General features: G+C 34.9%; 239 protein-coding genes, 2 tRNA genes and 2 rRNA genes (2 of these 243 cut by a window edge). 130 read left to right on the top strand and 113 right to left on the bottom strand.

The genetic code is table 11. The annotated features are described in order from the left end of the window. Together ACQY22_RS06345 and ACQY22_RS06350 are read right to left on the bottom strand one after the other, a co-directional pair. Positions 1-1,263, bottom strand: partial view of a pentapeptide repeat-containing protein gene (locus ACQY22_RS06345; protein WP_428323862.1) — the 5' portion only. The gene continues 420 nt to the left of window position 1, outside the view; 1,263 of the gene's 1,683 nt are visible here — the first part of the coding sequence; the start codon lies at positions 1,261-1,263; the stop codon falls past the left edge of the window. Positions 1,264-1,335: 72 nt separating this feature from the next. Further along, positions 1,336-1,410 (bottom strand) — tRNA-Thr (locus tag ACQY22_RS06350). 117 nt (positions 1,411-1,527) lie between these two features. Here ACQY22_RS06350 and ACQY22_RS06355 point away from each other — a divergent pair. Together ACQY22_RS06355 and ACQY22_RS06360 are read left to right on the top strand one after the other, a co-directional pair. Further along, positions 1,528-1,758, top strand: coding sequence for a hypothetical protein (locus tag ACQY22_RS06355; protein WP_428323863.1), 231 nt, complete (start codon positions 1,528-1,530; stop codon positions 1,756-1,758). 87 nt (positions 1,759-1,845) lie between these two features. Continuing rightward, positions 1,846-2,397: a pyruvoyl-dependent arginine decarboxylase gene (locus ACQY22_RS06360; protein ID WP_428323864.1), complete on the top strand. Its 552-nt coding sequence runs from the start codon at positions 1,846-1,848 to the stop codon at positions 2,395-2,397. Here the strand turns inward: ACQY22_RS06360 and ACQY22_RS06365 are convergent, their stop codons facing one another. Beyond that, the gene (locus ACQY22_RS06365) at positions 2,398-3,543 is read right to left on the bottom strand and encodes a hypothetical protein (protein WP_428323865.1); all 1,146 of its coding nucleotides are present in this window, start codon (positions 3,541-3,543) and stop codon (positions 2,398-2,400) included. A gap of 147 nt (positions 3,544-3,690) precedes the next feature. Between ACQY22_RS06365 and ACQY22_RS06370 the strand changes: the two genes are divergently transcribed. Continuing rightward, positions 3,691-4,263 (top strand): hypothetical protein, encoded by a 573-nt coding sequence (locus tag ACQY22_RS06370; protein WP_428323866.1) that lies wholly within the window; start codon positions 3,691-3,693, stop codon positions 4,261-4,263. A gap of 114 nt (positions 4,264-4,377) precedes the next feature. Here ACQY22_RS06370 and ACQY22_RS06375 read toward each other — a convergent pair whose 3' ends face one another. The 6 genes from ACQY22_RS06375 to ACQY22_RS06400 are packed head-to-tail and all read right to left on the bottom strand — an operon-like array spanning position 4,378 to position 7,894. Then, the gene (locus ACQY22_RS06375; RefSeq protein ID WP_428323867.1) at positions 4,378-6,150 is read right to left on the bottom strand and encodes a M3 family oligoendopeptidase; all 1,773 of its coding nucleotides are present in this window, start codon (positions 6,148-6,150) and stop codon (positions 4,378-4,380) included. 45 nt (positions 6,151-6,195) lie between these two features. Next, on the bottom strand, positions 6,196-6,465 hold the full coding sequence (locus tag ACQY22_RS06380) for a hypothetical protein (RefSeq protein ID WP_428323868.1): 270 nt from the start codon (positions 6,463-6,465) through the stop codon (positions 6,196-6,198). Beyond that, entirely contained in the window at positions 6,435-6,692 is a 258-nt protein-coding gene (locus ACQY22_RS06385) for a UBP-type zinc finger domain-containing protein (RefSeq protein ID WP_428323869.1), read from the bottom strand. The genes ACQY22_RS06380 and ACQY22_RS06385 overlap by 31 nt, the downstream gene beginning before the upstream one ends. A 1-nt stretch (position 6,693) precedes the next feature. Continuing rightward, positions 6,694-7,233, bottom strand: coding sequence for an inorganic diphosphatase (locus ACQY22_RS06390; protein WP_012215558.1), 540 nt, complete (start codon positions 7,231-7,233; stop codon positions 6,694-6,696). Positions 7,234-7,289: 56 nt separating this feature from the next. Further along, positions 7,290-7,709: a hypothetical protein gene (locus ACQY22_RS06395; protein ID WP_428323870.1), complete on the bottom strand. Its 420-nt coding sequence runs from the start codon at positions 7,707-7,709 to the stop codon at positions 7,290-7,292. 53 nt (positions 7,710-7,762) lie between these two features. Beyond that, on the bottom strand, positions 7,763-7,894 hold the full coding sequence (locus ACQY22_RS06400) for a hypothetical protein (protein ID WP_012215556.1): 132 nt from the start codon (positions 7,892-7,894) through the stop codon (positions 7,763-7,765). Positions 7,895-8,004: 110 nt separating this feature from the next. On the opposite strand from ACQY22_RS06400, the gene ACQY22_RS06405 reads away from it, so the two are divergent. Next, on the top strand, positions 8,005-9,345 hold the full coding sequence (locus ACQY22_RS06405; RefSeq protein WP_428323871.1) for an HTTM domain-containing protein: 1,341 nt from the start codon (positions 8,005-8,007) through the stop codon (positions 9,343-9,345). On the opposite strand, the gene ACQY22_RS06410 is transcribed toward ACQY22_RS06405, so the two are convergent. Together ACQY22_RS06410 and ACQY22_RS06415 are read right to left on the bottom strand one after the other, a co-directional pair. Continuing rightward, positions 9,342-9,722 carry a hypothetical protein gene (locus ACQY22_RS06410; RefSeq protein WP_428323872.1) on the bottom strand — a complete coding sequence of 127 codons (381 nt, stop codon included), beginning with the start codon at positions 9,720-9,722 and terminating at the stop codon, positions 9,342-9,344. The two genes, ACQY22_RS06405 and ACQY22_RS06410, sit on opposite strands and share 4 nt — an antisense overlap. Before the next feature lie 64 nt (positions 9,723-9,786). Then, positions 9,787-9,882: transfer RNA gene (locus ACQY22_RS06415), tRNA-Val, on the bottom strand. 95 nt (positions 9,883-9,977) lie between these two features. Here ACQY22_RS06415 and ACQY22_RS06420 point away from each other — a divergent pair. Beyond that, positions 9,978-10,226, top strand: coding sequence for a hypothetical protein (locus tag ACQY22_RS06420; RefSeq protein ID WP_428323873.1), 249 nt, complete (start codon positions 9,978-9,980; stop codon positions 10,224-10,226). A gap of 2 nt (positions 10,227-10,228) precedes the next feature. Here the strand turns inward: ACQY22_RS06420 and ACQY22_RS06425 are convergent, their stop codons facing one another. The 6 genes from ACQY22_RS06425 to ileS all read right to left on the bottom strand — a co-directional run bounded on the left by ACQY22_RS06425 (position 10,229) and on the right by ileS (position 16,888). Then, positions 10,229-10,396 carry a 50S ribosomal protein L40e gene (locus ACQY22_RS06425; protein ID WP_428323874.1) on the bottom strand — a complete coding sequence of 56 codons (168 nt, stop codon included), beginning with the start codon at positions 10,394-10,396 and terminating at the stop codon, positions 10,229-10,231. Positions 10,397-10,427: 31 nt separating this feature from the next. After that, positions 10,428-11,345 (bottom strand): succinate--CoA ligase subunit alpha, encoded by a 918-nt coding sequence (locus tag ACQY22_RS06430; RefSeq protein ID WP_428323875.1) that lies wholly within the window; start codon positions 11,343-11,345, stop codon positions 10,428-10,430. Then, complete coding sequence (locus ACQY22_RS06435; protein ID WP_428323876.1) at positions 11,342-12,448, bottom strand: succinate--CoA ligase subunit beta; 1,107 nt, start codon at positions 12,446-12,448, stop codon at positions 11,342-11,344. The genes ACQY22_RS06430 and ACQY22_RS06435 overlap by 4 nt, the downstream gene beginning before the upstream one ends. Before the next feature lie 40 nt (positions 12,449-12,488). Beyond that, complete coding sequence (locus ACQY22_RS06440) at positions 12,489-12,818, bottom strand: hypothetical protein (protein WP_428323877.1); 330 nt, start codon at positions 12,816-12,818, stop codon at positions 12,489-12,491. Positions 12,819-12,920: 102 nt separating this feature from the next. Then, positions 12,921-13,508 carry a DNA protection during starvation protein gene (gene dps / locus ACQY22_RS06445; RefSeq protein ID WP_012215504.1) on the bottom strand — a complete coding sequence of 196 codons (588 nt, stop codon included), beginning with the start codon at positions 13,506-13,508 and terminating at the stop codon, positions 12,921-12,923. 182 nt (positions 13,509-13,690) lie between these two features. Continuing rightward, entirely contained in the window at positions 13,691-16,888 is a 3,198-nt protein-coding gene (gene ileS, locus ACQY22_RS06450; RefSeq protein WP_428323878.1) for an isoleucine--tRNA ligase, read from the bottom strand. Between the two features lie 86 nt (positions 16,889-16,974). Here ileS and purD point away from each other — a divergent pair, with 86 nt between their 5' ends. Continuing rightward, positions 16,975-18,237 (top strand): phosphoribosylamine--glycine ligase, encoded by a 1,263-nt coding sequence (gene purD / locus ACQY22_RS06455; RefSeq protein ID WP_428323879.1) that lies wholly within the window; start codon positions 16,975-16,977, stop codon positions 18,235-18,237. Here purD and ACQY22_RS06460 read toward each other — a convergent pair. Beyond that, positions 18,228-18,791: a 5-formyltetrahydrofolate cyclo-ligase gene (locus tag ACQY22_RS06460; protein ID WP_428323880.1), complete on the bottom strand. Its 564-nt coding sequence runs from the start codon at positions 18,789-18,791 to the stop codon at positions 18,228-18,230. The two genes, purD and ACQY22_RS06460, sit on opposite strands and share 10 nt — an antisense overlap. Then, complete coding sequence (locus tag ACQY22_RS06465) at positions 18,781-19,644, bottom strand: bifunctional 5,10-methylenetetrahydrofolate dehydrogenase/5,10-methenyltetrahydrofolate cyclohydrolase (RefSeq protein WP_428323881.1); 864 nt, start codon at positions 19,642-19,644, stop codon at positions 18,781-18,783. Before ACQY22_RS06465 ends, ACQY22_RS06460 begins: the two co-directional genes overlap by 11 nt. Positions 19,645-19,736: 92 nt before the next feature. Between ACQY22_RS06465 and ACQY22_RS06470 the strand changes: the two genes are divergently transcribed. Further along, on the top strand, positions 19,737-20,021 hold the full coding sequence (locus ACQY22_RS06470; protein WP_428323882.1) for an antibiotic biosynthesis monooxygenase family protein: 285 nt from the start codon (positions 19,737-19,739) through the stop codon (positions 20,019-20,021). A 1-nt stretch (position 20,022) separates the two neighbouring features. Beyond that, positions 20,023-20,343 (top strand): cupin domain-containing protein, encoded by a 321-nt coding sequence (locus ACQY22_RS06475; RefSeq protein ID WP_428323883.1) that lies wholly within the window; start codon positions 20,023-20,025, stop codon positions 20,341-20,343. On the opposite strand, the gene purN is transcribed toward ACQY22_RS06475, so the two are convergent. After that, positions 20,340-20,957: a phosphoribosylglycinamide formyltransferase gene (purN, locus tag ACQY22_RS06480; RefSeq protein WP_428323884.1), complete on the bottom strand. Its 618-nt coding sequence runs from the start codon at positions 20,955-20,957 to the stop codon at positions 20,340-20,342. The two genes, ACQY22_RS06475 and purN, sit on opposite strands and share 4 nt — an antisense overlap. Before the next feature lie 76 nt (positions 20,958-21,033). On the opposite strand from purN, the gene ACQY22_RS06485 reads away from it, so the two are divergent. Further along, on the top strand, positions 21,034-21,999 hold the full coding sequence (locus ACQY22_RS06485) for an MBL fold metallo-hydrolase RNA specificity domain-containing protein (RefSeq protein ID WP_428323885.1): 966 nt from the start codon (positions 21,034-21,036) through the stop codon (positions 21,997-21,999). Here the strand turns inward: ACQY22_RS06485 and ACQY22_RS06490 are convergent. Next, positions 21,992-22,228: a hypothetical protein gene (locus tag ACQY22_RS06490; RefSeq protein ID WP_428323886.1), complete on the bottom strand. Its 237-nt coding sequence runs from the start codon at positions 22,226-22,228 to the stop codon at positions 21,992-21,994. The genes ACQY22_RS06485 and ACQY22_RS06490 overlap by 8 nt on opposite strands. 113 nt (positions 22,229-22,341) lie before the next feature. Here ACQY22_RS06490 and ACQY22_RS06495 point away from each other — a divergent pair, with 113 nt between their 5' ends. After that, positions 22,342-23,304 carry a hypothetical protein gene (locus ACQY22_RS06495; protein ID WP_428323887.1) on the top strand — a complete coding sequence of 321 codons (963 nt, stop codon included), beginning with the start codon at positions 22,342-22,344 and terminating at the stop codon, positions 23,302-23,304. 11 nt (positions 23,305-23,315) lie between these two features. On the opposite strand, the gene ACQY22_RS06500 is transcribed toward ACQY22_RS06495, so the two are convergent. Continuing rightward, positions 23,316-24,593 carry a glycerate kinase type-2 family protein gene (locus ACQY22_RS06500; protein ID WP_428323888.1) on the bottom strand — a complete coding sequence of 426 codons (1,278 nt, stop codon included), beginning with the start codon at positions 24,591-24,593 and terminating at the stop codon, positions 23,316-23,318. 52 nt (positions 24,594-24,645) lie between these two features. Between ACQY22_RS06500 and ACQY22_RS06505 the strand changes: the two genes are divergently transcribed. The 3 genes from ACQY22_RS06505 to ACQY22_RS06515 all read left to right on the top strand — a co-directional run bounded on the left by ACQY22_RS06505 (position 24,646) and on the right by ACQY22_RS06515 (position 27,080). After that, entirely contained in the window at positions 24,646-25,590 is a 945-nt protein-coding gene (locus ACQY22_RS06505) for an iron-containing alcohol dehydrogenase (protein WP_428323889.1), read from the top strand. A 94-nt stretch (positions 25,591-25,684) separates the two neighbouring features. Further along, positions 25,685-26,791, top strand: coding sequence for an LLM class flavin-dependent oxidoreductase (locus ACQY22_RS06510; protein WP_428323890.1), 1,107 nt, complete (start codon positions 25,685-25,687; stop codon positions 26,789-26,791). 58 nt (positions 26,792-26,849) lie between these two features. Beyond that, the gene (locus ACQY22_RS06515) at positions 26,850-27,080 is read left to right on the top strand and encodes a hypothetical protein (protein ID WP_428323891.1); all 231 of its coding nucleotides are present in this window, start codon (positions 26,850-26,852) and stop codon (positions 27,078-27,080) included. Here ACQY22_RS06515 and ACQY22_RS06520 read toward each other — a convergent pair. Then, a complete protein-coding gene (locus ACQY22_RS06520) occupies positions 27,075-27,494 on the bottom strand; it encodes a hypothetical protein (RefSeq protein ID WP_428323892.1) in 420 nt (139 codons plus the stop codon). The two genes, ACQY22_RS06515 and ACQY22_RS06520, sit on opposite strands and share 6 nt — an antisense overlap. 206 nt (positions 27,495-27,700) lie before the next feature. After that, a complete protein-coding gene (locus ACQY22_RS06525) occupies positions 27,701-27,919 on the bottom strand; it encodes a hypothetical protein (RefSeq protein ID WP_428323893.1) in 219 nt (72 codons plus the stop codon). 60 nt (positions 27,920-27,979) lie between these two features. On the opposite strand from ACQY22_RS06525, the gene ACQY22_RS06530 reads away from it, so the two are divergent. From ACQY22_RS06530 to uvrC, 4 genes are read left to right on the top strand one after another with little or no spacing between them, the layout of a single operon-like run. Beyond that, the gene (locus ACQY22_RS06530; protein ID WP_428323894.1) at positions 27,980-28,612 is read left to right on the top strand and encodes a pyridoxamine 5'-phosphate oxidase family protein; all 633 of its coding nucleotides are present in this window, start codon (positions 27,980-27,982) and stop codon (positions 28,610-28,612) included. Between the two features lie 58 nt (positions 28,613-28,670). Beyond that, complete coding sequence (gene uvrB / locus ACQY22_RS06535) at positions 28,671-30,614, top strand: excinuclease ABC subunit UvrB (RefSeq protein WP_428325534.1); 1,944 nt, start codon at positions 28,671-28,673, stop codon at positions 30,612-30,614. Beyond that, positions 30,601-33,420: an excinuclease ABC subunit UvrA gene (gene uvrA / locus ACQY22_RS06540; protein WP_428323895.1), complete on the top strand. Its 2,820-nt coding sequence runs from the start codon at positions 30,601-30,603 to the stop codon at positions 33,418-33,420. Before uvrB ends, uvrA begins: the two co-directional genes overlap by 14 nt. Then, complete coding sequence (gene uvrC, locus ACQY22_RS06545) at positions 33,417-35,003, top strand: excinuclease ABC subunit UvrC (protein ID WP_428323896.1); 1,587 nt, start codon at positions 33,417-33,419, stop codon at positions 35,001-35,003. The genes uvrA and uvrC overlap by 4 nt, the downstream gene beginning before the upstream one ends. 20 nt (positions 35,004-35,023) lie before the next feature. On the opposite strand, the gene ACQY22_RS06550 is transcribed toward uvrC, so the two are convergent. After that, positions 35,024-35,923, bottom strand: a complete 900-nt coding sequence (locus tag ACQY22_RS06550; protein ID WP_428323897.1) for a cupredoxin domain-containing protein — start codon at positions 35,921-35,923, stop codon at positions 35,024-35,026. A gap of 313 nt (positions 35,924-36,236) precedes the next feature. Further along, a complete protein-coding gene (locus ACQY22_RS06555) occupies positions 36,237-36,584 on the bottom strand; it encodes a hypothetical protein (RefSeq protein ID WP_428323898.1) in 348 nt (115 codons plus the stop codon). Positions 36,585-36,660: 76 nt separating this feature from the next. Between ACQY22_RS06555 and ACQY22_RS06560 the strand changes: the two genes are divergently transcribed. Next, a complete protein-coding gene (locus ACQY22_RS06560; protein WP_012215483.1) occupies positions 36,661-36,867 on the top strand; it encodes a hypothetical protein in 207 nt (68 codons plus the stop codon). Between the two features lie 3 nt (positions 36,868-36,870). Here the strand turns inward: ACQY22_RS06560 and ACQY22_RS06565 are convergent, their stop codons facing one another. Then, positions 36,871-38,034, bottom strand: a complete 1,164-nt coding sequence (locus tag ACQY22_RS06565; protein WP_428323899.1) for a citrate synthase — start codon at positions 38,032-38,034, stop codon at positions 36,871-36,873. Positions 38,035-38,177: 143 nt separating this feature from the next. Here ACQY22_RS06565 and ACQY22_RS06570 point away from each other — a divergent pair, with 143 nt between their 5' ends. Continuing rightward, on the top strand, positions 38,178-38,345 hold the full coding sequence (locus ACQY22_RS06570; RefSeq protein WP_428323900.1) for a hypothetical protein: 168 nt from the start codon (positions 38,178-38,180) through the stop codon (positions 38,343-38,345). A gap of 42 nt (positions 38,346-38,387) precedes the next feature. After that, positions 38,388-39,515, top strand: coding sequence for a DHHA1 domain-containing protein (locus ACQY22_RS06575; RefSeq protein WP_428323901.1), 1,128 nt, complete (start codon positions 38,388-38,390; stop codon positions 39,513-39,515). Here the strand turns inward: ACQY22_RS06575 and ACQY22_RS06580 are convergent, their stop codons facing one another. Further along, positions 39,516-39,938, bottom strand: a complete 423-nt coding sequence (locus ACQY22_RS06580; RefSeq protein ID WP_428323902.1) for a DoxX family protein — start codon at positions 39,936-39,938, stop codon at positions 39,516-39,518. Between the two features lie 99 nt (positions 39,939-40,037). Here ACQY22_RS06580 and ACQY22_RS06585 point away from each other — a divergent pair, with 99 nt between their 5' ends. Together ACQY22_RS06585 and ACQY22_RS06590 are read left to right on the top strand one after the other, a co-directional pair. Next, positions 40,038-41,162 (top strand): DUF3179 domain-containing protein, encoded by a 1,125-nt coding sequence (locus tag ACQY22_RS06585; protein ID WP_428323903.1) that lies wholly within the window; start codon positions 40,038-40,040, stop codon positions 41,160-41,162. Continuing rightward, the gene (locus ACQY22_RS06590; protein ID WP_428323904.1) at positions 41,162-41,650 is read left to right on the top strand and encodes a hypothetical protein; all 489 of its coding nucleotides are present in this window, start codon (positions 41,162-41,164) and stop codon (positions 41,648-41,650) included. The genes ACQY22_RS06585 and ACQY22_RS06590 overlap by 1 nt, the downstream gene beginning before the upstream one ends. Here the strand turns inward: ACQY22_RS06590 and ACQY22_RS06595 are convergent. The 5 genes from ACQY22_RS06595 to ACQY22_RS06615 all read right to left on the bottom strand — a co-directional run bounded on the left by ACQY22_RS06595 (position 41,633) and on the right by ACQY22_RS06615 (position 45,286). Then, positions 41,633-42,001: a PPOX class F420-dependent oxidoreductase gene (locus ACQY22_RS06595; RefSeq protein WP_428323905.1), complete on the bottom strand. Its 369-nt coding sequence runs from the start codon at positions 41,999-42,001 to the stop codon at positions 41,633-41,635. The two genes, ACQY22_RS06590 and ACQY22_RS06595, sit on opposite strands and share 18 nt — an antisense overlap. Before the next feature lie 51 nt (positions 42,002-42,052). Further along, a complete protein-coding gene (locus tag ACQY22_RS06600; protein ID WP_428323906.1) occupies positions 42,053-42,250 on the bottom strand; it encodes a hypothetical protein in 198 nt (65 codons plus the stop codon). A 45-nt stretch (positions 42,251-42,295) separates the two neighbouring features. Continuing rightward, the gene (locus ACQY22_RS06605; RefSeq protein WP_428323907.1) at positions 42,296-43,573 is read right to left on the bottom strand and encodes a dicarboxylate/amino acid:cation symporter; all 1,278 of its coding nucleotides are present in this window, start codon (positions 43,571-43,573) and stop codon (positions 42,296-42,298) included. 67 nt (positions 43,574-43,640) lie between these two features. Then, positions 43,641-44,096: a RidA family protein gene (locus ACQY22_RS06610; RefSeq protein ID WP_428323908.1), complete on the bottom strand. Its 456-nt coding sequence runs from the start codon at positions 44,094-44,096 to the stop codon at positions 43,641-43,643. Positions 44,097-44,125: 29 nt separating this feature from the next. Further along, positions 44,126-45,286, bottom strand: a complete 1,161-nt coding sequence (locus tag ACQY22_RS06615) for a TrmB family transcriptional regulator (protein WP_428323909.1) — start codon at positions 45,284-45,286, stop codon at positions 44,126-44,128. A gap of 178 nt (positions 45,287-45,464) precedes the next feature. On the opposite strand from ACQY22_RS06615, the gene ACQY22_RS06620 reads away from it, so the two are divergent. The 6 genes from ACQY22_RS06620 (at position 45,465) to carB (ending at position 53,788) form a co-directional block, all read left to right on the top strand. Next, positions 45,465-46,001, top strand: a complete 537-nt coding sequence (locus tag ACQY22_RS06620; protein ID WP_428323910.1) for a hypothetical protein — start codon at positions 45,465-45,467, stop codon at positions 45,999-46,001. Further along, positions 45,989-46,489: a hypothetical protein gene (locus tag ACQY22_RS06625; RefSeq protein WP_428323911.1), complete on the top strand. Its 501-nt coding sequence runs from the start codon at positions 45,989-45,991 to the stop codon at positions 46,487-46,489. The genes ACQY22_RS06620 and ACQY22_RS06625 overlap by 13 nt, the downstream gene beginning before the upstream one ends. Positions 46,490-46,499: 10 nt before the next feature. After that, positions 46,500-47,693: an AAA family ATPase gene (locus ACQY22_RS06630; RefSeq protein ID WP_428323912.1), complete on the top strand. Its 1,194-nt coding sequence runs from the start codon at positions 46,500-46,502 to the stop codon at positions 47,691-47,693. Positions 47,694-47,754: 61 nt separating this feature from the next. After that, on the top strand, positions 47,755-49,311 hold the full coding sequence (locus ACQY22_RS06635) for a peptidase (RefSeq protein ID WP_428323913.1): 1,557 nt from the start codon (positions 47,755-47,757) through the stop codon (positions 49,309-49,311). A gap of 76 nt (positions 49,312-49,387) precedes the next feature. After that, complete coding sequence (carA, locus tag ACQY22_RS06640) at positions 49,388-50,542, top strand: glutamine-hydrolyzing carbamoyl-phosphate synthase small subunit (RefSeq protein WP_428323914.1); 1,155 nt, start codon at positions 49,388-49,390, stop codon at positions 50,540-50,542. A 3-nt stretch (positions 50,543-50,545) separates the two neighbouring features. After that, positions 50,546-53,788, top strand: a complete 3,243-nt coding sequence (gene carB, locus ACQY22_RS06645; RefSeq protein ID WP_428323915.1) for a carbamoyl-phosphate synthase (glutamine-hydrolyzing) large subunit — start codon at positions 50,546-50,548, stop codon at positions 53,786-53,788. Here the strand turns inward: carB and ACQY22_RS06650 are convergent, their stop codons facing one another. Then, on the bottom strand, positions 53,789-54,541 hold the full coding sequence (locus ACQY22_RS06650) for a metallophosphoesterase (protein WP_428323916.1): 753 nt from the start codon (positions 54,539-54,541) through the stop codon (positions 53,789-53,791). It lies immediately after the preceding gene. 34 nt (positions 54,542-54,575) lie between these two features. Between ACQY22_RS06650 and ACQY22_RS06655 the strand changes: the two genes are divergently transcribed. Both ACQY22_RS06655 and ACQY22_RS06660 read left to right on the top strand, forming a co-directional pair. Further along, complete coding sequence (locus ACQY22_RS06655; protein ID WP_428323917.1) at positions 54,576-54,878, top strand: hypothetical protein; 303 nt, start codon at positions 54,576-54,578, stop codon at positions 54,876-54,878. A gap of 48 nt (positions 54,879-54,926) precedes the next feature. Then, on the top strand, positions 54,927-55,178 hold the full coding sequence (locus ACQY22_RS06660; protein ID WP_428323918.1) for a hypothetical protein: 252 nt from the start codon (positions 54,927-54,929) through the stop codon (positions 55,176-55,178). Between the two features lie 2 nt (positions 55,179-55,180). On the opposite strand, the gene ACQY22_RS06665 is transcribed toward ACQY22_RS06660, so the two are convergent. Continuing rightward, a complete protein-coding gene (locus tag ACQY22_RS06665; protein ID WP_428323919.1) occupies positions 55,181-55,483 on the bottom strand; it encodes a hypothetical protein in 303 nt (100 codons plus the stop codon). 86 nt (positions 55,484-55,569) lie between these two features. Here ACQY22_RS06665 and ACQY22_RS06670 point away from each other — a divergent pair, with 86 nt between their 5' ends. From ACQY22_RS06670 to lsrF, 3 genes are read left to right on the top strand one after another with little or no spacing between them, the layout of a single operon-like run. After that, complete coding sequence (locus ACQY22_RS06670; protein WP_048071516.1) at positions 55,570-55,863, top strand: V-type ATP synthase subunit F; 294 nt, start codon at positions 55,570-55,572, stop codon at positions 55,861-55,863. Between the two features lie 37 nt (positions 55,864-55,900). Continuing rightward, the gene (locus tag ACQY22_RS06675; RefSeq protein WP_428323920.1) at positions 55,901-56,929 is read left to right on the top strand and encodes a zinc-dependent dehydrogenase; all 1,029 of its coding nucleotides are present in this window, start codon (positions 55,901-55,903) and stop codon (positions 56,927-56,929) included. Between the two features lie 37 nt (positions 56,930-56,966). Next, on the top strand, positions 56,967-57,965 hold the full coding sequence (gene lsrF, locus ACQY22_RS06680) for a 3-hydroxy-5-phosphonooxypentane-2,4-dione thiolase (protein WP_428323921.1): 999 nt from the start codon (positions 56,967-56,969) through the stop codon (positions 57,963-57,965). Between the two features lie 31 nt (positions 57,966-57,996). Here the strand turns inward: lsrF and ACQY22_RS06685 are convergent, their stop codons facing one another. Beyond that, positions 57,997-58,398: a nuclear transport factor 2 family protein gene (locus ACQY22_RS06685; protein WP_428325535.1), complete on the bottom strand. Its 402-nt coding sequence runs from the start codon at positions 58,396-58,398 to the stop codon at positions 57,997-57,999. Positions 58,399-58,543: 145 nt separating this feature from the next. On the opposite strand from ACQY22_RS06685, the gene ACQY22_RS06690 reads away from it, so the two are divergent. From ACQY22_RS06690 to ACQY22_RS06725, 8 genes are all read left to right on the top strand, one after another. Beyond that, positions 58,544-60,433 (top strand): HAMP domain-containing protein, encoded by a 1,890-nt coding sequence (locus tag ACQY22_RS06690; RefSeq protein WP_428323922.1) that lies wholly within the window; start codon positions 58,544-58,546, stop codon positions 60,431-60,433. 66 nt (positions 60,434-60,499) lie between these two features. After that, complete coding sequence (locus tag ACQY22_RS06695; protein WP_428323923.1) at positions 60,500-64,123, top strand: hypothetical protein; 3,624 nt, start codon at positions 60,500-60,502, stop codon at positions 64,121-64,123. Between the two features lie 39 nt (positions 64,124-64,162). Continuing rightward, positions 64,163-65,332, top strand: a complete 1,170-nt coding sequence (locus tag ACQY22_RS06700; protein ID WP_428323924.1) for a hypothetical protein — start codon at positions 64,163-64,165, stop codon at positions 65,330-65,332. A 219-nt stretch (positions 65,333-65,551) separates the two neighbouring features. Continuing rightward, positions 65,552-95,674 (top strand): fibronectin type III domain-containing protein, encoded by a 30,123-nt coding sequence (locus ACQY22_RS06705; protein ID WP_428323925.1) that lies wholly within the window; start codon positions 65,552-65,554, stop codon positions 95,672-95,674. Between the two features lie 193 nt (positions 95,675-95,867). Next, complete coding sequence (gene ilvB / locus ACQY22_RS06710) at positions 95,868-97,568, top strand: biosynthetic-type acetolactate synthase large subunit (RefSeq protein ID WP_428323926.1); 1,701 nt, start codon at positions 95,868-95,870, stop codon at positions 97,566-97,568. A gap of 8 nt (positions 97,569-97,576) precedes the next feature. Further along, on the top strand, positions 97,577-98,062 hold the full coding sequence (gene ilvN, locus ACQY22_RS06715) for an acetolactate synthase small subunit (protein WP_428323927.1): 486 nt from the start codon (positions 97,577-97,579) through the stop codon (positions 98,060-98,062). Continuing rightward, positions 98,059-99,573, top strand: a complete 1,515-nt coding sequence (locus tag ACQY22_RS06720; RefSeq protein WP_428323928.1) for a 2-isopropylmalate synthase — start codon at positions 98,059-98,061, stop codon at positions 99,571-99,573. The genes ilvN and ACQY22_RS06720 overlap by 4 nt, the downstream gene beginning before the upstream one ends. A 33-nt stretch (positions 99,574-99,606) precedes the next feature. After that, positions 99,607-100,620: an isocitrate/isopropylmalate dehydrogenase family protein gene (locus ACQY22_RS06725; RefSeq protein ID WP_428323929.1), complete on the top strand. Its 1,014-nt coding sequence runs from the start codon at positions 99,607-99,609 to the stop codon at positions 100,618-100,620. Here ACQY22_RS06725 and ACQY22_RS06730 read toward each other — a convergent pair. Beyond that, complete coding sequence (locus ACQY22_RS06730) at positions 100,617-100,892, bottom strand: hypothetical protein (protein WP_428323930.1); 276 nt, start codon at positions 100,890-100,892, stop codon at positions 100,617-100,619. The two genes, ACQY22_RS06725 and ACQY22_RS06730, sit on opposite strands and share 4 nt — an antisense overlap. A 160-nt stretch (positions 100,893-101,052) precedes the next feature. On the opposite strand from ACQY22_RS06730, the gene ACQY22_RS06735 reads away from it, so the two are divergent. Further along, positions 101,053-101,184 (top strand): hypothetical protein, encoded by a 132-nt coding sequence (locus ACQY22_RS06735; RefSeq protein ID WP_428323931.1) that lies wholly within the window; start codon positions 101,053-101,055, stop codon positions 101,182-101,184. A gap of 1 nt (position 101,185) precedes the next feature. Here ACQY22_RS06735 and ACQY22_RS06740 read toward each other — a convergent pair whose 3' ends face one another. The 4 genes from ACQY22_RS06740 to ACQY22_RS06755 are packed head-to-tail and all read right to left on the bottom strand — an operon-like array spanning position 101,186 to position 103,694. Then, the gene (locus tag ACQY22_RS06740) at positions 101,186-101,431 is read right to left on the bottom strand and encodes a hypothetical protein (protein ID WP_428323932.1); all 246 of its coding nucleotides are present in this window, start codon (positions 101,429-101,431) and stop codon (positions 101,186-101,188) included. A gap of 45 nt (positions 101,432-101,476) precedes the next feature. Further along, a complete protein-coding gene (locus tag ACQY22_RS06745) occupies positions 101,477-101,848 on the bottom strand; it encodes a hypothetical protein (protein WP_428323933.1) in 372 nt (123 codons plus the stop codon). 41 nt (positions 101,849-101,889) lie between these two features. After that, positions 101,890-103,176: an aspartate--tRNA(Asn) ligase gene (gene aspS / locus ACQY22_RS06750; RefSeq protein ID WP_428323934.1), complete on the bottom strand. Its 1,287-nt coding sequence runs from the start codon at positions 103,174-103,176 to the stop codon at positions 101,890-101,892. Then, positions 103,176-103,694: a transcription elongation factor NusA gene (locus tag ACQY22_RS06755; RefSeq protein WP_428323935.1), complete on the bottom strand. Its 519-nt coding sequence runs from the start codon at positions 103,692-103,694 to the stop codon at positions 103,176-103,178. Before ACQY22_RS06755 ends, aspS begins: the two co-directional genes overlap by 1 nt. A gap of 82 nt (positions 103,695-103,776) precedes the next feature. Here ACQY22_RS06755 and ACQY22_RS06760 point away from each other — a divergent pair, with 82 nt between their 5' ends. Together ACQY22_RS06760 and ACQY22_RS06765 are read left to right on the top strand one after the other, a co-directional pair. Next, complete coding sequence (locus ACQY22_RS06760; RefSeq protein ID WP_428323936.1) at positions 103,777-104,712, top strand: ABC transporter ATP-binding protein; 936 nt, start codon at positions 103,777-103,779, stop codon at positions 104,710-104,712. A gap of 65 nt (positions 104,713-104,777) precedes the next feature. Further along, positions 104,778-105,332: a hypothetical protein gene (locus ACQY22_RS06765; protein ID WP_428323937.1), complete on the top strand. Its 555-nt coding sequence runs from the start codon at positions 104,778-104,780 to the stop codon at positions 105,330-105,332. A gap of 5 nt (positions 105,333-105,337) precedes the next feature. Here the strand turns inward: ACQY22_RS06765 and ACQY22_RS06770 are convergent, their stop codons facing one another. The 4 genes from ACQY22_RS06770 to ACQY22_RS06785 all read right to left on the bottom strand — a co-directional run bounded on the left by ACQY22_RS06770 (position 105,338) and on the right by ACQY22_RS06785 (position 108,324). Continuing rightward, the gene (locus tag ACQY22_RS06770; protein WP_428323938.1) at positions 105,338-106,540 is read right to left on the bottom strand and encodes a hypothetical protein; all 1,203 of its coding nucleotides are present in this window, start codon (positions 106,538-106,540) and stop codon (positions 105,338-105,340) included. Positions 106,541-106,649: 109 nt separating this feature from the next. Next, entirely contained in the window at positions 106,650-107,462 is an 813-nt protein-coding gene (locus ACQY22_RS06775) for a hypothetical protein (RefSeq protein ID WP_428323939.1), read from the bottom strand. Positions 107,463-107,525: 63 nt separating this feature from the next. Beyond that, on the bottom strand, positions 107,526-107,819 hold the full coding sequence (locus ACQY22_RS06780; RefSeq protein WP_428323940.1) for a hypothetical protein: 294 nt from the start codon (positions 107,817-107,819) through the stop codon (positions 107,526-107,528). 130 nt (positions 107,820-107,949) lie between these two features. Beyond that, positions 107,950-108,324, bottom strand: a complete 375-nt coding sequence (locus tag ACQY22_RS06785; protein ID WP_428323941.1) for a DUF6659 family protein — start codon at positions 108,322-108,324, stop codon at positions 107,950-107,952. 90 nt (positions 108,325-108,414) lie between these two features. On the opposite strand from ACQY22_RS06785, the gene ACQY22_RS06790 reads away from it, so the two are divergent. Then, complete coding sequence (locus tag ACQY22_RS06790) at positions 108,415-109,047, top strand: VTT domain-containing protein (protein ID WP_428323942.1); 633 nt, start codon at positions 108,415-108,417, stop codon at positions 109,045-109,047. On the opposite strand, the gene ACQY22_RS06795 is transcribed toward ACQY22_RS06790, so the two are convergent. The 4 genes from ACQY22_RS06795 to ACQY22_RS06810 are packed head-to-tail and all read right to left on the bottom strand — an operon-like array spanning position 109,044 to position 111,775. Beyond that, on the bottom strand, positions 109,044-109,601 hold the full coding sequence (locus tag ACQY22_RS06795) for a DNA-3-methyladenine glycosylase (RefSeq protein WP_428323943.1): 558 nt from the start codon (positions 109,599-109,601) through the stop codon (positions 109,044-109,046). The two genes, ACQY22_RS06790 and ACQY22_RS06795, sit on opposite strands and share 4 nt — an antisense overlap. Next, a complete protein-coding gene (locus tag ACQY22_RS06800; RefSeq protein ID WP_428323944.1) occupies positions 109,585-110,175 on the bottom strand; it encodes a uracil-DNA glycosylase in 591 nt (196 codons plus the stop codon). Before ACQY22_RS06800 ends, ACQY22_RS06795 begins: the two co-directional genes overlap by 17 nt. Beyond that, positions 110,176-111,597: a TldD/PmbA family protein gene (locus tag ACQY22_RS06805; RefSeq protein ID WP_428323945.1), complete on the bottom strand. Its 1,422-nt coding sequence runs from the start codon at positions 111,595-111,597 to the stop codon at positions 110,176-110,178. It lies immediately after the preceding gene. Between the two features lie 40 nt (positions 111,598-111,637). After that, positions 111,638-111,775, bottom strand: a complete 138-nt coding sequence (locus tag ACQY22_RS06810; RefSeq protein ID WP_428323946.1) for a hypothetical protein — start codon at positions 111,773-111,775, stop codon at positions 111,638-111,640. 230 nt (positions 111,776-112,005) lie between these two features. On the opposite strand from ACQY22_RS06810, the gene ACQY22_RS06815 reads away from it, so the two are divergent. Beyond that, entirely contained in the window at positions 112,006-113,823 is a 1,818-nt protein-coding gene (locus tag ACQY22_RS06815; RefSeq protein WP_428323947.1) for a PINc/VapC family ATPase, read from the top strand. Here the strand turns inward: ACQY22_RS06815 and ACQY22_RS06820 are convergent. Further along, a complete protein-coding gene (locus tag ACQY22_RS06820; protein ID WP_428323948.1) occupies positions 113,810-114,274 on the bottom strand; it encodes a metal-dependent transcriptional regulator in 465 nt (154 codons plus the stop codon). The two genes, ACQY22_RS06815 and ACQY22_RS06820, sit on opposite strands and share 14 nt — an antisense overlap. A 135-nt stretch (positions 114,275-114,409) precedes the next feature. On the opposite strand from ACQY22_RS06820, the gene ACQY22_RS06825 reads away from it, so the two are divergent. Further along, positions 114,410-114,766 (top strand): hypothetical protein, encoded by a 357-nt coding sequence (locus ACQY22_RS06825; protein WP_428323949.1) that lies wholly within the window; start codon positions 114,410-114,412, stop codon positions 114,764-114,766. A 9-nt stretch (positions 114,767-114,775) separates the two neighbouring features. On the opposite strand, the gene ACQY22_RS06830 is transcribed toward ACQY22_RS06825, so the two are convergent. Then, complete coding sequence (locus ACQY22_RS06830; RefSeq protein ID WP_428323950.1) at positions 114,776-115,519, bottom strand: hypothetical protein; 744 nt, start codon at positions 115,517-115,519, stop codon at positions 114,776-114,778. An 86-nt stretch (positions 115,520-115,605) separates the two neighbouring features. Here ACQY22_RS06830 and ACQY22_RS06835 point away from each other — a divergent pair, with 86 nt between their 5' ends. The 4 genes from ACQY22_RS06835 to ACQY22_RS06850 all read left to right on the top strand — a co-directional run bounded on the left by ACQY22_RS06835 (position 115,606) and on the right by ACQY22_RS06850 (position 118,980). Further along, entirely contained in the window at positions 115,606-116,097 is a 492-nt protein-coding gene (locus ACQY22_RS06835) for a DUF192 domain-containing protein (RefSeq protein WP_428323951.1), read from the top strand. 40 nt (positions 116,098-116,137) lie between these two features. Continuing rightward, the gene (locus ACQY22_RS06840; protein WP_428323952.1) at positions 116,138-116,770 is read left to right on the top strand and encodes a hypothetical protein; all 633 of its coding nucleotides are present in this window, start codon (positions 116,138-116,140) and stop codon (positions 116,768-116,770) included. Between the two features lie 35 nt (positions 116,771-116,805). Next, positions 116,806-117,579, top strand: coding sequence for a sulfite exporter TauE/SafE family protein (locus tag ACQY22_RS06845; protein WP_428323953.1), 774 nt, complete (start codon positions 116,806-116,808; stop codon positions 117,577-117,579). A gap of 138 nt (positions 117,580-117,717) precedes the next feature. Further along, positions 117,718-118,980, top strand: coding sequence for a tyrosine-type recombinase/integrase (locus ACQY22_RS06850; protein ID WP_428323954.1), 1,263 nt, complete (start codon positions 117,718-117,720; stop codon positions 118,978-118,980). Between the two features lie 628 nt (positions 118,981-119,608). Here ACQY22_RS06850 and ACQY22_RS06855 read toward each other — a convergent pair. The 3 genes from ACQY22_RS06855 to ACQY22_RS06865 form a co-directional block, all read right to left on the bottom strand. Further along, positions 119,609-121,003, bottom strand: a complete 1,395-nt coding sequence (locus ACQY22_RS06855) for a hypothetical protein (protein WP_428323955.1) — start codon at positions 121,001-121,003, stop codon at positions 119,609-119,611. A 7-nt stretch (positions 121,004-121,010) separates the two neighbouring features. Further along, the gene (locus ACQY22_RS06860; protein ID WP_428323956.1) at positions 121,011-121,637 is read right to left on the bottom strand and encodes a hypothetical protein; all 627 of its coding nucleotides are present in this window, start codon (positions 121,635-121,637) and stop codon (positions 121,011-121,013) included. Positions 121,638-121,772: 135 nt separating this feature from the next. Continuing rightward, positions 121,773-122,819, bottom strand: coding sequence for a CFI-box-CTERM domain-containing protein (locus ACQY22_RS06865; RefSeq protein WP_428323957.1), 1,047 nt, complete (start codon positions 122,817-122,819; stop codon positions 121,773-121,775). 232 nt (positions 122,820-123,051) lie between these two features. Between ACQY22_RS06865 and ACQY22_RS06870 the strand changes: the two genes are divergently transcribed. Continuing rightward, the gene (locus tag ACQY22_RS06870; RefSeq protein WP_428323958.1) at positions 123,052-123,192 is read left to right on the top strand and encodes a hypothetical protein; all 141 of its coding nucleotides are present in this window, start codon (positions 123,052-123,054) and stop codon (positions 123,190-123,192) included. A 481-nt stretch (positions 123,193-123,673) separates the two neighbouring features. On the opposite strand, the gene ACQY22_RS06875 is transcribed toward ACQY22_RS06870, so the two are convergent. Next, on the bottom strand, positions 123,674-124,120 hold the full coding sequence (locus ACQY22_RS06875) for a metal-dependent transcriptional regulator (protein WP_428323959.1): 447 nt from the start codon (positions 124,118-124,120) through the stop codon (positions 123,674-123,676). Between the two features lie 515 nt (positions 124,121-124,635). Here ACQY22_RS06875 and ACQY22_RS06880 point away from each other — a divergent pair. Further along, complete coding sequence (locus tag ACQY22_RS06880) at positions 124,636-124,971, top strand: hypothetical protein (RefSeq protein ID WP_428325536.1); 336 nt, start codon at positions 124,636-124,638, stop codon at positions 124,969-124,971. 10 nt (positions 124,972-124,981) lie between these two features. Here the strand turns inward: ACQY22_RS06880 and ACQY22_RS06885 are convergent, their stop codons facing one another. Next, complete coding sequence (locus ACQY22_RS06885; RefSeq protein WP_428323960.1) at positions 124,982-125,281, bottom strand: winged helix-turn-helix domain-containing protein; 300 nt, start codon at positions 125,279-125,281, stop codon at positions 124,982-124,984. A 100-nt stretch (positions 125,282-125,381) separates the two neighbouring features. Here ACQY22_RS06885 and ACQY22_RS06890 point away from each other — a divergent pair, with 100 nt between their 5' ends. Further along, on the top strand, positions 125,382-125,537 hold the full coding sequence (locus ACQY22_RS06890) for a hypothetical protein (RefSeq protein WP_428323961.1): 156 nt from the start codon (positions 125,382-125,384) through the stop codon (positions 125,535-125,537). A gap of 122 nt (positions 125,538-125,659) precedes the next feature. Here the strand turns inward: ACQY22_RS06890 and ACQY22_RS06895 are convergent, their stop codons facing one another. Beyond that, positions 125,660-125,824 (bottom strand): DUF1059 domain-containing protein, encoded by a 165-nt coding sequence (locus tag ACQY22_RS06895; protein WP_428323962.1) that lies wholly within the window; start codon positions 125,822-125,824, stop codon positions 125,660-125,662. Between the two features lie 197 nt (positions 125,825-126,021). Here ACQY22_RS06895 and ACQY22_RS06900 point away from each other — a divergent pair, with 197 nt between their 5' ends. After that, positions 126,022-127,536 carry a thrombospondin type 3 repeat-containing protein gene (locus ACQY22_RS06900; protein ID WP_428323963.1) on the top strand — a complete coding sequence of 505 codons (1,515 nt, stop codon included), beginning with the start codon at positions 126,022-126,024 and terminating at the stop codon, positions 127,534-127,536. Between the two features lie 392 nt (positions 127,537-127,928). Here the strand turns inward: ACQY22_RS06900 and ACQY22_RS06905 are convergent, their stop codons facing one another. Beyond that, a complete protein-coding gene (locus ACQY22_RS06905; RefSeq protein WP_428323964.1) occupies positions 127,929-128,054 on the bottom strand; it encodes a hypothetical protein in 126 nt (41 codons plus the stop codon). A 526-nt stretch (positions 128,055-128,580) separates the two neighbouring features. Here ACQY22_RS06905 and ACQY22_RS06910 point away from each other — a divergent pair. Genes ACQY22_RS06910 through ACQY22_RS06920 form a run of 3 tightly spaced genes read left to right on the top strand, consistent with a single transcriptional unit; the run spans position 128,581 to position 131,348 of the window. Beyond that, positions 128,581-129,027, top strand: coding sequence for a hypothetical protein (locus tag ACQY22_RS06910; protein ID WP_428323965.1), 447 nt, complete (start codon positions 128,581-128,583; stop codon positions 129,025-129,027). A 22-nt stretch (positions 129,028-129,049) separates the two neighbouring features. Further along, a complete protein-coding gene (locus ACQY22_RS06915; RefSeq protein WP_428323966.1) occupies positions 129,050-129,433 on the top strand; it encodes a hypothetical protein in 384 nt (127 codons plus the stop codon). Between the two features lie 22 nt (positions 129,434-129,455). Beyond that, positions 129,456-131,348 (top strand): virginiamycin B lyase family protein, encoded by a 1,893-nt coding sequence (locus tag ACQY22_RS06920; RefSeq protein WP_428323967.1) that lies wholly within the window; start codon positions 129,456-129,458, stop codon positions 131,346-131,348. Between the two features lie 22 nt (positions 131,349-131,370). Here the strand turns inward: ACQY22_RS06920 and ACQY22_RS06925 are convergent, their stop codons facing one another. Beyond that, complete coding sequence (locus ACQY22_RS06925; protein WP_428323968.1) at positions 131,371-131,496, bottom strand: hypothetical protein; 126 nt, start codon at positions 131,494-131,496, stop codon at positions 131,371-131,373. Positions 131,497-131,802: 306 nt separating this feature from the next. Between ACQY22_RS06925 and ACQY22_RS06930 the strand changes: the two genes are divergently transcribed. Continuing rightward, a complete protein-coding gene (locus ACQY22_RS06930; protein WP_428323969.1) occupies positions 131,803-132,024 on the top strand; it encodes a hypothetical protein in 222 nt (73 codons plus the stop codon). A gap of 280 nt (positions 132,025-132,304) precedes the next feature. Here ACQY22_RS06930 and ACQY22_RS06935 read toward each other — a convergent pair whose 3' ends face one another. Beyond that, complete coding sequence (locus ACQY22_RS06935; protein ID WP_428323970.1) at positions 132,305-132,652, bottom strand: DUF6659 family protein; 348 nt, start codon at positions 132,650-132,652, stop codon at positions 132,305-132,307. Positions 132,653-132,842: 190 nt separating this feature from the next. Between ACQY22_RS06935 and ACQY22_RS06940 the strand changes: the two genes are divergently transcribed. After that, on the top strand, positions 132,843-133,376 hold the full coding sequence (locus tag ACQY22_RS06940) for an MEDS domain-containing protein (RefSeq protein WP_428323971.1): 534 nt from the start codon (positions 132,843-132,845) through the stop codon (positions 133,374-133,376). 117 nt (positions 133,377-133,493) lie between these two features. Next, the gene (locus ACQY22_RS06945; RefSeq protein ID WP_428323972.1) at positions 133,494-134,558 is read left to right on the top strand and encodes a DUF4377 domain-containing protein; all 1,065 of its coding nucleotides are present in this window, start codon (positions 133,494-133,496) and stop codon (positions 134,556-134,558) included. Positions 134,559-134,572: 14 nt separating this feature from the next. On the opposite strand, the gene ACQY22_RS06950 is transcribed toward ACQY22_RS06945, so the two are convergent. Further along, entirely contained in the window at positions 134,573-134,797 is a 225-nt protein-coding gene (locus ACQY22_RS06950; RefSeq protein ID WP_428323973.1) for a hypothetical protein, read from the bottom strand. Continuing rightward, positions 134,794-134,976: a hypothetical protein gene (locus ACQY22_RS06955; RefSeq protein WP_428323974.1), complete on the bottom strand. Its 183-nt coding sequence runs from the start codon at positions 134,974-134,976 to the stop codon at positions 134,794-134,796. Before ACQY22_RS06955 ends, ACQY22_RS06950 begins: the two co-directional genes overlap by 4 nt. A gap of 192 nt (positions 134,977-135,168) precedes the next feature. Here ACQY22_RS06955 and ACQY22_RS06960 point away from each other — a divergent pair, with 192 nt between their 5' ends. From ACQY22_RS06960 to ACQY22_RS06970, 3 genes are read left to right on the top strand one after another with little or no spacing between them, the layout of a single operon-like run. Then, positions 135,169-135,318 carry a hypothetical protein gene (locus ACQY22_RS06960; protein WP_428323975.1) on the top strand — a complete coding sequence of 50 codons (150 nt, stop codon included), beginning with the start codon at positions 135,169-135,171 and terminating at the stop codon, positions 135,316-135,318. 42 nt (positions 135,319-135,360) lie between these two features. Then, the gene (locus ACQY22_RS06965) at positions 135,361-136,326 is read left to right on the top strand and encodes a nitroreductase family protein (protein WP_428323976.1); all 966 of its coding nucleotides are present in this window, start codon (positions 135,361-135,363) and stop codon (positions 136,324-136,326) included. 42 nt (positions 136,327-136,368) lie between these two features. Next, on the top strand, positions 136,369-137,169 hold the full coding sequence (locus tag ACQY22_RS06970) for a helix-turn-helix transcriptional regulator (protein ID WP_428323977.1): 801 nt from the start codon (positions 136,369-136,371) through the stop codon (positions 137,167-137,169). Positions 137,170-137,195: 26 nt separating this feature from the next. On the opposite strand, the gene ACQY22_RS06975 is transcribed toward ACQY22_RS06970, so the two are convergent. Beyond that, positions 137,196-137,630 (bottom strand): universal stress protein, encoded by a 435-nt coding sequence (locus ACQY22_RS06975; RefSeq protein ID WP_428323978.1) that lies wholly within the window; start codon positions 137,628-137,630, stop codon positions 137,196-137,198. 113 nt (positions 137,631-137,743) lie between these two features. Here ACQY22_RS06975 and ACQY22_RS06980 point away from each other — a divergent pair, with 113 nt between their 5' ends. Then, a complete protein-coding gene (locus ACQY22_RS06980; protein ID WP_428323979.1) occupies positions 137,744-138,538 on the top strand; it encodes a helix-turn-helix transcriptional regulator in 795 nt (264 codons plus the stop codon). Here ACQY22_RS06980 and ACQY22_RS06985 read toward each other — a convergent pair. Then, positions 138,531-138,968: a hypothetical protein gene (locus tag ACQY22_RS06985; protein ID WP_428323980.1), complete on the bottom strand. Its 438-nt coding sequence runs from the start codon at positions 138,966-138,968 to the stop codon at positions 138,531-138,533. The two genes, ACQY22_RS06980 and ACQY22_RS06985, sit on opposite strands and share 8 nt — an antisense overlap. 136 nt (positions 138,969-139,104) lie before the next feature. Between ACQY22_RS06985 and ACQY22_RS06990 the strand changes: the two genes are divergently transcribed. Further along, positions 139,105-139,542: a universal stress protein gene (locus tag ACQY22_RS06990; protein WP_428323981.1), complete on the top strand. Its 438-nt coding sequence runs from the start codon at positions 139,105-139,107 to the stop codon at positions 139,540-139,542. Positions 139,543-140,048: 506 nt separating this feature from the next. On the opposite strand, the gene ACQY22_RS06995 is transcribed toward ACQY22_RS06990, so the two are convergent. From ACQY22_RS06995 to ACQY22_RS07005, 3 genes are all read right to left on the bottom strand, one after another. After that, the gene (locus tag ACQY22_RS06995; protein ID WP_428323982.1) at positions 140,049-140,180 is read right to left on the bottom strand and encodes a hypothetical protein; all 132 of its coding nucleotides are present in this window, start codon (positions 140,178-140,180) and stop codon (positions 140,049-140,051) included. 1,062 nt (positions 140,181-141,242) lie between these two features. Further along, positions 141,243-141,719: a hypothetical protein gene (locus tag ACQY22_RS07000; protein ID WP_428323983.1), complete on the bottom strand. Its 477-nt coding sequence runs from the start codon at positions 141,717-141,719 to the stop codon at positions 141,243-141,245. A gap of 126 nt (positions 141,720-141,845) precedes the next feature. Continuing rightward, entirely contained in the window at positions 141,846-141,992 is a 147-nt protein-coding gene (locus ACQY22_RS07005; RefSeq protein WP_428323984.1) for a hypothetical protein, read from the bottom strand. Between the two features lie 159 nt (positions 141,993-142,151). Between ACQY22_RS07005 and ACQY22_RS07010 the strand changes: the two genes are divergently transcribed. The 9 genes from ACQY22_RS07010 to ACQY22_RS07050 all read left to right on the top strand — a co-directional run bounded on the left by ACQY22_RS07010 (position 142,152) and on the right by ACQY22_RS07050 (position 150,246). Beyond that, on the top strand, positions 142,152-143,462 hold the full coding sequence (locus ACQY22_RS07010) for a hypothetical protein (RefSeq protein WP_428323985.1): 1,311 nt from the start codon (positions 142,152-142,154) through the stop codon (positions 143,460-143,462). A gap of 38 nt (positions 143,463-143,500) precedes the next feature. Beyond that, complete coding sequence (locus tag ACQY22_RS07015; RefSeq protein WP_428323986.1) at positions 143,501-144,547, top strand: hypothetical protein; 1,047 nt, start codon at positions 143,501-143,503, stop codon at positions 144,545-144,547. A 100-nt stretch (positions 144,548-144,647) separates the two neighbouring features. Further along, on the top strand, positions 144,648-145,217 hold the full coding sequence (locus ACQY22_RS07020; protein ID WP_428323987.1) for a hypothetical protein: 570 nt from the start codon (positions 144,648-144,650) through the stop codon (positions 145,215-145,217). 135 nt (positions 145,218-145,352) lie between these two features. Beyond that, on the top strand, positions 145,353-146,084 hold the full coding sequence (locus ACQY22_RS07025) for a plastocyanin (RefSeq protein ID WP_428323988.1): 732 nt from the start codon (positions 145,353-145,355) through the stop codon (positions 146,082-146,084). 44 nt (positions 146,085-146,128) lie between these two features. Further along, complete coding sequence (locus tag ACQY22_RS07030; RefSeq protein ID WP_428323989.1) at positions 146,129-147,433, top strand: hypothetical protein; 1,305 nt, start codon at positions 146,129-146,131, stop codon at positions 147,431-147,433. 179 nt (positions 147,434-147,612) lie between these two features. Beyond that, positions 147,613-147,897 carry a hypothetical protein gene (locus ACQY22_RS07035; RefSeq protein WP_428323990.1) on the top strand — a complete coding sequence of 95 codons (285 nt, stop codon included), beginning with the start codon at positions 147,613-147,615 and terminating at the stop codon, positions 147,895-147,897. 76 nt (positions 147,898-147,973) lie between these two features. Continuing rightward, positions 147,974-149,719 (top strand): mechanosensitive ion channel family protein, encoded by a 1,746-nt coding sequence (locus ACQY22_RS07040; protein WP_428323991.1) that lies wholly within the window; start codon positions 147,974-147,976, stop codon positions 149,717-149,719. A gap of 95 nt (positions 149,720-149,814) precedes the next feature. Further along, complete coding sequence (locus ACQY22_RS07045) at positions 149,815-149,958, top strand: hypothetical protein (RefSeq protein WP_428323992.1); 144 nt, start codon at positions 149,815-149,817, stop codon at positions 149,956-149,958. A gap of 27 nt (positions 149,959-149,985) precedes the next feature. Continuing rightward, positions 149,986-150,246: a hypothetical protein gene (locus ACQY22_RS07050; protein ID WP_428323993.1), complete on the top strand. Its 261-nt coding sequence runs from the start codon at positions 149,986-149,988 to the stop codon at positions 150,244-150,246. Positions 150,247-150,313: 67 nt separating this feature from the next. Here ACQY22_RS07050 and ACQY22_RS07055 read toward each other — a convergent pair whose 3' ends face one another. The 5 genes from ACQY22_RS07055 to ACQY22_RS07075 all read right to left on the bottom strand — a co-directional run bounded on the left by ACQY22_RS07055 (position 150,314) and on the right by ACQY22_RS07075 (position 154,873). Then, positions 150,314-150,457 carry a hypothetical protein gene (locus ACQY22_RS07055; protein WP_428323994.1) on the bottom strand — a complete coding sequence of 48 codons (144 nt, stop codon included), beginning with the start codon at positions 150,455-150,457 and terminating at the stop codon, positions 150,314-150,316. 144 nt (positions 150,458-150,601) lie between these two features. Then, positions 150,602-152,194: a PAS domain S-box protein gene (locus tag ACQY22_RS07060; protein ID WP_428323995.1), complete on the bottom strand. Its 1,593-nt coding sequence runs from the start codon at positions 152,192-152,194 to the stop codon at positions 150,602-150,604. Between the two features lie 3 nt (positions 152,195-152,197). Beyond that, positions 152,198-152,575 carry a response regulator gene (locus ACQY22_RS07065; protein WP_428323996.1) on the bottom strand — a complete coding sequence of 126 codons (378 nt, stop codon included), beginning with the start codon at positions 152,573-152,575 and terminating at the stop codon, positions 152,198-152,200. Between the two features lie 79 nt (positions 152,576-152,654). After that, entirely contained in the window at positions 152,655-153,104 is a 450-nt protein-coding gene (locus ACQY22_RS07070; protein ID WP_428323997.1) for a hypothetical protein, read from the bottom strand. A 2-nt stretch (positions 153,105-153,106) separates the two neighbouring features. Beyond that, positions 153,107-154,873: an SDR family NAD(P)-dependent oxidoreductase gene (locus ACQY22_RS07075; RefSeq protein WP_428323998.1), complete on the bottom strand. Its 1,767-nt coding sequence runs from the start codon at positions 154,871-154,873 to the stop codon at positions 153,107-153,109. A gap of 97 nt (positions 154,874-154,970) precedes the next feature. Here ACQY22_RS07075 and ACQY22_RS07080 point away from each other — a divergent pair, with 97 nt between their 5' ends. From ACQY22_RS07080 to ACQY22_RS07090, 3 genes are all read left to right on the top strand, one after another. Further along, complete coding sequence (locus ACQY22_RS07080) at positions 154,971-155,207, top strand: hypothetical protein (RefSeq protein ID WP_428323999.1); 237 nt, start codon at positions 154,971-154,973, stop codon at positions 155,205-155,207. A gap of 2 nt (positions 155,208-155,209) precedes the next feature. Next, a complete protein-coding gene (locus tag ACQY22_RS07085) occupies positions 155,210-155,587 on the top strand; it encodes a hypothetical protein (RefSeq protein ID WP_428324000.1) in 378 nt (125 codons plus the stop codon). 72 nt (positions 155,588-155,659) lie between these two features. After that, positions 155,660-157,633, top strand: coding sequence for a fibronectin type III domain-containing protein (locus ACQY22_RS07090; RefSeq protein WP_428324001.1), 1,974 nt, complete (start codon positions 155,660-155,662; stop codon positions 157,631-157,633). Between the two features lie 46 nt (positions 157,634-157,679). Here the strand turns inward: ACQY22_RS07090 and endA are convergent, their stop codons facing one another. The 5 genes from endA to fbp all read right to left on the bottom strand — a co-directional run bounded on the left by endA (position 157,680) and on the right by fbp (position 162,442). Next, complete coding sequence (endA, locus tag ACQY22_RS07095) at positions 157,680-158,216, bottom strand: tRNA-intron lyase (RefSeq protein WP_428324002.1); 537 nt, start codon at positions 158,214-158,216, stop codon at positions 157,680-157,682. A 90-nt stretch (positions 158,217-158,306) separates the two neighbouring features. After that, positions 158,307-158,960 (bottom strand): DUF47 domain-containing protein, encoded by a 654-nt coding sequence (locus tag ACQY22_RS07100; protein ID WP_428324003.1) that lies wholly within the window; start codon positions 158,958-158,960, stop codon positions 158,307-158,309. A 66-nt stretch (positions 158,961-159,026) separates the two neighbouring features. Then, complete coding sequence (locus tag ACQY22_RS07105; RefSeq protein ID WP_428324004.1) at positions 159,027-160,793, bottom strand: ATP-dependent DNA ligase; 1,767 nt, start codon at positions 160,791-160,793, stop codon at positions 159,027-159,029. A 36-nt stretch (positions 160,794-160,829) separates the two neighbouring features. Then, a complete protein-coding gene (locus ACQY22_RS07110) occupies positions 160,830-161,237 on the bottom strand; it encodes a hypothetical protein (RefSeq protein WP_428324005.1) in 408 nt (135 codons plus the stop codon). Positions 161,238-161,305: 68 nt separating this feature from the next. Further along, positions 161,306-162,442, bottom strand: a complete 1,137-nt coding sequence (fbp, locus tag ACQY22_RS07115; protein ID WP_428325537.1) for a fructose-1,6-bisphosphate aldolase/phosphatase — start codon at positions 162,440-162,442, stop codon at positions 161,306-161,308. Between the two features lie 130 nt (positions 162,443-162,572). On the opposite strand from fbp, the gene tuf reads away from it, so the two are divergent. Genes tuf through ACQY22_RS07130 form a run of 3 tightly spaced genes read left to right on the top strand, consistent with a single transcriptional unit; the run spans position 162,573 to position 164,417 of the window. Beyond that, positions 162,573-163,871, top strand: coding sequence for a translation elongation factor EF1A family protein (gene tuf, locus ACQY22_RS07120; RefSeq protein WP_428324006.1), 1,299 nt, complete (start codon positions 162,573-162,575; stop codon positions 163,869-163,871). 11 nt (positions 163,872-163,882) lie between these two features. Next, positions 163,883-164,191, top strand: a complete 309-nt coding sequence (rpsJ, locus tag ACQY22_RS07125) for a 30S ribosomal protein S10 (RefSeq protein WP_012215416.1) — start codon at positions 163,883-163,885, stop codon at positions 164,189-164,191. A 22-nt stretch (positions 164,192-164,213) separates the two neighbouring features. Continuing rightward, on the top strand, positions 164,214-164,417 hold the full coding sequence (locus ACQY22_RS07130) for an RNA polymerase Rbp10 (RefSeq protein WP_012215415.1): 204 nt from the start codon (positions 164,214-164,216) through the stop codon (positions 164,415-164,417). Here the strand turns inward: ACQY22_RS07130 and ACQY22_RS07135 are convergent, their stop codons facing one another. The 3 genes from ACQY22_RS07135 to ACQY22_RS07145 all read right to left on the bottom strand — a co-directional run bounded on the left by ACQY22_RS07135 (position 164,418) and on the right by ACQY22_RS07145 (position 165,215). Continuing rightward, a complete protein-coding gene (locus ACQY22_RS07135; RefSeq protein WP_428324007.1) occupies positions 164,418-164,660 on the bottom strand; it encodes a C2H2-type zinc finger protein in 243 nt (80 codons plus the stop codon). After that, positions 164,618-165,028 (bottom strand): hypothetical protein, encoded by a 411-nt coding sequence (locus ACQY22_RS07140; protein WP_428324008.1) that lies wholly within the window; start codon positions 165,026-165,028, stop codon positions 164,618-164,620. The genes ACQY22_RS07135 and ACQY22_RS07140 overlap by 43 nt, the downstream gene beginning before the upstream one ends. A 64-nt stretch (positions 165,029-165,092) precedes the next feature. Continuing rightward, the gene (locus ACQY22_RS07145) at positions 165,093-165,215 is read right to left on the bottom strand and encodes a hypothetical protein (protein ID WP_255430769.1); all 123 of its coding nucleotides are present in this window, start codon (positions 165,213-165,215) and stop codon (positions 165,093-165,095) included. A gap of 75 nt (positions 165,216-165,290) precedes the next feature. Here ACQY22_RS07145 and ACQY22_RS07150 point away from each other — a divergent pair, with 75 nt between their 5' ends. From ACQY22_RS07150 to ACQY22_RS07160, 3 genes are read left to right on the top strand one after another with little or no spacing between them, the layout of a single operon-like run. Then, positions 165,291-165,800, top strand: a complete 510-nt coding sequence (locus ACQY22_RS07150; RefSeq protein ID WP_428324009.1) for a TIGR00725 family protein — start codon at positions 165,291-165,293, stop codon at positions 165,798-165,800. A 31-nt stretch (positions 165,801-165,831) separates the two neighbouring features. After that, positions 165,832-166,083, top strand: coding sequence for a hypothetical protein (locus ACQY22_RS07155; RefSeq protein WP_428324010.1), 252 nt, complete (start codon positions 165,832-165,834; stop codon positions 166,081-166,083). A gap of 54 nt (positions 166,084-166,137) precedes the next feature. Then, positions 166,138-167,991, top strand: a complete 1,854-nt coding sequence (locus ACQY22_RS07160; RefSeq protein WP_428324011.1) for a hypothetical protein — start codon at positions 166,138-166,140, stop codon at positions 167,989-167,991. Between the two features lie 11 nt (positions 167,992-168,002). Here ACQY22_RS07160 and ACQY22_RS07165 read toward each other — a convergent pair whose 3' ends face one another. Next, positions 168,003-168,959 (bottom strand): glycosyltransferase family 2 protein, encoded by a 957-nt coding sequence (locus ACQY22_RS07165; RefSeq protein ID WP_428324012.1) that lies wholly within the window; start codon positions 168,957-168,959, stop codon positions 168,003-168,005. 164 nt (positions 168,960-169,123) lie between these two features. Between ACQY22_RS07165 and ACQY22_RS07170 the strand changes: the two genes are divergently transcribed. Then, on the top strand, positions 169,124-171,166 hold the full coding sequence (locus ACQY22_RS07170; protein ID WP_428324013.1) for a B12-binding domain-containing radical SAM protein: 2,043 nt from the start codon (positions 169,124-169,126) through the stop codon (positions 171,164-171,166). A gap of 66 nt (positions 171,167-171,232) precedes the next feature. On the opposite strand, the gene ACQY22_RS07175 is transcribed toward ACQY22_RS07170, so the two are convergent. The 3 genes from ACQY22_RS07175 to ACQY22_RS07185 all read right to left on the bottom strand — a co-directional run bounded on the left by ACQY22_RS07175 (position 171,233) and on the right by ACQY22_RS07185 (position 173,815). After that, entirely contained in the window at positions 171,233-171,661 is a 429-nt protein-coding gene (locus ACQY22_RS07175) for a GtrA family protein (RefSeq protein ID WP_428324014.1), read from the bottom strand. Between the two features lie 11 nt (positions 171,662-171,672). Next, positions 171,673-172,608: an NAD-dependent epimerase/dehydratase family protein gene (locus tag ACQY22_RS07180; protein ID WP_428324015.1), complete on the bottom strand. Its 936-nt coding sequence runs from the start codon at positions 172,606-172,608 to the stop codon at positions 171,673-171,675. Between the two features lie 67 nt (positions 172,609-172,675). Next, positions 172,676-173,815 carry a 3-hydroxyacyl-CoA dehydrogenase NAD-binding domain-containing protein gene (locus ACQY22_RS07185; protein WP_428324016.1) on the bottom strand — a complete coding sequence of 380 codons (1,140 nt, stop codon included), beginning with the start codon at positions 173,813-173,815 and terminating at the stop codon, positions 172,676-172,678. Between the two features lie 54 nt (positions 173,816-173,869). On the opposite strand from ACQY22_RS07185, the gene ACQY22_RS07190 reads away from it, so the two are divergent. The 3 genes from ACQY22_RS07190 to ACQY22_RS07200 are packed head-to-tail and all read left to right on the top strand — an operon-like array spanning position 173,870 to position 174,760. Further along, positions 173,870-174,037, top strand: coding sequence for a hypothetical protein (locus ACQY22_RS07190; protein ID WP_428324017.1), 168 nt, complete (start codon positions 173,870-173,872; stop codon positions 174,035-174,037). Between the two features lies 1 nt (position 174,038). Further along, positions 174,039-174,317, top strand: a complete 279-nt coding sequence (locus ACQY22_RS07195) for a hypothetical protein (RefSeq protein WP_428324018.1) — start codon at positions 174,039-174,041, stop codon at positions 174,315-174,317. 35 nt (positions 174,318-174,352) lie between these two features. Further along, positions 174,353-174,760: an HIT family protein gene (locus ACQY22_RS07200; RefSeq protein WP_428324019.1), complete on the top strand. Its 408-nt coding sequence runs from the start codon at positions 174,353-174,355 to the stop codon at positions 174,758-174,760. Between the two features lies 1 nt (position 174,761). Here the strand turns inward: ACQY22_RS07200 and ACQY22_RS07205 are convergent, their stop codons facing one another. The 4 genes from ACQY22_RS07205 to ACQY22_RS07220 form a co-directional block, all read right to left on the bottom strand. Beyond that, complete coding sequence (locus ACQY22_RS07205; protein WP_428324020.1) at positions 174,762-175,433, bottom strand: DnaJ domain-containing protein; 672 nt, start codon at positions 175,431-175,433, stop codon at positions 174,762-174,764. Positions 175,434-175,495: 62 nt separating this feature from the next. Next, on the bottom strand, positions 175,496-175,858 hold the full coding sequence (locus ACQY22_RS07210; protein ID WP_428324021.1) for a cupin domain-containing protein: 363 nt from the start codon (positions 175,856-175,858) through the stop codon (positions 175,496-175,498). A 2-nt stretch (positions 175,859-175,860) separates the two neighbouring features. Continuing rightward, positions 175,861-176,316 (bottom strand): cupin domain-containing protein, encoded by a 456-nt coding sequence (locus ACQY22_RS07215; RefSeq protein ID WP_428324022.1) that lies wholly within the window; start codon positions 176,314-176,316, stop codon positions 175,861-175,863. A 2-nt stretch (positions 176,317-176,318) separates the two neighbouring features. Beyond that, positions 176,319-176,681, bottom strand: coding sequence for an SHOCT domain-containing protein (locus ACQY22_RS07220; protein ID WP_428324023.1), 363 nt, complete (start codon positions 176,679-176,681; stop codon positions 176,319-176,321). An 81-nt stretch (positions 176,682-176,762) separates the two neighbouring features. Between ACQY22_RS07220 and ACQY22_RS07225 the strand changes: the two genes are divergently transcribed. Further along, a complete protein-coding gene (locus ACQY22_RS07225; RefSeq protein WP_428324024.1) occupies positions 176,763-177,467 on the top strand; it encodes a hypothetical protein in 705 nt (234 codons plus the stop codon). On the opposite strand, the gene ACQY22_RS07230 is transcribed toward ACQY22_RS07225, so the two are convergent. Both ACQY22_RS07230 and ACQY22_RS07235 read right to left on the bottom strand, forming a co-directional pair. Beyond that, on the bottom strand, positions 177,462-178,283 hold the full coding sequence (locus ACQY22_RS07230) for a tetratricopeptide repeat protein (RefSeq protein ID WP_428324025.1): 822 nt from the start codon (positions 178,281-178,283) through the stop codon (positions 177,462-177,464). The genes ACQY22_RS07225 and ACQY22_RS07230 overlap by 6 nt on opposite strands. Positions 178,284-178,316: 33 nt before the next feature. After that, entirely contained in the window at positions 178,317-178,442 is a 126-nt protein-coding gene (locus ACQY22_RS07235) for a hypothetical protein (RefSeq protein WP_428324026.1), read from the bottom strand. Positions 178,443-178,488: 46 nt separating this feature from the next. Between ACQY22_RS07235 and ACQY22_RS07240 the strand changes: the two genes are divergently transcribed. Then, on the top strand, positions 178,489-178,854 hold the full coding sequence (locus tag ACQY22_RS07240; protein WP_428324027.1) for a hypothetical protein: 366 nt from the start codon (positions 178,489-178,491) through the stop codon (positions 178,852-178,854). Here ACQY22_RS07240 and ACQY22_RS07245 read toward each other — a convergent pair. Then, positions 178,844-180,145, bottom strand: a complete 1,302-nt coding sequence (locus tag ACQY22_RS07245; protein ID WP_428324028.1) for an aspartate aminotransferase family protein — start codon at positions 180,143-180,145, stop codon at positions 178,844-178,846. The genes ACQY22_RS07240 and ACQY22_RS07245 overlap by 11 nt on opposite strands. Positions 180,146-180,525: 380 nt before the next feature. Here ACQY22_RS07245 and ACQY22_RS07250 point away from each other — a divergent pair. The 7 genes from ACQY22_RS07250 (at position 180,526) to msrA (ending at position 187,839) form a co-directional block, all read left to right on the top strand. Beyond that, a 16S ribosomal RNA gene (locus ACQY22_RS07250) occupies positions 180,526-181,996 on the top strand. Positions 181,997-182,143: 147 nt separating this feature from the next. Further along, positions 182,144-185,133 (top strand): 23S ribosomal RNA (locus tag ACQY22_RS07255). Together the 16S and 23S rRNA genes form the textbook arrangement of a ribosomal RNA operon. Positions 185,134-185,554: 421 nt before the next feature. Beyond that, complete coding sequence (locus ACQY22_RS07260) at positions 185,555-185,704, top strand: hypothetical protein (RefSeq protein ID WP_428324029.1); 150 nt, start codon at positions 185,555-185,557, stop codon at positions 185,702-185,704. Positions 185,705-185,785: 81 nt separating this feature from the next. Next, the gene (locus tag ACQY22_RS07265) at positions 185,786-185,917 is read left to right on the top strand and encodes a hypothetical protein (protein WP_428324030.1); all 132 of its coding nucleotides are present in this window, start codon (positions 185,786-185,788) and stop codon (positions 185,915-185,917) included. Positions 185,918-185,975: 58 nt separating this feature from the next. Further along, entirely contained in the window at positions 185,976-186,800 is an 825-nt protein-coding gene (locus ACQY22_RS07270) for a class I SAM-dependent methyltransferase (RefSeq protein WP_428325538.1), read from the top strand. A gap of 95 nt (positions 186,801-186,895) precedes the next feature. Continuing rightward, the gene (locus ACQY22_RS07275) at positions 186,896-187,297 is read left to right on the top strand and encodes a DUF6659 family protein (RefSeq protein ID WP_428324031.1); all 402 of its coding nucleotides are present in this window, start codon (positions 186,896-186,898) and stop codon (positions 187,295-187,297) included. Between the two features lie 89 nt (positions 187,298-187,386). Continuing rightward, on the top strand, positions 187,387-187,839 hold the full coding sequence (gene msrA, locus ACQY22_RS07280; RefSeq protein ID WP_428324032.1) for a peptide-methionine (S)-S-oxide reductase MsrA: 453 nt from the start codon (positions 187,387-187,389) through the stop codon (positions 187,837-187,839). A 1-nt stretch (position 187,840) separates the two neighbouring features. Here the strand turns inward: msrA and ACQY22_RS07285 are convergent, their stop codons facing one another. Beyond that, positions 187,841-188,272, bottom strand: a complete 432-nt coding sequence (locus tag ACQY22_RS07285) for a universal stress protein (RefSeq protein WP_428324033.1) — start codon at positions 188,270-188,272, stop codon at positions 187,841-187,843. 77 nt (positions 188,273-188,349) lie between these two features. Here ACQY22_RS07285 and ACQY22_RS07290 point away from each other — a divergent pair, with 77 nt between their 5' ends. From ACQY22_RS07290 to ACQY22_RS07300, 3 genes are read left to right on the top strand one after another with little or no spacing between them, the layout of a single operon-like run. Beyond that, positions 188,350-189,195 (top strand): alpha/beta fold hydrolase, encoded by an 846-nt coding sequence (locus tag ACQY22_RS07290; RefSeq protein ID WP_428324034.1) that lies wholly within the window; start codon positions 188,350-188,352, stop codon positions 189,193-189,195. Between the two features lie 36 nt (positions 189,196-189,231). Continuing rightward, positions 189,232-189,657, top strand: a complete 426-nt coding sequence (locus ACQY22_RS07295) for an AbrB/MazE/SpoVT family DNA-binding domain-containing protein (protein ID WP_428324035.1) — start codon at positions 189,232-189,234, stop codon at positions 189,655-189,657. Beyond that, on the top strand, positions 189,654-190,082 hold the full coding sequence (locus ACQY22_RS07300; RefSeq protein WP_048069448.1) for a hypothetical protein: 429 nt from the start codon (positions 189,654-189,656) through the stop codon (positions 190,080-190,082). The genes ACQY22_RS07295 and ACQY22_RS07300 overlap by 4 nt, the downstream gene beginning before the upstream one ends. A 37-nt stretch (positions 190,083-190,119) precedes the next feature. Here the strand turns inward: ACQY22_RS07300 and phaC are convergent, their stop codons facing one another. Then, entirely contained in the window at positions 190,120-191,184 is a 1,065-nt protein-coding gene (gene phaC, locus ACQY22_RS07305; RefSeq protein WP_428324036.1) for a class III poly(R)-hydroxyalkanoic acid synthase subunit PhaC, read from the bottom strand. Continuing rightward, positions 191,174-191,752, bottom strand: a complete 579-nt coding sequence (locus ACQY22_RS07310; protein WP_428324037.1) for a poly(R)-hydroxyalkanoic acid synthase subunit PhaE — start codon at positions 191,750-191,752, stop codon at positions 191,174-191,176. Before ACQY22_RS07310 ends, phaC begins: the two co-directional genes overlap by 11 nt. A 53-nt stretch (positions 191,753-191,805) precedes the next feature. Here ACQY22_RS07310 and ACQY22_RS07315 point away from each other — a divergent pair, with 53 nt between their 5' ends. Together ACQY22_RS07315 and ACQY22_RS07320 are read left to right on the top strand one after the other, a co-directional pair. Further along, positions 191,806-192,198 carry a DUF6659 family protein gene (locus tag ACQY22_RS07315; protein ID WP_428324038.1) on the top strand — a complete coding sequence of 131 codons (393 nt, stop codon included), beginning with the start codon at positions 191,806-191,808 and terminating at the stop codon, positions 192,196-192,198. 39 nt (positions 192,199-192,237) lie between these two features. Next, the gene (locus tag ACQY22_RS07320) at positions 192,238-192,642 is read left to right on the top strand and encodes a phosphoribosyltransferase (protein ID WP_428324039.1); all 405 of its coding nucleotides are present in this window, start codon (positions 192,238-192,240) and stop codon (positions 192,640-192,642) included. 3 nt (positions 192,643-192,645) lie between these two features. Here ACQY22_RS07320 and ACQY22_RS07325 read toward each other — a convergent pair whose 3' ends face one another. Then, the gene (locus tag ACQY22_RS07325; RefSeq protein WP_148680318.1) at positions 192,646-193,557 is read right to left on the bottom strand and encodes a transcription initiation factor IIB; all 912 of its coding nucleotides are present in this window, start codon (positions 193,555-193,557) and stop codon (positions 192,646-192,648) included. Positions 193,558-193,664: 107 nt separating this feature from the next. Beyond that, positions 193,665-195,104: a M57 family metalloprotease gene (locus ACQY22_RS07330; RefSeq protein ID WP_428324040.1), complete on the bottom strand. Its 1,440-nt coding sequence runs from the start codon at positions 195,102-195,104 to the stop codon at positions 193,665-193,667. A 116-nt stretch (positions 195,105-195,220) separates the two neighbouring features. On the opposite strand from ACQY22_RS07330, the gene ACQY22_RS07335 reads away from it, so the two are divergent. Continuing rightward, complete coding sequence (locus ACQY22_RS07335; protein ID WP_428324041.1) at positions 195,221-195,580, top strand: hypothetical protein; 360 nt, start codon at positions 195,221-195,223, stop codon at positions 195,578-195,580. On the opposite strand, the gene ACQY22_RS07340 is transcribed toward ACQY22_RS07335, so the two are convergent. Then, positions 195,581-196,588, bottom strand: a complete 1,008-nt coding sequence (locus ACQY22_RS07340) for a biotin--[acetyl-CoA-carboxylase] ligase (RefSeq protein ID WP_428324042.1) — start codon at positions 196,586-196,588, stop codon at positions 195,581-195,583. It lies immediately after the preceding gene. A gap of 36 nt (positions 196,589-196,624) precedes the next feature. Continuing rightward, positions 196,625-197,146: a hypothetical protein gene (locus ACQY22_RS07345; protein ID WP_428324043.1), complete on the bottom strand. Its 522-nt coding sequence runs from the start codon at positions 197,144-197,146 to the stop codon at positions 196,625-196,627. Positions 197,147-197,226: 80 nt separating this feature from the next. On the opposite strand from ACQY22_RS07345, the gene ACQY22_RS07350 reads away from it, so the two are divergent. The 3 genes from ACQY22_RS07350 to ACQY22_RS07360 are packed head-to-tail and all read left to right on the top strand — an operon-like array spanning position 197,227 to position 199,250. Next, positions 197,227-197,637, top strand: coding sequence for a CoA-binding protein (locus ACQY22_RS07350; protein ID WP_428324044.1), 411 nt, complete (start codon positions 197,227-197,229; stop codon positions 197,635-197,637). A 1-nt stretch (position 197,638) separates the two neighbouring features. After that, positions 197,639-198,004, top strand: coding sequence for a hypothetical protein (locus ACQY22_RS07355; protein WP_428324045.1), 366 nt, complete (start codon positions 197,639-197,641; stop codon positions 198,002-198,004). Between the two features lie 34 nt (positions 198,005-198,038). Then, positions 198,039-199,250, top strand: coding sequence for a redox-regulated ATPase YchF (locus ACQY22_RS07360; protein ID WP_428324046.1), 1,212 nt, complete (start codon positions 198,039-198,041; stop codon positions 199,248-199,250). Here ACQY22_RS07360 and ACQY22_RS07365 read toward each other — a convergent pair whose 3' ends face one another. The 3 genes from ACQY22_RS07365 to ACQY22_RS07375 form a co-directional block, all read right to left on the bottom strand. Next, positions 199,251-199,433, bottom strand: coding sequence for a hypothetical protein (locus tag ACQY22_RS07365; RefSeq protein WP_428324047.1), 183 nt, complete (start codon positions 199,431-199,433; stop codon positions 199,251-199,253). Positions 199,434-199,547: 114 nt separating this feature from the next. Further along, positions 199,548-200,396, bottom strand: a complete 849-nt coding sequence (locus ACQY22_RS07370; protein WP_428324048.1) for a cobalamin B12-binding domain-containing protein — start codon at positions 200,394-200,396, stop codon at positions 199,548-199,550. Positions 200,397-200,439: 43 nt separating this feature from the next. Then, positions 200,440-201,369: a cobalamin-binding protein gene (locus ACQY22_RS07375; RefSeq protein WP_428324049.1), complete on the bottom strand. Its 930-nt coding sequence runs from the start codon at positions 201,367-201,369 to the stop codon at positions 200,440-200,442. A gap of 94 nt (positions 201,370-201,463) precedes the next feature. On the opposite strand from ACQY22_RS07375, the gene ACQY22_RS07380 reads away from it, so the two are divergent. Next, entirely contained in the window at positions 201,464-202,621 is a 1,158-nt protein-coding gene (locus ACQY22_RS07380; RefSeq protein ID WP_428324050.1) for a hypothetical protein, read from the top strand. Here the strand turns inward: ACQY22_RS07380 and ACQY22_RS07385 are convergent. Continuing rightward, a complete protein-coding gene (locus tag ACQY22_RS07385; RefSeq protein ID WP_428324051.1) occupies positions 202,618-203,151 on the bottom strand; it encodes a DUF1722 domain-containing protein in 534 nt (177 codons plus the stop codon). The two genes, ACQY22_RS07380 and ACQY22_RS07385, sit on opposite strands and share 4 nt — an antisense overlap. A 138-nt stretch (positions 203,152-203,289) precedes the next feature. On the opposite strand from ACQY22_RS07385, the gene ACQY22_RS07390 reads away from it, so the two are divergent. From ACQY22_RS07390 to ACQY22_RS07400, 3 genes are all read left to right on the top strand, one after another. Further along, positions 203,290-204,189 carry a peptidase gene (locus ACQY22_RS07390; protein ID WP_428324052.1) on the top strand — a complete coding sequence of 300 codons (900 nt, stop codon included), beginning with the start codon at positions 203,290-203,292 and terminating at the stop codon, positions 204,187-204,189. A 101-nt stretch (positions 204,190-204,290) separates the two neighbouring features. Beyond that, positions 204,291-205,040: a DUF432 domain-containing protein gene (locus ACQY22_RS07395; protein ID WP_428324053.1), complete on the top strand. Its 750-nt coding sequence runs from the start codon at positions 204,291-204,293 to the stop codon at positions 205,038-205,040. Continuing rightward, positions 205,040-205,864: a mechanosensitive ion channel family protein gene (locus tag ACQY22_RS07400; protein ID WP_428324054.1), complete on the top strand. Its 825-nt coding sequence runs from the start codon at positions 205,040-205,042 to the stop codon at positions 205,862-205,864. The genes ACQY22_RS07395 and ACQY22_RS07400 overlap by 1 nt, the downstream gene beginning before the upstream one ends. Positions 205,865-205,866: 2 nt before the next feature. Here ACQY22_RS07400 and ACQY22_RS07405 read toward each other — a convergent pair whose 3' ends face one another. The 4 genes from ACQY22_RS07405 to ACQY22_RS07420 form a co-directional block, all read right to left on the bottom strand. Then, positions 205,867-206,148, bottom strand: a complete 282-nt coding sequence (locus ACQY22_RS07405; RefSeq protein ID WP_428324055.1) for a hypothetical protein — start codon at positions 206,146-206,148, stop codon at positions 205,867-205,869. A gap of 109 nt (positions 206,149-206,257) precedes the next feature. Beyond that, positions 206,258-207,646, bottom strand: coding sequence for a cysteine--tRNA ligase (gene cysS, locus ACQY22_RS07410; protein ID WP_428324056.1), 1,389 nt, complete (start codon positions 207,644-207,646; stop codon positions 206,258-206,260). Between the two features lie 2 nt (positions 207,647-207,648). Next, complete coding sequence (locus tag ACQY22_RS07415; RefSeq protein WP_428324057.1) at positions 207,649-208,440, bottom strand: NAD+ synthase; 792 nt, start codon at positions 208,438-208,440, stop codon at positions 207,649-207,651. 46 nt (positions 208,441-208,486) lie between these two features. Then, entirely contained in the window at positions 208,487-208,789 is a 303-nt protein-coding gene (locus ACQY22_RS07420) for a Rieske (2Fe-2S) protein (RefSeq protein WP_428324058.1), read from the bottom strand. 73 nt (positions 208,790-208,862) lie between these two features. Here ACQY22_RS07420 and ACQY22_RS07425 point away from each other — a divergent pair, with 73 nt between their 5' ends. The 4 genes from ACQY22_RS07425 to ACQY22_RS07440 all read left to right on the top strand — a co-directional run bounded on the left by ACQY22_RS07425 (position 208,863) and on the right by ACQY22_RS07440 (position 213,253). Beyond that, on the top strand, positions 208,863-210,104 hold the full coding sequence (locus ACQY22_RS07425) for an adenosylhomocysteinase (RefSeq protein ID WP_428324059.1): 1,242 nt from the start codon (positions 208,863-208,865) through the stop codon (positions 210,102-210,104). 37 nt (positions 210,105-210,141) lie between these two features. After that, entirely contained in the window at positions 210,142-211,797 is a 1,656-nt protein-coding gene (gene metG / locus ACQY22_RS07430) for a methionine--tRNA ligase (RefSeq protein ID WP_428324060.1), read from the top strand. Between the two features lies 1 nt (position 211,798). Next, positions 211,799-212,551, top strand: a complete 753-nt coding sequence (locus tag ACQY22_RS07435) for a DUF726 domain-containing protein (RefSeq protein ID WP_428324061.1) — start codon at positions 211,799-211,801, stop codon at positions 212,549-212,551. Positions 212,552-212,707: 156 nt separating this feature from the next. Next, entirely contained in the window at positions 212,708-213,253 is a 546-nt protein-coding gene (locus ACQY22_RS07440; protein WP_428324062.1) for a hemerythrin domain-containing protein, read from the top strand. 67 nt (positions 213,254-213,320) lie between these two features. On the opposite strand, the gene ACQY22_RS07445 is transcribed toward ACQY22_RS07440, so the two are convergent. After that, positions 213,321-213,470 (bottom strand): hypothetical protein, encoded by a 150-nt coding sequence (locus ACQY22_RS07445; RefSeq protein WP_428324063.1) that lies wholly within the window; start codon positions 213,468-213,470, stop codon positions 213,321-213,323. Positions 213,471-213,556: 86 nt separating this feature from the next. On the opposite strand from ACQY22_RS07445, the gene ACQY22_RS07450 reads away from it, so the two are divergent. Further along, a complete protein-coding gene (locus tag ACQY22_RS07450) occupies positions 213,557-213,712 on the top strand; it encodes a hypothetical protein (RefSeq protein WP_428324064.1) in 156 nt (51 codons plus the stop codon). A gap of 1 nt (position 213,713) precedes the next feature. Here the strand turns inward: ACQY22_RS07450 and ACQY22_RS07455 are convergent, their stop codons facing one another. The 4 genes from ACQY22_RS07455 to ACQY22_RS07470 form a co-directional block, all read right to left on the bottom strand. Then, positions 213,714-214,274 carry a TATA-box-binding protein gene (locus tag ACQY22_RS07455; RefSeq protein ID WP_428324065.1) on the bottom strand — a complete coding sequence of 187 codons (561 nt, stop codon included), beginning with the start codon at positions 214,272-214,274 and terminating at the stop codon, positions 213,714-213,716. A 14-nt stretch (positions 214,275-214,288) separates the two neighbouring features. Continuing rightward, complete coding sequence (locus ACQY22_RS07460) at positions 214,289-215,200, bottom strand: transcription initiation factor IIB (RefSeq protein ID WP_428324066.1); 912 nt, start codon at positions 215,198-215,200, stop codon at positions 214,289-214,291. Between the two features lie 117 nt (positions 215,201-215,317). Continuing rightward, entirely contained in the window at positions 215,318-215,452 is a 135-nt protein-coding gene (locus tag ACQY22_RS07465) for a hypothetical protein (protein WP_428324067.1), read from the bottom strand. Positions 215,453-215,965: 513 nt separating this feature from the next. Then, a complete protein-coding gene (locus ACQY22_RS07470; RefSeq protein WP_428324068.1) occupies positions 215,966-216,280 on the bottom strand; it encodes a translation initiation factor eIF-1A in 315 nt (104 codons plus the stop codon). Positions 216,281-216,577: 297 nt separating this feature from the next. Here ACQY22_RS07470 and ACQY22_RS07475 point away from each other — a divergent pair, with 297 nt between their 5' ends. The 10 genes from ACQY22_RS07475 to ACQY22_RS07520 all read left to right on the top strand — a co-directional run bounded on the left by ACQY22_RS07475 (position 216,578) and on the right by ACQY22_RS07520 (position 223,663). Continuing rightward, positions 216,578-216,706 carry a CxxC-x17-CxxC domain-containing protein gene (locus ACQY22_RS07475; RefSeq protein WP_428324069.1) on the top strand — a complete coding sequence of 43 codons (129 nt, stop codon included), beginning with the start codon at positions 216,578-216,580 and terminating at the stop codon, positions 216,704-216,706. Positions 216,707-217,300: 594 nt separating this feature from the next. Continuing rightward, on the top strand, positions 217,301-217,459 hold the full coding sequence (locus ACQY22_RS07480) for a hypothetical protein (RefSeq protein ID WP_428324070.1): 159 nt from the start codon (positions 217,301-217,303) through the stop codon (positions 217,457-217,459). 357 nt (positions 217,460-217,816) lie between these two features. After that, entirely contained in the window at positions 217,817-218,104 is a 288-nt protein-coding gene (locus ACQY22_RS07485; RefSeq protein ID WP_428324071.1) for a hypothetical protein, read from the top strand. 375 nt (positions 218,105-218,479) lie between these two features. After that, a complete protein-coding gene (locus ACQY22_RS07490; RefSeq protein ID WP_428324072.1) occupies positions 218,480-219,277 on the top strand; it encodes a class I SAM-dependent methyltransferase in 798 nt (265 codons plus the stop codon). A 437-nt stretch (positions 219,278-219,714) separates the two neighbouring features. After that, positions 219,715-219,966: an Lrp/AsnC ligand binding domain-containing protein gene (locus ACQY22_RS07495; RefSeq protein WP_428324073.1), complete on the top strand. Its 252-nt coding sequence runs from the start codon at positions 219,715-219,717 to the stop codon at positions 219,964-219,966. A gap of 5 nt (positions 219,967-219,971) precedes the next feature. Then, entirely contained in the window at positions 219,972-220,142 is a 171-nt protein-coding gene (locus ACQY22_RS07500) for a hypothetical protein (protein ID WP_428324074.1), read from the top strand. Positions 220,143-220,299: 157 nt separating this feature from the next. Then, positions 220,300-221,220 (top strand): EF-Tu/IF-2/RF-3 family GTPase, encoded by a 921-nt coding sequence (locus tag ACQY22_RS07505; protein WP_428324075.1) that lies wholly within the window; start codon positions 220,300-220,302, stop codon positions 221,218-221,220. Between the two features lie 34 nt (positions 221,221-221,254). Continuing rightward, a complete protein-coding gene (locus tag ACQY22_RS07510) occupies positions 221,255-221,785 on the top strand; it encodes a nicotinamide-nucleotide adenylyltransferase (protein ID WP_428324076.1) in 531 nt (176 codons plus the stop codon). A 158-nt stretch (positions 221,786-221,943) separates the two neighbouring features. After that, on the top strand, positions 221,944-222,942 hold the full coding sequence (gene ilvC, locus ACQY22_RS07515; protein ID WP_428324077.1) for a ketol-acid reductoisomerase: 999 nt from the start codon (positions 221,944-221,946) through the stop codon (positions 222,940-222,942). 85 nt (positions 222,943-223,027) lie between these two features. Beyond that, positions 223,028-223,663, top strand: a complete 636-nt coding sequence (locus ACQY22_RS07520) for a YIP1 family protein (protein ID WP_428324078.1) — start codon at positions 223,028-223,030, stop codon at positions 223,661-223,663. 40 nt (positions 223,664-223,703) lie between these two features. Here the strand turns inward: ACQY22_RS07520 and ACQY22_RS07525 are convergent, their stop codons facing one another. Then, positions 223,704-224,126, bottom strand: coding sequence for a cobalamin B12-binding domain-containing protein (locus ACQY22_RS07525; protein ID WP_428324079.1), 423 nt, complete (start codon positions 224,124-224,126; stop codon positions 223,704-223,706). Between the two features lie 101 nt (positions 224,127-224,227). Between ACQY22_RS07525 and ACQY22_RS07530 the strand changes: the two genes are divergently transcribed. Genes ACQY22_RS07530 through ACQY22_RS07545 form a run of 4 tightly spaced genes read left to right on the top strand, consistent with a single transcriptional unit; the run spans position 224,228 to position 229,696 of the window. After that, the gene (locus tag ACQY22_RS07530) at positions 224,228-226,720 is read left to right on the top strand and encodes a M1 family metallopeptidase (RefSeq protein WP_428324080.1); all 2,493 of its coding nucleotides are present in this window, start codon (positions 224,228-224,230) and stop codon (positions 226,718-226,720) included. A gap of 2 nt (positions 226,721-226,722) precedes the next feature. Then, positions 226,723-227,130: a hypothetical protein gene (locus ACQY22_RS07535; RefSeq protein ID WP_428324081.1), complete on the top strand. Its 408-nt coding sequence runs from the start codon at positions 226,723-226,725 to the stop codon at positions 227,128-227,130. A gap of 43 nt (positions 227,131-227,173) precedes the next feature. Beyond that, positions 227,174-228,091 (top strand): methylmalonyl Co-A mutase-associated GTPase MeaB, encoded by a 918-nt coding sequence (gene meaB, locus ACQY22_RS07540; protein WP_428324082.1) that lies wholly within the window; start codon positions 227,174-227,176, stop codon positions 228,089-228,091. Between the two features lie 6 nt (positions 228,092-228,097). Next, positions 228,098-229,696 carry an acyl-CoA mutase large subunit family protein gene (locus ACQY22_RS07545; protein ID WP_428324083.1) on the top strand — a complete coding sequence of 533 codons (1,599 nt, stop codon included), beginning with the start codon at positions 228,098-228,100 and terminating at the stop codon, positions 229,694-229,696. A 34-nt stretch (positions 229,697-229,730) separates the two neighbouring features. On the opposite strand, the gene ACQY22_RS07550 is transcribed toward ACQY22_RS07545, so the two are convergent. Continuing rightward, positions 229,731-230,549: a hypothetical protein gene (locus ACQY22_RS07550; RefSeq protein WP_428324084.1), complete on the bottom strand. Its 819-nt coding sequence runs from the start codon at positions 230,547-230,549 to the stop codon at positions 229,731-229,733. Positions 230,550-230,675: 126 nt separating this feature from the next. Between ACQY22_RS07550 and mce the strand changes: the two genes are divergently transcribed. Next, positions 230,676-230,686, top strand: the 5' portion of a protein-coding gene (gene mce / locus ACQY22_RS07555) for a methylmalonyl-CoA epimerase (protein ID WP_428324085.1). The gene runs 385 nt beyond the window's last position; only the first 11 of its 396 coding nucleotides appear in the window; the start codon lies at positions 230,676-230,678; its stop codon lies off the right edge, out of view.

Consider the following 230,686-nt stretch of genomic DNA (forward strand, 5'->3'; position numbering starts at 1 on the left):
GTTTTCAAAATTTGAATTGGTAAGATCTACATTAGTTAGATTAGCATCAATCAAAACAATTCCTGAGAAATATGCCCCATTTATTTTTGCGTTAGTGAAATTTACATTTTTTAAATATGCACCAAAAAACTTTGAACCATATAATGTGGTGTTATCAAAAGTTGTTTTTTCTGCATAAATTCCAGACAAATCAGCTCCAGACAAATCAGCTCCAGACAAATCAGCTCCAGACAAATCAGCTCCAGACAAATCAGCTCCAGACAGATATGCTTGGCTTAAATCTACATTACGTAGATTTGCATTAGCTAAATTTATTCCCCACATTAATGCTCCAGACAAATTTGTATCTGACAAATCAGCTCCTGAAAAATCTGATTCTGAAATTTCTATTCCTGCCAAATTCAATTTGCTCAAATTTGCATTAGGAAATGAACTTTGTTTGTGAAATTGAGGGTTTTTTTCTATAATTTCATTTTTTGTATTTATGTTATTTTGAATGTCTTTTTTTACATTATTCATGTTTGTATTTTTTAAATTAGCATCTGTAATGTCTGCGCCTGAAAGGTTTGAATTTTCTAATGTGGCATAAGCTAAATTAGCATTTTTCAAATTTATGAATGATAAATCATTGTTTGACAAATCAGCTCCTGCAAGATTTGCATAACTCAAATCTGTATGACGTAAACTTGCAGAAATTAAATTAGATTGTGCCAAATTGGCATATCTCAAATCCGCACTATCTAAATTTATCCCATAAAGAATTCTGTGAGATAAATCCTGTCCACAAAAATTTGCTCTACTTGCATCTGTGTTGGATAGATTAGCTTTAACTAGAATTGTTTTGTAAAAATAAACATGTTTTAATGATGCATTTTCTAAATCTGCATCTTCTAAGATTGTATCTCGTAAATTAGCACCGTCTAATTTTGCATTTTTTAATGTCACACCAAATAGATTTGCTTCTCTCAAATCTGCACCATATAAAATTGAATTAGTCAAATTTGAATAAGATAAATTGGCTCCTGTAAGATCCGTACCAGACAAGTCAATTCCACTTAAATCCATTTTTTCAAGATTAATATTTCTGAAATTTTTCCTTTTAAAATCACAATTAGATACATTGTCTTCAGATTTATTTTTTATACATTCACTTAATTTTTCTATTTCATCTTGTTCAAAATTCATTATGTTGGAACTGGGAGATGCAATTATCCATATTGAAAATAATCCCAAGATCAAATATAATATGAAAAATATCTTCATCTAATCACCAATTTATTAAATTTGGATAATTTAATGTCTATTTTAGTAGAACTAAATTTGAATGTGATAAAAAGCCAATGATGGGATCTGAACCCATGACCTTTCGCTTACAAGGCGAATGCTCTAGCCAGGCTGAGCTACATTGGCACGAAGTAAAATGAAATTTTTGAAGGTTTAAAGTGTTACCTGTATTCTTTTTGTAAGGATTTTTCTAGAAATTTCATAACCGTCAGTTTATAATAATGCCATTTTTTGATACCTGTTATGAGATACATTGAACCCACTAGAGTCAAAGTTTTGATGATGATGTTCTTTGCAACTGGTACTTTGGGTATCATAATTGGGTTGTCCCCAATTGCTGGAAAAGAACAAACAATGTTCATCACATTCATGGGGGTTGTCAATGTTGGATTAGGAGCATTTTTCACATTCATCCTTCTAACGCAAGAAGCAAAGGCTCCTGATAAAAGAAAAAAGAAAAAGAAACGAGATTAGTAACCTAATAACTTCACTTTTTAATATTTCTAAAAAAATGAGCATTTGATTAAAGTTAAATAATAATATATTTTCTAAAATTTTGAAATGCTAGATTTAGTTGCAAAGAAATTATTTCTTACAAGAGGAAAAGGTGTTCATGAAGATAGATTGACTAGCTTTGAATATGCCCTAAGAGATGCTGGTATTGCAGGAACTAATCTTGTTTTGATTTCTAGTATTTTTCCGCCAAAGGCAAAATTAATTTCAAGAAAAGAGGGATTAGCACAAATTAAACCTGGACAGATTCTATTTACAATTTATTCAAAGAATCAAACAAATGAACCTCATAGAATGTGTTCTGCATCTGTAGGAATTGCACAGCCAAAGGACAAAGACAGATATGGCTATTTGTCTGAATACGAAGCTTTTGGACAAACTGAGACTCAGGCAGGAGATTATGCTGAAGATATTGCAGCGCAAATGTTGGCTTCTTCATTAGGAATCCCATTTGATGTTGACAAGAACTGGGATGAGAAAAGACAACAATGGAAAATATCTGGAGAAATTTACAAGACTCAAAATATTACTCAACAAACTCGTGGTGACAAAGATGGTAAATGGACTACTGTTTTTGCAGCAGCAGTACTTTTAGTCTGATTATTTTCTATATCCTTTAAGATAGAATAAAGCAGCTGCGATTGCAACTATTGAAATTACTATTACTACTACAAGTGATTCATCTGATGATTCTGGTTGCATAGGTGGTGCATCTCCTAATGAAAACTTTAGTTTGTCATTGTTAACTAAAGTTTCTTCTCCAAAAATATACATTCCTTGAATTCTCTGACCTTCTTGAGGGTCAAAAACCCATCCATCTTTTGAAATATCTGTTGGAATTTTTTCACCATCAATTACTTGTGTTGGAACAATATTCCCTCTTATGTTTGAGATGGTTTCATCTTCTGGTGATAGTATCACTACTTGAATGACTGAATTAAGTGGATAAAATCCAGAAGAAAAATAATCTGATCTGCTAATTGTATTTGTTTTTAACAAATCTAACGGACTAACTTCTGAAATCATAGATGCCTCATTAGGATAATCCACTGATAATTTTAACTGTAAAAGCGATTTTGAATCTAAAGGTATTATTGAAAATGTCATCTTTGCATTTTCTTCAAATGAGAGATTCTTTGCAACTTCATAAAATCCTCCACTTTCTCTAATGATTTTTGGAATTAGAATTGCTGAAGTTTTTTCATACATTGCATTAGTATCCTCTGGTGGTATTGTGTATACTACTGAAATCATTCCTTTGCCTGAAATTACTCCTGATGTCTCCAATGCCTCATTGGATGTGTCATCACTATGCACAAAAACTGAATGCAGTTTTGACTCTACATCAAACACTTGATTTATCTCATCAATGTATGGCATTGCAACTTCTTTGGCTGCATCTTGAATCTCAATGATACCTTTTGCTTCTGGATCTCTGACCACGTTAATCATTATGCATGATTTATCAAATACGCCTAAAACACATTGTTCTTGATTTGTAATTATTACTGCTTTAATCATTTCATCTTCTCTGAGTTTTTGTTCTAATTCAGATGGAATTCTAATCTCTTGAATGCTTGTACTTTGTAGTGTTACAGATGCAGTCACATTTTGAGATATACTTCTATCCACTAACACTTGAGCAGTTTCTTGAAAAGTTGCTAAACCAATTTCTTGTGAATATGCATAATTCGTTGAGATTCCAATAATTGCTACTAATAATAAAAGCAAAAATATCTTCTGCATTGGTTGTTCCTCTAGTCATGAAATTATTAACTTTACTCCTATTTGGTTTATTTTCCAAAGAATTTTTTGATGAATTTTTTTTATTTTTTTTACGAAAATTAGTCATCTTCTAACTAATATTCTATTTTTCACGAAATTACACTAGTATTGGCCTTAATTCCATTTCTTGTTGATGTATTCCAAGATCCAATTTTCTCTATTATTGCAGTAATTGGTGCATTTGGGGTTGGATTGTTCCAAGGAATCATTTTAGGACGTGCTATTCTTGTTCGATTCCCACGACTACAAAATCATCTAAAGACTGTGTCCATTACTTTGTTTGTTTTATTTTTGGCAAATGCAATTTTGAGCGTTCCTCGATTTGCATCTCCTGAGAAAATTGAATTTTCAAATCTTTCTGCTGGAAATCCTGCAGAACTTGCATCATTATTGTTTCTTATTTTTGGAATGAATACTGGATTCCTTACAGTTTTAGCAATTTCTGTAACTGTTATGACTTTTGTTATTTTGAAATTTACAAATCTTCATGGAATTGTAAAATTGTTTGTCTTCTTTTTTAGTTCGTTATTGTTGGTATTGACAGGAATTAGTCGATTTACAGATTTGACTCCTAGTACATTTGAGGTTTTATTGTATTTTCTATACCAATTAGGAATTACGATTGGAATTTTGGGTGGTACAATACGGAAAATCAAACCTAAGAAATTAGACTTGGAATAATTTCAAACGTTTAAATCAGATAATTTGTGATGGGGTTTTGACATCGAATTCAAACCGTTCGGGGAACAAGCTGGCAGTCCTTGCGTTGGACTGTCAGCCCCATTTATTAAAAATCTAGTTTAATGATGAGAGTGCTTTTACCTGTTCATTAACATAATCGAAACCTTCTTGCCAAAACTTTGTAGATTGGATATCTAGTCCATGCTCTTTAAGGAGTTTTTCAGGTTTTTTTGAACCCCCTGCTGCAAGAATGTCAATGTATGCTGGAACAAAATCTTGACCTTCTTTTTTGTATCTTTGGAATAATGATAATGCAAGAAGATTTCCAAATGAATATGCATAGCAATAAAACGGCGTGTGATAGAAGTGTGGAATGCAACTCCATTCTATTGCAAAATCATCTGTAACATCAACTGATTTTCCAAATTGCTGTTTAAGATTTTGTAGATATGTTTTTGAAATTTCATCTATAGTAGTTCCTTTGCCAATTTGCTTGTGAGCATCAATCTCAAAAATTGTAAAAAATGATTGTCTTAGAATGGTTGCATACAAGTCATCAATTTTTTCAGATAACATTATCTTCTTTTCATCATCTGAAATTTTATCTGAAATATTGTCATAGAGCAGTAATTCAGAAAATGTTGATGCTGTTTCAGCTAATGGTAACGGTGCATCTTGGACTAGAATCGATCTATCTTGTGCAGCTTGACTGTGAACTGCATGACCTAATTCATGTGCTAATGTAAATACATCTCTTGATTTTCCTGTAAAATTGACCAAAACATAAGGGGTAATTTTGGGTGTTAATGTGCTGCAAAATGCTCCATCCCTTTTACCCTGTCTTACTGACGAATCAATATGATTTTCATTGAAAACCTTTCTTGCAAAATCTTCTAATGTATTGCTGAATTTACCTAGTGATTCAAAAACTAATTTTACCGATTTGTTGTATGAATAATTTTTTTCTTTAATGTTTGCAGCAGCTGGTGCATAAATGTCATATCTTCGAAGCTTTTTCATTTTGAGCATCTTTGCTTTTTGCACAAAGAATTTTTGAAATACTGGGGCATTTTTTTTACAAACTGTGAGGAGTGATTCAATGGTTTTATCATCTACATCGTTTCCAATATTTCTCATTGAAATTGGAGTTTTATAGCCTCGAATGTCAATCCCTTCATCTTTCCAGTTAAGTGCAATATTTTGATAAATTTCCCCCACAACTCCTTTGTTCTCATTATATTTTCCAAGAATTGTTTTGTAAGCTGTTTCACGGATTTTTGGATTTGTGTGTCTCACATAGTTTGTCAATTCTTCTCTTGTCATCTTTTTTGTTTTGTTTCCAATTTTCATTTGATATTCAAATGCATTAGTTATCTTGTCATACAATTTTACAAGTGCAGAAATTCCTGTAACATCTAATGTGTTAATGATTCTCTCTTCAGGTTCACTAAGTGAATATTTTGCAATTAGTCTTTTATGTGCTAGATATTCTGATAACTCTCCTGCATCTTTAACCAACCTCTTTGCATTTTCTTCATCAACTTGAGTTTTCCACCACAAGTCAAAAAATAAAATTTTGTTTGAAATATCTGAACCTAATTTTGACATTCTAGTCATTAATGATGTTGCTTCATCTGATTGAGTATCTGATGAGTATGAAAGAGATGCATATCCTCCAATCTTACTCATTTTTTCAGAAATTTCTTCTACTTCAGTTAACATTCCCATGAATTTTTTTGATGACATTTTTGAATCTAATTTTGATTTAATTTTCTCAAATTTTTTAGCCTGATTCTCTAATTCTTTGATCTGTTTTTGAAACGCTGAACTTTTTGGGTTTTTTGCTAATTCTGAAAGATCCCACGTTCCTAATTGATACTGAGACATTGCTAATCGTAATTTTCTAACTATTAAAAAATGAATATGCTGCTATTATGGTTCTTTAGATTTTACTATTTTTCTAATAGTAGAATATATGATCAAACCTATTCCAAAAATCACCCATCCGTAACTGTATGTTATGGTCTCCTCAACAAAGCTTGGTGGACCTTCTCCTGCCAATAAAATTGCCCAACTAATTCCACCTGCAATTAGAAACCCTATTCCTACCCAAAAAGTCCAGTGAAATTTTTCTTTGTTCAATTGTCTATGTTCTTCTAGTACTTTGAAAATTAATAGTATTCTTTGTGATGATAACACCACTTCCAAATATCTCCTGGAATTGCTTTCATAACTGGATGCCCTGTTTCTTCAAAGTGTTTTGTTGCATGTTTTCCAATAGATGAATCACAACACCCTACATGCCCACATGTTAAACACATCCTTATTGCAACAACTGGGAGGTGTTCTTTTTCACATTCTTCACAGCTTTTTGTATTTGGTGTTATTCCTTTTGTTTCCTCTGAAAAGTGATTGCATTCTTTTGACATCTTAAAATTTCTTCAAAGTATTCTTGTATCTTTTAATTGATTCAACAATGATACTTTTTGCTTCTTTTGCTGATTGCCACCCTAGTATCTCTACTTTCTTTCCTTCCAAATCTTTGTACACTTGGAAAAAGTGTGCAATTTCAGAACGATAGTGGTCTTCAATGTCTGAAATATCTGTAGTATGCAAATATCTTGGATCATTTGTTGACACGCAAATAATCTTGTCATCTAAATCTCCTGCATCTTTCATTTGAAGTAATCCAATTGGTCTAGCTTCAATTAGAATTCCTGGATATGTCGGATTTGTAACAAGTACTAGTGCATCTAATGGATCCCCATCTTCAGAAAGTGTTTGAGGAACTAGTCCGTAATCACCTGGATAATGAAATGGTGAAAATAAAACTCTGTCAAGTTTTATCATATTGTGTTTTTTGTCATATTCATATTTGTTCATAGAGCCCTTAGGTATCTCTACTACCACATTGATAATTTCAGGAATATCTGCACCTGATTCTATATCGTGCCAAAAATTTTTACTCATTATCTAGCTAGCGTTTTCTTGAATGGTATATGAATTCTGTGAAAAATAAAAAATGTTTAGACTAGTTGATTTGAGTTAGGAATTACTCTGTAAATCATTACAGTATATTCGCCTTCAAAGGCTTTTTCCATATTTCCACTTTCATCAATACTAGTTACTCTAAACTTGTATTCGTAAGAACCATCTCCTTTGACATCAACTTGGGCAACATGTACCAAATCATTTGCTTCATCGAAGAATTGAATGATTACTGGATGTCTCTCAGCATATTCTGAAGGACCCCCTGTGACAAATCCCCATGGTAATGTATTGCCTTCTGGAACAATCATTTTAGTGACTGTTTTCTGTAGGCTGATTTCTCCGTTAATTGGAGTGATTGTTGTCGTTTCTGAATTCTCTGCAATTGCCTCTGATGGAAACATCAGAACTGCAAATGATGCAATAATTGCTAGGAAGATACTTGATTTTGTCTTCATATGACTAGCTTTTTTACAAGTTGTTTAAAAGATTTATTGCAAATTTAATCATTTTATGGTAATTCGTCTTCTAAATCTGAACATGCTGCATGAACCCATTGTTCTTTGGAATTTTTCAGAATCTCTTTTCCAACTTTGATTGCTTCCCCACACTCTACACACTTTCCAGGGAATCTTGCTTTCATGATTTTTTTGATAAATTGTCTAATTTAAGTAAGTGGAATGATACTATCACCTATTATCAACCCTAATCCTCGATCCAAATTTTAATAATCCAAAAATTACAATTCTTCAATTGAATATTACAAAAACAACAATTTTACAAAAACTATTTGAACCACGTGATATTGCGATTTTAGTTTACTTTAGATTTATTTTTGGTGCAATAATGCTTTGGGAAGTTTTCAGATATTTTGAACATGATTGGATCTCTAAATATTGGATTGAACCCACATTTCATTTTACATACTATGGATTTGATTGGGTAAAACCATGGCCTGGCGATTTTATGTATTTGCATTTTGCTGCAATGGGTGTTTTGTCGATTTGCATTCTGGTTGGGTTCAAGTATCGAATATGCACAATTTTATTTTTCTTAGCTTTTTCACAGATCTTTTTCTCAGAACAATCAAGATATCTCAATCACTTTTACTTGATTTGGCTTGTCAGCTTTGTTCTGATTTTCATTCCAGCAAATAGAGCCTTTTCTATTGATTCATGGCTCAATAAAAAAATCAGAACTGATTTTATTTCAGCATATTCTATTTGGCTTTTGAGAATTCTAGTTGGGATTCCATACTTTTTTGGTGGAATTGCAAAACTAAATCCTGATTGGCTGGCAGGATACCCATTACGATTTTGGCTTGAAAGTGAAGCCGATACGTTTCCTCTTTTGGGTCAGTTCTTTACAGAAGAATGGTTTGTAATGTTTTTTGCATATGGTGCATTGTTTGTTGATTTGCTTGCAGTCCCATTTTTGCTCTGGCGCCGTTCTAGAATTTTTGCATATGTAATTTTAGTTTCATTTCACCTTCTAAACGCTCAACTATTCTCAATTGGAATATTTCCGTGGTTTATGATTTTTGCAACTTTGGTCTTCTTTGATCCTAGTTGGCCTAGAGTCTTAAAACGATTCAAAGTATCAAAAAAACAAAAATCCAAAATCACGACATTATCAAAAAACCAAAAGATTGTCTTGTCTCTAATCCTGATTTTCCTTGTTGTTCAGATTACCTTGCCACTGCGTCATTATGCATATCCTGGAAATGTAAGCTGGACTGAAGAGGGACACAATTTTGCATGGCATATGAAGCTTAGAGACAAGGATACTGTATTTATCGAATTTACTGCAACAGATCCTAGTACAGGAAGGAGTTGGGTAGTAGATCATGATGAGGATCTAACTCAAAGACAAGAATCTAAAATGTCTACAAGACCTGATATGATTTTACAGTATAGTCATTTTCTTGCAGAAAAATATCGTAATCAAGGGTATGATGACATTGAGATTAGAGTAGATATGATGTCCTCCGTAAATGGACGAGATTATCAAAAACTAATTGACCCTGATGTTGATTTGACAAAAGAGCCTCGAACGCTTCTTCCAAAGTCTTGGATTGTTCCATTAGAGGATTAGTTGATTTTGATCTTTTTGCTATGAGTCAAAAGACTAGCAGATCTTACAAATACTGCATTAGGTGCTTTGCATCCTGCATCACATGTCTCCTCAAATATGGTCTGAATTGGTGCTCTTTTCTTTGAGAAAAGAATTTCTCCAATCAAAGGTAATAATGCTGCACGACCACCATATGCATTTTTTCCATCAATAAACCAAAACATGTCTGTTGCACTAGAATCAAGGTACTGCTTTCGTAGTTTTTCTCCAGTTTCAGAATAATGACCAACAAGTGCAATCTTTCCTCTGGCAAAAAAGTTAACTGCACTAGCAAATTTTGCGCAAAGATGACATGCATTGTCATAAATTACAACAGGTGATATTTCTTGAATTTCCAATATTGTATTATGGTCTTTTTACAATAATAACTTTTTACAGATACACTCAAGAGTAAATGGTAGGTGGACCGGATGGGATTTGAACCCACGACCTTTGCGGAGAAATAATTCCCTTACGCAGTGTGAGTGCGTCATCCAAACCAAACTAGACGACCGGTCCAACAATTCTACAATAAAACGAGTTTTTTTGTCTTTAGATTATGAGCTATTTTATAATTACCAATCCCTTTAGTACTAATTTTTGTAAATCTCAACATGTCCTTACAGGAGTTTGATGCATTAATTGACAGGATGAAATTAGCATTTGAGTATGCTGAAAATCTTGGCCAATACATTGATGCTGCCAAAATTCTCTTTCAGATGAATGAACAACTGCCTGATGATCTGCAGATTTCTCTAGAGGAATTGGAAAATCCTGATTTGGCAAAATCTTTTATCATGCGATACAATTCTGATATAAAATCTGCAATTGTAGATTATCGACAAAGATTAATGAATTTCTAGTTCTATTTCTTTACGCCAAGATTTCTGTTCTTTAATCTCAAGTATGGATTTCTGCATTTTCTGCATCTAGTAGCACCAACATCGTTTCTGCATCCACAATTAAAACAAATTCTCATGACAAGTCTTGCTTGCTGTGCAATTCGTTTTTTTTCTGGGTCTGTGATTGGCATTTGATTCTCTCCTAAAACACTCTCTTTTAATCTAATCGGATTTTTCCATCTTTCCTGCTAGCAAAACTGGTACTTCTGCAGGTCTTTTTGCAACCGGAATGTTTGCCTTGTTAAACATTGAAACTTTGGATTCTGCTGAACCATATGTTCCCATTACAATTGCACCTGCATGACCCATTCTCTTTTCTTTAGGGGCTGCCCTTCCTGCAATGTATGCGACAGTTGGCTTGTTAAATCCTGAATCAATAATTCTCTGAGCTAGCATCTCTTCTGAATCCCCTCCAATTTCTCCTACAACTACCATTCCTTCCAAGTCTGGAATGTCTTTTACCATGTCAAATGCATCAATGAGTCTTGTTCCATTAACTGGATCCCCCCCAATTCCAATTGTAATTGATTGACCAAATCCTGCATTAGTCAAGGCATCTGAAATCTCATAAAGTAATGTTCCACTCTTTGATAGTACTGCAATCTTTCCTGCTTTGAAAGGCATTGGTGGCATGATTCCAATCTTAATTAGTTCTGGAATCATTATTCCTGGAGTGTTTGGACCAATTACTACAGCTCCTTTTTGTTTTGCAAGCTCTAATGTTTCCATTGTATCTCTAACTGGAACATGTTCAGGAATTGCAACTAGTAGTTTTATTCCTGCCTCTAGTGCATCTTTTGCAGCACTAAGAAAGAACTTTGCTGGAACAAATACAATTGAAATTTTGGCATTTGTTGCATCTACTGCTTCTTGCATTGTATTGTAAACTGGAACTTTGTCTTCAAATTTCTGACCGCCTTTTCCAGGAGTGACTCCTGCAACAACGTTTGTTCTATATGCAATCATGTTTCTTGCATGTAGTGAGCCATATGCTCCAGTAATTCCTTGAACGATTACTCCTTTCTTCTCGTAATCAGAATCTCCTGGATTTCCCTTTAATAGTCCAAAAATGTCTGTCAATTCTTTACTCCCATTACTGCTGCGTTAATTGCTTCTTCAACTGTTCCAAAAATTTTGGTTCTAGAACCTTGCAACATCTCTGTTGCTTTTTCTGATTCTGTTCCCTTTAATCTTGAAAATACTGGTAAATCAATTATGTTATCCTCATATGCTTTGAGAAATGCTTCAGCTACTACTGTAGTCTTTACAATTCCTCCATAGAGGTTTACCAAAATTCCTTTTACTCTATCTAACTTGCTGATCAAAGTTAATGCTTCATAAACTGATTCAGTTGTTGCACCGCCACCAACATCTAAGAAACATGCTGGCTTTCCTCCGTTATCTGATAACATATCTAATGTAGACATTACGAGGCCTGCACCATTACCTACTACTGCAATATCTCCATCCAATTCCACTAGTGAAAATCCACTCTTCTCAGCTTGCTCTTCAATCTCTGATTTTTCTTGATACTTTTCTAACTCTGGATGTCTAAAGTTACTGTTATCATCTGTAACAAATTTTCCATCTAGTGCCATGATTGTATCATCTTGCATAATTGCAAGTGGATTGATCTCAACTAGCTCTGCTTCTTTTTCAATTGTAAGTTTTGATAATTTTTTCAAAGTGTCTACAACACCTTCAGCATGTTTTCCTTCCAAACCCATCTCTTTTGCAACTTCTTGTGCCAGATCATCTGAAACTTCACCTAACCCGATCTCTTTGATGATTTGGTTTTTTACTGATTCAATCTCGACTCCTCCCTCATCAGATGCAATAATTGTGTAACATCTCTTTGAGCGATTCAAAAATATTGAAAGATACAACTCTTTTTTGATATCTGCCATCTTTTCCAAAAGAATGGCTCTAGCTTTTTCTCCCTTTATTGTCAAGTCCATAACTTGAGGATATTTTATCTCAAATTCGTCATCATTTTGGCATTTTTGGATTCCTCCTGCCTTACCCCTGCCTCCTACTGGAACCTGAATCTTAATCACAAATGGATATCCTAACTCTTTTGCATGCTTTCTACCTTCTTCGATATTTGTAGATGAAATGCTGTCTAGCAGATTGATGTTATATTCACGAAATAGCTCTTTTGCTTGAAATTCTAGTAATTGCATGCAAAAATCTTGAATTTTACGGTCTTTATTAATTATGGCGTTATCTCAATTGCTCCTCAAGAAAATCAATCATTTCTAAAAAGCGATCCTTACTTTTTCTCAACAATTCCTGAGGATACTCTTCAATGGTAAACACAAACTGTTGGTGAAAACTCGGAACTAGTATTCCTCCTGATGTCACCATCTGCTCAATTACATGTCCTTTGGTAAGTGTACATACAATCTCTTCATAAGATTCCTCTTCTTCTTCTAGAGTTTGTCTGTAAAGGACGATGGGTCGATTAGTTTTTTCAACAATCTTTGAGCCTTTTTCAAGCAAGTCTGCTAAATGTTGAATCTGCCATGCATCAAGGCTAATCTGCTTTACCATACTATCAATACGTGATTTTTCTATTTAACCGTGATAAAACAACGCATCTTCACTATTTGTCGTCATTATAGTTACATAAAATAAGAAAGAAGATGATCTGGCTTAGGCCATATCAAGAGCTCTAGAGTGTTTTCTAGTGTGTGGTCTTTCTCCAGCATACTTTCTTCTCATGTGTCCTGATGGTCTTCCATAGATTAACTCTAAGAACCAAGACTCATGTTCGATCTCTTCAGCTAGGATATCTTTTGCAATGTCATATGTTGCTGGATCTTTTCCAAGTGTCATCTTGCAAATTTTATTCCAGTTGACAATTGCACCTTGTTCTGCTTTGAGACATTTCTCTAGAATTGCTTTGTGATCAGTTGGATTTGGTGGAAGCTGTAAAAACTCACATCCTGAAATTTTGATAAATTCAGTTGCATCATTTGGAAGTGAACCGCCTAATTGATAGATTCTCTCAATACATGATTCAAAATGACTGAGGTCTTCTAGTCTGGCGTCTTCAATGATTCCTTTGAGTCCTTCTCCTTCCATGCCTGTGCAATGTGCTCTAAGGTTGGTAAAGTAGTAGTATGCAGTAAATTCTACGGCTGCATTTTTGATTAGCTCATTTACTAATTCATCAACATCTACACCATTTTGCTTTAGGACATTAATCCCAACTACGTTAGGTTCCTTTGATTCGGACATTTCCCTATATCTGCCATGATTCTAATAAAAATATTACATGCATCTAAAAATTAATTCTCAGAAGAGATTGAGGAAAATACTGGTTGGGGGACCTAATGCCAATCTCTTCTGGAATATGATTGATTTTTGTATTTTTTTACTAATAAAAAGTGAGTTTGCACTGCAATCAAATTTTCTAAAATTTATTCAACTGAAATTCTGATTTTCTGTCCGTCTATATCGTCATCTCTGTATTCTTTACATGATTCTGTAAAGTTTACTTGTTTTACTCTTACCAAGAATGCCAAATCTTTAGATTTCTCTTTAATCATTTCTAATGATTCTTCATCTAAATCAAGAATTGATGCCACTCCTAAAACATCAGTTGGATTGTACCCTCTCTCTTTTCTCAAAGTTTGCAGTCTTCTTGCAACATCTTTTACCAAACCTTTTGCCATCATCTCTTTGTTTCGTGATGTTGAAATGAATACTGTATAGTTGTCTCTTTTTGATACTGCAAAATTTTCATCTGCACCAAAGTCAACTACAAAGTCTTCAATGTCAAGTGAAACCGTTTCATCATCAATGTCAAAATCAAATTTTGAATTATTTTGTAATGATGAAACTATGTCCTCAGGATTTGTTTCAGAGAATTGTGCTACTAGTTTTCCCATGTGTTGTTTTGCTTTTGGTCCAATTCTCTTTCTCTCCAATTCAACAATTGCTTTTGCAGGTAATCCTAGTCGCTTTAATTCTAAAATTTGTTCTAATCCTGATTCTTTTTCAGTCTCAATAATGCTGAATTTCTCTACGTTTAGTTGAGATTGTAATAATTCTGATAATGATTCTAATTTTGATTTTAGTCCTTTCTTTACACAAATTTTTGCTTCATTTAATGGCCATCGTCTTTTGAGCTTGCCTTTCATTCTTGCAGCTGATGAAACTGATACAACATCTTTCATAATGTCAAATGACTCTTCAATCTCTTCATTGACAAGAGACTCCTGTGATTCTGGCCACCTGTCAAGTAGTATGCTTTGTTTTCCATCAAAGACTGTTTGGTATAGATGCTCACTGGTAAATGGACAAAATGGATGAATCAGGATATCTAGTGTTCTGAGAACTTCTTCTAAAACAGCATAAATTGCTAGTCTTCGCTCTTTTTTCTCCTCATCTTCATCCCACAATTCTCCTCTTGTAATTGGAATGTAGATTTGGCTTAGATTATTAATGATAAAGTCATCAATTGCTTTTGCACCTTCATGAAATTTACATGAGTCATTGCGGTCTGTAATTTTTAGAATTAATTTTTGTAGTTTTGATAAAAGCCAAATGTCTGGTGATGTTAGTAAATTCTTTTGTTTTGCCCATTCTACTGTGTTTTCTTTTTCAAAATTGTCATATTGACTATTTTGTTTAAAGTACAAGTGCAAATTGAATAGTGTATTAATTACCTGATATGGTCTTGACATTAATTCTTCTGTACTGAAACTAAGTGGCTCAATTGGACTTGCCTTCCACATGAAATAGAATCTAATCAAATCCGCAGGATATTTTTCTAGTAATTCAATTCCTTCCAGAACATTACCCTTACTCTTGCTCATCTTGCCTCCTTTCTCATCTAACACATGTCCTTGGAACAAAAATGACTTGTATGGCGGAGTTGGTCCATTGTTTAAGATTACATTTTCAATGAGTAATGTGTATGCCCATCCTCTGGTTTGATCAATTCCTTCTGTAAAGAATGGTGCTGGAATTTCATTTGTGTATTCTTCATCAGTTAATGATGAATATGGAGCTGAACCACTATTGTGCCAAGTATCTAAAACATATTCTTCTCTCTTTGTCTTTGTACTGCCACACTTTTTGCATTTTACTGTAATGTTATCAATCCATGGTCTATGTAGTTCAAAGTCTGGGCCATCAGGAAGATTGTCTGCTGATTCTACAATTTCTTTTCTTGTAAAGAACCAATTTCTTTCATTGCATTCTTCACATGCCCATACTGGTAATGGACATCCCCAAATTCTCTCCCTTGAGATGCACCAAGGATGTCTCTCTTTGATAATTCCTAAAAATCTGTTTTTTGGTTGTTCAAAGTAATACTCTACACTTTCAGCTGCATCAATTGCTTTGTTATCTAGTCTGTCTAATTTGTAGAACCACCCCTTTCTTGCAAGCCATACAATTGGATGGTGTGATCTCCAACAAAGTGGATACTTGTGTTTGATTTTACCAATTTTTACTAGAGCATTACACTCCTTTAGATCCTCAACAATTGGCCTATCTGCATCTCTGACAAACATTCCTTGATATTTTCCTGCCTGAGAAGTGAACTTTACCTCATCATCTATGGGGCTGAATACCTTAACTTTTCTCTTGTTTGCAATCTTGATATCTTCCTCACCGTTTGCAGGAGACAGATGTACTAGTCCACTACCTGTACTTGCATCAACAAATGATTCTGATACTGCTACATGGAAATTGTTTGCCTTTGAGCATTCTTTTAACTCTGGAATCAAATCCAATAACGGATGGATGTATTTTTTTCCTTCAAATTCTGAACCCTTTGCGGTCTTTTCAATTTTATAATCTTCAATTTTTACTTCTGTCATAAATTCTTCTAATCTTGTTTTTCCCACAACCCAAGTTTCATTTTCTACTTTAACGTAAACATAATTTTCTTCTGGTTGTAATCCTACCATTGCATCAGTTACTAGTGTAAATGGCATTGTAGTCCATACAATCAAAAATGCATCTTCATCTACCAGTTTTACTTTATAGTATAATGATGGGTCCTTTACTTCTTCATATCCTTGATTAACTTCTGCATGACTAAGTGATGTCTGGCAACTAGGACAATATGCAATAACTGTAAAATCTTCTTCTAAAATTCCATTCTCATGTGCTTTTTTTAGTACTTGCCATTCTCTTTCAATAAATTCATCTCTAAAAGTCCAGTATGCTTTATCGTGATTAAATGACATTCCAAGTAATTCGTCGACCTCAACCCATGTCTTGTTGTATTTTTCGACAACTTTTTTGCATTCAGATACAATTCGCTCTACTCCGAATTCTTTGATTGCCTCTGTCTTTCCACCTGTAACTCCTAACTCTTTTTCAACTTGCAGTTCAACTGGAAGTCCCTGAGTATCCCATCCTCCATTGAATTCAATCTTCTTTCCTTGTAGTGTGTTGTACCTATACCACAAATCTTTGATGACTCTGCCTCTAAGATGCCCTGCATGAGGAATTCCATTCATTGTTGGTGGACCTTCAATGAATCTAATTTTCTCAGGCTTGTCTGATGCAAAAATCTGTTTTTCTAAATCAATTGATTTTACATATTCTTTAATCTCTGTCTCTATTGCCTTTGCATCAAATTTTGTAGAGAGTTCCATCTGGCTTTTGGTAGATCTGTGCCATTATAAAGCTAAATTGGTTTTCTGAGACTTGGATTATATAATTGAGCAAAAAATAATTTCTGTTGGTAAATGTATTAGTGATTGGTTCTGGAGGGCGAGAACATGCATTGTCATGGAAATTATCTCAAAGCCCCAAAGTTGATACGGTATTTACTGCTCCTGGTAATGGTGGGACAAAAAACAACATCTCAATTGATGTTGAGGATTTAGATGCTCTTGCAGATTTTGCTCAAAAAAATAATTGTTTTACAGTTGTTGGACCTGAAGCTCCTCTAGCTGCAGGAATTGTTGATAAATTCAATCAAAAAAATCTCAAAATTTTTGGTCCTGCAAAAGATGCAGCACAACTTGAATCAAGTAAAATTTGGGCAAAAAATTTCATGAAAAGAAATGATATCCCTACTGCTAGATTTGAAATATTTGATGATGCCGAAAAAGCTCAAGATTATGTAAAGTCCCTTGATTACAATGTTGTAGTCAAAGCCGATGGCTTGGCTGCTGGAAAGGGTGTAATTGTTTGTAATAGTACTGATGAAGCAATTTCTGCAATCCAAACAATTTTGATAAAAAAAACATTTGGTGATGCTGGAAATCGAATCCTCATAGAGGAGAGAATTGATGGAATTGAGGCCTCATACATTGCTCTTTCTGATGGTAATGTTGCAATCCCTATGGCTTCAAGCCAAGACCATAAGCGTATTTTTGATGATGACAAAGGTCCAAACACAGGCGGAATGGGTGCATATTCGCCAACTCCAATAATTAATGAAACACTGGCCAAAAAAATTCAAGAAAAAATTATTGATAAAACAATCCAATCTATGAAAAATGAAGGAATAACATTCAAGGGATTTCTTTATGCTGGAATAATGCTAAAAGATAATGAACCATATGTTTTAGAATATAATGTTCGAATGGGTGATCCTGAATGTCAACCCATCACAATGAGGATGGATTTTGATTTGTATGATTATTTTGTTGCAAGTGCTGATGGGCAATTATCTTCAATGCCTCAAATCTCTTGGAATAATCAATATTCTGTATGTGTTGTTTTAGCTTCCGAAGGCTATCCTGAATCTTACCCAAAGAATGAAGAGATTGTCGGGTTTGATTCTATTCCTGATAATGCATATGTCTTTCATGCAGGAACAAAAGAGATTGATGGAAAAATTCTTTCAAATGGAGGACGTGTTTTGGGAGTAACTGCATTAGGCGATACTTTGGAATCTGCAATTACTAATGCATATACTGCATCTGAAAAGATTTCTTGGCCTCATAAATTCTGCAGAAAAGATATTGGCAAAAAAGGCTTGACCTATCTCTGAGTTTCTATAATTCGGTCTTCAGTTACAATCCAATCAATTAACATGTCATGATCTGATTTTGGAATGTTTTTTACAACTTGTTTGTCTAGTGTCAGAGAAATTGTTGTTGTTTTGTGATTTGATAAAAATCTGTCATAGAATCCATGACCGTATCCTAATCTGACTCCTTTTGGAGTAATCCCTACAGTTGGGACCAGAATTACATCCAAATTATTTTCAGTTTCACATTCAATTTTTGGTTCCATTATCTCAAAACTGCCCCTTTCTAGGCTCGAAAAATCACTGATTTTCTTAAAATCCATGTTTTCTCCTGATATTCTTGGTAAGAATACCTCTTTTCCATTACTAAGCAATTCTTGAATAATGTCTTGAGTCAGTACTTCACTTCCAATTGGATAGTATGCTCCAATTTTTTGGGCATCTCTAAATGTCTTGATTTTTTTTAATTTTTTACTAATTTTCTCACTAGCAATTTTCATCAAATCAAATGATGTTCCGTCTCTTTTTTCTAAAAGAAGATTTCTCAGTGATTCTTTTTCAGGATTATTTTCCAATTTGACTACTCAATGATGCTGCAGTTATTGTATTTTTCAAAAGCATTGCAACTGTCATTGGGCCAACCCCTCCTGGAACTGGTGTTGCAAAAGATGCTTTTTGAATAATGTCTTCATAGTCTGCGTCTCCTGCTAATTTCTCTTGAAATCTTGATATTGCTACATCAATAACAACTGCCCCATCTTTTATCATGTCTGAAGTTAATGTGAACTTGTTTCTGTCTCCTACTGCTGTAATTATGATGTCTGCTGATTTACATAGTTCTGTCAAATTCTTTGTTCTAGAATGGCATGTAATCACAGTTGCATTTTTGTCTAACAATAAATGATAAAGTGGCTTTCCGACAAGATTACTTCTGTTAATCAATACAACATTTTTTCCTTCCAATTCTATTTCATGGTAATCAAACATCTCCATTACTCCTGATGGTGTACATGCAACAAGTGCAGCTTTTTTCATTGCTAATAATCCTGCATTATGAGGTGTTAGACCATCCACATCTTTTAGCGGTGAAATCCTTGATGTTGTCGTAAATTCATCTAACTGCTCTGGCAGTGGCAATTGAACTAGTATTCCGTGAACTGAGTTATCATTATTCAAATTTTCAATAATTTCATTGAGTTGAGTCTGAGTTGTATTTGCATCAAGTTTATGATCTTTTGTGGTAATTCCTACCTCTTCACACGCTTTGTGCTTGTTTCTAACATATGTGGCAGAAGCTGGATTATCGCCTACAAGGACTGTTGCCAGGCACGGATTGATTCCCTGACTCTTTAACTCTTCGACGGCTTTTTTCACTCTATCTTTGACTGACTGTGAAATTACCTTGCCATCAATCTTGGTTCCTGTCATGGTATGTTTTTGATTTGTAGATATTTAATTCTTGGAATTCTGCCATTGAAATCTTAGAAAAGAAATTTAATGTCATTTTTTCTAGTTTCATCATGTTTGTAATGATAGCAGACGTTCAACTCAAAGACGGTGCTGAAGACGACTTTAAAAGTTGGTTTTCAGAGTCAAACAAAGTTTTGGCAAACTTTCCTGGATTCATATCTAGAAAATTTCTAAAATCTACTGATGGTAGTTATAGAATTGTTGTGGAGCATGAAAGCAAGGAGACCTTTATCAAAATGCATAACAGTCCTGAACATGAAAAACTTCATCCTCAAGGACATTCTTACATGAGTGAACCTCCACAAAGAAAAACATACACCGTAGCTGCTGAATAAATTGAAACTAGAATTTGATTTAACCACGTATCTAGAAAAAATCAAAAACAGCAGTGATTATTTTCACACTTTTATTAATCGAGGCAGTCTTACTGCAGGTGTCTTAGTTCTTCAACCTGGAGAAGAAGATACTCAAACCCCTCATGAAAGCGATGAGGTCTATTATGTGATATCTGGTGATGGTTCTTTACGAATTAGAGATAAAGATTATGAGGTTTCAAAAGATAAACTGTTTTTTGTTGCAAAAGATGTTGAGCATTATTTTCATGGAAATACAAAAGAACTCAAAGTTTTGTACTTTTTTGGCGGCACTGATTCCTAACTGATTTTTGTCCTACGTCCTATCACTTTGATCTTTTTTCTTGCAAAGAGATTCACTGCTTCAGGATAAATTCTGTGCTCTTCTTTTAGGATTCTTTTTGATAATGATTCTTCTGTATCGTTTTCTTTTACTTTGACTATTGATTGAATTATGACTGGACCCGTATCCATTCCTGCATCAACAAAATGTACTGTGCATCCTGAATATTTTGCCCCATATTCTAATGCCTGTTTTTGTGCGTCAAGACCTGGAAATGCTGGTAATAATGCTGGATGGATATTGATAATTCGATTTTTGTATCTTTTTACAAATTCTGGACTGATAATTCTCATAAAGCCTGCCAAACATACTAATCCATTTCTTGGTGTGACTCCGTATTTTGTTAAAACTGAAATGATTTTTTTATCATAATCTGCTCTACTCCCTTTGAATCCTTTACTTTCAATAACCTCGATGTCAACTCCAAATTTTTGTGCAATTTTTAGACCCTTTGCATCTAGTCTGTTTGAAATAACTACTGCTGGATTGATTGGTATCTTTTTTTTCTTAATTGACTTTAGGATGGATTCCATGTTGCTCCCGCGACCTGAGATTAAAATTCCAAGATTTAGCAACTAGTCAATAGTAGATCAAACCTGCAATTTATATCAAATCTTATTTTCATGAATTTCATTGCCTAGAAAAGTCAGGATGACAAAAAATGGTATCCTGTGTGAGGTAAATAATAGACGCGTTTGTTTAGATCCAAAAAATGCTGATGCTACTGGGATAAATTTTGTATCTCATGCTCATGCTGATCATCTTCCCTCAAAAAATGGTGGAACAATTTTGTCTTCAATTGAAACAAATGAAATTGCTAATTTACGTGGATTCAAGATGGAAAACCATATTGAATCTCATGATGATTTCTCTCTAATTGATAGTGGCCATATCCTTGGAGCAAAAGGACTGCTCTTTGATGATATTTTCTACACTGGTGATATCTGTACTCGAAATCGTGGGTTTCTTCAGGGTGCAAAGATTCCAAAATGCAAGACACTGATTACTGAATGTACATTTGGTTTACCAGAGTTTGTCTTTCCAAAAATGGACGAAATTCAAAAACAAGTCAATGAATTGATTTCAGAATTATACGGTAAAGGAATACCTGTTATTTTGATGGGATATCAGCTAGGAAAAGCACAAACCATAACTCAACTATTTGGGCATTGGGGCCCACTTTATTTTCATGATTCTGTTAAAGAGATGAATACACTTCATCAGAAATTTGGGGTTGACCTAAAAGATGGAATGGGACATTCTGAGGCTCAAAAAAATGGATTATTAGACAAAAAGCCATGGATTATGGTTGCTCCTATGATGTCTGCAAAAAGTAAATTCGTTCAAGAAATGAAATTAAAATATGGTGCAGTAACAATTGGGTTCAGTGGATGGGCCCAGTCTACAAAATTTTCTTTTGGACGCAGAACAGATTACTCTATTCCAATGAGTGATCATTGCGATTTTGATGAACTTGTTGATATGGTGAATCAATCAGGGGCTGAACAAGTATACACAATCCATGGGTTTGTTGAAGAATTTGCAGAACACTTGAAGAAAAAACTTGGAATTCGTGCTCAACCATTACTTGAAAATTCTTTAGATGATTTTACTTGATAAATTCATGACAGTCACATTCAGCAACTAAACAGGTTTCAGAATTTCTTATATGATCGTGAGAATAATGTTTACATTTTTCATTCTTACAAATCCTTCTTTGGGCTTCTTTTTGCACAACTGACTGTGCAATCTCATTTGCTTTTTCCTTGGAATATCCTTTTTTATCAATATAGAAATGAACAATTCTATTGTACAGAACATCTGGGTTGAATTGTTTTTCAAGCAATGTAATTCTGCATAAAATACGTCATTATGATATTAAAATCACATTGTTGGGCTTTTTAGGTATAAAATTACCCTAATTTTTTTATGAATCAACATAGGTGAAATCTTGATAACATGAAAAAAATTTTTTTTGTAATTATTGGAATAATTACTGTTATTGCTACAGTACTGGCTTTTTCATTTCAGCCTCAACCTGGCGATGATTCCTCTTCATTTCAGCCTCAACCTGGCGATGATTCCTCTTCATTTCAGCCTCAACCTGGCGATGAAACTACAAAATTAAACTCTGCTTTACAGTCTGCTCAAATCGAATTTGATAAATTACAAAATTCTGATTCTATAGTATTTTCTCCTGACACAAGTGGGCTATTTCATGTATATGCATTCAAAAATCACTTCTATGAAAATTCTGAAGGTGTTTTAGAAACTGCAATACAAAACTTCATTTTAAAACCTGAGTTACAAGACACCTATTTGGAAATAGGACTCTTTGATGACCCTCAAAACACTGTAGTGATAATTCCTATTTTTACTGCTAATGCATACAAACCATCTGGTTTTTATGAATATTATGATGGGCGATGTAATTCTGATTGTTTAACAGTTTCAATTGAAAATGTTTCTTCCGGATTCTCGTCTAGTGATAACGGTAGAAAAATTTTAGGCCTTTTACAATATGAAATGTTGACTGATATACAAGTTGATGATGATCCTGAAATCTTAAAAAATTATGATAAAGTAATTTTATTGCATAATGAATATGTTACAAAAAAAATGTTTGATGCTATAACTGATCATCCAAATGTAATCTATCTTTATCCAAATGCTTTGTATGCTGAAATTAATCGTAATGTAGATGATAACACCATGACTTTGATTAGAGGGCATAACTATCCAGAAAAAGAAATTCTAAATGGATTTGATTGGGAATTTGAAAATACTCATCCATATGAATATGATACAGAGTGTACGAACTGGGAATTTTATGAAATATCTAATGGTTGGATGCTAAATTGCTATCCTGAAAATGTTCTTGAAAGAGAACCACTTCTCCTAAAACAACTTAAAGATTTTTAATTTTGTTCTGATTATCTTAAAATCACGCCTATATCCATGAGATTTGTATGTGTAAAATCAGTCACAATGTTACCTTTTTGTTTTTGAAAGAATCTTCCGGAATCACTATTCTTTAGAAATTCCTTCATCGTGTTTAGGTCTACCTTAACATTTTCAGTAATTGCTCCTGCAAAAACAGAGTTTCCATCAATCCCATCAGTTCCCATAGATGCAATAACTAATTTTTTTGATTTCTGAGTGTTTTTTAAAATTCTTAATACTAATTCTTGATTTCTGCCCCCGATACCTTTTCCTAAAACCCGCACCGTAGTTTCTCCTCCAACAAGCAAACATGTTTTTTGATCTTCTGAAATATTTTCTAAAATTTTTGTTACTGCTTCTTTTATGTCTCCAAACACTTGTAGTGTTTTTACCTTATATCCTTTCTTTTTTGCTTCAATCTCCATTGCTTTTAGACAATCTTTGTTGTTTGCAATAACCTGATTCTCAATACTGGATTTTTTCGGAGTTTCTAATTTTTCATCTTCTAATCCTTTCTCTAAAACTTGTAACACCTCAATTGGTGTTTTTCTTTTTAGTTTGTATTTTTCTAAAATCTCCAATGCATCTGAAAATGTTGTATCATCCATGTATGTTGTACCTGATGCAATAGATGATAGATCGTCCCCTTCAACATCTGACATTATCAAACCTACTCCTTGACATTTCATGTTCTCAACTAGTTTCCCTCCTTTGATTTTTGAGAGATGTTTTCTCACACAATTGAATTCTTGAATGGATGCCCCTGATTTTAGTAATAATTTTGTCACAAAGATTTTGTCATCTAGTGTTATTTCATTTGGCATGGCCAAAAGCGATGAGCCTCCTCCAGAAACTAGGAAAATTATCAATTCATTGCTTTTTTTGTTTTGAACAAATTTCATGACCTCTTTTGCTGCTTTTACACTGGTCTGATCAGGCTCAGGATGTCTTGAATTGAAAATCTGAAATTTCTTTCCTTTGATTATTGATTTTGAGCCTTTGGGAATAACTATGATTCCACTCTTTACTGGAATTATGGCATTAAGTGCTCTTGTCATAGAATCCCCTGCCTTTCCAAACGCTACAGAGTAGATGTTTAGATATTTTGTAATATCGATAGTTTTACCGTTAATTTTGATTTTTTCAGGTGTAACGTATTTTGAAATTATATTTTCCGGGTTTGCAGCGCTAAGACCTGATTCTAAAATCTCTAAACACTCTTTCTTCTTGTCAGTTGTTGCCACCTCTTCAAAATTTTGAATGTTCATACTTTATCTTAATAATGCAAGATATAATAATAATCAATAATGTCTTTGATTTATGCACACAGTACGCATTCCAAAAGTTATCAACTTTGGAGAAGACGCACTTGGTCAAACAGAATATCCAAAAAATGCCCTAGTTGTTACAACTGTTCCGCCAGAACTTTCTGACAAATGGTTAGCAAAAATGGGAATTCAGGATTATATGCTGTATGATAAAGTAAAACCTGAACCATCAATTGACGATGTCAATACTCTGATTTCAGAATTCAAAGAAAAGAAACCTTCAGTCCTAATTGGATTGGGTGGTGGAAGTTCTATGGACGTTGTAAAATATGCTGCACAAGATTTTGGTGTTGAAAAAATCTTAATTCCAACAACCTTTGGAACTGGAGCTGAAATGACAACTTATTGTGTTCTAAAATTTGATGGCAAAAAGAAATTGTTGCATGAAGACAGATTCTTAGCTGACATGGCTGTAGTTGATTCATATTTTATGGATGGAACTCCTGAACAAGTCATCAAAAATTCTGTCTGTGATGCATGTGCTCAAGCTACCGAAGGCTATGATAGCAAACTTGGTAATGACTTGACTAGAACTCTTTGTAAACAAGCATTTGAGATTCTCTATGATGCAATTATGAATGACAAACCAGAAAACTATCCCTATGGTTCAATGTTATCTGGTATGGGCTTTGGTAATTGTTCTACAACACTTGGACATGCTTTGTCCTATGTGTTCTCAAATGAAGGTGTTCCTCATGGTTACTCCTTATCTTCTTGTACAACAGTTGCACATAAGCACAACAAATCAATCTTCTATGATAGATTCAAAGAGGCAATGGATAAACTAGGCTTTGATAAATTAGAACTCAAAGCTGATGTTTCTGAAGCTGCTGACGTCGTAATGACTGATAAAGGACATTTGGACCCAAATCCAATCCCAATATCCAAAGACGATGTTGTAAAATGTCTTGAAGATATCAAAGCAGGTAATTTGTAAAAAATTCAATAATTTTTTACCTTTTTTCTATTTTCTTGATAAACTGCGAAATTGGCAGCTTGATTAAACTTTTTATTCTAATGATTCGACGTAAATGTACTTGGCTTCAAAACAACTCAAATTTGGTATCCAGAATGGACTAAATGTAGCACGAGCTGGTTATACTGAAGACCAAATTTTGACTGCATGTATACTTGCTGATAAAACTGGATATGATTCTATTTTCTATATGGACCATACAAATGTTCCCCAATGGAAGAATGCAACTGTTCTTGATCCTTGGGTTATGTTATCTGCAATTGCTGCAGTAACTAGTAAAGTTGAGTTAGGAACATGTGTAACTGATGCCATTAGAAGACATCCTTCAAACATCGCACTAGCTGCAATTACTCTTGATAGAGTTTCAAAAGGTAGAGCAATTTTGGGTATTGGTGCAGGTGAAGCACAAAATCTAAAAGAATTCTGTATTCCATTTGAAAAACCTGTTTCAAAATGGGAAGAACAAATTGAAACTATTCATACATTATACAAATCAAATCCCGATAACACTGTAGATTATGAGGGAAAATATTACAAACTTGAAGGCGCATGTTTACAAGCCCCTCCAATAAGAAAACCACGTCCACCTACATACATGGCATCTGGTGGCAAACGTACACTTGCCCTAACAGGAAAACTTGGAGATGGTTGGTTACCAATCGGATATACTCCAGAACTCTTTGAAGATCACAGAAAACAAATTGAAGCTTCAATGGACGCAAACAATAGAACCCAAGAAGAAAAAGATAACTTCCAAATGGCTTTAGATATTGATGTCTATTTTTCAGAGGATGCTGAACAATCTTGGGCTAAAATGAAAGAAGCAGTTAAAGTCAGTTTGTTCAAGCCTGAAATTTTGAGAGTTCATGGCTTAAAAGAAATTGAAGGATTTGATTTCGTAAAATACTTTACAGAATACTCCATGTCTGATCAAAGTTGGATTGTAAAAATGAGAGAAGCTGCAACCAAAATTCCTAATGATGTTGCTCGCTCATCAACTGCAGTTGGAACTCCTGAAGATATGATTCCTGTATTTGAGAGATTTATGGATGCAGGTGTTAATCACTTTGTAATTAGATTCTGGGGTAAGAATTACTTTGGCTCTATTGACAAATTTGCAAGTCATGTCATGCCTGCCTTAAGAGAAAAAGCCAAACAATAAGACTTCTATTCTATAATTTAGAGAAAATCATTTACTATACCATCTATTACAATATGTAATGGATGATGACCTTCCTGAATCTGTAAAAAAATGCCTTGATATTTTAGAAGAAAATGTCGAGATTCTGGCAAATATAGAATTAGCATTAGAAGATGAAAAAGAAGACGTACTTGATCCTGATATGCAACTACACGAACTCTATGATATGACTGAAGATGTTGCTGAATCTGCAAAACTAAAACGTGCTGAATCTAATTTTGCAAGAAGACAAGCAGAAGATTCTTTATGATTTGTGAGGTCTCTTGTTTTTTGCTTTTGTAAATGACTTTGCTCTACGTTTGTTTCGTTGTTTTTCTAATCTCTTTCTAGTGCGCTCTGTTGCCTTTGTTGCACCTGCAATAATTTTTGTCTTACTTCCGTCTCTAAGCATTATCTCTTTTCCTTTGAATCTAAATTCTACATCTCTACATTTGATGTAATATTTTCTCATGCAGAAAAATATCCTGTTGTTTGTTCCATGCATTTCTTTAATTTCTCTCGATTTTTTTAATTCATTGAGAATATTTCTTAACAATCCTTTATCAACATCTGTAATTCTATGTAGTTCTCTAAACCAGATGAATTTTGACTCTGCTCCCCATTCCTCTAAAATGCCAAGTACTTGGTTAGTGGCCTCTTCTCGCTCTTCGTCAAACTCAACCATGACTGCTATAGAATTTCTCTTAAATTAAGTCATTTTATTTAATAAAAAAATTGAATGAATAAAGTCAAGTTTTAGGACGTTTCTGTTTTTTTGATATTTTTTGTGATTTGGTACTATGAATGAGTATCAAACTGAATGTGATGAATTGTCTTGCAAAATTTTAGAAATCAAGGAATTAGCAAAGGAACTTGACGAAGAAAACTAGATTATTTTTTTAATCGCCTTTCTTTAATTCTTGACTTTGTAACCTTTGTTGATTGTTTTTGATTATTTTCCATCTGTTTTGCAATGTTGTCTATTTGCTTGATAATTTTTTCTTGCTCTTGTGGTGATTCTGTCTTTAGGAGTTTCTTTTTTAATTTTTTCAAATCATTTGTGTATTTGTTAAAATCGTTTTTCAGTTCATCAAGATATGGGTCTCTCATGGTTTTTGATGTATTTTGTTACATTTAGTTTATTAGATCAATTCACAAACTATCTCTGATTTGAAATTAGTAGGGCGTCTCGAAATCAAATCATATGAAAAAATAAAGGAATTTCTCTCTGAAGAACATATTGGAAGAATCGCAAGCATTGATGAGAATGGCTACCCTCAAATCATTCCTATGAACTTTGCATTTGCCAATGATTCGATTTACATGCATTCGTATACTAGGGGTGAAAAACTGGATAATATTTCAAGAAATGACAAAGTTGGATTTGAAGTTGATAGAGAATTAGAATTTCTTCCGTCATATTTTTCACATCCTACTGATGCATCTCAAGCAGATACTTTGTACATCAGTGTAGTGATCAAAGGAAAAGCCCTTTTTGTTGAAGATGATGATGAAAAGGCACTTGGACTCAATGAATTAATGAAAAAATATCAGCCAGAGGGCAATTACATTCCAATAAAAAATAATGACCTAGTATTAGATGAGGTTGCAGTAATCAAAGTAATCCCTGAATCAATTAAAGGAAAGTACAAAATTGGACAGCAACTACGATCTGATTCTAGACAAATTTTGGCACAAAAAATCCTAGAAAGAAACTCTCCTACATCTAAACAAACTCTGAAAATTATGGGCTTTGAAGAAACCTCTGAAGGCCTAAAAATGGTCGATGAACCTGTTTGGTAGTTTTTGATATCACCATTGCTTTAAATTCAGTTTTTAGGGATTGTACCTGTTGGAACAAATGTCTCAATTTGAATTAGAATCTGAATATTCTCCTACAGGTGATCAGCCTCAAGCAATTGATGCCCTAGTCAAAGGTGTCAAAAACAAAACAGTTCAAACATTGTTGGGAGTTACTGGTAGCGGTAAGACGTTTTCTGTCGCAAATGTTATTGCAAGAACAGGAAAAAACACTCTGGTCATATCTCATAACAAAACTCTTGCAGCTCAACTGTATTCAGAACTAAAACAATTCTTTCCAAAAAACAATGTCGGATATTTTGTTTCATATTATGACTATTATCAGCCTGAAAGTTATCTTCCTCAAACTGACACTTACATTGAAAAAGATACTCAGATCAATGAAAAAATTGAAAAGCTAAGATTGGAGGCAACGGCAATGCTGCTCTCAGGTGAGCCTACAATAATTGTCTCAACTGTTTCTTGCATCTATTCTCTTGGAAATCCACAAGATTGGGAAGATCTAGCAATTACAGTAAACACTGGTGATGAAATTAAACGAAATGAACTCATTAGGCAATTAATTGATGCAAGATATGAGAGAAATGACACTGAAGTAGCCCCTGGAAACTTTAGAGTAAAAGGTGACACTATTGACATTACTCCTGCATATTCTGAAGACCTTGTAAGAATCTCTATGTTTGGTGATGATGTTGAAAAGATATCTATACTTGATCATGTTTCATTAAAAGAAAAAAAGAAAATCAACCAAATGAAAATTTTTCCTGCAAAACACTATCTTATTGCAAAAGATGTTAGAAAAAAAGCTGTTCAATCAATTAAAGATGAATTAAAGAAACGTTTGCCTGAATTAAATGAATTAGAAAAACAAAGACTAGAAATGAGAACAAAATATGATTTGGAAATGATTGAAGAATTGGGATATTGTTCTGGCATCGAAAACTATTCTAGACATTTTGATGGAAGAAAAGCTGGTCAAAAAGCATTTTGTTTGATGGACTTTTTTGGAGATGATTACTTGTTAGTCATTGATGAATCTCATGTTACATTGCCACAATTGCATGGTATGTACAAAGGTGATCATTCTAGAAAAAAAGAATTGGTGACATATGGATTTAGATTGCCAAGTGCGTATGATAATCGACCATTAAAATTTGAAGAATTTGAAGAATATGTTCAAAACACAATTTTTGTTTCTGCAACTCCTGCTGAATATGAAAAAAAGATTTCATCTCAAATTGCTGAACAACTAGTCAGGCCTACTGGATTGCTTGATCCTCAAGTGGAGATTAGGCCTACAAAGAACCAAATGGATGACCTTATTGAAGAAATCAATAAAAAAGCGGCAAAGTCTGAGCGTGTTTTAGTCACTACTTTGACTAAAAGGATGGCTGAAGATCTGGCTGAGTATCTCTCAAAAAAACAGGTTCGTGTGCGATACATGCACTCTGAAATTGAAGGATTACAGAGAACCGAATTAATTCGACAATTGCGCCTTGGAGAGTTTGATGTTCTAGTTGGAATTAACTTGCTAAGAGAAGGACTGGATATTCCAGAGGTGTCATTGGTTGCAATACTGGATGCTGATAAAGAAGGATTTCTTAGAAATTTTACCAGTCTGATTCAAACTTTTGGTCGAGCTGCAAGAAATGAAAATGGAAACGTCATCATGTATGCTGATAATGTTACTCAATCAATGAAGAATGCAATGAACGAAACAAAACGTCGTAGAGAAAAACAAATGAAATACAACAAGGACAATAACATCACACCAACAACTATCATAAAATCTGTTCCAGAACAAGTTACAACACTTGATGATTCAAAATTAAAATCTACTCATGATATTGCTACTGATATTATTGATTTAGAAGCTCAGATGAAAAAATATTCTGAAGATTTAGATTTTGAACGTGCAATTGAATGCAGAGATAGAATAAAAAGACTAGAAAAGGAGATTCAAATTAAAAATGACCGAAAATAAATTAAAAATTCGTGGTGCACGTCATCATAATCTCAAAAATATAGATATTGACATTCCAAAAAATAAACTAGTTGTAATTAGTGGATTGTCTGGCTCTGGAAAATCTACTTTGGCTTTTGATACAATCTATGCTGAAGGTCAGAGACGATATGTTGAATCACTTTCTGCATATGCACGTCAATTTTTAGAGATGATGGACAAACCTGATGTTGATTCTATTGAAGGACTATCTCCTGCAATTTCAATTCAACAAAAAACCACAAGCAAAAATCCCCGTTCTACTGTTGGAACTACTACTGAAATTTATGATTACATGAGATTACTTTATGCGCGAATTGGAATTCCCTACTGTACTAATTGTGGACGAAAAATCTCTACTCAATCAATTGAAACTATCTGTGACTCTGTTCTAAGAGAGTTTTCGGGTAAAAAAATTCTAGTTTTATCTCCTATAATTCAAAGAAAGAAAGGAACCTATGAGAAATTATTTGAACAGATCAAAAAGGATGGCTATTCTAGAATACGCCTAAATGGTGAAATTTTGAGCCTAGATGAGGAAATTCCTCCTCTTGATAGGCAAAAATGGCACAATATTGAGATTGTAGTTGACAGAATTACTACTACAAAATCTGAACGTTCTAGATTGTTTGAGGCTATACAGACTGCAATCAAGGCTTCAAAAGGAGATGTAATGATTGCATCAGAAAAATCTGAAAAAATATTTTCTCAAAACAATGCTTGTCCTTATTGTGGGTTAACTGTAGGTGAATTGGAGCCAAGGAATTTTTCATTCAATTCCCCATTTGGTTTGTGTAAAGATTGTAATGGTCTTGGTGTTAAAATGGAATTTGATCCAGATTTGGTAATTCCAGATAAAGCAAAATCAATTTTAGATGGTGCTATTGTTCCTTGGAGTGGAAGATTTTCTTCATTTAGAAGACAAGCATTACGTGCAGTTGGTAAAAAATTTGGCTTTGATCTAATGACTCCGATAAACAAAATAAAACCAAAACATCTTCGAATCATTTTGTACGGGACTGATGATTTAATTGATTTTAATTATCGTTCAAAATCTGGTGACTCTTCATGGCAATATACCAATGCCTTTGAAGGTGTGTTATCTAATCTTCAACGTGTTTTTATGGAGACTGATTCTGAATCAAAACGTGAATGGCTAAAACAATTCATGAGAGATACTCCGTGTAATGGATGTGAAGGAAAAAAACTCAAACCAGAATCTCTTGCAGTAAAAATTAATGATAAAGGAATTATGGATGTATGTGATTTATCAATTGATCATTGTTATGATTTCTTTTCTACATTAAAACTCACTGAAAATGAACAATACATTGCAAGAGACGTTTTAAAAGAGATTAAAGAACGACTAGAATTTCTAATGAATGTTGGATTAAACTATCTTACTCTAAACCGATTAAGTTCGACACTATCTGGTGGTGAATCTCAAAGAATCAGATTGGCAACTCAGATTGGCTCTAATCTTACTGGTGTTTTGTATGTCTTAGACGAACCTACTATTGGTTTGCATCAAAGAGATAATGCAAAACTCATTAAAACGCTAAATAAACTACGAAATCTTGGAAATACAGTCATTGTAGTGGAGCATGACGAAGAAGTTATACGAAATTCGGATTGGATGGTAGATTTAGGTCCTGGAGCAGGTGTGAATGGAGGAAGTGTGGTTTTTGAGGGAACTGTCAATCAAATTCTCAATGGTCACAAGTCTGTCACTGGTGATTATCTTAAAGATAATTCATTAATCACATTACAAGATAAAGTTAGAAATAATTCTGGTTCCCTTGTTGTACAAAAAGCATCTGAAAATAATCTCAAAGATATAGATGTTGAAATTCCATTAGGTCTTTTTGTTTCTATTACTGGTGTTTCAGGTTCTGGAAAATCTACTTTGATTAATGATATTTTACTCAAAGCACTAGAGAATCATTTTTACAAATCTAATGTAAAGCCTGGAAATCATAAAAAGATTGTTGGTTTAGAAAATATTGACAAGGTTATCGCAATTGATCAATCCCCAATTGGAAGGACCCCTAGATCAAACCCTGCAACATACATTGGTGCATTTACTCCGATTCGTGAATTGTATGCAAATACTGAATTATCAAAGGAACGTGGATATGCACCTGGACAATTTTCATTTAATGTTGCTGATGGTAGATGTTTTGCATGTGATGGTGATGGTGTAAAACAAATTGAAATGCAATTTCTTTCTGATGTTTATGTAAAATGTGATGAGTGCAAAGGAAAACGTTACAACTCTGAAACGTTATCTGTTCTTTACAAAGGAAAAAACATTTCAGATGTTTTAGATATGACTGTGTATGAAGCATTGAATTTCTTTGAGAACATACCTGCCATTAAACGAAAACTACAAACAATTTATGATGTTGGATTAGGATATATCAAACTTGGGCAATCCTCAACAACACTATCTGGTGGTGAGGCGCAAAGAGTCAAACTAGCCTCAGAATTATCCAAAAGAGGCACTGGAAAGACTATGTACATTCTAGATGAACCTACAACTGGACTCCACTTTGCAGACGTTCAAAAATTATTAGATGTTCTAAACCGATTGACAAATCTTGGAAATACTGTAGTAGTAATTGAACATAATATGGACGTCATTAAAAATTCAGACTGGATAATTGATTTGGGTCCTGAAGGGGGCGATGAGGGCGGTAGAATAGTTGCTACAGGTACTCCAAAAGACATTGCAAAAGCTCCTGGAAGTTATACTGGGAAATATCTTAAGAAACTAGTTAAAAAATGACTTTTGATATCTCCAAGATTACAATTCCAACTGATCCTGGTATCTATTTGATGAAGGATTCTGATAAAAAAATAATTTACATTGGCAAAGCAAAGAATCTCAAAAAACGTGTAAAGTCATATTTTTTAAAAAATCAAAATTACAAAACACAAAAACTAGTTCAAAATATTTCTGATATTGAATTTGTTTTAACTGATAATGAAAGTGAAGCATTTCTTTTAGAATCAAACATGATCAAAAAATATCGTCCTAGATTTAATATTGAATTAAAAGATCAACAACGATATACCTACCTTAGAATATCTGATGAAAAATATCCTAGATTGTTAGTTGCAAGACGTACTAGGGATGGAAAATTTCTTGGCAAAGGAAAAACTTTTGGCCCATTCACTCAGGGTAGTTCAAAATTACTTACAATTGGCGCATTACGTAAAGCATTTCAAATTAGAATTTGCAAAACATTGCCAAAAAAAGTATGTCTTGAATACCATTTGGGAAATTGTGAAGGTCCTTGTGAGTTTAAGGATGCGCAGGATAGATATTCGAAACATGTTGCTGCATTAGAAGAAGTACTAAAAGGAAAGAATCAAACAAGAATTTTTACTAAAAAACTAGAAGGAGAAATGCATCAGGCAGCTGAATTACAACAATTTGAACGTGCAAAAGACATTCGTGATACTCTGATTAGACTAGGCAGCCTTCAGACAAAACAAAAAATGGAATATGTGGAAAATTCTGATGAAGAATACTTTGGTATTGGAATTCAAGAACAATCTGCTACTGTGATGAATTTTAGAATGATTAATGGGGTTATTCGAGATAGTGACAAATTCTTTTTTGATCTAGTTGGTGACAACTCTTTTTCAAATTTTCTTTATCAATACTATTCAACACACAAAATTCCAAAACATATCATTGTAAGTGAACTTCCTGAAAATCAAAAACTTTTGGAATCTTTACTTTCAGAACAATCTGGTTTTGCTGTAAAAATCTCAACTCCTAACAAGGGCAAGAAAAAAGACATTATGAATTTGATTTTGAAAAATATAAAACTAATTCATTCTAAAGGTGGAGAACTTGGGCTAGTTGAACTAAAAGACATTTTACATCTTTCTGTAATCCCAAATGTTATCGAATGCTTTGATATTTCTAATCATGGTGAAGATTTTGCAGTTGGTTCCATGGCTCAATTTGTTAATGGTAAACCAAACAAATCTGGGTATAGAAAATTCAAAATCAAAACGGTATCTGGTAGAGATGATTTTGCTATGATTGGTGAAATTATCAAACGAAGATACTATAGATTGTTAGAAGAAAACTCTGAATTGCCTGATTTGATAGTGATTGATGGCGGCAAGGGACAGCTTAGCGCTGCTACAAAATCTTTACAATCTCTTGGATTGAAGTTACCTTGTATTTCTTTGGCAAAAGAGAACGAAGAAGTTTACTTGCCCAAAACCAAAAAACCTGTTATTATTGCAAAGAGTAAACCCTCTTTGCAAATCTTGCAACATGCTAGAGATGAAACTCATAGATTTGGTGTTGCATACAACAGGACTATAAGAAAAAATCAGATAAAATAAGAAAAAAGAAAAAATTTGGTTTAGTTCACTGTAACACTACCAACCATCCAAGGATGTACCATACAGAAGTAGTCATAGCTTCCTGCATCTTCAAATGTGAATGAATAAGATGCTCCGCCCATTACTAAACTGCTGTCAAAGACACCAGATGGTCCATCTGCTGGACTACCACCAGTAACTGTGTGTGCGGCGGTGTCGCTATTTACAAACTCTACTGTATCTCCAGCATTGATTGTGATGTTTGCTGGAATGTAACATTCGTTAGTTTCCTCACATCCTGGAACTGAAGTGCCTGTTGGCATGTCCACTGTATGTGTCATTGGACCTGCTGGCTCTTCGTCATGAGTTTCTTCTACATGCATTTCATCCTCAATTTCCATAACCATTGGTTCTGTTTCAGTAAGGTCTAGTATTTTGTAATCAACTACGAATGTGTTAGTATAGAATGTGTGAACTGCTAAAGCATTACCGGAAAATTCCCATTCGCCTTTTGCATTATTTGGTTCAACAAGTGTTAATTCAAATCTTGTTTCACCGTCTGGAGTCCAAATCTTTGATGGTTTTTCATCATCGCCGATTGGTCCTCTAAGTGAAACTAATTGAATATTTTCAGATGCATCATAGAGAAGTGTACCTGAATATGTGTTCTCACTTGGTGCCAATAACACTGCAAGTTGGTGTTCCTCATGTCCAATACCTGGGTCTTGTACAGATGTGGCTCTCTCCCAACCAGCTTTCGTTGGTTTTTCAGGAGTTGGCTCTGGTTCATCCATTACTGGCTCAGGTGTTGTATTACTTACAACTGGAGCTGAAACACTGGGACCGGCATTTTGAGCTGCATCGCCGTACATAGCAAATGCAACTCCTATAGCTACAATTGCGATTGAAAATCCAATTGCAGCTTTATCTATACCTGCCATAGTTGATCAATGACTTCCTGTATGGTAAATAAATCTAATCTTCATTCTTATCTTCATATTGACATTTTTCATGTTTTTTTCTTTGAGTAGATTTGATTTCTGTAAAATTTTCAAATTTTTTCAAATTTTCTAAAAATTCATTGTAAATTACACATGATCGCTTTAATGCGACATTGACTGTTGTCAATGAAGTTGAACAACTCTTTCTTTTATGATTCTGTACTGTAATACTATCATACAAAGCAACTGAGCTGTCACCAAGTAACTATCTGTTTTTGGTCTTAAGCTCTTTTGCCCTGAATTTTTATTTTGATTAAACTAACTCAAATTCCATTTTCAATTTTCTGTGCAAAATTAATTGTTTTATAAATTGCATTCTATTTTTGATAAATTCATCATTGATTTCTTTACTGAACTTGAAATGTTCAAACATTGCTTTTTCATTGAATTTTACTTTAACAATATCTTCATTTTTTATGATGAATGTCCCTATTGCCCAAAAAAGACCTACATGAAATGCAATGTATTTTGATTGCAAATCTGTCACTTTATTTTTGTACATTTCTACATGTTCACGATTTTGCTCTGAAATGGAATCCCCTGTTTTAATTTTCCATGAGATTCTCTCATTATCTCCATCAAAATGAAAAATGTGGTCCAATTGTCATCCAAAAAGTGGTTTTTTGTCAATATATTTTGAATTCTTCACTTATGATCAAAGATTGAAAGGTGTAGTTATGCTTGAATCTCACGCCTTCTTTTCAAAAATGGTGGATGAATTAGTAGAATTCTCTGAATATGATCCTGAATTAGCAGATGGTATAAAGTGGCTTGATGAACAGGCACAGAAGAAAGGTATCACATTTTATGATATGGTTTTTGAAGTTTTGTACAAACATGATGTAAATTCAAAAGCTAAAGATTGGCTTAGCACAAGAAATTAAAAATTATTTTCTCAAGTCTAGTGTTTTGTATTCACAACCTTCTGGACCACAATACTTTCCAACATACGTTGCTTTTGGTCTATACAATGCTGGTTTTGGTGCAGCTTCTGCAAATTTTTCTTCAATAATGTGAGCTGCCCATCCTACAACTCTTGATATTGCAAATATTGGTGTATTCAAATCAACTGGAATTTTTAGCATGTAGTAAATTGATGCACTATACAAATCGACATTTGGATAGATGTCTTTTCCTTTCTGCGCTTTCATTTCAGAAATAGTCGTCGTTTCAACTTTCTCAGTCATGTCAAACCATGGTTCTTTTGTTTTCTCGGCAAGTTTTCTTGAGAGTTCTTTTAGAACTTGTGCTCTAGGATCATATGTCCTGTAAACTGCATGACCCATCCCCATGATTCTTTCACCTGCACCCATTTTTTCTTTAATCCATGGTTCAACTTTGTCAATTTCTTTAATGTCTAATAACATCTTCATGACTTCTGTATTTGCTCCCCCATGTAATTCCCCACTTAGTGCTCCAATTGCTGCACTTGATGCCGAATACATATGAGCTCTTGTTGATGCAACTTGTCTAGCTGTAAATGTTGATGCATTGAATGTGTGATCTGCATGTAAAATCAAACATACGTCAAAAACCTTCTCTACTTCAGGATCTGGTTTTTCACCTGACATCATGTATAGAAAATTTGCTGCATGGCTTAGCGATGAATCTGGATCTACAATTGACAGCCCGTTTCTAATTCGTTGCCAGCTTGCAATTATTGTTGGAACTTTGGCAATCAGATTGATTGCTTTATCATAACTTGCATCTTTATTTGAAAATTCTTCATCATAATATCCTGCTAGGGCTGAGACAAATGCCTGAAGCATATCCATTGGGTCTGCATCTTTTCTCCAATTCCCCATGTTCTTTTGCATCTGTTTTGGAATGTATCTTGCCTCGACTAGTTTTGAATTAAATTCATCTAGTTCTGCTTTTGTGGGTAATTTATCATAAAGCAGTAAGTATGCTGTCTCCTCAAATGTTGAATTCTTTGTAAGATCTAAAATATCAAATCCTCTGTAGATTAGTCTGCCTTTTTCACCATCAATGTTTGAAATTCTTGTATCTGCAACCTCAATTCCTCGCAAGCCAATATTTTTGGTCTCCATACTGAGCCTAGCAAAAATTCTTCTATTATATTTTCGCCAAAATAATGTCTATGAAATTTAGTAATTAGTCTAATATGCCAACTTTTGGCCCTAAATGAGAATTTTTAATCAAAAATTAAATGACTCCCAGTGAACGCAAAAATTTGCAAAAACTTGATGACTTGGTTCTAAATGCATCTGCTGAAGAATTAAAAAGACTTCAGGAAGTTGATTGCCAAAACCAAATGGAAGGACTCTCCCTTTATGAGGTATATCTTGATTCAAGTTCTCTGATAAATCAAAGCGTCAAAAACCAATCTAGAAAATCTTGAGATTCCATTCTTCATTTAAATGAGGGTTTGTAGTTTTTCTTGATGTTGGCTGCATCAAAGACAAAGAAATCAACAACTAAAAAGACAAAAACAACCAAAAAAAACCCAACCAAAAAAGTTGCCAAAAAAACTGTAACCAAAAAAGTTACTAAAAGAGCAACAAACACTACTGTTAAAAAAACAACAAAATCAAAACGTACCAAAGTAATCTGTATCTCTCACAAAGAAGATGCTGATGGCATTAGTTCTGCAGCATTAATTCGACAAGCGTTTGGTGGTGATGCTATGTTAGTTGATTATCCTGGACAAATGGAGGCATTACAGCAAGTTGTTACTGATGAAAAATTAAAATCATTATACATTTGTGATTTGGGTCTTAGCAAAAAGACTCAAGATGAATTTATTGACATTATGAAAACTTTGAGAAAAAACAAGGTTTCAATTACATATATTGATCATCATGACATTGATCCTAATGTTGTAAAGTCATTAGAAAAACTCAAAGTCAAAGTAATCCATGACATTAACGAATGTACTACTGTTCAAGTTTACAATGCTTACAAATCAAAATTAAATGAACACGCTACTTTTGTTGCAACATGTGCTGCAATCACTGATTATATGGAAGATAGACCTCTTGGCTCAAAATTACTTCAAATGTATGATAGACAATTTGCACTCATCAGTGCTACTGTGCTAACCTACAACATTGTAGGACATCAAAAGGAACCTGATTATCTCTTGTACTTGGTTGAAGAGTTGGCAGAGTCCAAATTCCCTCATGACATCCCAAATACATTTGAATTTGCACAAATTCAAGTTGAAAAACTCTCTCAAATGATTGCAAAAGTCAAGGCAGGTATGAAAACAATGAAGAATCTTGGACATATGGAAATTCTCGATTCTGGTGCTAGTGGCGCTGTGAACTTTGTAATGGGATTGTCTGGTAAAGACGTAGGTGTTGCATACAAAGAAAGAGTTGATCATGGAATCTATGCAGTTTCAGTTAGAGGCTCCAAGAACTGTAAAGTTCATCTAGGAAAAATTGTCAATTCACTGGCAACTGATCTTGGTGGTTCTGGTGGTGGGCATGATAGGGCATGTGGAGCTGTCATTCCAAAACCAAAAATAAAAAAGTTCATTACAGAATTAAATAAAAAAATAAAATAATCACTGTAAGAATCTAGGAATCTTTTTTGCTACATGAGATATTGAAATTCTACCTGGACCTGCTACTATGATTGCAAGTGTTGCAGCTAGCATTACCAAATCCCATTCCCATCCTCCTTTGGAAACAAAGAATCCGTTCTCCCATCTAATATGGAATATTGCTCCAAGCAAAATTACTGATAGTATTGCAGCAGAAATTCTGGAAAGAACTCCTACAACAAGTAATATTCCTCCAATAAATTCAGCTAGTGCAATTGGTAATTGCAGCTCAGGTGGAATTCCTATTGAAACTAACCACTCTTGCCAACCAGGATCAAATTTTTTTATACTGTGTACAATGAATATCACGCCAATAGATGCGCTAATTCCCCAATGAGTAATGTCATGTAATACATTTCCCTTTAGTGTTGCTTCTGCATTCATTAATTCTGGCCTTTGAAAAATCATTAAAAGGATTTGTCCAAATCCTATCCAAAAGTTGGAACAATTTTTTAATAATTTGGATGACAAATTCATGCAAAATTGAATGTAAAGATTCTTGCGCCAGCCATAGCTATAGGTATTGCACTTGTAGGTTTGGGCTTGTTCTTATCTGAAGATTCTCAACCATATGTCACAATTACGCCTACATCCTCATCAGTTACGATACCTACCACAGGAATATCTGAACTAGAAATTATGGAGACTGATGGCATCAAACATTTGATTCCTCTTGATAAAATTAAGGGAGGAGGCCCTCCAAAAGATGGAATTCCTTCAATTGATGATCCTGTATTTGCAAAAGTCTCAGACTCACAATTCATGTCTGATTTAGATACTGTGATTGGTTTGGAGATTAACGGTCAAGCAAAAGCATATCCATTGTTCATTTTGGTTTGGCATGAAATTGTAAATGATAAAGTTGGTGGGCTTCCAGTATCTGTTACTTATTGTCCACTGTGTTATACTAATCAAGTCTTTGAAAGAATAATTGATGGACAAGAAGTAGAGTTTGGTACATCTGGAAAATTGTACAACAGTAATTTGTTGATGTATGATAGATTGACTGAATCTTATTGGAGTCAAGCACTTGGCATTGCAGTAAAAGGAGAACTTTCTGGATATCAACTTGACTTGGTTCCATTTGATGTGATTACTTGGGGTGATTGGAAGAAATTGCATCCAGATACTTTGGTGCTAACTACTGATACTGGACATCTAAGATCTTATGCAACTGATCCTTATGGAAATTATTACACTGAACCACGAATAATGTTTCCTGTAGAATATAGTGATGATAGAATGCATCCAAAAGAAATTATCATTGGATTTAATCTTGATGGAATTTACAAAGCTTTCAAACAAAATGATATTGAATCCCAAATAGTGATAAATGATTCAGTTGGAAATACTTCTATTGTGTTAATGTCTTTGTATTCTGAAAACTCTCGTGCATTTGAAAGAATGATTGATGGAGAAATTTTAGATTTTCAATTTTTAGATGGAAAGATAACTGATACCCAAACAAACTCTGAGTGGAGTTATGATGGATTGGCAATTTCAGGTCAATATGAGGGAAAACAACTAGAAAGACTGCCAATTGAGCCTGGATTTTGGTTTGAATGGGTTGCATTTCACCCTCAAACCTTAGTTTATGGTGATACGTGATGAAGCCTATCCAAAAAGCAACAATCGTTGGAACTCTAACAATTGTAATCTACTTGGCAGTGGTGGTTGCAACTACTCCTGCATTAGAGCCATATGCTGCAATTAGTGCTGCATTTCAACTAAACTCTATTGTGATAATTGGTATGGGTATTGGAATTGGTTTACAAGTATTCTTGTCTGAAAAAAGTAAACTTCTTGGCTGTAAATTAGATGTTAAACGAAAAGCTTTTGGTGGAAACTCTGGTAGTACTGCTGCAACATCTTTCTTCTCTTTCTTTTCTCTAATCCCACTTGGCTGTTGTGGTTGGTGGCTCTATGCATTATCTTTGCTTCCAAGTGTTGTTGGAACTGGGGTATCTGCTATTTTAATAGAGTATAGTCAAGTATTGGCATATGTTGGACTGACAATAATTTTTGGTTTTGCTGGATTGACTGCTTTAAAACTAAAGAAAGAACAAAAGTTACAAAACTCACTTAGTCTTAATTGAAAATGCTAAAAGTTCTCCTTTACTTTTAGTAAGAAACCTTGCCATCTTGGAGAAGAATCCATATTTTTTATCTCTTCTCTTTACTGCGTCTTTTGTTTTTTCTTCATCTAAAATCTCTGCAATCCCTGAAACCCATTTCCCTTTGATTTCACCTTTAATGGTACATGTTGCAATTTTTACTTGAGTGTTGTTTTTGAGTCGCTTTACTTTTCCTGTTTGGTCGCGTGTTACTACAAAAATTTGATTATCTTTTATTGTAAACCAAACTGGTGTCTTTACAGGATTCCCGTTTTTTCTATATGTCTCAACTGAAATGTATTTCTCAGATTCTATTTCTTCTAAATACTTCAATTTAGCCTCGATTTTAGAGTCATTTGGGTATATTTTTGAGTTTTCTGATGATTATATTCTTGGCAAATCATATTTTTTACTTCTAGCTTTTGATCTTAATCTTGTTTTGCAACAAGAACAAGAATTTTCTTCTGTGAGAAAAAATATTGCACATAATGAACACCACTTTTGTCCTATTTTGTAACGTAGATTATTTGTAAATGATGTAGTTTTTAATCGCTCACATAATCCTTTACACATTTGAACCATGACACAAATTATTTGAAAATATATTTAAGAAAACTTCCAAATTACTCAATTCTTTTCCCGCGTTATTTCATTAAACGCGCATGATGCAGTAAGATCTCCTGTTACATTGACCATGGTTCTAATCATATCCAAAATTCTATCTACTGAAAGTAATAACAAGATTCCAACTGGAGGAATTCCTGCTGTTACAAGTATTGTAGCTAAAACAACTGTTCCTGCCCCTGGAACTGCAGGGGTTCCAATTGATGCCAAAAGTGAAGTGATAATAATCACAAGTATGGAGAACATGCTCAATTCAATTGCAAAGAGTTGTGCCAAAAAGAAGACTGCAATTACTTGGTACAAAGCTGTTCCATCCATATTTACCGTAGTTCCAAGTGGAATTACAAATTTTGAGACACGTGTGTCTAGCTTAAGATCCTCTTCTGCAGTCTTTAATGTCATGGGCATTGTTGCCATCGAACTAGCAGTTGAAAAAGCCAAGGTCTGAGGATTACGGAATTTTGAAAATGTAGATGAAATTGGTCTTTTTGCTACAAACTTTATGATTATTGTGTATACCAACAACATGGCTCCAAGTCCTAACACTACGGTTACCATGTATACTCCAAGCCCTGCCATGGTTTCTACTCCAACTTTGGCAACCATGCCTACAATCAAACCAAAAACTGCAAACGGTACAATCTTCATCGCCATCAGTAGAATGTATAATGTAATTTTTTGAACAGATTCTAGCAAATCCAACAATGGTTTGACTGACTCTTTTGGAAGAGCTGCCATTGCCAGTCCGACAATCATTGCCATTATCAAAATACTCAACATCTGTCCTTCAAGATACGACACAATTGGATTTCTTGGAATAATGTTTGATGCTATGTCCGGAATCTCATCTACTGAGAAACCTTCTGTAACTTTCAAATCATCTTCAGAAAGGTCATGAGTTTCTTGAAGTGCCGTAAGATCTAGAATGCTTCCTGGAGCAATAACTGATGCAAGAGTTATTGCAATTAGAATTGCGATTGTTGTAGTTATTACAAAATAAACACCAATACCCAATCCTAGGGTTTTCATTTTTTCTTTTGTACCTAAATTAGTAATAGCTACTACAATTGATGCAAAAATTAATGGAACTATAATCATCAAAATTACACTCAAAAATATGTTAGCTGGAATTTTGAGATATGATGAAAGAGTATCCAAAGTGTTATCATCTAGATTGACACCAACATCATCTCCTAAAACTAAACCAACTCCCAATCCCACTAGTAATGAGATTACAACTTGAAGCCACAAATTTTTAAAAATATAATTTTTCAATGTCATTTAACACACTTCTAGATTTTCAGTATGTTCATTTAATATAAGAACTACCTATGGTTCACGTGTAATTTTATTCTGATATTTCTACAATTGCATCAATTTCAGTCATGGATTCAAGTGGTAAACTACCTGCACCTAATGCTATTCTTGCATGTTTTCCTTTTTCTCCAAAAACCTCAAACATCAAGTCTGATGCTGCATTGATAACTTTTGGGTGTTGTGTGAACTCTGGAACTGAGTTTACAAATCCTGAAAGTCTTACAATTTTTGTTACTTTATCCAAACTCCCTGCTTCTCTTTTGATTTGAGCCAGTATGTTAATTGCGCAACTTTTAGCTGATTTTTGAGCAGTCTCTAGATTCTCATCAGAAACTTTTCCAGTGTAAGCCACCTTGCCATTTTCTAGTGGAATTTGCCCTGATATGAAAAGTAGATTTCCTGTTTTTACTGCTGGGATGTAATTTCCTGCAGGTACTGGGGCTTCTGGTAATTCTATTCCTAATTCTTTGAGTTTTTCTTCAGACATGACGATTGTTGCGTCATTTTTGTCTGATTTTAGTTTTTACTTATTTTGATATGGACTTTTTCGCCCTTACTTGAGTTGTTTTGAAATACTGTTCTGGTTTTGTAGCCTTGTTTTTGAAGACATCCGTCTAAAATCGAAACCCATGGAAGTGAATGTCCACTGTTTAGCTTTGATTCTACTGTAATGTTTTTTGTATTTGCCTCAAAATTGACATGCCCTGAACATGTAATCTGCAGCACAGCATCCATGATTTCTATAATGTCGTCCAGTGATTTTGATTTTAATGACACACCATTTTTTTCTAATAACTTAAACAAGTCAAATTCAGGCTTTTTTGAAAACATTGTAGAATTTAGAATATGAGTTAGACCTGTTTCATTGATTGTCTTGATAATTTTGTAAATTTCTTGGGCTTCAGCTTTTGTCATGTCTGCAAGTGCTTTTGTTTTTGTTGCATTTTTCCAAATATGTGCAAATACTTTTTCTTGATTTACTCCAAGAATGTCAGTTGATGAAAAGATAGCTCCTTTTCCATTTTCATTATTTACCATTAGTAATTCTGTTTCATCAAAGATAAAGCAATTTTGTGTAATGTCTGATGCTCTAATTTCTACTCCATCTGGTATTGATCTATATGCTTCTGAACAAATTTGTGTAGGTGACACTAGAACTTTAACATCTAGATTTCTACGTAATACTGATACTAGTTGTTCTTTACATTCTGCTAGTAACCCTAAACCCCATTGGTCTACCATTATTTTCATTGAGGATTTACTACCTTCAATCATAGTTTGAAGTTGTGATAACACATTATTTGCACTGATGTGGAAATACCTTTTTTCTTCTGAACCTCTTGATTTTCTACTTTCTTCGCTAGCTTTTTTCAGATTAGATACTAGTGTGTTCATTGCATTTACTTTGTTAATCTGCTCGTGAATTATTCCATCAAATGCATCTTCTGGTGCAATAGCAGTACACATTATTGGTTTACTTTTTGAAATTATTGCAAGTTTCTTATTTTCAAGTTTTAGCAAAGTTGGGTAAATCTTGGTTCTTGGAATTTCAGAGTAATATGCTAACTCTCCTGCTGAAATTGTACCCTTGGCAATTAATGCAACATAAGCCAGTGCCTCATATTTACTCAAACCAAATTCTTCAAGGCTAACTGTTAATGCGTGCTCATTGACCATGATTATGATTGATTTGTTATTAGGTAAAATTGAGAGCTAAATTCCTTTACACAAATACTCAAAAAAAATCAAAATTGTATCTGCAGATATGTGTAACTGTGGTTACTAAATTAATCGTGACATCATCCTCTAATACAAAATATCGATAAAATATTTCATGTCGGTTAAATGCATAGAAATGGACACTGAGAACATCTCTCATTCTGTTACTTTGACTCCTAGATTGGAGTATTCTACTACATTACTTGATGAAATTATAGATATTATATCTCAGAAACGAGATGATTTGAAACAATCAAACAAAGATTTAGTTTCTGATTTTGATGAATCCGACAAAACACATCTCCAAGCAATCGAACTTGAACGAATCATGGCATTTTCTCTTGAAATTTTGACTCTTACAAAAAGAAAGACTAGGAGTATTACAAATGTTCAATCAATTCCTCAGGTTCTACCTTCATCTATTCCGCTAATTAGAACAATCAGTGCCCAACTCTATGAACTAGTTCCTGACTGCAGCCAAAAACTCTCAGAACTTTCTGTTCATTTGGGTAGTATAGTACTTGATTCTGCAGCACTTACTCATGCTAGTTTTGATTTTAGTCAATCAAACACAGAATCCTCAATCTTACTTGATGAAGTAAAATTGATGGTGGACTCTAAAATAAGTAAGCAGTATCCTAATGTTGATTTTTTTAAATTATGCAATACTTGAATGTACTAAACTCTAAACGTGATTTTTCAAAAGACCTTGAACGTATAAAATCACTATCATCAAAACTTGACAAAAAAATTGCTGAGGTAAAATCATCTGATGACAAAAATATTGAAAAATTAACTTTAGAAGAACTACAAGATCTGGATAAAATAGTTGGAATTGCTGATTTTATGCTAGTCAAATATTCTGACAAAAAAGAGATGCGCTCAATTCTCAAATATTTTGTATCTGTAATTTCAGAGGCTGCAGGCTCAATTGAAGATTTGGATGATGAGATTTCTGAATTGATAATGTCTGCTGAGGATTCTATTAGTAAGGTAAAGGGAATTCATGTAGATATCTCAGAAAAATCTGATTTTAAGAAGAAATATCATGATGGTCCTGATTATGATGAGCACGAAACGAGTGCAATTAATTTAACCAATTTTGCTACAGAGATTAACACTGTAGAATACCAACAAAATTCTCAAGGAAATACTGCGTAGGTAATTTGAAATGAGTATGGCCCCCCAAGAATTAGAAAATACTGCTAGCAAATATGCTTCTGAGGCTATCAAATTTGATTCTCAAGGAGCACGTGGTCAGGCAATCACATACTATCAGCAAGCAATTGATGCTCTGGTAAAATTACTAAAATTATACCCAAACAGCAAACTAAATCCAATTTATAAAGAAAGATGTAACTCTTATCACAATAGAATTAATGCATTACAACAATCACATGGCGTAGAGCCTGCAGTTGATCCTAAAGCTTCTGAAGAAGATCAGAAAAAATCTGTTCAAAGACAGGAAAATGAGAATGACTTTGAAGAACTAATTATGAAAGAAAAACCAGATGTAACTTGGGACCAAGTTATTGGTTTAGATGATGCAAAAAGTGCATTGCGTGAATCAATTGTATATCCAACTAAAAGACCTGATTTATTCCCCCTAGGATGGCCAAAAGGAATGTTGCTTTATGGTCCTCCTGGAACTGGTAAAACAATGCTGGCAGCTGCTACTGCAAATGAGATGGATGGCTACTTTATCAATGTGGATGCATCTTCTATGATGAGTAAGTGGTTAGGTGAAGCAGAAAAGAATGTTTCAAAATTATTTGCAATGGCAAGAAGTTATGCTGAAAAAGAAGGCAAACCTGTAATTTTGTTTGTAGATGAAGTTGATTCACTATTAGGTTCTCGAAGTAGTGAAGTAGGCGGAGAAGTTAGAACTAAAAATCAATTCCTGACTGAAATGGATGGTGTTAATGGTAAAGGAAAAGACTTGATGATGTATGTCATTGGTGCAACAAACAAACCTTGGGCACTTGATTGGCCTTTCCTTAGAAGATTCCAAAAGAGAATTTACGTCTCATTACCTACTCAGGCAGCAAGAGAAAACCTCTTTGAACAATACACTGCCAAATTAAGCAAAGATTCTAGAGTAAGCACTAATGATCTTGCAAAATTGTTTGACGGTTATAGTGCCAGTGACATTAAAGATGTCTGTCAAGCCGCACAAATCAAAACAGTCCATGAAATATTTGATTCTCCTGATTATCATGAGCCCATAGAAGGTGAAGAACCAATTCAACCAAGAGAATTAACTGCATCTGATTTCAAAAACATTATGGAAAGAAGAAAACCAAGTGTTTCAACTGAAATGATTCGTGCATATCACAAATGGAGCGAAGAGTTCCAAGCATTATGATTTTCTAAAGTGATTTTTAGCCTAAAACATTATTTCTTACCCAGTTTTTGTTTGAGTAAAATTGAAAAATTCACTTGTTTTGCTTTTTGTTTTGATTTTTAGTATTGCAGGTTCTACTGAACTAGTATTTGGACATGGATTTGGAAGTGAAACCTTGCCTCCTGCGTCAATTGGAGATCGAGATGTCACTTTTTCAATCTCTGTCCTGCCTTCGATTTTTGATCCTAATGTAAATGAACATCTGATAACTTTGAATCTTTTTGACTCAAAAACTGAAACTGCAATCGAACATGTAACATTTGAATTAGAATTTTCAAAAAATAAAAAACAGTTATTCAAAGAAGTTTTTCATGATGAAACTGGCACTCTGAAATTATCTGTAATATCTGATGACTCTGAACAAATCTCAATTCAAGGAACTCAAGAACCAATTTTGGGAGGATGGTTAGTAGATGACGAAAACCCTTTAACATTTACTGGGCCAATTTTTACTTCTGGCGGTCTTTATGAATACAAAGTAAAAATTTTGTCTATTGATTCTGATTCAAATGTTTTGAAAAGTCCTATTGGATTTGAAGGTGGAATAAGTATTGCAGATCACCAATTTTTCTATGTAGATGATCATCTGAAACAATCTCAAAAACTACATGTTGTCTCTTATTTTGATCAAATTCAAGATTTCGATTTTGATTCTAATCAATTAACTTTCACAATACCATTTGATTGGAATCAGAATTTTCAAGAAATAAGTGTGATTCATCAAGAAGTTAGAATACCAAATACCTTTAGTGATTTTCTTTCCACAAATTATGATTCATATGTAAATGGACTTTTACTGCCACACGATATTACTACTATTGATGATTATTCTTTTGATGATAGGACTGTTCACACTGTAATTACTCGTGACTTGCTCAAGTTGTTGAAAAATAATGTACAGACATCTGATGAAATAATTGAGTTTACACTACAACCAAATGACCAAGTTGACTTTCCATTATATTTTACAACCTCTGATTATCAAGTATTCTTGTATTGGGAGCCTGAAATTATCCGTGCAGGTGAGGATGTAATATTTTTCATAGATTTTCAACAAATCTTTTCTGATCATCACAAACATCATGTGGAATATGATTTTTCAGTAATACAGCAGGGTGATAGTATTTATCAAAAACATTTCAAGGGTGATATTGATTCTGATTATTCAAATGTTCATCAAGTAAATTTTGATCCAAAAAATTCAGGCTCTGCAAACCTTCTTGTCTCTAACATCGATGGAGATCCTCAATCAAAAGGAAATTTCATTATAGTAATTGAACCTGGCACATCTCAAAACTCTGAGACAAATGGTATTCCTTCTTGGGTGAAAAGTAATGCTGGTTGGTGGGCAGATGGTTCAATTGATGATGATTCTTTCATTCAAGGGATTCAGTTTTTAATTGATGAAAACATTATTCAAATTCCTCCAACTTTGGCAGGTTCTAATTCTCAAACAAACGACATTCCTGTTTGGGTTAAAGTCAATGCTGGTTGGTGGGCAGATGGTTCAATTGATGATGATTCTTTTGTAAAAGGAATGCAATTTTTGATAAAATCTGGAATAATTTCACTAAACTAATCACATGTAATTTCATTTGCGATCAATTTTTTTCATCTGTAATTCACACAAAACTTAAATTCGTATTACAACGGAATTGCTGAGGGTCACAATAACCACAAAGAAATCAATCCACGCAAACAAACATGGAAAGCTGATCTTTGATGATGGCACCGTTTTTGATGGTCAAGGCTTTGGTTATTCGACGACTGTTTTTGGTGAAATTGTATTTAACACTGGCATGGTTGGTTACACAGAAGCTCTAACTGATCCTTCTTACAACGGTCAAATTCTCACCCTTACTTATCCACTGGTTGGAAATTATGGTATACCCGATCCAGAAATTAAGGACGATGATGGAATTTCAAAATTTTTCGAATCTGATGTTATGCAAATTAGAGGATTAGTAGTACATGAACTATCTTTGACGGCAAGTCATTGGAATCTCAAAATGACTCTTGATGAGTGGATGCACAATGAAAAAGTGCCTGGAATATCTGGTATTGATACTCGAGCCGTGACCAAGAAACTTCGAAGTAGTGGTGTTATGATGGCCGCACTTGTTGTATCTGATGAGCCTATAGACGTTGCAAAAGTCAAAAAAGAATTGGCAGATGCAACTGATTATAATTCTGAGAAGTTTATGGATTCTGTTTCAACAAAAGAAGAAAAAACTTACGGAAATGACTCTGAATCAGTTGTGGTAATTGACACTGGTGCAAAAAATGCCATTGTAAGAAATGTAAGAGAATTAGGGTATAATGCAATAGTCGTCCCATGGAATACTCCTTATGATAAAATAATGTCACATAATCCAAAAGGTGTAGTGCTAAGTAGTGGTCCTGGTGATCCGCAAAATTGTCCTGCAACAGTTGACACTGCTAAAAAATTAATTGAAAATAACATTCCTACATTAGGAATTTGTTTAGGTGCACAAATTATTGGACTAGCAGGAAATACTGAAACCTACAAACTAAAGTATGGACATCGCGGACAAAACAAACCTTGTATCAATTTAGAAACAAATCAAGTTTACGTCACAAGCCAAAATCACGGTTATGGAATAAAACCTGAATCTTTAGAAAAATCTGATTTTAAATTATGGTTTACAAATGCAGACGATAAAACAGTCGAAGGAATAAAACACAAAACCCAAAATTGTATTGCAGTACAATTTCATCCAGAAGCTGCGCCTGGCCCATTTGATTGCAAATATGTTTTTGATGAACTCAAAAAATTAATGGAGAAATGAGAATTGCCAAAAAATGAATCCCTAAAAAAAATTCTAGTACTTGGTAGCGGTGCTATCAAAATTGGCGAAGCAGGAGAGTTTGATTATTCTGGAAGCCAATGTCTAAAAGCAATTCATGAAGACGGAATCAAAAGTGTCCTAATCAATCCAAATATTGCAACAATTCAAACCGATACTAGATTTGCAGACCAAGTGTATCTCTTACCCGTAAATCCAACATATGTTGAATCTATTGTGGAAAAGGAAAGACCTGATGGAATAATGCTGGCCTATGGTGGGCAGACTGCTCTAAACTGCGGTGTTAAACTAGAAGAGGCTGGAATTCTCAAAAAATATGGTGTAAGTGTCCTTGGAACACAGGTTCAGGGTATCAAAAATACGGAAGACAGGCAGCTTTTCAAGGATCAAATGAATGAGGCAGGAGTCCCTGTGCTCAAAAGTAAGACTGTCACAAACTTTGATGATGCAAAAAAGGCAGCAGAAGAACTATCCTACCCTGTCATAATTCGTGTAGCCTATACTCTTGGTGGCCGTGGGGGTGGAATTGCTCACAATGAAATCGAATTACATGAAATTGTTGAACGTGGTCTAAAGGCCAGTCTAGTTGGCCAAGTCTTAATTGAAGAATACATTGGACACTGGAAGCAAATTGAATATGAGGTAATGCAAGATTATGATGGTAATAATGTAATTGTGTGTAACATGGAAAATGTACTTTCTATGAAAGTCCATACTGGTGATAACATTGTAGTTGCACCTTCACAAACAATTGATAATCATGAATATCATATGTTGCGTTCAGCAGCATTACGTGCAACAAAACATGTTGGAATAGTTGGTGAATGTAATATCCAATATGCGTTAGATTCTGACTCTGATAGATATGTTGCAATTGAAATCAATCCACGTCTTTCACGTTCATCAGCTCTTGCAAGTAAAGCAACTGGTTATCCACTTGCATACATGTCTGCAAAAATTGGCTTGGGTTATAATTTATCTGAACTTGTAAACAGAATTACAAAAAGTACGACTGCATGCTTTGAACCTTCTCTTGATTACATTGTATGTAAACATCCAAGATGGGACTTTTCAAAATTTGAACTTGTAAACCGTAAACTTGGAGTCACAATGAAATCTGTTGGTGAAGTCATGGCCGTTGGTAGAACATTTGAAGAATCTTTACAAAAAGCAATCAGAATGCTTGACATTGGAAATGATGGACTTGTATTGAATCGTGCAAATGGCAAAACATACACTGAAGAAGAAATTGAAGACAAACTTTCACACCATGATGATCAAATATTGTATAATGTTGCAATTGCACTAAAGATGGGAATTCCAGTTGACAGAATCTACAAACTATCTGCAATTGATCCTTGGTTTATTGAAAAAATCCAAAATATTGTAGACACTGAAGCTAAACTCAAAGAATCTGAACTAGATGAATCTCTGATGTGGGAGGTAAAGAAAATGGGCTTTTCAGATAAGCAAATTGCCAGATCCAAGGAGAAAGAACCTGATGAAATTCGCGAAATACGCAAAAAATTAGGCGTAATTCCATCTGTAAAGCAAATAGATACACTGGCTGCTGAATGGCCTGCTGTTACAAATTACCTCTATCTTACTTATGGTGGTCATGCCAATGACATCTCCGTTCCTACAGACGAGAAAGGAATAATCGTTGTAGGTGCAGGTCCCTACCGAATTGGAAGTAGCGTAGAGTTTGATTGGGGCACTGTCAACATGGTATGGGGATTGCAAGAAAATGGAGAGAAAAATGTCTCCGTAGTAAATTGTAATCCTGAGACAGTTTCAACTGATTATGATATTTGTACAAGATTGTATTTTGAAGAATTAACTCAAGAAAGGATTCTTGACATAACTGAATTTGAAAATCCAAAAGGTGTAATCACTTGTGTTGGTGGTCAAACTGCAAACAATCTAACCCCTGGTCTTGCACAACGAGGAATCAATATCATGGGAACAAGTGCAATAGATGTTGATAGAGCTGAAGACCGCTCCAAATTTAGTGCCGAACTTGATAAACTACACATACAACAACCAAAATGGCAAGCATTCTCAAATCTTACTGAAGCAAAAAGTTTTGCACAAGAAGTTGGATTCCCTGTAATTGTTAGACCATCATATGTTTTGTCTGGTGCTGCAATGAAAGTTGTATGGTCTCAAAATGAACTAAAAACATATGTCAAAGAAGCAACAGATGTTTCTCCTGATCACCCTGTTGTAATATCAAAATTTATGTTAAATTCACTTGAAGTAGATGTTGATGGAATTAGTAATGGAAAAGAAGTTGTCATTGGTGCAATAGTTGAACATATTGATTCAGCTGGTGTACACTCTGGTGATGCAATGATGTGTATTCCTCCATGGAGATTAAATAATAAAATTATTGAAACAATAAATGATTACACAAAAAAGATTGCCTTAACATTCAATGTAAAAGGTCCATTCAACTTACAATTTCTAATACATGATGATCATGTATACGTAATTGAACTCAATATTCGAGCATCTCGCTCCATGCCCTTTGTCTCAAAATTGGTAAAAACAAACTTGATTTCCCTGGCCTCTAAGGCTATTTTGGATAAACCTCTTCCAAAAATACCTGAAAACAAATGGCAAAAAATTCACAACTATGGAATCAAGGTACCTCAGTTTTCATTCATGCAATTAGATGGTGCAGATATTGCCTTAGGAGTTGAGATGCAGTCAACTGGTGAGGCCGCGTGTTTTGGTGATAGTTTCTATGATGCATTGTCAAAGGGATTGACTTCAGTTGGATACAATCTGCCTGATAAAGGAACTGCACTGGTAACTGTAGGTGGTTCTACAAATAAAGAAAAACTTTTGCCAAGTATTGCAAAGCTTAAACAATTAGGATTCAAAATTTTAGCAACAGAACATACTGCAGAATTCTTTGAAGAAAAAATTGGTGATGTTGAAATTGTACACAAGATTTCAGAACCAGAAAGAAAACCAAACATTTCTGATCTTCTTTATGAGAAAAAGATTGACTTTATCATAAATATCCCAAGTACTTTGTCTTTAGAAAAGTATGTTGGAATGCTTGATGATGAATATCAGATAAGAAGAAAGTCTTTAGAGTTGGGAATTCCTGTTTTGACTACTCTTGAGTTGGCAGATTCTTTTGTTAAAACCCTAGAATGGTTGCAACATAATGAAACAACAAAAGATCCTATTGAGCCATATGATGTGCTTGAATAATTATCGCAAAACCTGATCAATAATTGATTCGTTTCCAATAATTGTGCCGTCCAACGTAACTATTCTTGCTTTAGCAACTGATTTTATCCTGTCAATTATAGGCGAAATTGATTTTTTGTATTTTTTTCTATGGGTCGCATAAAAGTACTTGTTAAATGACGGAATTATGGTAATTTCTAATTCTCCTGATTTGTTTGGAAAAATTTTTTCTTTTTCTATCTTCATTGAAACCCAAACTCTTTGTCCATTAATTACAGAATCTTCTTGAAAAAATACTGGATGGACATGTCCCATGATGATTTTGTCTATGTGTGAAAAATTCTCTGATGGCATTGTGTGTCCATGAGTCAATAGCACATTTTCTTCAACAATTCCAGTCGAACTAATCATTGTAATGTTTTGAGGAACCAATCTTGAAATATTTGCATCATGATTTCCAGGAACTAAAACTACCTCGCACTTTTGACTGATTTTATCAAAAAACAAAGGAATCTCCTCCCATTCACTTTTTGAAATACTTTTGACACTTGATTTTACATCTCCTAGTAGAATTACTGAATCAGGTCTTTCTACATCAATCATTTCAGACAGTTCTTGAATTGTTTCATTTATTGTAGAATTTTTCCCAATAAAGATTTCATTTGATGCCATACTACTTTCAAATCCTATATGGAGATCTGTTACCACAAGATGTTTTCTCTCTCCTTCCAAAACTAATGCTGGCTTTGTTGGCATGATCCTAGTCTGCAACATCAAAGTTATACTGCAGATATCTGATTAAATTCTTGTGAACAAAGATCCTGACCGAATAGAATCACTAGTTTCAGAAAAGCGTGTAAAATTACATGTTTTTGAGCCTAGTCAAAGGAAAATTTGGACTGTTGTTGGTAAGGGAGAAGAACATTGGGTTGATCCCTCTAGTCTTTATTGTTCATGTCCTGGATTTTACTTTGGAAAATTAAATGGAAAAGAGACCTGTTATCATTTGGATTCTGTAAAACTTGCTCAAACTGAAAACAAGGTTGAGAAAATTATTTTTTCTGATGATGAGTTTTCTGATTTTCTTTCAGGACTGCTTTCAGATTTGTAATGATTTTTTATTGGAATGTATTAATAACTAGAAAACTTATTGTTCCATATGGATGAAGAGCAACAAAATTCTGAAATTGAAAAAATTGCTAACTTGATGGTTCATGATGGTATCTCTCTTGATGAACAAGACCCTGACAAATTAGAAAAATACAAAAATCAAATTAAAGAAGATTGTAATCTAAATGATGAAAATGCAATGAAACTAGTCTATGAGACATTGCTATTTAGAAAATTAAAAAGTTCAGATTCAGGTGACCTTTTAGACAAAGGTTCTGATTTTGGTGCTGGATTTAGTTGAGTTTATTCTAGTGGAATAGATTCAATATCCTCTTTTGAAACCCCTTTCCACAACCCAATCATGCCTTCAGGTTCTACTTCTTCAACTTTGGTTATTTGCTGAATTTTGATTTGATTTGGTGCTGGTCCTGGTGGCCATAATTGAACCATGTAATCTCCTACATTGCCGACTTTTGTTGGTATTCCCATGGTGATCTTTGCTTCAGAACATCCTTTAGCAATTAAAACATCAGTTGCCTTTTGTTTGAGATCCATTTTTCCGTGCAAGAAGAGAAAAAAATCCTTTTGCGTATCAATTTCTGTCATGAAATTACTAATTTTTTAAACTAAATCAATCTTCCTGATCCAATCTTCCAAAAAGGGTTAAATTAGAATGAACAACATTTGAATTTGTGAAAATCTTCACTGTAGGAAGCAAATCATTTGTAACTAGTTTTCAGTTAGCCGGGGTTCCAGGTATTATTTCCGAATCTCCTCAAAAGGCTTTGGAAGATATCAAAAAATTAACTGATGATTCTGATGTTGGATTGGTTTTAGTTAGTGATGATATCACTGAATCTATTAACGATGAGTTGACTGCATTACGGGCTGAAAAATCTACTTTGGTATTTGCATTACCTGCAACCGGAAGCGAAAAAACTGAAGTTGACTATAGAGTTATGCTCAAGAAGATTCTTGGTGTTTGATTTAATCTACTTATAATCAATTTTCTACTGATAAACCATGAAAACTGCATCTGTCAAGGAACCCTCTGTTATTTCTGTAAGTGAAACAGAAAACCCTTCTTTGGAATCTGGTGAAATTTTAGTTCAGATGCATGCATGTGGAATATGCGGGTCTGATTTGGAAAAAGTATTTGGACAATATGGACAACCATCAATGCGTTTAGGTCATGAACCTGCTGGTGTGGTTTTAGATGTTGGTTCTAGTGTAACTGAATTCAAAAAAGGTGATAGAGTGTTTACTCATCATCATGTTCCTTGTTATGATTGCCATTTTTGTAATCATGGAAACGAGACAATGTGCAAAAAATATTATGAAACCAATCTGTCTCCCTGTGGTCTATCTGAACAATATGTTGTTCCAGCATGGAATGTGTCTCATGGTGGGGTTTTGAAAATATCTGATTCTCTTAGTTTTGAGGAAGCTGCAATGATTGAACCTCTTGCATGCTGTGTACGCGCTTGGACAAAATACCCTTATCAGGAAGGGGATAGTGCAGCAATCTTTGGAGTTGGCCCTACTGGAATGATGCATGTGATGCTTGCTCAGGCAAAGAAATTCTCAAAAATTTTCTGTTTTGATGTTAATGATTTTAGATTGGACTTTGCAAAAAAATTCAATATTACAGAATCAATCCACTCCATGGATGAAACTAGGAAACAAAAAATCCTAGACCATACTGATAACCTAGGAGTTGATGTTGCAATTGTTGCAACTAGTAGTCTCAAAGCTCTTGATGATGCAATTGATATGGTTAGAAAAGGCGGTACAGTAATGATGTTTGGAGTTCCTTCTAAAGGTGCAAAAATGAATTTAGATATGAGTAAAATATATTCAAAAGAAATTACTCTTGTCACCAGTTATGCTGCATCTGATAATGACACAAAAGAAGCATTGAATCTAATTGAATCATCGCAAATTGATGTTAAGCAGTTAATCACACACACTTATCCTATTGACGATACTCAAAAGGCATTTGATCATGCACGAAGTGGTGAAAATGCAATGAAAATAATCATCACAAAATAAGAAAGGCTTAAGAAAGGCATTTCAAATTCGATGGAATATGGATTGGGGATTAAAAAACAGATTATCTCGTATAATTAAACCACATAACAATCGTGCACTAATGTTAGCAGTTGATCATGGATATTTTCTTGGACCAACTGAAAAGTTAGAGAATCCAAAAAAGGTCATTGCACCTCTATTGAAACACTGTGATTCTTTGATGTTAACTAGAGGTGTTCAAAGAACATCTGTTCCTGCAGAAACTGACACTCCTATGGTACTTCGTGTATCTGGTGGTTCTAGTATTATTGGCGATGACTTGTCTCAAGAAGACATTACAGTATCCATTCAAGATGCAATCAGACTAAATGCTAGTGCACTTGCAATGTCTGTCTTTGTAGGCTCAAAATATGAGTATCAAACAGTTGTTAATTTGGGAAAACTAGTCAGTGAAGCAGAACAATATGGAATTCCAGTATTGGCTGTAACTGCAGTTGGCAAAGAATTAGGCAAAGATGCAAGATATCTATCTTTAGCCTGTAGAATGGCAGCAGAACAAGGCGCACACATTGTAAAAACATACTACTGTGATAATTTTGAAAAAGTTGTTGAATCATGTCCTGTACCAATTATTGTTGCAGGAGGAAAGAAAATTCCAGAACGCGACGCATTACAGCTAACTTACAATGCTGTCAAAGCAGGAGCTGTTGGTGTTGATATGGGAAGAAACATCTGGCAATCTGATCATCCTGTTGCCATGATTAAAGCAACAAGGTCAATCATTCATCAAAATGCAAATGTTGATCAAGCTTTCAAACTATACAAAAAACTAGCAAACGAAGATTCAAACAAGAAACCAAAATCAAAAGGCAACAAACCTAATCAAAACAAATCAAAAGGCAACAAACCTAATCAAAACAAATCAAAAGGCAACAAACCTAATCAAAACAAATCAAAAGGCAACAAACCTAATCAAAACAAATCAAAAGGCAACAAACCTAATCAAAACAAATCAAAAGGCAACAAACCTAATCAAAACAAATCAAACAAACCATAAAATAAACCTCAACCAAAAAAGAACTAGTATATCAATTAATTTTTGATAGATGGATGTGAGCAATTTTCCAAGTTGGTTGCTTTACTAAAACAAAAGTTGCTCTTCCTTGGATTTCCATATGCTCTCCTGTGTATGCCTTTGTATCCACTAACATTCCTTTCTGGTTTAGTTCCATTGCAACAACTGCTGACTCTCCAAAAATACTGATTTTTGGATTCTTTATCTCATAACTATAATCTGAAATACTGACAAACTTGAGCTCCTCTAATTCTATGGTATTTTGATAGTCTTTTAGATCATATGGTGGTAAATCACTGAAACTGGAAAATTTTGGGTCGTTTAGATGAATATCTTTTAGAATTGATGTGTTTTTTGTAATTCCTGCTTCAAATAATGCTTCAATTACTTTGATGATTTCTTCGCTATCTGACAAAACCGTGTTTTCAAACATGAAAATAATCAGTTTAAATCTTCTGTTTCATTTCTGATATTCTTGTAATCTAATTTAAAAAATAGATATTTGATGAATCAGGAATTTTTACTTTAGAATTTATATAAATCAGTAAAGTTGTATAAGGGTGCAGATAGGCAAGAAAATCCTACTTAGTTTTACAGTTATAATTGCGTCAATTGTGATTATGGGGTATCTTATAGTTACTACAACACAAGATAACCTTGTTGACAATATTGGTCAGGATTATTCTCAATCCTTATCTGATGTTGTTTCTGAAATAGTTCGTGGCATTGATGAGAAAACCTATGGCCTGATTGAACTTTCTGATAAAGCTCTAGTTTATGATGTTCTAGATGAATCAAATTCTCAATTTACAAATTCTAATGATTCTCAGATAAGTGAAACAAACACTGCATGGAATGATGCACTTGATCAAAACCAAACTTTGCCTCTAATGAATGAAATTCAAGATGACGAATTATCTGAAAAATTAGCATTTGCATCAAATCGTGTTGAAACAAAATTCTCTTATCCAATATATGATCAAATTGGAATCTTTAATCAAGTTGGAATTTTAGTTGCATATGACCGTACTATTCCTCAATATTATGTAAATGATGCAGAATGGTGGAATACTGTAGTATCTACTGGATATTTTGTAGATGAAGTATCCTATGATGCTGATTCAGAAGTTTATTCACAAGACATTGCAATTCGAATTGATGATGAAACTGGAGAATTTTTGGGTGTCTTAAAGACAACAATTAAACTTCAAGATTTGATAGGTGGAATTCATGATCTCCAACAGACAAATAAATTTCTAGGAACGGAAATTTCTCTTCATGATGATAAAGGCCAAGTGATTTATTCTACTATTGGTTCTGAGTTTGGTGAAAATACCTCTCTTGTAGAATTCCTTTTGATGTCTGAAGAATCCGATTATTACATTGTTGATGGTGTTGAAGGAAGTGATATTCTCAAAGTTTATGCAAAACCTGGCTCCACTGCTTTGCCTCTTGGATGGAATTTAGTTGTAGAAAAAAATATTGATGATGTTTTATCTCCTGTAATTGTATTAACTAACATAATTTTGATTGTACTTGTTACTACGATAATGTCTGCAGTAATTGTTGGATTATACATTAAAACATCTATTTCCAAACCTTTGATAGAATTACGTGATGCATCATCTCAAATTGCAGATGGAAACTTTGATGTTTACTTTAACATTAAAACAGATGATGAAATAGGTGATCTTGCTAACAAGTTTGAGTACATGAGAGATAGTATCAATTTTACAAACTCCAATTTGACTGATCTTGTAAAATTACGAACTGATGAATTAGAACGAGCATTAACAAAAATTGAAAAAAATGATTCTTGGACAAAAAGTATAATGGGATTTATCTCTAAACAAACAAATCAGTCAATTGGTGATATAACTGAAAATGTTGATCTTTTAAAAAATAATAAATTAACAAAAGATGAAGTCCTTCGTGCAATTGATAATACCCTTTCCCAACTTAAACTGCTAACTGCCACTGTTAGTGACATTTCCAATTTGGAGCAAGGACAATTAACCTATGATATGAATGATGTTAAAATAAATGAAATCATCAATTCCTCTCTAAAAGAAATTGAGCAAACTTCAAAGAATGTAACGATAAACCTTGAACAGTCTGATGAAGCATATGTGTTTGCAGATGCTCATCAATTGGGACGCGCAATACGATACATAGTTGATATTTTCATGACGTATATTGATGGGGACCCTCTTCAGATTAAAACCGCCGCTGATGAAAAAAACATCGTTATTCAACTTGTGTCCGACAAAAAGATAGATTCTGACATATTTTCCCCCTTAGATGAGAGTGACACTGGAATCGCTCAGGCCGACCACATCCTACTTTATATGGCTAAAGTAATTCTAAAGGACCACGCAGGCATGACTAGCATAGATGATGCTGATGATACTACCACAGTCTCTATATCCGTGCCTGTTGTTGAGGTCTAGTTTAGTCAAGATCAATTGATCGGCAATTTATTAAGCAGATATCGGATCGCAAATTAGGCGAATTTCATGGTGAATCTGTCTACAGAAGACACAGTAACGTTCCTAAAGGATCTTATCGCTCAAAATACGGGCGACATTGGTAGGCTGCGCCATATACTAAATTCCATAAAAAATAACAAATCTCTTGCAAAGTCTGATAAGCAATATCTTGAAGAGAGAATTGAACAAGAATACAATGCCTCTGATGAGACCTCTCCTCCAGAACAATCAATTGATTTTATATCCAAATTAGTTGCTGAAGGGATTGGTGACTCAAACAGACTTCGCTATATTTTACATTCTTTAAAACAAGGAAAAATACTACATGCATCTGACAAAAATTATCTTGATAGCGTAACTCAATCATACTATGCTGAGGTAGCACAAAAAAAATCATCTGAAGCCAAAACCACACCTGTTACAATTGATGAAGAACATAAGCAAAAACAATCCGAACTTAATACATTAAAAGAGAATTATGAAAGTTCACAAACCGAACTTCAGGAAAGCAAAAGACATCTAGAAGAGAAGATATATTCTCAGCAAAGCGAACTTGAAAGACTTCGTAATGAAAGAGACTTGGCTAAAAAAGAAGCCGAGTTTGAATCTAAAAAAGTTGTAGAGCAAGCAGAGCTTGAAGAAAAAATAAAACATCAACAAGAAGAACTAAGTCAATTATCACGTGACTATAGTGTTGCAACAAGAAAAGCCTCTCTTGAAAAAGCTAAACTTGAAGAACAGATACACGTTCAACAAGCTGAGCTTGAAAGACTTGCTCAAGACAGAGAAGAAACTGAACACAAAATGAGTCTTGAAAAAGCTAAACTTGAAAAGATGAAGCTAGAAGAAAAAATTGCAACTCAACAAACACAACTTGAAAAATTAGCAAAAGACAGAGAACTGCTTGCAAAAAAATCTGAACAAGAAACAAATGACTTAGAGAAAATCAGCCTAACTGAGCAGATTCGAGCCCAGGAGGCCGAACTTGAAAAAATGGCCCATGATTATGAGTCTGTAAAACGAAAAGCTACAGCAGATAAGGTTATGTTAGAAGAGAAAATCCAGACCCTCCAAGTTGAACTCAAGGCTATATCTGAAGAGCGTTCCACCTTTGAAAAGAAACTTGCAAGTGAAAAGGCAGCTCTTGAAGAACAACTCTACATACAACAAGTCAATTTGGAAAATCTAGCAAAATCTAATGCAACAAACAATGCACAACAAATAACGGATCTAGAAAATAATCTTCAAGAAAAACAAGCAGAAATTGACACTATCACTAAACAACACCAATCTAAACTAGAGCAAGTCCAATCTGAAAAGACCGCCCTCCAAAATAAGATCCAATCACAACAAGCAGAACTTGAGGCAACCAAATCGAAATCTTCCTCTGCTAAAATGGAATCTCAATTACAAGCTCAAATTGATGATTATAAGAAAAAACATGCTCAGCTAAATGATATTATGACACAATATCAAGATGTAATGTCGAAATCTCAATCAGAAAAGACTGCACTTCATGAAAAGATACAAACACTACAAGCAGAACTTGAGGCAACCAAATCAAAATCAATCTCTCCTGAATTAGAATCAAAACTCACTTTACAAAAAGAACAACTACAAGAAAAACAAGCAGAGATTTATTCTATAACCCGACAACACCAATCCAAGCTAGAACAAATCCAATCAGAGAAGACTACTCTTCAAAAACAACTAGAATCAAAACAAGCAGAGCTTGAAGAAATCAAATCCAAACCTACATTGTCCCCTGAGATAGAGTCTCAACTCACACTACAAAAAGAGCAACTAGAATCAAAACAAGCAGAAATTGACACTATCACTAAACAACACCAATCCAAGCTAGAGCAAGTCCAATCTGAAAAGACTACCCTCCAAAAACTACTAGAAACTCAAAAAGCAGAGCTTGAAGAAATCAAATCAAAATCACCTTCTGCTGAACTAGAGTCTCAACTCACACTACAAAAAGAGCAACTAGAATCAAAACAAGCAGAAATTGACACTATAACCCGACAACACCAATCCAAGCTAGAGCAAGTCCAATCTGAAAAGACCGCCCTCCAAAATAAGATAAAACTCCAACAATCTAAACTTGAAGAAATCAAATCCAAACCTACTTCCTACCCTGAACTAGAATCTCAACTCACATTAGAAAGACAAGAACTAAAGAAAAAACAAGCAGAAATTGACACTATAACCCGACAACACCAATCCAAGCTAGAGCAAGTCCAATCTGAAAAGACTACTCTTCAAAAACAACTAGAAACTCAAAAAGCAGAGCTTGAAGAAATCAAATCCAAATCACCTTCTGCTGATCTGGCCCCTCAACTGGCTTTACAAAAAGAGCAACTAGAATCAAAACAAGCAGAAATTGACACTATAACCCGACAACACCAATCCAAACTAGAGCAAGTCCAATCTGAAAAGACCGCCCTCCAAAATAAGGTAAAACTCCAACAATCTAAACTTGAAGAAATCAAATCAAAATCACCCTCATCCAAGCTAGAATCTCAACTCACATTAGAAAGACAAGAACTAAAGAAAAAACAAGCAGAAATTGACACTATCACTAAACAACACCAATCCAAGCTAGAGCAAATCCAATCTGAAAAGACTACTCTTCAAAAACAACTAGAATCAAAACAAGCAGAGCTTGAAGAAATCAAATCCAAACCTACTTCCTACCCTGAACTAGAATCTCAACTCACATTAGAAAGACAAGAACTAAAGAAAAAACAAGCAGAAATTGACACTATCACTAAACAACACCAATCCAAGCTAGAGCAAATTCAGTCCGAAAAGATTACTCTTCAAGAACAGGTGGATTCCCAACATGCTAATTTGAAAAAACTCACTGCAGAACGAAAAGAATTGGAAAAGAAATTATCCTCCAGACAACCCTCTCTTGTACAACCTGGTCAAGAAGAATCTGCCGAAAAGAAACCCTCTTGGCTTTCTAAACTATTTGGCAAAAAGTCAACTTCAAGACCTGTTGATCCTGTATCTTTGAATGAAAAATTACTACAAGCTCAAATCAAAGAAGCTGAAGCAGGTGATACTGTAACTAACGATTTGAGAACTCAACAAATCAAACTAGTAGAATTAATGAAGAAACGTGATGAGGCAGAAAAGAAATCCCAAGTCATATCTCCTGCACTTGAAAAGCAGATACAAAAACTACAAGATGAACTTGAAAAGTTTGAGCAAATCAGTGTACTTGCAGAACAAAGAGCACTACAGAAAAAAGAATTACTTGAAGAAAAGATTCGTTCACTAAGAGAAAAAGAGTTTGAAAATAAAATGAGGATGGAAACTCTTGAACAAGAAAAAGTCGATCTCGAACAGAGTCACCACGACCATGAAGAGCAGATGATAAAACTTGCTGAAGATGAAATGCAGATAATCGATCAGATCAAAAGAGAAAAGGCACAAATCCGTAGACTGTTACAGACACAGTCTAAATTAAAAGAACACATGAGTAAAACTTCTACTGAAGTCCAAGAAGAACTAAAGGAGATTGAAGATCAAATCCTATTCTTGATTAATCGTCAAGCTGAAAAGCCACTTTCAACTGATGTGATAAAATCTCTGGATTCTCTGAATAAAAAATTAAATGACATTCTATCAAAAAATTAGTAGTTATTGTTATTAGCGTTTGATGGTCGATTAATCTAAATGAGCAGCAAAATCTTACTTTTGGCAATTGTGCCCATTGTAGTAGGTGTGCTATCAGTAAGTTATCTTAATGATGAGGCAATTGAAAAAAAATTCCTTCCCACATATTCTGTAGTCCCACTTGGAGGTGGTGTAACTGAGATTGTTTTAGAAAAGAGTACTGCTGTTTTAGAAGAAAATGAAGAGTTGAAAACCCGTGTGGAGCAGACAGCAGAGCAAATTCTACAAGCAGAGCAACAAAGAGCTGATCTTGCTGAAAAGATCAGTATTCTTGAGAATCAAGTATCTGTGATTGAAGATATTAGGTTTTCATCTGACGAAAAAACAGAACTATTAGAGCAGGAAATAACGAAACTCGAAACTCAAATCGAAGAATTCAAATCACAACCTGCTGCAGTGGTGCAACCTACTCCTGAACAAGAAGACAGCATTGCTGCATTAGAGGCAAAAATACGCGAACTAGAAGAAGCACAAGACGATCCAGAAGGAGACTCTATATTTGAGTCATTGACTGGATTTGAACGAGAAATCCTTGTTGAAACTTCTAAAGTGCCTGAGGTCGCAATGGAAGAAGGAACCATTAGTTGGGACTTTGTAGATTCTAGAGGTAACTCATACACCTTCTCAAAACTTTCAGATGATTTCATAGATGAGGTTGTACGATTACCCGCACCTCAAGATACCTTGTCAATAACTCTTGCCGGTGTAGGTCAAGGAGGTACGGCAGAGACTGTCCAAATACGTGATTTATCAAAATTTGTCACAGGTCAAATGCCTAAACCTATGAATGAATTGTACAATACTGTAACTACTCCTGGTGAATTTATCTTTGAAGTATGGTGGATTGTATCTCAGTTTGAATTAACCTCCTATGAAATGCAACCTGATCCTAAACATCCTCTTGATACTTTCTCAAAGGGCGAAGGAGATAATGAAGATCTAGCCATTCTGATGGCAGATATGATAAAGTCCTCTGATATTGGAAAAACTTGGGAACTCCGATTCATCTACTTTGATTCCGATAACCCATCAACTCCTCAAAAGATCAATCATGTCGCATTACTAATTGAAAGTGAACAAGACACTTGGCTTGTAGAGCCAACTGCAAAAACACTTGAGGATGCTTTCGTAAAACGTGATAAAGTACGTGGAAATTTGGCTCCTATCTAATTTGAGTTGTTTTGCGCTGAAAAATTACAAAATACTCGTAATTCTATTTTTATGAAGTTAGGATGTTCCTAATAGGCGTAATTTTCCCAAATTTGGGATTTGTTAACTGATTCTTTACTAGTTTGTAAAACATTTCACCCATGTGTGCTAAAATGCAAAATTCCCAACAATAGGAATATCGCTCTCTCTTTATATACGAAAAAGCGGTCAAAAAATTACTTGAAACACAGTAGGGATGTATTCCTCAATCGACTGTTAGTATGTATATTAGCTGTAATTCTACTCGTTCCTCCTGCTGCACTTCCAATTTTTGATCCTATACAATTTGCATCTGCTCAAACTACTACGATTTTTTCAGATCAGTTTAACCGCTCAGATAGTGACAATGTGGGAAATGGTTGGTCTGAATCTGACAATGGTTCTGGCGCTGAAGCTAAGATAGATAATAATCGGCTGACTTTCGATAGTAGTGATAATTCTAACCAGCCATGTGTGACTTATTCATTTTCTGAACAGAACTCTGGTACACTTCAGTGGGACTATGTATTTAATTTTGAAAGAACTGGTTCTGAAAATACCTATGAATCTCACATGGAGCTTGGAGATAATCTTACATGTTCTAATGGCTCTCTTAATGGTTCACCTGTAGTAAATCTCATTTGGGCAAGTCCTGATAGAGGAATGAATGATCATGAAGGATTTGGTTATGTTGCAAATTCTGATGAAACACAGATTGCTGTAGTAAGTGGAAGTTCTGGTTCTAACTCCGGTGGTGATGCAACAATAACTGCTGTTGTAGATTTGGATTCCAACACTTATGATCTTACAATTGCAGGTGATGGATTAATTTCTGGCAGTGGTTCTACAGACATTCCATTTGATAATAATGCTGACATTAACTCTATTAGATTTTATTTAGATAATGTAGGTGATGGTAATTTTGGTGATTTAGAAATTGATGATGTTAGTATTTCTGTTGTAGATTCTGGAAGTTCTGGTAGTGTCCCATATGAAACAGGTATAGTTTCTACTGATGGTTGGACAACTGTCTCAATCCAAGGAACATACAGTGATCCTGTAATCATTGCACAACCTGTAGATGGCTTTGAGACAAGTGCGTTAATGGAATATGCCACTGCTGTTGTAAGAAATGTATCTATATCCAGCTTTGAAGTCCAACTGTATCGTGGAGATAGTACTGATGGCTCTATTGCGGGTAATGTAGGATACATCGTTGTTGAAAAAGGTAATCATACACTTTCTGGTGATGTTCAATTACAAGCAGGATCTATTGAGATATCTGAATACGATTCACGAGGAAATAATAACAGTGACTTTTACACAATAAACTTTTCACCAGCATTTGACTCTGCACCTGCTTTTGTTGCAACTGCAAACAAAGATAGTGCACAAGACTGGGTCTCTGTAAGATATCAATCTGGTGACCTATCTGCAAATAGCATTCGTGCATCTTTAGAGATTGATGAATCATATCCTGCTGGGCAAGAGGCTTCTGATATTGGTGATGGCACTAACAATGAGATGGGGTGGATTGCAATTGACAGAGGTGTCTTTGATGGGATGGAGGCTGGTCTAGAAACCGCCATCAATGAAGATCCTGGTTCTAGCAACTGGGAACGTCTAGGCTTTTCAAACACTTATTCTAATCCTGTATTTTTTGCTATAACAAATCAGCAAGGTGGTGATCCAACAACTGTTGGACGAAACAATTTAGGTGAAACTGCAGTTGGTATTAGACTAACAGAGGATACTGCTAATGATAATGAACAAGGTCACGCCACAGGCGCTGCATTATGGATGGTATTTGAGAAAACAACTTCTGATGCATCTGTTCCAGGACAACCACTCAATATTTCTGCAACTGCAGGTGATGAAGAAGTCTCACTATCTTGGACTGCGCCAAATGATGATGGCGGCGCTACAATTGATTACTATGTTGTTCAATATCGTATATCTGGCATTGCTGAATGGACTACTTTTGGTAACACTCCTGACACAACTCCGTTTTTGACTGTAACTAATTTGACTAATAATGTAACATATGAATTCCAAGTCTTAGCTCACAACTCTGTAGGTAACAGTAATCCTTCTGGTGCTGCAAATGCAACCCCTACCCCATCTGTAACAGTACCTAGTGCACCAACAAATCTTTCTGCAACTGCAGGTGATGAACAAGTCTCACTATCTTGGACTGCACCTTCTAATGGAGGTGCTCCAATAAGTTCTTACATAGTAGAATATTCTGATGATGGGACCTTCGATCAAAACACCCCATCTGTAACAGTATCTGGAAATCCTCCTGATATTGAAACTATTGTATCTGGATTAACAAATGACCAAGAGTACACATTTAGAGTATCTGCTGTAAATGAAGAGGGTACAGGTAGTCCATCTGGTACCGTCACTACTGCCCCCACTGGTCCTGTAACAATCGAAATTCAGGTAAATCATAATCATGATGATGCAGAAGAAGAAGTTGATGATGGTGATGTAGATCGTGGTAGCAGTGATCTGGAACTTACAGAAGATGATGGTGATCAACAAGAGATTGGAATTAGATTCAATAATATTGCAATTCCTTCTGGTGCAATAATTCAGAATGCATATGTTCAGTTTACAGTAGATGAAACAGATGATGATGAGACTACTCTTGAAATCTTTGGTGAGGACACTGATGACTCTGAAAGATTTGATAATGAAGATGACAATATTTCTGATAGAACAAAGACTTCTGCATCTGTTTCATGGTCTCCTGCCGAATGGGATGATGTTGGAGAATCTGGATCTGATCAAAGAACTCCAAATATTGCATCTATAATACAAGAAATTGTTAACAGAGAAGGATGGGGAGAAGACAATTCCCTTTCAATTATAATCACTGGTACTGGTAAAAGAGCTGCAGAATCCCATGACGGTGATTCTGATGCAGCACCAATACTTGTAGTCACTTATTCATTTAACGTTTCAGTACCTAGTGCACCAACAAATCTTTCTGCAACTGCAGGTGATGAACAAGTCTCACTATCTTGGACTGCACCTTCTAATGGAGGTGCTCCAATAAGTTCTTACATAGTAGAATATTCTGATGATGGGACCTTCGATCAAAACACCCCATCTGTAACAGTATCTGGAAATCCTCCTGATATTGAAACTATTGTATCTGGATTAACAAATGACCAAGAGTACACATTTAGAGTATCTGCTGTAAATGAAGAGGGTACAGGTAGTCCATCTGGTACCGTCACTGCCACACCTGCCTCTAATGTGGAATTGCCTAGTGCACCAACTAATCTTTCTGCAACCCCTGGAAACACCGAAGTCTCACTATCTTGGACTGCACCTGATAGTTCTGCTGGTGAAATTACCTTTGACACTGTAGTGGATAATGAAGACAACCTTTGTTCTGATGACTCTTGTTCAATCTCAATTGATGTTTCTGCTGATAGTAACCGTATGATTTTGGTAGGAATTGCTGATGAGGATGGTAATCCTAAAGATGTTTCCTCAATTGATGTCAACTCTAATTCTGGTGTTGGCATATCTGTTGGTTCCTCTGAAATCCATTCTGGAACAGGACAACGTGTAGAATTATGGAGAATTATGGATGAGCACATTCAAACAGGCTCTAACACCATAACTGTAAACTTTGATTCTTCTATTGGTGGCGCTGGTATAATTGCAATGTCATTTTCTGGTGTTGCACAACAGGCAGAAGAGGACAAAGAATCTGAAACAAATACTAACGCTAATTCAATTAGTCAAAGCATTACAACACAAACTGATGGTGCACTACTTGTATCATTAATCGGAAATGGCGGAAGTGGTTCTTACACATCTCATGGTGATGGTCAAACAGAAAGATCTGACTTTAATCCGTCAAGTGCAGTTGCAGCAATTACTACTGAGATAAAGGAAACTGCTGGTTCTGATATCCAATCTCATACTGCTAGTGGAACTGCTAATAGGCAAGCACAATTTGTTGCAGCATTTGCACCTGCCCAAACTACTGCTGATGTCACAGATTATGTGATCGAGTATAGTAGTGGTTTTGGTTGGAATACCTTTGCTGATGGCACAAGTATTGATACAACAGCTACTGTTACTGGATTAACTAACAACCAAGAATACTCTTTCAGAGTATTTGCTGTAAATGATGATGGTACAGGACCTGCATCAAATATTGCTACTGCAACACCAACTTCTGCCACAATTTTGACCGTACAAATCTCACAATCTTCTGATGATGCAGAACAAGATGACGGCAATGAATCTGGTAATGAAGACATGTACCTTACTAGCAGTGATCTAGATATTGATGACTCTGACTATGTCGGTTTAAGATTCAATGGAATCAACATCCCACAAGGAGCTACCATTACTGGTGCATATGTAGAGTTTACATCTGAAGAAGATGAATCTGGTAGTTCATCTGCAACAATACGAGGACAGTTAATTGCTGATGCTCCAACATTTACAAATTCTGATAATGATATTGCTTCTAGAACAACTACCTCTGCATCTGTTTCATGGAATGACATTGGAAACTGGGATGAAGATGAAATTAGTGATGATACTAGAACTCCAAATATTGCATCTATCATTCAAGAGATAATCAATCTTTCTGGTACTGGAGAAAATCTTCTAATCAATGGCGGATTTGAAAATCCCACTGTTACTGAAAATGGTGGTACTTGGCAAATATTCCCTGATGGTACCTCAGGTATTGGTTGGACTGTTAGTAGTGATGGTTTGGAAATACAACGCGGTGCAGTAACTTCTGCTGATGAAGGAGAACAAAGTGCAGAACTTGATGGTAATGTTTCTACTACCATCTCTCAAACTATGTCCACTGTTTCTGGTCAGACGTACACTCTTTCATTTGCATCAATGGCAAGACCTGATACTGATGCTTCCACTAATGGTCTTCAAGTAACTTGGAATGGTGTAGATGTTGCTCCTGCCCTGACACTTGGTAATTCATGGGAGACTACAACTGTTCAAGTAACTGGTACTGGAAGTGATGTTTTAGCATTCATTGATACTGGAACTTCTGATAGTTATGGAACATTTGTTGATGATGTCTCTTTAACTGGTACAGTTGGTTGGGAATCTGGCAATTCTCTTGTATTGATTTTTGAAGCATCAAGTGCATCAAGTGACAGAGATGCATATTCATATGATGGAAACCAATATGAATCTCCAAGATTATACATTACATACTCTGTTGAAGGCACAACACCTAGTGCACCAACAAATCTTACTGCTGAACCTGATAATACTCAAGTATTCCTCTCTTGGGCTCCCCCATCTGACAATGGAGGATCTGCCATTATAGACTATATTCTAGAATACAATGATGGCAATGGATGGCAAGTATTCAATGATGGAACAAGTATTGATACAACTGATGTTGCAGTAACTGGATTAACAAACGGACAATCTTATGACTTTAGAGTATCTGCTGTAAATGCAGAAGGAACAGGACCTACATCAAACGAAGCAACTGCAACTCCTGCAGGCGTTCCAGATGCACCTGTAATAGATGAATCTATTGGTGGTAACGATCAAGTGTACTTGACATGGGAACATCCTCCAAACAATGGTGCAGCAATCACTGACTATATCATAGAAGTAGATGATGGTGATGGCTGGGAAGTATTCAATGACGGAACAAGTACTAACCGATTTGTAACTGTAGATAATTTAGTAAACGGAGAAACGTATTCTTTCAGAGTAAAGGCAGTAAACTCTGCAGGTGAAGGTCCATTCTCTACTCCTGTTACTGCTGTTCCTAGCTCTACTGCTACAGCTCCATTCTTACATACTTTAACTCCTGATAATGCTGAAGTGTTTGTTGATTGGGATGCCCCTAGTGATGATGGCGGCTCTGAAATCACATCTTACAAAGTAGAATATTCTACTGATGGAACATTTGATGCTAACACTCCATCTGTAACAATATCTGGTAATCCTCCTGCAACTGAAACAACTGTAACTGGATTAACTAACGGACAGACATACACATTCAGAGTTATTGCAATAAATGACAATGGACCTAGTTCTCCTTCCACTCCTGATACTGCTACACCAGCTACAGTACCTGATGCACCAGTAATTGATCCTGCTCAAACAATTACCGGTGATGAATTTGTAACTATTACTTGGTCTACTCCATATGATGGAGGTTCTCCACTTGTAGATTATGTCATCCAATACAAACCAGCAGGTGGTTCTTGGACAACAGTTAATGATGGTGCAAACAACCTTGCAAATACAATCACTATTGTTGATCTTGACAATGGTGTTGAATACTCATTCCAAGTAGCAGCTGTAAATGGCGTTAACCAAGGCCCATACTCCCCACTATCTCTTGCAACTCCTGGAGATGTTCCAGATCAAATTCTTGACCTTTCTGTTGAACGTGGAGATGAACAAGTTCTTCTTACTTGGTCTGCACCTGACAACAACGGATTCCCAATCACTGATTATGTTATAGAAGTAGATTATGGCAATGGATTTGAAGTTTATAATGACGGTCAGTCAATTGATACAACTGATGTACCAGTAACTGGATTAGATAATGGTGTACTACACAAATTCAGAGTATATGCACAAAATGCTCTTGGTGATGCAACTCCATCTAATGAAGTTGAAGCAACACCGGCTAGAGCACCTGATGCCCCAGTAATTACTCAACTCAATCCTGATGATGGACAAATTGAAGTTATTTGGTCTGCACCAGTAAACAACGGTGGTGAATCAGTAGATGAATACCGTCTTGAATGGTCAACTAATGACTTTGCATCAATACTTGGTGATGTAACACTTTCAGGCAATCCTCCTGCTACCACTTACACAGTTACTGGTTTGACTAATGGTGACACTTACTACTTTAGAGTAATTGCAATAAATGAAGTAGATGAAAGTGACCCATCTGTTGTAGAATCTGCAATTCCTGTAACTGTCCCAGACAAACCAGTTCTTAATGCACCTGTTGTTGGTGATTCGTCACTTACTGTTTCATGGTCTGCACCATATGATGGTGGCTCTGCATTAACTGGCTATACACTTTCTATAACTGATGTAACAGGTGGTAATACTTTCCCTGATGTATCATTATCTGCAAATGCAGTTGACTATAATGCAAGTGAATTAACCAATGGAAACACATACTCCTTTACACTTATTGCAATTAACGCTGAAGGTTCAAGTGAATCATCTGATCCTGTAACTGGAATTCCACTTGGTGCACCTGGGCAAATTGATGACCTTGGTGCAGAATCAGGTGACAAACAAGTAGACCTTACTTGGACTCAACCAGACCTTAACGGCAGCGGTGACATTACATCTTACACAGTTGAAGTACGTGACTCTTCTGGAACTCTAGTTGATACAATTGTCATAACTGGAACCGGAGGAAATCCACCAGCAACTTCTACAACAGTTACTGGTTTGACCAACAATGAAACATACTCATTTACAATTACTGCAACTAATGAAAACAACCTAACTAGCACTCCATCTGATCCTGTAACTTCAACTCCACTAGGAGCTCCAGCAGCACCAGGCAACCTTACACCAACTCCAGGTGACAAACAAGTAGACCTCACTTGGACTCAACCAGACCTTAACGGCAGCGGTGACATTACATCTTACACCGTTACAGTACTTGACCCAAGTGGAAACACAGTTCAAACAATTGTAATTGGTGATGATGAAGCACTAGCAACCTCTACCACCATCACTGGCTTGAATAATGGCGTAACATACACCTTTGAAGTAACTGCAACTAATGAAAACAACCTAACAAGCAGTGCAGCAACCACAACTTCCACTCCATTAGGAGCACCAGGACAAATTGACACTCCTACTGCAGAATCAGGTGACAAACAAGTTGGTCTCACTTGGACTCAACCAGACCTTAACGGCAGCGGTGACATTACATCTTACACAGTTGAAGTTTACGATTCCTCTAACACACTAGTTGACACTATCACCATAACTGGAACCGGAGGAAATCCACCAGCAACTTCTACAACAGTTACTGGTTTGACCAACAATGAAACATACTCATTTACAATTACTGCAACTAATGAAAACAACCTAACTAGCACTCCATCTGATCCTGTAACTTCAACTCCACTAGGAGCTCCAGCAGCACCAGGCAACCTTACACCAACTCCAGGTGACAAACAAATTGCTCTCACTTGGACTCAACCAGACCTTAACGGCAGCGGTGACATTACATCTTACACCGTTACAGTACTTGACCCAAGTGGAAACACAGTTCAAACAATTGTAATTGGTGATGATGAAGCACTAGCAACCTCTACCACCATCACTGGTTTGACTAATGGCGTAACATACACCTTTGAAGTAACTGCAACTAATGAAAACAACCTAACAAGCAGTGTAGCAACCACAACTGCAACTCCATTAGGTGCACCACTCCAAGTAACAGGTCTTCAAGCAACTCCAGGTGATAGACAAGCATCACTATCATGGAATGAAGCAGATGATAACAACAGCGGTGATATTTCATATTATACAATTACAATAACTGGTTCTGATGGTGTTCCTGTTGACCCAGTACAAGTAACTGCACCTGCCGATGAGACAATTATTACTGGATTGACAAGTGGTGTAGAGTACGAATTTACAATTACTGCCACTAATGAACATGGATTAACTAGTATTCCCTCTGCTCCTGCTACTGCAACACCATTTGGTCCTCCAAACACAGTAACAGGTCTTCAAGCAACTCCAGGTGACAAACAAGTAGACCTTGAATGGACTGAACCAGTTCCTAATGCAGGTGGTGCAATTGCATCTTACACCGTTACAGTACGTGACTCAAGTGGAACTGTAGTTCAAACAATTGTAATTGGTGATGATGAAGCACTAGCAACCTCTACAACAGTTACTGGCTTGAATAATGGTGAAACATACACCTTTGAAGTAACTGCAACTAATGAAAACAACCTAACAAGTAGTGCTGCAACAACAACTTCCACTCCATTAGGTGCACCAGGACAAATTGACACTCCTACTGCCGATGCAGGTGATGGTGAAGTAGACCTCACTTGGACTCAACCAGACCTTAACGGCAGCGGTGACATTACATCTTACACCGTTACAGTACTTGACCCAAGTGGAAACACAGTTCAAACAATTGTAATTGGTGATGATGAAGCACTAGCAACCTCTACAACAGTTACTGGCTTGAATAATGGTGAAACATACACCTTTGAAGTAACTGCAACTAATGAAAACAATCTAACTAGCACTCCATCTGATCCTGCCACTGCAACACCTATTACTACCCCTAATGCTCCAACCAATCTTGATGCCACTGCACTTTCTGATACTGAGATTGAATTAACTTGGACTGCACCTCCAACTAATCCACAATTTGGTACTTTGATAGGTTATCAAATTGAAAGACAAGCAGAAGGTGAATCTGACTTTACAATAATTGTGGCAGATACCCAAACTACTGCAACTACATTTAATGACTCTGGATTATCTAGTGGTGTAGAATACACCTATAGAGTTTCTGCTATTACTACTGCTGGTATAGGTGATGCATCTAGTCCTGCAAGTGCAACTACATTTACTGTTCCAGATAAACCAGTTCTTAATGCACCTGTTGTGGGTGACTCTTCACTTACTGTTTCATGGTCTGCACCAAATGACGGTGGAACTCCATTAACTGGTTACACACTCAGTATTACTAATCTTACAACTGGCGATGTTGTAGATAATGTATCTTTAGGTACAAATGCAATTGACTATACTGCAAACCAACTAACAAATGGAAATGAATATTCCTTTACCCTTATTGCAATAAATAGTGTTGGTCCAAGTGAATCATCTGATCCTGTAACTGGAATTCCACTTGGTGCACCTGGGCAAATTGATGACCTTGGTGCAGAATCAGGTGACAAACAAGTAGACCTTACTTGGACTCAACCAGACCTTAACGGCAGCGGTGACATTACATCTTACACAGTTGAAGTTTACGATTCCTCTAACACACTAGTTGACACTATCACCATAACTGGAACCGGAGGAAATCCACCAGCAACTTCTACAACAGTTACTGGCTTGAATAATGGTGAAACATACACCTTTGAAGTAACTGCAACTAATGAAAACAACAGTACTGGTCCTGCTGCAACTGCTACTGCAACACCATATGGCCCACCAGCAGCACCAGGCAACCTTACACCAACTCCAGGTGACAAACAAGTAGACCTCACTTGGACTCAACCAGACCTTAACGGCAGCGGTGACATTACATCTTACACCGTTACAGTACGTGATCCAAATGGAGCTATTGTTGACACTATCACCTTAACTGGCTCACAGGGAGCCCCACCAGCAACTTCTACAACAGTTACTGGTTTGACTAATGGCGTAACATACACCTTTGAAGTAACTGCAACTAATGAAAACAACCTAACAAGCAGTGCAGCAACCACAACTGCAACTCCATTAGGTGCACCACTCCAAGTAACAGGCCTTGAAGCAACTCCAGGTGACAAACAAGTATCTCTAGAATGGGATCCAGCCGATGAAAACAACAGCGGTGACATTACATCTTACACAGTTGAAGTTTACGATTCCTCTAACACACTAGTTGACACTATCACCATAACTGGAACCGGAGGAAATCCACCAGCAACTTCTACAACAGTTACTGGCTTGAATAATGGTGAAACATACACCTTTGAAGTAACTGCAACTAATGAAAACAACAGTACTGGTCCTGCTGCAACTGCTACTGCAACACCATATGGCCCACCAGCAGCACCAGGCAACCTTACACCAACTCCAGGTGACAAACAAATTGCTCTCACTTGGACTCAACCAGACCTTAACGGCAGCGGTGACATTACATCTTACACCGTTACAGTACTTGACCCAAGTGGAAACACAGTTCAAACAATTGTAATTGGTGATGATGAAGCACTAGCAACCTCTACCACCATCACTGGTTTGACTAATGGCGTAACATACACCTTTGAAGTAACTGCAACTAATGAAAACAACCTAACAAGCAGTGCAGCAACCACAACTGCAACTCCATTAGGTGCACCACTCCAAGTAACAGGTCTTCAAGCAACTCCAGGTGATAGACAAGCATCACTATCATGGAATGAAGCAGATGATAACAACAGCGGTGATATTTCATATTATACAATTACAATAACTGGTTCTGATGGTGTTCCTGTTGACCCAGTACAAGTAACTGCACCTGCCGATGAGACAATTATTACTGGATTGACAAGTGGTGTAGAGTACGAATTTACAATTACTGCCACTAATGAACATGGATTAACTAGTATTCCCTCTGCTCCTGCTACTGCAACACCATTTGGTCCTCCAAACACAGTAACAGGTCTTCAAGCAACTCCAGGTGACAAACAAGTAGACCTTGAATGGACTGAACCAGTTCCTAATGCAGGTGGTGCAATTGCATCTTACACAATTACTGTTACTGATCCAAATGGCAATGTAGTTCAAACAATTCCAATTAACGCCCCAGCAGATGAAGCAAATATTGATGGTTTGAACAACGGTGTAGAATACACATTCACAATTACTGCTACTAACGTTAATGGTGTAACTGGTGATGCTGCAACAATAACTGCAATTCCTGCAACAGTCCCACTACCTCCAGTTCTTGACTCTGCTGACAGAGGTAACCAATCTGTAGCCCTTTCATGGACTCCGCAATTTGATCAAGGAAGTGTAATTACTCAATACATAATTGAATATTCTAGTGATAACTTCCAAACTACTGGAACTGTAATAATTGGTGATGATGAAGCATTAGCAACTTCTACAACTATTTCCGGATTAACAAATGGATTGACATACCAATTCCAAGTTATAGCAAGTAATGGCTTTGGACCTAGTGATCCATCTAACATAAAGTCTGCAAAACCAGCAACATTCCCTGATGCCCCAACATTAGATTCTGCTGACAGAGGTAACCAATCTGTAGCACTTTCATGGACTCCTGGTAATACTGGTGGCGAACCAATTGACTCTTATCATGTAGAGTGGTCTGATGATGAAAACTTTGCAAGCATCTTAGATACTGCAACAATTTCAGGTAACCCCCCTGCTGAATCTTACACAGTTACTGGTTTGACAAATGGTGAGACTTACTACTTTAGAATAATTTCAACTAACGTAATTGATGACAGTGCTCCATCAAACATATTCTCACAAACTCCAGCTACTACTCCAAGTGAACCACTAAACCCTGATGCTGAACCTGGACCTAACCAAGTTGAGGTATCTTGGACATTACCATCCAGTGATGGCGGTGCTGAGATTGAATACTATGTAGTTCGTTACAGCAGTGATGGTGACAATTGGACTGAAGAGCAAACTGCAAATGGAAATGTATTCTCACTTGTAATTGACGACTTAACAAACGGTACACCCTATCTATTTGAAATATTTGCACACAACGACGTTGGAGATGGTGATATCTCTGATAGAGTGACTGCAACCCCTGCAACATCTCCATCTGCCCCACAGAACCTTGTTGCTACTCCTCAAACTGGCCAAGTTCTATTGGTATGGGAGAAACCATCAAGTGATGGAGGTGCAGCAATTACATCTTACACCGTAAAGTGGACTCCTGGTGATACATTTGATCCAAATAACTTTGAATCTGTAACAATTACTAGCGTTGATGGCGTAGCCCCACCTGTAACTACTACAACTGTTACTAATTTGACAAACGGTCAAACATACACATTTGTTGTAACTGCTACAAACTCTGCTGATGAAGGCCCTGCATCAAATCCTGCAACCGCAACACCAGCAAATCCACCTGATGCCCCAGTACTTGTATCTGTAACAAGTGATGATGATCAAGCAAGTACCATTGTATGGAATCAACCAGCAGATGGTGGTTCTCCAGTAATTGATTATCTTGTAGAGTACACTTCTACTGGCGAATTTAACAACCCACAAGATGTAGAATCTGAAACTATTTCTGCTCCACAGAACGATGATCCTGTTAGTGCAACAATTGATGGACTTGAGAATGGTGAAGAATACTCATTTAGAGTAACTGCAAGAAACCTTGTTGCCTCTGGTGATGCATCAAATGTTTTAACTGGAATTCCTTCAACTAACCCACTACCTCCAAGAGATCTTGAGGTAACTGATAGCGGTAATGGATTTGCCTCACTTTCATGGTTGACCCCATTAGATGATGGTGGTGATGACCTTGTAGCATATACTGTAGAATATTCTGATGAAAACTTTGCACTTGGTTCAATCCAGACTCTAGAAATTACTCCTGTTGATGGTGTCTTGCCAACAACTGCAACAATATCTGGTCTAGATAACGGTTCAGAATACAAGTTTAGAGTAATTGCTCATAACGAAGATGATGGTGACAATGATGATACTGATGATTCTAGTATTCCATCTAACACCGTAAGTGCAACTCCATCTACTGTACCTGATGCCCCAACATTACTTGAAGTTACAGACCGTGGTAATGGATTTGTCTCACTATCTTGGACTGGTTCTGCATTTGATGGCGGCTCTTCACTAAACACCTATGTTGTAGAGTACACTGATGATGAAAATGGAGTATTTGATGAACCTCCATTATCTGTAATAATTGGTGATAATGAAACACTAGATACCCAGGCAACTATTTCTGGACTTGACAATGGTATTGAATATACATTCCGTGTAAAGGCAACTAATGATAATGGCTCAAGTGGTTACTCTAATGAGGCAACTGAAACTCCTGCAAAAGCACCTGATGCCCCAATATTAGATTCTGCTGTTCGTGGTGATGAGTCTGTAACACTATCATGGACTCCAGGATTTGATGGTGGTTCTGATTTGACCCAATATACAGTTCAATACACCTCAACTGGAGCATTTGATCCAGAAGACACTGTATCTGAAGTTTTCAATACTGATCCATTACCAACTACTGTAACAATTGATGGATTAACTAATGGTGTTACTTATACATTTAGAGTATTTGCAACAAACATTGAAGACAACGGTCCAGTATCAAATACACTTGATGCCAAACCTGCTACTGTTCCAACAAAGCCACTACAACTTAACGCACAATTTGGCAATCAACAAGTCGAACTAAACTGGCAATTGCCAGCAGATGACGGTGGAGAAGATATTATTGATTACATTATTGAATTTAGATCTATTCCTCCAACTAACCCTCTAGTTTTAGGATGGCAAACATTTGATGAAGGTGTTGATGGCATTAACACTAATCTCTTTGTAACCGTAACTGATCTCACAAATGGTGTATTATACCAGTTTAGGGTATCTGCCGAAAATATTGTAGATGTTGGCCCTCCGTCTAATGTGGCAACTGCGATACCTAAAACTACATCTACAGCACCAATTGGACTAAATGCAGAAACAATATCTGACACTGCAATTGATCTTGAATGGCTTGCACCTCTACTTACAGGAGGTGCCTCAATTGATGGATACCAAATCGAAAGGCAAGCAGAAGGTGAATCTGACTTTACAATAATTGTAGCAGACACTGGAAGTGCTGATACAACATACTCTGACACTGGTTTGGATAGAGGAACATCATATACATACAGAGTTTCTGCTATTACCGGGGCAGGAGTTGGTGATGCATCATCTACTGCTGAGGCCACAACATTTGATGTACCTGGCAAGACAGAAATTATTAGCTTGACTCCTGGGGATTCCCAAGTAGAAATAATTTGGTCTGACCCATCTGATGGTGGTACACCAATTACTGGTTACAGAATTGAATACACTACTAGTGAAACTGATGCAAACAATGGTGTTTTCATATCATCTGTTGATGTTGCAGCATCTCCACTATCTGCAACAATCAGTAACTTGAACAATGGTGATACTTACTACTTTAGAGTCACAGCTACTAACATAGTAGACTATGGTGAGCCATCCGATGTTGACTCTGCAATTCCAGCTAGAGCACCTGATGCCCCAACTGATCTAGTTGCAACACTTGGAGATGGGCAGGTTACAATTGGATTTACTCCTCCAGTAGAGGATGGCGGCTCTGATATCATTGACTATTACATTGAATACAGTCTTGACAATGGAGATAACTGGTTTGAGTTTGATGATCAAACAGAATCAACTACTCCTGAGATTACAGTTACTGGTCTTAACAATGGACAAGAATATCTATTCCGTGCAGTCGCAGTAAATGGCGTTGGTCCTGGCGATGAATCTGTTCCAGTTGCTGAGACACCTGCTGCACTATCTGGTAACCCCACTGATCTAGTTGCAACTCGTGGCAATTCCCAAGCATCATTGACATGGGAGGCACCAGCTGTTACTGGTGGTGTCCCAGTTACATCATACATTGTTGAATATACTGATGATGAAAACGGAGACTTTGGTGCAAATCCACCATCTCAAACTGTAACAAGTGAAACATTACCTGTCCCAACTAACACTGTAATTAATGGACTCCAAAACGGTGTAACATACACATTCCGTGTTATTGCTATAAACACTGCAGGACCTAGTGGCCCATCAAACACTGATACTGCAAAACCAGCTACTGTTCCAGATGCCCCGACATTTGATGATCCACAACCTTCTGCTGGTACTGTAGGATTGTCGTGGACTACAGGCAATACTGGCGGTGAACCAATATTACAATACAGAATTGACTATACATCTGATGACACATTTGTAGACGGTGAATTCCAATCAGAGTTTGTTAACCATCCAACAACTTCAGTTGACATCGAAGACTTGGAAAACGGCGTAGAATACCAATTTAGAATATCTGCAAGTAACGTTATTGACTTTGGTGAGTCATCTGCACCAATAACTGCAACACCAGTTGACGGCCCAAGTCAAGTTACCGGTCTTAGTGGGCAACGTGGAAATGGTGAAGTATCATTATCCTGGTCTGAACCATTTGATGGTGGTGTTACCATTGATACTTATGTAATTGAATACTCTAAAGATGGATTCCAAAATATTCTTACTCAAACAGTAACTGGACTTCCACCAGTAACTAACGCAGTGATTGGAGACTTGGAGAATGGTGTAACCTATGAATTTAGAGTATATGCGCAAAACGATATTGATGATGGACCTGTATCTACTGCAATATCTGTAACCCCTGCAACTGTTCCAACTCCACCAACTAACTTGATTCCAACATTTGGCAGTACTCAAGTATCTCTAGGATGGACCACATCATCTGATGATGGCGGTTCAGACATTGACGATTATATCGTAGAATTCAAACTAAAGAGTGAATCTGACTGGCAAGTATTTGACGATGGAATAAATGATGTTCCTGGAGCTACAGTAACTGGTCTTACAAACGGACAAATTTACGAGTTTAGAGTAAAGGCTCACAACGATGTTGGTAACAGTGACCCATCTGAAGTTAAAGAAGCAACACCTGCTGCACCTCCTGCTGCACCAGAGATACTAACTGCTGTTGGCAGTAATGAAACAGTAACCGTAACATGGAATCTTGCAGCCACAAACGGTGCACCAGTTACCGAATATGAACTTCATTACTCTATTGATGGATTTGTCAACGACTTTAACACAATTACTGTTGCAACACAAGAAACCGGACCAGTATCTTATGCTGTAGATGATCTTGAAAATGCTCGCACATATTCATTTAAAGTTAGAGCAAATAGCATTGCATCATTTGGACCATTCTCAAATACACTTGATGCTGTTCCATTTACAACACCAAACGCCCCAACTGATCTTGAAGCAACACGTGGTAATGGAGAAGTTACACTAGAATGGAATAAACCAGACTTTAATGGCGGTTCTCTAATTTCATCCTATGTTGTAGAGTACTCCTCTGACAACTTTGTTAATACTCAAGAGCAAACTGTCGCTCCATCTGATGATCCAGTAACTACTGTTATTGATGAATTAGACAATGGTACATTGTACTCCTTTAGAGTAAAGGCAGTCAATGCTGCAGGTTCTGGTGCATTATCTGATACTGCAACTGCTACTCCTGCAACTGTACCTGCTGCCCCAACACTTGATACTGCAACTCCAGGAGATGAATCTGTACTACTTGGATGGACTCCATCTGAAAATACCGGTGGTGATGCACTAATCGACTATCTAATTCAATTCAGAGAATTAGATGCAAACAATGACACAGAATCTAACTGGACAACATTTGATGAAGGTAATGGTGGCGTTAACGTTTTGACTAGCATTACTGTTGATGATCTTACAAATGGTGTAACTTACGAATTTAGAGTATTTGCCAAGAACACTGTTCCTGGACAAAGTATTCCATCTAATGTTCTTTCTGCAGAACCATCTTCTGCACCTAGTGCTCCAAGAGAACTTAGAGTAACTGACATTGGCGATGAATCTGTTTCACTTTCATGGTTGGCCCCAGCAGATAATGGTGGCGATGCAATTGTAGCATACACTGTAGAATATTCTGATGAAAACTTTGCACTTGGTTCAATCCAAACCCGAGAAATTACCCCTGTTAATGGTGTCTTGGCAACATCTACAACAATATCTGGTCTAGAAAATGGTATAGATTACCAGTTTAGAGTAGTTGCCCATAACGCAGATGATGATCCACAAATCCCAGATTCAAGTGTTCCATCTACTCCTGTAACTGGAACTCCTGGAACCATACCTGGTATTCCAACTAATCTAGTTGCAACAACACTTTCTGGTACTGAAATCCAACTAGTCTGGCAAGCCCCATCTGATGATGGAGGACGTGCAGTATCTGGTTACTTAATTGAGAGACTAGGAGCTGATGGTTCATTTGCAGAAGTAACTACAACAACTATACCTGTACCTGAATCCCCAACTGCTGCTGACACTACATTTACTGACACTGGATTATCTCTAGGAACTACTTACACTTACAGAGTATCTGCAGTTAACGTACTTGGAACTGGTGATCCATCAGAAACAGATGATGCTACAACATTTGATTATCCATCTGCACCTGTACTTGATGCTGCAATACGAGGAAATGAACTTGTAACCCTACAATGGACTGCTCCATCTGATAACGGTGGAACTCCGCTAGAAAATTACATTGCTCAATTTAGATTACTAGGTGCTAGTGATTGGACTACTTTTGATGATGAGATTCCATTAGATCCAACTGAAATTAATATAGATACTGGTTTGACTAATGGACAGACTTATGAATTCAGAGTTATTGCTGAGAACTCTGTTGGCGAAAGCGAAGCCTCTAATGTCTTACAAGCAAAGCCTGCAACCACTCCAAGCAAACCTCTACAAGTTGGCGCAGAATTCGGTGATAGACAAGTATCACTTACATGGTTAGAGCCAGAAATTTCTGGTGGAGATGACATCTTTGATTACATCATAGAGTTTAGACTTGCATCACAAACCCCCGAAGCTGTATGGCAAATATTTGATGAAGGTCTAACTGGTATCAACACTAACCTCTCTGCAATTGTAACTGGTCTTACAAACGGACAAACTTACGAGTTTAGAATATCTGCTGAAAATGATGTAGGTGTTGGTGATACATCTGACGTTGCAACAGCAACACCTGCTACTACTTCTGATGCTCCAACTGACTTAGAAGCAGAAGCAATCTCGGGTACTGAAATTACACTTTCATGGATTGCACCACAAAATACTGGTGGATTTGCAATTACTGGTTACTTGATAGAACGTCATGATGGTGATGGTAACTTTGATAATATTACAACCACATCTGTATCCTTGCCCCCACTACCTATTGACACCACATTTACTGACACTGGGTTGTTACAAGGAACTACTTACACATACAGAGTATCTTCAATAACTCAACTTGGAGCAGGTACTGCATCTGGTACTGACAGTGATACAACATTTGATGTTCCAGATAAACCAGAAATTACATCTGCAGACCGTGGCAATACACAGGTAGACCTTTCATGGACTAAACCCGCAAACAATGGCGCTGCAATAACTGCATACTTGATACAATACTCTGATGATGGTACATTTGACAACACCACTCCATCTGTAACTTTGGCAGTATCTGATCTTACCGAACTATCCACAACCATTGATGGACTTGAGAATGGTGAAGAATATTCATTTAGAATTATCGCAATCAACTCTGTTGGACAAAGTGACCCATCTGATGTAGTTGCTGCAACCCCAGCTACATTCCCAGGTGCTCCAACAATTACCTCTGCAACATTTGGTGATGGACAGGTAACGCTAACTTGGACTGGACCAACAGAAGATGGCGGTTCTGATGTCCTTGATTACGCCATTACAATTACTTCATCTCTTGGCACTGATAGTATAGTAGTTCCAAACACTCCACTTACCAAACTAATTGACGGACTTGACAACGGTGTATCTTACACATTTACTATCTCTGCTAGAAACGATGTAGGTTCTGGTCCTGATTCTGCACCAGAAATTGTGATACCTGCAGCAAAACCTGATGTGCCGACAGATCTTGAAGCAGAAGCAATCTCTGGTACTGAAATTGATCTTACATGGTTTGCTCCAGCAAACACTGGTGGTCTAGGAATTACTGGTTATCTAATCGAACGTCATGATGGCGATGGAAACTTTGCAACAATTGCTACACCTTCTGTTTCTAATCCTCTATCTACTGATGATGCAATATTCAATGATACTGGATTAGAACTCGGAACTACTTACACATACAGAGTATCTGCAATAACTGGTGCTGGTACTGGCTCTTCATCACAACCAGCAAGTGATACCACATTTAACGTACCAGACAAACCGACAATTACTGAAGTTAATGTAGGTAATACTCAACTTGAAATTGTTTGGACTGCTCCAGCAAACAACGGCGGTTCTCCAGTTACCTCTTACACTGTAGAATACAAACTAACCACTGCAAATTCATGGCAACTATCGCCAATACCCCCAGCTGATGGAGCCCTTGATGTAACAGTAATTGGACTTGAAAACGGTAAAGAATACGAGTTTAGAGTATTTGCAATTTCTACTGTTGGTACAAGTTTGCCTTCTGATGTTGCAACCGGAATTCCTGCAACCACACCAAGTGCTCCACTCAATGTAGTTGCTACTAGAGGTGACACCGAAGTTTCATTAACATGGGATCTTCCAGCAGATGATGGTGGTTCCTCAATCCGTGATTATCTAATTGAATATGCATCAGCTGAATTGAACCTTAACTTTACTCCATTTGTTGAACAAGAAGAAAACACTGACCGATTTGCAACAGTAACTGGTCTTACAAACGGAGTCGAATACACATTCAGAATACAAGCAGTAAACGGAATTGCTGCAGGAGATTACTCTGCAACCACTGCTGATTCTGCAGCAGTTCCAGCAGGAACCCCATCAACACCAGTAATTAGTACTGTAATTGCTGATGATGAACTAGTTAACCTAACATGGCTTGCATCTGATGCAAACGGCGGAAATAACCTGGTATATCTTGTTGAAACCTCAACTGATGGATTTACCTCCTTAGTTGATTCTGCAACTACTTCTAATTTGGTATACAATGTAGATGGTCTGCAAAACGGTCAAGAATACTCGTTTAGAATAACTGCCGTCACTGATGCAGGCTCTAGTACAACAACTGTCCCTGTAACTGCAACCCCATTCGCATTACCAGATGCACCAGTACTTGATGGAAGTCGTGGAAATACCGAAGTCAATCTTACATGGACACAAGGAGATACCGGCGGATTCTCCATTGAAGAATTCATAATTGAATACACTGCTGATGAATTCACTTCAGATACACCAAGTATAGATGATGATATTTTAGATGACCTTCTTAATGATGTCCTTGACACTGAAGATTCTTCTGTTACGTCAATTACCGTATCTGCTAATGCTGTAAGTCACACAATTGAAGGATTGGCAAATGGTGTAGAATATGACTTTAGAATATTTGCAAAAACCAGTATTGGCTTTAGTGAATCATCCAATGTAGTTACATTAACCCCTGCAACTGTCCCTGGAGCTCCAACTCCACTTAGTGCTCAATTTGGTAACCAACTTGTAACTTTGACATTTGCAATTCCAACTGACAACGGTGGTGATTCAGTAGATGACTTTGTAATACAATACAGATTACAAAGTGCTTCTGAAGATACTCCATTTACAACATTTGCAGATGGTTCTGACACTTCAACCTCTGTTGTTGTTACTGATTTGACAAATGGTGAAGTATACGACTTTAGAGTACTTGCAGTCAATGATGTGGGTCAAAGTGATCCTGCAACTGCATCTGCAAAACCTGCAACCACACCTGGTGCTCCTGATGCCCTTCAGTTGGACTTTGCTAACCAACTAGTCTCCCTTGAATGGGCACTCCCATCAGATGATGGTGGTGATGAAATAGATGATTACATTGTTGAATACAGTCTTGATACTGAGGAATGGATTGTATTCCCAGATAATGTAACTCCTGCAAACTCAACTGCTGTTACTGTTACTGACTTGATTAACGGATTCCAATACTTCTTTAGAATTTCTGGTGTCAATATAGCAGGAATTGGTGACCCCTCTGAATTCAGAGCAACAACTCCAGCTACTTTGCCTTCTGCACCACGTGACTTGGAGGCAACACGAGACAATACTTCAGTACATCTAACTTGGAACGTCCCATCAGATTTGGGTGGTGCTCCATTATCTGCTTACATGGTAGAATATCTGCCACCTGGACAATCTACTTGGATTAAGTTTGGTGATGATTTGCCAGCAACTCAGACCAGCGTAACTGTTGATGGTCTAACTAATGGTGATCAATACCAATTCAGAATTACTGCAAAGAACACTGCTATAACTGACTTTGGACCCGCAAGTGATACAGTATCTGCAACACCTGCTACTACTCCAACTGCACCTAGAAACTTGGTAGTTACAACTGGCAATACCCAAGCAACACTAACTTGGGATGTTCCAGAATCAAACGGCGGTGATGCAATTATCGATTACAAGATTGAAATTAGAATTGCCGGTCAGGATTGGGATGTAATTGATGATGGAATTAGTACAACAACTCAAGGAATTGTAATTCCAAATCTTACAAATGGTGTTACTTATGAATTCCGTGTAACTGCAATAAACTCTGTAAATCCAGGCCCAGCATCTGATGTAGTTCCTGGAAAACCTGCAACTATCACAACACCTCCAAAGAAATTGGTTGTAATTCCAGGTGATACAAAACTCGATGTTACTTGGACAGAACCAACCAGTAATGGTGGCTCTGAAATCACATCTTATGTTGTACAGTATAGTACATCTGGAGTGTTTGATAATACTACCCCATCTGTAACAGTAACTGATCTAACCAATCTTATGATTACTATCTCTGGTCTTACAAATGACACTCCATACCATATTCAAGTTACTGCAATCAATGGAGTCGGTTCTAGTGAACCTGCCGGACCTATGATTGGAGTTCCATCCCTTGGTTCATCATCACCTGTAGGTCTATTTGCTGATGCAATATCTGACACCGAAGTATTTGTCTCTTGGAGTCCTCCACAAGAATTAGGTGATAGAACCCTCGAAGGATTTGTACTTGAAAGATTAGATGCCAATGGCAACGTACTTGAGACATTTACAATCAATGATCCAACAAAACTAGACTTTACTGATACTGGATTACTACCTGGTACTGAATACAAGTACCAAGTATCTGCATTACTATCCTTGGAAGGTGCTGATACTGTACAAAGTGACCCATCAAGCAGAGCCTCAGTAACTACTTTGGCTGCACCTGGTGCTCCGATTAGCCCATCTGCTATTCCAGGAAATACTGTAGTTGCATTGTCTTGGGCTGCACCAAATGATGGCGGTTCAATAATAACAGAATATAGAATTCAATACAGCACTGATGGTACATTTGATGAGACAACTCCAGAAGTATCTGTATTTGGTACCTCAACTGAACCACCTCAAACATCTGCAGACATAACTGGACTTGTAAATGACCAAGAGTACACTTTCCGTGTTATTGCAGTAACTGCAATTGATACTGGTTTACCATCTACTACTGTAACTGCTATCCCATACACCGTACCTGATGCCCCATCTAATCTAACTGCACAACGTGGACCTGGAGAGGCAAAGCTAACTTGGGAGGTACCTGATGATAATGGTCGTCCAATTACACAATACATTGTAGAATACACTGATGCTACAGATGGAATATTTACTACTGCAAATACTCTGACAACAACTGTTTCTGCCAGTGAAACAAATACCACTGTCAGTGGTTTAGGTATTGGTAAATCATTTACATTTAGAGTTTCTGCTGAAAACTTGGCAGGACAAGGACCTCCATCTGACTCTGCAATGGCAACTCCCGCAACTGCACCTGGTGCCCCAATTAATTTATCGGCAACCCGTGGTGATCCAGACGCTCTAGTTATCTGGTTTGAACCACCAAATGATGGCGGTTCCCCAATATCTCACTATGTATTAGAATATACTTCAAGTCCATTCCCAATTCCACCTGAACTAGTTGACTTTTCAAGCAAGACCAACGTGATCAGTGAATCTACTTCTATTGAACTAGATGAACTTGAAAATGGATTGTACTATACCTTTAGAGTACGTGCAATCTCAACTGTTGGCTCTAGTATCCCAACTGATCCAGTATGTCTAGTAAATGGCGGTAGTAGTGCAACAACTGCATGTATTCCAATGTTTGACAGACCACAATTCAATGATCGTATTGTAGGAACACCATTTGATGGAGCAGCTGAAATAAGATGGAATACTCCTGCAACTGATAATGGTTCTCCAGTTACAAGTTACCAAGTACAACGTCAAACAGTATCTGGCACAGGAGTAACCCTACAACAAATCCATGAAAGCCAGATCCAATATGGCTTCGATGATTTGACCTCTGATGATTTAACTGGATTAGAAAACATTGATTTCGATGAATTTGACTTTGTTGATTTCGGTGACTTGTCCGAAGAAGAAATACAAAAACTTCAAGGTATCACCAGCCTAGTTATCACTGGACTTGAAAATGAAGAAAAATATGTATTTGAAATTGCACCAGTAAATCAAGCCGGTGCTGCACGTTCTACAAACACTGTAGTAGTTGTCCCACACATGGACACCGATGAAAACGAAGACTCAACATTTGTAGAAAACCCAGACATTCCAGATGCTGCAACAATCCAAAAACAAATTGACCTTGGATTGGAAGACGGAAACTTTATCCCACCATCATCCAGCTTGGTAGATGTTGATACATTTGACTTCTTTGATGAGACATTTAATCAGAATCAGGTCTTTAGCTCTAATGTGACAGATACTGAACTTGACAAACCAAAAGATCTTGCTGATAAATTCGGATTAACCAAATACAAGGTTCCAGAGGAATTAGAATCTGGTAAAATATGGGCTGTTCCTGGTGCTATCATAGAAGTTCAAGGTGATGAAACCTTTGAAGAAATTGTATTGTCTGATCCACCTGGTACTCCAACAAACTTTGTTGGTATTGGTAGTGATGGAAGAATTGACCTTACATGGGATGCATCAACTGGAACTGTAGATAGATATCTAGTGGAATTCTCTCTTGATGATGGAACTGAATGGCTAATAGTAGAAGAAAAGACTGACAACATCCCATCATTTAGTAAAGATGGTATTGTAAACGGTAAAGACTATTTGGTTCGCGTGTCTGCTGTAAACACTGGTGGACAAAGTGATCCAACTTCCCCAATAACTGTACGTGCTTCCACAACTCCTGATAATCCATTTGATGTTTCAACACAATTTGGTAATGGTCAAGTAACTGTATTATGGAATACTCCACTAAATGATGGCGGTTTCCCAATATCCACATATGTTGTTGAATACACTGATAATGAAAATGGTGTATTTGACGAAAACTCATCCACTGTAATAATTGGTGATGATGAAACCCTTGATACTCAAGCAGTAGTATCTGGACTTGAAAATGGTATTGTGTACACATTCCGTGTAATTGCACTTAATGAAAATGGTCCAAGCATTCCATCTTCATCAGCAAGTGAAATCCCAGCAACTCAATCTGCCAGACCTACTGATCTTACTACCGTGTCTGCATTAGATTCCATTGCACTATCCTGGGGTGCTCCTCAAGACATTGGAGGTGCAACTGAAATATCTGGATATGTAATTGAACGAAGTATCTCTTCAGGATTCTTTAACGTATTAGTAGATGATACTGGAAGTGACTTGACTGCATTTGTAGACACCTCACTATTTTCAGGAACTGAATACTCTTACAGAATAGCTGCAATTACTTTGTTGCCTAGTGGCGAATCTGTAATTGGAGACTTCTCTGGTGCAATATCTACCACTACTCTGGATCTCCCAGATGAACCTACAGGACTAGAAGTATTTGCTGACAGGGGTGAACTTACCCTCACTTGGATTGATCCAGAGAATACCTCTGGACTACCTGTTTTAGGATATGAGATAGAACAACGTTCTACTGGTGATGAGTTTGTCACTATTGTACAAAATACTGAGAGTACTGAGACAATCTATGTTGATTCAGGTCTTGATGACAATACTTCTTACACTTATCGTATCTCTGCAATCACTGCTGCTGGTACTAGTGACCCATCACAAACTGCACGTGGAACAACATTTGGTTTGCCAAGTGCCCCACTTGACCTTGCAGCAGATGCAATAAAGTCAAAGGTTCGTCTATCTTGGACTGGCCCAGTCAATGATGGTGGAAGTGTAATTACTGATTATAAGGTAGAATACAAATTAAAGACTGATCCTAGTTGGTCAGTATTTGATGATGGTACATCTGTTACTCCACAGACAACCGTTACATCACTTACAAACAATGTAGTTTACCAATTCAGAGTCTCTGCTGTCAATGAATTTGGAGCAGGTTTAACAACTGAAATAGTTGAGGCAAAACCATCTGTTGCAGGTGCAACAGCAGCATACAGTATTGAAGAGATACCTTCTGGTCAAGATGTATTCTTGCCACATAATGCACAAGATACATTGGAAAACGGAGGAAAGTTAGCTGGTCTCAAGATTAAACCAAAGAATACCTTAAGTGAACTTGCAATGACTTCTACTTTCACAAAGGATGCTCCAACTGGTGTTACCCAAGAGGCAGCAATGTATCTTAAGTTTGAGTTAGACTTTGTTGAAGATGTAGCAACTGATGCTAATGTTCCAGGAAAGGTTGAATCTGTCGTTGCAACTGCAAGTGCAGGTAAGGTAGAGTTGACATGGAATGTACCAGATGATGATGGCGGTGCAGATGTTTCTGGATATAAGATTGAACAAAGTACTGATGGCAACACATGGACTGTGCTAGAAACTACCAATTGTCAATGTACTGACTATACTGATAACTCTCTAGAAAATGGACAAACATACTATTACCGTGTATCTGCAATTAACCAAAAGGGAACAGGTGCCGTATCTGATGTTGCAAGTGCTACTCCACTTGATGTTCCAGGACCACCAAGAAATATACAAACAACTCCTGGAAATGCTCAGGTTACACTCGTATGGGATATTCCATCTACTGATAATGGCCTTACTGTAGATAATGGCGGTGCTACAATATCTGGTTACGTAGTACACTATGCAATTGATACTAATTTCTGGAAGACCTTTAATGAAGAACTAATAACTGAACGCACTGCAACTGTAACTGGTCTTACAAATGGAGAGAACTACAAATTCAGAGTATTTGCAGTAAACCAAGTTGGATTCTTACATCCATCACTAGTATCTAGTGAAATCCCATTAACTGTAGCTGACAGACCATGGGGATTGACTGCAACTGCTGTATCCCAAAACCAAATCAATGTAACTTGGGAGACTCCATCCGATGATGGCGGTTCCCCAATCACAGGTTACAAGATTCAAAGAATAATTGGTGAACCTACCTCAAACTCTGTATGGGCAGATGCTCCAACAAACCCAACCGTAGGTATTGTTAACACTTGGTCTGATACTAATCTTATTCCTGGAACTACCTATTCTTACAGAGTAATTACACTTAATTCTGCTGCACCTGGCGGAGACTCTAGCAGTGCATCTGGTGCTATCTTTGCTACAACATTGTCTGTACCTAGTGCTCCTAGAAACTTGACTCTAGAAGCAGAAGGCCAGAAGATTATCATTGAATGGAATACTCCATCTGATAACGGCGGAACACCAATCATCAACTATTTGATACAGTGGACTGATGATGGTGGAGACAAATGGAGTACTATGAAACGTAATGACAGTACAGTAACTTCTGCTACTGTGAAATCTGATAACATTGTTCTTGGTACTGAATATCAAATTAGAATATATGCTGAAAATGCAATTGGTCCAGGTCCAGCATCTTCAACTGTATCTGTCACTCCAACGACTATTCCAACTGCCCCACGTTCACTTGTAACCGATCCAGAAGATGGACAAGTAGTGGTAAGTTGGTCTGCACCTGTCTCCAATGGTGGTTCTCCAATTACTGATTATATTGTAAAATACAGTGAAAGTGGAAGCAGTCAATTCTTAACATTTGCTGATGGTACTAGCACTAGTACTACTGCTACTGTAACTGGTCTTACAAATGATGTTACATACGAGTTCCGAGTAATTGCCGTAAACGATGTAGGTAACAGTCCTGCATCCTCTGGCAAATCTGTTGCAGTCGGAGCTGGTAACTCATCTGAAGAAATTCACTCATTTGAAACAATCCAACTAACAATTTTGATGGGCCCTGTAGAGGACTCTGCACACCCAACAATTCCTGAAAACTCTGCAACTGCTGCAACAGCAGATCCTAGTGATGACATTATTGCACCTGACGTCCAAGTCTACTTTATCAACGATAATAATGAAACCATCTTTGATGGAATCACTGTAGAAAGACATCCTTCAGGTGATACCCTTACAGAATCTGCATACCTTGTAACCTTGGAGCACTTCTCCACCTATGGTGTAAATACAATCAACTCCAAATTTGCAGTAGGCTCTGCAGGACTTGCAGTTGCCGGAGCTGGTAATTCTGCAGCTCCTCCAGTAATCACTGGCGCTTCATTATACTCATTTGGTTCTCCAAGTCTAGACAATGAAGGAAAGATAGTTTACCAGAAGACTGGAAACTATGTTGCTCTTCCAGAATATAGTCAGACACCTGTCACCACCACACTTGAGATTGGAAAACCATCCCAAATTGCTGCAAGAATATTCAATCCAGGAGGTCCTGAATTAGTACAACACGCAGGTCTCTATCTTAACTTGCTTGATGATGCATATGAGACAGAACACAGTGATACCTATATCGAATGGAACAAAGACCATGAAGGCAAGGAAGATATTTTGGTAGAAGATCCTCATGGATTCATGAGTAATATTGATGTCTCTACCCAAATCGAAGGTGATTTGTTATGGGTATTGTTTGATGTAACCTTTGAGAAGGAACTTGAAACATCAAATATTAACATCAATGCATGGAATAATCATAGAGTTATCGATGAGAGAGTAGCTTATGATGCATTGCAAATAATTGATCCTGCTCAGACAACAATTGATACAGAGGTAAGTGCCCCAGTTGCTACTGACTCCTCATTCTATTTGGTAGAATCTACTGGACAGGACTGTGATGAATATTGCTACTTGCCATTCTCTGTTGCAATAACTGATAATGAAGTAACATGGACAAACATTGATCCGGCAGTTAGAACAATAATTAGTGGTGAACCTGTTGCAGGATTCGATGGTAACTTTAAGAGTGTCTTCATCTTTGAAGGCGGTTCCTATTCTGCAATAATTGAAGACTCGGGATACTACACAACATATGATCTACTCGAAGAAGATTACATGAGTACCATGTTAGTAGAAGTATCAGGAGATCCTATTACTGATGCTAGAATCTTTGAAAAACCTACAATGCCAACTCATCACACTGCAAGACAAATAATCTCTTCAACTACTGATGGTATGCTTGGTGCAGATGTTGGTACCAGTGGCTTTATCAAACTATTTGGAACTATTGAGGGTGTAGATACACGTCACACTGTGTTAGTAGATATTACCAAACCTGACGGAAGCATAGAAAACATAAAGACCTCTTCAAACACTGCTGGAGATTTCAGTATGATTTATGACTCTGGTAACCTAGAAGATGGTAACTATGTATTTTCATTTGGAACCGCTACTGAAGACATCACATCTATATTCCTCAGAATACATGGTGACCAGATTATTCCAACATATACTGCACAAGAAACTGTTGTAGAAAGCTCTGAAACCATTGCTAGAACACTTGATCCAAAATTGATCTTGAGTAATACTGATTTGTTAGGAACTGATAACACATTACGCATAGATGGAACTGTTGATTCTGGCTATTCTACTGTTAAAGTAACTGTTGAATTCCCAGATGAAACTACCAAAGAATTTGATGTGAACCTTAGTTCCTCTGGATCTTACTCTCTTCCATTACAACAAGTTCAGTGGATGCATGGTGAATATGTGATTTCAGTATCTGATGAACAGACAAACTATGCAACTGAAACATTCGAATTAACTGATAGTGCAAACGAAATAACATTTGATGGCGAACCTGAAAAGAAAGTAGAGGAAAAATATGTCATTGCTGACGTGAGAACACAAATTGTACAACTTGACTCAGACTATCTTGAGACAATCAACGAGTTCTCAGAACGTAGTGAATTGGGAACATTGACAGTTACTAGACCTGATGTTACAAAATCATCTAGTATGCTTGAAATTTCTGGAACTGTTAATTTGTCTGGAGCCCCAGGAGAATTAGTTGAACTCAAATTAACACATCCTACTGGTGATGTGGATGAACTTAGAACAACTGTTACATCTACCAATGAATTCCAGACTGTACTTAACGAAGTATGGACTCCAGGAGAATATCACCTTGAGGTATCCTTTGAAGGTGATGAAATTGCAGACTTGGTATTTGCAATAGGATTGCATTCCACCGAGAGCTTGATAACTGCATTAGATTGTCCAACTGATGTATGTGCCTCAGTATCTTCTGATACTATTGATGACAGTACCTCTGCACCAATCATGATTAAGGTTGAAGGAATCTTTGAAAACATAGATTCAGATGAAATCTTTGACATCGTAATTGTTAGACCTGATAACACATCTGTTGAACTAACTGCTACTCTTACTGGAATTGATCATCTAACAGAAACATTCCATGCTGAGGAATGGATGGAGGGAATATACACTGTAGCAGTGAGCTATGATGGCAAGCAGATATCTGCAACCTCCTTTAGAAAATAACCTCTCTGTCAGTGCTAACTAAATAATGCATATTTGTGCCTGCATCTAATCAGCTAATTTTATAAATAATCTACATTTTCTTCTTTTTATGATCACACCAGTAGCTGCTTCTTCTATTCTACTACTGGAGGTTCTGTACTAAAACAGAAAGATCTTTTTGTTTTAACACATTAAAATTATGGAGAGAAATCTGATGAGTAATATGGAAAATATGATTGGTGCAAAAGCCTTGATGACTGCAATGGAAAAAGAAGGAGTCAAGGAAGTATTTGGTTTACCGGGAGGTGCAAATCTTCCAATGTATGATGAATTTGCTAGATGTGATATTCGACATATTTTGGCAAGACATGAACAATCTGCAGCTCATATGGCAGATGGATTTGGTCGAGTAAGTCGAAAACCTGGAGTGTGTTTTGCAACATCAGGTCCTGGTGCCACCAATATTCTAACTGGTATTGCAACAGCGCAAGCTGACTCTGCACCAATGGTTGCAGTAACTGGGCAAGTCCCTACTCCTATGATTGGAAAAGATGCATTTCAAGAAAGTGATATTATTGGAATGGCAAATCCTGTTGTAAAATATGCATTTCAACCAAGACATGCTTCAGAAATTCCTGAAGTTGTAAAGAAAGGATTTTTCATTGCAGAAACTGGAAGACCTGGACCTGTTTTAATTGACATTCCAAAAGATGTGCAACAAAACGAAGCTGAAATGGTTTTTCCTGATGAATTTAAAATTCAAGGTTATCATCCTTGGGCTGATCCTGATATTGTTGCAGTTGAAAAAGCAATTGATATGTTACTTCATGCTCAAAAACCTGTAATCTTAGCTGGTGGTGGAACAATCATTTCATCCGCATTTGCAGAATTACAAGCTATTGCTGAAGCGTTAATGCTTCCTGTAGTGACTACCTTCAAAGGAAAAGGTGCATTTCCTGAAACCCATCCTTTGTCTTTGGGACCTATTGGAATGCATGGACATGCAGAAGCAAACAAAATCATGACTGAGGCTGATTGTGTTTTAGCAATTGGTACAAGATTCTCAGATAGGTCTGTTGGAACTTTTGAAGAATTTGAGAGAAATCTAAAGATTATTCACATGGATGTTGATCCTGCTGAAATTGGTAAAAATCAAACAGCACAACTTGCAGTAGTTGGTGATGTACAGATGAATCTTAGAATTATGGTAAAGTTACTTTTGCAAAAAGCAATCAAAAAGACTGATGAGACTCCATGGGTAAAACATGTAAAAGAAACCAAAGCATACTGGCAAGAAAATTTGAAACTTCATCCTGGTGAGATGGGTGCAGCCAAAATTTTACGTAAATTAAGAGATCTATTGCCAAAAGAATCCATCATTACAACTGAAGTAGGACAACACCAAATGTGGGCATCATTGTTTTATGATGTGATACAACCTGGAACTTTCTTTAGTTCTACTGGACTTGGTACAATGGGTTGGGGATTCCCAGCTGCAATAGGTGCTAAGGTAGCAAAACCTGATGTTCCTGTTGTAGATATTGCTGGTGATGGTAGTTTTGCAATGACTGAAAACTCTCTTGCTACTGCAGTACTAGAAGATATTCCAGTAATTGTATTTGTAATGAACAACTTTACATTGGGAATGGTAGCTCAATGGCAAAGAACATTCTATAATAGAAGAATGATTGGTGTGGACCAAGGAAAATGGTGTCCTGACTATGTTAAATTAGCAGAATCTTATGGAGCTCAAGGAATCCGAGCACAATCAATGGATGAACTTGATAAAGCAATCAAAGATGCATTGAGCAGTGATGTTGCAACAGTAATTGACATTCCAATTGATCCTGAAGAAGATGTATTGCCGTTTGTAGCTCCTGGAACTTCGCTTAAGGATATGATCTTACCGTCATAGTGATTAACATGTGGGCAATTCTTTCTCTCTTAGTTGAAAACAAACCTGGAATCTTATTCAAGGTAACACACCTCTTTCGTGCTAGAGATTTCAACATTGATAGTATCTCTGTAGGCGTAACTGACAATCCTGAATATTCTAAAATAACAATCACTACTATTGAAGATGAAAAACGTGTAGAGCAAATCGTAAAACAACTCGATAAAATGATTGATACTGTCAAAGTAGAGCATTTAGATGAGCACAAAACCGTCTTCAGAGAACTTAGTATTTTTAAGATTAAACTAAGTAATGCTAATGATAGTATGGAGATAAATAAATTGGCAAATGCATATGGTGGCAAAGTCCATGATGTCAAAAAAGATTCTATAATGGTAGAATTAACTGCAACTCCTGATCAAATCAAAGCATTTGAAGAATTAGCAAAACCCTTTGGAATCCTTGATGTTGCAAGAACTGGTGTCGCAGCTTTGCAAAGGAGTGGGGCTGAATGAAAATTAGAATATTTGATACAACGTTACGAGATGGAGAACAAACACTTGGCGTTTCATTATCCCCTGATCAAAAATTAGCAATTGCAAAAAAATTAGATGAATTAGGTGTTGATGCTATCGAAGCTGGATTCCCAGTAATTTCAGAAGGTGAATTACAAGCAGTCAAGATGATTGCATCTGCTGGATTGACATCTGAGATTTGCGGATTGACTAGAACTATAAAAAAAGACATTGATGCTGCTATTGATGCAGGATTAAACTACGTGCATACTTTCATTGCAACATCTGACATTCACTTGGAACATAAACTCCAGATGACTCGTGAACAAGCATTAGAAAAAGCAATTGAAGCCGTTGAATATGGTAAATCTCATGGTTTGCAAGTAGAGTTTTCAGCTGAAGATGCTTCTAGAACTGATAGGGAATTTTTGAAAAAGGTTTTTGGTGAAGTTGCAAAAGCAGGAGCTGATAGAGTAAACATTCCTGATACTGTAGGTTATTCCACACCAGAATACATGGCACAAATCACAAAAGATACAATTGAAGCTACAAACTTGCCAGTAAGTGTTCACTGTCACAATGACTTTGGATTGGCTGTTGCAAATGCTTTATCTGGAATTCATGTTGGTGCAGCATGTGCACATGTTACAATTAATGGAATTGGAGAACGTGCAGGTAATGCCTCATTAGAAGAATTATCCATGGCACTCAAATGTTTGCCATATGATCAGAAATATGAGACTAACATCAAATCAGAATTAATTTATGATGTATCTCGTTTCATCTCTAAAACTGTAGGGATTATTGTTCAACCAAACAAGGCTATAGTTGGTGCTAATGCATTTGGTCATGAATCAGGCATTCACACTCATGGTGTATTGAATAATCCGTTAACTTACGAACCAATTAGTCCTGAATTAGTTGGGAGAAAGAGATGGCTCAAAGTAGGAAAGCATGCAGGAGTTCATGGAATGAATGCAATGTTAGAAGAGTATGGAGTAAAGCCCACTGAAGAGCAAGCAAAACAAATCTTGGAAAAAGTGAAAGTGTTAGGTGATCAAGGAAAACAAATCACTGATGTTGAACTCTTATCTATGGCAAGTGAAGTTTTAGGTGAAAAAGATCTTAAACGAATTGTACAGTTAACTGGGTTTTCTGTTTCAACTGGAATTGGAACAATGCCTTATGCATTTGTTAAACTCAATGTTGATGGACAAGATCATATTGGAACTGACTATGGAGTGGGGCCTGTTGATGCAGCATTAAATGCAATTCAGAAAATCACTGGTAAGATTTCAGAAATTAGAATCAAAGACTATGGATTGGCATCAATTTCTGGTGGGTCTGGTGCTTTGTGTGAAGTTACTGTCAAAGTAGAAGATCCCTTGGGAAACAAAGTATCTGCAAAATCAGTTGGAGAAGACATTGTCACTACTTCTGTTAAAGCAGTTATTGATGCAATTAACAGAATCATGCTCAAAAAAATGCTACAAGAAAAGCAGGTAAGCTAAATCCTAAAATTCCCTTTAGATATAGTGATGTAAATGTACAAAATTTCGTTAATTACTGGTGACGGAATCGGTCCTGAGTTGTCTGATTCTGCAGTATCTGTGTTGGAAACCATTCATGACAAATCAGATTTGAAATTTGATATTACAAAATTATCTGCTGGTGACAAGGCATTATCCGAAACTGGTAAAGCTTTACCTGATGAAACAGTTGAGAAAATAAAACAATCTGATGCTTGTATGAAGGCACCTGTTGGAGAGTCTGCAGCAGACGTTATTGTTGTGTTGAGAAGAATGCTTGATTTGTATGCAAACATTCGTCCTGCAAAATCCTATCCTCATATGCCTGCATTACGTGATGATATTGACATGGTGATAGTTCGTGAGAATACTGAGGATCTATACACTGGAAAAGAATTCAGTTTAGGTGACTCTTCAGTAGCATTGAGAATAATTTCTGAACAAGCCTCCAAAAGAATTGCCAAGTATGCATTTGAAGCATCTAAAATGAGAAATGACAAGAAAAAGGTAACATGCGTTCACAAATCAAACGTAATGAGAGTTACTGATGGAATGTTTGCAAAAGCATGTACTGAAGTTTCAAAAGACTATCCTGACATTTCATTTGAGCAAATGTATGTTGATGCATGTGCAATGAACTTGATTCGTCAACCTCAAGAATTTGATGTTGTAGTAACCACAAACTTGTTTGGTGATATATTGTCTGATGAATCTTCTCAAGTTGTTGGTGGGTTGGGAATGGCTCCAGCTGCAAATATTGGTGATAACTTTGCGTTGTTTGAACCTGTTCATGGAGCTGCATTTGATATTGCAGGACAAAATATTGCAAATCCTTCATCATTCTTGCTTTCAATTAAAATGATGCTTGATTGGCTTGGAACAAAACATAATGATTCAAAATGTTTTGAAGTTGGTCAAAAATTAGAATCAACAATATTTGATTTAGTAAAAACTGGAGTCAAAACAAAAGATATTGGTGGTGATAAAACCACTTCTGAATTTACAAAACAAATAACTGATAATCTCTAATCTTTTCTTTTCTTTACGTCTGATTTTGGTGGATTTAGTGACCAAAAGAACATGGCCAAACATACTGGAATCAGTATCAAAATTGCTGCAACAACTGAGATGACATAGAATTCTCCCTCTAATCCGGGCATAAACGGCCCTGGAAAAACTGCATAAAACCACAAAATTCCAATAAATACAAAGACAAGTCTGTTTTTTCTAATCAGTTGTTTTGCACTTAGTTTTCTTTTATGGATGTAGCATTCTTTGCAACGTGTTCTATCATCTGTCATGCATGATGTACAACAATTCTTTTCACAAAAATAACAGACTCTGTCTCCAAAATTTGATCCACAAAAATCACATTTGTACACTGAGCTAGATCGATCCCTTTGGATTTATCTCTTTTTCAAATTCCCAATTTTTATTAATTGCATTTTTCATGAATCTTTAATGGCAAAATGTTGTATCTGTAAACTTGTTGAAGGTACACTCAAAATTAAAGAAGGTAACCCAAAGTACAAAGGAAAACCTATCTGCAAAGAATGTCAGGGTTATCGTAAACTATTGTTAGAAACAAAATAATCTATTCAGATTTTGGTTTGTTCTTTTCTGCCCATTCTTCATACATCTTGATCAACTCATCAACATCTTTTCCGTCTTCAGAATATGTTACGATTACTCCAAAGTTTCCTTTCTTGTCGTGTCCTCTGGCAAAATACCCCCAAAATGAATCTGGTAGTTTTTGAAAACTGGATGAATCATGTGAGACTCCAATCAAATTATTCCCAATGACTTCTACTACTTTTTTTGCATCTTCTTGCTCTATCATGATTTTGTGTGTAAATCATTCCATAAAAATATAATTTGTTTTATGTTACATTTTACCAATATCTGTTTTTTTGAGTCTTTCAATAAATTCTTGCCATTCCTCATGAGTTACATTTGGAAGTGGCTCTAACTGTTTTGGATCAATTTCATCATAATTCTCTAATTGTCTCTTGAATTTATCAAAACAATTCTGACATGCAGGAATTTTTTTCCTAATCTCTCCTTGTTCTTTGGCAGGAATGAATTTTGCAACAACTCCATTTCTGCACATTATACACATTTTATCTGAGCAATTAACGCAAAACCATCCTAATTCAATACCTTGTCTTTCAGCTCGTTTTTTGTTTTGCAAGTATTCCGAATATTCTTCATTTGTGAACTTTTCTAAAACTTCATTTTTACAACTAGTGCAATTCATGGTTCTTGCAATCATCTTTAGTTTGTCCGTTTGTAGTTGAGTTATGGACTTAATCTATCAGGATCTCTTGGATACAAGACCACTTCACGCACATTATCGATTCCAATTAATGTAGTCATCAATCTATCTAATCCCATTCCCCATCCTGAATGTGGAGGCATTCCCCAATCAAATGCCTTAAGATGGTCAGTGAACTGTGCAGGATCTAAATCTTGTTCTCTTAATCTTTCCTTTAACATCTCTGGATTGTGAAGTCTAGTTCCACCTGAGGATAACTCCAGATATCCAAATTGCAAGTCAAATGAACGCGATAGTTCTGGGTCTTCGTCTTTTTCTCTAATGTAAAATGGTTTTAGTTTCATTGGCCAGTCAGTCAAAAAGAAAAATCCTGGATGATTGTCTCCTATGATTCTAAGATGTGAATCCAACAAATCATCTCCAAATTCTACTTTCTCACCTGCACTCTTTAGTTCTTCAATACACTGATTGTATGTGATTCTCTCAAATGGTGACTTTGGAACCTCTATTGTGTGGCCGATAGTCTCTTGTTCTTTTTTACAATTCTCTGATGTATACTTGTACACATCCATTACTAATGATTCTAAAACATCCATGACATCATTGTAATCCATAAATGCTGCTTCAATATCTATACTAGTAAACTCACTAAGATGTCGTCCGGTGTGGGAGTTTTCTGCCCGATAAAAGTTTGAAATCTCAAACACTCTTTCTAATCCTATTGTCATTTGTTCTTTGTATAATTGTGGGCTTTGTGCCAAGTATGCTTTCTTTCCAAAATATTCTAATGAAAAGAGATTTGCTCCGCCTTCACTAGCACTGCCAATAATTTTTGGTGTAGTGATTTCAATGAATTTTTTTCCTGCTAGAGTTTTTCTTAATGATTGTAAAACATAATGTCTTAATTTGAAAATGGATGCTGTTTTCTGATTTCTCATGTCTAATGCACGATGATTTAATCTTGTGTCGATGTTACTTTCTACTCTTCCAATGGGGTCAACTGGTAATGGGTGAATTGCTTTTCCTAACACTTCAATTTCTTCAGCTTTAATCTCAAATGCAAAATCTCTTGCCTTTGTTTCTTGAACTATTCCTTTTACACTTACAACACTTTGGCGATTAATCTCTCCTAAATTATCATTTAACTCTCCCTTTACAATAACTTGAGATATTCCTGAAACATCACGTAATGTGATAAATGACATCTTTCCTAATTTTCTTAAATCCTCAATCCATCCACCCAAAACAACTTGTTTTCCAATTAACTCTGATGTGAGTTCTGAAATGTCGTGAGTTTTTACAAATACCATTATTTTCTACCTTTATCCTCAAATTCTATCTCAATGTCAAGGTTTCGGGCGTTTTTTACAATCTCGACTACTTTTTCTGTGTCAATGGGGAATCTAGGCGTCCATTTGCCTGAAATTACTGCCTTTGTCTTTTGAACTCCTCCTGGGGCCCAAACTGAATTAATCGAAAGAACCTTGGTTGGAAAGAACAAATCCTCTATGAACCTCTTATCTGTCTCATCTGCCTCTACTAGCCAAATCTTTCCTTTGAATTGATCTTGAAGCAGTCTGTATAGTGTCCTGCTTTGTCTAATTATCATGATGTCATTTTTTGCCAAGGATAGCACAAAATTTCCCTGAAACTCTTTACAGGAATAAAGTGTAAAGTTTTCAATTTCACTATTTGATTTTGCAATTTTAGCTAATACTGTGGATGCTTCAACATCAGCTTGTGTTATCTCTCCTGATTCAACTTTACTTTCACATTGTGGACATAGTATGGTATTTTTTGCATCAAAGCCGCATATTGGAAGTTTCATTTGAATCGCTTTTTACATTCTAACAGAGTTGTTTATATCCCTTAGTACAAAACAAAAATTCTAGTTTGGATATGAAAAATATATGGCATTTCTAACTGTTGATGGATTAACATCAAGATATGATTCCTCTAAAGGTCCCGTTTATGCTGTAGAGGATGCTGACTTTGTATTGGAAGATGGTGAATCAATAGGAATTGCAGGTGAGAGTGCATGTGGAAAGAGTACTTTGGGATTGTCCATTATTCGGATGCTTGCAGGTGGAAAAACTCAAGGCAAGATCACCTTTGATGACAATTCTATCTTGGATATTAATGAGGATACCTTTGATAAAACATTTCGATGGAAAAAAATCTCTATGGTCTTTCAGGGAGCAATGAATTCACTTGATCCTGTTTTTACAATCAATGAACAATTTCTTGAAATTTTAAAACAACATAATTTTGATGGTGATTCAAGACAGACAATTGCTGATGCAATGAACTCTGTAAATCTTGATGTCACTGTACTCAAAAAATATCCTCATGAACTTAGTGGTGGGATGAAACAAAGAGTTGTAATTGCTATGGCTTTGTTGTTAAAACCAAAGTTTGTAATTGCCGATGAACCAACTACTGCACTTGATGTATTGATTCAAGCCCAAATAATTAATCTACTAAAATCTCTAAAAAAATCAGGCATGTCATTTATGTTAATTACGCACGATTTGGCCGTACTTTCTGAGATTGCCGACAAGATTGGCATCATGTATGGTGGACAGATTGTGGAATTTGGTTCATCTCAGGAGATTTACAAAAATCCAAAACACCCATACACTCAAGGACTTTTACAGTCTATTCCTACTCTAAAAGGAAACAAACCAACATACATCAAAGGAATTCCCCCTAGCTTGCTTGATGCGCCAACACAATGTAGATTTATTGACAGGTGTCCATTGGCAGTTGAAAAATGCAAACAACTTCCACCCAAATTTAAAACCAAGACTGGCTATGTCCAATGTTGGTTGTATGAAGACCAATAATTCTAAAATTCATACACATAAGGTAACAAAACGATATTCTTGAATACTACTTTGAATTGTTAACTGTGTTGGTAGAAGTATCTTTTGAAGCAGTGGGATCTATAGCTACTGCAGCTGCTACTATTGTACTTGTTGTCTTGTTGTATAGAACAGTAAAACAGTTTGAAGCTACTGTAGAAGTAAGCAGAATACAAACAGAATATCGTTTTCGTCCTTGGATAGGTCATCTTGGGGCAATTAAAAAAATGGATGATTCAATAAATGGCGATTGCCAATTTTCAATATCTGTTAGAAATTTTGGAGAACTTCCAGCTTCTGGTGTTACTGCAAAATTTGCGTTGTTTTCAAAATTACCTTCAAAGGATGAATTAAAGACAACAGATATGTCAACATTTTCTTTAGGTCCAATGCTTCCAAGTATGGATAAGCAATACTGGTTTTTCATTCCAAGTGATAAATGGAAAAAAGCTGCAGACGGACAAGAAAAAATCTTTACTGCATTGTACTTTGATTATGCTGCATCTGGAAAGAAAAGTGGCTATGGTCTAATTAGTGAGTATAATGCTGATGCAAAAAACTTCATTCACAGAGAAATGTGGATTGATGATTCTAAATTATAGATAAACTACCATTCTATTCTGTATGTCTTTCCTTTTGGAATGTCTTCCATCGTCCATTTTATGATTTCATGAGCGCCTTCTGTGCTTATCTTTGGTTGAATTTTTGACGATGTTTTGGCCTCTGTCTCTTGGTTGATTTCTAATAATTCTGGCCGTTTGATTCCATTTCCCGTAGGATATTTGAATGACATGTTAAATTTCTGACAATCAATTAAAAATGCATTCTCAAAATATCTTTCAGGCTCTTCTACCTCGTATTGTAATGTGTATTTTTTACCCGTATCTTCTTTTGTAATTGGCTCACTAAATTCTGTCGTAAATTCTTTGACATCTGGTTTGTCAACGTTAATGCTTGTAATTGGACATTCTCTGTCTTTTTCATCATATACGTTAATGTTCATGTCGTTAATGTCTGGAATGTCTACATCTGTTGCAATTCCATGTAACACTGTCTTGATTGGGTCATTTGATGTGTTTACAACTTCGTATGTTCTTTTGTGTTGAACTATCATCTTTTCTGGATCTACTACTGATAATATCAAATCAATTGATGGATACAGTGTTGTTTTTTGTAACCGAAGTATCTCCTCTCCATATTTGCTGCGCATTGATGCTCCCTTTTCCGGATGTTTCTTATTCCCAAAACCCTCTCCATATGCTGAATAAAGTAACATTGTCATTCCATGTTTTAGTACTACGTCATGAACTGGTTTGATTACATCCCTATATTCGTCTGATAAAGAACGTAAATCTTCCGCCAGTGTTGGAGATAATAAAATATGTCCGTCATCCCCAAAATCCATAACTCTTCTTGCATATATGATGCCTGGACCCCAAGTATTTCTTTGACCCAACAAGTCATTTACAATAAAACAATTCCCACTGTGTAATCCAATTCTTACTCGTATGGTTTCACTTGGAATTTTTGCTTTGTTGTATGCTGCTAGTTTTTCATGTAATTCTATTGCTAATAGTAATGGTAATTCTGGTCCTTGTAGAAAACCAATACAACAACCATCTCCTGTTGGTAATAATAATAGCGATTCAATAGGAACGGATTGGAATGATTTGCATTCTGACATACATTTGTTTAGTGTCTCGATTTTTTTGATTTGAGTTTTAGTAGACATTGAAGTATCTGACAAACCAACAATATCTACAAAGAAAAAATTGGCATGGATTAGTTTCAATGAAGCTGTAAAATCCATAATAATTCAACATAAATCAAGCAAATAACATTTTTGATTTTGAATAACATATTATGATAATTATTTCTGAAGATGCTATTTCGAGAAGGTATTTGATACTATATTGACATTATTGGTTGGGAACCATGTTCTGATATGCCTGTTTTAATTCTGTCATCATACATGTGTTGTAAGGTGACTCTTCATTTTCTTTACAGTTTTGGTCCATTTGCATAAATGCTTCTGCTCTGCAACCTTGAGCAATAGATTCATCTTCATTATTTTCTGACAAACAATAAACAAAAATTTGCTCATTAAGCAATTTCATACATTCTTCACCTGTAGGGTGAAGTTGAGTCTCTACACTAGTCACACCATCACATGCTTTTGGTAATTCTGATGAATATGTAACTGGCTCATTTTTTTCAGACATTTCTACATCTGCCTCTATCATGTAATGTTCCAAGAATCCTCCTGCAAACAATAATCCTATGACTATGGCAATTTCAATGCCCGTTGGTTTTAGTAGTGTCTTTAGATCATTTCTTTTGATAATTCCTAAAATTAAGATAAAACTTCTGGATATGGCAATGGAATAGGCTACAATTTCCATGAATCCATATGGAGAATAATATAGAATAGAAAGTGCTGGAGTTTCAGCAAGCGCGAGTGATTGAACTGCCAAGTTTGCAAATGCAAATCCTGTTGACCAAGATGAAAGCAATCCCCATATTGCACCAATTCCTGGAATGAACATTGGAAGTGATATTGTTGTATTGTGAACAAACAATCCTATGGCATCAATGTCTCCAGTTATTACTTCAAATTCTTTCATGAATATTGCAACTTCTTCTCTTGTTGGTTCTGCCATTGAACCTATTTGAAAAATCAGAGAATACATTCCCATAAAAACAAAAAACCAAATTATTCTTTTCTTATACATGAGAGCTCTTGTGTGGATGGATATTTGAGGTTGTCTGTAGTCTTAAGTTTAATTTAATGACATTCATTTTGATTTTATGTATTTCTCATCAATTTTTTCTAAATATACTTCTTGAATCTGTGTGATTTCTCTTTGTGTGGTGTTTTTACAAATCATTTTGGCATATTGAATTAAATCAGGATTATCCTGCGTTTTTTCAAACTCTTCAATTTTTTTAAAAGACACTCTTTCAAATTCCATAATATCTCTGAGCTCTTTGCTTATCTCTTCGACTTTCATGTTTTTGTAATCTTTGGAATTTGCTTTTCGAAAACTAATCTCATCAATTAATTTTTGAATCTCATCTGGCTCATCCATATTGTTTGATGACTCTAGTTATACAAAAAAGTTAATCTTGATTTTCTTTTTTATGCTCTAAAACATGTTTCAAGCCATCTGTCATACTAAGTGAGTCTAAATCAATTTCACAATATGGGCATTTCAATTTTTAAGAATATTTTTTTACAATTGGTAAACAGGAATCAATGATTCTAAGCATCTCGGATCTGATTACTTTTTTATCAATTGAAATCCACACTCTTTCTTTCTTAATTGCAAATGATATGGTCTGAACTTTTTTTCGTTCTTCCCAGACAAATTCAATTTCACCCAGATTTTTATCAAAAAATCCCTCCAAATCTGTCTTTATGGCAATATGTGAGAACTGATACTGAGTGTTTTTCTCATTCAATAATGGCACTAAATCTGGTCTTCTTTTGTATGCCAGTAATTCCCCACTTTCGCCTATTACTCCTACAAATCTGATGTATGGGCTAATTGTTGCTATTGTATCACAAATCTCTCTGTACTCTTTTTCTTCCATTTATTGAAGTTCACAAAAGATGATATTTTAATGATTGTTACATTTTCTCATCTAGTTTTAATTAAATAATACATGAAAACAGTTTGAACAGTGGATTTTGTTGATCTTTTTCCATTTGCACCTGAAGTGGGATACCTCAGTTTAGCACTAGTCAATTTTTTTGGTTCACTTGTTCCCTTTGTTCCTTTGCCAGGATTTTTGTTATTAGCTACAATGTCTGTAGGTGATCAATTTGATCTACATGTATTGGCAATTTTGTCTGCCGTCACTGCCACTGTAGCAAAACAAATCATATTCTATGTGAGCTATGGTGGAAGAAAAATCATTAAAGAAGAAACTAGGAAAAGAATGAGGCCTTTTGAAAGATTAGTAAAACGATATGGCGCAGGTGCTGCATTTTTTGCTGCTGCAACTCCCATCCCTGATGATTTGGTTTACGTTCCATTAGGACTTGCAAAATATAATCCAAAACGATTCTTTATTGCAACATTAACTGGAAAGTTTGTTCTAAGTTATACCATTGTCTTTGTTTCTCATTATCTTGGACTATCTTTAGTTGAACCATTCCTTGAAAACATAGATGATGCTACACCTGTTTACATTGGAATTATTGTTTTTGGTGCTATGATGACTACAGTTGTGGTTTTACTTTTGAGGTTAGATTGGCAAAGAATTCTTGGTAAATTTGCTCCTTGGACTTTGGATGAAAACAATAAAGATTAGATATCTATTTTAAAATTCCATAACTTGTCTGTTGCCTCTTTAATTCCTATTCTAGGTGATGAAATGATTTTTTTTACTTTGATTCCTTCTGTGATGTATAATTTTGGATTTTTTGTCAAATCAACACCATAATGCTCTTTACTAATTTCTAATGCTTGGGTTAGTTTTGCAGGTCCATTTGTAAGATTTTTCAAATCTTTTCTGTTTCGATTCTCTTGCATTTTCTTTATTCCTTTTTCTGGCTCGATTGCTCGAATTAATACTGCACCAGCTGAAACTTTTGGATTTCTAGCTACTACGTTAAAACAGTAATACATTCCATATGTGAAATACACATAAGCAATTCCCACATCTCCAAACATTGCCTTGTTTCTATCTGTGATTTTTCTATGTGCGTGACTTGCAGGATCATCTTTGTGTCTGTAAGCTTCAGTCTCTGTAATGATTCCTGAAATCTCGCTTCTTCCTATTTTTCTAATAATTTTTTTTCCTAGCAAATTTTTTGCAACAATTACTGTGTCTTGGAGATAAAATTTTCTAGGAAGTGTATTCAATATCTATCGAAACTGTATTGTTATTTTTTAACTCTCTGATTAAATTAAAGAGTTTTACAATGTCTTCGTTTAATGTTGTGATTAATTCTTGATTGTATATTGTTGCAGCCGGATGAATTGTCAAAAAATACAACTGATTCTCTTTTCTCACTAATTTCCCTCTAAATTTTGTAATCTCTGAGCCGCCTAAAACTGAATTAAATGCCGTATTCCCTAAAACACAAATAATTTTTGGTTTAATTATTGAAATTTCATTTTTTAGATATTCTTTACAAGTATCCCTTTCCTTTGTGCTTGGTACTCTATTTTTTGGCGGTCTGCATTTTACAACATTAGTAATGTATACCTCCTCTCTAGAAACTCCTGCTCCTTCTAGTGCTGCAGAAAGTCTCTTTCCTGCTGCTCCTACAAATGGCTCTCCATTTTTGTCTTCATTTCTTCCAGGTGCTTCTCCTACAAATATCACATCTGATTGAAAATTACCTTTTCCTGGAACAGAATTTGTTCTTGTTTTACACAAATCACATTTTGTACATTCAATTACGTTTTGTTTTATTATCTCTAATTGATTCATCTAATTCACACTCTTTACTGTGGCAACTCCTCTAATTGAAGGCCCACCATTTCCCATAATCATTGATTGCATTGGATCTCCTTTTCCACAATTTGTAATTGGTCTTACTGTAAAGTCATTTCCACATGCATCAATTGACTGGAAAAACTCTGGTGCAGTTCCCATAACAATCACATCTCTAAGTAAATCCGTCACTTCCCCATTCTCAATTTTTTGTGCATACTGACAAGATATGCTCCAATTGTATCTCTTCATGTCAATTGATGGAATTTTCATGTTTGAAATCAAATATCCGTTTTTTACTTCTTTAATCATTTCATCGACTTTCCAATCTCCATTGTCAATACATGTGCATGCCATTCGAATTAATGGCATGAATCGATAATTTGTTGCTCTCATATTTCCTGTAGGTTCTTCATTGAAAATTTTTCCTGTTTCTCTATTTTGCATATGATTCTTCAAAACCCCTTCTTCTACTAGGGATGTCTTTTTTGTTTGAACTCCTTCATCGTCAAAAAAATACCATCCTAAACTTTCTTCAATAGTTGGATCATCAAAGACATTTAGATGCTCAGAGCCAATTTTTTCTCCAATTTTTCCCTTCCACCATGCTCCTCCTGCCCATGCCATTTCTTTTCCTAAAACTCTGTCTGCCTCTGATGGATGACCTAATATTTCGTGGGCAAGTAATGAAACAAAATCTGGATTCATAACTACTGTAGTTTTTTCTTCTTTTGCAGGTTTTGCTGACAATAATTCCGATGCTTTTTTTGAAATCTCTTGTGCACTGTTTTGAGCTTTATCTCCTTTAGTGATTTGCTCCATTCCTCCTCTCCCCCCTTCTGTAATGTTTACTGACTGAGTTACCCCTGATTCATGTGCAGTAGCAACCATGTCAATTACTACATCTGAAAAATTCTGTAAAATTTTTGAGCCTTCACTGTTTGCAAAATATTTTGAATTATTTGTGTACCATGGATTTACTACTGATTTGATAATTTTTGGGGTATCTGAAATAATTTTATTGCATGTTGTACCTACTTTGATTAATTCGTCCAAGTTTGGTTTTTGTATTATTTTGTAATCTATCGTTTTTGCTATGCTGGTATTTGGATAAAGGGAAAATGATTCTTTTTTGTTTTTTGCATAATGAGCTGAATTTCTGATGGCATTATCTATTGCATTTTTTATCTGATTTTTTGATTTTGGATTTGTAATTGAACTAAAACTCCATGTTCCATCTTTTACTAGTCTTATTCCTATTCCTGAGTCATTAACTGTTCTAACATGTTCTGTTTCCTTATTTTCAATTAACACTGATACTCTTTCTTGTTCTTCAGACCTTACATCGCAATATTGTACCCCTGAATTGCTTGCATACTTTATAGCATAATCTGTAAATTCTTCTAATTGGGTGTCCATATGCTATGAAACTTGGAGGTATTCCTAAATCTTCTGGTTTCTAACTGTTAGATATTGCAGGCATGGTAAAGTAATACTCATCTTCAAACTCATAGTCTGTCTTTCCAACTTTTCGCAAGAATTCAAAATACAGTGTGCAATTTGTGTAAAATTCTTTATTTTTTTCATGCGTATCCATGTTGTATTTTGTCAAATTAGCATTTTTTGAGAAGAGTGAGTGATTTTAGTTCTTGGAGCTTATTTTCTTTAAGCAGTATTATGTTGATTTCTTGAATAATGACTATCTTTTTGATATTTTGGATGCCATTTTTCATTTACGAAAAAACATTTTGATTTTTTACTACAAAAACCAATTTACGATGTTTCAGGAAACGATAATTAGTATACGCTTCAATGACTATCTGTAATATGTCCAAAATCGTAACTGACACTAGTGTTATAATTAACGGCCAACTGATATCCCAAATTGAAAAAGGCTCTGTTAAAAATTCTCAAATCATCATTCCTCAAGCAGTTTTAGATGAATTACAATCCCAAGCATCAAATAAAAAAGAACAGGGATTTGTGGGCCTAGAAAAAATTCGTAAATTAAAAGATCTATCTGGAAGTTTTGGTTTAGAGGTAATTCAACAAGGCTCACACCTATCTTCTGATGAAATTAAACTTGCAGGAGATGGAAGAATTGACGCATTAATTGCTGATATGGCAAAACAAAACGATGCCATCCTTTACACCTCTGATCATGTTCAGCATTTAGTTGCACAAGCTGAAGGAATTCAAACGGTATTTCTAAAAACAGAAATTCCTAAAGAGGATTTGGACTTTCTGAAATTCTTTGATGCTGAAACAATGAGTGTCCATCTCAAGGAAAATCAACCCCCTCTTGCCAAACGAGGTAAACCTGGTGCCTTTTTACTTACAAAAATTAACAATGATGTTCTTACTCGAGAGTATCTGGAGATGGTTTCATCTCAAATTTTAGATGTAGCAAACTCTAATGATTCTAGCACTATAGAAATATCCAAAACTGGTGCTTCAGTAGTACAACATGAGGATTACCGAATTGCAATCACTCATCCTCCATTCTCTGAATCTTTTGAGATAACAATTGTGCATCCAATTATACAAATGTCTCTTGAGGATTATGATGTCTCTGAAAAATTAATGGAACGATTTTCTGATAGAGCAGAGGGAATTGTAATTTCAGGTGCTCCTGGTTCTGGAAAAAGTACACTAGCTTCTGGTCTTGCAAATTTTTATCACAACCAGGGGAAAATTGTAAAAACATTTGAATCTCCTCGTGATTTGCAAGTTGACTCTGGTATCACTCAGTATAGTAAACTTGATGGAAGCTTTGATAATACTGCTGATATTCTGCTTTTAGTTCGTCCAGATTACACTGTATTTGATGAAGTAAGACGACGTGAAGACTTTAGAACTTTTGCTGATTTGAGATTGACCGGAGTTGGAATGGTAGGAGTTGTTCATGCAAACTCTCCCTTAGATGCAATTCAAAGATTTATTGGAAAAATTGAACTTGGGATAATTCCAAATGTTTTGGATACTGTAGTGTTTGTTAAAGATGGCCAAATCAAAAAAGTCTATGATTTAGAATTAAAAGTAAAGGTACCCTCTGGAATGACTGAATCTGATCTTGCCAGACCTGTCATTGAAATTCGAGATTTTACTGATAATACATTGGAGCATGAAATCTACACCTTTGGGGAAGAAAATGTGATAGTCCCTGTAGGAAAAAAGACCAAAGTAGGAATAGAAAAACTAGCTGAAGATAAAATCTGTGAGACGTTCAAAAAATATGATCCTAGAGCGCAGGTTGAAATTCTATCTGATAATCGTGTAAAAGTAATGGTTGATGAGCAATACATCCCATCTATCATTGGTAGAGGTGGCTCTAACATTAATGAAATTGAGAAATCATTGCAAGTACATGTTGATGTGGTCCAAAAAGATTCTGAACATTATGATTTAGATTCAAATGATTTGCCTTTTACTTTTTCAGAATCAAAAACAGCTTTGATTCTTACTGTTAGCAAAGAGTATACTTCAATGCATGCAGATATTTACGTTCATGATGAATACATTACATCAACTAGGATTGGTAAAAAGGGACAAATCAAAATCCCAAAACGTTCTGATGTTGCAAGAAATTTAATGAAACTTGCTTCATCCCAAAATGACATCCAACTATTTCTCAAAGATTTTTAAAATTTTCAATAATCTTTGGGTTTGCTTTTAAAAATGTGATGAATTTTCTTAGTTGTTTGATTGTCTTTGGATTTAGATGATGTTCTATTCCTTCTGTATCTTGATTTGCAGTATCGTATCCTATTCCTAGAATCTCAAAAAACTCTAACAAAATTCCATGTTTTTGTCTTATTCCTTCAGCTACATCTGCACCTTTCTTTGTTAAATTAATTCCATGATATTTTTCATATTCTAGATATCCTCCTTCATCCAATCTTTGTAACATTTTGGTGACACTAGGTGCACTCACATTCATGTATCTTGAAATATCTAAAGTCGTTGCATATCCTTTTAGTTCAACTAATTCTGAAATTATTTCCAAATAATCTTCCATTCTGGTACTAGAACGTGTTCTTTCTGATTGATGGGCTGCTTTGATGGAATCTAACCTCTTGGAATTTTTGCCTTTCATGTAATCTTTGTATCTAAATTCTATCTACTATAATTGAGTGTCTTTTCAGATATTTTTGGTTACTCTTTGTTGACTCAGAAGTAACCGTTGTTGATCTTTGAATCTTAACTATTTTTTCCAATATTTGATGTAGGAATGACTGATCCTCTAAAGGAACGATTAGAAAAATTACGCAAAATCTCTGAATCTGCAAAAAGAAGAGCAAGTTTGTACTCTGATGTTGCAAAAATGGATGATAGTCACACTGCTCGTTCATTAGGTGCCCTTCAGAAAGCTCCCGCTCCTGGCAAAAAACTCCAAAAAATAGGCTTTTTGATGTTATGGATTCCAGAACCCACAGGTGTAACTTGTGCCGTTGGTGGTCCTATGATAGTTGCAGGAAGATACTTGGAGAAAAAATACAACAGTGCTACAATTCACGATATTGGAAATCAAACAAAAAACACCATTTCCTCAATTAGTGATTTTAAAACATCTGTAATGAATCGCTAGATTATGTCTTTAGATAAGAATATCTTTTCCTGAATTAACTAATGGTTTTTTTGGGACATCAAATATCTCAAATGATTCTAAATACTTCAAATGTTTTGAAATTGATTTCTCATCTAATGTGATTAGTATTCTATCATTATGTTGAATTTCATACTGTGAAATGTCTGATGGGAATTTTTTTCCATTAAGATACACTTGGACTGTTTTTTTGTTTTCTGCACAAAACTCATTGGCGTCTTTAGAAAAATCATATTCTACAAAAATACACTCTTGTGTTATATCTAATCCGATTGACACAAAGAGCATTTCTAATGGTACTCCTGTTGCATGTTTGTGAATCAAATATGGATTATGATCCTCAAAATGAATGTATTTACTAGATAATTGGAATTGCGGTAATCCAAAATTCAGCTGCTCTCCATCTAGAACAACAAGTATTGCTGCATGTGCATGATCACTTCCATACTTTCCAACATTGTACTGCTCTGCCAAAATTTGCTCAGGACTGATGTTTAATGTATTTTGGACAATTTGTGAATCAATTTCATTTTGATTCAAAAAATAATATGAAATGAATCCTGTTGATATGATTGCAAAAGCAATTACTCCTATTGCAAGACTCTTACTATTTGATCTTGGTGTATTTTCATAAGGAACAATTGGTTGTTCATGTGTAAAATTACTTTCTTCATAACGACCAGGTAAACTGTAATCTGAGTCACTATCTTTTGGTAATATTTTATCCTCAGACAATTACTTGTAATTACTGATTGTTTGTATAAATGTCCTCGACTCCAAAAATAATTAACGTATTTTAAAAGCCATGTCTAAATTGAAATGTGACTACTAGGGCTCAGGCACTAATTCCAATCACAATTGCCGCTGTTATTATTGGAGTTGTGGGCTTGATGTCTATTCCTCAGGAAAGTAAGTTGGAATCTGTTGAATTTCCTAGAGGAACGGTTTTGGTTGATGATGTCCCGCTTGAGGTCCAAATAGCTGATACTGAACCTAGAAGAGTGCGTGGATTGATGTTTCAAGATCAATTACCATATGATCAAGGTATGATCTTTGTCTTTAATGAATCTGGGCTATATTCTCTATGGATGCTTAACATGCAATTTTCACTTGATATGATGTGGTTTGATGAAAATGGAAAAATGGTCCACATGGAACAAGATGTACCTCCATGTAAAGCTGCACTAGAAATTGCTACATGTCAAAGTGTAGTTCCTGAAAATGATGCAATCTATATTCTTGAAGTGACTGCTGGATTTATAGATCAAAACAACATTACAAAAGATTCTATTTTAACTATCATCTCAATTTAGGATTGCAAAACCTTATCTTTGAATGCTATAGTTGTTGTTTGTGAATAAATTAATTATAATTCCAATCGTTCTTGGTATTGCAGCTGTTGCATCATACGCAATGTTAATTCCTGAAGAGACTGGTGAATCATTTACAACCCCAATTTATAATTCTGGCTTTACTTATTATGATATTGAAGATATACAAACATCTCTGAAAGAACATGACATTTTTGTTTCATCTCCTACTGCAATAACTGATCACACCATTAGTCAATACTGTGCATTTTTTGAAAAAGGCCTTCCAAAAAATGTAGAATATTGTACAACCACTGCTGTTTTGGATTCTAACGGTGACACAATTGGAAATATCAACATTGGTGGAAGTACTGCATCACCAATTTTAGCAATTGCTAATATTGAAACTGATACATTGGAATCTGATAAAGAAATTACATATGCGATATTTGAGACTGTAATTCAAACGCTTGTTTGTGATTGCTGGGAAGAAGAATCTGCTGATTTTGAATCTATTCCTGAATGGCTAGATGCTGTACATGCTTTCTATTATGACTCAGATGAGCGTAATATAAAATCAAAAATTGATAATTTGGCTGACACTGAAATTCTCTTGGAGATTACCTCAAAAGATGATTCTGTGTTACGGACATTAATTATTACAAAACACGTCTAATTATATACAACAAAATTCTTTGATTGGCGATTACGATGATTGATCAATTATGGCTTATTCCTTTAGGATTTGCAGCAGGTGTATTGGGCTCTATGATTGGATTAGGAGGTGGTGTTATTGTAGTTCCAGTTTTAACTTTCCTTGGGTTTTCTCCAACTGCCGCTGCAAGTAATAGTCTTTTTGCAGCTCTTAGCAATGCTGTTGCATCTACCATATCTTATTCTAAACAAAAACGAATTGAATATTCTTTAGGGTTAAAACTTGGATTGTTATCTATTCCTGGAACTGTATTGGGTGCAATTGTTTCTAGTGATGTAGGTTCTGATATTTTTAAGATATTGTTTGGATTTGTGTTGATTGCATCAGCTGCTTATATTTTTTTGAGAAAAAAAATCGAAACAAAAGAAAAAAAAATTTCTTTACAAATGATGATTTTTGCAATAGGTGCTAGTTTCTTTGCAGGAATCATATCTTCTTTCTTTGGAATAGGTGGAGGAATTGTGTTTGTTCCATTAATGGTAGTTGGAATGGGTATGGCAATGAAAAAAGCTGCACCCACCTCTCAAATGATATTGTTATTTGCTTCTTCATCAGGAGTAATTACTCATAGCTTATTGGGACATCCTGATTTTATTCAATCTGGATTTCTTGCAATTGGTTCTTTTGTTGGTGGATTAGTTGGAGCAAGATTGTCTATTGATATCAAAGAAAGGTATCTTCAGATTTTGGTATCTGTCGTTATTTTGATTGCTGCAGGAAAATTATTCTTTGATTCTTTAACTGGTAACTCAACATCTTTGGGATTTTAGCCTCAAAATTCTTTTTGTGCTTTTATAGAAATTTTGTAATGTACATTGTTCATCAGGTCTTATGATCTGAGGGCGGGGGAGACTAGTCGGCTCCTCTGTATTTTACCTACTAAAATAGCCCCACGTTCTATACTTTGTATGAAATTAGACATTTCTGACGTAGAATCGTCTGCTTATCAGAATTTTTTAGATTATATCAGAAATGAAAAAACTCGCAAAAAATACACAAATGATCTACAAAAGTTCCTTGATTTGATTCCTGACAAGATTTTTGAAGAAAAGAAAATTGATACAACTGACAAAACAGAAGCATTTGTTACTCTAGTTAGAGATGATGTCAAACTAGGTAAGTCAATTATCAATGCATATGTTAGAGAACTAAAAAAGAAAGTAGAAAATGAAATTATTTCTCCTGCAAGAGTTCTGAATCTAATCAAACCAATCAAGGCATTGTTTGTTGCAAATGATATTGATTTTTCATGGAAGATGATTGGAAAATCAATTCCAAAACCGGGAAAATCAAAAGATATGGCATATTCTAGGGAACAACTTCAGATGTTAATGGCAAATGCCACAAACCTTGTTGATAAAGTGATGATAACTTTGTGTTCTTCTGCAGGATTTAGGATTGAAGCGTGGGACTATTTTACATGGGAGGATGTTGTGTTTTTCTACAATGATGATAACTCTTTGAAAGGTGGTGCATTGCGAATCTATCACGGTGATGCTGAAGAATATTGGATTCATTTTACCCCTGAAGCTGGAAAGTACTTGTTATTGTACAAAGAATCTTGGAAATCCAGATTCATGAGATATCCAAAGGATTCTGATCCTCTTGTAGTTTCGGTTAGGATTCATGATCCTAAACGACTAGGTAAAAGAGGCATGGAATCTAGAATGAATGAACTTGCAAAAAAATCCGGATTGAGACCTCCTTTAGAGCCAGGAAAAAGGCGTCATAAAGTCATGCTTGATCATGGATTACGAAAATACTTTAACACAATGATGAGGCGTGCCAAGGTAAACTATCTGGACAAAGAGGATATGATGGGACACAAAGTAGGTTTGGAATCTCACTATGAACGATATCAAGAAGAAGATTTTGAAAGATTTACCGAATACCAAAAGGCAATTCCTTTATTGACTATTTCTGATGAGGAAAAAATCCGTGTAGAGCATGAGAAATTAAAACATGAAAATAATGAGAAAGAACAACTTGAAGAAAAAATCAAGATGCTTGAGCAAAAACAAGTTAAACTTGAAAACGACAACAATGGTTATGATGATTTAAAATCCATTGTTGACGAATATCTAAAAGAATACTTTGAAAATATTTTTGATAAAATAGAGTATACGAAAAAGAAACCAAAGAATAGGTCACAAGCCAAAAATAATTTATAAAAAATTTAATTTATAAATTATTTTGAATTATTTATAAAATTCTTTATCTAAATTTTTCTAAGATGAATCTTCATAGGTACAAAGTTGTTTTATCTTTTCCATGATACACTATCAATGGACATCTTTTCTATCCATCGATCAATGAAAAATGATAAAGAAATTGGATTCCATCGATGAAATGGTATCAATGAGATGAAATCCCATCTTTTATGGTATCGATAAACAAAAGATGAATCAAAGTTACTCCATAGGTGAAACAATGAATATAAACAAAAGCCCATGTTTTGCATCTGAAAAATAATTTATAAATTATTTTTATTTATAAAAAAATTCTCACTCCATGTTTTTGTAAGATTCTTCAAGGATGAAAAATTATTACGAACAAAATTTTCTATCATGTCTATCAATAGTAAAAGATGACCATCCATATCTATCATAGATTATCTTTTTTGCATCATCAATTAAGAAAAAGATGAATTGCAGAATTGAGGCTAATTCTAGCAAAGATGATGAAAATGTCATCTATGATGCCATCTAGATGATAAAAGATGGTTATCGATGAGTCTTTTTTGAAGAGATTTGGATTAATATTGTAAATCTCTATGAGGGAATTAAAATGAAAATTCATTTACTTTACATGAATGATTCCGCTATTTACCAAAAATTCTATTCCTTTGACAAAATCTGAATCAGTAATTTGATCATTTGCCCACCATTCTGCATTTGTTCTAACCCATATGGGAATTTCACCATTTGAAGTTACATCTTTTTGTTTTATTGGAACATTAATCATTCCTTCTGAAATTAAAAACTCTATTCCTGAAACAAATGAAGAATCATCTATAATTCCTTCAGACCACCACTTTACATTATTTTTAATCCAACTTGGAACTTTGACTGTTTCTTTTGATTCAACAATTGATGGCACTGTGGGTTTTGGTGAAACAGGGATTGATGTTTCATCTAACACAGAGAATGTCAATGTTATGCTGTCATAGTTTCTATATTTTGCTGAAAGTGTGTAATCTCCACTAGGAATTGAATTGTCTATTCTAAACTGGAGTGAGAATTGCCGATTTTCAAGAACATAAGAATCCATTTCTTCTATTTGACCGTCCGGAAATTGAATAGTTATCTTTGCACTTTGTCTGTCTGCATAAGATGCTTCAGTTACTTTTCCATGAAGTGTTACATATTGTATTTTCCCAGAATCTTTGTAATATTTGGAAGAATCTAGTGAAAATGACTCAAAACCACCCATATTTTTTGTCTCAAAGGTTGGAAACTCTTGAGGTGTTGTGGGTTTTGGGTCACCAAATCCCCAATATTGATAAATTTCTTTAACTTTGTCAATGTCTACTTTTCTGATTTGGTTTTTAGTCTCATCATAATGTACTGCCAGAGTCATTACAGATGGACTGGAATAAGGGTCAATACTCCACTGATAATTTTCATAAGGATCATCTGATTCATAATGCTCTAGACCTATTGCATGCCCAAATTCATGCGTAACCGTATTTCCCAATGCTTTTGAGCGTATAAGATCATCTTTGTAGCACCATTCCTGATATCGATAATTTCCTTCAGTCCATGTTCTACACACTTCCATATCTGTATAGACAATCTCAATCTGGCTTCTAGTACCATCAAACCAGTGCCATCCTGCTGCAGAATATTCAGGATCTAGTTTTACAAATCTAATTTCAACATCACAATACTGATTATCAAAATAAGGTTGATCATCCAATGAAATTATCTGAGTTTCAATATTCCATTTGTCTTTTTTTGTAAACTCAGTTACTTGCAATTCATACTGCCAGAACTTTACTCCTAACTCTGTTTCTTTAAGCCATGCATCAATTATTACATCTCTTGCATTTGGAACATATGGTTCATAGATACAAGTTATTGGTTGATTATAGAATCTGTTTTCTAGAATTTCATACGATACTTCACCAAATGCCTGCGATGTACCAGAAACAAAAATAATTCCAATTAGAATTCCAAACAGTAAAATTTTCAATTGTAAACTATTTTCCTAAAACCCAATCATAAATTACTTTGACTTGTTCCATGATTATGGTGTTAAGATTTGCAACTGTTGTTTCTAGCTCAGATACTTTATTTCGCAAGTCTTGATTTTCACGTTGTAGCTCACCAACTTTTGCTGATACATCATTAAAGTCAGATAGCACTTCAAGATACTTTGCTTGCCAATCAGTTCCAGATGAAGTTGGTGGTGTGTATGGAGTAGGTGTTGGGGGAGTATACGATGAACCACTTCCAACAAGAATCATTCCAGTCATCCATGGATGAACCATGCAAAAGTAAGGATACTCACCAGATCTTTTAGGACTCCATTCAAATGAACCTCCTGACATTAACAAGCTTGTATCAAAGAATCCATCAGGTCCAGCATCTCCATCACCAGATGTATAGGTATGAGCTGCAGAATCTGTATTAGTCATTCTGACTACGTCTCCAGTATTGATTGAAACAATCATTGGAGAATAACATCCTCCTCTTTCCTCACATCCTGGAGCCCCTGAGCCTGGAACAGCATCAATTGTTACTGTTTTTGCAAATGCTTCTTGCTGTAATGCAGAAAATGAAACTAGAATTATGAAAAGTATCAAAAAACCAAAAATTGCTTTCATGTTATTTTCATTTTTCTTATGAACTTAAGAGTATCGATTATTTTTCTAATATTGCAGATAATAAAATAAAAAAATTTTGATTGTTGGCAATATCCCGATATTGTTTATTGATAAATTTGTTAGATCTCTTTACCATCAAGTTGTGTTCCTGTTTTTTAGTTTTCTTTTAATTCCAACAATTACAATTGTAGGAATAACTGCATACATTCCTAGATTTAGAACAATCACACTGATCCCATAACCTAACACTTCTACTTCTGAAGTCATGTCAACATGATTCAAGATTGAAAGTGATGATATCATAGGAGTGATTGCAAGTTTTACTGCTTCTTTGAAAATTAGATTTTCTCTTTCATAATCAGCAATTGCAGGACTAAAAGAATAATAGAATTCATTAAAAGTATTCATGAAAGCAGAACCGTATTTAGTTTGTAAGAGTGAATTATCACGCAATTCTCTTAATTGTTGAACTTGAGGTGCTAGCTCTGAACCAAATGTTGCAGTAGCAATTAGACATCCTCCACCAGAAATCGATTGTGATGGTAATGAAAATTCAATGGATTTTAAGACAAGTTCAGCAGTCACTGAACCTAACAGTACATTAGCCATAGTAATTTTTGCGTCAAGTTCTAAAAGAACACCTGTTGTTTTGTCATGATATCGTTTGATTATGGATTCAGAAACAGTACCACTTTCATTTGTGGAAGATTTAGATTCTAAAACAAAGACTTCTCGTGAGTTTCCATCATATGTTCTAGTTATGATGTCTGTAACTCTGATTGTTCCATAATCATTATTCCCAACCCTATCTCCAACTTTGAGATTGGTAGGAACTACAAAATCAAACATTTGATTTGAGTTTTTTTCAATCCAAAAAGTGGCAACTCTGCTTTCTTTCCCAAATGCGCTCGCTGAAGATTGAACTTTTGCAGAAGATTCTGAGACTTCAAGAACTTCCATTTTAAGCCAATCTAAATCCTGGATAGAATAATCTTCAGAACCTGTAAAAGCCTGATTAGCCAACTGACCAACTAGAATCCGGATAAAATCATTATCAGAATCAACATTTACGTCCATTCTATATTTTACCCAATTGCCTGGTTGCACATTCATTTCAGCATTAGCAAGAATTGGAATGAAAAACAACAAAAGAATCAATCCAAAAATAATTGGGAACCTCACTCTTAATGTTCATGATTAGTCATATTTATGAAATTATGAATAAAATTCTATAAAAAATTTCTAAATGTTAGGGGGTTTAACCAAAAAGAAAATTCTCCATATGAGATTTTATTTTCAATTTTTGGAGCAAGTTTAGTGTACAAAAAGGCGGGTAACTTGTTGGCCTATATGTCAAAACATCAAAAATTAATAGTTAAAATTACAATTCTTAAAGAACTATTTGAATACACTTTTGAAATGTAGACAATGTAACTCTGATTTGGTAGAATCAAAAACACCTGGTGGAAACCCTATGTATCTTTGTAATGACAAATTTTGCAGTTTTTATAGAAAACATGCAGAAGTTGATAAAAATAATGATGTTCAAGACTAACTAGTCTAATTTCCTGATACTAATTCCCAAATAAATTCCAAGAATTCTTTTATCATGATTACTGTTATTAGAAAAAGTAGTTAATTTCATACCTAAACATTCATTGACAAATACTAAAGAAAATCTTATTTTAAATCTGATTTGATGCAATGCTTAGTAAAATGGATGCAATGAATATTGTATCTAAAATAACAAAGATGATTGTAGAATAAATCCAATCTGAAAGTATTTCAAATTCCAATCAGTTCTCTGCAACAATAACCACAAAATTCGTGCCTAAATGACATGATTAAGCATTATTGATAATAACAATGTGAAAGCCAATATGGACATGCTCTTTATCTTGGGATAGAATGGCATAGTCATAGGATGAACAACAGTACATCTAGGAAACACAATTTGGCAGCATTGACTTTCACATTATATGCTCTAATCCATTTTGATATTTAGCAATCACTTAACATTGTTAATTCACAAAAAATTAGGTGTTCTCACAGCATTTTCCTTTGGGGATGGCAAGATCATGGGGACATTTTCTTGGATGTTTTAGCATTGTGCATAATGCATCTGTAAATTGCTCATTCATATGATGCTCAATACCGCACACCATCTCTTCATCAATCTCCATTTTCAAAGAATCTTTCATCAATACCTCTAACAGTCTACTGTTTCTCATCATACTGGTTCCTATGTCCTTGCCTTCTTGAGTTAGACGTACTCCTGACTTGTTGTAAACTACAAGCTTTTTTTCATCTAATTTTTTTAGCATTTGAACTACACTTGGTTGTCTGACATTAAGCATTCTTGCAATTGTGCTTACTTTGGATTGTCCTTCTTTTTCTTTTATGTGCCAAATTGCCTTTAGATACATCTCTGTGTGCTCTAATTCGGCGGTTCCTACAAAAAGAGACTCTGAAATATGATTCATTTTTTTATATCACACTTGGTTTACTTCGTCTTGCCCTAGTTCTAAGTTTTGTCTTGCAACATGGGCATCTAAGGCTATTGGTTTCCATGAAAATTCCACAAAGTGTGCATCTTTTTTGCCCTCTTTCATACTTTTTTGAGTTTACGACTTTTTTTGATTGGATTAAGGAACATGTTCCATTACAAGCATATGCCAATTCTAAGCAAATCTTCTCCTACCAATCTGAAATTTTTCCAATCGCCACCAATCACTATTTTTCTTTTCAGCAAGATTTTTCCCTTCATCGTTTTTTTCTTTATCACTCATACCATAAATTACAAAAATCTTCTAATAAAATTAAATTAACATTGTTCAGTTTTTGCTAAATACTACATGATACAAGTAATTCCAGATGACTGGCCTAGAAAATTTTAATATCGACTTGTCTGCCAAGAATTTTAACAAAATGAATAAGACTCGATGTGATTTTAGGAGTGATTATTTTGTCTGATGACAGAAATGATATTATCCGTTCTATGGATGTTTTCATAGAAAAAATTCAGCATATTAGAGGTCTTATGCTTGGAGTTTCATTGTCTGCATTAATTCTGGCTCCCTTGGCAATAGGAATTTCATCGTATCTAATTACCCACCCAAAGTTTCTACATCTGATAGAAAGTGAACGCGATTTTTCATTAATGCTGGTGGTTTTGTTGGTGGTTGTCTTAGTTACCTCTGGAATATGGCTAGTTACAGGCTTGCAGCAATTCAGATCCTTGAGTTCATGGAATAAAAGATATTGTAACTATTTAGAAAAGAAAAGAGATTTGGATAATTCAATCTCTGCAAAATATAATCTTGATGAAGAGTAATATTGATTTTCTAGGAATTTTTATTCTTTCTTGGAAATAATTTTTCATAGGGGTCAATAATTTCCTGACAAAAATTCATTCCTTTCTCAGTTACCCTAAATACTGTAATTGTTCTTTTTCCTTCTTTATTTTCTGATCTTTGAATTAATTCATTATTTTCTAAATTATCTAAAATTGATTTGTGTTTTGAAATGTTTAATCCACAAAAACTAAACAATGCAGTCTGATTGAGTTCGCCATATTCAGACAATGTCAATATGATGTCTTTTACGATGTATATTTTATCCCTGTATTTTTTTGATACTGCCAATATGGTAATTTTGATTTTTTACTAGTTAAACTGTTGTGGGTTGATTGGCAATGTAACATTGTTAAGCAAGCCATTATAATCTCAAATTTTCCAGTTAGTTATGAAGTCAAAACTTAAAGTTGGAATAAAAAATATTTTCAAAAAAGATGAAAAATTTACTGATACTTGCAGGATTTGCAACCAAAAATTCTCTGATCCTGAACGTACAAAAAGACACATGATCAAAGCCCATTCCAAGCCTAACCGAGAAAAATAGTCTTGAAAAATTATGGTGAGAACAAAAAAATGTATTGTATGTGGAAGGGAATTTGAGCATTGGTGTGATGATGTCTGCTCTACAGAATGTTCGGGTAAATTAGAGCATTAAAATTATATTTTCTAAGTAGTTTTTCTTAAGATAAACTGCATCAGGGCTTCTTTGGAATAGTCTATTCCATGTTCATTTTCTGTATGTGCTCCAAACTCCTCAAGTACTTTTTCTGCATCCCCTTCTATACTGTAATCACATTCAAACCCATAATCACTGCAGTTTAATTTTACCAATTTTGATCTTGTAATGTCATTCTGTGTAATATACTGAACTTAACATTGTTCAGTTTTGTTAAAGTAAGAATTTCTTCCAATCTGCTTGAGATATATGAAACTCAAAATATTTAGAACCGATTCCTAGTTATTGAAATGAGGTCAAACATTTGATTGAAAAAAAGATAAAATTTTTGCTAGTTGTTTTGGGTGTTACAATGGCTATTTCTTTTCTATCTTGGTCTGGAATTGCATCCTTTGCAGATATGGATAAAGATGGAGTCATCGACTCATTTGATAACTGTCCTAACATCACTAATCCCGACCAGTTTGATTTTGATGGAGATAAAATAGGCAATGATTGTGATGTTGATGATGATAATGATAATGTTGTAGATGTCATCGATGCCTTTGATACCAATCCTACAGAATGGGCAGATTTTGATAATGATGGCACAGGTAACAATGCAGACATTGATGATGATAATGATAATGTTGTAGATGTCATCGATGCCTTTGATACCAATCCTACAGAATGGGCAGATTTTGATTTTGATGGAATTGGTGAAACACAAGATCCTGATGATGATAATGATGGAATTATAGATTTGAAAGATCTTACTCCTATACCAATTTCACAAAAACTAACTGAGAAATACTTGACCGATATTCAGAGATGTGCAATATTGGATAATGAAACTCCAAAACTATTGTGTTATTCTCAATTATTTTATGATTTAGAAATAAAAGAAGAAAATACCGTTGATACGCTAGAATTAGCATTAACATTAACCAAATTAGGAGCAGTAGGTGATTGTCATTTCACATCTCATGAAATAGGACATGCTGCCTTTGAAGAGAATCCAAATGTTTATGAAAACTTGAGGAATGTGGATGGTTCACTCTGTAGAGGTGGGTTTTATCATGGTGTAATGGCATCATACTTTCATGATTTACAAGAAAATGGTAATGATGTAGGTTCATACAAAACAATCTGTAATGACTTTATTGGAAGTCCAGATTATACAAAATGTGTTCACGGCTTAGGTCATGGATTGGTGCATTACTACTTGGATGATCTGAATAGTGCCATAAATGCATGTGATCAGATGTCATTTTATCAAAGTACAATTTGTGTTGGTGGTGTTTTTATGCAATATACTGATAATGAGCTTACTCGTTCCACTTTTCTCGAAGAATCCATTCAAGACATATGTCCCAAATCTGAACTTCGTATTTTTGATTATCAACAGTGTCGGGATAATTTAGGACTAAGTATTGCATTTCACACTAATCATAATCTTGAGGAAGGTTCCAATTTGTGTGACTTGATAGATGATGATGTGGGTAGACAATATTGCCATAGAGGATTAGAAAGAGAAATCAACGATGCAAAAGAGTACAAAGTATATGATCCTACAAAAGGAGTTAGAGAGCTAGTACAACCAACATGGATAAAGGAAAATGATTCAAACAAATGGATAGTGGACTTTCGCAGTCCTGCCAAAATTTCAGATTTTGCATATGATGAAAAAACAAAAATGATGCAATTTTCTTTTGACAGTCCTTACAGAATAATTATTTACATTTCAACTGATTTGCTTCCAGAAAATCCTACTGTGACAGTTAATGGTCAGATACAAAATAATTTGGAAATAAAACATGGACTGTATGATAACCATTCTATGATCAAAATTCTGCCTGATAATCCAGGTACAGTTGTAATTAATTGAGCAAGTATTTGTACTAAAATAATTGCAAAAAACAAGAATTCTCTAAATTGTTGATTATGCAGAAGCGTGAGGGAAAATATTGTGTCATTACTATCATGCTGAATCCTTGAAAACTATCATTGATTCTAATATTTTCCACTCAGATAGGAGTGCTTCTGCATAAACAAAATCTACTTTGTCATTATATATTGCAAACTTAACATTGTTCAGTTTTCTTAAAGTATTGATTTTTCTAATTATTGCTGTAAGGCAAATGGAAAAACACATGTTTGCTGTTCCTATTGGCTCTATAGTGTCTTTAGTTGTCTTATTTTTCTATCTAGGTAGTATTTGATGACTGATTATGCTGAAAATGTTGTTTGCATTGGAAAGATGGCTGTCAAAATATCTTCTTAAATTCCAAAAAAGAATACTACTGCTGCAATTATTACAAGTGCTCCTACAAAGATCAAAGGCTTTACTATTGAATATTGTGACATGTACAAAATACGTGAATAAGGCATATTTTCGATTAACATTGTTCATTCCCTATGTCTGAATGTGACTACATCTGAGTTTAAAATTGTAAGAATATGAAAACTATTGATAATTATGATAACTGTGCTACAAGTTTACAAAAACTGCCTCTGAGAAATATTATTTCACAAAAGTTACAGTTTTTTAGAGTTTAATTTTTTATTCATTTTGCATGCTTTTGAATTCTTGTGTCTCTCTTTGAAAATTTTTTCACTCATAGAATACCCGCATTCAGGACAAACAATTTTCTTAATTCTAGTATGTGATGTCATAAAACCTGCCTGATCTGAAATTAATGTTCCCTTTACTGATTTGCCCTGTTTTGATATTTAGAAATAACTTAACATTGTTAATTCATATGTCTGGATAGACTATATCAAAAAACAATTCAAATCCCTAACTGGTTCAATTTTTTAGAGATTCAAACTTTTCGTTTCGGACATTTTTTTGTATCACTATTCCAATTTTTTAGAATCTACATAGAAACTATTGGTGAACCTTATATGTTAAAAAAATTGTATTGGTAACATGAACAAGACTCTCTTGCCAGCATTACTAGCAGTAGCATCTGTTTTGTTAATTGGAACTGCAAGTTCTGCAATGGCAGACTCTGGTGATTCTGATGAATCCAAGAAAAGATGGATTCTATCCATTGGTGACTCTCAAGGAACTTTAGAAATCACTGAAAACACTGACAAGCGTGCATTAAAGTCTCAGGCAATACCTCTAGATCAGGCAGCATCAGGATATGAGGACATTTACAAAGCCAAACTTGGAAAAGCTGTAAACGATGATGGAAAACAGTACCTTGTTTGGAAGTTGATCAGCTACAACTATGATGAAGAATCTGATACAAAATCAAAGACCATCTATGTTCTTGACGCAGGAAATGGTGTGGAACTTACTGAACCCATCACCAAAGAAGGTGGTTCTTGTGGCAAAGATAAACATAAGACTTCTAGTGACAATGCATAACCTCTTTTCTTTTTGATAACCCATGAACAAGACTGATATTCTATTTTATACCGCCGCAGCAACTACTGCTATTGCAGGAATAATCCATATTGTGTTGGGATATGATTCAGGAAGACTCAACACACAGATTCTATTTCTTATTGGGGGTGCGACTCAAATCTTTTGGGCAATCCCGATGGCAAGAAAATGGGGACCTATATGGTATGGTGTGGGTCTTGGAGGAACAATTATCTTTATTCTAATTTGGGTAATTACTAGAATTCCTGAAAATTTCATTACAGGTCGAGGCGGCAGAATTAGTGATAATGGGATTTTAACTGAAGTATTCCAGTTTGCTTTTGTTGGAATTGTAATTGCTATTTTTGTGCTGAGTGGAAAACTATCAAAAACAAATCAAACGTTATAACTTGCAAAAACAACAAATTATTATGAACTGGAAAATTATTGCCCTCTCGACAATTATTGTATTTTCGTTATCTGTGTCAGAATCTTACTCTGAGGAACTAGACATAAAAGAATGGGACATTCCAACTCCTGACTCTGCACCCCATGATGTTGTAGTGGGACATGATGGAATGATATGGTTTACAGAGATTGGAACAAACAATATAGGAAAGTTTGATCCAAACACCGAACAGTTTTCAGAATATGTTATTCCGACAGAATCCTCAAGGCCTCATGGATTAGTTGTAGATAACCAAGGAAATGTCTGGTTTACTGAAGTTGGTGCAGGACAGATTGGAATGTTTGATCCAGTTACTGAAACCTTTGAAGAGTTTGCAACGCCTACTGCTGATTCTGGCCCACATACTCCAATCTTTGCTGATGATGATACATTATGGTTTACACAACAACGTGCATCTAAGATTGGAAAGATGGATACAACCACAGGTATTATTGAAGAGTTTCCAACAATAACTCCTTCTGCAAATCCTTATGGGATAATCACTGACAAACAAGGAAATGCATGGTTTGCAGAACTCAGAGGCCATAACATTGGCAAAGTTGACGCAAAAACTGGGGAAGTTACAGAATATTTGCCATTAACTGATGAAAGTGGTCCGCGAAGAATTGCAATAGATAGCAATGGAATGTTATGGTTTACACAGTACAATGTTGGCAAAATCTCAAAGTTTGATCCTAACACAGAGACAATGACTGAATTTGACACAAGTTCTGTATCATCTGGTCCTTATGCAATATGGGTTGATCCATTTGATAATGTATGGTTTAGCATGACTGGCACCTACAAAGTTGGCAAGTTTGATCAGTCTACAGAAACATTACACGAATATGATCTACCTTCACCTCAAACTCATATCAAGTTTATTCATATTGATAGTAAGGGAAACGTTTGGTTTCCAAATTATAACCACAACAAGATTGGCGTAATTCTTGCTAGTGCCTCAGCAAGTCAAGGCATTGCATATTTTCCTCCTCCATTAAAACAGATTCAGAATGGTGCAGAACCAACAAGTGTAACCTGTACTGAAGGGTTGGAATTGGTATTGAAATTCTCAAATGGCAATCCTGCATGCATAAGGCCATCCTCTGTTGAAAAGCTTACTGAACGTGGATGGGCAATTCATGTGTTACCCGATTATCAAAAAAATGAAAGCAACAACTCTGAGATATTTGCAATGGGAAACTTTGATGTATCTACGGAGAATGTAAATTATTTTGAAAATTCTCAAGGATATATTGCAAGACCTGTCATGGATGGAAATTATCCCAGCATTGTTATGATTCATGAATTTTGGGGGCTAAATGACAACATAAAACAGATGGCCGATAAATTGGCATCACACGGATATGTTGTATTTGCAGTTGACCTGTATGATGGAAAGGTAGGCAAAACAGCAGATGAGGCACGACAACTAAGAAGCTCATTTGAACAATCCCAATGGACTGATAATATGAGCACTGCCGTGACATACTTGGAAGAAAATTATTCTCCTTCTAGTATGGGTTCAATTGGATGGTGTTTTGGAGGGGGCCAATCACTGAATCTTGCACTAGATAATCCTGAAATGGATGCAACTGTAATCTATTATGGTCAGTTAGTGACTAATTCTGAAGATTTATCAAAGATCGACTGGCCAATACTTGGAATATTTGCCGAACTTGATAATGGAATTCCACCTGAAACTGTCAAAGAGTTTGAATCATCCCTGAATGACATAGGTGTGGAAAATGACATTACGATATATCCTGATGTGAATCATGCGTTTGCAAATCCATCTGGTGACAGATATGCCCCTGATGAAGCAATGGATGCATGGAACAAGACTCTGAAATTTTTTGAGCAAAACCTTAGTTGATTAGGCATTAAAAATACCTCTCTTATGTTTTAACTAGTTTTAATTTTTCTTTTGCAAGTAATTTTTCTACTTCGATCTTGTGAGGCTTACAGTATAATCCGTTTTCTACACATTCAGGACATCTTAGATATTTGTAATAATTAATCATGTTGCACCTCATCTCTCATTTGTTATAACACATCTCACCTGATTCCCCCATACAATGTGGTGTACTTTGATAGGAAAAATAACCCCATTGATCTTTAAATAATTTGCAAACTTTGTTTTTATCATGAATGGAACTAGCTGTGATAGTTGCTTTACAGGATATAGACCTGGTCAGTTAATCACATGTGATAAATGTGGAGATGAGTTTTGTGATATCTGCATCAAAAACCACAAACACTAATTCTGAATCTTTGTAAATTTGTAACATTGCAACATGATCCTGATTTTTATATCTAATGCTACTAGGATGAACAGATTGAAGATTATTATAAAAAATGGTGAATCAACTGATGTCTTTTCTGATGCTAGTGATGTATCTGTTCTCCCAAAAAGTAAACTAGTTAGAACATTTAATGAAGATGGCTCGTTGAATGAAGAATTTACGCTAGTTGACAAAACAATTGAGTTAAATGATGATCTTGAAAACGATAAAACTGAAATTATCGTAACTCTAAATGTTAGAAAATAATCATGCTCTTGATAAAAGAAACACTACTAGAATACTAAAGTAGACTAAATGTTTTGATTTGATATAGGTTCAAATCAAAATTCTCAAAAACAAGAGATATTCATGCCAAATTTCATCTTCTTTTATAACATAAACCTGTATACAAAACATGTCTTTTCGAAAATGCATTCATTGTGGACGAGAATATGAAAGTTTGACTGATGATTCTACATGTTCATCAAACTGTGCAAAAGAAGTAGGACAATAAATAAAATAAATTCAAAAAAATCAGGCCAATGCTTTATAGTAATTCTCTTGATTTGGAAATAATTTTGTAATATTCTGCATCTGGTTCTGTACTGATTAGCAAGAGTTCCTTTTTTTCAAGTGGGATTGTAATCATTGTAACTTTGTCATACTCTATCACTGCAGATTTTTCATTGCCTATTTTGTAGGATAGGTTTGTGTGTTTTTCAGATCTGTCCAATGTATAATGAATTGACATCATCATCTCGTCTTTGCTTAGGAATTTTTCTTCAGGATTCTTGGAAATACTTGCAATTAGTTCACTTTTTGCATTTGTAATTCCACAGAATCTAACTTTGGAGTCAAAATTTAATATGTCTTTGCATATGCTTTCGTAATCCATTTTTTTCCTATGTCAAAATTCTATTAATACTTGATCATAAAAATTTTTATAAAATTTGATTTCTATTACATTGTTTGAGAATAGATAATGTTAAGAAACGTCCAAATTTCTATTATTTTCAATTATTGTTTTGATTCTCTCTTTTGTATGGAAAAGTATTAGAATGAACTTTAACTTATGATGTGTGAGAATGCTAAACCATAACCATCCTGTATTATTTTATACGTCAAAGAATGTGTTATATGAAAAAATTATAGAATTCTTATCTGAAGGAATAAGAAATAACAAACGATGTATTTTTCTTACATCTCAACCTGACGAATCAAAAGTTTTTGATGATCTAAAAAAACTCCATGATCATGCAAAGATAATCAAATATTTTTCATACTTTTTCATGCCTGATCCAGTTGATTGCCCAATTCAATTTGAGAATAAAATAGATAAGATCAACAAACAAGTATTTGAAAAAAATTTTAATGGATATGTTGCATTTAATGTTCAAGGCAACGTTTCCAGATTTACCTCTGATTCACTTGCTAAAATTGAGAAAATTGAGAACTTTTTACATTCTATATCAAATGATGATGTAAAATTATTGTGCACACAAAATGTTTCAGAAAAAAATGAATCCTGCAGAGATATGATGTCTATGGCCTTGAAAACCCATGATTGTGCAATATATGAAAATACTGATGGAAGCATTTTGACACAACATTTACGCTAAATTTTTTACAGTAACAGAAAAATTTATCAAAGAAACACTAGGGGAGATTAGATTCTGTAAATTTGGTAAAATTTGATTTTCATCAAACCCTATAAGGTGCATTCTCTAACACATACTATGAAATTAATTTGGATGATAATCCCAATGCTTGTTTTAGGATATTTTGTAATGTCTGAATCTTTTGCCCAAGAAACAACCTCTGATGTAAATTTCTCACTTACTCAACAAGAACTCAAAGTCATGGTTGAAAACTGGATGAATAATCCTGATGACGATGATACAAATCAACGTCTAGAAATTATGAAAGCATATTATGCATTTGAAGAAACAGGACAGCAATTAACACATGATCAAGAAGGACTAGTCTTGATGAATCAAATCAGAAAGATGGTCAGTCTACAGATTCCAGTGGAAGAACTTAATGAATTACGAAACCAAGTTAGGGTCGAACTTGGATTGGAATTGCCATCTGAGGAAAAAATTTTCTATGTTGACTCTAATCTAGTTGATTGTGTTGGAGTGGGACCTATGAAATGCATGCAAATTCGTGAGGATCCTGATTCTAGCTGGCAGAACTTTTATGATTCAATTAATGGGTTTGATTATGCTGAAGGAAAGTCATACAAAATTTTAGTAAAAGTTACTGACGTTGAAAACCCTCCTGCAGATGCATCAAGTAAAAACTATGAATTAATTGAAATCTTGGACCAAAAATCATATGCAAAACACATTCCATACAATGGAGTATGTGCTCCAGGATTTGTTTCCCTTGGAGAAATTTGTGTTCTAAATGACAGATGTGGTCCTGGAATATATCCTGGCAAAGTCTGTGTTATGGATGGCGTAAAGCAATCATATCTTAGACCGTTACATCAGGGCAATGCTGGAATTGCCGCAAATGATGTAGTATGTGCAGATGATTTTAGATTACTTTTCAAACATGATATTACTCCTGCCTGTGTAAAGGATTCCTCTGTTGACAAATTTGTAGAACGTGGATGGAATTTAGAGCCTCCAGTTGTAGCATGTACGTTGGAATATGCCCCTGTATGTGGTGTAAATGAAAAGACGTATGGAAACATGTGTGCATTAAATGCAGATCATGTTGCAATAAAAAGTAAAGGTGAATGTAAGAGTACAATAGATGATGTATCTGAAATTTTTAATGATGCTTTGGAGTAATCTTAAAACAAATTCTAAATTCTTGCAACTTCTGCCTTGTACTTTTTGCATCTAGGTCTGGTTCTCAAACGATTGTGACAACAAGGGCACATAACTCCATCATAAAATACCCATTCATTACATTCTTGACATAACTTTTGTCCTAGTTGGTATCTTTTTCCAACTTTTGGTCTTTGTGCCTGAAATTCTTTGCATTTTCCAATGCATAATGGATGTGGTCCAGAATTCCGTGACATCATGCTGCCTCTAAAATTATTGGTCTGTAGTTCATATCAACTAGCCTGCAGATAGAATGAATCTGCTCATCAGACTCTCTCTTACAGTCTTTACATTCAAATTTTATTGGCGTTTTACATACAGAACAATTTTGTTTTACAATCAATTCTGTACCGCATTTTCTACAACTGTCTATCCTCATTTTATTTCTCCTATAGTATTGCGAGAACATGTGACAAAAAATTCACAGTTCTGTAACTTGTCTAGGGTGACAGTGTGTTCTCGCATGACATAATTACGTTATTTTTGATCATATACCTTGGTCAGCTAGGTAGCTGACCCGTAACTTTGGAGTCTTACCACACTCTATGTTCTACTAGTCCTAACTACTATCATGAAAACACAACAAATCTCAAACTGGGATAAAATGGTTCATGCTCCATTTAGAAAGGTCGTAAAATTTGACCTCATCTGCATGGCAATCGGTGCAGTAATGGGAATGGGTGCTGGTGCCTACTTTGTTGCTAGCGGTTTAATCAGCTAGCAACACAACTTCTTTTTTATAATAATTGATATGACTAAAAATATGAAATTCCAAACAATAGAACCATCTTACACTTCAAAGGATGGTTGTAGATTGGTTTGGCAGGGAATTGATGAGGATGACACTGATGTTGTAATATTAAACAAAGAAGAACTAGACAAACTCGTTGAGTTACTAAAACAAGACAAAACTGGTGAAGTAGAGCTAGAAGACCAAACAAGCTTTATTCGAATAAATTCTGATGTTATTCAGTTTAGTCTTTCTAATCATAGATTGCTTGAAGCAAAAACCACCACAATTCAAGAACAAGTATTGGAATTTGCAAAAATTCCCCATGAACCTCAGTATGTTTACATTGGAAGCAAAGAGTTCTATCCTTCAGTTTGGATTCGAGATGATTCCAAAGAACAAAGAGATACGCCACAAAAACCAAAACAATCCCTTATCCAGGCAATTTTGTCATCAGAGCCTGAAAAGATTAGGCAAGACCTATCTCCTACTGACTTGTTTCGAGTCTTTGCAACTAGACGTTCTACTAGAAAATTTGATAAAACCAAAGTCGAGGATTGGAAGATTGACAAAATTTTATCAGCTGCGGATGTTGCACCAACTGCTGGTAACTTTCAAGGATTTCAGGTATTTTTAATTAAAAACAAAGAAACCAAAGAGGCACTAGTGGAGGCTGCAAACAAGCAGCCATATGTCAATGCACCTGTTGTTTTGGTATTTTGTACAGATCCTGCAAGAGTGAATCTGAAATTTCCTCCCGATATTTTGGAGAAATTCTCACTACAAGATGCAACTATTGCTGCATCTTTTTCATTACTTGCAGCATCAGGAGTGGGTCTTAGTACCATATGGATAGGCATGTTTGATGAAGAAAAAGTAAAAAAGATTCTGGGAACTGACTTGAGACCATCATCTATTCTCTGTATTGGATATCCAGACAAGAAGAAACCTCCAAAGTCAAGAAGAAAACTCAAAGAACTAATCAAAGTAATCGAGTAATTTTCTGTAATCATTTTTATTCAATATTGAGGAATGGTAGCAATGACTGATCTTTTTGATGATACTGCAAACTATGTACTTGATTTGGCCAGTCCTCAAAGACTACAAATCATATTCAAGTTACTAGAAAAATCTACCACTCCAACAAAACTGGCAAAAGAAATTGGTGCAACAAAACAAGAAGTTCATAGAAACTTTACAAGATTAGAAGACAGCGGATTGATAGAAAAAAAAGTAGATGGGAATTACACATTGACTACATTTGGCAGAACAATCTGTACTCAGGTCCCGTCTGTTGTGTTTATCTCACAAAACAGAAAATATTTTGAAAAACATCATTTTGGTGAGGTTCCTCACAAATTTCAGATGCGTTGTGGCCAATTAGCCAATAGTACATACGTCAAAGGAGTATCCAAAGTACTTGAGCAGTGGAAAAATATCTACAAAAATTCTGATGAATACATCTATGAGGTTCTATCTGAGGTTCCATTGGATTTAATCGAACCTGTAGTAAAACGAATCAAAAAAGGCGTAAAATTTAGTTATATCTTTTCAGAGTCTGCAGTTGTTCCCAAAGGAAGAAAGGCATTGCTAAAGAAATTGGGATTTGATAAACTCATGGAAAAAGGTCTAATTGAAAGAAAGATGGAAAAAAATGTTCAGACAGTTATAGTTCTTAATGAAAAGGAGGCTTGTGTTATGTTTCCGACACTTGATGGTGAATCTGATATCAGTGCAATGTTTTACTCTGATGATGCAATGTTTCACGAGTGGTGTCTTGATTATTTTAGGTATTGCTGGTATGGCTCTGATGTTTTCAAAGAAAGTAAACTAAAAGAATAATCTATAATTTTTAACAGGCCAATTTCTTACGGGATGTATAAAAGTGGACATGGTGCATTTTTGAATACGGCATCAACTGTACTGTTGTAATACATTTTTTCAGCATGAGTTCCTAACTTTGATTTGCTCATTACTATCAGGTCTATGTTTTGTTCCTTTGAATATTCTATAATTGAGCGTGATTCAAGGTCACTTTTGATAATTTTGGAACTAGATGGAATGTCAAACCCTTCTGCTTCTTTTTTCAGTTCTTCGTGATATTTTTGAATCTTTTTTCTTTCCTGCTCGATTTCTTTTTTGTCTGATTTTGTTTTAAAAAACCCAAATGTTGCTTTATCATGTATGCATGACAAAAATATGATTTTAGAATTGTGTTTTTCAATTAGTGGAAATACTTTCTTTACAGCTTTTTTGCTGCTTGGAGTTGCATCATATGGAATCAAAATTTTTTTAATTTTCATATTGTTCATCAATCTTTGATTCTATTTAATGCTTGAAAAAAATCATTCTAGTGCTAATTTTTATAAAATCTTTATCAACATAACTAAATAGTATACAATATGAAACTCGTTTATTGACTGATGATTTTGAAAATACAGCAGGTTATTTTTTAGAGCTTGCAAGTGAACAACGATTAAAAATACTTCATAACTTGACCATCAAATCTTTTGGTGTTACCCAACTTGCAACGAAACTTGATGTTACTGCTCAAGAAGTTCATAGAAATCTTGACCGGTTATCAAAGTCTAATTTCACAAAAAAAGGAATGCATGACAAATACGAAATCACTACTCAGGGAAAAATCATGCTATCTCAAATGTCTCTTGTAAAATTTCTTACAAAAAATAAGAAATTTTTTGAAAATCATAATCTGCAATTAATTCCATCAAAATTTACAAAGAGATTAGGTGTATTGGGTGCATCTGAGCATATTCGAGGAGTTACCAAAGTACTTGAAAAATGGACATCAATTTACAAAAATGCTGATAGTTACATAGCAGATATTGTATCTGAATCCCCACCTGGAATGATCAAACCCCTTGTATCTAGAATCCAGAATGGTATAGAATACAGGCATATCGTATCTAATAATCTAATAGAGCCTGAAAATAGAGAAGAAATCCTCAAAAAAACTGGCTATTACAAACTGGTCCAAAAGGGAAAGATTCAACGAAAAACTACCAAAACAGTCAGTACAATTGTATTACTTAATGAAAAAGAATCAGCTGTGATATTTCCATCTACAACAAATGAACCTGATCTTAAACATATGTTTTACAGTAAAGATTCAGCATTTCATGAATGGTGTATTGATTACTTTGATTATATATGGAAAAAATCAAAGGCAATGAGAACAAAATCTAACTAGTGTTTTTGTACTTTGATTCATATCCTGCTAATTTCTTTACAGAATGATTAATTCTTTTTACAACATCTTGATTTTCTGCACAAATTTTTAGACGTCTTTCTTGAATATTTTTAATTGATTTTTCTGATAATTGCTCTAGTCCAGAAAAAGAAATAATCAAAGTCTGTAGTTTTTTAATATTCTTTTTTAACTCCTCAGAATCTTTTTGTTGAATTTGTTTTTGCATTTTTATTTTTTCTATTAACAGTGAATTTTTTTTGTTATGTGATTTGTTCTTGTTTGTTTTTTGCAATTTTTTTCTAGTTTTTACAGTTCCATGAAGTTTGGATAGATTCTTTTTTCTGACTTCTAGTGGATTCAATTTAGTTTTCTTTCTTTTAGGTACACGTAAGTTGTGTCCAATTTTGATTTTAGGTTTTTTTATATTCATAATTCTAATGTGGAAAATAATTCTTGTTTACAATATCTTATTGTTTTTAGATCCTAAAAGAAACCATTAGCTAATCTCTTGATATTAAGCTGATTAGCTTATGAGAAGTAATTAGTATTGCAAAATGACATAATTCATGACTGATTTTAAGCACATTCTAGTGCCATATGATGGTTCTAAGAACGGACTTGACTCAATAAAAGCTGCATCAAAAATTGCAGGTAATTTAGGAGGAAAAATTACTGTGTTGCAATGTGTAGAAAAAAAACTTCCAAAATTTGTCTTCTTTAAGACAAAACAAGACAGGGTTGATGCAGCAAAGGATGTGAATTCTGCTGAAAACAAGACTTCAAAATTCAGAAACATTGCAAAAAAATATGGTGCAAATGTAACAACTAAACTCAAAAAAATAGATGACGATCCTCACCAACACATCATAGACTATGCAAACAATAGTGATGTTGACTTGGTAGTTATGAGCCCTTCAAAAGAAATCAACACTACTGAGATTCACCAAAGTGTTGTTGATAAAATTTCAAAAAATATCAACTGTTCTATGTTGAGGGTGCAATGAGCTGTTATCTTCCTGAATGCCACTTAGATGATCCGTGTGAGATTTGTAGTAAAAGATTTGGGAAACCTACAAAATTTTACGAAGATTAATTCTACTATGTTTTTTGCAATATTTCTACATGCGAATTATTTCTGATTCTTTTTTATTTTTGTTTGACCTAGTTGAATGACGTACTTTACCATTACAACATGGACACCTGGTAAATTTTTCTTTGTAATAGTAGCCACAATTTCTGCAATGACACCCTCCTAAATTATATGCTGATTTTTTAGGTAACCATTGAAATTTATTGCAAATACTTTTACAGCTTCCTACTCCCATTTGGTTAATTTTTAATTTAACTTCCTTCCTATATTGTTATCCTGTAAGAACTTTTTTTATAATTTCTGAAGGTTTTTCTTTCCGTATGGTATTTCACCAACTAGGTTTTACCTACAAACCTTGTGACGGCAAATGATACTTTATTCTTATAAATTTAAACTGTATGAATGATTTATTTTTTAAAATCATCTTAGATCTTTTTTATTGTAAAACTTCTTTTTTGTAACTGATGCAATAAGCTCACATTGATATGAACAATATGTAATATCTCTTTCAATAGTTCTTCTTCCACAACACAAACATCTATTAAAATCCATTTTTTATGCACCTAAAGCAATACATGCACATTCTAAAGAACAATAGTTACTTGCACGATTAGAGAATTTTTTAAAACAATACTTACATGTATTTTCAAATCTTTGTTCTTGGGTAGATTTTATGGAAGTTTTATTCATTTTTTTAACAAATAATTATTGTAAATTAAGGTAGTTTCTGTTTGACTTGGTTCTGAATGAAATCAACTAGTTACCCACTTCTGAATTTTACTCAAAAAATTCCTTGATTATATTCACGAATACATTTGATATGGTATGAAACAAACTTCGTCACAAACCAAAGTTTTGCGTAAAAACCAAAATTCTAGAAAAAATCACAATCTTAGATATCATCATGATAATAGCTTTATCTATGTAGAATGTCCATATTGTGGATCACTAGACAGCTTTCTTTTTTGGTCTCAATCAGATACAATTGGACACTGTCAAGATTGCTCTAAGAACTGGATAGAATACCACGGGATGGTGTGGATGTTTTGACTCTGATCAATCAAGATAACTGTACTCATTTTGCATCAGTTAGGATGCCTGGATTGAAGAATAGGCGTGAATGTATGTTGTGTCACAGATTTTTTGAGGAAAAAAGTAATTGATTTGTGGAAACTGTGACAATACCATATCTTGGAGAATTTCTGATTGCAACAAATGTGATTCAAAACAGCCGAAAAACTGTTTGATGAGATAACAATATCTGCAATAATCTGATGATACGTATGCTACTTGGGAGATACGAATTTGAAAATTGTTCATCATCTATCATCTACACAAAAAGAATGTGACTATATCCCGAACTTTTGGAAATTTCAAGCGTATCGGGTGTAAAATATGGTCTTGCCTTCATTTCAACATTGTAAAGGTCACTGTAAACACTGTATTTAGTAAAAACAACTAAAATTCTAAATCCTAAAAAAAAGAAGAGGTCTGGCAGCTAACCAGGAATTTACCATTCAAAGGGTTCGTCATCAAATAGTTTTTTCTTCCTTCTACCCAACCTTGCACCTCCTCTTAGAACTATCTAAGTAAAAAGAAGGGGATGATTCCATTCTACACCAATCCTCCTAACATTACTCTGTAAGAGTAGAGTTCTTTTCTAAGATCTTTTTTCTCTTTAATGCTTTTTCCTGACATCTTGTTGAGAATCTCATTGTATTTTTCTAATGCTTCATGTCTTTCAATTAGCTCTGCCCCTAACGTGTTACCGTCTTTTGCTTTCATTACTGCCCCAAAGTGAGAACAATCTCCTTTCTTGATACTCTTGTTTACTCCCAAATCCTTTTGATCAATATCTGACTTGAGAGTTACTGCTGCTACTCCCAAATTATAATCATCTGCACATACCTTGACTAGGTAAACCCAGTATCCTTGTTTTCCTTTGTATGGCTCTGCCTTGGTTTTTGTGACATATTCTTCTACTGAACCATCATGACCATAGTATGTTATTGCATTTCCTGGTTGGTATACAGAAAATAATAGACTTGCAATGGTGAAAGATGCAATTATTGTTGTTAATTTTGTTTTCAAATTTTTCACCTATTTGAAACTCTCTAGCAATTCCTCATCAAACTGCAATGCTATTCTCTTCTTTTTGAAGCGGCTTTGAACTACATCCATTACTTGGTAAAACAAATTATCATTAGGAGTATTCATTTAGAAAACACCTCTCAAGTCTTCCCAAGTAAGAACTACTGTTCTAGTTGGTTCTGTATTTGCTGAAAGTTTTATGCTTTCTTTTACTGGTATGCTTTCAACCAGATTCTTTTGTGGCTCGAGTTGCCTTGTCTCGTTACGAGACATTATTAGAGTTGTGCTCATGAAAGGAGAAAGTCAAATTTTGGTATTAAGGCAGAATATTTTTGTCTAAATTCTGTTTTAATCAAACCAGTTATTCTAAGCGTAAAAATAGTCATCTAGTTGTCTTAGCACGCATAAATAGTCAAACCACTTTGTACCTGTATGGGACTATCTAATCCAAATCTTAATGGATTACGAGTCTTTTCTCCCTCTTCAATCTTGGATAATTCCCTTGGGTTCTTTGAATTTTTACGATATGATACAAAAGCCCTAAGAGATGATAGTACTATTCTCAAAGATGATTTTCTAGACTTAATTCCAAAGAGTACAAAAATAAAACAAGCATCCAAACTCAAAAAATCTGAAATTACAAAACAGTTTGAAGAATTTTCAAAGAATTTGGATAGAACACTATTTGTTAAAAATACAAAAGATGAACTCTCTGATATAAAATGGACAAGAATAGATAATTTCTGCAAACTATTACGATTAATTGAAAGAAGTGATGAACGAAAAACACGATGGGCATTATATCATATTTTTGCAACTGGAAAAACAAGAATCTCAAAACAAAATCTAAATGATTTACTACAAGATTTTAAGATAAAAAATCTAGATAAGATTCTTGCAAAAATAATCAAAGCTGAAACATTATCGGGTCTAGATGCAACATATGATGGAAAGACTTTTGTCATAAATCATGATTCTGGAGACAAATTAGTTTCTCATTATTTGGCTGATGCAATTGAAGAACCATCAAGACGTTCTCCAGGAGAACTTGAACAAGAGATATTGGAGTTAATTGATGAGGGTTCTTACTCTAACCAAGAAATATCTCAAGCACTATTACTTGATGAAGGACTAGTCTCAAGAACAATCAGCAAACTACGTGATCAAGATAAAATCACCCTTTCAAGCTTTGGTCAAAGAGGAGCAAGATACTTTACTACAAATTGTGATAACTGTCCATTTGGAACAACAAAGGCATCATGTAGAAAAGAGGCAGTATCTTACATCGCATCAGCATTTATGCAAGACTTTGGATTGGATCTTTCCGCAAATGACTTTGATTCTGTGGAATCTAATCAGGCTCTTCTAAAAATAAAAAGAATTGTGATGATGGCAAGAAAGGAGAAAAACACCAAACTTGAGCGTAATTTGGGCGAGAATCTTGAGGTTTTACTATCCAAAGTAGTTGATAAATTTACTGAAATTGAGACTCCTGATAAAAAATCCCCTGGTATTCCTGAAATTAAGATGGAAGTGACTTCAAATATCTCAAAACTTCCAATGTTGTATCAATTAGGTCTTAAGAAAGGGGCTGTAGGAGGAGTTCATCTAATGGATGAAATGCTTCACTTGGCATCAAAGTCTATCAAAAAAGAAGATAGATTGAAGATCAAAAAACATGCGCTAGGTGAGACAAACAAGTTCCTCAAAAATATAGGACTTGATCAAAAAGATTCTAGCTAGTTTATTAGAAATCAACCCCAAACACAATCGAATCTAAAATGAAACATTATCTTGTATTGATTGTCTTTATGTTGTCGCTTGGTCTGTTTTCATTATCTGTATTTGCTGAAACAATTTCAGTTGATAAAACAAAATACATTCTAGGTGATACTATGATAGTTACAGGAAACCTTTCATATGCTGAAGGTCATTTTATAGGCCTACAAATTCTTAACCCCTCAAAATCAGACATTGTAATGATTGATCAATTCTTACCTCAAAATGATGGAACTTTTTCAAAATCATACAAAACTCAAGGAACAAAATGGAGTGCATCTGGCAGTTACACAATAAAGATTGTCTACAATGAACAAGTTTACGAAAAGACATTCCAGTTTGAAAAAGAATCTGCAACAGAACCTGCACCAAATATTAGCACTGAAACAAAACCTAACACTGAAACAGAATCTACTGAGTCCACTAAAGAAACCAAAACCCCTACAAAATCCACAAAATCAAACAATGAAATTCCTCCAGAAGATCCAAAATTATGGGTAAAAGGATTCCCTGATCCTGCTAAATCTCCAAATTACTATCTGGATAGATATGCAAATGATCCTGAATACAAGGACTGGTTCAAGAAGACCTTTCCTGGGCGCTCACTATCTGAGATAGTCAGTTATCCTATAACTCACATTGAGGGATTCCCTGACAACAGCAATCCTCCATGGTACTATGTTGACAGATACTACAAAGAAGAAGTTTATAGAGACTGGTTTGACTCTCAATTCCCAACCCAGTCAATCTATGAGGTGTTGGGATTCCCTGAATTTTTCTTTGAAAAAGTTCCCAATTGGGTAAAGAACAATGCAAAATGGTGGTCATCAGGTTTGATTTCTGATGCAGACTTTCTTGCTGGCATTGCATTTTTGATAGATGAGGGTATTTTGCTTGTACCTGTAGTGGAATCTGATTCTACTGACGTTCCCAAAGTCCCTCAATGGATTAAAAATACATCTCAATGGTGGGCCGATGGGCAGATTGACGAAAATGAGTTTCTAAAGGGAATTGAATTTCTAGTTGCAAATGGAATAATTCGTGTGTAAATGAATTGATTTGATTCAGGATTAAATCAACTAGTTTATCTTCTTAAAGTTTAACGCAAAATTCTCCTGCCTTAATACCAAAATTACATTCATTGATTTTATGAAACTAAACCAAACCTCAAAAATCGGAGACAAATCAAAGGTAGCAAAAAAAACAATTAACACAAAATACCTTTCCTTGATGGCATTAACAGCAATATTTGCCATATCTTGGATATTTCCAAACATTGGTACAGTTGACGCTGTATCAATTATGGGAGGAACAGGTGATTGGAAAATCTTTTCTGATACATCTAAAGTTACAGTCAAACCTGATGGAGCAGTGCAGATTACTGGACAGGTTTTGGCTTGTCAAGGACAGGCAATGCCATACACTTTCTCAATAAATGGAAATGAGATTGTTTATGACTGGACAGGTGTTGAAAAAGTAAAATGCCCTAAAAAATTAAAGAATGGATCTTATGAAACTAGAACATTTGAATGGCACCATGTGCATATGGAAGTCTGGGAAGGAAAAGCTGACAACATCAAAGACACACACGAAATGATGCACTCCAAAAAAATAAAGCCTACAAAACAATCCACAGATACTTCAAGCTTAATGAAGGCTGGTGACAAATTGAATATCAAAGTTGCATTTGTCTTTGTTGAAGAAGGAAAAAGAAGATAAAAACAAAAAATCTGAATCATTCATGAAATGACTGTTGCAGTATCAGAGCCTGATTGATTCTTTCTCTTTACTTTCTTTTAATTATCAAAAACCATGTTTTTATACAAACAATATGTCAAAATAATGGGTAATACTTTGAATCGTAAATTTTTACTATTAATTCCTGTTCTGATGTTTGTTGGAGTTGGATTTTATTCTGTATCTGCTGACTCACTTATTCCATCATGGGTAAAAAATACAGCACTTTGGTACGGTGAAGGCTCTGTCTCTGAACAAGAGTTCTTGGACTCTATGCAATATCTGATTAACAACAATATCATATTCTTAGACAAGGAGGAAAAAGATGAGATACTTGATCCTGTTATTGAATCCGATAATGTAATTGTCACCAAACCAAGAATTAACCAGTGCTCTATACTATATCAAGCATACAAAAATGTTGGAAAATTACAATTTGTTGCAAAATATGACCATATCACTTTCATCAATACATGTGTAAAACTATACCAGGATTCTGTATGGAACTATCAGGGAGAGGATAGAGTGGACAAACTCAATGAAAGATTTTTAGAACTTAATCAAACAATCAAAGAGGAGCGAGCAAAACTATCTTACACTCCAACAGTTACAATTACATCTAAAACAGACATTGGCCAGGGAAAGTATAATGTGAAATTTAATGCCTGTGCAGGAGATGAAAGAATTGACAAGGCAAAAATCCTTGTAAAATCAGACATTGAAGCAATTCAAGTAGGTACTAGTAAAGACATTCCAGAGAACTCTTGTAGAACATATGTGACACAACTATATGCAAACAACCCTGCAAACATTAAAGCTAGTATTTTGTTACAAGTTTACGAAGAATAGTCTCAGTAATTAATCCTTTTTAGGTATAACAAACCTACATAATCATGAGGGTTCTTAGTTTTATTGTAATTTTCTTAGGAGTCATTTTGATTTCTGGAACTTTTTCGTCATCATCTTTTGCTGATGTTATTAGTCCCAGATTACAAGCACAGCTCAATTTTACTCCTGATCAAGTCGTTTGTAATGAAGGTCTAGTCAAGTTAATCAAAAAAACTACTGGTGATGCATCTTGTGTAAAACCCAATACTGCTGAAAGGTTGGCTGAATTAGGTTGGTCAAATCCATTATCTGAAAATAAAGTTGAAGAAATATCTGCTAAAAAATTAAAGAAAGGTGAACCCGCAGGAACTATCAAAACAATTGCAACACTCAAACAGTCAACTAAAATCATCAAAGGAACTATGACTACAGGAATTACAGGATATGCTTATGTCTTTGATGCATGTGCTGACTCAAAAGCAGTTAGAACTCCTGAAATCTTTGTAGAATCTGATAGTGAAACTAAAAGTGTAAAGCTTGGAAGTATGTTAAAGGCTAATTCTTGTTATACCAGCTCTGTGATTGTCAAGGCAGCAGATCCTGCTTCCATCTCTGCAACTCTGCTAAACAAAGGAGGAATATCTGAAAAGATTTCTTCACTAGAGTCTCAGATTACCAATTTGAAAGAAAGAATTACTGCTGCCAAACAAAAAATTCCGCTGGATGGTGAGCCAAACCCAGAAAATTTGAGTAGCATTACATCCCTTAAAAAAGATCTAAAGAGTCTACAGGATCAGCTTAGAAGATATTTGATGGTGTTGTATGTGCCTCCATCAAAAACAACTGACATTGTAATTCCAAAATCCACCACTGGCAAACCTCTTGAAGGGATGAGTGTAAATCTTGTTTCAGTTACTGAAAGTGTAGCAAAACTGGAGTCCACCAATCCTGATTTTAAGAGATACAATGTGGTCTTTGAGGCATGTACAGGAAAAGAACCTGTTCGATTACCAATAATCACAATCGTATCTGACTCTACCTCCACTACTGTAAAACTGATTGACAGGATTGTTCCAGATTCCTGCCAAGTTGGAGTTGCAAAAATTAATGCTTTAGATCCTGCTTCCATTACTCCTAAAATTGATACCAATTCTCAGGTCTCTGACGTAATTGCTAATGTGGAAAAACAAATTGATGAATTACAAACAAAACTATCTGCTGAGAAAAAATCCCTAAACACACTGACTTCCAAGAAACTAGATGCTGCAGGTGAAGAACAAGCCACAGAAATAGTACAAAATATTGAAAAATTACGTCTTGATCTATTGGAGAATCGAGCAAAATTGTATGGACTTTTGTTAACAGTCTGATAGTGTCATTTTTCAAAAAACCCCACTTGATTTAATTCTCAATAAAGTCAACTGATTATCTGTTTGTGGCTTTATGACAAAAAATCCATATCTTATATCTGATTTTCATCTTATTTGTTTTATGAAAATAACCCAAACTCAAACAGTTGAGGATAAATCATAGGAGGTGGAAAGAAAAAATGAAAACAATCCTTACACTATCTATTATGGCAATCTTGGCAACAGGAGTTACTGCTCCTGCGCTACAGGAAGCTTTTGCTTTCAAAGCAAACACTTCTGAAAAACTATCTCCAAAGGCATATGGTCAAAAAACAATCAATGCAAAATGTGGTGAAACAACATGTTTTGTAAAACAAACTGCAAAATCTGAATCACTCAGCCAAATTGAAAAGAACCTAATGTCTGATCCGAGAATCCAGAAATACATAGAACGATACCAATACGCTCATGGAATCACTCCTTAAATGAGCAACAATTTTATTTTTTAATACCTATTTTTACGCATACAACTCATAAATGTAGAGAAAAATCTCTTATTTTATGGCAGAAGATATTGTAAATCTACCCATTCAACCCTTAGGTGAATTACTAAAAAATGACATTCAACTTCAGATTTCATTAATCTTTTTGATTGCAGGAATAATTGCAATTGTTTTGATAAACAGAAAAGTTTCATCCATTCTTGATTCTAAAAAATTTAGTTATACTAGACCATTTGCAACAGAATTTGTAAAAAAAATTCTACTGCCGTTATTTGCAACTGCTTTGATTGTATCAGTTTCTGCATACATCCAAGTCTTTGAATTATTTGACACACAAACTGCAATAGATGCTGCAACAGCTGATACTGAACTTACTCCTAGGGAATTGTTTGCAAAGATTCTTGATACTTTTGTAATTTTGGTAATTGGATATACCATTGCACACCTTATTCCAATAATTCTTGCAAACAATGAAGCAAAAAAGATGGAAAAATATGATTATCAGGAATGGATTCACCAGAGGGGTTTTTCAGATGATAAGGCAAATCTATTTCACCAATTATTTGAATGGACTCCTCCAAAACATGGACCTTCTGAAATGCCTGAAGAAGAATATCAGGAAAAACTCAAGACTGTTGAAGGAAAAAAGTTTCTAGAAAATTATTACACATCAAAAGGTGTTCCAATTGGAAGCTTTAAACAAATAAAACCAAAAGCATTTGAAATCTGGAAAAAATCTGAGAGAGAAAAATATGCAAAATACTTTGATGATTGTGTTAGTGGCAATAATGAGGCAGGACAGGTTTTACGTACTGGAGTATTTCCAAAAGAGATCTATACTGTATCTTTATGGAGAGAACAAAAAAGAATTTCAAATTATGAGCCAATAGTTCCTGGAGCCCGCCCTCCTGGATGGGCTGAACGTCAAGGTCAGGACACACCAAAATCCTTCAAACAAATGATTCCTCTTATCACCTTCGTTGGTGTACTCATAGGAATTGCAGCCTGGTGGGAGGTTGACTTGGTTGTAGTAGCTACTGCCAGTGGTGGTCTTGCTATTGGAATCGGATTTGCATTACAAGAAACAATGCAAAACTATTTTGCATATCTTTCAATTAAAAAAGACAAGATATTCGTTGAAGGAGATAGGGTCAAACTCGATAATGACTATGTGGGAATTGTCCATACAATAACTCCTAGAGTGACATACATTAGACATGGACTAAACGAATCTATTGCAATAATTCCAACTAGACAATTAATTGCAGCAACAATTGTAAACTACTCCAAAGACACTGATTTTATTCCTGCAATAGTTGATGTTGGAGCTTCCTATCTTAATGATCCTGAGCAAGTAGCATCTGTATTGATGAAAGTAGGAAATAGAGCAATGAATGAAATCACTGATGTTAGAGGACGACATTTGATTGTACAAGAAAAATGTCCCTACAGAAACCAACACCAACCAAGCTGTGGATGTGACAAAAACATTCTAGTTGACTTGGATCAACCACGAGTCCGAGTTACCAATTTTAACAGCTCTTCAATTGATTTTGCAGTTTGGGTATTTGTTAGAGATTATGGCTCACAGTTTAAGGTAAAAAGTGATATGAGAATCATGATTATCAAGGAATTCAAGAAACATAACATTACAATTCCATGGCCAATACAAACAGAATATCATTCTGACATAAATCAAGAACAACAAGAACTGGATAGAACTGATCCTGTCCGACAAAAAACTCTCAAGGAATATGGAACAGGAGATTTGAATTCCTCTGATTCTGGAATCTCTAAACCTTAGTTGATTTCATTCTGAATAAAATCAACTGGATTATTTCAAATTAGTTTTGTACAATTTCTCCCTGCCTTAATACAAACTTTGTAGTTACTTTATTCATGAAACAATTCATGTTACATGGCAAAAAACCCCGACCATCATCCATGGTTGGAAGTGATGCCAAAAATACACTTCCAACCACGTCCTACAACTGGACTGACTTGATGGGGTTGTCTTGGGTTTTCAGAGAGGATTACGCTTAACTGATAGGAGGAGGTGAAAAGAAAAAAATGAAAACAATATTTGCATTATCAATCATGGCAATCTTGGTAACAGGTGCAGTAGTTCCAGCATTACAAGAAGCATATGCCGCAGCTCCAAGCTCTCACGGTGAAAAAACAAAATTAAAGATGCCAAACACTGACAACGAACCAAAAACACACAAAGGCGGTTTTGATGGACTAAAAAAAGAATCAGTAAAGACTCTCAAAAAAGTTAGTGAAAACAACAAAGCATTAGAAATCTTCAAAAACTTATACAGACTAGGATAATTTTTTAACTCCTAATCTTTTTCATTTTATCCAACTTGTGCATAAGAAAACAAATTAGAGATAAAAATTATTTCAAACTTTTTTCAAGTAATTCATTAATGACCTCAGAATAACTCACTGATCTTTGCTCAGTTTGAATTAGTTTTGCTTGTTTTGTTCTTATCTTCTTGTCTAACTCATCTTCAATCATCATAGTTACTCTTTTACTCATTATGGTATTCTCATTTCATCATTATATCATGGTTTTGTGCCTAAATGGGGCTGGAATAGTGTCTAAAATGGTTGACTACTAGTCGGCTCCTCTGTATTTTATTTATTTGAATTGTTTAGTACACAAAATATTTTTTATAAATTCTCATGCCCAATCTTTTGAACTTTTTTCCATCAGATCTTGTATGTCAATTTGAATTGCTAAAAACCCAATAATCTCATTTTCAGAATTTTCATCTGGAATTATGATCTTTTTTTCCCAAAAATACGAACCATCTTTTGCTTTATTTTTCAAATTCCCTGTCCATACTTTTCCTGATAGAATGGTTTTCCACATTTCACGATAAAACCTTTCATCATGATATCCTGATCTTAGAATCTTTTGATTTTGTCCAATTAAATCTTCTTTAGTATATTTTGTCATCTTGCAGAATTTTTCATTAACATATGTCAAGTCTCCATTAATGTCAAATTTTGATATTGCTGTAGATTGGTCTATTTGATTGTAAAATTTCTTGGCATCTGCAAGACTGTTTTTCATTGCCTGCTCATACTCTTTTAATGTGTGCTGTGATTGACTCAATGATTTTGTCATCTTGTTAAATGCATTACCGAGTTGGGAAATCTCGTTATTTCCTTTGATATTGATCAAATCTCCACTCTCTCCTTTTTTTATTTTGAGAATTTTTTCAGTTAGAACTTCGATTGGTTTTGACATATGTCTTGAAATTATTATGGTGACGACTATTGTTATTGCCAAAAAGGGAATCATGACTATTTGTACGTCTGACCTCAATTGCTCAACTGACAAAAATAATTCTTCTTCTGTAGTTACTGACAGTAGTACCCAAAACTTTGATGTGTTGTTTTTGTCATAAAATATTTTTTCCCAAATTCGATATTCATTTTCTTGTTCATCATAGTGGAATTTATTGTCCATTTCTTTCAAATTTTCTTTTAACTCTGGTTGCTCTACAAAATAATTGATTTCTGTGCCTAATATGTCGCCAAATATCTTTGATTTATCAGGATGATCAAGGAAATACCCCTCATTGTTAATTATTAGCATTTTTCCACTAGCACTTTGACTGATTTCATGCAAAAAACTCGTCATGTCATAAGTAATTTTCAAAAAACCCAACTGTTCACCATTGCTAAGAAAAATTGGTGTAATTATCTCTTGAATTGGTCTGTTAGGAATTTCGATTTTATCATCTAATTGGTTAAGTGATATACTTGATATTACTACTTCATTATTTTGTAATTTTACTACTTTTTGATAAGTATCTTTATCTATTGAGTGTCTTAATTTTTCATGCTCCTCTATGTGTATTTCGTCAGAATCTGAAATAATATGTATTAGTTCATTCCCTCCCAAATCAAATATCTGAATTTGATGAATTTTTGGATTGTTTTGAATAATCTCTGTGAATTTTTCTTCTAATAATCCTGACCAAAATCCTTGATCAAATTGAAAGTTTCCTGAACTACTATAATCTGTGAATTTTACTATTCCTTGAATCTCTGGCATAATTGACAGTAATTTTACTTGTTCTGTGTCTGAACGGATCACGTTTCTAACATCTGTTGCTTTGAAATCTATTTCAAATTGTTTTTCAGATAAAATATTTTCTACTTTGTCATTTTTGATGCTTTCAAAAACTACTCCTGCAAGAACAAGTACAACTGCAATATTTAATGTGCTAAGAACAATTGCGTTTCTATAAAATAATTTCATGTCTTAACTAGTGGAAGGTTTGATTGTAAGTGATGACAATATGTCGTTTAGTTTCTCAATCGAAATTGGTTTTTCAACACATATTTTGACTCCTTTACTAATCATGTCTTGTACTTCTTCTTCAGAAGGCAACAATCCTGTCAAAACAATGATGTTTTGCAATGAAATAACTCTCAATCTTTCTAATTCATTGATGAAATCATTTCCAGTAAATTCTGGCATGTCCAAATCTAAAATTATTGCATCATACTTGTTTGCCAAAGCCATTTGCAGTGCCTCTTTTCCATCATTTGAGACCTCGCATGTGTGGTCATGCAGTTCCAATAATTTTGATAGTACTTCTGTGAAAGTTGCATTATCATCTATGTGTAAAATCCTCATACCTTAAGGACATCTTACCTTAAGACTATTTAAAGGAATATGATCATTTACGTATGTTGTATTTGAATCAAATATTGTTTTATCTTGGAGGTTCTTTCTTGATTCTGTAGATATTTCTTTTAGAAAGAACTATTGCCTCTCCATCGTTATCTGTACCTTCATAATCTACTGCTATTTTTCCAAATTCCTCATCCATATCTTCTACTTGTGATATTGTGAATTTTAATTTCAAAACCTGATCTGTGTATAATGGTTTGAGAAATCGTGTGTTTCTATTCTTCCATTCTGGATCCCCATCTGTTCCAAGAAAAATAATGTGATTTCCATAAATCTGACTTAGTCTTGTAAATTCCCCTTCCATTCTAGATAAGATTGCTCGTCCTGAAACAATTTGCTCTCCCTTCTGTTTGTCTTCCAAGAATGCGTTTCTAACTCTTGAAAAATTTAGATATTCTTCTAATTCTTTTTCTGAAATGCTACATGTGGAGTGAAATGCATCACCTACTCTAAACTCTGAAAATTTTTTCATTCCTATCTTGATTCATCAACACAGAAAGTTACTTCTGCTGATGAAGCTGCATTTTCTGATACTAGGAAATTAAATGCATCAGCAATTTTTTGATTGTCTGGCTCTATTCCTGTTACAGAACCTGGGAATACAGTTAACATTCTGATTTTAGATTTTAACACATCACTTAGTTCTTGATTAACTGTAGTTGTAAATGGTCTTAGTGCTCCTCTGAAAACTTCCACTTGTGCTCTTTGTGTTCCTGTAACTTTTCTTCCAACTGGCAAGTCTGGACCAATTATCATAATTGAACCTGTTGTATCTTTGAATAATCTTGGGTCTTTTCCTCCTCCTGGAACAAATTGTTCTAATGCTCTTTGGGCTACTGTTGCTGGAGTTGAAATGAATTTTGCAACTAATTCTTCCCATCCTGCCCTTGTTAATTCAGTAAAGTTTCCTACTTCTGGTAGTTTTCCTGTAACATGAACTACTGCTAAAATCTCACCAATGTTTGTCTTGGCAGTATTTAGCCATCTTTCTACCTCTTCAGGATTTTTGATATCTACCACATGGGAATGGAATTTTCCACTAATAGAATCTTGAATTTCTTGAGGTGTTGATTGTGAAATGAAACATGCAACTTTACCGCCGTTTTTCTCAACATGGCTTGCCAAAAATTCTACTCTTTCTGCATCTGTTTTGTATGTTCCATCAATAGTAAAGACTACTGCTTTTCCTGTAAAGTCTGGTTGATGAACTCCTGGTGTTGTAGTTCCAATGTGAGGTTTTACTGGATAAAATACTCTGTCTCCTGGAATAACTTTACCATTGAGAATCTTTGCAATTTCATCATCACACAAGTTTAGAACTGATTCTGCAACTTGGGATTGTGACAAAAATTCTCTGTTTGCAATCATATGTGATGTATTGTTTTGAACTTTTTCAGCTATTGTTTGAATTTTGGTTAATAGATTTGTAAATGTCTCAGTTAGTTTTGCAACATCTCTTCCATTTGCTAGCTTTTCTGCAGTCTTGGCAATTCCATCTTTGTCTATTCCATCTGCTTGAATACATTCTAACAAATCATCTTTTGCTTCTTCGACTTGAACTGGTGTCAAGTCTTCAAAGCCACTTACTCTCATAAATTCAGCGGCTGCTTTTGGATAAACTGTCTTGTAAATTCTATCTGAATGAACTGGACCTGGATTTGTTGCAATTGATATGATTCCTTTTTCAGTTAATTCCCATGACATACATTCAGCTAGTCTGTTCTTTGCACCTTGTGATGCAGTGTATGGGCTTCTGAATCTGTAAGGTCTTTGCTCCAGTGGTCTTTCTTCAGTAAAGAATGTTGAAATTGTAATAATTTTTCCCCCTTCTTTCATTACTTTTAGAGCTTGGACTGACCCCCAAAATGTTCCTGTTAGATGAATTCCAATTGTACTTTTGAATTCATCTAATGGTGAGTTTGCAAAACATGTTACAGGACCTGATACTCCTGCATTGTTAATTATGTAATCTACATTTGTTCCTTCATTTTTTATAGTGTTAAACATTTCATTCATTGCTGTTTCATCTGCCACATCTACTCCTGCAAAAATTTTGACTGTTGCATTTACTCCTTGTGGGATTTTTCCCTCAAGTTCTGCTGCGGCTTCTTGGAGTGGCTCTTTTCTTCTACCTAGTATAATCACACTTGCACCCTTTTCTACAAATTTTGTTGCAATGGCTTTTCCAATACCTGTTCCGCTTCCTGTTACTAGTGCGACTTTGTCTTGGAATTTTAACATAGATAGAATTCTCAAATCTTTTGTGATATTTATTTGGATTGATCTCTAGAACATTTTTCTTGATATCTTTATTTGTGGGTACGATTCATGATTTTTAATGCATGATACAGAGCCAGATACATTTGTCTATCAGACATGGCCTGAAAAATTTAGTAGTATGTTAAAGGAGATCGGTATAGATTCTGAATCCAAAGATATTGGAACCGATGATGTTGAACAAGGTGATTATTACAGTAGATATTTTGCTCACACAGCAAGAATGATAACAAATAGAGGATGTCTTGATGTCAAGAACTCTAACATCGACGTAATTCAAATTATTCAAAAGGGGTAAAAATGCAAGATCCAAATCCAATTCCTTGGGGCGCACTAGATAGATATCAAGCACACTTTATTGTAAGAAAAGACTCTGGTAGAGGTGTTGGTAATTTTGTTGCAAAAACACAACTTAAAACCAAAGGTCATTTTGCAGCAAAAACTGTTGAGAGTGTAAGTTGGAATGGTCCTGGTGCTCTTGCTGAAAAACTAAACCAAGATTCTGAATTAAATGAGATGATTGCACAACAATCAGTTAAAGACGCAACCATCTATGTTGAGCCTACTGAGAACGCAGTTAGAATTCGCAGCAAATGGAATAACCACTTGGCATTTGGAATCACAAAAGATCTTTTTGATATTTATGACCGTATTGCTGGCCACATTAAATCAATCTAATTCTATTTAGTAATAATCATCAAACTCAAAAATTAAATTCATCCTTTTATGCATTCAATTTTCACAATGAATATGAATAAAAAAAGACTTTTTTTGTTTTTTTCATTAGTTATACTATTTTCATTTGTGTTAAGTGAAAATGCATTTGCCCAAACTGAACCAGACAGAGTAACAGGACTCTCAGCAGATGCAATTAGCCCAACTCAGATTGACTTGTCTTGGAATGAACCATACGATGGAGAGTCCCCAATAACTGGATACCAGATAGAACGAAGACAAGCATCAAACCCTTGGGAGATTTACATTGCTGATACTGGCAACACTAGCACAACATACTCTGATCAAGGTTTAGATCCTGACACAAGATATCGTTACAAAGTTGCTGCAATTAATGTAGTTGGAATTGGAACTGCATCCGCTACTGCATCTGCAACAACATTGGAACTTGGGGTTCCTTCACCTCCTCTAAATTTACAAGGTTCTCCAACTTGTTGCGAAGTTACTCTTGCATGGACTGCTCCATATGATGGAGGTTTTCCTATCATTGATTATATCATAGAGTATAGTGATGATGGAAACAATTGGACTGAGTATGATGATGGACTTAGTATTGAAACTAGTGCTGTTGTTACTGGTTTGACAACTGACACAGAATATTATTTCAGAGTATTTGCAGTTAATTCTCAGGGAACAAGCAGCGCATCCAATATTATTTCTGAAACACCTTCTATGCCTGTTATTACATCTACAGGCACATCAAGTATAAGATCTCCTCCTCAAATTCAAGGAATTGGTTTTTACAAATTCATATCCCACATTGGTGATGATGGTGATATCAAAGAATATGATGCGCCACTTAATCTTCCATTTGATCAGTATTTCCCATATAGTGAATTTTCAGATGAAACCGATTTTAAAAATTACAAAGAAATGGGTGCATATAAAAAAACAGGAATTTACTATGATTTTTCTAAAAAAACTTTAACTCCTAAATTCTTTGCAGAACCAAATCAACCAATTCAACTCCAAATTCGATTGTGGGATTTCTTTGCAAGTTCAAAAATTGAACATCTATCATTATACACAAACTCTGCAACTCCGATAACTATGCAAAATAGTGATGTTGAAATTATTTTTGATAAAGGAAAACCTCTTGACATCAAAGATCCTAATGGTATTTTCAAGTATGTTGACGTATCTACTTCTTATGAAGATGAATGGTTGTGGATTAATCTTGATTTGATGTTTCAAGAACCTATGACCTCGTCTGGTATTTTATTACAATCGTGGCATGAATCTAGAATCCCTTCATTTGTTCAAGTTGATGATATTTGGGAAATCTCAAATCCTCAATCAAATTCTGAACATATTGATGAGATTAATCTTACTGCAGAAGTTGAAATCACTCATGGTACGTCAAACCCTACATGTAAAATGGATGATTCTTGTTTTACTCCATCACATGCAGAAATTTTGGAAGGAGGAATTGTAACTTGGTTCAATACTGATTCTTTTACACACACGGTAACCAGTGGGTCTATTGATAATAATGATAATAGATTTGGATACATCTTGTTTCCTGGTCAAACAGTACAACATGAATTTCCTTACAAAGGAATCTATGATTATTATTGTGCACTTCATCCTTGGGCCACTGGCTCTGTAGTTGTATATGGTGCAGATTTAGAAAAGCCTGAGATTAGTTTTGATGAATCTCAACCGGCACTACTTGTAAAATCTACTTCAGGTGGTTCATTAATCATTGAAAATAACGATGTGTTTGTCACTTCATCAAAGGATCTACACATGAATGTCTCTGGACATATTCAAGAATTATCTGCATCAAATACTGTTAAAATCACAATTATTCATCCCGATAAAATCACAAAATCCATGACTGCTATTGTAAATAACGATGGATTTTATTCACTACCTGTAGTCCTTAACAAACATTGGTTGGAAGGAACCTATGAAATAATCACAGAATATCGTGGTGAACAGGTGGCACAATTATCTTTTCTAGTATCTGACAAACCCGTAAACTAATTTCTAAAAAATAAGATAGAGCATTTTTTTGATTTGTTTTACTATCTTAGGCCTTCCACCAATCTAAAGCCAAAAAATCTACGTTATCTTTGCCTTTGGGTATTGCCAAGATGAATTGTTTTTTTACTGATGTTGCAAGTCTTCCTGCAAGTACAATTCCTGTTGATGTGATTGGTTCATTTCTGTTATACACTTGAATCAAAAATGGTGCATGATCTATTCCTGGACCTTTCTCATAAACCGCAAAGTCGCAACCAAACTTTATTCCAGGGTTAATGATGTATCCTTTGTCTCTAAAGTTCTTGTAAACTAGGTATTTTTTATCAAAATCATGGTGTTCTTTTTTGCAAACTTCTATCATTTGTTCAACTGTAACTTTGTGTTTTGATTTTGAAATTGTAATTTTTTTATTTTCTAGCAGATATAATGATTCAATTAAATCTAAAACAAGCGGCGCATCAATTTCTTCGATTTTTGGTTTTGGAATACCTATAGGCTTTCCATAATATCCTCTGCTGAAAAGCTTACGTGAATCTTCTATATTCCAAACAATTACTCTGTTTTCGATTAATTCACCTTTCATGATTTTACAACGTCTTTAGTGTATATGAATTCATTAGATTTTTGATACTCCTAAAAATAGAAAATAAAGTGGAAATGTAGATGTATTTGTTTATAGGCTTAATGCTAACAAAATGAAAGAATCTGAAACTCTTTGGCATTTATCTGCCATTTCTTCAATCCCTTCAATTACGTCTTTCATTAACATTAATTCTTTGGTATTGGTGACTTCTGATAGAAGTTTTATTGTTGCTTGTCTGTATTTGATGTCAATTTCTCTTTCAATTGTTTGTGTTTCTTGTGCTAGTTCAATTGCATTTGCAGTGTTTGTGTTTAGACTTCGAATAATCTCATTTAGTTTGTAGACTTCATCTACGACCAACTCAATTAGTTTTGTCAAGTCTTTGTCTAGTTTTGCACTTTTGAGTGTAGCTGGTTTTACATTTGATAGTTTGAATGAAATTCCTGTAATGTACCCTGCAATCTCATCCATTGTATATGCTGTGTTTAGAAGATTTTCTCTGTTCATGATCAAACCTCCGACATCTGCTACTTCACGTGTGATTTTTCTTCTAAGATTTTCTACTTCTTCTTCAATTGTAGAAATTTGCTCTAATGTGTTTTTGATTCCTGTCTTGTCTTTTTTCATCATTAATTCAGGAAGTGTTGCTAGTTCTCTGGAAGCGTTTAGAATTCTATTGATTTCGTCTTGTAAAACTGCTATAGCCTTTCTTTTTGCTTGAACTTCAAGCTCTCCGCTATACATAACAAAAACAACCAAACTCTATGGTAATTTAAATCCTCTATGATCTTTCATATCTTTTGAGCATGATCACATGAGACTTTTGTCATGTGCTACTTTTTTCTGACCTTGGTATAGTGTGATCACTTCTTCATTTGTTGATGCATCTTCTGCCATTTTTTCGATTCTCATCTTTCCTGTAAATTTTGGAAATCTCAATGCAAGTCCTGCCCCTTTTCTAACTTTGTCTCTAGCCGCTTTGTGAATTGGACTGAGTGTGATTTCAGATGCAACAACTTCAATTACTAATTCTGGTTCAAACCAAACATCTGCTTCCATTTCACTATCAACACGTGGATTTTTTTTGATTGTTACTTTGGGATTTAGAATTTGATATAATTGGTCTAAATCTTCATCTGAAAAACCTGTTCCTACTTTGCAGATACTAGTGAATGTATCTTCACCTTCTTCATATGTTGCTAATAACAAAGTACCGTAATTTCCTGTTCTTCTTCCTTTTCCAAAAAATCCTCCTATCACAACAAGATCTAAACTATCTCCAAGTTCATTTTGATATTCTCTTTTAAGTTTTAGCCAATGACTTCCTCTTGACCCAGCTTGGTATGGCTTGTCAAGCATCTTTAACATCAATCCTTCACTACCTGCATTGATACTGTTTTCAAAAAAGTCTTCAATGTCGTTTTCATTTTTTATTATGCTCATTGGTATGTGTTTTACAAAATTATCTTCTTTTACCACTTTTTCCATCTTCTCTCTTCGTTCCTTGTAGTCTAATTCGAGACAACTTTTTCCATTACAATACAGAATGTCAAAGAGATTAACTGTAATTGGATATTGTGTTACTGCTTTTTCAATTTTGTATTTTCTTCTTCTATGCATCAATTCTTGAAATGGTAGAAACTCTCCAGTGTTTTCATTAATTGCAACTGCTTCTGCTTCTAGTACAATATTTTCGGCTTGAATTGTTTTTGGAATTTTCTCTATAATATCTGGATAATAACTTGAAATGTTTTCTAAACTTCTTGAAAATAAAACTACTTTGTCTCCTTCTATGTGCAGTTGTACTCTTTCTCCATCTAGTTTGTATTCTGCTGCAAATTCATTTCCCATTTTTTCAATTGCTTCTTGTTCACTCTTTACTCTGTCTGCAAGCATTGGTCTAATCGGATTAAACAAAATTATTTTGAATTTTTCAACACTGTCTAGTCCTTCAGTTGATAATATTTCTGCAACTTTTCCTAAATCACTAGAAACGTTATATGCATACTCCAAAATTTTTCTATTCTCTTTGTTACCTGAAAATGCTATTGCTAATGCATCCATTACCGTATTTTCTGCAATCCCTAGTCTTAGTGTGCCTAACAATATTTTTAGAATGAAACTTGCCTCTAATGGACTTGCATCATTAAGCAAGCTGGAGATGTATTTCATCTTCATGTCTTGTGATCTATTGCCTTCTAATTTTGCAATTTTGAATAATGTCTCATAAACTCGTTCGACTGTAATGTCTTCAACAAGAAATGTTGTCTGGGTTTTTTGTTCTAAGATTATGGCTGCAGCATGTCCTAGGTCTCCTCCTTTTCTGTACTCTTCTTCAATTTTTTTAATTGGTATACCTGAAGACTTTGATATTGCTCTTATTGCAAGTTTTTCTGCAACTCCCAACTCCACTCCTTCAAAGTCTGGTCTAAGTTTTCCTTGTAGTAGATAGACTATCTTTGAAATTACTTCTTGTGGAGTTTTTTCAAATAATTCAACCAAGTACTGTGTTAATTCTAGTCTTTTTCTAGTTGATTCCATCCTGTTAAATGAATCAGCTAATATGGAAAACTCCATTCTAATTCCTTGTGTGTTGTTGAATAAAAATTGAATCTAGATGTATCTAAAAATTGTTGGTTTATCTGACTTTGGAAGATCTGAGACAAGCGCAAAATTGTATAATGGATAAGATTTCTTGTACTGTTTCATAAAACTCCATGCAACATCATGTGTCTTGAACTCTGTTCTTAATCCGTCAATCTGACTCTTTTTCCCATAAACATCAAAGACTACTACTGAATACTGTTTTGGGCGATTGTGTGGCTTTGCTTTGAGTAACCATGCAAGTGCAAACACAAAGACTGCTCCTAGTACAACATATTCTCCTGCAACTTTGAAAAAGTCTAAGATTACTCCTGGTATGGTTTGGCCAAATAGAACTGCCATGAAATTTGAAAATGATATTACTGCTAGTGCTGTGAAAATGTATGTCTTCCAATCAAAAATCTTTTGAAAATTCATTTCTGCCTGACTTTGGTAAGGTCTTTTTTGATTTAACTATTTCTTATGATTTGCAGATTTTGAAATTACTAGTCTGGATCTTCGTAATTCTCTTTTCTGTCGCCACTAGACTCTGTTCCTTCCATTGATTTCATCTTGCTTTCAAGAACATCCATTCTTGCTCTGTATCCTTCTGCATATTCTAGTTCTGATGGAACTAGTGTTGCTGGATGGATAAATCCTTGACTTCTAATTGCCATGGCTTTTTCTGTTGCTCTTTCTCTGATTAGATCCCAATCTGGAGTTGAGAATCCATCAAATGGTCCAGTAAACTTTCCATTGTGCATGCTAAATACGAGTGCTTCAACTATTGGAATACAAAAGTTGATTGTAGCTGCAGAGTTTAGTTTTACAGGCATTAATGGCATGTTGTGACTTCCTCTTGTATTTCCTGCAACAAAGTGTGGATTGTTAAAGACACTTCCTACCTCTTCAGTTGCAGGGAACTTCTTTTGTGTTCTAACCATACAAATTGGATCGTCTTTTCCAACATACGTTCCTGCAATGTTGTGTAGTCTATCAGTTGATGCTGCAAGAATTGGTTCTCCATCTTTTGTTGTAACTGAATCTACAACGTATCTTCCTGGATACATTAATGCTGCTTCAATTGTTGGTTTGTCTTGCCATAATTCTAATTCTGCAATCTGAGCTTTCTCAACATCCATGATGTTGATTTTTACCCCATCTGCAAGACTCTTGTTTACAATTAATCCTGTATTACTTAGTGCGTCTACAAACATTCTGTAGATTGGATAGTTGAATGCACCTGGCTCTGTTTTATCAGCTGCAAATACTGTAAATGCTTCATTTGGTCTTTCTTCAAATTCCATTTCTGCAACTCCTGGACCCATCCCTTTTACGTTTCCAGAGAAGGAATCTTTGAGCAAGTCTTGTCCTGCACCATACAATCCTTCATCTTTTGCAACTTGAGTTCCTGCCATGAAAGCATCCCATGCCATTTTGTGAATTTTTTCATTGTCTACTCCATGAGTGTGAGACATTACGATATGTGTGTCGTCTCCACAATATCCTATGTAATAATCGATAAGCAAATCTGCTGAATTTTTAACGGTATTTCTAATTGCGTCAAGTAATCCGTCACTAGGTTTTGTGTGTCCTCCGACACCGCCAACATCGGCTTTGATAACTGAAACTGTAATTTTCATATTTTCCATTTTTGCCCCTTTGATTTATGTGCTTTTAGCAAAGTCTTCTGATCTGAAATTAATTGAAAAATTTTATATTTTTTTTCAAAAATTCATAACAGTAATAAATGCCCTCAGATACGCACTCTACATGGCAGATAAACCACACTTGAACCTGATTGTTACAGGTCATATTGATAATGGAAAATCAACAACTATGGGTCATTTCTTGATGGATCTTGGAGTTGTAGATGAAAGAACAATTGCATCCCATGCATCCGAATCCGAGAAGACCGGAAAAGGTGATACTTTCAAGTATGCTTGGGTTATGGATAACATTAAGGATGAAAGAGAGAGAGGTATTACTATCGATCTTGCATTCCAAAAGTTTGAGTCTCCAAAGTATTTCTTTACTTTGATTGACGCTCCTGGTCACAGGGACTTTATTAAAAACATGATTACTGGTGCTTCTGAAGCCGACGCAGCAGTCTTAGTACTTTCCGCTAAAGAAGGTGAAACCGATACTGCAATTGCAGCAGGTGGTCAAGCAAGAGAACATGCATTCTTGCTCAAGACTTTAGGTGTAAACCAACTAATTGTTGCAATCAACAAAATGGATGATAGCAACTATTCTGAAGAAGCTTTCAAAACAGCCAAAGAAAAAGGCGAAAAATTAGTCAAATCTGTAGGTTACAAACTAGAAAACGTACCATTCATTCCAGTTTCTGGATGGAAAGGTGACAACTTGGTTAAAAAATCTGAGAACATGTCATGGTACTCTGGTAAAACACTACTTGAAGCATTTGATGACTTTACAGTATCTGAAAAACCAATTGGTAAACCACTACGTGTTCCAATCCAAGACGTTTACACCATTACTGGTGTAGGAACAGTACCTGTTGGTAGAGTTGAAACAGGAGTTATGAAAGCAGGAGACAAAATTGTTGTAATGCCTTCAGGCGCTCCTGGTGAAATCAAATCTATTGAGACTCACCACACAGAAATGCCATCTGCAGAAGCAGGTGATAACATTGGTTTCAACCTTAGAGGTGTTGAAAAGAAAGATATCAAAAGAGGAGATGTTCTCGGAAGTCCTGACGCACCTCCAGCAGTTGCAAAAGAATTCAAAGCACAAATTATTGTAATTCACCACCCAACAGCAATCGCACCTGGTTATACTCCAGTTATGCACGCACACACTGCACAAGTTGCAGCAACAGTTACTGAGTTCTTGCAAAAGATCAACCCAGCATCTGGTGCCGTTGAGGAAGAAAATCCAAAATTCCTCAAAGTTGGTGACTCCGCAATTGTAAAAATTAGACCGGTAAGACCAACTTGTATTGAAACATTCCAAGATTTCCCTGAGATGGGTAGATTCGCCCTTAGAGATATGGGTGCAACTATCGCCGCAGGAATTGTTAAGGAAATTACCGAAGAGTACAAACCATAGGCGGATTTTTTATGACCCAAACCGCCCGTGTCAAACTCACATCAACTAGTCTACCAAAGTTAGACGGTGTATGTGGGGAAATCATGGGTATCGGTAAAAAAACCGGTGTTAAGGTAAAGGGTCCCACTCCACTTCCTGTCAAAAGATTACATGTTGCTACTAGAAAATCCCCATGTGGTAATGGAACTGAAACCTATGAAAAATGGGAAATGAAGATGCATAGAAGAATTATCAACATTAACGCTGATGATAAAGCAATTAGACAATTAATGAGACTAAAAATCCCTGATGACGTCTACATCGAACTCTCATTAACATAATCTCTAAATTATAGAAACTTTGATGATAAACATGGCTGAAGAAAACTTTGATGAAGTAGAAGAAACTCCTGTTGAGACATTTGATGTAAATTATTCTTGTCTTAGATGTGGAACTATGGTTTCAAACACTGAACTATCACGTTTACCTGAAATCAAATGTATTTGTGGATTTAGAGTATTTACCAAAGTTAGACCTCCAGTAGTCAAGACAGTAAAAGCAATTTAGTTATCTGTCTTTTTTGTAACTGTGTTCTCTTTGTAAATGAGTTCTCATATCTTCCATGTTCGAGAAAAATTTGTTGCATTCTTTACAATCATATTGTAAATCCTTTCCATGAACAATCTGTTTGTGATTCATCAACTCTTCTTGTTTTGAAAATTTACTATTACAAATATCGCATTTGATCTTTTTAAAAAAACCCACTGTTATCCTAACTCTGCTTTTTTCTCGTCCCAACATTTTCTGCATAACTGACCGTCAATCTTCCATTTTCCCTTTGGATTGTATCTGATTAGTCCCATCTTGCCGCCACATAGTGAACAGAAATTTTTCTTTTTCCCATGGGATTCTTCTTTTTTATCAAAACATGGTTTGCAAAGTAATCCCTCCATGTCCCATTGCCATCTTGGTTCCCACAGATCAGTAATTTTTTGAGTCTTACCGCATTCTACACATGGCTGTCTTACCTTTCCTTCATAGTACTCTTTTTGTTTTTCAAAATGACAATCTCCACAAAGTGGACCCTTGATACCCCACTCTCTTTTTGGTTTGTGTTTATGTGTTAGTTCTTTATTGCAAACAGTACAAAATGATGGTTTTTTACTAAATAATCCCATTTCAAATCTACCTAGTATAGCTTATTCTATAAATGTAAACAAAATAAAAATAACAAAAAAGCGTTTATTCGCTTAGAATTTTTTCAAGAGCTTGGCTTGCATTGAGCATACCGTTTCTCTTGGCATATTCTTCGATCATTTTGTATTGTTTTTCAGTAAAACATACTGGCATTGAACGTCTTTCCATGAAATAATTATAATATTTTTTACTAATATCCTTTTCTCTCGGAAGATATTTCAAACCAATTTCTAAATATTTGGTATGGCAAAGAAACGACAGATCTTAGTTATTGGAAATAACACTAATGGTTGTACTCCTGAGCATGAAAAAATTGCATATGATGTTGGAGTAGAAATTGCAAAATCTAATTCTGTACTGGTTACAGGTGGATTGGGAGGAATAATGGTTGCTGCATCTCATGGCGCAAAAGACGCAGATGGGTTAACTGTTGGAATAATCCCTCAAGATGATGCTTCTGAGGCCAATGAGTATTGTGATATTGTAATTCCTACTGGAATGGGGTTTACTCGTGACTTTCTTAATGCTCTAAGTGCCGATGGTGTAATAATTATTGGCGGTGGATCTGGAACTCTATCTGAAGTTTGTGCATCATACATGTCAAAAAAACCAATGGTTGCAATTAGAAATCTCAATGGTTCTATAGAGAAATACATTGATGGGTACTTGGATCATAGAGAAAATGTCAAAATTATTGGTGTAAACAATGCAAAAGAAGCAGTTACAAAAATAATCGAATTGATCTCTACATAATCTTCTTTAATCAAAAGTATGTATACAATTCATGGCAATTCAAGATGATGAAGAATGCAAACAACTCATTGACAAGTTAGACAAAGGATTGCCTCCTCAAATGATTGATGAAATCATTTCCTATCTAGAGCAAACAAACAACTCTGAATTTACCATGACCTTGGTAAAATATCTGAATAATCAAAATATCCAATCCCGAAACTCTGTTTGGGCATTAAGCAGTCAGATATCAATGATTGGAGAAGATGTTACTAAAATTAAAGAACATTTGGGAATTAACTAATTATCTGTTGATATTCACAAAGTTAATGTATCATAAATTTTGTAAATTGTGTGCTTGTTACTAAACTTTTTTCAAGAGAAACATTTTACAAAATATAATTCTATTATTGTTATTCCATCTGTTTTTGCCTTCTCAATTTATTTTTTAATTGAACTTTTTATTTTTGGTGTAAATTTCCCACGTGCAGATGACTGGTCTGCAGTTTTTGCAGCAATCTATTTTCAACAAAATGATCCTGTTTGGGTAGATGCTATTTTTGATGTAGGAAATGAGCATTTGTTATTTTCATATAGGCTTTTGATGATGTCTATTTTTTTACTTAATTCCTATAACGTATTTCACATAACTATTTTGAATTGGGGACTTCTTACTGCCTCAATTCTTGTTTTTTATTATATTCTTAAAAGAACTGATTCTCGACTTGTTTGGTTACTTATTCCAATTTCTGCATTTGTTTTCAATCCAAAAATAATACATGGTTCTATTGTTGGTAGTGTTGGATTAGTTTGGAATTTAACTTTTTTTTTAAACGTCTTAACAATTGCTATTCTTACTAAAGAAAAAATTTCAAATTATTGGTTCTTGTTAGCAATTTTTGCTGCAATTACTGCATCATTTACTTCAGCATTAGGTCATTTATCTTGGATTGCTGGAATTATTTTACTTTCAAAAAATCTTAGAAAAAATAAAAATCATTTGATAATCTGGACATTGTTATTCTTATCTATCTCTTTTCTATTTTACACTCTTACATCTGCTAACTCCCTTAGTCCTGATCAATCTTCTATTTTGACTCTTGACAGAATTCTTTATTCTTTAGAATATGTTGTCAATCCATTTACTTTGACACCTGATGGTGCTAAACATCTGGTTGGTTTACTAATTGTTTTATCCATTGTTTGTTTGTCTGCCTTTATGATAATAAAAAAAATTACCATTTCTTGGCCCTGGGTTACGCTATCTGTAATGGGTATTCTCTTTACTCTTCTTACAACTCTTGGTAGATTTGATGTTCGTCCCCCACACCAATCATATTTCATCATAATGTCTACTGCTACTGAAATTGGTATTTTGGTTTTATTTTCTATATTGTATTTAGAAAGCCGAAATTTGAAAAATAACTATTTGAAAAAAACAGTCAAAATTATTTTTATAATTTTTATTATTTTACAAATAGGATTACTTGGTGCAACGTATGTTTATTATTTAGATAAAATTCATGAAGGACCTACTGAAGATTTAAAATTACAATTATCTTCTTGTTTTGATTTACCTACAATTGATTCCGTGCATAGTTGTTCTTCTTATCATATGATGGGTGATCCTAGCAGATCATCTTCTCATGATGAACTTCTTTCAATGATCAATTTTTTTATAATAAACAAAATGGCTATTTTTTCTGATAATGGTTTTTTTGAGGAAAAACAGTTTGAACGTTCTCTTTTGATAAATAATGTAAATTCCATAACAAATATTTTTGATGTGGATGGCGATATCCAAACATTAAATGGTGAATTTGTAGAAAATAATTCTAAAATCTTCTTAAAAGAAAACTTCGTTACTTTGAATGGATGGATAAAATCTGACTTTAATGAAATTACTTCTTTAATCTTGTTTGTTGATGACACTCCTTTTCTATCCTCAAATTTATTATCAATGAATACTGATATTTTAGAAAATATCTCTGATGATATGTTGTTTTGGGAAATTTCTTTCTTTCCTGCCTATCTTGAAAATGGATGTCATACTTTGTCTGTTCAAGGCATGAATGATGATGCTTTGTTTGTAGTTAACAAAAATTTGATTTTATGTGTTGAATCTTCTAAAAATTACCCTCCGGGCGAACTGAATCCGTCTACTTTTAAAGATACTAAGAATAAAATATTTTCAAAACTAGGGATTAATTAAAATAATTAATTTTAACTTTTTAAAATAAACCACATGAATATCGCGCCCCATTTAATCCCTTTAGTAAATTTACTTGATTCGAATTTTGAATATCCTATTCTTTTATTGAATGTAATTGGAATCTCAACCAATCTAAAATTTTTCTCAATTGAAAGCATCGTTATGTGTAATTGAATTGAATCTCCAGCATATGGATATTCTGAATCTTTGCTAGATAATAATGGAATAATTTTTTCTAGACATTCTCTCCTCATTAATCTCATCGCACACCCCACATCTGTTAAGTTAACTGCTCCTAAATGCTTTAAACTGAAGTATTTTATCTGAATCAATTTTGCTAAAAGTATGTTTCCCCAAATATGCATCAGTGAATTTTGGTTACCTTTTTCAGATAAAACTTGAGTGTATCTTGAACCAAGAACCATGTCTGCATTTGGTAAGTATGAAAGCATTTTTTCAATATCATATCCATTATATGTAGAATCTGCTTCTGTAAATAAAACAACATTAGAGTCTGTTTTTAATGCTTCTTTAAGTCCTAATAACACTGAATGTGAATATCCTTTATTTTCATTTTTTTTAATTACTATTGCCCCTACCTTCTGAGCAATTTCTACTGTGTTATCTGAACTATTATTATCTACTAACAAAACATGTTTAACAAATTTTTGTTTTTGAAAATCTGTGATTACCTTTTCAATTGATTTTGCTTCATTCCATGCAGGAATTACCACACATATGCTAATTGACTCAAGTGGTTTATATGTTAAATAATGTAGATTTGATTCTGTTTTGTATTGTTTTCTACTTAATATAAAGACTATAAAGAAACACATCCAAATTATATCTGATAGTAAGATCCATTTTGTATATACTGATAAAATTATTGTTTCAATTAACCCCTCATCATTAAGAATCGATTGAACTCCTCCTGAAAATACTGATATTATAATTGCAATACCCCACACCAAATTAAGTATAAACAAAATACTAAATGAAATACCAGCTAGTATGTACAATCGTCCCATGAAATTTTTTAGATGTTGTTTTTTATAGAGTTTTCAAAAACGATCGGTTCTTAGAGAACTTTTTTAATGCCTCTCGTAGTTGAATAATGTGATCTGATAGAAATATGGATAGGCCGTTAAAGATCTACTTGGGGGATTTAACATATGATACTGTGGCTATATCTACAGAAGCTACTCCCCTTAATGTTGGATTTATTGCTAGTTATTGTTTAGACAAATTTGGTGATAAAGTTGAAATCACTTTGTTCAAGTATATATCTGATTTAGAAAATGCCCTGATTGATTCACCCCCTGATATTTTAGGCTTGAGTAATTATTGTTGGTCTCATAATGTCAGTTATGAAATGTTTAAACTATTGTCCAAAAAAAATCCTAACTCTATAAAAATATGGGGGGGTCCAAATTTCCCTGTTGATCTTCCATCCCAAAAACAATTTATGAAAAAATTTACCGATATAGATGCATATGTTCCAATTGATGGGGAAATTGGATTTTCAAATCTTGTTGAATTAGTTTTAAAATTAGATTCATTAGAACAAGCAAAAGAAAAAATTATGGAAACTCCTATAGATGGATGTATTACTAGAAATGAAATTGGTGACTTACAATTCTCTATCCCTACTGTTAGAATGAAAAACCTTGATGAAATTCCATCTCCTTATCTTACTGGATTAATGGATAAATTCTTTGACGGTAAACTGGTTCCAATGTTGCAAACTAATCGTGGGTGTCCATTTTTGTGCACATATTGTACTGATGGAAATTCTGCCGTTAACATGGTGAATAAATTTAGTAAAGACCGAACTCAATCTGAAATTAATTACATTGCTAAACATGTACACAAAAATACTCATAGTATGTTTATTAGCGATTTAAATTTTGGAATGATTCCTGGTGATCTTGAAACTTGTAATTTTATTGCAGGTTCTCAAGAAAAATTCAACTATCCTAGTAAAATAATTGCAACAACTGGTAAAAATAGAAAAGAACAGATAATTGAAGCGATTCAACGACTAAATGGTTCTATGGTACTCTACATGTCTGTTCAATCTTTAAATGAAGATGTTTTATCAAACATAAAACGAGATAATATTAGTACCGAAAAAATGCTGCAATTAGCTCCAACCATTGCAAAAAGTGGTTTAAACACTATGGCTGAAGTAATTTTGGGGTTGCCTGGTGAAACATATGAAAATCATATTGAATCTCTGAGAAAACTTGTTGCAACTAAGATGGATGATATTATTGTGCATACTTGCATGCTTTTAGATGGTTCAGAAATGGCTACCCCAGAACAACGAAATAAATGGAAATTTGAAACAAAATTTAGAATTCTCCCAAGGGATTTCACAACTTTGTGTAGTGGAAAAAAAATATGTGAGATTGAAGAAGTTATTGTATCCTCAAAAGATATGTCTTTTGATGAATATGTGCGACTTCGTATGATGGGATTTACATTATGGATGTCCACAAAAGGTGTATTGTATGATTCTCTGATAAAATTTTTACACCAAAATAATGTTGATGTTTTTGAATTGTTCCGTCAAATGGTTGAACGGTTGCCCTGTGCCCCAATAAAAATTCAAAAAATATTTGATCAATTTAAACAATCTACAATTGATGAATTATATGATTCTCCTGATGAAATAATTTCTAATATTCAAGATGACGCTCAATATCAAAATCTTTTAGATGGGAAGGGAGCTATCAATGTTTATCAATATTATCAGGCATTAGTGTTAACAAAATACATGGATGTTTGGACAGATTATCTATTACAAATTTCAAAAGACTTACTTGTTAAAAATGGAATTTTTTCTGAAGAAATACGTAATGAATTTTCTGCTATTAGTGATTATTGTCGTGGTACCTGTTTTAATCCTCTGGGACCTAATCGAATGCAAACAAACCCTGAGTTTGTATTTCAATACGATGTATTTCAATGGCTTTCTGATAAAAATGGTACTTTGCTTTTAAGAGATTACAAATTTGATTCCCCACAAAAAATATTGTTTCATTTAAGTGATGACCAATTTAAAATTATTGGGGACACACTTGAAATGTATAGTGATACAATAATTGGTAAAACCAAAGTTTTGAAAATGATTTCACAACAAACTTTATGGCGACGCCCTAAAATAATTTAATATCAAATACATGCCTAAACGTGCATATTTTTTCAATTTAAATTTCTTAGGGTTTGTGAGAACAAATTAATTTTTAAAACTAATTTTTTTGCTTGTTGTAAAATTAAATACAAATACAATCCCAATTGCAATTATTTGACTTGATGAATAATCTATTTCAATAAAATCAGTTAGCACAAATACTAATATGGAATTAATTATTAATCCAAAAAAATAAAAAATGTTGTATTTTACAAATCTTGTATAAACTGTTTCTGTTTTTATTATCTTTGCAAAAGTCCAGTATTCATTAACAATAAACCCTGTTATTATTGTTATTTCATAAGCAATGATTGATGAAATTACATAATAGATACTCAAATATTCTGTAAAAAATATTGTTAGCAGTAGTAATAGTAATGCGTTTCCAATACCTATAATCATAAATTTAAAAATTTGAGGGTCTTTTAGTGTACTAGATATTGCTTTTTTTATTATGTTTTCGATATTTTTCATACAATGATCCTTTATTGATAATATGAAATATTTTTTTCATACCAACCATATGACTTTTTCAATCCTTTCTCAATAGAATATTTTGGTTTCCAATTTAGAATTTTTTTTGCTTTATTTATGTTGGCATATCCATTCCGTTTAGATTTTTTATCTACTCTATTTACAATTGTAGTTTGTATTTTTTGATTTGAAATTTTTTCTGAAATTTTTATTATATTTTCTACAGAATGTGGTTTCCCAAATCCAATATTGAAAGTTTCTCCATTGATATTTGAAATTTTTGATGCTTTAATCATTACATCTATGACATCATCAATGAATATAAAATCTCGAGCAACCTTAGGTGATGTAATTTTCAATTCTTTTTTGTTTATTATGGATAACATGATATCTGTTATCAATCTCCCTTTTTTTTCAAACCTTCCATACGGTGTAAATAATCTTAACGTTGTTATTGGTAATGATCTAAACTTAAAAAAATAATTGGCCATGTTTGTTTGAGTATTTTTTGTTATTTCGTAAAATGATGATGGTCTTAAACAATCTATTTCTGATAGATTTTTTTTATTTGATTCTCCATATTCGAAAACACTTCCAACATTTATGATTCTTTTTATATTTTGATTACTTAATACTGAAAATAGATTAAATGTTCCAATAATATTAGATTCAAGGATTTTGGACATGTTGTTCTCTGAATGTTGAACCCCGTATGCCGCAATATGAAAAATAATTTCTGGTTTTATTTTATTAATGATTTTTTTCAGTTTTTCTTTTTCACAAAGATCTACCTTGTGAATATTCATTTCTTTTTTGATATCTTTGATCCTCCAAAAATTTGATGACTTTTTTGTTAGTAAATGAATTTCATTATTTGATTTTGCTAGTCTTCTAACTAAATTTGAACCTACAAAACCTGTCCCCCCTGTAATGAGAATTTTTGTCATTTTATCTGGAAAAATTCCAAAAAAGTAAGATATAAGCTATATTCTGACATAACAAAATTTGGAATAGTTATATCATGGACAATAATAATGGGTCTGGTTTGTAAAACTCACCATGTTCTTCTGCAAGCTTGTTCAACTCATCTACAATATTTTTGATTCCTATCTCTTTTGCTGTCTCAAATAATGGCTTTTTCAATCCTAATCCTAATTGAGCTGCTTTTTCAATTTCTTCAATATCGCTTGCACCATTAGTTACAAGCCATGATGCATTGTTTAGAATATTTGCAACAAGTTGAATTGGATTACATTTCTCTGCTAACTCTTCAGATAATGTTACTCTTTCATATTTGTCATCAGAATATTTGTAATACCCCTCACCTGATTTTTGTCCTAGCTTTTTTTCATCAAACATTTTTTCAACTAGTGGGTGTGGGTTGATTACTTTTTTGTCTCTTAGATGCATCTCAACTGTTGCTTTGTGAATTACATCCATGCCTGTAAAGTCTGCTAATTCAAAGATGCCCATAGGAAATCCTAGCTTGAATTTGACTGCTGAATCAATTTCTTCAAGAGTTGCATTTGTTCTGTCTTTGACAAAACATGCTTCATGTACCATTGGAATGAATAGTCTGTTAATGATAAAACCTGGAACATCTTTTCTACATAGAACTGCTTGTTTGTTCACAGACTTTACATAATCTTTAGTTAAATCCGTAATTTCTTGAGATGTTTTTTCACCTGGAATCACTTCTACTAGTTTCATTAGTTGTGGCGGATTAAAGAAATGAATTCCAATGAATTTATCTGATCTTGATGTTGTATTTGCAATCTCTGTAATTGGTAATGTGCTTGTGTTTGATGCAAAGATAACTTTAGGTGCTGCTGCTTCATCAAGTTCTGCGTATACTTTTTTCTTTAAATCCATAATTTCTGGAACTACTTCAATTACCATTTCTGCATCTTTTACTGCTTCTTTTAGATCTACAACTGGTTTGATTCTGCCAAAAATTGCATCTCCTTCTTCTTTTGAAATTTTTTCTTTTGAAACTAGTTTATCTAAACTCCATCGAATTTTTTCCATGGCTTTATCCAAAAATTCTTGTTTGATATCTCTTAGAACAATATTGTATCCTGCTGTGGCTGAAACCTGGGCAATACCGTGCCCCATTACTCCGGAACCCAACACTGTGATGTTTTTTATTGTCATGTTCTTCCCAAAATCACGTATCCTTTATAATGTATTTCAAAATTTTAAGAAAATATGGGTTTGTTCAAACGTAACAAAGACGATGAAAGTAAAACAAAATGTGATACTTGTGGTACAGAACTACATGATCCTGAACGTCTGAAAAGACACATGAAAAAAGCACATGGAAATGTTCCTGCAAAGAAGTTAGATCCTAATGCAGGTGATGGCGGTACTTGGTAGGATGGAACTTAGTTCAGGCCAAAAAGGTGGATTAGTTTTTGGTGGGGCTTTAGTAATAGCAGGACTAGTATTATCTACAATAGTTTTCCCATTTTGGAATTTAATTCGAGACAACATTACTGAAGATGTAGAAATCTTGAGTAATGATAATGGAATATGTTATGTTGAAACTAGTGATGCCATTCCAAAAATAATTGAAGATTGTACCCTGCAACCTGGTGATGTGGTGAATATCACGTATGGTGAAGGTCTGGCATGGGCAACAATTACTGAACCATGATTAATGATTTAATATTAAAAAAAATATGAAATATCATGGATTGTATATTTTGTAAAATTATTGCAAAAGAAATTCCCTGTAAAATTCTTGGAGAAACATCTGCATCAATTTCATTTCTTGATGCCTTTCCTCTAGCAAAAGGACATGTTTTGGTAATCTCAAAGAATCATCATCAAAAAATTCAAGACATGTCTGATGATGAAAATACTGACTTGTTTTCCCTTGTTCATAAGATGGTTGCAAAAGTTGATTCTATTACTGGTGCAACTCTAGTTGCAGTTCATAACGGAAAAGAAGCAGGACAAGAAGTACCACATATTCATGTACATTTGGTTCCAAGATCTTCAGACGATTCAGCATCTGCAATACACAGTATGTTTGATGGTGCCTTGAAATTACCTGAATCTGAATTAGATGAACTTTATGAGAAATTAAAACTCTAAACTAGTAGGGATACATTCTTTCTTTTGTATCTACATCTTCAACAATTATTGCCTTTGTAGGGCAGGTCATTGCTGCATCCATAATCTTGTTTACTCCTGCACCTTTTGGATCAATAACTGATGATTTTGGATTCATCATTCTTTCCTTGTTAATTTCAAAAACATCTGGTGCAATTATTTCACAACTGCAGCAACCAATACACAGACTCTTATCTACATCTACATAGAGATTGGGCTGTTTTTTAGGCTCTTTTGCCTTTTCATATTCTCCATTTCTCCCATCTGAGCGAACTTTGGCATTGTACTCTTCCCAAAAATTCTTTTCATACTCTTTCCAAAAATCAGGATCTCCTTCCTCAAACTCTTTTGTGTATTTCCCCCAATCTTGTTCTGGAATTGTCTCATCATCTGGTGCTCCCCATGGCTTTCTTTTGAAATTTGATTTTGGCTTTGACTGCGATTGTGTATTGTGATAAACATCATTTCTCTGATGGTGATTTTTCTTGAGATACTCGTATGCTTCTGTAATTTTTTTAAACTCTAAATCTTCATTCTTGTTCTTGTTTTTGTCTGGATGGTGCTCTAATGCTTTTTTCCTAAATGCTGATTTTATCTCTTCTTGAGATGAATTGGAATCCACATCTAATACTTTGAGCGCCTGATACGTATTCACTATATTTTTAGAGATTTGCCATATTTTAAAAATAATTTCATATTGTTTTGCGTAGGAATAGTTTATTCTAGTATTATTTCATCATCTACTTTCCATGCTGGCTCTACAATGCATAGAAACCTCAAATTCCCATCCCCTATATTTTTGATATTTTGTTTAGAGTTTGGAGGAACAAATGCTGAATCATCTTTTTCAAGATTCATGATTTCATCATCAATTCTTAGTTCTGCTTTACCTTCTAGGATATAGTAAATTTCAGATGATTTTAACTTGTGAAGTTTTGATTCTTTTCCAGGCTCTAATGTGAATTGTGCAAGACTATACCCTATTCCTTCTAGAGTGTTATGAGGATGGAAAAATTGTTTGATGCTAGTTCCCTCTGCCCCTTGAATTGATTCTATCTCTGAATTTTTTCTCAGTGACATTTTTAGATTATTTCTGTTACCTTTGATTTAAAATCTGATTCCCACCAAACTGTTTTGTATTCAGAATTCTTTTTTGGCAATATGTTTATGGCAATGTGAGAAAATGTCTTTTTCTTATCTGTAGAGCCATGAGTGTGTAATGTTTTTGCTGGAATGTGGACAATATCTCCCTCATTTAGGATAATTTTCTGAGTCTTTTTTATCTTGAAATTATTTTTACTTGTTCCGTATCTTCTAAAAATCTCTAAACTGCCTTTGCCTTTTGTTGCAATTAACACTTGATTTCCATTATGTGCGTGTAGTTTGGTTCTAGAACCTTTTTCAAAATGGACATGGTATATGTCTTGATCTTTTGATTTTATTTTTTCAGATAATACCTTCATCCATGTTTTTGATGTAAACCAATTTGGATTTACATTTCTTTTATCGTTAGTTCCTTGAATGTTTGTTTTTTTCATGATTATATTCGTCCTAAAATTTTCTTTTTCTTTGCTTGGAATTCTTTTTCTGTTATTACTCCTGACTTTCTGAGTTTGCCTAGTTTTTCAAGTGTTGCCAAATCTTCATCTGTACTCGATGTGACGTTTTTTGCAGCAGTAATTCCTTCTGTAATTTTCTTTACTCCTCTTTTTTGTAGTTGGTCTCTTTCTTTTTTTGCCTGACTGCGAAGCTCTTTGCTTGCCTGAGCTGCTTGTTTTGCAGTCATCGTTCCAAATTCTACTGCATCTTCTAGAACCTCATCTGCTCTTTTTACTCCATCTTGAAGCGCTTTGTCTGCTTTTTTTAGAAATTTTTCAATATATCCTGTTTTTTTTGCAGCCATACTTTTTGATTAATCTCAAATCTATTATTCTTTTCCTAACAGAATTGGTTTAATAGATAGAATTGTGTACTTTGTATAGTTTTGAGCAAGACCTATGATGTAAAGACAGTAGTCCTTAGAAAAAATATCGAACTAGAAGATGCAACTGAAATTGTAGAAGAAAAGAAAACAAAACCCTTCAAATCATTACTATCTAGACCAAAAAAAGAACAAGTTCACATTCACTCTATCAAATTATACTATGAGTGCATCTTGATGGTTTCTGGAAAATACATTGCTGATTACTATCGAAAAGCAATTCATACCATTTCTGTTCCCTCTAATGTAAAAGAAGTAGAACTTGGAGATGGTGTATTTCAGATTCGCTCAAAATCTGGATTTGAGAGGGCATTTGTAGGAAAGAGAGGCAAAAACAAGATTGACATGAAATTAGAAGAACATGTGTTTGTTGAAGAAGAAGATGAACTATCTTTTGATCATCATGGGAGAGAGATAAAATTCCCATTCAAAGTAAACTCCAAAACTGTAGAGAACTATCCAAAAAGACTGTTGCAAAAAAATGAGCCTAATGTAAAAAGACCTGAAATGACATATGATGCTGCACTAGAGAAACTTCAATCTCAACTAAAAAAACCACTAGAAACTGATGTAAGAGAATTGTCTGAGGAATTTGTATTGCGTGAAATTATCGAAGTATTTGTTCCAATCTTTGAGGCAAGAGTAATTGGTCCGAAAAAGAAAGTTGGTATTATCAGAATAGATGCAGTACGAAAAAAAATTCTATAATTTTACAATCTTTCTGAATTGATCATTGTTGTGTAATTTTGTAAAAATTGGTTCTTCTTTTGCCCATGCCCTAATTACTTTGGGACTAACTGATACTGCTTTTTTTAATAATTCTAGTGATTCGGGGTACTTTTCAAGTGCTGCCATGCTACGTGATTTTGCATAAACGACATTGACATTGTCTTTATATTTTTTTAAAAGATCATCAAACACATCTATTGCTTTTTTGTGCTGACCTAATTCAGCTAACTGTACTCCTTTTTGGAAAAATGCATCCAAGTTATTTGGATATTTTTTACAAACATTTGAAAAGCAATTCAATGCTTCCTCGTTTCTTTTGAGTTTGCCTAGCACTATTCCCTTGTAGATCATGGCATTTGGTTTTCTTGGATCAAGTGATATTGCTTTTTCTAAAACAGGTAAGGCATCTTCATGTTCTTGAAGCTTGTCTAGTAGAACACCTTTGTTGAAATATGCTGAAGCATATTTAGGGTCTGCTTCAATTGCCTTGTCATAATATTCTGCAGCTTCTTGAATATTTCCAGTTTCAGCCATTGATATTCCTCTGTTGTTGAGGGCTTGAGCATCTTTAGGATCAATTCCTATTAATTTATCAAAACAGGTTATTGCATCTTGATATTTTTTTATCAAGTTTAACGCAAGTCCCTTTTGGAGTAAGGCTTCAGTGTTTTCAGGTTCTTGTTTTAGGACTTTGTTGAATAGTGAAATTGCTGCTTTTGGCTGGTTCTTTTCTAGCATCCCCACTGCGTCATACATCAAATCTTCTGGGTCTTCTTTTTTTCCAAATAATCCCATAATCTCTCACACTCTTTACTCTGCTATCAAATCTTACTGATTATTCAATGATTTGAATTTCTTGATTGCCTCTTTTGCCATGTCTTCTTGAGATTTTGCATCTGTATTAGTTGGATCATCTGTGGCATAGGCTTCTTTTTCTTCCTTTTTCTTTTTCATGATTTTTAAAATGCATTATTTTATAAAAACATGCAAATGAATTCTGATGTTGTCTGAAATTTCTTTTCTATCTGAAAAAGTCTTTGTACACAGATGGCCTCATGACACCCCTCTGTGGGATGATTCAATAAAACAGAAACTTGATGAGACTATCTCCAAAAATGCTGAATCAAAGAAAATTACAGTTTCTGGCAAATCAATTAAAATTCAAAATTTTGAATTTACTCATCTCAAAAAGATTGGAATCTCTGTTCCGTTTTTCAAAGATGAATGCAGGATGATATTTGAATCTCAGTTTGGAGAATTATATGCTCATATCCACATCACTGTAAAATCTCCTGAATACATGGATATTTTTAGCAAACTCAAATCTTGGAAATCTGAATTTTTTCCAAATGACTCTAACAAGTAAATTCTTCAGATGCCTTTACCATTTTCTTGATGTCTTCTTTTGAATGTGCATCGGATATTGCGCCAAGTTTGCCTGGTAAAAAGAAGATTCCATCATGGGCTATCATCTTAAAATGATATTTTGCCAATAATGCCCCGTTGCATTTTGCTGCTTGTGTGGAATTTGTAATCTCTGTAATTCCATCTTGTAAAAAGTGAGTCATAAACAGAGAGCCTTTTCCAGTAACTGCGACTTTATCATCAAATGCTTTTCCTATCTCTTTTCTTGCAAATTTGCCCAAATCATTAATTTTTGTGTAAACTGCTTTTTTTGATTTTAGATGGTTTAGTGTGGAATATCCTGTCACCATTGAGGCTGGATTGGCTGAAAATGTGCCTCCTCCAACATAACTTCGCTCTGATTTTTTCTTGCCAGTAGTATCTGCAAATTCCATGATTTCCTTTTTTCCACACATCACACCAATTGACAATCCTCCTCCAACAATCTTACCTAATGTGACAATATCAGGATCCAATTTCATTGTTGGATAGAGACATCCATATCTGAATCGAAATCCAGTAACAATCTCATCTAATATGAATAAGGAATTATTCTTTTTACAAAACTCTTGAACTCCTTTTAGATAATCTGAATCTGCTGGAATACATCCTCCGCCCCCTAACACTGGCTCTATAATGACTCCTGCCAAATCTTTAGAATATTTTTTCAAAATTGATAATGACTTTTCTAAATCATTGTAAGGAATTGAAACAATCTGTTCTTCATTTACAACCCCTGAACTTTCAGATTCTGAAAATGGCCAGTTTACTGACTTTAGTAAATCTGACGTATATCCATGCCACCCTCCATCAATCTTGGCAATTATTTTTCTTCCAGAAACTGAACGGGCCAATCTTACTGCATACATTGTAGCTTCAGTTCCTGATGTGACATAACGAACCTTCTCAGCTACTGGAACTGCTTTTGAAATTAATTCTGATAACTGTACTGTCTGCTCATTCACTGTTCCATACATCCAAGATTTTTCAATCTGTTTTTGCAAATTTTTCTTAACGTCTTTTGGACCATGTCCTAAAATCAAAGCCCAGTGACCCATCCAATAATCTGTGTATTTGTTTGAATCAACATCAATCAAATTTTTTCCTGCAGATTTTTTAACAACAAATGGATATGGTTCATAAAATCTTATGTTATGAGAAACACCATTGACATGCAACTTTGCAGATTTTGAAAATAGTTTTGCTGAAGTCTTTGTTTTCTTTTTGTATTCTTTAGTATAATTCAAAACCAAATTCACAAAACAATTTCCATCATTTTAACTATTGAAACTGGCATAGTTTGGCATAGTTATCAGGCACAATTTCTAAAAACTGCATAGTTTTGCATAGTTGGAACATTGTAAAAATTACAACAAATGGGGTCGATCAGGCATAATTTCTCGCATGGTTTATATGGATTCTGGCATGTGATGCTTTTGCATACGTAACGCAATAGGCGGCGCTTGTGATGAAGTATGGTATTATGCCATTTTGTGATTCATGGGCCTCCAGTTACGCATACAAAAATGAGGATTTGATCAAGTGATCAATATCTGAGATGTGAAGATTATGTGCATCCGTCAATTCCAATTAAAGTACAAATGTACTTCAATAATCAAAATCAAAAATTCAGAATCCGGTTGATCCTGCCGGACCTGACTGCTATCGGATTGATACTAAGCCATGCGAGTCATTGTAGTAATACAAGGCAGACGGCTCAGTAACGCGTAGTCAACCTACCCTATGGACGGGAATAACCTCGGGAAACTGAGTATAATGCCCGATAGAACACTATACCTGGAATGGTTTGTGTTCCAAATGATTTATCGCCGTAGGATGGGACTGCGGCCTATCAGTTTGTTGGTGAGGTAATGGCCCACCAAGACTATTACAGGTACGGGCTCTGAGAGGAGTAGCCCGGAGATGGGTACTGAGACACGGACCCAGGCCCTATGGGGCGCAGCAGGCGAGAAAACTTTGCAATGTGCGAAAGCACGACAAGGTTAATCCGAGTGGTTTGTGCTAAACGAACCTTTTGACAGTCCTAGAAACACTGTTGAATAAGGGGTGGGCAAGTTCTGGTGTCAGCCGCCGCGGTAAAACCAGCACCTCAAGTGGTCAGGATGATTATTGGGCCTAAAGCATCCGTAGCCGGCTCTGTAAGTTTTCGGTTAAATCTGTATGCTCAACATACAGGCTGCCGGGAATACTGCAGAGCTAGGGAGTGGGAGAGGTAGACGGTACTCGGTAGGAAGGGGTAAAATCCTTTGATCTATTGATGACCACCTGTGGCGAAGGCGGTCTACCAGAACACGTCCGACGGTGAGGGATGAAAGCTGGGGGAGCAAACCGGATTAGATACCCGGGTAGTCCCAGCTGTAAACTATGCAAACTCAGTGATGCATTGGCTTGTGGCCAATGCAGTGCTGCAGGGAAGCCGTTAAGTTTGCCGCCTGGGAAGTACGTACGCAAGTATGAAACTTAAAGGAATTGGCGGGGGAGCACCACAAGGGGTGAAGCCTGCGGTTCAATTGGAGTCAACGCCAGAAATCTTACCCGGAGAGACAGCAGAATGAAGGTCAAGCTGAAGACTTTACCAGACAAGCTGAGAGGTGGTGCATGGCCGTCGCCAGCTCGTGCCGTGAGATGTCCTGTTAAGTCAGGTAACGAGCGAGATCCCTGCCTCTAGTTGCCACCATTACTCTCAGGAGTAGTGGGGCGAATTAGCGGGACCGCCGTAGTTAATACGGAGGAAGGAAGGGGCCACGGCAGGTCAGTATGCCCCGAAACTCTGGGGCCACACGCGGGCTGCAATGGTAACGACAATGGGTTTCGAATCCGAAAGGATGAGGTAATCCTCAAACGTTACCACAGTTATGACTGAGGGCTGCAACTCGCCCTCACGAATATGGAATCCCTAGTAACTGCGTGTCATTATCGCGCGGTGAATACGTCCCTGCTCCTTGCACACACCGCCCGTCGTTTCATTGAAGTGAGCTCTTAGCGAGGTGACGTCTGATTGGCGTTATCGAACTTGGGGTTCGTGACAAGGGAAAAGTCGTAACAAGGTGACCGTAGGGGAACCTGCGGTCGGATCACCTCCTTAGATAAGGAAAGTGTACGGATGCACTAATCTTCACATCAAATCATCGATGCAATGCATCACGAAAGTGGTGTATGAAGGATGTAGCGGGTCCCTGCCAGGGGACTTGCAATGATCGTCGTGCATAGTCGTGTAATATGTGGCTGAATTTGCCGGTGTAAAGACGGTAATAGGTGGATTGCTAGGCTTGAGGAGAGATGAAGGACGTGGCAAGCTGCGATAAGCTCGGGGTAGGCGCACGCATCCTATGATCCCGAGATGTCCGAATGAGAATCTTGCACTTTTGTGCATTCCAGTACACTAGTATTGGAAGTCGAACCGTGGGAATTGAAGCATCTTAGTACCACGTGGAAAAGAAATCAATTGAGATTTCCCAAGTAGAGGCGATCGAAAAGGAAAGAGCCCAAACTGAATCCTTCGGGAGATGTGGTGTTTTGGTATGATAATATGGAATCTTGAAACACAGCTGAAATGTTCTGAAAAGTACTGACATAGAGGGTGATATCCCCGTAAGCGAAATGGGAAGAGTCCTATTCATACCCGAGTAGTTGTCCTTGGTAGTGGGCAATGAATACAGGTGAAAGTAGCATCTGAGGCTAAATATCTCTCAAGACCGATAGTGGACTAGTACCGTGAGGGAAAGCTGAAAAGTACCCCGGAAGGGGGGCGAAAAGTGCATGAAACCTATTACTTACAGACGTGCATGGCATGGAAGGTGATTTTTTCATTTTGGAGATTCTAGCAATAGAGTTGAAGATTTGATGTTCAAGTCATCAGTGTCATGCGTTCCGTCTCGAAACACGGGCCAGGGAGCTAACTGTCATGGCAAGCTTAAATCTGTAAAGATGTAGGCGAAGGGAAACCGAGTTCTCGCAGCATTGTGAGGAGAAGCGTGTGAAAGTGCGTAGAGTCATGGCGGCTAGGCTAGAAGCCAGTCGATCTATTCCTGGGCTAGATGAAGGCGGGCGAAAGCCCGCTGGAGGTCTTAAGACGTTCTGACGTGCAAATCGTTGTTGTGACCTGGGAATAGGGGTCAAAAACCAATCTAGACTGGCGCTCGCTAGTTCCAACCGAAGCGTCTCGCAGGGCGTGCTTTGTGGAGATAGTGTTTCCGGTAGAGCACTGATAGAGCGGCGCGGGGGAGAAATCCCTCACCGCTCATTCAAACTCCGAACGGATATACATCGTAGAAGCAAGGACACGGGTTCATGTGGCGTAAGGCTCATGACCGAAAGGGGTTTAACCCAGACTGAAGTTAAGGTCCCCAAATTTTTGCTAAGTGTCAAGCTAAAGAGCGTGTTCTCGCCAAGACAGCAGGGAGGTAAGCTCAGAAGCAGCTATCCTTTAAAAAGTGTGTAACAACTTACCTGCCGAGGGGGGATGCCTCAAAAACGGACGGGGCTAAAGCAAAGTACCGATACTTTAGATAAACATCAATGGATGTTTCGTGGTAGGTTGGCGTAGTGATTGGGTCGAAGCAGGGCGGTGACGTCCTGTGGACCGGTTTCTATTGCAGATCCTGGCGGCAGTAACAGCATAGTATGGTGAGAATCCATACCACCGTAAGCGCAAGGGTTTCCAGGCAATGCGTTATCAGCCTGGAGGTAGTCGATCCTAAGATGTACCTCAACAGAGTACACCGAATGGGAAACTAGTTAATATTCTAGTACCTTGCATTGAGCGTTTGAGCTATATGGTTCGCTTCCGGATAGGGATTGTACAATCGTCGTTGTATCTAACTATTCGAGAATTGGGGAGTGTCGTAATGACGAGAACCAGTTCGAGGTAGGAATGGCTCCGCGTTAGCGGAGTTTTCTCGATTCCAGGAGACCATGAAAGACTGTGTAGTTAGCAAAATGCAAGCTCGTACCCAGAACCGACACAGGTGCGCTGGCTTAGTAAGCTAAGGTGCTACGGGTATACCGTATGGCGAGGGAATTCGGCAAATTAGTCCTGTAGCTTAGGTATAAGGGATGCCTGCGATCTTCATGAGGAATGGGGACCGCAGGTTGCAATGACAAGGGGGTTTCGACTGTTTAATAAAAACACAGGCGACTGCTAGTCCGAAAGGATTTGTATAGTCGCTGAATCCTGGCCGGTGCCGGTACCTAAAACTTGGGTTCAACCGAGCTAAGGGCCGGTTAACGCCGGGAGTAACTCTGACTCTCTTAAGGTAGCCAAATGCCTTGTCGGGTAAGTTCCGACGCGCATGAATGGAACAACGAGAGCCCCACTGTCCCCGCCTACAACCCGGTGAAGCCACATAAGGTGGACGAACAGTCCATCGCCTTCCATCGGGGAGAGAAGACCCCGTGGAGTTTTACTGCAGCTTGTGCTTGTGGTATAGTAAGAATTGCACAGGGTATCTGGGAGCCATGCTTAACACTCTCCGGGGTGTTGAGAAGCAACGATGTAACACCAGACTCTTTTTGCAGTACCACTTATCCAGTGAAGACCGGAGACACGTGCAGGTGGGCAGTTCGGCTGGGGCGGCACCCCTTTGAAAAGATATCAAAGGGGCCCAAAGTTGAGTTCAAACGGGGCAGAAATCCGTTGAAGAGGGCAAAGCCAAAAACTCGACTGAATGGATTTCCAAACGCACGGAATTCATAGACGAAAGTCTGGCTTAGCGATCCTTCGTGTGCCCACTATTGGGGCCCGGAGGTGACAGAAAAATTACCCCAGGGATAACAGGCTCGTCGCGGGCGAGAGCTCCTATCGACCCCGCGGTTTGGTACCTCGATGTCGGCTTTTCCTATCCTGGTCCTGCAGCAGGGGCCAAGGGTGAGGCTGCTCGCCTATTAAAAGGGAACATGAGCTGGGTTTAGACCGTCGTGAGACAGGTCGGTCTCTGCCTGATGGAAGCGTGAATAACTGAGGGGAAGTTGCTCCGAGTACGAGAGGAACAGAGCAGCGTGGCCACTGGTTTACCGGTTGTCTGACAAGGCAGGCCGGGCAGCTAAGCCGTTTAGGCTAAGTGCTGAAAGCATCTAAGCACGAATCCTATCCCGAGACAAGTTATTCTTTCGTAAGATGAAGGTCGGCAGCAGAAGACTGCGTTGATAGGAAGGTGGTGTAGATCACAAGCTTCGGCGAGTGGTGAGCCAGCCTTTACTAATAGACCAACACATCGGTTCAGCCACTTACATAGAGACTATGCGCGATGAATCATTTTATTCATCAAAGTGAAAAATATACACGACTTGTACGATGATTTTATTTTTAATCACCCTTAGCGAATGCTATACATAATTTTGTGATTTTAAAATCCCTAGTGGAAACTATACACGACTATAATGTGATTTAACCAAATTTTTTCTGAATTGTGGTTTTGTAATTTATTCTTCTAACTCGATATCATTTTGAAATTCTTTTGGTAAACCAATCCACCATTCTTTTTGATTTTCAGACATCAAGAAAACAGATCGAAGGTTGCTAATAGATCTGTCGGTAAAACCTTCAAAGTAATGGTTAAAGAAAATCTGACAATCTTATGAAAATTCCATCATTTCCATTTTTGGCAGGCTCTGCTTAATAGCAACAGAGTTCTAGTATGTGCATGGCAAAGAGAGTCACAATAATGCTTGATGATGAATTAGATAAGAAAATAAGATCAATTCAAGCAAAACAGATTATACAATCTGCAACATCAGTGAGTTTCTCTAGTTCATTAAATGAGATATTGCGTAGAGGTCTAAAAAATTCATAATCAAATTTTTAAAATATGTTAATCATTAGTTGACATCAATTACAACACATCTGATTTATCTATCTAAAATTATCAAAGTACATGAAAGCAAAATTTGCAACATCTTGTGTCTCTTGTGGTGATAAGATTCAACCCGGAAAAGAGATCTCTAAAAACCAAGATGAAAAATGGGTTCACAAACATTGTGCTGAGGATTCTGAAGGCTTACCCTAGAAATTAATATGACTCTGTTCAATTAATTTTGAATTTATTTTTGGTATCAATTAACCCTCTGGAACTATTCTTGTGGACATTTCGTAGAAACGAAAAAGACACTGTAAATCTCTACAATGCTTTATCACCTGTAATGCAACTTGCAACTGGTGGCTCTATGCTGAATTTTGGATGTTGGTCATCAGGCCACTCTGATCCTATATCTGCTCAGGAAAACCTATGCATGGTTTTTGCAGATCTTGCTGAATTGTCTTCTGCAAAACATGTAGTTGACGTCGGCAGTGGATTATCTGCCCCCTCTCATCTTTGGCAACAAAAATTTCCCAATATTTCCTTGTATGATGTAAACATCAACTATTCTCAACTGTCTTTTGGAAAAAAACAAAAAATTGAGTTTCTAAATTCCTCTTCTACAAAACTCCCATTTGCAAACAATTCTGTGGATCGTGTCTTGGCATTGGAATCAGCACAACATTTCAAACCACTTTCTGATTTTATCTCTGAATCAAAAAGAGTACTGGCAAATTCTGGATTACTTGTACTTGCTATTCCTATAACTCTTGGGGCTTCTTCTTTCAAAGATTTGGGCATGTTGAAATTCACTTGGTCTTCTGAACACTATTCTTTAGATGATGTAAAAAACACAATCCAATCCTCTGGCTTTGAAATTAAACATGAGCGACTAATTGGAACTTCTGTATATGATCCTCTTGCAGATTATTATGTGGAAAATAGGGATCACCTCAAAAAATCTATTTTAGAAAAATATCCAAACTATGTTGAAAACATATTGTACAAATCGATCATTAAAATGAAAACTGCATCTGAAAAAGGAATTATTGATTATGCCCTTCTAAAATGCACTCCAAAAAACTATACATGATTCTTCTCTCAAGCGTGTATACTATGGATTGAATATATTCATCTTTGACACATATTGACTAAGTTTTTATTTTTGATATCTTAAATTGTATTATCATGGCAAATTCTGAAGGTGCTTTGAATCTGTATGCTGAAAAATGCAAAAAATTACTAGAAGAATCTGAAATTAGATTTGCTGGAATTGTTGATAAAGATGGTCAATTGATTTCAGGTGGGTTCAAAGAAGGACTCACTCCTTATGAAGGAGATGAAACTAGACTGCAATCCTTTTTGGATTTTGTCTCAAAGGCATCTATCAGAAAAGAATATGATGAAAGTTTAGGTCCTATCAACTATTTGGCTGCAAGAAGAGACAAGGCAGTTCTTGTTAGTTTTCCATTTCCTATAACTCAAATTCTCTTACTGATTTCTGCAGAACCTACTGCAAACATTGAAAATTTGGCTAAAAAAGTAGTTGAAATTTTTACTGATGTTAGCAAAAAAATGACCGGAACCTAGAAAAATCATATAATCTCCTTAATTAAAAAATCCTCCAGAACCCTTTGAACAAATAGTTTTAATTCTGTTTATGTTTTAGATTTTTTGAATTGAAAGCAACATTTGGTGCAGGATGCTTTTGGCATGTTGAAGATTTACTTGGTAAAACAAAGGGAGTAAAATCTACTCAAGTCGGTTACATTGGTGGTAATCTCCCAGACCCTACTTATGAAGAAGTATGTACTGATAGAACAGGACATGCTGAAGCAGTAGAAGTAGAATATGATCCTAATGAAATTTCATATGAAGAACTATTGGATGTTTTTTGGAATAATCATAATCCTACAACACTAAATCGTCAAGGTCCTGATGTTGGAATACAATATCGCTCTGCAATTTTTTATCATGATGACAAACAAAAAGAGATTGCAGAAAAATCAAAGACACATCTAGATTCTTCTGGAAAGTATGACAATCCAATTGTAACTGAAATAACTCCTGCCCCTACATTTTACAAGGCAGAAGAGTATCACCAAAAATATTTCAAAAAGAATGGATTCTAAATCACTTTACAACTAGAACTGGAATCTTTGCAGTATGTATGACATAATTTGATACACTTCCAAAGAATAATTCTTTAGCAGAACTTCTTCCACGTGAACCAATAACTATCATGTCAAATTTCCCTTTACCTTGTGCGAGTTTGATAATATTGTATCCGATATCTCCTCGCATTAGTTTCTCTTTGAATACTATGCCGTTTTTTGCAGCCAAAACCTTGGACTCTTCCATGATTTTTTTCACCTCTCTGTTTAGGGATTTTTCAACTGATCCAATACCTCTGAATTCTGAGTGTGGTGGTGCGTGAATTGAGAACACGCCTGTAATAGTTGCCCCACATTGTCTGGCAAGCGTAATTGCTGTCTCTAAACCTCTTTGAGAGTTTTTAGAACCATCTAAAGGAACTAGTATTTTTGAGATTTTTTTCTTTATCACACATTAACCATAATTTTGGGACTAAAAAACATACTTGAAGTTAGTTGCCAATTTTTCTCAAAAAATCATGAATTTCAATGATCGCAAAATTAACTAAAACTTATCTACCGATGATAGTTGAAGCAAAATTAGTGAATGAAAAATTTCTCCAAATTGATGGTCATAAAATTCGCTATTTGGAATCTGGGGATTCTGAAAAAACTCTAGTATTGATTCATGGATTGGGGGCTTCTGCTGAAAGATGGGAACAGGTAATGCCTATTTTTGCAGAAAAATTTCATGTGGTAATACCTGATCTAATTGGATTTGGATATAGTGATAAACCTCTTGCAGATTATACTATGGACTTTTTTTCAGACTTTCTTGAGAAATTCATGCAAACTGCAAACATTGAATCTCCTTACCTAATTGGCTCTTCTTTGGGCGGTCAGATTTCTGCTGAGTACACTGCTTCTCATCAAAACGATGTTGACAAACTCATTTTAGTATCTCCATCAGGAGTGATGAAACAGTCTACTCCTGCACTTGATGCATACATAATGGCTGCACTATACCCTAACGAACAAAATGCAAAGAATGCATTTGAAATGATGGAAGGTTCTGGTGAAAGTGTTGATCCAATAATTGTTTCTAGATTTATTGAAAGAATGCAATTGCCTAATGCAAAACTTGCATTCATGTCTACTATACTTGGTTTGAAAAATGCTGAAGTTATTACAAAAAAACTACCTTCTATCTTAACTCAGACAATGCTGATTTGGGGCAGTGATGATCCTGTGATTCCAATTCACCATGCTGATGATTTTATCTCATCTCTAAAGGACTGTCGTTTTGTTCGTATGGATGGATGTGGTCATACTCCTTATGTGCAGGATCCTGCGGCTTTCTCTGAGAAGGTATTGGATTTCTTAGGTGCCTCTTAGGTGCACTTAAATACCTGTTAACTCCAACAGTTACCAATGGCTGGTAACGAAAACCAATATGATCCAACTACTATGTTCAAAGATTGGATCCAAAAAAGTGGACGTGCTCAAGCAGAGTTTATGAAAAATTTTGGTGCTTTGATGACCAATCAAACTAGCAAAACATTCAATCCACTAGATACACTCAAAGAAGTTTCAGATAACACTAGACAAGCTCAATCAACCATGATGGAGAACATGTCTTCTATGCAAAACAAAAGCATGGATACAATGTTTAGCATTGGACAAATGCTTCCATCTTTTATGAATTGGGGTGCATACAAAACTACCATTAGTAGTAACGGTAGAATTTCAATCCCAGAGGCAGAACGTAATGCCCTTGGATTAGGCGAAGGTGACTTGGTTCAAGTCATCGTCCTTCCAATAGCAAAAAAATCAAAAGCTAGGGAGGTGAAAAATTGAGTAAGAACGAACAGACACAATCAAATCCAAAAGATCTATTTTCTGTATATCAACAAAACGTAGATAAATTCTTCAACGGTATTAGAACATCAGTACCACAGTATCATCAAGCAATTACAAACGTACAACAGGAATTCATACAAGCTTATGAGAACATTGCAGATTCAACCCTAACACTACAAAAAGAATTTGCAAAGAAAGCAGGTATTGCAGCAAACATTCCTGAAGCTACAATCAAAGTAATGCAAGATACAACAGAAGAAGTCGTAAAGGCTACATCAATTCAGAACCAAGTAACCCTTGCAACTATTGATGCAACACAACAAAACATCAAAACCTTTAACGACAACGCAAAATCATTTGCTGAGTTAAATAGAAACATTCTACAATCTTGGATTTCTGCATTCACCACAAAGAACAACTAGTGGCGAATCCAATTTTTTAATTTTTTCTTTTTCATTTTTATGATCTTTCAGCTAACCATTGTCCTAGCTCAGGTAAAACCTTCTTTTGAGATAGTGAACTGGCAATCATGCCTACGTGCCCTGTAGGATACATTCTCAATGTTTTGTCTTCACTACCTACTGCATAGTGAAGAGGCATACTACACTCTGGTGAAACTAAATGGTCACCTACTGCAACTTGCGTAAATATTGGCATGTCTATCTTTTTCAAATCTACTAGTTGGCCTTCTACGTGCATCTTATTTTGAATGAGTAAATTTTCTTGATAGATGTCTTTGATCCACTGTTTGAATAACTCTCCTGGAATTGGTGGTGTATCTCCTAACCATTTTTCAACTCTGAGGAAACTATCTACGAATTTTTTGTTTTCAATATTTTTGAAAAAGTTGACGTATTTCTCAATTCCTTGCTCAAATGGTTTGAGCACTGAAAAAGCATAATACATGAATTCTGGAGGCATGTTTCCAATAATTTCCACCATTTTATCCACATCCATGTGCTTTGCTAGATTACTAATCACTGTAGTATCTCTCCAGCCATCAATTACAGGTGCAGTTGCTATGTAATTTTTGACGTTTTCAGGATGCAATGAGGCATATGTTGTAGCAATTGTTGCTCCTGTACAATATCCTTGTAATGAAATTTTTTCAGTAGCTGTTTCATTTTTGATATATTCTACATATGCATCAAGATATCCATTTACATAATCATCAAAATCAAGATACTTGTCCATACTAGTTGGTGTTCCCCAATCAAGCATGTAGATATCGAATCCTTGTTGTAGCAGATTTCTCACCCAACTCTTTTCTGGATGTATGTCTAGAATATGAAATCTGTTAATTAATGCATATGAAATTAACAATGGTGTCTTGTGTTGTTTTTCTGTGATTGGTTTATAGTGTAACAGACGTGTTTTGTCCATTTGTTGTACTATGTCATGTGGTGTAACCTCTAAACTAATTTCATCTGGAGCAGAAACTAATTTTGGGGCTTCAATTACGTTTTTACTAAATTTTAACATCTCTTCAATAATTTTTGGATCAATTTTTGACTCACTTTGCATTTTTTTTCATCTCCTTTTTCTTTAACTCTAATTCTAGTTTTGCAACTCTTTTTTTCAACGAGTGTATCTCTTTGTATACTTCATCAATCTCTTCTTTACTTGGAAGGTTAACTGATTGTAATATGACATTTGTAATGTTGTTCCAATGCTTTGTTAATTCTAATTCTTTTGAAACTAGTTTTCCATAATTTTCTCCGAACTTCCCTGAGTCAAATAATTCTGTAAAATCATTATCAAAAATATCAATCCAAATTCTTTTGACTGCCTCCATTTGTTCAATGTCTTGAGGAATTTCTGGTGCTTTTAGATTGACTTTTTTCTGTGCATCTGTCCAGGTATCTGCAAGTTGTTTGTAATATTCTGTCAAATGTTTGTTAAATTCCATTAAATCTTCATTAATCTCAATTAATTCAGTTGATATTTTCTTAGAGTTGGCAGCAAATGCTCTCATTGGACCTATTGATGCTAATGCTTGTGGTTTGCTTGACATCAAATGTACAATATCTGTCCAGAACAGTGAAAGATGTTTGTAATAATCAGTAATGTCTTTAGTTGATTCTGATTGCATAGACACCTATTGAAACAGATCGCAATAAATAGTTCGCTTGTGTAAATAGACAAATGGATAACGTCGAAGAACTTGAAAAACTCTGCCAAAAGATAACAAAACTGGATCCTAAGATGCGTTCTGCTAGGCTCATTAACAGTAGAGGTCACCTTATGGCCGGTGGAATGAAGGAGGGATTACTTTCACTTGAGGCTCAAAAACAAGATGAGATGATGTTTATGGAATTAGCATTGCGTGTGCGAATGAGACATGAATTTGATAAAGAGTTTGGTGTGGTTCACTTTTCAATGTCTTATCGTGACAAGGTAATCGTCATGAGTTTTCCTTTATCTGGCGATGATGTGTTGTTGGTTTCTTGTGAAAAAGATACTGATTTTGGAAAAATACCCTTTAAGATTCTCAAATTGATTGAACCGCTAAAAAATTCTCCTACAAAGACATTCTAAACATAACAACTTAATTCAACTCTTTGTGGTTTTTCAGTATTGTCTCAAGACGTTGATTGGTTTGAAATTGAATCCCTTGTAAAAAAACTTTCAAATAAAATCTCAAAATTGCCTAGAACTTTTTCAAGTATTACTACTATTAGCAGAGGTGGATTAATTCCTGCACGTTTGGTTGCAGATCAATTGGAAATCAAAAAAATTTTTGTTGATAAAAGGAAAATATCTTCTAATTCTTTGTTTGTTGATGACATATTTGATAGTGGTGATACATTTAATGAAATAATCAAACGAGTTGATGTTCCTTCAAAATTTGTCTTTGCAACATTATTTGCAAGACATGGAAAAAAATATCCTAAACAATTACTGTATGGCAAAAAGACAACCAATAATGCATATGTTGTATTTCCCTGGGATAAACTAGAGTTTGAACGTTCTCAGAAATAATTTTTAATCGTTAATCATTTTTCTTAATCCTGCACATCTGTTTCTAATTGTAACTTCAGTTACTCCAGATGCTATGGATATGTCTTTTTGAGATTTTACTTCTCCTGTACTAATACATGCAAGATAAAGTGCAGCAGCAGCTATTCCCATTGGGTCTTTTCCTGCAACTACTCCCATTTTCTTTGCCTCATTAAGAATTGCAATTGCTTTACGTTTGCTTTTCTCACTAAGTTCTGCAATACTTGCAATTCTTGAAACCCCTTTTACAGGATCAACTACTGGCATTTTTAGTTCTAATTCTCTGAAAATTAATCTATAACATCTTGCAACATCTTTTCTTCTAATGTTGATTCCTTTTGCAACATCATCTAATGTTCTTGGGGTTTCTGTATTTCTACAAGATGCATAAAGACATGCTGCAACTAATCCTTGTATTGAACGTCCTCTGACTAGTTTTTTCTCCATTGCTTTTCTGTAAATGTAAGCAGCTTTTTCAATGACTGCATCAGTTAATGCTAGTTTATCTTTTAGTTTGTCCATTTCATTGAGTGCTTGTCTTAGGTTTCTGTCTGCTGAAGAATGTGCTTGACTTCTACTGTCCCAAGTTCTTAATCTTTCAATTGAGCTTTTAACACTTGCAGATAGTGGTTTTCCTGTTGAATCTTTGTTAGCTGCACCAATTACTGTTGATAATCCCATGTCGTGCATTGTAAGTGATGTTCCAGCACCCGTTCTTGCCTTGTTTCCTTCATCATTTGAGAAAGAACGCCATTCGGCACCAGTGTCTGCAATCTTATCTGATACTACAAATCCGCATTTTCCACAAAATAATTCTCCTGTATTTTCATCAGTGATCATTTTCTTATCACCACAGGCTGGACATTTTGATCCTGTGACCATTTGATTTCTAAGCATAATTACTTGGATTTTCACTATTGCCTTATTATCCATTTTACATAATTTCTACCGGTTATTTGTGTGTAGGTTAAGCTAACTGTAATTTTTTCAAAATATTTTGAAAATTAACTCAGCAAACAATATGCGTATGATGGATTAAATGATGGATACATTATACTTGTTCTATCCTCTACATGTTTCAAGCCTATAGAATGACCCAACTCATGTGTCATGATCGTTTCTACACTATTCACATCATACAATTGGAAACTTCCATCGCAATTGAAATCACCTAATGCTACTTCGACAATTCCTTTTCCAAGATGTGCATGTCCTAAAACTCCTTCTCCAAGACTTCTAACCACCCATGTTACCCAAACGTTTGCTTCATGTTTCAAATTTGTCACTTCAAATTTTATTTTTAATTTTTGATTATTTACTGTTAATTCTTGTTGTTCCCAAAATGCAAATGAATCATTTAATGTACTAACATGGTCTAATGGTAATCCTGAAGGTTGCTCATTAATGTAAACTTTGTAGTATACAATGTATGTGTCATCAATGATTTCATATGTGGGATCTGGGAATTTACTAGATGCTTTCTTTGCCTCTTCTTCAAAATTCCATTTTACATAGTCTCTTAGGAATTTTTTAATTACGTCTTGACTAGGATTTGGAAATTCTATGTAACGTTTCTCTTTTGATATGTTGTTTGAAATATCTCTTAGATATCTTTCAAACAAATAAAATTCATGATCTAACTCTTCTTGTGTTTTTTGTGTCGTTTCTTCAACTTTGATTATGATCAAGCCCTTTTCTATCATGTACTGTATTCCTTGGACAAAGGCATCATCATCGATTTCGCCATCTGCCCACCACCCTGCATTACTCTTTATCCATTCTGGAATTTTTCCTTCAGAAACACTTTGAGTCTCAACTGGCGGAATCTCAATAATTTTATTATTAATCATAAAAATCAGTGCTGAAACAAACTCTGCATCATCGATACTATTTGTTGACCACCATTTTGCTATTGGTTTTACCCAGTCAGGAATGGATGCTACTGACTGTCCATCTAGTCCTTCAGGCTTTTCTGTAGGTATGTATGGATATTTCGTTATCACATTATTGATAAATTGCATGTAGTTTTGTATGACTATGCTATTTGGCTTCTCTTTGAGAGCTTTTTCAAAATATGATGTTGCCTCTTGATATTCTCCTAAATATCCTAATCCCACACCCATTCCAGCTAATGATATGACATCATTTGGTCTGTGTTGTAAAACTGTAAAGAATTGTTCTAGTGATTTTTTATGTTCTCCTTGATTACTTTGAGCAATCCCCTTCATTTTTAGTGTGGAGATATTATTTGGTGCAATCTCTAGTATTTCATCATAAATTGATATTGCTTGTTTGTACTCTCCATTATGGAATAATTCTGTTGCTTGATTAAACATCACTTCTGGCTCTTGATTTATTTGAGCAAACGAAACTCCTGTAAGACTTTGCGTAACAAGTATGGTAATTGCTAAAAGACAAGAAATTTTTTTAAAATAACTTAACATGATTAGTGATTATTTTGTGGTTTATTTCTATTTTCTACTAATTTGTACGTATGTCGTATCTATTACTTTTCTAATCTTAGAAAATCTTTAATTTATTCGGAATATGTCTTTTGATATTGGAAAAAGTTGGAGTCGGTAACATCATTTATGATCTGCGCAAAAAAATACAACAGGCAGAAGCAGATTTGGCACAATTAGGTGAGCCTGTATCTGATATCCCTGAATTAGTTGAGACTGCAAATCTCATACGCTCTAATGAATATCTTCAAAAAACAAATCTCAAACAAACTGAACTTCTTACTATATATCAAAAATATTCTGATATCTTAGAAGAATTGCTTTCTACAGTGTTTGAGATACAAAATGATCTTAAAGAAATTGTAAAGGCGCAATCATCCTTGATTTCAAAACCAAAACGAACTGTTGCTAAACGAAAATCTACTGCAAAACGAAAAACAAAAACTTCAAAAAAATAACTATTTTGTTAGGTGGATGATATCTCCTGCTATCACTCTGCTTGTATTCTTGTTGTTAGATACAACAAGTGCCCCGTCATCATCGATTTTGACTGCTTTTCCCTTAACTTCGCCGTCAATTGTGTTTAGTTTTACATTTTTTCCAATTGTTGATGATCTTTTTGTCCATTCTGAAATGATTTTTTTTGTTTGTTTTGTATCTAGCAATTTGTAAATTTTTTCTAATTCTACTAAAAATGATTGGACCAATTCAACTGGTCTGATTTTTGTTTTTCTCTCATTAAGTGATGCAACTCCGTAAAAGTTTGGGGTTCCTTTGAGATTTTTTTCAATTTGTTTTACATCTACATCAAAGTTAATTCCTACACCCAACACTAGACTTTCAATTTTGTTTGATTCTAATGACACATCAACTAACATTCCTGCTAGTTTTTTGCCTTTGATTGTAATGTCATTTGGCCATTTTAGTTCTGGAGAAATTTTGAATATCTTTTCTAGTGCAATTGACAGTGCTAATACTGATGCAATTGGAAACAATGTTGTTATTGATATGTCAAATTTTGGATGTAAAATAACAGAAAACCATATTCCTCCTTTTGGAGAAACCCATTTCCTTCCAGATCTTCCTCTCCCACCAGTTTGTTTTTCTGCTACTATTATTGCACCACTATTTTCTGGTTCTACTGCCATCTTTAATGCCTGATTTTGTGTAGAATCTATTGAATCAAAGTAAAATGCCTGTTGCCCAATTGTTTTTGTTTTCAAGCCTAAAGTGATTTCCCAAGGAAGTAATGCATCAGAATTTTTTATTAATTTGTATCCTAACTTTTGTTTTGATTCTACTGTATATCCTAACTCTTGAATTTTTTTGATATGTTTCCATACTGCAACTCTACTAATTTTTAATACATCACTCAAATCTTGTCCAGAAAGATATTCTGTATTGTGAGTTTGTAAAAATGTGAGAACCTTGACTAGTCCTGGATTGTCAAACGAATTGTAAATCAATTGTAGTTTGTTTTTGTTTCAAGTATAAAATTTACACTAGAAACCAATGTCGATGTCAAAACCGCCATCATCCATGCCTCCACCGTCCATGCCACCATCATCCATACTGCCATCAGCACCATCGGGCATGCTTTCAGCTGGGACATAATCTCCCATACTGGCCCCAATCATACTAAACATCATACTAAACATCATGATGTCCATGACGCCAAAAAACATCATCATTGGAAAAAATGATCTATTGTCATCCATGAATCCTTGAAGCTTTTTCTTATCTCCACTTTGATACAATGCTTGCATTTGGCCCCATTTTTCTTTAATTTCATGTAATCTTTGGTCTAATTCGTTTGAACCTTTTTCTGTGACCTTTAACTCGATTTTTTTACCTAACCATCCTTTCTTTTCTTCTACTGTTATGAATCCCCTTTCTTCTAACTTTTCTAAAATTTCATTAAGCTCTTCAGGTTTGATTTGAGTTGATCTTTGAATTTTATCAAATTTTCTCTCTCCTCGTCTGATTGCTCCTAAAACAATGACATCTTTTGCTTCTTCTTCCATATGCATTGTTTTTGTTTCCCACTAAAAAATTCTTTGTGTAATTTTTCAAAAATTATATTCATGATAATTGTAGATTTGTTGTGGAGCAAGACGATCATACTGACAAACAGATTCAAGACATTTTGTCTATGAAAAAAGTAGCCGTTATTGGAATGTCAAAAAACCCTTCAAAGGCTGCTCACTACGTGCCTAGATATCTCTCTGAAAATGGATTTGACATCACCCCTGTGAATCCATCTGCTGATGAAATTTTAGGAAAAAAATGCTATGATTCTGTATCTGAAATTGATGAAGACGTTGACATTGTAGATGTCTTTAGGCCCTCTGATGAAGTATTGCCATTTGTTCAAGAAGCAATTAAGAAAAAACCCAAAGTTATCTGGCTTCAAGAAGGAATTCACAATGCTGAAGCTGAAGAACTAGCTAGAAATGCAGGAATCACTGTTGTCTTTAACAGATGTATGTTAGCTGAACATCAGAGGCTATGTTGATATGGAAAATTTTGAGAATTTCTATCATGATTTACTTGATTTGGCAAAAAAATATGAAACAAAAAATGTTCCTCTAAAAATTGAAAAAGATCTTGAAAATGATATTGTAAAAATATTTGGTGAAAAAATTACTTCTTTGGCAAGGGCACAAAATGGTCTAAATGATGTAACTGAATTATCATATACCACTGCTGAACACCACTCATATTGGAATTTATTGTACAATTCTTCAGAGATTGCAACTAGTGTGCTGGAAAAATGGAAAGATTCTCTATCTGATGAAGACGTGGCTGATATAGAATGGGCCATCAAAGAACTTACTGAGTCCCTTGAAAAAATCAAAAACAAAACCAATTCTGATTCCTAGGCAGAGATAAATATTCTCAGATGAAAATTAATCCATGCCAATCAAACTTGGATTAATTGGTAAAACCAATACTGGCAAAACTACTTTCTTCAACTCTGCAACTTTGTCTTCTGAAGAAATTTCATCTTATCCATTCACTACAAAATCTCCAGTATCTGGAATTACAAATGCAATCACTCTTTGTGTACATCCTGAATTTAAAATTCAAGATAACCCAAATAACTCCAAATGTCTTGATGGTTGGAGATACATTCCAATTGAACTCATTGATCTTCCAGGGTTGATCAAAGATGCCTGGAAAGGTAAGGGATTGGGAAATCAATTTCTTTCTATTGCAGCACAATCTGATGCATTACTTCATGTAGTTGATGCATCCGGAGGCATAGATTCTACAGGAAAAATTACTGAGATTGGAACTGGTGATCCAATATCTGACTTTGCTGATATTGAAGAAGAACTGATAATGTGGTATCATAAAATTCTTGAAGGAAATAGAGAAAAAATATCCAAGTTAATTAATTCTGGTTCTGAATTTGTTGATGCTGTAACTGATCTTTATCGTGGAATTGGTGTAAACAAATCGCATGTAAAGGAATCTCTTGCTGCAGCTGGTCTTGAAGAGAAAAACTTTGATGATTTTGATATGGTTGACAGTAAAAAGTTTGCAACTTATTTGAGAAAGATTTCAAAACCTACCCTAATTGTTGCAAACAAAATTGATGTAGAAGGCGCAGACAAGAATTTTGCTAGACTGCGAGAACGCTACAATGATTCTATTGTAATTCCTGCTAGTGGTGATAGTGAGTTTAGTCTTAGACGTGCAGAACAAAAGGGCCTGATAAAATACTCTCCTGGCTCTGAGCAATTTGACATACTCAAATCTGATGAACTAAATGAAAAACAAATCAACGCTTTGGATTTTATCAAAAAAGGAATAATGGGCGAATACATGCGTACTGGAGTTCAATTTGCCATTAATGTTGCAGTATTCAAACTGCTCAAAATGAATTCCATATATCCTGTTGCTGATGAAACAAAACTTGCGGATAAGAAAGGAAGAATTCTTCCTGACTTGATTTTACTAAAAGATGGTGCTACCATTAATGATCTTGCAAAAGAGATCCACACTGATCTAACAAAAGGACTCCTTTATGGCAAGGATTTAAGGTATAATCTTAGATTGCCTGTGGATTATCAACTACGAGATAGAGATGTTGTATCTCTAGTCAGTGCTACAAAAAAATAACTACTTTTTCTTGCTTCTTGGTTTTGTTCTAAGCACTGCTTTGCAACACATACATCTTGCATCACATGTTGACATGAATATTCCGCAAAATGTACATCTTTTTTGTCCAATTTCATATCTGATTTTGTTTGGTGCGGGTAATGCTTCATGCATCTCACAAATACCTCTACATGTTCTACCCATTCATTTTGCCCCTATTTTTTTCAAGAATTTTTTGATGAATTAATCTTGTAATCATTTCTATAATGAAAATTGGGTTTGAAAATATTTAAAAGAAAAATAAATTTTTGACTAGTGCTAACTGTAATTTTTTCTTAGAATTTTTGGCAATTCTTCTAAACTTCCCTCTTGAATAATATCTCCTGCAAATTTTGGAATTTTGTTTGCTTGTAATGCATATCCTCCAACCAATACTGGAATGTTTACATGTTCTTTTATTTTTTTAACTAGTCTTTGTCCAGCTAGGAGATTATCTTCTAATGTTATTGAAACTAAAACTATGTCTGGATTATTGTTATCAATAAAACTTAGAATTGATTCTGTTGGTATTGATGTTCCCATATTGAAAATTTTAAACCCTTTAATTGAAAGATATGTTTCTAAAACATCACATCCAAGATGATGTTCTTCTCCTAATGGAACGCAAATGAGAATTTTTTTCTTTTTTCCTGAACCTGATACTTTATCCATGATTATTCTAACTAATGTTTGTGCAATATTGCTTGCAACATGTTCTGTAGCTATGCTAATTTTTCCACTTGCCCATTCTTCCCCAATTCTATACATTGTTGGTTTTAGAATTTTGTCAAAAAAATCGGTCGAACTAAATATTTTTGTAAATTCTTCATAATTTTTGAGACTTTCTTGTATGTTACCTTCTGTAAGTTTTTTGTATAATTGCTGTTTGGATTTTTTTGTTGCATCTTCTCTTTTTTTGATATCTTTTGGATTGTATGATGCCAAAACTGTAAGCACTTTGGGATCACTTCTATAATCAACTGGAATGTCGTCTTTTACTACCTCTGATGCCTTGCCAAGATATTTGATAATTTCTTGCTTGGATGTACTTTTTTTTGAATCCCAGACGCTTTTTACTAGGTATAGATATTGGTCTGATTTGACTTTCTTGGCTCTGATATAGACCATGGTTGTTTTTTCATCAAATCTTATTTAACTAATGCTAATTTTGTTAACTAGTGCTAATTTGTGCCCATGAACTTTCTGGAACCCTTAACTCTTCAAATTTTTTTGGATGAATTATTTTTGCTAATATCTCGATTCCTTCAATTGTTCTAATACTTGGTTTGCTAAAAAATGAGTTAGCATCAACTGCAAAAACAGCCTGATTTTGAACAGCTTTGAGATTATTCCATTTTCCATCTTTTTCTAGAATGTCTTTGTATTCTGAAACGGTTCGTTTTGTATCAAATCCACATGGCATTAGAATAATAATATCTGCATCAGAATTAGATATCTCTTCAAAATTCATACGTCTTGAATGTTCTCCGGTTACACTTATCATATTTTTTCCTCCCGCAATTTTTATCATTTCTGGAACCCAATGACCAGCTGTAAAAAATGGTTCTATCCATTCAATTGCTAAAATTTTTGGTTTATTACTATGTTTTACGTTTTTTATTTTTTGAATTCTTTTTTGTAGTGATTCAAAAATCTTTTTTGCTTTATCGTTTTCATCTAAAATTTCTCCTAATTTAATTACCGAGTCCAAAATCTCTTGTATGTTATGAGGATCCATTGAATGAGTTGTCGGTTTTTTATCCAGAATTTGTAATGCTTTGTTTACTTGATTGGTGTATGCTGCACAGACTTCACAAGTTTCTTGGGAAACGATCAAATCTGGCTTGGCATCTTTTAGATTTTCTTCATTTAAAACAAAAATATCTTTGCCTTCGTTTAGTATCTGACATGTTTGTGTGTCGATTTCATTGCTGGACAATTTATCCGAATCTATTGCTGAACTAATTACCTGTGGTTTAGAACTTGCTTCTTGGGGGAATTTGCATTCATGTGTGACTCCATAAATCTTATTTTGAACTCCAAACTCGTAAAGTAATTCTGTTGCGCTTGGCAAAAATGAGACTATTCTGTTTATTGCCATGAACATTCTATCTATTTGGGAATAACAAGTGTTTACCTCTCGTCAATTTCAACGATTAGTCAAGTTATTAGGCACAAATCAGGCATGAATTTCAATGTCTTCTGACTCTCAAGATATTCGTCGTTCAATTTTGACAAAATGGCATGAAACATTATCAAAATATGGGAATTTGTTTTCATCTGATTCAATTAGTGGAACTAGCCCTCCATCTGTTTTTGTTGGTTCATACAATTATCCTAAAGTCTTTGTTGGTCCAATGGTTCCGCCAGTCCATGGCGATACAAGTTTACTTGACAGTCCTGAAAGATGGAAAGGAAAATCTTTAGAGGAAATTGTAAACTTTAGATTGAATTTAGTTCGTGGTACTCAAAAACTATCCATTGATAAAACTGATGGGCGGTATATTGAAAATCTTCAGGAAGTCACAATGTCTTCAAAACCTATTGACTCTGATTTGATTTTTCAAAAATCTGTCTCTTCAAATATTTCACTAGATGGAGAAAGTGCACCATTTGGACCCGTTGGTGAAATTAAATCTGCAAAATTTTCTGGAACATCTTCTGTAAAATCAATTGAACGAGCATTTTATGACAAAGATTTGAAGGCACAAGATGCAGTTTTGAATTTGTATAATTCTGGAATTGATATTTCAAAAATCCAAAAGTGCTTCAGTATTGGAATGCTTGGTCAAAAACGAAAACTTGTTCCAACTAAATGGAGTATCACTGCAACTGATGATATTATTTCAAAATCACTCGTTGCTGAAGTATTGGATTATGGTATGATTGATTCTTGTAGGGTTTTTTCATACACACATTTAGGAAATCATTTTTCTGTTGTTTTATTTCCGCACAGATGGATATACGAAATGGTTGAGGCTTGGTATTCTAATGGAGTTCTTGGGGTTGGTTCTGATTATGAAGATGCTAGGGGCATTGATCATCCTCCTGCAATAGCAGGCGCCTATTTTGCTGCAAAATTAGGCGTATTAGAATATTTGAATAAGAAAAAAATTCAATCAGGAGTCGTTATTTTAAGGGAAATTCGACCTGAATATGCAATACCCGTGGGTGTGTGGCAGGTCAGGGAGGGAATACGAGAAGCAATGAAACAAGCACCAATTATTGCAAATAACTTTGATCATGCTTTGAATTTAGCATCAGAAAAAATGAGTATTAGTAAATCTGAATGGCTTTCTCATGGAAATATCTCTAAATTAATGAGACAAAAAACACTTTCAGATTTTTTCTAAGATTGTTTTTGTGCTAGCATCTGAAACAAGTTCCCATGATGAGGATCTGAATATAGAAGAAAATATGTTTGACTTGCAAGATATGTGTTATTGAATCGATAAATTATCGGATTTATTTCAGATAAAATTTTACCAATTGTTATTTTATCTTCTTTGTAATCATTTAGTAATTTGAAAAATTGTTCTTTTTCTGGTTGAGTAAATTTTTTTGAAAAAAAACCAAAAATATGCATTATCACATTTGAATGTGATTTGATAGTTGGTGATTTTTCTAATGCAATTTTTAGATGTTTTTCATATTCTGATATTGTGTCTAACAGTGAGATTTTTTTGTAACTGGCAACAATATTTCCTAAATTTTTTAATTCATCTTGATTATGTGCCATGATCATGTATTTGTTCATGGCTTGAAATGAAACAAGATTTTTTATTTTTCCTTGTTTTATGTCTTTGAATCGTTCTAAGACATACTCTTTGATATCTTGTTCTGATAGTTTTGAAGTGTTTGTTATTTCTTGTTTTTTACTCACTCTCAAAGATCAATTTTGTTTACATTTAAAGAAGAACGACTCAAAATGTAATTACCACTAGTATTTTATCTCTAAATATTTAGCACTAGAAAAATAATTTAGCACTAGCTTATATACAATGAGCGCAAAAATGCATTAATGAAAACTGCAATAACTGCAATGGCCGCAATTTTACTGGTTGCAACAACTGCATCATCTGCATATGCAGAGGTTCCAGATTGGGTTAAAAATAATGCTGGTTGGTGGGCAGATGGAGTCATATCTGAGTCTGAATTTCTTACAGGAATTTCATTTTTAATTTCTGATGGGATCATTACAGTTCCTACCACTACTGTATCTTCTGAAACCGCAGAAAACGTACCATCTTGGGTTAAGAACAATGCTGGTTGGTGGGCAGATGGAACAATCTCTGATGGTGAATTTGTTAATGGTGTACAACATTTGATTCAATTTGGATTACTTTCTGTCTCTGTACCTTCAGAACAACCAATGGTGTCTGATGAACCAAAAAACACTGATTCAAAATTAGCAACATTAGAAGCTGAATTAGAACAATGTTCTGAGATTACCAAAGCCTACAAAAGACTTGACTGTGAAAAACCTCTCAAACAAGCAATTCAAATACATGAATACAAATCTGATGCTCAAAAATTTGACTTAGGACCAATCACCTATTATTGGACTGGACCTGGTTCTGAAGGAAATGAGTTTGAGATTACTGCTACTGGACAACCTTTGTTGTCTGTTAGAATGCTTGCTGAGAACACCAGTTCTGAAATTGCTGCTCTAAACTGTACTAGTCCGCAAATATGTGCATATGATGTATGGGATGGCTCAAAGGCCTTCAAGTACTCTGGCATGGACTTTACCAGTGGGCAAATTGTGCTAAATCCTGGTGATGCCCGAGAGTTCAACATTCTCTTTGGCCCAAACATCGGATATGGTGGAACCGAGTTTGAATATGATTCTTCAAAAGACTATGTCTTTAGAATCAGTGAAGACTTTGGTAGTGCAAGTATTCCTCTAAACATAGAGTAATTCCCACATTTTCTTATTTTTTCTAAAATTTTAAAACAGGTTTCTTGATCTCTTCAAATAAGAGAGCATAAATTCTAGATTTCAAGTAAAAAAATGAACTAATGAGCGATACTGAAAATTCATTCTCAAATTATGGTCTGTATGATGTAAATGATTCTCTTGAGATCTCATTTCCAAACACTGAGATCAAAATTGAACGAATTGGAGAAAAAGCATTTTCGTATTTTAGAAAAGACTCTGAAGGAAATGTTGTTGAAAAGATGGTCCCTGCAAAATCAAATGACATCAAAATAGAAGTGGCGCCAATAAGACCTCTTAACCATCCAGCTAGAAGAACTGGTTATGTTTTTTTGAAATTTGATAAGGAAATCTATCTAAGTGAGAATTCTGCTGCTAGCGTTTTTGTTCATTGTCCTATCGAAATTGGAATTTTTCTAGTCCATAACTCTCATCATGATTCACTTGATTGGATTACCTGTAACCCGTTAAATTCTCGATTTGGCCTTTATGGGCCTCCTGATACCGGAACTCTTTGCAAATATGCTCATGTTTCATTGGCTTCTGATTACAGTGACTCTATTCCATACATTGAAGGTGTCATGAAGATTGTAATTGAAAATACCTTGGATTCTGGTCAAACTGTTAGTAAAGTAATTTTTCCTATAACTGATAATTCGTTATACTATGAAAATTCTAAAGCAATAATTGATGGTATTACAGTTACTATGAAAAAACGAGCTGTTGTTAGTATCGCTGATGTAAAAACAACCCCTGTTTCAACTGATTGGACAAAGTCTCCTACATGGGAAGACACAACTGTTAGTACAAGTATGGAGATGGGATTAGAATAATGCCAGTAGAATTTTTACAAAATCTTTCTGATATGGAGATTGTTGGTACCCTAACTGTTCTCTCATTGTTAATTGGTGGAATAATTATGGCAGTTGGTATTATTATTGCAAAAGTTGTAAAGGTATTATTTTACAAGTATTATGCGCCAACACTACCAAAAGACACTGCACAAAATCTTAGCAAATTAATCTATTTTGGAATTATAATAATTTCATTTCTTGCGTTTACGTCAAGTCAAGGAATTGATTTATCTGGCTTGCTTGTTGCAGGAGGAATATTTGCAGTAGTTATTGGATTTGCAACACAATCAGTAGTTTCAAATTTAATTTCAGGTATTTTCTTAATGCTAGAAAAACCTGCAAAACAAGGTGACACAATTCAAATTCCTGACATGTCTATTTCAGGAACTTTGTTAGATATTGGAACTTTTTCTAGTCGTGTACGAAAATTTGATGGAACTGTAATTAGAATTCCAAATGAAAAATTCTTCACATCCAACATTCGCTCCCTAACTGTTTCCACTGTTAGACGAGCTGATGTTATGGTTGGTATATCTTACAAGGATGACATTGAAGGTGCAATTTCTGCTATCAAAAAAGAGATCAAACTTACTATGCCTTTTATTTTACTAGTTCCTGAACCTGAATTTCGAGTCGAAGAATTGGGTGATTCAAGCGTAAATATCCAAGTTTTGGTATGGCATCCTAAAGATGATTGGAGTCAAGCTCAACCCATCTTACTTACTACCGTAAAACGTGCTTTAGACAAGGCTGGAATAGAAATTCCATTCCCTCAACGTGTTATTTGGGAAGCAAAAGATTAGGGTTATGCTGCTTTTGCAGCAAGTTTCTTTTTAGATTGTCTTTTCTTAAGTAGACTGTACATTATCATTCCAACATTTATGATTGAAATAATTTCAATCAAGTCTACTCCGTACAAAAACCAATCAATTACTGGATGAACTCTTGAAACAAGTCCTGCTTCTAGCATGATATCTGCATTCCATACCATGTGGGGAACTTGAATGAATTGAATAATCGCAATTACAATTATACTTCCAAGTATTTTATTTTCATACCATTTCCAAAATTTATTCCATGCATTCATAGATTAATTTAGTTTTTAATTCTATTAAACCCCGTGAAAATTAGATGAAACTAATTAGATTGAACTAATTTTTTTGTGCGCAAATTTTTTAAAATTAGCTAAAGCTTTTTTATTTTTCAGCTTTGATATTTTCTTTTTTCATCCAGATTGTTTTTCCTTTATGATCAATTAATTCAATATTCATTTCATTGAGTTTGTCACGAATTTGGTCTGCTTCTTGAAATTGTTTTTCTTGTCTTAATTTCTCTCTGTTTTCAATCATAGTGTCAATTTCTTGTTTCATGTCTTGAGTCATCTCGGGAATGTCTAGTCCCAAAACTTTCAACATTCTTTGCAACTCTGTCTTGATAATTTCGGCATCTTCTTTTCCTAACTTTTCTTCAGCAGCTAATCTGTTTGCCTCTTTGACTAGTTGGAAAAATGCTGATAATGCAAGATGAGTGTTAAAGTCATCTTCAAGCGCTTTATCAAATTCTGAGCCTAATTTTTGTACCGTAGAACCTACATTTTCACTATTTTCACTATTTGCATGAATTAACTCATAGTAGCAAGTTTCAGCTTGTCTCCATTTAGTTAGATTCTCTTTTAGTAATTCTTCAGAATAGTCAATTGGTTTTGAATAATGTCCTGACAAACAGAATAGTCTGATGATGTTTGGTCCCCAATTTTCTAAAACATGCTTAATTGATTTTATGTTCCCAATAGATTTTGACATCTTTTCACCATCAATGGTGACCATTCCTACATGCATCCAGATCTTTGCAAATTGATTACCTGTAAATGACTCAGATTGGGCAATCTCATTTTCATGATGAGGAAATATCAGGTCTCTTCCTCCCCCATGAATATCAAAATTTTCTCCTAAATACTTTGTACTCATTGCTGAACATTCAATATGCCATCCAGGCCTTCCTTTTCCCCATGGACTATCCCAAACAGGTTCGACATCGGAGAATTTCCATACTGCAAAGTCTAGAGGATTATTTTTTGCTTCATCAACTTCAATTCTTGCACCTGATTCTAATTCATCAATCTTCTTTTTTGATAATTTTCCATATTCTGGAAATTTTGATACTGCAAAATACACTCCGTTCTTTGATACATATGCAATTTCTTTTTCAATTAGTTTTTCAATAAACTTGATGATGTCATCGATATGTTCTGTTGCCTTTGGATAGTTTGTTGCGTGTTTAACATTTAGTCCATCAAAATCTTTAAAGTAATTTTCAATGTATTTTGTACTAATTGTCTCAGCAGTGGTGCTTTCTGTCTTAGCTCTATTGATTATCTTATCATCCACATCAGTAAAATTCTGAATAAATTCTATCTCTATCCCTTTGCTTTCTAGATATTTTCGAAGTACATCAAAGACTATGATTGTCCTTGCATGCCCAATATGGGATTCATCATATACTGTAACTCCGCATAGGTAAATTTTCACTTTTTTTGATACGTCTAATTCTTGCTCAGCATTTGATAGCGTATCTTGTAGTTTCATCTCTATTCTCTATCTGGCTTTTGTGCTGGCAATCTTTTATGTTCACTGTTTTTGTTTAATTCTTGAATTTTCTCTATTGTTGATATCTCAATCTCTGTTAGTTTTTGTGTTTCTTCTACTGAGAGTTTTTTCTCAAATAGACAATAAAGAATGGAATCTATTTCTTCATAGGATATCCCAAGTTCGTTTTCTGCTTCATGGTCTTTCCACAAATGAGGGCTACTCTTTTTTGAAATCACATTTTCTGGAACGCCCAAGTATTTTGCAATCTCTCTTACTTGAAGTTTATACAATGATACAATTGGTGTGATGTCTGATGCGCCATCTCCAAATTTTGTAAAATATCCAATCAAATGTTCACTTTTATCACTTGATCCTAATACTAGGTAATTTTTGGCATTAGCATAATAATACAAAATGTTTGTTCTAACTCTGGCCCGAAGATTTCCTTTTGCTCTTTCATTTGGCTCCAAGTACATGGAATACTCGTTAACTATTGGGTTGATGTCGATTAACTTGTATTGAATTCCTGTTAGTGATACCATCTTTAATGCATCTTCTGTTTCTGTTTTTGGTGTGATTGCAGTATCTGGCATTACTATTCCTATTGTTTTATCTGGGAATTTTCTTTTGCAAATGTATGCTAGTACCGCAGAATCTATTCCTCCACTTAATCCTAGTATGAGACCTTCTGAGTGATTTTTCTCCATTTGCTCTTCTAGAAAATTTTCAATTGTACTTGTAATGGAAGGGTAATCTTGATTTTTTATCTCATCTATAATTTCTTGATTCAATGAATGGTTTGCAAAATCTGAGAATAAAAATTGTGCCTAAAAATTTCTAAACATCTACGTAGATGCCATCGTCTCTTGTCTCTACAGGATATGTTTCCAATTTCACATCTTTGAGATAATCTGTCAACTCCCCTGTCTTGATATTATAATGCCAAAAGTGCAGTGGGCATTCAACAATGTCTCCATCAAGTTTGCCTGGTGCAATTGAACCGTCTTGATGAACACATAGATCGTCTATTGCATGATATCCATCTTGATTAAAAATTGCAATCTGCTTCCCATCAATCTCAAAGGCCTTGCCTTTGCCTGCATCAATGTCTCCTTTTTCAGCAATCTTCTTCCACGCCATGAGTTTTTGTTAATTTTGTCATTTATTTACATTCGCATGATAGGATTTTATATCTGGGAACGAGGGGTTGTTTGTGAGCAAAGTAAAGTCCAGTTCAAAACTGATCAAAGAAGGAAAACTATCTTATGAATGGGCAAGATCTCATATGCAAATTTTAGATAATACCATTAATCGATTTAAAAAATCAAAACCTCTCAAAGGAATTACCCTTGGATTCTGTCTCCATATCACAAAAGAGACATCTGTCTTGCTAATGGGTGCAAAAGAACTTGGTGCAAATGTGGCATGTTGTGGTGGTAATCCATTAACTACACAAGATAATATTGCAGCATTTTTGGCATCTCAAGGAATTCATGTCTATGCATGGCATGGTCAATCCGTAAAAGAATATGATTGGTGTATTGATCAAGTGCTAAAACACAAACCAACAATTCTCACTGATGATGGTGCAGACATGAACGTCAAGGCTCACTTTGATAAACGATTTAAGAACATGAAAATTTTGGGTGCAACTGAGGAGACAACTGCTGGTGTGACTAGAATTAGAGCAGTTGAGAATCAAGGAAAATTACGATACCCTGTAATCTTAGTAAATGAAGCATACACAAAACACATGTTTGATAACAGATATGGTACTGGTCAAAGTACAATTGATGGTTATCTTCGTGCAATGAACTTGCTTATGGCATCTAAACGTGTTGTAGTTGTAGGTTATGGCTGGGTTGGACGTGGTGTTGCATCAAGATGTCACGGAATGGGTTCCAAAGTAATTGTGACTGAAATTGATCCAGTTAAAGCTCTTGAAGCTCACATGGATGGCTTTGAAGTAATGCCAATGGTACAAGCTGCAAAGTTAGGTGACATCTTTATCACTTGTACTGGAATGACTAGCGTAATTAGAAAAGAACACATCTTAAAGATGAAAGATGGTGCAATCATGGGAAATGTTGGTCACTTTGATGTTGAAATTGACAGTGAATTTTTACTAAAGAAATCAAAATCCGTCAAAGAAGTAAGACATGCACTTGATGAATGTGTACTCAAAAATGGAAAGAAGGTCTATCTAATTGGACAAGGACGTCTTGCAAACTTGGTTGCAGCAGAAGGACATCCTCCAGAAGTAATGGCACAATCATTTTCAAATCAGATTCTATCTGTAATGTATATTCTCAAAAATCACAAAAAGATGGAAAACAAAATTATCAATGTTCCTCAAGAGATTGATACTCAAGTGGCAGTTGATGCACTAAAGGCAATGGATGTAAAAATTGACAAACTTACTCCTGAGCAAGTAAAATACGCAAACAGCTGGTAAAACTTCTTAACCCCAACACTGCTTTTGACAATATCTGATGAACAAAAAAGCTATCATTACTAGTGCATTACCTTATGCAAACGGTGAGATTCACTTAGGTCATGTTGCATCTACTTATCTGCCTGCAGATGTGACCACTAGATTTCTAAAACAAAACGGAGTTGAGGCCTATTACGTATGTGCGTCTGATGATTTTGGAACTCCTATTTTGATTCAATCTGAAAAAGAAGGAAAGACTCCTACAGAATATGTTGCTCATTGGAATAAACGTGATTATGAGGATTTTAGCTCATTTGACATTGATTTTGATTATTTTTACAAGACTAGTTCTCCTGAAAATATTGAATTTGTTCAAGATGTATTCAAAAAACTCAATGATGCAGGCCACATATACGAACAAGAGATAATTCAATTCTATTGTAATAATGATAAAAAATTCCTCCCTGATAGATATGTGAAAGGCATTTGTCCATACTGTAAAGCTGAAGACCAATATTCTGATCTTTGTGAAAGTTGCGGTAGGGTTCCTGAGGAAATCACTGATCCAAAATGTTCCTTATGTGGTCAACCCCCAACAAAAGAAAAAACAACACACTATTTCTTCAAACTCAAAAACTTTGGAGAACCTCTCTCAAAATGGCTAGATGAAAATGAACATCTGCAAAAAGATGTAAAAAAATACGTACAAAATTGGATAAAATCTGGTTTGATTGATTGGGATATTACTAGAGACATTACTTGGGGTGTTCCTGTCCCACTTGATGGTGCAAAAGAAAAGGTATTCTATGGTTGGTTTGATAACCATTTGGCATACATCTCAACTGCTCTAAAATTCTTAAATGACAAAGGCATTGATGGAAAAGAATTCTGGAATTCTGCTGACATTTATCATTTTATTGGTAAAGACATTGTATATCATCACTATCTGTTTTTACCTGCAATGAGATTAGGAATTGATAGTGAATACAAACTGCCTGATTATATCCCAACAAGAGGGCATCTAACACTTCAAGCAAAAAAAATCTCAAAGAGCAGAAATTGGTACATTGGTCTTAAAGAATTCTTAGAATACTATCCTGCAGATTATCTGAGATTTTATCTTGTGTCAATCAACCCTTATTCTCAAGATGACTTGAACTTTGATTGGGATGACTTTACAACTAGAATAAATTCTGAATTAATTGGAAACCTTGGAAACTTTGTTAATCGTGCATTAGGATTCACAAAAAAAGCATTTGATGGAAAAATTCCAGAACCTAAAGACTTTGATGAAAAAGATTCTGAAGCAGAACAAAAAATCAAATCTCTTGCATCTGATGTTGGCATTCTAATGGAACAAAATCATCTTGATAGAGCACTAAAGAAGATTATGGAGTTCTCATCTTACTTTAACCAATATTTTCAGCACAAAGAACCTTGGAAGAAAGGCCCTGGTACTGCAAGTTGTGTCTATCTTGCAGTTAATGCCGTTAGAAGTTTGGCAATTGCAGCATTTCCATTTATCCCAAAATCTGCCCAGAATATTTGGACTCAACTTGCATTAGATGGCAAAATTAATGAACAAAACTGGAATGACATGTCTGTTTTAGGGGTGTCTTCAGGTCATGCCCTTGGTGATGCATCTCCATTGTTTGTCAGAGTTGAACCTACAGACATTGAAAAATACAAAAAACAACTGGGACCTTCAGAATAAAATGAAACCTGTTCCCAGAATTTCAACTCGAGGATATTATGATCTGAAAACTGGTAAAACTCTAAAGAAAAACAACTATTATCTTTATCCAAAAAAAGATTTTCAAAAATTAATCGACTCTAAAGAATTAACCATTATGATTCATGGTCTGAGAAATGATAATGCTGGTGCTATTGCAAAAGCAGTTTTGGCACGTAACAGATTGCGCAAATTAGGATACTCTCACCCAGTAATTGGATTTAGCTATGACTCAAACACCACTGGTGCACATTTAATCAAACATGCAAAACATGCTTTGGCTGTGGGGCAAAGTATTGCAAAAAAGAATGGACGAAATCTAGGAAAATTCATTGAAGATTTTAAAGAATCTAGCCCAAAAACAAAGATACGATTAATGGGACATTCCTTAGGTTCTCAAGTAATTCTTAGTACGATTGAATATCTTGCAAAAAAGAAACAAAATTCTGGAATTCTAGAAGGTGTCTATTTCTTTGGAGCATCAATAACTGAAGACGTTCCATCTTCAAAAAAATATGCCAAGCCACTTCAAACTATTGTTAATAAAAAAATCCTAAATCACTATGCGCCTTCTGATGAAGTTCTTAGTTGGGCTGATGACAAAAAGTATGTTTTGGGACCTTTGGGTCTTAATGGTGCAATTGGAGAGCCTATCAAAAAATATCATCAGAAACTAGTCAAACCAAAAAACCATAGATTTGCAAGTTATGCTGCTGTACTGAATACATTCCCATAGCATTTGATCTTATCACTCATTTACGTTTCTAAATTAATCTGCGTCTCATTTTGGCCCCAAAATGGTGGTTGAATCTAATCTTTTTCTAATTACAAAAAAGGTTCAGGTCTCTAGGGATTCAGATCTTTTAAGTAAATTATAATTTCATCAGTATTGATGAGTGCTACTGATCTACTTCGTTTTGAACATGATCAAATTAGACGTTTAGAAAAAATTACTCTTAGATGTTCTGAAGAATTACTAAAAGGAATTGATGTACCTTTCTCTGACATTGACAAAATCACGGTAATCATATCTGAATTCATTGATGCAATACATTATGGGCGTGAAGAAGATGCATATTTTCCATGTGTAGCAAGTTATGATACTCTAAAAGACAAAATTCACATGCTTGTGGTAGAACATGAGTTTGGTCGTAAGAGTGCCAGACAAATTGCAGATTATATGAAACGATGGCGAAATGGTGAAGATACAAGAGAGTCCGTTGCCAGATTCTTGAAGGTTTATTCTGTTTACCTTTTTGATCATCTGAATAAAGAAAACAAATTCTTTGATGAGGTTGAGGAACGAGTATTGTCTAAAGAAGAAGAGATGGAAATGTATGAACAATACAAGTCCGTCTCTACAACTGTCAAAAAAGTTGATGATATGATCAAAGAGTTGGATTGGTTAGAAACACGATCTTGGTATTTGGCTAATTAGGCTAATTATGTAAAAAGTTCAGGCCTTTTTGGGTTCAAAAACGGCTCAAGCTCTATGATGCTTGATTTTATTTTGTCTTTTTTTCATGCATGCCCCATCTGAGATGATATTCTTTTTCAGAAATTGGTAATCTAGATTTGCATTTTAGACATCTTCGCATCTTGTTATGTTTGGAATATCTCCAAACATGTGCTTCGCTTTTTTTATTACAGTTCATACTATTGTCCATCAGACTAGTATTTAGGAAAATCACGATTTTATCTTCAAAGTATAATAGACTTGTTAATACATTTACTATCAACCATGGTTCATAAAATTCGTTATTTTGAAACAAAGACTTTGTCTCAAGGTGTATATCTTCAAGATGTAGTAAATGAGTTCTTATCTGAAAAAGGTGAAAACATAATTGCTGTTATGCCTGTTATGGGCGATTCACTTTTGGTTCACTATAAAGAGTAACTCAATCGTATATCATCAAATTTTTTTCTTCTAGTAAACTATGAATTTGATTAACAGAACGATGTATCTCTGCTTCAAGCTTAGCACCCACACAGACTAATTTTCCTGATGAAAAAATTAGAATCACTGTTTTTGGATCAAGCATCCTATGAATCAATCCTGGAAATTGCTCTGGCTCATACATACTTCTGGGAAGGGTACGAGCTGCTTGTTCCAAGTTAACTTTACCTCCTAGATTAATTGAGGATACAATATTTTGAATTGTAACTATTGGTTTGTTTTTTATTTTGATCTTACCCTTTCTTAATTTCTGAACAACTTTGTTTACTGCCTTAACTGACATCTCTTCTGATTTGCCTCCAGTGTTTACCATCTTTCCTGAACCAAAGAGTAATGTGGCAGTCTTTGGCTCCTGAAGTCTAAAAACTGCCCCTGGAAATTGCTCTGGATGATATTCTACTCCTGGAAATTTTTTTTCTATGTCTAAAAGATCTAATCTTTGCTCTATTGTTGCAGATGCAACTACGTTAACTATTTCAATTATTGGTTTGGTTTGTGTCATGACTCTCTTATTTCTTAATCTTGATTTGTCCTTAAACCCTTGTATCGATTCCTGATTGTTACTTCAGTAACATTTGCAGCTTCTGCAACATCTCTTTGGGTTCTATCTTCACAATGTATCACACATGACATGTATAACGCAGCCGCAGCAAGTCCCATTGGATCTTTTCCAGCTAACCCATCATGTTCTTGTGCTGTTTGTAGGATTTTGCATGCATAACGTTTTGACTTTTCTGTAATTCTAAGCTTGCTTGCAATTCTTGCAATACATTGTACTGGATCAACTACTGGCATTTTCAGTTCCAATTCTTTGTGTAGTATTCTATAACATCTTGAAATATCTTTTTTGTTGACATTTGCAGCTTCTGCAACATCTTTTAGATTTCTTGGTGTTTCCGTATCTCTGCATGCTGCATAAAGAGATGCGGCAATTATTCCTGTAATTGAACGGCCTCTAACGAGTCCCTTTTCTAATGCCTTTCTATACAGATATGCTGCCTTTTCAATTACTGAATCAGAAAGTGAAAGTTTGTCTTTTAACATCGCCAATCCAGTTAATGCCTGTCTGAGATTCCTATCTGCTGATGCGTTAACCTTGCTTCTGCTATCCCATGTTCTCAGTCTTTCGATGGTGCTTTTCATAGATGATGATAGAGGCTTTCCTGAAGAATCTCTATTGCTTGAACTAATGATTGTGGCAAGCCCTCTATCGTGCATGGCAAGTGATGTTGGAGGCCCTGTTCTAGTTGGGTCTGTGCCTCCTTCTTTTGAAAAAGATCTCCACTCTGGTCCTGAATCTTGTAATTCTTCAGAAATAACATAACCACATTTGCCGCAAAATCTTTCCCCAGTATCATTATCAGTCAACATGGAATTTTTTCCACAACGTTTGCAAATACTATCTGCATTGATAATCTCTAAAACCAAAAAATCATTCCGTTATTGAATAGTTTGTTTCCTATAAGAAGGGGCGTATTTCATATCTTTTCTCTAACAATTGTCAAAATAATTAGAAGTTATACTAATTTTTTGTATCTAACCACACTATCTTTGTCTATTCTTTTTTTCTAGAATATCGATTAAACTATTTACAAAATAGTCTCCATCCCTTGTGTTAGTAATTCCAACAATATTTTCCATTCTTCGCTTTGTTTCATTTGAAATGTGTAATTGAACCATATTTTATTATGCAATTGTTTCTATTTAAGCAAAAACCAAATAATTCATAATTTTTTACGAATATGATCAGGTTTGGTCTATTTTAAGGGTAAAATTGCAATGTGTGCATGAATCATTCTCTTGAGTAGAATATGATAAACCACAATTTGAGCAAATTACCACATCAACCATACTTACTAGATAAAGTGTCTATTAATAACTCCCTCTATGATGATTTTTTTTATGTTTAACCTCGATTATGAAATTGTTTCAAAAATTTCGTCTTCTTTTATAGTATGAATGTGTAAAGAAAAGATGTCTTTTAGAAAATGTGTTCACTGTGGACGAGAATATGAAAGTTTAACAGATGATTCTACCTGCTCATCAACTTGTGCAAAAGAAGTAGGAAAATAAATGAAATTTGTGATAATTGTAAAAGGAAATCCTAACTATATCAAAATCAATAATCTTTTCATTATGTGTAATTAATACTACTAATGCCCATTAATGGCTCAAACTTTTACAATTTTGAATCTAAAAATCTAATGGAATGTGTTTGTTTTGCTTTAACCATTCCACTTGTGGTAATGTGTATCTCCAAAGTATGTCGCCTTTTGCCACCTTTCCAAATTCCCAAGGTGCAATTATTACTACATCATTGTCTCTGATCCAAACTCTTCTCTTTAATTTGCCTCTAATTCTACCTACTCTTACAATTTTATCTTGACATTTTACCATGAGATTTTCTCCTCCCATCATTTTGATAACTCTGCCAAACATCTCTTCATCCGTTTCAGGAAGTTTGATTTCTTTTAGTGCCTTTTCATTTTTTACTTGACGTTTTCCCAACGCATTTCACAAATTGTTAATGCTATTAACGTTGGTATTGCACAACATTCCTTCTGAATTCTTTAAAATAGAATTAGCATAGTAACTGTGAGTGTATATTTCTCATCTTCAACTATCTCAAACTATGTTCTAGTCTTACAAAACTGCCATAAAATCTAAATTTCTGATAGGATGTATTGTACTTACATTTTTTATTTTTCATGGACTCTTCTTTTCTTCTATTATGAGAACATGTGGCATTATTGTTATTTTACAATAAATACGACGGTTCTTATAGATAAGAAATCCATCGAAACTATGTCAGAAGAAAGAAAAATGTACCCATGTACATGTGCTGATTGTGGAAAAGATTCTGAGGTTCCTTTTGAACCAAAAACAGATAGACCTGTCTATTGTAAAGAATGCTTACCAAAACACAGAAAGTAGAAAATTTTAGATTAGTTTCGTTTGATTAATTTTAAACTAAATTATTTAGATACTTCTCAAAACCCCTTTTCATTTTTACTTTGTTTGTGTTTGTAGTTGTTTTTGATATCTTTATCTAATTACGCCGGTTTATATCGCAGACAAACTATCTAGTGTATGTTTAAAAAAATAATTGAAAAACTGAAATTTGGTTCTTGCAAAACTGAAACCACTAGTGACGTAAACACCTCCAAAGAATTTGAAAAAAAGAAATCAAAGAGTTCAGACAAGTAATGACATATCATTGCAAACAATGTAATTTTACTTGGGATGCAGCTGAAGGAGATATACAAAAATTATTTCTTCATGAAAAGTCTCATCAAAAGAAGGTTTCATCGTAAATGTCAATTTGTTACACGTACTATGATGAATCTCATGATCAATGTATGAGAAAAACTAGTGTGTTTGACTGTAATTATGGGTATCTTAAAAAATGAAATATCGATGCAGTGAATGCGATTTTAGTTGGGAAGGAACTTCGTACACATTTGATAAAGTACGTGAACATGAAAAAACTCACTTGAAAAAGAACTTAGAAAAACAGGATCTAACATAATGTCTATTTCCCCTAAAGGGACAAACATCCCAGGCTCATATAGAAAATGTGAAGATACAGAATGCACTAGATTGGTTCCATGTCCCCATGTTCGATGTCAAGAACATCGCACGGATATGGCAGTCAAAGATTGGATTGTACAACACAAGGAATCATAACTAATTTTGGTATACAACACAATAACACAAGATGATTGTCCTCATGATGCCAAAGTCAAACTGGCAGGATATTCTGGAATCTATGAGTGCACTAGATGTCACAAATTCATTCGTATTGCATTATGATGATTGGTAATCTATGTTTGTCTCTTGTCACAAATCAATCATTCATTGTGTTTATTACCATAGGAACTAATCATTATTGCCGTCAATAGGTTTGTAGGTAAAACCAAACTAGACACATACGGAAACAAAAACCTTCACAATTTTTTTGAACTTTATTCTGGAGTGTAATCTATGTAAGAAAATATTTTTGCATTATTGTAACTTAATTAACTAGAAGAATCAGTATAACATATGTCCATTGCATCAAATTCTTTAATTGATATTTTGGATGAAATTAAAAATGAACTGACGAATCAAATTTCTTTGGCAAATGGTATTGATAGCAAAATAGATACAACAAAACTTTTACAACAGTCAAAAATTTTGGATGATGCTATTCTGACATCTGAAATTACCAAAGAACACAAATCCATGTTGCAGAAATTTTCGTTGACTCTTCATGACAGTAATACTACTAAGAGTCTCAGATATGAGCGACAAGATCTTGGAAGAGTCATTGACAACTTGAACGGAATTTAGATTTTAGTGTGATTTTTTAAAAATTCATTAAAAATACAAATTACTTCATATCAACCGCTGGTTTATAGGGGCGAACAGTGTTTATACTACAGAATGATTTTTTGGAATTCAGTTCAATTTAGAGTTACGAAAACTCGAGTCTATCTGGGCTCAATTAATGAATGATCATACGTGTGTCTGTAATTGTACATATTCGGAGTTAGACAAAAATAAGATCCAAATAGAGATTGTAAGAACTTTTTCAGACATTCTGAAAATGGAGTTTTCATAGTTGTTCAGATCAAAATTTTGGAATCGGGATCAATCATCCAACATTGTGATAGTAATTACATTATTAGGATTGTCTGTGATGTTTGTGTATTTTGGGTTAGAACGATGAATATAACAAGAGAAATTGCATTTATTGAAAAAAAGACCGATAGTCATTTCTCAAAGATTGCCTCAACATATAGAGATTTGAGAACAACAGATTCAGAACACATACAATACATAAAAAATAACCTTGAAAAAAAATCAGAAATACACATAGCTGATGTTGGCTGTGGAGATGGAAGATATTCGCTGGAACTTTTAAGATGTTTAAAAGATAGATGTTACATTTGTTGTATAGATTCTAATGAAGACATGCTTATGAATTTAAAAGATTATTTGACAGAAAACAACACAACAAATTTTTGCATTAGACCTGGAAATGCCAGCAAACTACCTTTAGAAAATGACACAATGGATTGCATTGTAACCTTTAATGCAATACATCACTTTGAGATTCAAAAATTTTTAGCCGAAGTTCAAGAATGTCTCAAAGATAATGGATGTCTATTTGTATACACCAGACTGAGAAGTCAGAATTGTAAAAGTATCTGGGGAAAATATTTTCCGATATTTGCAGATACAGAAGACCGTTTGTATGAATTAAGTGAATTAGATCAACATATCCAAAATGCAGGTATGAGCATACGCTCTACTAAAACATTCACACATTTGAGAACCTCCACCCTAGATAGGTTGATCCATCAAGCACAAAATCACCATTATTCTACATTTTCTCTTTATGATCAGGAAACATTTGATGAATCTTTAACCATATTTCAACAAAACATTAAGAAAAATTTCACGAATTTAGAAAAAATTACGTGGCATGATGAAAATATTCTATTAGAAATTGAGAAATAATAATGATTAAGAAAAAATGCGACAGATGTGGTTCTGTATTGGGTGTTGAAAGTAAGAAAACAAAAGAAAGATTCTGTGGCAAATGCAAAAAAAAATTTCAATTATATCGACATTAGACAATCATTCCAATATTCTTGCTATTTTTTGTACGTTGACCAAAACACACATCTTCAGTTTTTACACTCGCATTTACTTTGTTTAGCATGTCTTGGAAATTTTAGCTTGTGACATACTTCACAGTATAACTGATTAGACATACATCTGGAGGTCTTTTCTAGTATTTCCCCTTTTATAGAAATCAAGGAATACTTTAGAAAAAATCTGTGTCTTATAGTGGAAAGGTGATAGTTTTTACTCAAATGAGTCACCGTCTGAATATTTTTTTCTCAAAAATTGTATTCTCGTTATCTTTATCTACTCTAAAAGAGAATTATTGTATGCAAGCATACATTCTGATCAATTGTAAAACAGGATGTGAATCTAGTCTAATTTCTGAACTAAAGGAACTTTCTGAAATAACTGAAATCAATGGAGTCTGGGGAAAATATGATGTTTTTCTAAAAATATCTACTTCTGATCCTGTTGGAGTTGAACAAATTGTAAAAAGACTGCGGAATCATCCTGATGTTATGGATACCTATACCATGCATGTGTTATATGGTCAAGGTGGAACAATAGATCATGAGTAATTGATATGGCAGGATACCTTGGTGATAACAAAACAATGATTGTACATCATCTAGCATGTAAACAGAAAAAATGTGATATTTACAATATTGAAAAAAAGAACAGACAGTATTTCACACCCGACACATTTGAAAATGCACAAAGCCTTGGATTTACTCCTTGCAAATATTGTATTTAGATTAAAAATCAGATTTAGGGTATTTCTGCGTCCATTTTTAACCCTAATACGATGGCTGAATCCCCGTGAGTTGAATCTAAAATTATTTTTTTAAAACTATGTCGATAAGCGTATTTACCTTCGTATAGTTTTTAGTGCCTAATTCTAAAATTTTATTGTGGTAAAATCCGTTAATTTTGTAGTTTTAGGAAAACAAGACATTGCATCTGAATTTGGAAAAAAAGGAACTGAAACTGATCTAACTCTTTATGATAGAAAAGAATCTGACATTATCAAAACATGGGTTGCGCCTAGTGGGTTTCCTGATAAAATACAACCTTTGTTTCAAGCAATCAATCTGGCAGAATATGTGATACTTTACGTAGATAAATTAGATAAATTCACAGGAGAGCAAATCATTGCACTTGATTCTCTAAAAAAAGAAAAAGGAATTTTATCTCACACATTTGAAGTCGACGAATCAAAACTGGATTCAATGATCAAAGGCACTGTTGTTGAAAAGTACATCAAAGTTGATCAAGACAAAATCAAGGAGGAGATGGACAAACTTGAACCTATTTCAACTGATGGTGCTTCTGAAATGGTAATTGATCATTGTTTTGATGTAAAGGGTGTTGGAACCGTAATTTTAGGCAAAGTAACTAATGGTAAAGTAAAACAGTATGATAATCTAAAACTCTATCCTGCTGGAATTGATGTACTCATAAAATCAATTCAAATGCATGATGATCCTGTTGAGGAATCTATATGTCCTGCAAGAGTAGGTTTGGCAGTAAAAGGTGCAAAACCTGATGAAGTTGGACGTGGAGATATTATCTCTGAAGAAGGAGTGGTGGATCTCAAAACCGAAATTGAAATTGATTTTCAGAAGAGTCCTTTTTACAAAAGTGAAATTGCAGAAAATCAAGGATGTCTTGTTAACATTGGATTGCAAATCAAAGCTGCAAAGTTTACATCAATATCTCCGCTCAAACTTGCTTTTGAAAAACCAGTTGTATGCAAATCTGGGCAAATTGCAATAATCCTAAAACCTGAATCCCCTACAATCAGAATATTGGGAAGCGGCCAAATCAAATAGTCTAATTTAATAAAATCAAAACTGTTGATTCATTATGAGAGGATTGATGATGGGCAGGTTTCAGCCTTTTCATTTGGGTCATTTAGAATTAGTTAAACAAATTCTAGACCAATGCGATGAAGTAATTATTGCTATAACTAGTGCTCAGTTCAATTATTTAGAAAAAGATCCTTTTACTGCTGGTGAAAGAATTGAGATGATTCACAATTCTCTAAAAGAAGCAAATTTGGATTTGAAGAAATGTTTTGTCATATCTATTGAAAATCAATTCAACATTGCAACCTGGAGTTCGTATTTGCAATCAGCATTGCCTCAATTTGATAAAGTGTATAGCGGAAATGATTATGTCTCTATGCTCTTAGCTGACTCTGGAATAACGGTTGTAAAACCTGAATTTCTAGATAGAAATCAATACAACGCAACTAAAATCCGCTCTATGATTATTTCTGATGAAAACTGGAAAGAGTCTGTTCCCACTGCAGTTTATGAATTCCTAACAAAGATTGATGCAAAAAATAGACTATCCGTAATTTCTAAATCTGATACCAATCCTACAAAACACTGATGGAACCTGTACGTGCTTGTCCAATTTGCCCTGAGTGTGGTTCCAAGAGATTCATCAGATTGCCTGGAGACAAGGTAACTGTAAAATGCCGTTCATGTGAAAAAATCATCGAAATCTAGGTTTCATAGTTAATATTTGCAATAGAATCTGCCAAAATCATGGCACAAACATGGAAAGACACCGATATCAATCTTGATCCAATAAAAGATCAAACCATTGCTGTAATTGGTTATGGAATCCAAGGTGATGCACAAGCTAACAACATGAAAGACTCTGGTCTTAATGTCATAATTGGTCTCAAAGAAGGCGGTAACAGCTGGAAAAAGGCCGAAGCTGATGGTCACAAAGTAATGTCAGTAGCTGATGCCACAAAACAGGCAGACATTATTCACATATTGATTCCAGATATGATTCAAGGTCAAGTATACAAAGATGAAATCGGACCAAATCTTTCTGAAGGAAAAGCATTGTCATTTTCTCATGCAGCTGCAATCTATTGGAAATGGATTGAAGCTCCAAACAATGTTGATTTAATCATGATTGCACCAAAAGGACCTGGTTCCAAAGTAAGAGAAACATATCTTGATAATTTTGGTACTCCAGCTATTGTTGCAGTTGAACAAGACTTTACAGGAAAAGCTTGGGATAGAACATTGGGAATTGCAAAAGCAATCGGAAGTGCAAGAGCCGGATTAATCAAAACTGCTTTCAAAGAAGAAGTAGAAACTGATTGGTTTGGTGAGCAAGCAGACCTTTGTGGTGGTGCAGCTTCTATGGTAACAAATGCATTTGAAACTCTAGTTGAAGCAGGATATCAACCAGAAATTGCATACTTTGAAGTTTTACATGAACTCAAACTCATTGTAGATATGATTCAAAGATATGGAATTAATGGAATGTGGAGACGTGTAAGTGAAACTGCCAGATATGGTGGTTTAACACGTGGACCAATGGTAATGGATGCTGCAAACAAAGAGAACATGAAAAAAGTTCTAACCATGATTCAAGATGGTACATTCAACAACGAGTGGATTTCTGAATACCAGAAAAACGGCAAAGATGCATTTGACAAATACATGAAACAATATGACGAACACCAAATTGAAAAAGTTGGTAAAGAAATGCGTAAAATGATGTGGCCTGATTCCACAGAATAATTCTTTTTTCTTATATTTTTCTTAATTCTTATCTTATGAATTCTACACATCTCATAAATAACACTGCAAACAAACGAAATCTTCAATGAATTTCTCAATTATACAAGAAGTACTCTTAAAACCAAACGTTGCATTTGAGAAAATCTATCAAAATTCACAATATTTTCTATTGTCTGTTACAATATTTTCTATTATTTGTGTAATGTCGATTTTTACAACAATCACTTCGACATTCGTCTACTCTTCATTGGATGTTGAATATGATGTTCCTTTGATACATCATGTTGTGGGTTTTGGAAATGCAGTATTGGATAATTTTATGATAATATTTGGCATTTTTTATTTTGGAAAATATTTTGACGGAAGTAGAATTTTCAAGCAAGTATTTTCAGTCATATCTTTTTGCTTTACCCCTTTGATAATTGGAATGTCATTAATAGTCATTAGTAATTTGCTTTTTTCACTTTATTTTTCACCAATTTCTGATGATGAATATCCTTCTTTTAGTTCAGAATTTGCTCTCCCTTCATACATGCTTTCTAATGTTATAATCATACCATTTTTCATTTGGTTTATCGTGCTTTGCGTTAAATCTCTTAAAATTATGAATCATTTTTCTACATTCAAAGCATTTGTGCTTACCGTAATTGGTTTAGTTGTTTCTTCTATTGTTGTTTTTTTGTATGATTTGGGTACTAGTATTCCACTTCATATGATTTAGTATAACCCAATTGAATCAAACGTCATTTGTAAAATTTGAATTATATTTTTCTTAATTTCCTTACGCCTGTATTGATGTGATCAATAATTGTAGGTAATGGTGTTCCTGGACCAAACACGTGGTCAACTCCTCCTTTAATCAAATCTTTATGATCAATCTCTGGAATTACTCCGCCTCCAACAACTAGAACGTCATTGATCTTTTTCTTTTTGAGGGCTTTGACTACTCTAGGAAACAAAGTTCCATGTGCTCCATTAAGTAAACTCATTGCAATTGCATCAACATCTTCATCTTCTGCAATTTGTGCTACTCTTTCTGGTGTGGCAAAAAGTCCTGAATAGATTACCTCCATTCCTGCATCTCTAAATGCTCTACACAAAACAAGTGCTCCTCTATCATGTCCGTCAAGGCCTAATTTTGCAACTAGGATCTTGATGTTTCTTGTCTGTGCTTTTTGCTTCATGATGTTACTCGTTATTTAGTATATTTTAAAGGCTTTATTTGATTTTCTGATTTGCGTTTTAATAGAAAATCTACTTAAAGAGTATCAAAATTATCTCATCCGTGGACATTAATCCCATAAATTATGAGTTAACATTTGAGCCAGATCTTAAAAAATTTACATTCTTGGGAACTGAAACCATTACTGTTTATTGCAAAAAATCTACTAACCTAATTACAATGGATTGCGCAGAAATCAAAATCAAATCTTGTACTATAAAGTCTGGCTCTAAAACCATAAAATCTACACCAAAGACTGATGAGAAAAAAGAGCGATTATCAATTAAACTTGGAGAAAAAATCAAAGGCAAAGCAACAATTCATCTTGAATTTCAAGGAATTCTAAATGACAGGCTGTTGGGATTTTATCGCAGTCAATACAAACAAGGCGGAAAAACAAAATATCTTGCAACCACTCAATTTGAGGCAGCAGACGCTAGACGTGCATTTCCTTGCTGGGATGAGCCTGAGGCAAAGGCAACATTTGAGATTTCAATTATTGCAGAAAACAAGTTTACTGCCATATCAAACATGCCTGTTTCAACCAAGAAAAAAATCAAAAACAAAACATTATACAAATTTGGCAAAACTCCTGTTGTTTCAACTTATTTGATCTATCTTGGTGTTGGTGAATTTGAATATCTAACTGGAAAAACTGGTAAAATTCAGATTAGAGTTGTAACTACAAAAGGAAACAAATCAAAAGGAAAATACTCTTTAGAACTTGGAAAGAAATTACTAACTTCTTATGAGAAATATTTTGGGATAAAATACCCTCTGCCTAAATTAGATTTGATTGCAATTCCTGACTTTGCAGCTGGTGCAATGGAGAATTGGGGTGCAATAACATTTAGAGAAACAATTCTCCTTTATGATCCTAAAACATCTTCTACCAGAACAAAACAATTCATTGCTGAAGTAATTTCACATGAAATCGCACATCAGTGGTTTGGTAATCTTGTTACTATGAAGTGGTGGAATGATTTGTGGCTTAATGAAAGCTTTGCAACATTTATGGCAACAAAGTTTGTTGACAAGTTTTATCCTAAATGGAATCTTTGGGACCAATTCATTGAAGATGCAATGAATACTGCAATGGGATTAGATGCTCTAAAAACAACTCATCCAATTGACGTTACAGTAAACTCTCCTGCTGAAATTAGAGAAATCTTTGATGCAATATCTTATGATAAAGGCGGATGTGTTTTGAGGATGCTTGAAAATTATGTTGGAGAGAAAAATTTCAGAGTAGGTCTTAAGAAATATCTTTCAGCATTCAAGTATGGAAATGCCAAAGGTCAAGATTTGTGGGATGCGATTGGTAAAGCATCCAAAATGCCAGTTAGTTCTATGGTCAATACGTGGCTAAAACAGCCTGGATTTCCTCAAATTGATATCGCTCAAAAGAATAATGATTTGGTTATTCGACAAAATCGCTTTTTGATGGAATCTACCAAAAAAACCCAAAAAGGATTGTGGCATGTTCCAATTACCTATGGTTTAGGAAAGGAGACAAAAACAAAACTATTGACAAAAAAATCCATGACTGTCAAAGCACCTAAAGGACCTGGATTTGTTGCAAATATTGGTCGTACTGGATTTTATCGTGTAAAATATGACGATGGAATTTTACTTGATCTCAAAATGTTAGTTGATCAAAAACAAATTCCACATGTTGATAGATGGGCAATTCAAAATGATTTGTTTGCATTGTGTGTTGCAGGAAAAGAAGACGTGGAAAATTATTTGGATTTCTCTGATGCATATTTTGATGAAGACTCTTATCTTCCACAAACAAATGTTGCAAACAATCTGAACTTTTTAGCATCATTGACTTTCTTTGAGGATTTTACAGAACAAATTAGAAGTTATGCTATCAATTACTTTAGAAAAATTTTATTTGATCTTGGTTGGATTCCTCAAAAAACAGATAAACACACTGATGCGTTCATGCGAGGCTATGCAATAACTGTGTTAGGTAAATTTGGTGATGAACATGTACTTGAACAAGCACAAATTAAATTCAAAGAATTTTTGAAAAACCCATCATCGCTTCATCCTGATATTAGAGAACCTGTTTTCTCACTTGTTGCACGTACTGGTAATGCAAAGACTCACTCTCAATTTGTAACATTATACAAAAAAGCAAAAACAACTGAGGAGAAATTAAGATTCTTAGGAGCAATGTGTAGTTTCAAGAATGAAAAATTATTGATCAAAACATTACAATTCTCTCAAACTTCAGAAGTACGTTCTCAGAATATGCAGTTACCAATCATGAAGATTGCTGCAAATCCTTATGGAAAAAAGATTCTTTGGCCTTGGCTAAAGAAGAATTGGGGCAAATTAAGCAAAAAAGTGGGTTATGGTAATCCCTTGTTTAATAGAATTGTTGCAAGTATTGCACTAGTTGCAGATGATTCTATGGAAAAAGAAATCAAATCATTTTTCAAATCTCATCCAACACCTGGTACTGAAAGAACTCAAGCTCAAACATTAGAAAAAATACGAATACATTCCAGATTCTTACGCCAAATGAGAAAAGAATTCAAATAACTATGGCAAGAAAACTTCTTTCCCCTATCTTTCTTGGAGTATTTACTGTTCTTGCAATATTCTTTTTGACTGGTGGAGCTGATGATGACAAGGATGAACTACGTCAAACATTTCAAGTAAATGCAGTATACTATGATACAGGACATGTTGAAGTTGCATTTTCTGATAAATCTGAAAAAACTGATTCTGTTGTAATGGAAATTCTTGGAATGGAAGAGACATATCAAAAAACATTCTCTAGTCCTACATTCATTGAAATTGTTCCATTTCCAGGTGAACCAAAATATGGTTGGGAAATCCACCCTGTTGTTTTAGAAATAGAACATCCAGAACTAGGACATGTTCAACTAAAAACGGAGATACATGAATTAGGTGACCCTGTACCTCCTGTGATTTATTCAAGACCTTAGATCACATACAAGATTTTATTGCACCTCTAAAGATTACTTTGTATTGGATTTACTTGTTGATTTGAAGAAAGGAAAACGTGGAGCAATTGCAAAAGCTATCACTGTAGTTGAAAATGATCAAAAAGAATCAAGAAAACTCTTAAAGAAAATTTTCAAAAGCACTGGAACTTCTATTATTATTGGAATTACTGGACCTGCTGGCGCTGGAAAAAGTTCTCTGATAAACAAAACTGCAGTTGCAATGAAAAAACTAGGCACAAAACCTGCTGTTTTAGCAGTAGACCCGACTAGCCATCTTACAGGTGGTGCAATTTTAGGTGATAGGGTTAGAATGACTGAATCAACTGATTCGGGAACTTATATCCGCAGTATTGCATCTCGTGGAGCAACTGGCGCTGTATCTCGTTCTCTACGAAATAGTATTCGTGTTTTAGAATATGCAGGATTCAATCCGATTATTATTGAAAGCGTAGGAGCTGGACAGACTGAAGTTGAAATTTCAAACATTGCAGATATCACTGTTGTAGTCTTTAACCCAAACACTGGTGATAGTATCCAAACAATCAAAGCCGGTCTTACTGAAATTGGGGATGTATATCTTGTCAACAAGAGTGACCTTAGTGGAACAAACCAACTATTTGATGCAGTACGTGACTTTATTGGTGATTCTGAAAGAAACCCTGCAATTCTCAAGACTTCGGTAAAAAAGAATACTGGAATTACTGAATTTGCAAAGACTCTCAAAAAATTGATGGTATTAAAAAAGAAATCAAAGAAACAAAAGGACCAAGAACGATTAGAGGCAGAACTAAAAGATATTGTTTTAAATAACATGCGAGAAAAGATTGATGACATGTTAGATTCTGATAAAACATTTACAAAATACTTAAAGAAATTACAATCAAAGGATATTGATCCATTTGATGCAGGAGACAAAATTACAAAATCAATGTTAAAGTGATGAATAATGGCTGCAAAAAAATCAAAACCAAAACAACCTGAAAAGAAAATATTCACTGATTCTAATTTTCCAGTAAAACGAATCTATCAAAAATCTTCAAAGAAAAGACCTACAGAAGATTCTGGTAAATACCCATTTACTCGTGGTATCCACCCTGGAATGTTCCGTGATAGATTCTGGACTATGAGACAATATTCTGGATTCGGTGATGCCAAGCTCACAAATGAGCGATTCAAGTTCATGCTTGAAAAAGGCCAAACTGGTCTTTCTATGGCTTTTGATCTTCCAACACAAATTGGATATGATTCTGATTCTCCTCAAGCAGAAGGAGAAGTTGGCAAAGTTGGAGTTTCAATTACGTCCATCAAAGACATGATGACTGCATTTGATGGCATTCCATTAGGAAAGATCAGCTCTTCAATGACAATCAATTCTACTGCATCAACATTACTTGCATACTATATTGCAGTCGGAGAATCCCAAGGATTCAAAAGCCATGAGCTACGTGGAACAACTCAAAATGATATCCTCAAGGAATACATTGCAAGAAACACCTACATCTATCCTCCACAACCCTCAATGAGATTAATTGGTGACATGATTGGTTATTGTGCAGAAAAGGTTCCTTCATGGTATCCTGTATCTATTTCTGGTTATCACATGAGAGAAGCAGGATGTACTGCAACACAAGAAGTTGCATTTACTCTGGCCAATGCAATTGCTTACATTCAAACATGTTTGGATAAAGGACTAAAAATTGATGACTTTGCACCACGTTTGTCATTTTTCTTTTGTTGTACTATCGAATTCTTTGAAGAAGTTGCAAAGTTTAGAGTTGCAAGAAAAGTCTATGCAAAGATTCTCAAAGAAATGTTTAATGCAAAAAATCCAAAATCATTACAGCTAAAATTCCATACTCAAACTAGTGGTGAATCACTAACTGCCCAACAACCTGATAATAACATCATCCGTGTTGCAATTCAAACCATGGCTGCAGTTGCAGGCGGTACTCAGTCTCTTCACACAAACTCTAGAGATGAGGCATTGGCATTACCGACACAAGAATCTGCAAAAATAGCCTTGAGAACTCAACAAATTGTTGCACATGAGAGTGGAATCACAAAGACTGCAGACCCACTTGGTGGCTCTCACTATCTTGAGGAATTATCTGACCAAATTGAAGATGGTGTTTGGAAGTATCTCAAGAAGATTCAGAAAATGGGTGGCTCTGTAAAGGCAATTGAGAAAGGATTCTTCCAATCTGAAATTCGAGCAAATGCATATCGCTTAAAGAAAGAGACTGATGATGGTGAAAGAATTCTAGTTGGTGTTAACAAGTATGCTGAAGAAGAAGAACAGCCAGAATTACTTCGAATTGGTGGCAAAGTTGAGATTCAACAGAAAAAAGCACTAAAACAATTACGTGCATCTCGTGACAAAAAGAAATGGGAAAAAGCATTATCTGCAATGCAAAGTGCAGCTGATACTGATGAGAATCTTATGCCTTACATTATCACTGCAGCAAAATCTTATGCTACTACCGGTGAAATTAGCAATGCATTTCGTGAAGTCTTTGGTGAATACCGTCCAAAGGAGGTCTTTTAATTAGACTCTTTTTTGATTTTGTTTTAATTGTAGATTAATTTTTAGATCTTGCAATGTAGAAATCAGCATAGAAATTACCATCATCTTCATATTTTTTAGTATTAATTTCCATGTCATGCAATAAAGAAATAGTCTGTGCTTTTTCTTCAGGATCTGAAAAATTTCTTTGACGTATCGGATTTATGTCGCTTTTTACAATAGAATAATTATACATCTCAAAAATTTCTTCAATGTCTTTCATATCAAACATTCTAAGAACAGAGAATGCAAAGATTGGGGCAGTATACTCTGTTTCAGATTCATTTGAATTAGATTGTCTGTTTTTAATTACTTTTAGTAGATTTGAAAATGCCTTGTATCCAATATAACCAACACAACCTGTTGCAATCACTATGTCCATTCTTGGTAATGATTCTAGAAAATTTAATTTTTCAGATTCAAGATCAACATTTATGCCTCTTTCACACAAATTCATTTCTTCGGAGAATGTTAGAGCTTCTTCTGAAATATCTATTTGATAGAAATTCATGTTATCATTAATTGTGCATTTCTCGTAGAATTGTATAGTTTCTTTTTTTGTCGGTTTAGATTCTTTTAAAAAGAAATCACTCAATTCTGACATTGTTAAATTATATTTCATTAATGATGAGTTGATGCCGTACGAACTTCCCAAATCTAAAACATTGATGGGTCTAGATAATGTCTCTTCAAGTTGTTCTATGATGGAGTTATACAATGGTTTTGTAGAATCTGATATGTCGTATTCTAACCTATTCATTTCTTTTAGATATTCATATGGAGAATCTTGTGTGTAAATGTCCGAAAAATCTTTTTTTACTTTTAATTCATTCATGTTGGAGTAATGGTATTGTTTGACCCTTAATAAAACCCGTATACTGTTATTGGTCACGAAACAAAGATTTTGGAATTTTCAAATAAAATAAATCCATTAATACTGTAATTTGGTGAGGTCTTTTAGATGAAGATTGA

Source organism: Candidatus Nitrosopumilus sp., assembly GCF_965263415.1.
Lineage (GTDB): Archaea > Thermoproteota > Nitrososphaeria > Nitrososphaerales > Nitrosopumilaceae > Nitrosopumilus.

Bases quoted from the DNA above. Each gene is read 5' to 3' on its own strand.
- ACQY22_RS06355 (WP_428323863.1), top strand. From the start codon at position 1,528: ATGAGATACATTGAACCCACTAGAGTCAAAGTTTTGATGATGATGTTC.
- ACQY22_RS06360 (WP_428323864.1), top strand. From the start codon at position 1,846: ATGCTAGATTTAGTTGCAAAGAAATTATTTCTTACAAGAGGAAAAGGT.
- ACQY22_RS06365 (WP_428323865.1), bottom strand. From the start codon at position 3,543: ATGCAGAAGATATTTTTGCTTTTATTATTAGTAGCAATTATTGGAATC.
- ACQY22_RS06375 (WP_428323867.1), bottom strand. From the start codon at position 6,150: ATGTCTCAGTATCAATTAGGAACGTGGGATCTTTCAGAATTAGCAAAA.
- ACQY22_RS06385 (WP_428323869.1), bottom strand. From the start codon at position 6,692: ATGTCAAAAGAATGCAATCACTTTTCAGAGGAAACAAAAGGAATAACA.
- ACQY22_RS06390 (WP_012215558.1), bottom strand. From the start codon at position 7,233: ATGAGTAAAAATTTTTGGCACGATATAGAATCAGGTGCAGATATTCCT.
- ACQY22_RS06395 (WP_428323870.1), bottom strand. From the start codon at position 7,709: ATGAAGACAAAATCAAGTATCTTCCTAGCAATTATTGCATCATTTGCA.
- ACQY22_RS06400 (WP_012215556.1), bottom strand. From the start codon at position 7,894: ATGAAAGCAAGATTCCCTGGAAAGTGTGTAGAGTGTGGGGAAGCAATC.
- ACQY22_RS06420 (WP_428323873.1), top strand. From the start codon at position 9,978: ATGTCCTTACAGGAGTTTGATGCATTAATTGACAGGATGAAATTAGCA.
- ACQY22_RS06425 (WP_428323874.1), bottom strand. From the start codon at position 10,396: ATGCCAATCACAGACCCAGAAAAAAAACGAATTGCACAGCAAGCAAGA.
- ACQY22_RS06435 (WP_428323876.1), bottom strand. From the start codon at position 12,448: ATGCAATTACTAGAATTTCAAGCAAAAGAGCTATTTCGTGAATATAAC.
- ACQY22_RS06440 (WP_428323877.1), bottom strand. From the start codon at position 12,818: ATGGTAAAGCAGATTAGCCTTGATGCATGGCAGATTCAACATTTAGCA.
- dps (WP_012215504.1), bottom strand. From the start codon at position 13,508: ATGTCCGAATCAAAGGAACCTAACGTAGTTGGGATTAATGTCCTAAAG.
- ileS (WP_428323878.1), bottom strand. From the start codon at position 16,888: ATGGAACTCTCTACAAAATTTGATGCAAAGGCAATAGAGACAGAGATT.
- ACQY22_RS06465 (WP_428323881.1), bottom strand. From the start codon at position 19,644: ATGACAGGAACCAAGATTGATGGCAAGGTAATTTCACAGTCAGTCAAA.
- ACQY22_RS06470 (WP_428323882.1), top strand. From the start codon at position 19,737: ATGTTTGTAATGATAGCAGACGTTCAACTCAAAGACGGTGCTGAAGAC.
- ACQY22_RS06485 (WP_428323885.1), top strand. From the start codon at position 21,034: ATGACAAAAAATGGTATCCTGTGTGAGGTAAATAATAGACGCGTTTGT.
- ACQY22_RS06495 (WP_428323887.1), top strand. From the start codon at position 22,342: ATGAAAAAAATTTTTTTTGTAATTATTGGAATAATTACTGTTATTGCT.
- ACQY22_RS06500 (WP_428323888.1), bottom strand. From the start codon at position 24,593: ATGAACATTCAAAATTTTGAAGAGGTGGCAACAACTGACAAGAAGAAA.
- ACQY22_RS06505 (WP_428323889.1), top strand. From the start codon at position 24,646: ATGCACACAGTACGCATTCCAAAAGTTATCAACTTTGGAGAAGACGCA.
- ACQY22_RS06510 (WP_428323890.1), top strand. From the start codon at position 25,685: ATGTACTTGGCTTCAAAACAACTCAAATTTGGTATCCAGAATGGACTA.
- ACQY22_RS06515 (WP_428323891.1), top strand. From the start codon at position 26,850: ATGGATGATGACCTTCCTGAATCTGTAAAAAAATGCCTTGATATTTTA.
- ACQY22_RS06520 (WP_428323892.1), bottom strand. From the start codon at position 27,494: ATGGTTGAGTTTGACGAAGAGCGAGAAGAGGCCACTAACCAAGTACTT.
- ACQY22_RS06525 (WP_428323893.1), bottom strand. From the start codon at position 27,919: ATGAGAGACCCATATCTTGATGAACTGAAAAACGATTTTAACAAATAC.
- uvrB (WP_428325534.1), top strand. From the start codon at position 28,671: ATGTCTCAATTTGAATTAGAATCTGAATATTCTCCTACAGGTGATCAG.
- uvrA (WP_428323895.1), top strand. From the start codon at position 30,601: ATGACCGAAAATAAATTAAAAATTCGTGGTGCACGTCATCATAATCTC.
- uvrC (WP_428323896.1), top strand. From the start codon at position 33,417: ATGACTTTTGATATCTCCAAGATTACAATTCCAACTGATCCTGGTATC.
- ACQY22_RS06550 (WP_428323897.1), bottom strand. From the start codon at position 35,923: ATGGCAGGTATAGATAAAGCTGCAATTGGATTTTCAATCGCAATTGTA.
- ACQY22_RS06560 (WP_012215483.1), top strand. From the start codon at position 36,661: ATGCTTGAATCTCACGCCTTCTTTTCAAAAATGGTGGATGAATTAGTA.
- ACQY22_RS06565 (WP_428323899.1), bottom strand. From the start codon at position 38,034: ATGGAGACCAAAAATATTGGCTTGCGAGGAATTGAGGTTGCAGATACA.
- ACQY22_RS06575 (WP_428323901.1), top strand. From the start codon at position 38,388: ATGTTGGCTGCATCAAAGACAAAGAAATCAACAACTAAAAAGACAAAA.
- ACQY22_RS06580 (WP_428323902.1), bottom strand. From the start codon at position 39,938: ATGAATGCAGAAGCAACACTAAAGGGAAATGTATTACATGACATTACT.
- ACQY22_RS06590 (WP_428323904.1), top strand. From the start codon at position 41,162: ATGAAGCCTATCCAAAAAGCAACAATCGTTGGAACTCTAACAATTGTA.
- ACQY22_RS06600 (WP_428323906.1), bottom strand. From the start codon at position 42,250: ATGGTTCAAATGTGTAAAGGATTATGTGAGCGATTAAAAACTACATCA.
- ACQY22_RS06605 (WP_428323907.1), bottom strand. From the start codon at position 43,573: ATGACATTGAAAAATTATATTTTTAAAAATTTGTGGCTTCAAGTTGTA.
- ACQY22_RS06610 (WP_428323908.1), bottom strand. From the start codon at position 44,096: ATGTCTGAAGAAAAACTCAAAGAATTAGGAATAGAATTACCAGAAGCC.
- ACQY22_RS06615 (WP_428323909.1), bottom strand. From the start codon at position 45,286: ATGGTCAATGAGCACGCATTAACAGTTAGCCTTGAAGAATTTGGTTTG.
- ACQY22_RS06620 (WP_428323910.1), top strand. From the start codon at position 45,465: ATGGACACTGAGAACATCTCTCATTCTGTTACTTTGACTCCTAGATTG.
- ACQY22_RS06625 (WP_428323911.1), top strand. From the start codon at position 45,989: ATGCAATACTTGAATGTACTAAACTCTAAACGTGATTTTTCAAAAGAC.
- ACQY22_RS06630 (WP_428323912.1), top strand. From the start codon at position 46,500: ATGAGTATGGCCCCCCAAGAATTAGAAAATACTGCTAGCAAATATGCT.
- ACQY22_RS06650 (WP_428323916.1), bottom strand. From the start codon at position 54,541: ATGTTGCAGACTAGGATCATGCCAACAAAGCCAGCATTAGTTTTGGAA.
- ACQY22_RS06660 (WP_428323918.1), top strand. From the start codon at position 54,927: ATGGATGAAGAGCAACAAAATTCTGAAATTGAAAAAATTGCTAACTTG.
- ACQY22_RS06665 (WP_428323919.1), bottom strand. From the start codon at position 55,483: ATGACAGAAATTGATACGCAAAAGGATTTTTTTCTCTTCTTGCACGGA.
- ACQY22_RS06675 (WP_428323920.1), top strand. From the start codon at position 55,901: ATGAAAACTGCATCTGTCAAGGAACCCTCTGTTATTTCTGTAAGTGAA.
- lsrF (WP_428323921.1), top strand. From the start codon at position 56,967: ATGGATTGGGGATTAAAAAACAGATTATCTCGTATAATTAAACCACAT.
- ACQY22_RS06695 (WP_428323923.1), top strand. From the start codon at position 60,500: ATGGTGAATCTGTCTACAGAAGACACAGTAACGTTCCTAAAGGATCTT.
- ACQY22_RS06700 (WP_428323924.1), top strand. From the start codon at position 64,163: ATGAGCAGCAAAATCTTACTTTTGGCAATTGTGCCCATTGTAGTAGGT.
- ilvB (WP_428323926.1), top strand. From the start codon at position 95,868: ATGAGTAATATGGAAAATATGATTGGTGCAAAAGCCTTGATGACTGCA.
- ilvN (WP_428323927.1), top strand. From the start codon at position 97,577: ATGTGGGCAATTCTTTCTCTCTTAGTTGAAAACAAACCTGGAATCTTA.
- ACQY22_RS06720 (WP_428323928.1), top strand. From the start codon at position 98,059: ATGAAAATTAGAATATTTGATACAACGTTACGAGATGGAGAACAAACA.
- ACQY22_RS06725 (WP_428323929.1), top strand. From the start codon at position 99,607: ATGTACAAAATTTCGTTAATTACTGGTGACGGAATCGGTCCTGAGTTG.
- ACQY22_RS06730 (WP_428323930.1), bottom strand. From the start codon at position 100,892: ATGACAGATGATAGAACACGTTGCAAAGAATGCTACATCCATAAAAGA.
- ACQY22_RS06735 (WP_428323931.1), top strand. From the start codon at position 101,053: ATGGCAAAATGTTGTATCTGTAAACTTGTTGAAGGTACACTCAAAATT.
- ACQY22_RS06740 (WP_428323932.1), bottom strand. From the start codon at position 101,431: ATGATAGAGCAAGAAGATGCAAAAAAAGTAGTAGAAGTCATTGGGAAT.
- ACQY22_RS06745 (WP_428323933.1), bottom strand. From the start codon at position 101,848: ATGAATTGCACTAGTTGTAAAAATGAAGTTTTAGAAAAGTTCACAAAT.
- aspS (WP_428323934.1), bottom strand. From the start codon at position 103,176: ATGGTATTTGTAAAAACTCACGACATTTCAGAACTCACATCAGAGTTA.
- ACQY22_RS06755 (WP_428323935.1), bottom strand. From the start codon at position 103,694: ATGAAACTTCCAATATGCGGCTTTGATGCAAAAAATACCATACTATGT.
- ACQY22_RS06760 (WP_428323936.1), top strand. From the start codon at position 103,777: ATGGCATTTCTAACTGTTGATGGATTAACATCAAGATATGATTCCTCT.
- ACQY22_RS06770 (WP_428323938.1), bottom strand. From the start codon at position 106,540: ATGGATTTTACAGCTTCATTGAAACTAATCCATGCCAATTTTTTCTTT.
- ACQY22_RS06775 (WP_428323939.1), bottom strand. From the start codon at position 107,462: ATGTATAAGAAAAGAATAATTTGGTTTTTTGTTTTTATGGGAATGTAT.
- ACQY22_RS06780 (WP_428323940.1), bottom strand. From the start codon at position 107,819: ATGGATGAGCCAGATGAGATTCAAAAATTAATTGATGAGATTAGTTTT.
- ACQY22_RS06785 (WP_428323941.1), bottom strand. From the start codon at position 108,324: ATGGAAGAAAAAGAGTACAGAGAGATTTGTGATACAATAGCAACAATT.
- ACQY22_RS06800 (WP_428323944.1), bottom strand. From the start codon at position 110,175: ATGAATCAATTAGAGATAATAAAACAAAACGTAATTGAATGTACAAAA.
- ACQY22_RS06805 (WP_428323945.1), bottom strand. From the start codon at position 111,597: ATGGACACCCAATTAGAAGAATTTACAGATTATGCTATAAAGTATGCA.
- ACQY22_RS06810 (WP_428323946.1), bottom strand. From the start codon at position 111,775: ATGGATACGCATGAAAAAAATAAAGAATTTTACACAAATTGCACACTG.
- ACQY22_RS06815 (WP_428323947.1), top strand. From the start codon at position 112,006: ATGTCCAAAATCGTAACTGACACTAGTGTTATAATTAACGGCCAACTG.
- ACQY22_RS06820 (WP_428323948.1), bottom strand. From the start codon at position 114,274: ATGAAAGGCAAAAATTCCAAGAGGTTAGATTCCATCAAAGCAGCCCAT.
- ACQY22_RS06825 (WP_428323949.1), top strand. From the start codon at position 114,410: ATGACTGATCCTCTAAAGGAACGATTAGAAAAATTACGCAAAATCTCT.
- ACQY22_RS06845 (WP_428323953.1), top strand. From the start codon at position 116,806: ATGATTGATCAATTATGGCTTATTCCTTTAGGATTTGCAGCAGGTGTA.
- ACQY22_RS06850 (WP_428323954.1), top strand. From the start codon at position 117,718: ATGAAATTAGACATTTCTGACGTAGAATCGTCTGCTTATCAGAATTTT.
- ACQY22_RS06860 (WP_428323956.1), bottom strand. From the start codon at position 121,637: ATGAAAGCAATTTTTGGTTTTTTGATACTTTTCATAATTCTAGTTTCA.
- ACQY22_RS06875 (WP_428323959.1), bottom strand. From the start codon at position 124,120: ATGAATCATATTTCAGAGTCTCTTTTTGTAGGAACCGCCGAATTAGAG.
- ACQY22_RS06880 (WP_428325536.1), top strand. From the start codon at position 124,636: ATGGATGTTTTCATAGAAAAAATTCAGCATATTAGAGGTCTTATGCTT.
- ACQY22_RS06890 (WP_428323961.1), top strand. From the start codon at position 125,382: ATGAAGTCAAAACTTAAAGTTGGAATAAAAAATATTTTCAAAAAAGAT.
- ACQY22_RS06900 (WP_428323963.1), top strand. From the start codon at position 126,022: ATGGCTATTTCTTTTCTATCTTGGTCTGGAATTGCATCCTTTGCAGAT.
- ACQY22_RS06905 (WP_428323964.1), bottom strand. From the start codon at position 128,054: ATGTTAATCGAAAATATGCCTTATTCACGTATTTTGTACATGTCACAA.
- ACQY22_RS06910 (WP_428323965.1), top strand. From the start codon at position 128,581: ATGAACAAGACTCTCTTGCCAGCATTACTAGCAGTAGCATCTGTTTTG.
- ACQY22_RS06915 (WP_428323966.1), top strand. From the start codon at position 129,050: ATGAACAAGACTGATATTCTATTTTATACCGCCGCAGCAACTACTGCT.
- ACQY22_RS06920 (WP_428323967.1), top strand. From the start codon at position 129,456: ATGAACTGGAAAATTATTGCCCTCTCGACAATTATTGTATTTTCGTTA.
- ACQY22_RS06925 (WP_428323968.1), bottom strand. From the start codon at position 131,496: ATGATTAATTATTACAAATATCTAAGATGTCCTGAATGTGTAGAAAAC.
- ACQY22_RS06930 (WP_428323969.1), top strand. From the start codon at position 131,803: ATGAACAGATTGAAGATTATTATAAAAAATGGTGAATCAACTGATGTC.
- ACQY22_RS06935 (WP_428323970.1), bottom strand. From the start codon at position 132,652: ATGGATTACGAAAGCATATGCAAAGACATATTAAATTTTGACTCCAAA.
- ACQY22_RS06940 (WP_428323971.1), top strand. From the start codon at position 132,843: ATGCTAAACCATAACCATCCTGTATTATTTTATACGTCAAAGAATGTG.
- ACQY22_RS06945 (WP_428323972.1), top strand. From the start codon at position 133,494: ATGAAATTAATTTGGATGATAATCCCAATGCTTGTTTTAGGATATTTT.
- ACQY22_RS06950 (WP_428323973.1), bottom strand. From the start codon at position 134,797: ATGATGTCACGGAATTCTGGACCACATCCATTATGCATTGGAAAATGC.
- ACQY22_RS06955 (WP_428323974.1), bottom strand. From the start codon at position 134,976: ATGAGGATAGACAGTTGTAGAAAATGCGGTACAGAATTGATTGTAAAA.
- ACQY22_RS06960 (WP_428323975.1), top strand. From the start codon at position 135,169: ATGAAAACACAACAAATCTCAAACTGGGATAAAATGGTTCATGCTCCA.
- ACQY22_RS06965 (WP_428323976.1), top strand. From the start codon at position 135,361: ATGAAATTCCAAACAATAGAACCATCTTACACTTCAAAGGATGGTTGT.
- ACQY22_RS06970 (WP_428323977.1), top strand. From the start codon at position 136,369: ATGACTGATCTTTTTGATGATACTGCAAACTATGTACTTGATTTGGCC.
- ACQY22_RS06975 (WP_428323978.1), bottom strand. From the start codon at position 137,630: ATGAAAATTAAAAAAATTTTGATTCCATATGATGCAACTCCAAGCAGC.
- ACQY22_RS06985 (WP_428323980.1), bottom strand. From the start codon at position 138,968: ATGAATATAAAAAAACCTAAAATCAAAATTGGACACAACTTACGTGTA.
- ACQY22_RS06990 (WP_428323981.1), top strand. From the start codon at position 139,105: ATGACTGATTTTAAGCACATTCTAGTGCCATATGATGGTTCTAAGAAC.
- ACQY22_RS06995 (WP_428323982.1), bottom strand. From the start codon at position 140,180: ATGGATTTTAATAGATGTTTGTGTTGTGGAAGAAGAACTATTGAAAGA.
- ACQY22_RS07005 (WP_428323984.1), bottom strand. From the start codon at position 141,992: ATGTCTCGTAACGAGACAAGGCAACTCGAGCCACAAAAGAATCTGGTT.
- ACQY22_RS07010 (WP_428323985.1), top strand. From the start codon at position 142,152: ATGGGACTATCTAATCCAAATCTTAATGGATTACGAGTCTTTTCTCCC.
- ACQY22_RS07015 (WP_428323986.1), top strand. From the start codon at position 143,501: ATGAAACATTATCTTGTATTGATTGTCTTTATGTTGTCGCTTGGTCTG.
- ACQY22_RS07020 (WP_428323987.1), top strand. From the start codon at position 144,648: ATGAAACTAAACCAAACCTCAAAAATCGGAGACAAATCAAAGGTAGCA.
- ACQY22_RS07030 (WP_428323989.1), top strand. From the start codon at position 146,129: ATGAGGGTTCTTAGTTTTATTGTAATTTTCTTAGGAGTCATTTTGATT.
- ACQY22_RS07035 (WP_428323990.1), top strand. From the start codon at position 147,613: ATGAAAACAATCCTTACACTATCTATTATGGCAATCTTGGCAACAGGA.
- ACQY22_RS07040 (WP_428323991.1), top strand. From the start codon at position 147,974: ATGGCAGAAGATATTGTAAATCTACCCATTCAACCCTTAGGTGAATTA.
- ACQY22_RS07045 (WP_428323992.1), top strand. From the start codon at position 149,815: ATGAAACAATTCATGTTACATGGCAAAAAACCCCGACCATCATCCATG.
- ACQY22_RS07050 (WP_428323993.1), top strand. From the start codon at position 149,986: ATGAAAACAATATTTGCATTATCAATCATGGCAATCTTGGTAACAGGT.
- ACQY22_RS07055 (WP_428323994.1), bottom strand. From the start codon at position 150,457: ATGAGTAAAAGAGTAACTATGATGATTGAAGATGAGTTAGACAAGAAG.
- ACQY22_RS07060 (WP_428323995.1), bottom strand. From the start codon at position 152,194: ATGAAATTATTTTATAGAAACGCAATTGTTCTTAGCACATTAAATATT.
- ACQY22_RS07065 (WP_428323996.1), bottom strand. From the start codon at position 152,575: ATGAGGATTTTACACATAGATGATAATGCAACTTTCACAGAAGTACTA.
- ACQY22_RS07070 (WP_428323997.1), bottom strand. From the start codon at position 153,104: ATGAAAAAATTTTCAGAGTTTAGAGTAGGTGATGCATTTCACTCCACA.
- ACQY22_RS07075 (WP_428323998.1), bottom strand. From the start codon at position 154,873: ATGTTAAAATTCCAAGACAAAGTCGCACTAGTAACAGGAAGCGGAACA.
- ACQY22_RS07080 (WP_428323999.1), top strand. From the start codon at position 154,971: ATGCATGATACAGAGCCAGATACATTTGTCTATCAGACATGGCCTGAA.
- ACQY22_RS07085 (WP_428324000.1), top strand. From the start codon at position 155,210: ATGCAAGATCCAAATCCAATTCCTTGGGGCGCACTAGATAGATATCAA.
- ACQY22_RS07090 (WP_428324001.1), top strand. From the start codon at position 155,660: ATGAATAAAAAAAGACTTTTTTTGTTTTTTTCATTAGTTATACTATTT.
- endA (WP_428324002.1), bottom strand. From the start codon at position 158,216: ATGAAAGGTGAATTAATCGAAAACAGAGTAATTGTTTGGAATATAGAA.
- ACQY22_RS07100 (WP_428324003.1), bottom strand. From the start codon at position 158,960: ATGTATAGCGGAGAGCTTGAAGTTCAAGCAAAAAGAAAGGCTATAGCA.
- ACQY22_RS07105 (WP_428324004.1), bottom strand. From the start codon at position 160,793: ATGGAGTTTTCCATATTAGCTGATTCATTTAACAGGATGGAATCAACT.
- ACQY22_RS07110 (WP_428324005.1), bottom strand. From the start codon at position 161,237: ATGAATTTTCAAAAGATTTTTGATTGGAAGACATACATTTTCACAGCA.
- fbp (WP_428325537.1), bottom strand. From the start codon at position 162,442: ATGAAAATTACAGTTTCAGTTATCAAAGCCGATGTTGGCGGTGTCGGA.
- tuf (WP_428324006.1), top strand. From the start codon at position 162,573: ATGGCAGATAAACCACACTTGAACCTGATTGTTACAGGTCATATTGAT.
- rpsJ (WP_012215416.1), top strand. From the start codon at position 163,883: ATGACCCAAACCGCCCGTGTCAAACTCACATCAACTAGTCTACCAAAG.
- ACQY22_RS07130 (WP_012215415.1), top strand. From the start codon at position 164,214: ATGATAAACATGGCTGAAGAAAACTTTGATGAAGTAGAAGAAACTCCT.
- ACQY22_RS07135 (WP_428324007.1), bottom strand. From the start codon at position 164,660: ATGCAGAAAATGTTGGGACGAGAAAAAAGCAGAGTTAGGATAACAGTG.
- ACQY22_RS07140 (WP_428324008.1), bottom strand. From the start codon at position 165,028: ATGGGATTATTTAGTAAAAAACCATCATTTTGTACTGTTTGCAATAAA.
- ACQY22_RS07145 (WP_255430769.1), bottom strand. From the start codon at position 165,215: ATGGAAAGACGTTCAATGCCAGTATGTTTTACTGAAAAACAATACAAA.
- ACQY22_RS07150 (WP_428324009.1), top strand. From the start codon at position 165,291: ATGGCAAAGAAACGACAGATCTTAGTTATTGGAAATAACACTAATGGT.
- ACQY22_RS07155 (WP_428324010.1), top strand. From the start codon at position 165,832: ATGGCAATTCAAGATGATGAAGAATGCAAACAACTCATTGACAAGTTA.
- ACQY22_RS07170 (WP_428324013.1), top strand. From the start codon at position 169,124: ATGGATAGGCCGTTAAAGATCTACTTGGGGGATTTAACATATGATACT.
- ACQY22_RS07175 (WP_428324014.1), bottom strand. From the start codon at position 171,661: ATGAAAAATATCGAAAACATAATAAAAAAAGCAATATCTAGTACACTA.
- ACQY22_RS07180 (WP_428324015.1), bottom strand. From the start codon at position 172,608: ATGACAAAAATTCTCATTACAGGGGGGACAGGTTTTGTAGGTTCAAAT.
- ACQY22_RS07185 (WP_428324016.1), bottom strand. From the start codon at position 173,815: ATGACAATAAAAAACATCACAGTGTTGGGTTCCGGAGTAATGGGGCAC.
- ACQY22_RS07190 (WP_428324017.1), top strand. From the start codon at position 173,870: ATGGGTTTGTTCAAACGTAACAAAGACGATGAAAGTAAAACAAAATGT.
- ACQY22_RS07195 (WP_428324018.1), top strand. From the start codon at position 174,039: ATGGAACTTAGTTCAGGCCAAAAAGGTGGATTAGTTTTTGGTGGGGCT.
- ACQY22_RS07200 (WP_428324019.1), top strand. From the start codon at position 174,353: ATGGATTGTATATTTTGTAAAATTATTGCAAAAGAAATTCCCTGTAAA.
- ACQY22_RS07210 (WP_428324021.1), bottom strand. From the start codon at position 175,858: ATGTCACTGAGAAAAAATTCAGAGATAGAATCAATTCAAGGGGCAGAG.
- ACQY22_RS07215 (WP_428324022.1), bottom strand. From the start codon at position 176,316: ATGAAAAAAACAAACATTCAAGGAACTAACGATAAAAGAAATGTAAAT.
- ACQY22_RS07220 (WP_428324023.1), bottom strand. From the start codon at position 176,681: ATGGCTGCAAAAAAAACAGGATATATTGAAAAATTTCTAAAAAAAGCA.
- ACQY22_RS07230 (WP_428324025.1), bottom strand. From the start codon at position 178,283: ATGGGATTATTTGGAAAAAAAGAAGACCCAGAAGATTTGATGTATGAC.
- ACQY22_RS07235 (WP_428324026.1), bottom strand. From the start codon at position 178,442: ATGAAAAAGAAAAAGGAAGAAAAAGAAGCCTATGCCACAGATGATCCA.
- ACQY22_RS07240 (WP_428324027.1), top strand. From the start codon at position 178,489: ATGTTGTCTGAAATTTCTTTTCTATCTGAAAAAGTCTTTGTACACAGA.
- ACQY22_RS07260 (WP_428324029.1), top strand. From the start codon at position 185,555: ATGGCAAAGAGAGTCACAATAATGCTTGATGATGAATTAGATAAGAAA.
- ACQY22_RS07265 (WP_428324030.1), top strand. From the start codon at position 185,786: ATGAAAGCAAAATTTGCAACATCTTGTGTCTCTTGTGGTGATAAGATT.
- ACQY22_RS07275 (WP_428324031.1), top strand. From the start codon at position 186,896: ATGGCAAATTCTGAAGGTGCTTTGAATCTGTATGCTGAAAAATGCAAA.
- ACQY22_RS07290 (WP_428324034.1), top strand. From the start codon at position 188,350: ATGATCGCAAAATTAACTAAAACTTATCTACCGATGATAGTTGAAGCA.
- ACQY22_RS07295 (WP_428324035.1), top strand. From the start codon at position 189,232: ATGGCTGGTAACGAAAACCAATATGATCCAACTACTATGTTCAAAGAT.
- phaC (WP_428324036.1), bottom strand. From the start codon at position 191,184: ATGCAAAGTGAGTCAAAAATTGATCCAAAAATTATTGAAGAGATGTTA.
- ACQY22_RS07310 (WP_428324037.1), bottom strand. From the start codon at position 191,752: ATGCAATCAGAATCAACTAAAGACATTACTGATTATTACAAACATCTT.
- ACQY22_RS07315 (WP_428324038.1), top strand. From the start codon at position 191,806: ATGGATAACGTCGAAGAACTTGAAAAACTCTGCCAAAAGATAACAAAA.
- ACQY22_RS07325 (WP_148680318.1), bottom strand. From the start codon at position 193,557: ATGCTTAGAAATCAAATGGTCACAGGATCAAAATGTCCAGCCTGTGGT.
- ACQY22_RS07330 (WP_428324040.1), bottom strand. From the start codon at position 195,104: ATGTTAAGTTATTTTAAAAAAATTTCTTGTCTTTTAGCAATTACCATA.
- ACQY22_RS07345 (WP_428324043.1), bottom strand. From the start codon at position 197,146: ATGGAAGAAGAAGCAAAAGATGTCATTGTTTTAGGAGCAATCAGACGA.
- ACQY22_RS07355 (WP_428324045.1), top strand. From the start codon at position 197,639: ATGGAAAATTTTGAGAATTTCTATCATGATTTACTTGATTTGGCAAAA.
- ACQY22_RS07360 (WP_428324046.1), top strand. From the start codon at position 198,039: ATGCCAATCAAACTTGGATTAATTGGTAAAACCAATACTGGCAAAACT.
- ACQY22_RS07365 (WP_428324047.1), bottom strand. From the start codon at position 199,433: ATGGGTAGAACATGTAGAGGTATTTGTGAGATGCATGAAGCATTACCC.
- ACQY22_RS07370 (WP_428324048.1), bottom strand. From the start codon at position 200,396: ATGGTCTATATCAGAGCCAAGAAAGTCAAATCAGACCAATATCTATAC.
- ACQY22_RS07375 (WP_428324049.1), bottom strand. From the start codon at position 201,369: ATGGCAATAAACAGAATAGTCTCATTTTTGCCAAGCGCAACAGAATTA.
- ACQY22_RS07380 (WP_428324050.1), top strand. From the start codon at position 201,464: ATGTCTTCTGACTCTCAAGATATTCGTCGTTCAATTTTGACAAAATGG.
- ACQY22_RS07390 (WP_428324052.1), top strand. From the start codon at position 203,290: ATGAAAACTGCAATAACTGCAATGGCCGCAATTTTACTGGTTGCAACA.
- ACQY22_RS07395 (WP_428324053.1), top strand. From the start codon at position 204,291: ATGAGCGATACTGAAAATTCATTCTCAAATTATGGTCTGTATGATGTA.
- ACQY22_RS07400 (WP_428324054.1), top strand. From the start codon at position 205,040: ATGCCAGTAGAATTTTTACAAAATCTTTCTGATATGGAGATTGTTGGT.
- ACQY22_RS07405 (WP_428324055.1), bottom strand. From the start codon at position 206,148: ATGAATGCATGGAATAAATTTTGGAAATGGTATGAAAATAAAATACTT.
- cysS (WP_428324056.1), bottom strand. From the start codon at position 207,646: ATGAAACTACAAGATACGCTATCAAATGCTGAGCAAGAATTAGACGTA.
- ACQY22_RS07420 (WP_428324058.1), bottom strand. From the start codon at position 208,789: ATGGCGTGGAAGAAGATTGCTGAAAAAGGAGACATTGATGCAGGCAAA.
- metG (WP_428324060.1), top strand. From the start codon at position 210,142: ATGAACAAAAAAGCTATCATTACTAGTGCATTACCTTATGCAAACGGT.
- ACQY22_RS07435 (WP_428324061.1), top strand. From the start codon at position 211,799: ATGAAACCTGTTCCCAGAATTTCAACTCGAGGATATTATGATCTGAAA.
- ACQY22_RS07440 (WP_428324062.1), top strand. From the start codon at position 212,708: ATGAGTGCTACTGATCTACTTCGTTTTGAACATGATCAAATTAGACGT.
- ACQY22_RS07445 (WP_428324063.1), bottom strand. From the start codon at position 213,470: ATGAACTGTAATAAAAAAAGCGAAGCACATGTTTGGAGATATTCCAAA.
- ACQY22_RS07450 (WP_428324064.1), top strand. From the start codon at position 213,557: ATGGTTCATAAAATTCGTTATTTTGAAACAAAGACTTTGTCTCAAGGT.
- ACQY22_RS07455 (WP_428324065.1), bottom strand. From the start codon at position 214,274: ATGACACAAACCAAACCAATAATTGAAATAGTTAACGTAGTTGCATCT.
- ACQY22_RS07465 (WP_428324067.1), bottom strand. From the start codon at position 215,452: ATGGTTCAATTACACATTTCAAATGAAACAAAGCGAAGAATGGAAAAT.
- ACQY22_RS07475 (WP_428324069.1), top strand. From the start codon at position 216,578: ATGTCAGAAGAAAGAAAAATGTACCCATGTACATGTGCTGATTGTGGA.
- ACQY22_RS07480 (WP_428324070.1), top strand. From the start codon at position 217,301: ATGTCTATTTCCCCTAAAGGGACAAACATCCCAGGCTCATATAGAAAA.
- ACQY22_RS07485 (WP_428324071.1), top strand. From the start codon at position 217,817: ATGTCCATTGCATCAAATTCTTTAATTGATATTTTGGATGAAATTAAA.
- ACQY22_RS07490 (WP_428324072.1), top strand. From the start codon at position 218,480: ATGAATATAACAAGAGAAATTGCATTTATTGAAAAAAAGACCGATAGT.
- ACQY22_RS07495 (WP_428324073.1), top strand. From the start codon at position 219,715: ATGCAAGCATACATTCTGATCAATTGTAAAACAGGATGTGAATCTAGT.
- ACQY22_RS07500 (WP_428324074.1), top strand. From the start codon at position 219,972: ATGGCAGGATACCTTGGTGATAACAAAACAATGATTGTACATCATCTA.
- ACQY22_RS07510 (WP_428324076.1), top strand. From the start codon at position 221,255: ATGAGAGGATTGATGATGGGCAGGTTTCAGCCTTTTCATTTGGGTCAT.
- ilvC (WP_428324077.1), top strand. From the start codon at position 221,944: ATGGCACAAACATGGAAAGACACCGATATCAATCTTGATCCAATAAAA.
- ACQY22_RS07520 (WP_428324078.1), top strand. From the start codon at position 223,028: ATGAATTTCTCAATTATACAAGAAGTACTCTTAAAACCAAACGTTGCA.
- ACQY22_RS07525 (WP_428324079.1), bottom strand. From the start codon at position 224,126: ATGAAGCAAAAAGCACAGACAAGAAACATCAAGATCCTAGTTGCAAAA.
- ACQY22_RS07535 (WP_428324081.1), top strand. From the start codon at position 226,723: ATGGCAAGAAAACTTCTTTCCCCTATCTTTCTTGGAGTATTTACTGTT.
- ACQY22_RS07545 (WP_428324083.1), top strand. From the start codon at position 228,098: ATGGCTGCAAAAAAATCAAAACCAAAACAACCTGAAAAGAAAATATTC.
- ACQY22_RS07550 (WP_428324084.1), bottom strand. From the start codon at position 230,549: ATGAATGAATTAAAAGTAAAAAAAGATTTTTCGGACATTTACACACAA.